General features: G+C 41.3%; 205 protein-coding genes, 3 pseudogenes, 3 riboswitches and 1 other annotated feature (1 of these 212 only partly in view). Of the genes and pseudogenes, 62 read left to right on the top strand and 146 right to left on the bottom strand.

Features of this window, described 5'->3' with window-relative positions; all coding sequences use genetic code 11:
• The 3 genes from GZ22_RS13355 to kdgD all read right to left on the bottom strand — a co-directional run.
• A protein-coding gene (locus tag GZ22_RS13355; RefSeq protein WP_245609733.1) for an MFS transporter crosses the window boundary here: on the bottom strand, nt 1-975 show its 5' portion. The gene continues 345 nt to the left of window position 1, outside the view; only the first 975 of its 1,320 coding nucleotides appear in the window; it begins with the start codon at nt 973-975; the stop codon falls past the left edge of the window.
• A 107-nt stretch (nt 976-1,082) separates the two neighbouring features.
• Nucleotides 1,083-2,549: an alpha-ketoglutaric semialdehyde dehydrogenase GucD gene (gene gucD, locus GZ22_RS13350; RefSeq protein ID WP_038563415.1), complete on the bottom strand. Its 1,467-nt coding sequence runs from the start codon at nt 2,547-2,549 to the stop codon at nt 1,083-1,085.
• 3 nt (nt 2,550-2,552) lie between these two features.
• A complete protein-coding gene (gene kdgD / locus GZ22_RS13345) occupies nt 2,553-3,497 on the bottom strand; it encodes a 5-dehydro-4-deoxyglucarate dehydratase (protein ID WP_038563412.1) in 945 nt (314 codons plus the stop codon).
• Between the two features lie 422 nt (nt 3,498-3,919).
• Here kdgD and GZ22_RS13340 point away from each other — a divergent pair, with 422 nt between their 5' ends.
• Entirely contained in the window at nt 3,920-4,318 is a 399-nt protein-coding gene (locus GZ22_RS13340; RefSeq protein WP_123921908.1) for a DUF3221 domain-containing protein, read from the top strand.
• A 101-nt stretch (nt 4,319-4,419) separates the two neighbouring features.
• Here GZ22_RS13340 and GZ22_RS13335 read toward each other — a convergent pair whose 3' ends face one another.
• From GZ22_RS13335 to GZ22_RS13305, 7 genes are all read right to left on the bottom strand, one after another.
• Nucleotides 4,420-4,848 (bottom strand): hypothetical protein, encoded by a 429-nt coding sequence (locus GZ22_RS13335; RefSeq protein ID WP_038563409.1) that lies wholly within the window; start codon nt 4,846-4,848, stop codon nt 4,420-4,422.
• Nucleotides 4,849-4,956: 108 nt separating this feature from the next.
• The gene (locus tag GZ22_RS13330) at nt 4,957-5,823 is read right to left on the bottom strand and encodes an SDR family oxidoreductase (RefSeq protein WP_051748272.1); all 867 of its coding nucleotides are present in this window, start codon (nt 5,821-5,823) and stop codon (nt 4,957-4,959) included.
• A gap of 100 nt (nt 5,824-5,923) precedes the next feature.
• Nucleotides 5,924-7,978, bottom strand: coding sequence for a beta-galactosidase (locus GZ22_RS13325; RefSeq protein WP_038563406.1), 2,055 nt, complete (start codon nt 7,976-7,978; stop codon nt 5,924-5,926).
• Nucleotides 7,979-7,999: 21 nt separating this feature from the next.
• On the bottom strand, nt 8,000-8,842 hold the full coding sequence (gene ganQ / locus GZ22_RS13320) for a galactooligosaccharide ABC transporter permease GanQ (RefSeq protein ID WP_038563404.1): 843 nt from the start codon (nt 8,840-8,842) through the stop codon (nt 8,000-8,002).
• 2 nt (nt 8,843-8,844) lie between these two features.
• Nucleotides 8,845-10,101, bottom strand: a complete 1,257-nt coding sequence (gene ganP / locus GZ22_RS13315; protein WP_038563401.1) for a carbohydrate ABC transporter permease — start codon at nt 10,099-10,101, stop codon at nt 8,845-8,847.
• Nucleotides 10,102-10,158: 57 nt separating this feature from the next.
• The gene (ganS, locus tag GZ22_RS13310; protein ID WP_038566069.1) at nt 10,159-11,409 is read right to left on the bottom strand and encodes a galactooligosaccharide ABC transporter substrate-binding protein GanS; all 1,251 of its coding nucleotides are present in this window, start codon (nt 11,407-11,409) and stop codon (nt 10,159-10,161) included.
• 140 nt (nt 11,410-11,549) lie between these two features.
• Nucleotides 11,550-12,554 (bottom strand): LacI family DNA-binding transcriptional regulator, encoded by a 1,005-nt coding sequence (locus GZ22_RS13305; protein WP_038563398.1) that lies wholly within the window; start codon nt 12,552-12,554, stop codon nt 11,550-11,552.
• A gap of 175 nt (nt 12,555-12,729) precedes the next feature.
• Here GZ22_RS13305 and GZ22_RS13300 point away from each other — a divergent pair, with 175 nt between their 5' ends.
• From GZ22_RS13300 to GZ22_RS18070, 6 genes are all read left to right on the top strand, one after another.
• Nucleotides 12,730-13,902: a galactokinase gene (locus tag GZ22_RS13300; protein WP_038563396.1), complete on the top strand. Its 1,173-nt coding sequence runs from the start codon at nt 12,730-12,732 to the stop codon at nt 13,900-13,902.
• 14 nt (nt 13,903-13,916) lie between these two features.
• The gene (gene galT / locus GZ22_RS13295) at nt 13,917-15,410 is read left to right on the top strand and encodes a UDP-glucose--hexose-1-phosphate uridylyltransferase (protein ID WP_038563393.1); all 1,494 of its coding nucleotides are present in this window, start codon (nt 13,917-13,919) and stop codon (nt 15,408-15,410) included.
• Nucleotides 15,407-16,438 (top strand): aldose epimerase family protein, encoded by a 1,032-nt coding sequence (locus tag GZ22_RS13290; protein ID WP_038563390.1) that lies wholly within the window; start codon nt 15,407-15,409, stop codon nt 16,436-16,438. The genes galT and GZ22_RS13290 overlap by 4 nt, the downstream gene beginning before the upstream one ends.
• Nucleotides 16,439-16,797: 359 nt before the next feature.
• The gene (locus tag GZ22_RS13285) at nt 16,798-25,317 is read left to right on the top strand and encodes an Ig-like domain-containing protein (RefSeq protein WP_038563388.1); all 8,520 of its coding nucleotides are present in this window, start codon (nt 16,798-16,800) and stop codon (nt 25,315-25,317) included.
• Nucleotides 25,318-25,379: 62 nt separating this feature from the next.
• The gene (locus GZ22_RS13280; RefSeq protein WP_038563385.1) at nt 25,380-27,083 is read left to right on the top strand and encodes a YyaL domain-containing protein; all 1,704 of its coding nucleotides are present in this window, start codon (nt 25,380-25,382) and stop codon (nt 27,081-27,083) included.
• A gap of 12 nt (nt 27,084-27,095) precedes the next feature.
• A complete protein-coding gene (locus GZ22_RS18070; protein ID WP_051748271.1) occupies nt 27,096-27,740 on the top strand; it encodes a class D sortase in 645 nt (214 codons plus the stop codon).
• A gap of 27 nt (nt 27,741-27,767) precedes the next feature.
• Here the strand turns inward: GZ22_RS18070 and GZ22_RS13270 are convergent, their stop codons facing one another.
• The gene (locus GZ22_RS13270; protein ID WP_038563383.1) at nt 27,768-28,907 is read right to left on the bottom strand and encodes an ROK family transcriptional regulator; all 1,140 of its coding nucleotides are present in this window, start codon (nt 28,905-28,907) and stop codon (nt 27,768-27,770) included.
• A gap of 73 nt (nt 28,908-28,980) precedes the next feature.
• Entirely contained in the window at nt 28,981-29,541 is a 561-nt protein-coding gene (gene maa, locus GZ22_RS13265) for a maltose O-acetyltransferase (RefSeq protein WP_038563381.1), read from the bottom strand.
• A gap of 107 nt (nt 29,542-29,648) precedes the next feature.
• Here maa and GZ22_RS18065 point away from each other — a divergent pair, with 107 nt between their 5' ends.
• Together GZ22_RS18065 and GZ22_RS13255 are read left to right on the top strand one after the other, a co-directional pair.
• Nucleotides 29,649-30,503 (top strand): N-acetylmuramoyl-L-alanine amidase family protein, encoded by an 855-nt coding sequence (locus tag GZ22_RS18065; RefSeq protein ID WP_051748270.1) that lies wholly within the window; start codon nt 29,649-29,651, stop codon nt 30,501-30,503.
• Between the two features lie 94 nt (nt 30,504-30,597).
• The gene (locus tag GZ22_RS13255) at nt 30,598-30,945 is read left to right on the top strand and encodes a hypothetical protein (RefSeq protein WP_038563378.1); all 348 of its coding nucleotides are present in this window, start codon (nt 30,598-30,600) and stop codon (nt 30,943-30,945) included.
• Between the two features lie 48 nt (nt 30,946-30,993).
• Here the strand turns inward: GZ22_RS13255 and GZ22_RS13250 are convergent, their stop codons facing one another.
• The 3 genes from GZ22_RS13250 to GZ22_RS13240 all read right to left on the bottom strand — a co-directional run bounded on the left by GZ22_RS13250 (nt 30,994) and on the right by GZ22_RS13240 (nt 33,089).
• Complete coding sequence (locus tag GZ22_RS13250) at nt 30,994-32,046, bottom strand: tetratricopeptide repeat protein (RefSeq protein WP_038563376.1); 1,053 nt, start codon at nt 32,044-32,046, stop codon at nt 30,994-30,996.
• 99 nt (nt 32,047-32,145) lie between these two features.
• Complete coding sequence (locus GZ22_RS13245; protein WP_038563373.1) at nt 32,146-32,649, bottom strand: GNAT family N-acetyltransferase; 504 nt, start codon at nt 32,647-32,649, stop codon at nt 32,146-32,148.
• 50 nt (nt 32,650-32,699) lie between these two features.
• Nucleotides 32,700-33,089 carry a YfmQ family protein gene (locus GZ22_RS13240; RefSeq protein ID WP_038563372.1) on the bottom strand — a complete coding sequence of 130 codons (390 nt, stop codon included), beginning with the start codon at nt 33,087-33,089 and terminating at the stop codon, nt 32,700-32,702.
• Nucleotides 33,090-33,244: 155 nt separating this feature from the next.
• Here GZ22_RS13240 and GZ22_RS13235 point away from each other — a divergent pair, with 155 nt between their 5' ends.
• The gene (locus GZ22_RS13235) at nt 33,245-33,664 is read left to right on the top strand and encodes a DUF4064 domain-containing protein (RefSeq protein WP_038563371.1); all 420 of its coding nucleotides are present in this window, start codon (nt 33,245-33,247) and stop codon (nt 33,662-33,664) included.
• A 36-nt stretch (nt 33,665-33,700) separates the two neighbouring features.
• On the opposite strand, the gene brnQ is transcribed toward GZ22_RS13235, so the two are convergent.
• Complete coding sequence (brnQ, locus tag GZ22_RS13230; RefSeq protein ID WP_038563368.1) at nt 33,701-35,014, bottom strand: branched-chain amino acid transport system II carrier protein; 1,314 nt, start codon at nt 35,012-35,014, stop codon at nt 33,701-33,703.
• Nucleotides 35,015-35,270: 256 nt separating this feature from the next.
• On the opposite strand from brnQ, the gene GZ22_RS13225 reads away from it, so the two are divergent.
• A complete protein-coding gene (locus GZ22_RS13225) occupies nt 35,271-35,558 on the top strand; it encodes a hypothetical protein (protein WP_038563366.1) in 288 nt (95 codons plus the stop codon).
• Between the two features lie 29 nt (nt 35,559-35,587).
• On the opposite strand, the gene GZ22_RS13220 is transcribed toward GZ22_RS13225, so the two are convergent.
• Nucleotides 35,588-36,202 carry a LysE/ArgO family amino acid transporter gene (locus tag GZ22_RS13220; protein WP_038563363.1) on the bottom strand — a complete coding sequence of 205 codons (615 nt, stop codon included), beginning with the start codon at nt 36,200-36,202 and terminating at the stop codon, nt 35,588-35,590.
• 112 nt (nt 36,203-36,314) lie between these two features.
• On the opposite strand from GZ22_RS13220, the pseudogene GZ22_RS19125 reads away from it, so the two are divergent.
• Nucleotides 36,315-37,738, top strand: a pseudogene (locus GZ22_RS19125) (aminotransferase-like domain-containing protein).
• Between the two features lie 33 nt (nt 37,739-37,771).
• Here GZ22_RS19125 and GZ22_RS13210 read toward each other — a convergent pair.
• The 12 genes from GZ22_RS13210 to GZ22_RS13150 all read right to left on the bottom strand — a co-directional run bounded on the left by GZ22_RS13210 (nt 37,772) and on the right by GZ22_RS13150 (nt 52,416).
• Nucleotides 37,772-38,977, bottom strand: coding sequence for a M20 family metallopeptidase (locus tag GZ22_RS13210; protein WP_038563362.1), 1,206 nt, complete (start codon nt 38,975-38,977; stop codon nt 37,772-37,774).
• A 3-nt stretch (nt 38,978-38,980) separates the two neighbouring features.
• Nucleotides 38,981-39,841, bottom strand: a complete 861-nt coding sequence (locus GZ22_RS13205; RefSeq protein ID WP_038563359.1) for a MetQ/NlpA family ABC transporter substrate-binding protein — start codon at nt 39,839-39,841, stop codon at nt 38,981-38,983.
• A gap of 5 nt (nt 39,842-39,846) precedes the next feature.
• Complete coding sequence (locus GZ22_RS13200; RefSeq protein ID WP_038563357.1) at nt 39,847-40,509, bottom strand: methionine ABC transporter permease; 663 nt, start codon at nt 40,507-40,509, stop codon at nt 39,847-39,849.
• Entirely contained in the window at nt 40,500-41,525 is a 1,026-nt protein-coding gene (locus tag GZ22_RS13195) for a methionine ABC transporter ATP-binding protein (protein WP_038563354.1), read from the bottom strand. The genes GZ22_RS13200 and GZ22_RS13195 overlap by 10 nt, the downstream gene beginning before the upstream one ends.
• A gap of 81 nt (nt 41,526-41,606) precedes the next feature.
• A riboswitch (SAM riboswitch) is annotated at nt 41,607-41,716 on the bottom strand.
• Between the two features lie 131 nt (nt 41,717-41,847).
• Nucleotides 41,848-42,819, bottom strand: a complete 972-nt coding sequence (locus tag GZ22_RS13190; protein WP_038563352.1) for a DUF2268 domain-containing putative Zn-dependent protease — start codon at nt 42,817-42,819, stop codon at nt 41,848-41,850.
• A gap of 10 nt (nt 42,820-42,829) precedes the next feature.
• Entirely contained in the window at nt 42,830-45,166 is a 2,337-nt protein-coding gene (locus GZ22_RS13185) for a GGDEF domain-containing phosphodiesterase (protein WP_038563349.1), read from the bottom strand.
• Between the two features lie 113 nt (nt 45,167-45,279).
• Nucleotides 45,280-47,466, bottom strand: coding sequence for an alpha-galactosidase (locus tag GZ22_RS13180; protein WP_038563348.1), 2,187 nt, complete (start codon nt 47,464-47,466; stop codon nt 45,280-45,282).
• A 224-nt stretch (nt 47,467-47,690) separates the two neighbouring features.
• A complete protein-coding gene (locus GZ22_RS18060; RefSeq protein WP_051748269.1) occupies nt 47,691-48,566 on the bottom strand; it encodes a DUF4352 domain-containing protein in 876 nt (291 codons plus the stop codon).
• Nucleotides 48,567-48,714: 148 nt separating this feature from the next.
• Complete coding sequence (locus GZ22_RS13165; RefSeq protein WP_038563345.1) at nt 48,715-49,422, bottom strand: LutC/YkgG family protein; 708 nt, start codon at nt 49,420-49,422, stop codon at nt 48,715-48,717.
• Nucleotides 49,419-50,849 carry a LutB/LldF family L-lactate oxidation iron-sulfur protein gene (locus tag GZ22_RS13160; RefSeq protein ID WP_038563342.1) on the bottom strand — a complete coding sequence of 477 codons (1,431 nt, stop codon included), beginning with the start codon at nt 50,847-50,849 and terminating at the stop codon, nt 49,419-49,421. The genes GZ22_RS13165 and GZ22_RS13160 overlap by 4 nt, the downstream gene beginning before the upstream one ends.
• 13 nt (nt 50,850-50,862) lie before the next feature.
• Complete coding sequence (locus GZ22_RS13155; RefSeq protein ID WP_038563340.1) at nt 50,863-51,579, bottom strand: (Fe-S)-binding protein; 717 nt, start codon at nt 51,577-51,579, stop codon at nt 50,863-50,865.
• Between the two features lie 126 nt (nt 51,580-51,705).
• Nucleotides 51,706-52,416: a FadR/GntR family transcriptional regulator gene (locus GZ22_RS13150; RefSeq protein ID WP_038563337.1), complete on the bottom strand. Its 711-nt coding sequence runs from the start codon at nt 52,414-52,416 to the stop codon at nt 51,706-51,708.
• A 277-nt stretch (nt 52,417-52,693) separates the two neighbouring features.
• On the opposite strand from GZ22_RS13150, the gene GZ22_RS13145 reads away from it, so the two are divergent.
• On the top strand, nt 52,694-53,788 hold the full coding sequence (locus tag GZ22_RS13145) for a low temperature requirement protein A (protein WP_038566059.1): 1,095 nt from the start codon (nt 52,694-52,696) through the stop codon (nt 53,786-53,788).
• A 43-nt stretch (nt 53,789-53,831) separates the two neighbouring features.
• On the opposite strand, the gene GZ22_RS13140 is transcribed toward GZ22_RS13145, so the two are convergent.
• Both GZ22_RS13140 and GZ22_RS13135 read right to left on the bottom strand, forming a co-directional pair.
• Nucleotides 53,832-54,464, bottom strand: a complete 633-nt coding sequence (locus GZ22_RS13140; protein WP_038563335.1) for a pentapeptide repeat-containing protein — start codon at nt 54,462-54,464, stop codon at nt 53,832-53,834.
• A gap of 97 nt (nt 54,465-54,561) precedes the next feature.
• Complete coding sequence (locus GZ22_RS13135) at nt 54,562-56,568, bottom strand: YhgE/Pip domain-containing protein (protein WP_038563332.1); 2,007 nt, start codon at nt 56,566-56,568, stop codon at nt 54,562-54,564.
• A gap of 126 nt (nt 56,569-56,694) precedes the next feature.
• Here GZ22_RS13135 and GZ22_RS13130 point away from each other — a divergent pair, with 126 nt between their 5' ends.
• The 4 genes from GZ22_RS13130 (at nt 56,695) to GZ22_RS13115 (ending at nt 59,633) form a co-directional block, all read left to right on the top strand.
• Nucleotides 56,695-57,618 carry a LysR family transcriptional regulator gene (locus GZ22_RS13130; RefSeq protein WP_038563330.1) on the top strand — a complete coding sequence of 308 codons (924 nt, stop codon included), beginning with the start codon at nt 56,695-56,697 and terminating at the stop codon, nt 57,616-57,618.
• A gap of 51 nt (nt 57,619-57,669) precedes the next feature.
• Nucleotides 57,670-58,140 carry a DinB family protein gene (locus tag GZ22_RS13125; RefSeq protein WP_038563327.1) on the top strand — a complete coding sequence of 157 codons (471 nt, stop codon included), beginning with the start codon at nt 57,670-57,672 and terminating at the stop codon, nt 58,138-58,140.
• A gap of 82 nt (nt 58,141-58,222) precedes the next feature.
• A complete protein-coding gene (locus GZ22_RS13120; protein ID WP_038563325.1) occupies nt 58,223-58,663 on the top strand; it encodes an Rrf2 family transcriptional regulator in 441 nt (146 codons plus the stop codon).
• A 64-nt stretch (nt 58,664-58,727) separates the two neighbouring features.
• Complete coding sequence (locus GZ22_RS13115; RefSeq protein WP_038563323.1) at nt 58,728-59,633, top strand: NAD(P)/FAD-dependent oxidoreductase; 906 nt, start codon at nt 58,728-58,730, stop codon at nt 59,631-59,633.
• An 82-nt stretch (nt 59,634-59,715) separates the two neighbouring features.
• On the opposite strand, the gene GZ22_RS13110 is transcribed toward GZ22_RS13115, so the two are convergent.
• The 5 genes from GZ22_RS13110 to GZ22_RS13090 form a co-directional block, all read right to left on the bottom strand.
• Entirely contained in the window at nt 59,716-60,855 is a 1,140-nt protein-coding gene (locus GZ22_RS13110; protein ID WP_038563320.1) for a M20 metallopeptidase family protein, read from the bottom strand.
• Nucleotides 60,856-60,873: 18 nt separating this feature from the next.
• Nucleotides 60,874-62,289 carry a YfcC family protein gene (locus GZ22_RS13105; RefSeq protein WP_038563319.1) on the bottom strand — a complete coding sequence of 472 codons (1,416 nt, stop codon included), beginning with the start codon at nt 62,287-62,289 and terminating at the stop codon, nt 60,874-60,876.
• Nucleotides 62,290-62,445: 156 nt separating this feature from the next.
• Entirely contained in the window at nt 62,446-63,483 is a 1,038-nt protein-coding gene (locus GZ22_RS13100) for a polysaccharide pyruvyl transferase family protein (RefSeq protein WP_038563316.1), read from the bottom strand.
• A gap of 98 nt (nt 63,484-63,581) precedes the next feature.
• Entirely contained in the window at nt 63,582-64,865 is a 1,284-nt protein-coding gene (locus tag GZ22_RS13095; protein ID WP_038563314.1) for a PA2928 family protein, read from the bottom strand.
• The gene (locus tag GZ22_RS13090) at nt 64,862-65,416 is read right to left on the bottom strand and encodes a DUF3267 domain-containing protein (protein ID WP_038563311.1); all 555 of its coding nucleotides are present in this window, start codon (nt 65,414-65,416) and stop codon (nt 64,862-64,864) included. The genes GZ22_RS13095 and GZ22_RS13090 overlap by 4 nt, the downstream gene beginning before the upstream one ends.
• A 116-nt stretch (nt 65,417-65,532) precedes the next feature.
• On the opposite strand from GZ22_RS13090, the gene GZ22_RS13085 reads away from it, so the two are divergent.
• Nucleotides 65,533-66,255, top strand: a complete 723-nt coding sequence (locus tag GZ22_RS13085) for a DUF421 domain-containing protein (protein ID WP_038563309.1) — start codon at nt 65,533-65,535, stop codon at nt 66,253-66,255.
• A gap of 38 nt (nt 66,256-66,293) precedes the next feature.
• Here the strand turns inward: GZ22_RS13085 and nhaC are convergent, their stop codons facing one another.
• Entirely contained in the window at nt 66,294-67,727 is a 1,434-nt protein-coding gene (gene nhaC / locus GZ22_RS13080) for a Na+/H+ antiporter NhaC (RefSeq protein WP_245609671.1), read from the bottom strand.
• Nucleotides 67,728-68,022: 295 nt separating this feature from the next.
• The gene (locus tag GZ22_RS13075; protein WP_038563306.1) at nt 68,023-68,733 is read right to left on the bottom strand and encodes a DsbA family oxidoreductase; all 711 of its coding nucleotides are present in this window, start codon (nt 68,731-68,733) and stop codon (nt 68,023-68,025) included.
• A 166-nt stretch (nt 68,734-68,899) separates the two neighbouring features.
• Between GZ22_RS13075 and GZ22_RS13070 the strand changes: the two genes are divergently transcribed.
• Together GZ22_RS13070 and GZ22_RS13065 are read left to right on the top strand one after the other, a co-directional pair.
• Nucleotides 68,900-69,121: a YuzF family protein gene (locus GZ22_RS13070; protein WP_093880771.1), complete on the top strand. Its 222-nt coding sequence runs from the start codon at nt 68,900-68,902 to the stop codon at nt 69,119-69,121.
• A gap of 12 nt (nt 69,122-69,133) precedes the next feature.
• Nucleotides 69,134-70,030 (top strand): manganese catalase family protein, encoded by an 897-nt coding sequence (locus GZ22_RS13065; protein WP_038563303.1) that lies wholly within the window; start codon nt 69,134-69,136, stop codon nt 70,028-70,030.
• A 28-nt stretch (nt 70,031-70,058) separates the two neighbouring features.
• Here the strand turns inward: GZ22_RS13065 and GZ22_RS13060 are convergent, their stop codons facing one another.
• The gene (locus GZ22_RS13060) at nt 70,059-71,999 is read right to left on the bottom strand and encodes a glycoside hydrolase family 127 protein (RefSeq protein ID WP_038563300.1); all 1,941 of its coding nucleotides are present in this window, start codon (nt 71,997-71,999) and stop codon (nt 70,059-70,061) included.
• 129 nt (nt 72,000-72,128) lie between these two features.
• Here GZ22_RS13060 and GZ22_RS13055 point away from each other — a divergent pair, with 129 nt between their 5' ends.
• From GZ22_RS13055 to GZ22_RS13045, 3 genes are all read left to right on the top strand, one after another.
• Nucleotides 72,129-72,995, top strand: coding sequence for a helix-turn-helix transcriptional regulator (locus GZ22_RS13055; protein ID WP_038563297.1), 867 nt, complete (start codon nt 72,129-72,131; stop codon nt 72,993-72,995).
• Between the two features lie 25 nt (nt 72,996-73,020).
• A complete protein-coding gene (locus GZ22_RS13050; RefSeq protein ID WP_245609670.1) occupies nt 73,021-73,473 on the top strand; it encodes a MarR family winged helix-turn-helix transcriptional regulator in 453 nt (150 codons plus the stop codon).
• Nucleotides 73,474-73,712: 239 nt separating this feature from the next.
• Complete coding sequence (locus tag GZ22_RS13045) at nt 73,713-73,994, top strand: hypothetical protein (RefSeq protein WP_051748268.1); 282 nt, start codon at nt 73,713-73,715, stop codon at nt 73,992-73,994.
• A 225-nt stretch (nt 73,995-74,219) separates the two neighbouring features.
• Here the strand turns inward: GZ22_RS13045 and srtB (GZ22_RS13040) are convergent, their stop codons facing one another.
• From srtB (GZ22_RS13040) to GZ22_RS13025, 4 genes are all read right to left on the bottom strand, one after another.
• On the bottom strand, nt 74,220-74,981 hold the full coding sequence (srtB, locus tag GZ22_RS13040; protein WP_051748538.1) for a class B sortase: 762 nt from the start codon (nt 74,979-74,981) through the stop codon (nt 74,220-74,222).
• 113 nt (nt 74,982-75,094) lie between these two features.
• Nucleotides 75,095-77,284: an acid phosphatase gene (locus GZ22_RS13035; protein ID WP_245609669.1), complete on the bottom strand. Its 2,190-nt coding sequence runs from the start codon at nt 77,282-77,284 to the stop codon at nt 75,095-75,097.
• A gap of 206 nt (nt 77,285-77,490) precedes the next feature.
• The gene (locus GZ22_RS13030; protein ID WP_038563294.1) at nt 77,491-78,354 is read right to left on the bottom strand and encodes an EamA family transporter; all 864 of its coding nucleotides are present in this window, start codon (nt 78,352-78,354) and stop codon (nt 77,491-77,493) included.
• A gap of 99 nt (nt 78,355-78,453) precedes the next feature.
• Nucleotides 78,454-79,104, bottom strand: a complete 651-nt coding sequence (locus GZ22_RS13025; RefSeq protein WP_038563291.1) for a DUF2306 domain-containing protein — start codon at nt 79,102-79,104, stop codon at nt 78,454-78,456.
• A gap of 153 nt (nt 79,105-79,257) precedes the next feature.
• Here GZ22_RS13025 and GZ22_RS13020 point away from each other — a divergent pair, with 153 nt between their 5' ends.
• On the top strand, nt 79,258-80,292 hold the full coding sequence (locus GZ22_RS13020) for a glycosyl hydrolase family 18 protein (RefSeq protein ID WP_038563290.1): 1,035 nt from the start codon (nt 79,258-79,260) through the stop codon (nt 80,290-80,292).
• A 40-nt stretch (nt 80,293-80,332) separates the two neighbouring features.
• On the opposite strand, the gene GZ22_RS13015 is transcribed toward GZ22_RS13020, so the two are convergent.
• Both GZ22_RS13015 and GZ22_RS13010 read right to left on the bottom strand, forming a co-directional pair.
• Nucleotides 80,333-81,964, bottom strand: a complete 1,632-nt coding sequence (locus GZ22_RS13015; RefSeq protein ID WP_038563287.1) for an alkaline phosphatase — start codon at nt 81,962-81,964, stop codon at nt 80,333-80,335.
• A 491-nt stretch (nt 81,965-82,455) separates the two neighbouring features.
• On the bottom strand, nt 82,456-84,363 hold the full coding sequence (locus GZ22_RS13010) for a methyl-accepting chemotaxis protein (protein WP_038563285.1): 1,908 nt from the start codon (nt 84,361-84,363) through the stop codon (nt 82,456-82,458).
• A gap of 399 nt (nt 84,364-84,762) precedes the next feature.
• On the opposite strand from GZ22_RS13010, the gene ahpC reads away from it, so the two are divergent.
• Both ahpC and ahpF read left to right on the top strand, forming a co-directional pair.
• A complete protein-coding gene (ahpC, locus tag GZ22_RS13005) occupies nt 84,763-85,326 on the top strand; it encodes an alkyl hydroperoxide reductase subunit C (RefSeq protein WP_038563282.1) in 564 nt (187 codons plus the stop codon).
• Nucleotides 85,327-85,340: 14 nt separating this feature from the next.
• Nucleotides 85,341-86,870: an alkyl hydroperoxide reductase subunit F gene (ahpF, locus tag GZ22_RS13000; RefSeq protein ID WP_038563280.1), complete on the top strand. Its 1,530-nt coding sequence runs from the start codon at nt 85,341-85,343 to the stop codon at nt 86,868-86,870.
• Nucleotides 86,871-86,957: 87 nt separating this feature from the next.
• Here ahpF and GZ22_RS12995 read toward each other — a convergent pair whose 3' ends face one another.
• The 10 genes from GZ22_RS12995 to GZ22_RS12950 all read right to left on the bottom strand — a co-directional run bounded on the left by GZ22_RS12995 (nt 86,958) and on the right by GZ22_RS12950 (nt 99,284).
• Nucleotides 86,958-87,746 (bottom strand): DUF6270 domain-containing protein, encoded by a 789-nt coding sequence (locus tag GZ22_RS12995; protein WP_038563277.1) that lies wholly within the window; start codon nt 87,744-87,746, stop codon nt 86,958-86,960.
• Between the two features lie 197 nt (nt 87,747-87,943).
• Nucleotides 87,944-88,891, bottom strand: a complete 948-nt coding sequence (locus GZ22_RS12990; RefSeq protein WP_038563274.1) for a 5-oxoprolinase subunit C family protein — start codon at nt 88,889-88,891, stop codon at nt 87,944-87,946.
• A complete protein-coding gene (locus GZ22_RS12985) occupies nt 88,884-89,657 on the bottom strand; it encodes a LamB/YcsF family protein (protein WP_038563271.1) in 774 nt (257 codons plus the stop codon). The genes GZ22_RS12990 and GZ22_RS12985 overlap by 8 nt, the downstream gene beginning before the upstream one ends.
• A 13-nt stretch (nt 89,658-89,670) precedes the next feature.
• Nucleotides 89,671-90,393: a 5-oxoprolinase subunit PxpB gene (gene pxpB / locus GZ22_RS12980; RefSeq protein WP_038563269.1), complete on the bottom strand. Its 723-nt coding sequence runs from the start codon at nt 90,391-90,393 to the stop codon at nt 89,671-89,673.
• Nucleotides 90,394-90,414: 21 nt separating this feature from the next.
• Nucleotides 90,415-91,638, bottom strand: a complete 1,224-nt coding sequence (locus tag GZ22_RS12975; protein ID WP_038563266.1) for an NRAMP family divalent metal transporter — start codon at nt 91,636-91,638, stop codon at nt 90,415-90,417.
• Nucleotides 91,639-91,849: 211 nt separating this feature from the next.
• Entirely contained in the window at nt 91,850-93,385 is a 1,536-nt protein-coding gene (locus GZ22_RS12970) for a glycoside hydrolase family 32 protein (RefSeq protein WP_038563263.1), read from the bottom strand.
• Nucleotides 93,386-93,495: 110 nt separating this feature from the next.
• Nucleotides 93,496-94,965, bottom strand: coding sequence for a glycoside hydrolase family 68 protein (locus tag GZ22_RS12965; protein WP_038563260.1), 1,470 nt, complete (start codon nt 94,963-94,965; stop codon nt 93,496-93,498).
• 176 nt (nt 94,966-95,141) lie between these two features.
• Nucleotides 95,142-96,407, bottom strand: coding sequence for an ABC transporter substrate-binding protein (locus GZ22_RS12960; protein WP_038563257.1), 1,266 nt, complete (start codon nt 96,405-96,407; stop codon nt 95,142-95,144).
• Complete coding sequence (locus tag GZ22_RS12955) at nt 96,404-97,561, bottom strand: response regulator (RefSeq protein ID WP_038563254.1); 1,158 nt, start codon at nt 97,559-97,561, stop codon at nt 96,404-96,406. Before GZ22_RS12955 ends, GZ22_RS12960 begins: the two co-directional genes overlap by 4 nt.
• Nucleotides 97,539-99,284: a cache domain-containing sensor histidine kinase gene (locus GZ22_RS12950; RefSeq protein ID WP_038563251.1), complete on the bottom strand. Its 1,746-nt coding sequence runs from the start codon at nt 99,282-99,284 to the stop codon at nt 97,539-97,541. Before GZ22_RS12950 ends, GZ22_RS12955 begins: the two co-directional genes overlap by 23 nt.
• Before the next feature lie 265 nt (nt 99,285-99,549).
• On the opposite strand from GZ22_RS12950, the gene GZ22_RS12945 reads away from it, so the two are divergent.
• The gene (locus GZ22_RS12945) at nt 99,550-100,443 is read left to right on the top strand and encodes a fructose bisphosphate aldolase (RefSeq protein WP_038563248.1); all 894 of its coding nucleotides are present in this window, start codon (nt 99,550-99,552) and stop codon (nt 100,441-100,443) included.
• A gap of 94 nt (nt 100,444-100,537) precedes the next feature.
• On the opposite strand, the gene GZ22_RS12940 is transcribed toward GZ22_RS12945, so the two are convergent.
• The 11 genes from GZ22_RS12940 to GZ22_RS12890 all read right to left on the bottom strand — a co-directional run bounded on the left by GZ22_RS12940 (nt 100,538) and on the right by GZ22_RS12890 (nt 107,343).
• Nucleotides 100,538-101,029 carry a MepB family protein gene (locus GZ22_RS12940; RefSeq protein ID WP_217258986.1) on the bottom strand — a complete coding sequence of 164 codons (492 nt, stop codon included), beginning with the start codon at nt 101,027-101,029 and terminating at the stop codon, nt 100,538-100,540.
• Between the two features lie 71 nt (nt 101,030-101,100).
• Nucleotides 101,101-101,706, bottom strand: a complete 606-nt coding sequence (locus GZ22_RS12935) for a Bax inhibitor-1 family protein (protein WP_084160827.1) — start codon at nt 101,704-101,706, stop codon at nt 101,101-101,103.
• Nucleotides 101,707-102,083: 377 nt separating this feature from the next.
• Nucleotides 102,084-102,539, bottom strand: a complete 456-nt coding sequence (locus GZ22_RS12930) for an immunity protein YezG family protein (protein ID WP_038563243.1) — start codon at nt 102,537-102,539, stop codon at nt 102,084-102,086.
• 20 nt (nt 102,540-102,559) lie between these two features.
• A complete protein-coding gene (locus tag GZ22_RS18900) occupies nt 102,560-104,299 on the bottom strand; it encodes a DNA/RNA non-specific endonuclease (RefSeq protein WP_245609668.1) in 1,740 nt (579 codons plus the stop codon).
• A 3-nt stretch (nt 104,300-104,302) separates the two neighbouring features.
• Nucleotides 104,303-104,608, bottom strand: a complete 306-nt coding sequence (locus tag GZ22_RS12920; RefSeq protein WP_038563240.1) for a hypothetical protein — start codon at nt 104,606-104,608, stop codon at nt 104,303-104,305.
• Nucleotides 104,609-105,316: a DUF5081 family protein gene (locus tag GZ22_RS12915; RefSeq protein WP_038563237.1), complete on the bottom strand. Its 708-nt coding sequence runs from the start codon at nt 105,314-105,316 to the stop codon at nt 104,609-104,611.
• Nucleotides 105,313-105,615, bottom strand: coding sequence for a WXG100 family type VII secretion target (locus tag GZ22_RS12910; protein WP_038563234.1), 303 nt, complete (start codon nt 105,613-105,615; stop codon nt 105,313-105,315). Before GZ22_RS12910 ends, GZ22_RS12915 begins: the two co-directional genes overlap by 4 nt.
• A gap of 3 nt (nt 105,616-105,618) precedes the next feature.
• Nucleotides 105,619-105,957, bottom strand: coding sequence for a hypothetical protein (locus tag GZ22_RS12905; RefSeq protein WP_051748267.1), 339 nt, complete (start codon nt 105,955-105,957; stop codon nt 105,619-105,621).
• A 309-nt stretch (nt 105,958-106,266) separates the two neighbouring features.
• A complete protein-coding gene (locus GZ22_RS12900) occupies nt 106,267-106,632 on the bottom strand; it encodes a hypothetical protein (protein ID WP_038563231.1) in 366 nt (121 codons plus the stop codon).
• Nucleotides 106,633-106,645: 13 nt separating this feature from the next.
• Nucleotides 106,646-106,930, bottom strand: a complete 285-nt coding sequence (locus tag GZ22_RS12895) for a YwqI/YxiC family protein (RefSeq protein WP_038563229.1) — start codon at nt 106,928-106,930, stop codon at nt 106,646-106,648.
• On the bottom strand, nt 106,927-107,343 hold the full coding sequence (locus GZ22_RS12890) for a YwqH-like family protein (RefSeq protein ID WP_038563226.1): 417 nt from the start codon (nt 107,341-107,343) through the stop codon (nt 106,927-106,929). The genes GZ22_RS12895 and GZ22_RS12890 overlap by 4 nt, the downstream gene beginning before the upstream one ends.
• A 698-nt stretch (nt 107,344-108,041) precedes the next feature.
• Between GZ22_RS12890 and GZ22_RS12885 the strand changes: the two genes are divergently transcribed.
• From GZ22_RS12885 to GZ22_RS12870, 4 genes are all read left to right on the top strand, one after another.
• Nucleotides 108,042-108,320: a YwqI/YxiC family protein gene (locus GZ22_RS12885; protein ID WP_038563224.1), complete on the top strand. Its 279-nt coding sequence runs from the start codon at nt 108,042-108,044 to the stop codon at nt 108,318-108,320.
• A gap of 20 nt (nt 108,321-108,340) precedes the next feature.
• Complete coding sequence (locus GZ22_RS18055; protein ID WP_051748266.1) at nt 108,341-109,924, top strand: LXG domain-containing protein; 1,584 nt, start codon at nt 108,341-108,343, stop codon at nt 109,922-109,924.
• 9 nt (nt 109,925-109,933) lie between these two features.
• Nucleotides 109,934-110,578 (top strand): DUF443 family protein, encoded by a 645-nt coding sequence (locus tag GZ22_RS12875; protein ID WP_038563221.1) that lies wholly within the window; start codon nt 109,934-109,936, stop codon nt 110,576-110,578.
• Between the two features lie 90 nt (nt 110,579-110,668).
• Entirely contained in the window at nt 110,669-110,965 is a 297-nt protein-coding gene (locus GZ22_RS12870; protein WP_038563219.1) for a DUF4176 domain-containing protein, read from the top strand.
• A gap of 282 nt (nt 110,966-111,247) precedes the next feature.
• On the opposite strand, the gene GZ22_RS12865 is transcribed toward GZ22_RS12870, so the two are convergent.
• From GZ22_RS12865 to GZ22_RS12830, 8 genes are all read right to left on the bottom strand, one after another.
• Nucleotides 111,248-112,516, bottom strand: a complete 1,269-nt coding sequence (locus GZ22_RS12865; RefSeq protein WP_038563216.1) for a cytosine deaminase — start codon at nt 112,514-112,516, stop codon at nt 111,248-111,250.
• Complete coding sequence (gene codB / locus GZ22_RS12860; RefSeq protein WP_038563214.1) at nt 112,513-113,787, bottom strand: cytosine permease; 1,275 nt, start codon at nt 113,785-113,787, stop codon at nt 112,513-112,515. Before codB ends, GZ22_RS12865 begins: the two co-directional genes overlap by 4 nt.
• Before the next feature lie 307 nt (nt 113,788-114,094).
• Nucleotides 114,095-114,787 carry an ABC transporter permease gene (locus tag GZ22_RS12855; protein WP_038563213.1) on the bottom strand — a complete coding sequence of 231 codons (693 nt, stop codon included), beginning with the start codon at nt 114,785-114,787 and terminating at the stop codon, nt 114,095-114,097.
• Nucleotides 114,780-115,706: an ABC transporter ATP-binding protein gene (locus tag GZ22_RS12850; RefSeq protein ID WP_038563211.1), complete on the bottom strand. Its 927-nt coding sequence runs from the start codon at nt 115,704-115,706 to the stop codon at nt 114,780-114,782. The genes GZ22_RS12855 and GZ22_RS12850 overlap by 8 nt, the downstream gene beginning before the upstream one ends.
• Nucleotides 115,707-115,763: 57 nt before the next feature.
• Nucleotides 115,764-116,738, bottom strand: a complete 975-nt coding sequence (locus GZ22_RS12845; RefSeq protein ID WP_084160744.1) for a sensor histidine kinase — start codon at nt 116,736-116,738, stop codon at nt 115,764-115,766.
• Complete coding sequence (locus tag GZ22_RS12840; RefSeq protein ID WP_038563210.1) at nt 116,735-117,433, bottom strand: response regulator transcription factor; 699 nt, start codon at nt 117,431-117,433, stop codon at nt 116,735-116,737. The genes GZ22_RS12845 and GZ22_RS12840 overlap by 4 nt, the downstream gene beginning before the upstream one ends.
• Nucleotides 117,434-117,569: 136 nt before the next feature.
• Nucleotides 117,570-119,267, bottom strand: a complete 1,698-nt coding sequence (locus GZ22_RS12835) for a methyl-accepting chemotaxis protein (RefSeq protein ID WP_051748265.1) — start codon at nt 119,265-119,267, stop codon at nt 117,570-117,572.
• Between the two features lie 240 nt (nt 119,268-119,507).
• Nucleotides 119,508-120,026, bottom strand: a complete 519-nt coding sequence (locus GZ22_RS12830; protein WP_038566025.1) for an acetylglutamate kinase — start codon at nt 120,024-120,026, stop codon at nt 119,508-119,510.
• A gap of 426 nt (nt 120,027-120,452) precedes the next feature.
• On the opposite strand from GZ22_RS12830, the gene GZ22_RS12825 reads away from it, so the two are divergent.
• On the top strand, nt 120,453-120,734 hold the full coding sequence (locus GZ22_RS12825) for a hypothetical protein (protein ID WP_038563207.1): 282 nt from the start codon (nt 120,453-120,455) through the stop codon (nt 120,732-120,734).
• Here the strand turns inward: GZ22_RS12825 and GZ22_RS12820 are convergent.
• Nucleotides 120,727-121,296, bottom strand: coding sequence for a C40 family peptidase (locus GZ22_RS12820; protein ID WP_051748264.1), 570 nt, complete (start codon nt 121,294-121,296; stop codon nt 120,727-120,729). The two genes, GZ22_RS12825 and GZ22_RS12820, sit on opposite strands and share 8 nt — an antisense overlap.
• A 174-nt stretch (nt 121,297-121,470) precedes the next feature.
• Nucleotides 121,471-121,684, top strand: a binding site (T-box leader).
• A gap of 40 nt (nt 121,685-121,724) precedes the next feature.
• On the opposite strand from GZ22_RS12820, the gene proS reads away from it, so the two are divergent.
• Nucleotides 121,725-123,161, top strand: a complete 1,437-nt coding sequence (gene proS / locus GZ22_RS12815; protein ID WP_038563205.1) for a proline--tRNA ligase — start codon at nt 121,725-121,727, stop codon at nt 123,159-123,161.
• Nucleotides 123,162-123,240: 79 nt separating this feature from the next.
• Here proS and GZ22_RS12810 read toward each other — a convergent pair whose 3' ends face one another.
• Nucleotides 123,241-123,681, bottom strand: coding sequence for a GNAT family N-acetyltransferase (locus GZ22_RS12810; RefSeq protein ID WP_164072085.1), 441 nt, complete (start codon nt 123,679-123,681; stop codon nt 123,241-123,243).
• Nucleotides 123,682-123,940: 259 nt separating this feature from the next.
• Here GZ22_RS12810 and GZ22_RS18300 point away from each other — a divergent pair, with 259 nt between their 5' ends.
• Together GZ22_RS18300 and GZ22_RS12800 are read left to right on the top strand one after the other, a co-directional pair.
• Nucleotides 123,941-125,689, top strand: coding sequence for a T7SS effector LXG polymorphic toxin (locus GZ22_RS18300; protein WP_084160743.1), 1,749 nt, complete (start codon nt 123,941-123,943; stop codon nt 125,687-125,689).
• Between the two features lie 29 nt (nt 125,690-125,718).
• Nucleotides 125,719-126,294 carry a suppressor of fused domain protein gene (locus GZ22_RS12800; protein WP_038563200.1) on the top strand — a complete coding sequence of 192 codons (576 nt, stop codon included), beginning with the start codon at nt 125,719-125,721 and terminating at the stop codon, nt 126,292-126,294.
• Between the two features lie 95 nt (nt 126,295-126,389).
• Here the strand turns inward: GZ22_RS12800 and GZ22_RS12795 are convergent, their stop codons facing one another.
• Nucleotides 126,390-127,739, bottom strand: a complete 1,350-nt coding sequence (locus GZ22_RS12795; protein ID WP_038563198.1) for an amino acid permease — start codon at nt 127,737-127,739, stop codon at nt 126,390-126,392.
• A 121-nt stretch (nt 127,740-127,860) separates the two neighbouring features.
• Nucleotides 127,861-127,939: riboswitch (glycine riboswitch) on the bottom strand.
• A gap of 260 nt (nt 127,940-128,199) precedes the next feature.
• On the opposite strand from GZ22_RS12795, the gene GZ22_RS12790 reads away from it, so the two are divergent.
• Nucleotides 128,200-128,478 carry a hypothetical protein gene (locus tag GZ22_RS12790; RefSeq protein WP_038563195.1) on the top strand — a complete coding sequence of 93 codons (279 nt, stop codon included), beginning with the start codon at nt 128,200-128,202 and terminating at the stop codon, nt 128,476-128,478.
• Between the two features lie 93 nt (nt 128,479-128,571).
• On the opposite strand, the gene GZ22_RS12785 is transcribed toward GZ22_RS12790, so the two are convergent.
• Entirely contained in the window at nt 128,572-129,336 is a 765-nt protein-coding gene (locus GZ22_RS12785) for a DUF2268 domain-containing putative Zn-dependent protease (RefSeq protein ID WP_038563192.1), read from the bottom strand.
• Between the two features lie 109 nt (nt 129,337-129,445).
• Between GZ22_RS12785 and GZ22_RS12780 the strand changes: the two genes are divergently transcribed.
• Nucleotides 129,446-130,156, top strand: coding sequence for a class I SAM-dependent methyltransferase (locus GZ22_RS12780; RefSeq protein WP_038563191.1), 711 nt, complete (start codon nt 129,446-129,448; stop codon nt 130,154-130,156).
• 70 nt (nt 130,157-130,226) lie between these two features.
• Here GZ22_RS12780 and GZ22_RS12775 read toward each other — a convergent pair whose 3' ends face one another.
• Both GZ22_RS12775 and GZ22_RS12770 read right to left on the bottom strand, forming a co-directional pair.
• The gene (locus tag GZ22_RS12775) at nt 130,227-131,669 is read right to left on the bottom strand and encodes a sensor histidine kinase (RefSeq protein ID WP_245609667.1); all 1,443 of its coding nucleotides are present in this window, start codon (nt 131,667-131,669) and stop codon (nt 130,227-130,229) included.
• A 263-nt stretch (nt 131,670-131,932) separates the two neighbouring features.
• Nucleotides 131,933-133,411, bottom strand: a complete 1,479-nt coding sequence (locus tag GZ22_RS12770; RefSeq protein WP_245609666.1) for a sensor histidine kinase — start codon at nt 133,409-133,411, stop codon at nt 131,933-131,935.
• Between the two features lie 490 nt (nt 133,412-133,901).
• Here GZ22_RS12770 and GZ22_RS12765 point away from each other — a divergent pair, with 490 nt between their 5' ends.
• Both GZ22_RS12765 and GZ22_RS12760 read left to right on the top strand, forming a co-directional pair.
• A complete protein-coding gene (locus GZ22_RS12765; RefSeq protein WP_038563188.1) occupies nt 133,902-134,861 on the top strand; it encodes a calcium/sodium antiporter in 960 nt (319 codons plus the stop codon).
• 165 nt (nt 134,862-135,026) lie between these two features.
• Nucleotides 135,027-135,989, top strand: a complete 963-nt coding sequence (locus tag GZ22_RS12760) for a bile acid:sodium symporter family protein (RefSeq protein ID WP_038563185.1) — start codon at nt 135,027-135,029, stop codon at nt 135,987-135,989.
• Nucleotides 135,990-136,088: 99 nt separating this feature from the next.
• On the opposite strand, the gene GZ22_RS12755 is transcribed toward GZ22_RS12760, so the two are convergent.
• A complete protein-coding gene (locus tag GZ22_RS12755; RefSeq protein ID WP_038563183.1) occupies nt 136,089-136,322 on the bottom strand; it encodes a hypothetical protein in 234 nt (77 codons plus the stop codon).
• A gap of 180 nt (nt 136,323-136,502) precedes the next feature.
• Nucleotides 136,503-137,609: an NAD(P)-dependent alcohol dehydrogenase gene (locus GZ22_RS12750; RefSeq protein WP_038563180.1), complete on the bottom strand. Its 1,107-nt coding sequence runs from the start codon at nt 137,607-137,609 to the stop codon at nt 136,503-136,505.
• Between the two features lie 217 nt (nt 137,610-137,826).
• Between GZ22_RS12750 and GZ22_RS12745 the strand changes: the two genes are divergently transcribed.
• Nucleotides 137,827-138,417: a TetR/AcrR family transcriptional regulator gene (locus GZ22_RS12745; RefSeq protein ID WP_245609665.1), complete on the top strand. Its 591-nt coding sequence runs from the start codon at nt 137,827-137,829 to the stop codon at nt 138,415-138,417.
• Between the two features lie 401 nt (nt 138,418-138,818).
• On the opposite strand, the gene GZ22_RS12740 is transcribed toward GZ22_RS12745, so the two are convergent.
• The 5 genes from GZ22_RS12740 to GZ22_RS12720 form a co-directional block, all read right to left on the bottom strand.
• On the bottom strand, nt 138,819-140,660 hold the full coding sequence (locus GZ22_RS12740; protein WP_038563174.1) for an AIPR family protein: 1,842 nt from the start codon (nt 140,658-140,660) through the stop codon (nt 138,819-138,821).
• Nucleotides 140,661-140,678: 18 nt separating this feature from the next.
• Nucleotides 140,679-141,683 (bottom strand): PD-(D/E)XK motif protein, encoded by a 1,005-nt coding sequence (locus GZ22_RS12735; RefSeq protein ID WP_038563172.1) that lies wholly within the window; start codon nt 141,681-141,683, stop codon nt 140,679-140,681.
• A 1-nt stretch (nt 141,684) separates the two neighbouring features.
• Complete coding sequence (locus GZ22_RS12730; protein WP_051748532.1) at nt 141,685-144,327, bottom strand: Z1 domain-containing protein; 2,643 nt, start codon at nt 144,325-144,327, stop codon at nt 141,685-141,687.
• Between the two features lie 19 nt (nt 144,328-144,346).
• Nucleotides 144,347-145,825, bottom strand: a complete 1,479-nt coding sequence (locus GZ22_RS12725) for an ATP-binding protein (RefSeq protein WP_038563169.1) — start codon at nt 145,823-145,825, stop codon at nt 144,347-144,349.
• 254 nt (nt 145,826-146,079) lie between these two features.
• Nucleotides 146,080-147,768, bottom strand: a complete 1,689-nt coding sequence (locus GZ22_RS12720) for a DNA cytosine methyltransferase (protein ID WP_038563166.1) — start codon at nt 147,766-147,768, stop codon at nt 146,080-146,082.
• A 155-nt stretch (nt 147,769-147,923) separates the two neighbouring features.
• Here GZ22_RS12720 and GZ22_RS12715 point away from each other — a divergent pair, with 155 nt between their 5' ends.
• Nucleotides 147,924-148,349 (top strand): very short patch repair endonuclease, encoded by a 426-nt coding sequence (locus GZ22_RS12715; protein ID WP_038563163.1) that lies wholly within the window; start codon nt 147,924-147,926, stop codon nt 148,347-148,349.
• A gap of 156 nt (nt 148,350-148,505) precedes the next feature.
• Here GZ22_RS12715 and rlmH read toward each other — a convergent pair whose 3' ends face one another.
• The 4 genes from rlmH to GZ22_RS12700 form a co-directional block, all read right to left on the bottom strand.
• Nucleotides 148,506-148,985 carry a 23S rRNA (pseudouridine(1915)-N(3))-methyltransferase RlmH gene (gene rlmH / locus GZ22_RS12710; RefSeq protein ID WP_038563161.1) on the bottom strand — a complete coding sequence of 160 codons (480 nt, stop codon included), beginning with the start codon at nt 148,983-148,985 and terminating at the stop codon, nt 148,506-148,508.
• A 133-nt stretch (nt 148,986-149,118) separates the two neighbouring features.
• The gene (locus GZ22_RS18630; RefSeq protein WP_164072083.1) at nt 149,119-149,295 is read right to left on the bottom strand and encodes a hypothetical protein; all 177 of its coding nucleotides are present in this window, start codon (nt 149,293-149,295) and stop codon (nt 149,119-149,121) included.
• 133 nt (nt 149,296-149,428) lie between these two features.
• Nucleotides 149,429-150,319, bottom strand: a complete 891-nt coding sequence (locus tag GZ22_RS12705) for a COX15/CtaA family protein (protein ID WP_038563158.1) — start codon at nt 150,317-150,319, stop codon at nt 149,429-149,431.
• On the bottom strand, nt 150,316-151,077 hold the full coding sequence (locus GZ22_RS12700; RefSeq protein WP_051748262.1) for an alpha/beta family hydrolase: 762 nt from the start codon (nt 151,075-151,077) through the stop codon (nt 150,316-150,318). The genes GZ22_RS12705 and GZ22_RS12700 overlap by 4 nt, the downstream gene beginning before the upstream one ends.
• 236 nt (nt 151,078-151,313) lie before the next feature.
• On the opposite strand from GZ22_RS12700, the gene GZ22_RS12695 reads away from it, so the two are divergent.
• The 3 genes from GZ22_RS12695 to GZ22_RS18625 all read left to right on the top strand — a co-directional run bounded on the left by GZ22_RS12695 (nt 151,314) and on the right by GZ22_RS18625 (nt 153,258).
• Nucleotides 151,314-151,850 (top strand): PadR family transcriptional regulator, encoded by a 537-nt coding sequence (locus GZ22_RS12695; RefSeq protein ID WP_038563155.1) that lies wholly within the window; start codon nt 151,314-151,316, stop codon nt 151,848-151,850.
• A gap of 210 nt (nt 151,851-152,060) precedes the next feature.
• The gene (locus tag GZ22_RS12690; RefSeq protein ID WP_038563151.1) at nt 152,061-153,098 is read left to right on the top strand and encodes a tetratricopeptide repeat protein; all 1,038 of its coding nucleotides are present in this window, start codon (nt 152,061-152,063) and stop codon (nt 153,096-153,098) included.
• Nucleotides 153,099-153,114: 16 nt separating this feature from the next.
• On the top strand, nt 153,115-153,258 hold the full coding sequence (locus tag GZ22_RS18625) for a hypothetical protein (RefSeq protein ID WP_164072082.1): 144 nt from the start codon (nt 153,115-153,117) through the stop codon (nt 153,256-153,258).
• Between the two features lie 284 nt (nt 153,259-153,542).
• Here the strand turns inward: GZ22_RS18625 and GZ22_RS12685 are convergent, their stop codons facing one another.
• Genes GZ22_RS12685 through GZ22_RS12665 form a run of 5 tightly spaced genes read right to left on the bottom strand, consistent with a single transcriptional unit; the run spans nt 153,543 to nt 159,036 of the window.
• Nucleotides 153,543-155,159 (bottom strand): peptide ABC transporter substrate-binding protein, encoded by a 1,617-nt coding sequence (locus GZ22_RS12685; RefSeq protein ID WP_038563148.1) that lies wholly within the window; start codon nt 155,157-155,159, stop codon nt 153,543-153,545.
• Between the two features lie 23 nt (nt 155,160-155,182).
• On the bottom strand, nt 155,183-156,151 hold the full coding sequence (locus GZ22_RS12680; RefSeq protein ID WP_038563144.1) for an ABC transporter ATP-binding protein: 969 nt from the start codon (nt 156,149-156,151) through the stop codon (nt 155,183-155,185).
• Complete coding sequence (locus GZ22_RS12675; protein ID WP_038563141.1) at nt 156,144-157,160, bottom strand: ABC transporter ATP-binding protein; 1,017 nt, start codon at nt 157,158-157,160, stop codon at nt 156,144-156,146. Before GZ22_RS12675 ends, GZ22_RS12680 begins: the two co-directional genes overlap by 8 nt.
• Before the next feature lie 10 nt (nt 157,161-157,170).
• Complete coding sequence (locus GZ22_RS12670) at nt 157,171-158,109, bottom strand: ABC transporter permease (protein ID WP_038563138.1); 939 nt, start codon at nt 158,107-158,109, stop codon at nt 157,171-157,173.
• A complete protein-coding gene (locus tag GZ22_RS12665; protein ID WP_038563135.1) occupies nt 158,110-159,036 on the bottom strand; it encodes an ABC transporter permease in 927 nt (308 codons plus the stop codon).
• A 105-nt stretch (nt 159,037-159,141) separates the two neighbouring features.
• A riboswitch (SAM riboswitch) is annotated at nt 159,142-159,248 on the bottom strand.
• A 364-nt stretch (nt 159,249-159,612) separates the two neighbouring features.
• Between GZ22_RS12665 and GZ22_RS12660 the strand changes: the two genes are divergently transcribed.
• The 4 genes from GZ22_RS12660 to GZ22_RS12645 all read left to right on the top strand — a co-directional run bounded on the left by GZ22_RS12660 (nt 159,613) and on the right by GZ22_RS12645 (nt 165,024).
• Nucleotides 159,613-160,740: an amidohydrolase gene (locus GZ22_RS12660; RefSeq protein ID WP_038563132.1), complete on the top strand. Its 1,128-nt coding sequence runs from the start codon at nt 159,613-159,615 to the stop codon at nt 160,738-160,740.
• 111 nt (nt 160,741-160,851) lie between these two features.
• Nucleotides 160,852-162,837, top strand: coding sequence for a S9 family peptidase (locus GZ22_RS12655; protein ID WP_038563128.1), 1,986 nt, complete (start codon nt 160,852-160,854; stop codon nt 162,835-162,837).
• Between the two features lie 15 nt (nt 162,838-162,852).
• The gene (locus tag GZ22_RS12650) at nt 162,853-163,449 is read left to right on the top strand and encodes a pyroglutamyl-peptidase I (RefSeq protein ID WP_038563125.1); all 597 of its coding nucleotides are present in this window, start codon (nt 162,853-162,855) and stop codon (nt 163,447-163,449) included.
• Nucleotides 163,450-163,662: 213 nt separating this feature from the next.
• Nucleotides 163,663-165,024 (top strand): sodium-dependent transporter, encoded by a 1,362-nt coding sequence (locus tag GZ22_RS12645; protein WP_038563122.1) that lies wholly within the window; start codon nt 163,663-163,665, stop codon nt 165,022-165,024.
• 174 nt (nt 165,025-165,198) lie between these two features.
• On the opposite strand, the gene GZ22_RS12640 is transcribed toward GZ22_RS12645, so the two are convergent.
• The 9 genes from GZ22_RS12640 to GZ22_RS12600 form a co-directional block, all read right to left on the bottom strand.
• Nucleotides 165,199-165,831, bottom strand: a complete 633-nt coding sequence (locus tag GZ22_RS12640) for a copper homeostasis protein CutC (RefSeq protein ID WP_038563119.1) — start codon at nt 165,829-165,831, stop codon at nt 165,199-165,201.
• 54 nt (nt 165,832-165,885) lie between these two features.
• Nucleotides 165,886-166,989, bottom strand: coding sequence for a hypothetical protein (locus GZ22_RS12635; protein WP_245609664.1), 1,104 nt, complete (start codon nt 166,987-166,989; stop codon nt 165,886-165,888).
• Between the two features lie 273 nt (nt 166,990-167,262).
• On the bottom strand, nt 167,263-167,874 hold the full coding sequence (locus GZ22_RS12630) for a response regulator transcription factor (protein ID WP_038563116.1): 612 nt from the start codon (nt 167,872-167,874) through the stop codon (nt 167,263-167,265).
• Nucleotides 167,871-168,995, bottom strand: coding sequence for a sensor histidine kinase (locus tag GZ22_RS12625; RefSeq protein ID WP_038563114.1), 1,125 nt, complete (start codon nt 168,993-168,995; stop codon nt 167,871-167,873). Before GZ22_RS12625 ends, GZ22_RS12630 begins: the two co-directional genes overlap by 4 nt.
• 15 nt (nt 168,996-169,010) lie before the next feature.
• Nucleotides 169,011-170,141, bottom strand: coding sequence for a DUF418 domain-containing protein (locus GZ22_RS12620; protein WP_093880961.1), 1,131 nt, complete (start codon nt 170,139-170,141; stop codon nt 169,011-169,013).
• 294 nt (nt 170,142-170,435) lie between these two features.
• Entirely contained in the window at nt 170,436-171,827 is a 1,392-nt protein-coding gene (locus tag GZ22_RS12615; protein ID WP_038563109.1) for a homoserine dehydrogenase, read from the bottom strand.
• A 65-nt stretch (nt 171,828-171,892) separates the two neighbouring features.
• A complete protein-coding gene (locus GZ22_RS12610) occupies nt 171,893-173,164 on the bottom strand; it encodes an SLC13 family permease (protein ID WP_038563107.1) in 1,272 nt (423 codons plus the stop codon).
• A 76-nt stretch (nt 173,165-173,240) separates the two neighbouring features.
• On the bottom strand, nt 173,241-173,825 hold the full coding sequence (locus GZ22_RS12605; RefSeq protein ID WP_217258984.1) for a class II aldolase/adducin family protein: 585 nt from the start codon (nt 173,823-173,825) through the stop codon (nt 173,241-173,243).
• Nucleotides 173,826-173,835: 10 nt separating this feature from the next.
• Complete coding sequence (locus tag GZ22_RS12600; protein WP_038563102.1) at nt 173,836-175,110, bottom strand: four-carbon acid sugar kinase family protein; 1,275 nt, start codon at nt 175,108-175,110, stop codon at nt 173,836-173,838.
• 244 nt (nt 175,111-175,354) lie between these two features.
• Here GZ22_RS12600 and GZ22_RS12595 point away from each other — a divergent pair, with 244 nt between their 5' ends.
• Entirely contained in the window at nt 175,355-175,981 is a 627-nt protein-coding gene (locus GZ22_RS12595) for a GntR family transcriptional regulator (RefSeq protein ID WP_051748261.1), read from the top strand.
• A 170-nt stretch (nt 175,982-176,151) separates the two neighbouring features.
• Here the strand turns inward: GZ22_RS12595 and GZ22_RS12590 are convergent, their stop codons facing one another.
• From GZ22_RS12590 to GZ22_RS12550, 8 genes are all read right to left on the bottom strand, one after another.
• Nucleotides 176,152-177,186 (bottom strand): Gfo/Idh/MocA family protein, encoded by a 1,035-nt coding sequence (locus tag GZ22_RS12590; RefSeq protein ID WP_038563099.1) that lies wholly within the window; start codon nt 177,184-177,186, stop codon nt 176,152-176,154.
• Between the two features lie 11 nt (nt 177,187-177,197).
• Nucleotides 177,198-178,175 (bottom strand): ABC transporter permease, encoded by a 978-nt coding sequence (locus tag GZ22_RS12585; protein ID WP_051748260.1) that lies wholly within the window; start codon nt 178,173-178,175, stop codon nt 177,198-177,200.
• Nucleotides 178,168-179,622, bottom strand: a complete 1,455-nt coding sequence (locus GZ22_RS12580) for a sugar ABC transporter ATP-binding protein (protein WP_038565999.1) — start codon at nt 179,620-179,622, stop codon at nt 178,168-178,170. Before GZ22_RS12580 ends, GZ22_RS12585 begins: the two co-directional genes overlap by 8 nt.
• A 138-nt stretch (nt 179,623-179,760) precedes the next feature.
• Nucleotides 179,761-180,735 carry a substrate-binding domain-containing protein gene (locus GZ22_RS12575; RefSeq protein ID WP_245609663.1) on the bottom strand — a complete coding sequence of 325 codons (975 nt, stop codon included), beginning with the start codon at nt 180,733-180,735 and terminating at the stop codon, nt 179,761-179,763.
• A 114-nt stretch (nt 180,736-180,849) separates the two neighbouring features.
• Complete coding sequence (locus GZ22_RS12570) at nt 180,850-181,848, bottom strand: LacI family DNA-binding transcriptional regulator (RefSeq protein WP_038565997.1); 999 nt, start codon at nt 181,846-181,848, stop codon at nt 180,850-180,852.
• Nucleotides 181,849-182,565: 717 nt separating this feature from the next.
• The gene (locus GZ22_RS12560) at nt 182,566-183,414 is read right to left on the bottom strand and encodes a BglG family transcription antiterminator (RefSeq protein ID WP_038563091.1); all 849 of its coding nucleotides are present in this window, start codon (nt 183,412-183,414) and stop codon (nt 182,566-182,568) included.
• Between the two features lie 30 nt (nt 183,415-183,444).
• The gene (locus tag GZ22_RS12555; protein ID WP_038563088.1) at nt 183,445-184,899 is read right to left on the bottom strand and encodes a glycoside hydrolase family 1 protein; all 1,455 of its coding nucleotides are present in this window, start codon (nt 184,897-184,899) and stop codon (nt 183,445-183,447) included.
• A gap of 5 nt (nt 184,900-184,904) precedes the next feature.
• Nucleotides 184,905-186,752 carry a beta-glucoside-specific PTS transporter subunit IIABC gene (locus tag GZ22_RS12550; protein WP_038563085.1) on the bottom strand — a complete coding sequence of 616 codons (1,848 nt, stop codon included), beginning with the start codon at nt 186,750-186,752 and terminating at the stop codon, nt 184,905-184,907.
• A gap of 362 nt (nt 186,753-187,114) precedes the next feature.
• On the opposite strand from GZ22_RS12550, the gene GZ22_RS12545 reads away from it, so the two are divergent.
• Nucleotides 187,115-187,819, top strand: coding sequence for a DUF421 domain-containing protein (locus GZ22_RS12545; protein ID WP_038563082.1), 705 nt, complete (start codon nt 187,115-187,117; stop codon nt 187,817-187,819).
• A 69-nt stretch (nt 187,820-187,888) separates the two neighbouring features.
• Here GZ22_RS12545 and GZ22_RS12540 read toward each other — a convergent pair whose 3' ends face one another.
• From GZ22_RS12540 to GZ22_RS12515, 6 genes are all read right to left on the bottom strand, one after another.
• Entirely contained in the window at nt 187,889-189,304 is a 1,416-nt protein-coding gene (locus tag GZ22_RS12540; RefSeq protein ID WP_038563080.1) for an amino acid permease, read from the bottom strand.
• Between the two features lie 150 nt (nt 189,305-189,454).
• Complete coding sequence (locus GZ22_RS12535) at nt 189,455-190,471, bottom strand: oxidoreductase (protein WP_038563076.1); 1,017 nt, start codon at nt 190,469-190,471, stop codon at nt 189,455-189,457.
• Nucleotides 190,472-190,589: 118 nt separating this feature from the next.
• Entirely contained in the window at nt 190,590-191,501 is a 912-nt protein-coding gene (locus GZ22_RS12530) for a PTS system mannose/fructose/sorbose family transporter subunit IID (protein WP_038563075.1), read from the bottom strand.
• An 18-nt stretch (nt 191,502-191,519) separates the two neighbouring features.
• Nucleotides 191,520-192,320: a PTS mannose/fructose/sorbose transporter subunit IIC gene (locus GZ22_RS12525; protein ID WP_245609730.1), complete on the bottom strand. Its 801-nt coding sequence runs from the start codon at nt 192,318-192,320 to the stop codon at nt 191,520-191,522.
• Between the two features lie 42 nt (nt 192,321-192,362).
• Nucleotides 192,363-193,331 (bottom strand): mannose/fructose/sorbose PTS transporter subunit IIA, encoded by a 969-nt coding sequence (locus tag GZ22_RS12520; RefSeq protein ID WP_038563073.1) that lies wholly within the window; start codon nt 193,329-193,331, stop codon nt 192,363-192,365.
• Nucleotides 193,332-193,721: 390 nt separating this feature from the next.
• The gene (locus GZ22_RS12515) at nt 193,722-194,090 is read right to left on the bottom strand and encodes a DUF956 family protein (RefSeq protein WP_038563071.1); all 369 of its coding nucleotides are present in this window, start codon (nt 194,088-194,090) and stop codon (nt 193,722-193,724) included.
• Between the two features lie 138 nt (nt 194,091-194,228).
• Between GZ22_RS12515 and GZ22_RS12510 the strand changes: the two genes are divergently transcribed.
• Both GZ22_RS12510 and GZ22_RS12505 read left to right on the top strand, forming a co-directional pair.
• Nucleotides 194,229-196,283, top strand: a complete 2,055-nt coding sequence (locus tag GZ22_RS12510; RefSeq protein WP_038563070.1) for a peptidoglycan D,D-transpeptidase FtsI family protein — start codon at nt 194,229-194,231, stop codon at nt 196,281-196,283.
• Between the two features lie 233 nt (nt 196,284-196,516).
• Complete coding sequence (locus GZ22_RS12505) at nt 196,517-197,962, top strand: DEAD/DEAH box helicase (RefSeq protein WP_038563068.1); 1,446 nt, start codon at nt 196,517-196,519, stop codon at nt 197,960-197,962.
• A 66-nt stretch (nt 197,963-198,028) separates the two neighbouring features.
• Here GZ22_RS12505 and GZ22_RS12500 read toward each other — a convergent pair whose 3' ends face one another.
• A complete protein-coding gene (locus GZ22_RS12500) occupies nt 198,029-199,315 on the bottom strand; it encodes a glycosyltransferase family 2 protein (protein ID WP_038563065.1) in 1,287 nt (428 codons plus the stop codon).
• 618 nt (nt 199,316-199,933) lie between these two features.
• Between GZ22_RS12500 and GZ22_RS12495 the strand changes: the two genes are divergently transcribed.
• The 4 genes from GZ22_RS12495 to GZ22_RS12485 all read left to right on the top strand — a co-directional run bounded on the left by GZ22_RS12495 (nt 199,934) and on the right by GZ22_RS12485 (nt 202,792).
• The gene (locus GZ22_RS12495) at nt 199,934-200,155 is read left to right on the top strand and encodes a hypothetical protein (protein WP_038563062.1); all 222 of its coding nucleotides are present in this window, start codon (nt 199,934-199,936) and stop codon (nt 200,153-200,155) included.
• A gap of 303 nt (nt 200,156-200,458) precedes the next feature.
• Entirely contained in the window at nt 200,459-201,511 is a 1,053-nt protein-coding gene (locus GZ22_RS12490; RefSeq protein ID WP_038563060.1) for a tetratricopeptide repeat protein, read from the top strand.
• Between the two features lie 16 nt (nt 201,512-201,527).
• Nucleotides 201,528-201,671 (top strand): hypothetical protein, encoded by a 144-nt coding sequence (locus tag GZ22_RS18620; protein WP_164072078.1) that lies wholly within the window; start codon nt 201,528-201,530, stop codon nt 201,669-201,671.
• A gap of 146 nt (nt 201,672-201,817) precedes the next feature.
• Nucleotides 201,818-202,792, top strand: a complete 975-nt coding sequence (locus GZ22_RS12485; RefSeq protein ID WP_038563057.1) for a Gfo/Idh/MocA family protein — start codon at nt 201,818-201,820, stop codon at nt 202,790-202,792.
• An 80-nt stretch (nt 202,793-202,872) separates the two neighbouring features.
• Here the strand turns inward: GZ22_RS12485 and GZ22_RS18295 are convergent, their stop codons facing one another.
• The 10 genes and pseudogenes from GZ22_RS18295 to GZ22_RS12435 all read right to left on the bottom strand — a co-directional run bounded on the left by GZ22_RS18295 (nt 202,873) and on the right by GZ22_RS12435 (nt 211,486).
• Complete coding sequence (locus tag GZ22_RS18295; protein WP_038563054.1) at nt 202,873-204,525, bottom strand: nucleoside recognition domain-containing protein; 1,653 nt, start codon at nt 204,523-204,525, stop codon at nt 202,873-202,875.
• Nucleotides 204,519-205,631 (bottom strand): annotated as a pseudogene (locus GZ22_RS12475) (NAD(P)/FAD-dependent oxidoreductase). The gene GZ22_RS18295 and the pseudogene GZ22_RS12475 overlap by 7 nt, the downstream one beginning before the upstream one ends.
• A gap of 154 nt (nt 205,632-205,785) precedes the next feature.
• Nucleotides 205,786-206,394, bottom strand: coding sequence for an NAD(P)H:quinone oxidoreductase (wrbA, locus tag GZ22_RS12470; protein ID WP_038565995.1), 609 nt, complete (start codon nt 206,392-206,394; stop codon nt 205,786-205,788).
• Nucleotides 206,395-206,536: 142 nt separating this feature from the next.
• Nucleotides 206,537-207,136, bottom strand: a complete 600-nt coding sequence (locus tag GZ22_RS12465; RefSeq protein WP_038563052.1) for an alpha/beta hydrolase — start codon at nt 207,134-207,136, stop codon at nt 206,537-206,539.
• Nucleotides 207,136-208,080 (bottom strand): ring-cleaving dioxygenase, encoded by a 945-nt coding sequence (locus tag GZ22_RS12460; protein WP_038563049.1) that lies wholly within the window; start codon nt 208,078-208,080, stop codon nt 207,136-207,138. Before GZ22_RS12460 ends, GZ22_RS12465 begins: the two co-directional genes overlap by 1 nt.
• Nucleotides 208,081-208,168: 88 nt before the next feature.
• Nucleotides 208,169-209,104: a ring-cleaving dioxygenase gene (locus tag GZ22_RS12455; protein ID WP_038563046.1), complete on the bottom strand. Its 936-nt coding sequence runs from the start codon at nt 209,102-209,104 to the stop codon at nt 208,169-208,171.
• 22 nt (nt 209,105-209,126) lie between these two features.
• Nucleotides 209,127-209,747, bottom strand: a complete 621-nt coding sequence (locus GZ22_RS12450) for a nitroreductase family protein (RefSeq protein WP_038563043.1) — start codon at nt 209,745-209,747, stop codon at nt 209,127-209,129.
• A gap of 643 nt (nt 209,748-210,390) precedes the next feature.
• Nucleotides 210,391-210,744 carry a hypothetical protein gene (locus GZ22_RS12445; RefSeq protein WP_038563040.1) on the bottom strand — a complete coding sequence of 118 codons (354 nt, stop codon included), beginning with the start codon at nt 210,742-210,744 and terminating at the stop codon, nt 210,391-210,393.
• A 119-nt stretch (nt 210,745-210,863) separates the two neighbouring features.
• Nucleotides 210,864-211,190 carry a hypothetical protein gene (locus GZ22_RS12440; protein ID WP_038563037.1) on the bottom strand — a complete coding sequence of 109 codons (327 nt, stop codon included), beginning with the start codon at nt 211,188-211,190 and terminating at the stop codon, nt 210,864-210,866.
• Nucleotides 211,191-211,276: 86 nt separating this feature from the next.
• Complete coding sequence (locus tag GZ22_RS12435) at nt 211,277-211,486, bottom strand: DUF5316 family protein (RefSeq protein ID WP_038563034.1); 210 nt, start codon at nt 211,484-211,486, stop codon at nt 211,277-211,279.
• A gap of 228 nt (nt 211,487-211,714) precedes the next feature.
• Between GZ22_RS12435 and GZ22_RS12430 the strand changes: the two genes are divergently transcribed.
• Nucleotides 211,715-212,098 (top strand): VOC family protein, encoded by a 384-nt coding sequence (locus GZ22_RS12430; protein ID WP_038563032.1) that lies wholly within the window; start codon nt 211,715-211,717, stop codon nt 212,096-212,098.
• Nucleotides 212,099-212,148: 50 nt separating this feature from the next.
• Here the strand turns inward: GZ22_RS12430 and GZ22_RS12425 are convergent, their stop codons facing one another.
• Nucleotides 212,149-212,562, bottom strand: a complete 414-nt coding sequence (locus GZ22_RS12425; RefSeq protein WP_245609729.1) for a YbaN family protein — start codon at nt 212,560-212,562, stop codon at nt 212,149-212,151.
• 174 nt (nt 212,563-212,736) lie between these two features.
• The gene (locus tag GZ22_RS12420) at nt 212,737-213,210 is read right to left on the bottom strand and encodes an STAS domain-containing protein (protein WP_051748258.1); all 474 of its coding nucleotides are present in this window, start codon (nt 213,208-213,210) and stop codon (nt 212,737-212,739) included.
• Between the two features lie 205 nt (nt 213,211-213,415).
• On the opposite strand from GZ22_RS12420, the gene GZ22_RS12415 reads away from it, so the two are divergent.
• Together GZ22_RS12415 and GZ22_RS19120 are read left to right on the top strand one after the other, a co-directional pair.
• Nucleotides 213,416-214,480, top strand: a complete 1,065-nt coding sequence (locus tag GZ22_RS12415; RefSeq protein WP_038563027.1) for a tetratricopeptide repeat protein — start codon at nt 213,416-213,418, stop codon at nt 214,478-214,480.
• 54 nt (nt 214,481-214,534) lie between these two features.
• Entirely contained in the window at nt 214,535-215,395 is an 861-nt protein-coding gene (locus GZ22_RS19120) for a GNAT family N-acetyltransferase (protein WP_164072076.1), read from the top strand.
• Between the two features lie 257 nt (nt 215,396-215,652).
• Here the strand turns inward: GZ22_RS19120 and GZ22_RS12400 are convergent, their stop codons facing one another.
• A complete protein-coding gene (locus GZ22_RS12400) occupies nt 215,653-216,078 on the bottom strand; it encodes a MaoC family dehydratase (RefSeq protein ID WP_038563021.1) in 426 nt (141 codons plus the stop codon).
• 633 nt (nt 216,079-216,711) lie between these two features.
• Here GZ22_RS12400 and GZ22_RS12395 point away from each other — a divergent pair.
• Nucleotides 216,712-218,130 (top strand): MFS transporter, encoded by a 1,419-nt coding sequence (locus GZ22_RS12395; RefSeq protein WP_038563018.1) that lies wholly within the window; start codon nt 216,712-216,714, stop codon nt 218,128-218,130.
• Nucleotides 218,131-218,225: 95 nt separating this feature from the next.
• Here GZ22_RS12395 and GZ22_RS12390 read toward each other — a convergent pair whose 3' ends face one another.
• A complete protein-coding gene (locus tag GZ22_RS12390; RefSeq protein ID WP_038563016.1) occupies nt 218,226-218,828 on the bottom strand; it encodes a TetR/AcrR family transcriptional regulator in 603 nt (200 codons plus the stop codon).
• Between the two features lie 146 nt (nt 218,829-218,974).
• Here GZ22_RS12390 and GZ22_RS12385 point away from each other — a divergent pair, with 146 nt between their 5' ends.
• A complete protein-coding gene (locus tag GZ22_RS12385) occupies nt 218,975-219,712 on the top strand; it encodes an SDR family NAD(P)-dependent oxidoreductase (RefSeq protein ID WP_038563013.1) in 738 nt (245 codons plus the stop codon).
• A 44-nt stretch (nt 219,713-219,756) separates the two neighbouring features.
• Here GZ22_RS12385 and GZ22_RS12380 read toward each other — a convergent pair whose 3' ends face one another.
• The 12 genes and pseudogenes from GZ22_RS12380 to GZ22_RS18285 all read right to left on the bottom strand — a co-directional run.
• Nucleotides 219,757-220,089: an antibiotic biosynthesis monooxygenase gene (locus GZ22_RS12380; protein WP_038563007.1), complete on the bottom strand. Its 333-nt coding sequence runs from the start codon at nt 220,087-220,089 to the stop codon at nt 219,757-219,759.
• A 15-nt stretch (nt 220,090-220,104) separates the two neighbouring features.
• Entirely contained in the window at nt 220,105-220,881 is a 777-nt protein-coding gene (locus tag GZ22_RS12375) for an ABC transporter ATP-binding protein (RefSeq protein ID WP_038563005.1), read from the bottom strand.
• A complete protein-coding gene (locus GZ22_RS12370; RefSeq protein WP_404819733.1) occupies nt 220,882-221,919 on the bottom strand; it encodes a FecCD family ABC transporter permease in 1,038 nt (345 codons plus the stop codon).
• Nucleotides 221,916-222,845: a helical backbone metal receptor gene (locus GZ22_RS12365; protein WP_038563002.1), complete on the bottom strand. Its 930-nt coding sequence runs from the start codon at nt 222,843-222,845 to the stop codon at nt 221,916-221,918. Before GZ22_RS12365 ends, GZ22_RS12370 begins: the two co-directional genes overlap by 4 nt.
• Nucleotides 222,846-222,869: 24 nt before the next feature.
• Entirely contained in the window at nt 222,870-223,664 is a 795-nt protein-coding gene (gene srtB, locus GZ22_RS12360) for a class B sortase (RefSeq protein ID WP_038562999.1), read from the bottom strand.
• Nucleotides 223,661-224,449, bottom strand: a complete 789-nt coding sequence (locus GZ22_RS12355; RefSeq protein ID WP_038562995.1) for an ABC transporter ATP-binding protein — start codon at nt 224,447-224,449, stop codon at nt 223,661-223,663. The genes srtB (GZ22_RS12360) and GZ22_RS12355 overlap by 4 nt, the downstream gene beginning before the upstream one ends.
• Entirely contained in the window at nt 224,439-225,422 is a 984-nt protein-coding gene (locus tag GZ22_RS12350) for a FecCD family ABC transporter permease (RefSeq protein WP_038562992.1), read from the bottom strand. Before GZ22_RS12350 ends, GZ22_RS12355 begins: the two co-directional genes overlap by 11 nt.
• Before the next feature lie 10 nt (nt 225,423-225,432).
• Entirely contained in the window at nt 225,433-226,305 is an 873-nt protein-coding gene (gene isdE, locus GZ22_RS12345) for a heme ABC transporter substrate-binding protein IsdE (protein WP_038562989.1), read from the bottom strand.
• A 64-nt stretch (nt 226,306-226,369) separates the two neighbouring features.
• Nucleotides 226,370-228,457 carry an NEAT domain-containing protein gene (locus GZ22_RS12340; protein ID WP_038562986.1) on the bottom strand — a complete coding sequence of 696 codons (2,088 nt, stop codon included), beginning with the start codon at nt 228,455-228,457 and terminating at the stop codon, nt 226,370-226,372.
• Nucleotides 228,454-229,227, bottom strand: a complete 774-nt coding sequence (gene isdC / locus GZ22_RS12335; RefSeq protein ID WP_051748257.1) for a heme uptake protein IsdC — start codon at nt 229,225-229,227, stop codon at nt 228,454-228,456. Before isdC ends, GZ22_RS12340 begins: the two co-directional genes overlap by 4 nt.
• Nucleotides 229,228-229,571: 344 nt before the next feature.
• The gene (locus GZ22_RS12330; RefSeq protein ID WP_038562983.1) at nt 229,572-230,054 is read right to left on the bottom strand and encodes a tetratricopeptide repeat protein; all 483 of its coding nucleotides are present in this window, start codon (nt 230,052-230,054) and stop codon (nt 229,572-229,574) included.
• A pseudogene (locus tag GZ22_RS18285) lies at nt 230,051-230,149 on the bottom strand (LytTR family transcriptional regulator DNA-binding domain-containing protein); the annotation flags it as partial. The pseudogene GZ22_RS18285 and the gene GZ22_RS12330, both read right to left, overlap by 4 nt.
• Before the next feature lie 150 nt (nt 230,150-230,299).
• Here GZ22_RS18285 and GZ22_RS12325 point away from each other — a divergent pair.
• Nucleotides 230,300-230,503 carry a hypothetical protein gene (locus tag GZ22_RS12325; protein ID WP_038562980.1) on the top strand — a complete coding sequence of 68 codons (204 nt, stop codon included), beginning with the start codon at nt 230,300-230,302 and terminating at the stop codon, nt 230,501-230,503.
• The last annotated feature ends 183 nt before the right edge of the window (nt 230,504-230,686 follow it).

Raw genomic sequence — 230,686 nt, 5'->3', positions numbered from 1 at the left:
CAGCATACCGATGATGATCGGCGTCTTACGCGCAATGGTCAGGGACAGATTTTTCCGTAGCAGGAAGTCTGAGAACATCCCGCCAAGAATTCCTCCAAGGAAACCGCATATAGCCGGAAGGGAAGCAATGAATCCAGCCTCTAAAATAGACATACCGCGTCCTTGAACCAAATAGACAGGGAACCAAGTCAGGAAGAAGTAAGTTAGTGTCGTAATACAATACTGCGCGATATAAATACCGATCAGCATCCGCTTTTTCAATAACTGTTTAATAAATGGCCATTGAGATTGTTTCTCTTTTGTACCTGTATCTTCCTTTTTTTGATCCATATCCACGACGCCGCCACCAGCTTCTATATAATCGATTTCAGCTTGGTTCGCTTTTGGATGCTCACGCGGATTACGGATTACTTTCAGCCAAACGAATGCCAAAACGATACCGATAGCTCCCATTACATAGAAAACTGATTCCCAACCGAATCTGTATGTCAGCCATCCCATCAGCGGTGAAAAGATGACAAGTGCGAAATACTGAGCTGAGTTGAAGATAGCCGATGCTGTTCCGCGTTCATTACTAGGAAACCAGGCTGCCACGACGCGGCTGTTTCCAGGGAACGATGGTGCTTCAGCAAAACCAACAAGGAAACGGAGCGCAAACAGGACGATTATGGCTGTTCCTGCAGCAAAAAATCCGATTGCTCCTTGCAACAACGTAAATATCGACCAAATCATGATACTCATCCCGATGACAAGCTTAGATCCGAACTTATCGAGCAAAATCCCTCCAGGTATCTGACCGATTACATAAGCCCAGCCGAATGCAGAAAACACATAGCCCATGCTGACAGCATTCAATCCAAGATCTGACTGCAGTGCATCTCCCGCTATACTGATCGTTGCCCGGTCAGCGTAGTTGACAGATGTGACTAGGAATAACATAATGACGATAAACCAACGGACCTTCGTTTTTTTCATCTGTGAATTCTGCAGGTTATCTCTTACTTTATCCATATGCTTCATTCCTCCGCTCTATTGTAAGCGTTATCAATTATCGAGAAGGAAAAAGGGCTTAAGGCAGCCCTCTAACCTTTAACAAATACAGTCTTGATGCTCGTAAAGAACTCTTTAGCAGCTTCTCCTTGCTCTCTCGAGTGGGAGCTTGACTGCTTCATCCCGCCGAATGGAGCCTGAAGCTCTACCCCTGCGCTTTCTGCATTAACACGGACAAGACCTGCTTCCATATCTTCAACAAACTGCAGGAATCGACTTATGTTTTTCGTGAAAATGGATGCACTTAACCCGAATTTAACATCATTCGCCACATCTATTGCTTTTTCCTCTGAATCCACTTTTATCAGCGCGATAACAGGACCAAAAATCTCTTCCTGGGCAATCACCATATCATTAGTTACATCCTCAAAGATCGTCGGCTGGACGTAAAAGCCCTTAGCATAGTCTCCATCTGTCAGCTGCTCACCGCCGAGGATAAGCTTAGCACCTTCTTCAATACCTTTCTGGATATAATGAAGGCAGTTGTCCAGCTGAGCTTTGCTTGCAATTGGCCCAAGCCATACATCCTGCTCGAGGCTGTTACCAATCGTTATCTCTTTCGTCTTTTCAATCAGCTTATCCCGGAATGCATCATATATTGGCGCTTCTACGATGACCCTGCTTGTTGCCGTGCATTTCTGGCCGGTAGAACGGAATGCACCGCTTATTGTTGCATCCACTGCTTGTTCTATATCTGCATCAGCAGCTACAATGACTGGATTCTTCCCGCCCATCTCCAACTGATACTTGGCACCTCTCTCCAATGCGGTTAAGCCAATTCCTTTTCCGACATTATTGGATCCTGTGAACGTAATACCATTTACCTTTGGATGTTCAGCCAATCCTTTCCCGATGACAGAACCTGCACCGGTTACCAGATTGATAACTCCTTTTGGAAATCCTGCTGCTTCGAAGCACTCGATTATCTTGATTGCCGTAATAGCAGTTTCAGAAGCTGGCTTAAACACGATTGTGTTGCCGTAAATAAGTGCGGGAGCCATTTTCCAGATAGGAATCGCAACAGGGAAATTCCAAGGAGCAATAACACCGACGACTCCTAAAGGAACGCGTGTTGTATACATGAAGGCTCCAGGATCAGTCGATGGTATGACGTCACCTGTCTTCCGCATCCCTTCCGCTGCATAATACTTTAGGATGGCAATGCCGCGCTGTGTTTCGCCGCGAGCTTCCGGCAATGTTTTTCCCATCTCCTTTGTAGCAGATACAGCAATCTCTTCGGTGCGTTCCTCCAGGACTGCAGCAGCTCGATAGAGGAACTCTCCTCTGGCAGCACCCGATAAGCTACGCCATTCCTTCCGTGCTGCATGTGCTGCTTCCACAGCTGCATCCAAGTCTGCGCTTGTCGAACTCTGAATCTGACCGACAGGAGTGCTGGTATCTGCTGGATTGCTGACTGTGATATGCTCTGCCGATTCTGATTCCTGCCATTTACCATTGATAAAGTTACGGTATACATTCGTTGTTACGTTTGTAGCCATGTATTAGCTCTCCTTTATCTCTGAAATTTTCTCCCTGCGCGGGTATTTGTTCAGCGCTTTTGAAAGAATCTGTTCCATTTCTTTATAGTGCTCTTTGGTTACGGGTACAACAGGAGGACGAACATACCCTCTTGTCTGCAAGCCGATGATCTCCATTCCTGCTTTAATCAAGGAAACTGCATAGCCATTTCTCTGTTTCCGTATGCTGTTGATTGGGAGAATGACATCAGCATATAATGCATCAAGCGTATCTTGATCTCCTGCTAACAGCGCCTCGTAGTACATCCGGGAAATATGCGGGATATAATTTGAAATAGCTGATGAATAGGTCGTTATTCCGAGTGGTACGTAGGCAGGCATTGTAACCTCCGCCATTGGCATACCATTCAGGAAGTCCAGTCTTCCTTTGAATTCCTGCGTCAGACAAATGTTTAAATCCATATTTCCGACGCCATCCTTAAACCCTTTCAATTGAGGAAAAGCTGCCAACCGCCTGACTGTTTCAACCGAATAGATAGCATTATCTCTTTGATAGATAATTGCATCCAAATCTGGGGCACTCTCGAATATTTCTTTTGCATACTGGTAAAGTCCTTCCTGCTCCCCTTGTATTAGATAAGGAGGAAGAAGCAAAAATCCATCAGCACCTTTTTCTTCTGATATTGCTGCAAGTTCAACAGCAGTACGGAGATTACCGCCGACTCCTGTATAAATCGGAACCTTGCCAGCAACTGCTTCAATCGCTGTATCAATCATCACTTCATACTCTTTTCTATCCAGTGACTGAAATTCTCCTGATCCACAAGCGATGTAAATGGCATCCAGACCTTCCTCTACAAGAAAGCGGATATTCTCAAACAATGCTTGTTCATCGAGCTTTCCGGCTTCAGTAAATGGTGCCACTGGAAACCCTAGAATACCTTTGGCTATCCCTGTTGATTGTCCCATAGCGTACCTCCTAAAGTAAGCGTTATCAAATCCGTTTGTTTAATTGTATTACAAATGAACAAAAGTGCAAATATCTTTTTAGTTCGATAAAAATGCAGAAGAAAATTATACAAAAGGCAAAAATGCTCTCTAAACAAAACATCAGCAGACAAACTATAAAATACAGCATAAAAAAAAGGACCTAATCCCTATCCGTATTTCTTCAGATATTTGGTTTCATTTCTCTTCCAATCGGTTATACAACAACTAACCCCCCATATCTTAATCTGTTACAAAATGGTTCAAATGCATCCAATGAATTCGTTCATTGGATATTTTTTTGCATAAAAATAGTTCCTACATATACAAGCAGGTAAGTTTAGCTTATGAAGAAGGTAAATCTGCAGACTTTAAAGAAGATTAATGGTGAAAGGAGTGTAATTTTGAATACCACAAGAAAGCGTCTTTTTATTATCATTGTGACTATTTTAGGGTCAATGTTTATAGCAGTGCTGCTTATCTTCACTTTTATCCCAACTCATAGTGGCGTTATTATAGAGGTACAGAGTAAGAACGATATGCAAGATCATCCTTCCATTTGGGTAGTTGAAAGCTCCCCTCACGATATATTAAATAAATCAGAAAGTGAATTAACAGAAATGTATGAGCATCAAGGCACTGTGTTTGATTTACCTTCGTATATTCCCGATGCCATAATTAAGGATCTATCTCCTGGCCAGGAAGTAGAAATCTACTTCAATGGTTTAGTCGAGGCATCTGCTCCAGCAGGTGGTGAAGCTTATTGGATAACTACTAAGAATAATCAAGGGGAGAAAGAATAGTGCAGGATCTAACTACTTCAAAGGAAACAAAATAAAGGAACAAGCAATTATTAAAATGCTTGTTCCTTTTATTTGTTTCCTATCGAAAGGAAAACTTTTTTCTAAACACTGAAATCTTCTTGGATGAATCCGCCAAAGAACTTATTCGAAGGTACCTCGTAGCCTGTAACTGTACCGAACTTTCGCATCATGACAGCATTCCATGCTAGGAACCATACTCGATCCTCCTGCAATCCATCCAGCAACATCGGTGTTACTTCTACCTGGCCATCAAAGAGATGGGCACCAAGTGAAGCAAGCTTCTGTAAATCCCCTGTCAGTTCATACTCAGCCAGCATCTGACGGTAATCAAACTGACAGCTGTCAAACTTGAAATATGGTTTGAATAGCTTGTACAGCCTGCTGTCACCCGCCATTAGATATAGAACAGCAAGGCAGCCTTTATGCTGCAGCACTTCCGCATTACCGATTCCAGCACGCAAATTCTGATATTTGATTTCGTGATCCTCATCATGGAACTTGATATACATAGCCATCCCTCCTTCCAAATTAATTTGCTTATTTAGTAGTAGGAATCTTTTCCCTTTCCTTTTAAAAGACAAACAAAAAACCCCGTCTATGGACAGGGTTTTTAGATATTAGGAAGATGTATATGATCCTCCATTGATGTGGATTGCTTGACCAGTCATATAAGAAGCTTCATCGGATGCAAGCATTACATATGGCCACGCATGCTCGGAAGGCTGGCCCGGACGTCCCATCAAGCTATCCTGTCCGAACTGCTCAATCTTGTCTTCCCCGATAGTAGCCGGGATGAGCGGCGTCCAAACTGGACCTGGTGCAACAGAGTTAGCACGGATTCCTTTCTTGATAAGGCTTTGTGCAATACTGCGCGTCCAAGCCGTGATAGCACCTTTTGTCGCAGAATAGTCCATGAACATAGGGTTGCCGCGGTAAGCATTGATGGAAGACGTACTAATGATAGAATCTCCTGCTTTCATATGACGCACGGCTGCTTTCGTCAGATAGAATTGGGAGAAGAAGTTAACACGGAATACTTCTTCAAATTGTTCGGAAGAGATTTCCAGAACATCCTCTCGCACATACTGAATAGCTGCATTATTTACAAGGATATTGATTTTACCGAATTCCTCAACTGTCTTCTCGACTAAGCTGATGCAATGCTCCTCATCCTTGATGTCACCTGGCAGCAGCAAGCAGCGTTTGCCTTCCGCTTCCACAAGACGCTTCGTCTCTTCTGCATCCTCTGTTTCATCGAGATAGGAAATCGCGACATCCGCACCTTCTTTTGCATAAAGGATGGCAACAGCACGGCCAATACCGGAATCACCGCCTGTAATAAGTGCAGCTTTCCCTTCCAATCTGCCGACTCCTTTGTAATCAAGCGGCTGAAGCGGCAGTGGATCCATCTTTGCTTCAATACCCGGCTGACGGTCCTGCTGGTGAGTACTAGTTGAGCCATTCATCATATCTTTCGGTTCCATAGAAAAGTCTCCTTTGTATCTTAATTGATACAATACCTTTCCACATCTTCATGGCTATGAAACGTAGAACCGAAAGTAATACTATGAAGCTTCGCCTTTATCACTTGCTGATACGAAGCACTTTCACCTCATAGGAAGCCAGCTGTATATCTCCTTCTACATTCCCTCCATCCAGCACATCTTCATACAGTTGATCCAGCTGTATTTCTCTCGTCTCCTCACTGAAATTCATAACAAAGACAAACGAGGAGTTTGCATCATAGCGCACTTGAATGGATACCCCTTCTTGCTTCGTAATTCCGACTGGCGGGTAGATCTGCTCTGTTTCCAGCAGTTCCGCATAAAAGTCGTCCTGGAATGCCCCCTCTAATCTAGCACCGATATAATAAGCAACGCCTTCTCCATAGGCATGCTCGGTAACAGCTGATGTCCCCTTATAGAAATCTTCTTCATAATTCCCTAAAGTCTTTGCCCCTGTAAGCTCAATCACTGTTGCATAATCCTTCACTTCATACTGTTTACTTCTATAAAGTACTTGATTGCGATCTCGCGGATAGAGTGTGTCTGTTTCCAATGGTCGTATTCCGAAAATAGCTGTGAGCTTATCCTGCCATGCTCCTTCGTGTACAAGATCATGCTCATTTACTACGCCGCTGATGTACGTCATTACAAGCTTTCCTCCATTTTTTACAAACGACTCGAGTTTTGCGGCAGTCTCGTTATTCATCATATAAAGCATCGGGACAACTAAAAGCTTATATTTGGAAAAATCGTGATCTTTCATAATGACGTCCACTGGAATATCCTGTTTCCAAAATGGCCGGTAATGTGCATGCATCGTTCTGATATATTGCTTGGAATCCAATCCATATCCTTGCGCATCTTCCAACGCCCAGTCGTTTTCCCAGTCATACAAGAATGCAACTTCGGCTGCGCGATGCGTTCCCTTTAGTGCTGCAAGCTTTTCCATACTCTTGCCCAGCTCCGCAACTTCTTGGAATACACGATTATCTGGAGAACGATCATGATCTACGACCGCCCCATGAAACTTTTCCGTTGAGCCTCGTGATTTACGCCATTGGAAATAGAGAATACTGTCTGAGCCATGAGCAAGCATCTGCATCGAAGCAAGGATGTGCATGCCTGGTCGCTTCGCTTTGTTCACCGGATGCCAGTTTACGGCACTTGGTGTATTTTCCATTAGCAAAAACGGCTGATCTTTCAGTGTCCGGTATAAATCATCAATGAATCCAACCTTCATCGCAAGCTCCGCTGTTGTCTCCCAGTCATTATGCCAAGTCGGATACGCATCCCAGCTGATCACGTCAATTTTATCTGCAAAACGGTTGTAATCCAGTCCACGGAATGGAATTAGATCAGGTGTGTCCGCCATGAAGTTCGTTGTAACAGGAATATCCGGTGTTATCTCGCGTAAAGGAACCAACTCATTTTCCATGAAACGTACAGTTTGATCTGTCGAAAATCTCCGCCAATCCAATCGCAGTCCATGTAGACCATCCTCTCCGTTTGGCGATGGAGATTCTACCTGCTCCCAATTTGTAAAAGTATGACTCCAGAACGGTCCCCACCATGCATCATTTAAGGCATCTAGATTTCCGTCGTATTTCTCTTTCAGCCATTCACGAAAAGCAGCCTGGCAATTTTCACAATGGCAATCGCCGCTATACTCATTAGATATATGCCATAGCAGCAAAGCCGGATGCTTTCCGTACCGCTCTGCAAGCTTCCGGTTTATCTTCTCCGTTTTCTCCAAATACGTCGGAGAAGTAAAGCAATGATTATGTCTGCCGCCATGCAGCTGCTTTACTCTCGCTGCATTGACCCGCAGTACATCTGGATACTTTTGGGACATCCAAGCAGGACGCGCACCGCTTGGAGTAGCCAATATCACTTTGCCGCCAAAGGAATGTATGTCATCGAAAATCTTATCCAGCCATTCGAAATTGTACACACCCTCTTCTGGCTCTAATGCACTCCAAGCAAAAATACCGACCGAGAAAGTATTTGTATGTGCTGTTTGCATCAATTCGATGTCTTCTTTCAGAACTTCAGGATACTTCAGCCACTGATCTGGGTTATAGTCTCCACCATGCAGCAAAAAAGGTGCTTTTAACTCGCGCTTTGATTTATTCATTTTCTTCTCTCCCTTTTCTGGTTATCCTTTCGTTCCGCCGGTCGTCAGCCCGGAAACAAAGTTTCGCTGCAGCAGCAAGAAGACGATGGCAATTGGAATACTTATCAAGATCGCTCCGGCAGCAAACGTTGTATAGCTTGCCCCCATTACTTCATTTACTAAGTTAAATAGGCCGATCGGAAGCGTATAGGCTTCAGTCGTTCGCAGTATGACGGAGGATAAAACAAAATCTCCTAATGGCACCGTGAACCCATTCATGGCGACAACCGCAAGCATCGGTTTCGATAATGGCATGATAATCTGCCAAAATGTCCGGGTGAAGCTAGCACCATCTATCCGTGCACTTTCATCAAGCTCCATCGGAATGGAATCCATATAGCCCTTCATTAAGTAGGTATTCATTGGAATTAAGCCACCGATGTACAGCAGAATCAGCAGCCAATGACTGTTGACCATATCCAGCATCTGCGCCAGTACAAAGAGTGCGATCAGTGCAGAAAATTGCGGAATCATCTGCAGCAGCAGAAAGACGGTCAATGTGTTTTTCCTGCCTTTAAAACGGAAGCGCGAAAAGGCATAACCTGTAAACGATACACTGATGATGGCACCAACCATCGTGAAAAAGCTGATTTTAACCGAATTTATATACCACTGCCCATAAGGCAGAGAAGCAGAGCCTTCGAACAGTTCCTTATAATGTGCCAACGTCGGATTTTTCGGAATGATGGATGTACTGATTAAACTGTTTCCAGGGTTGAAGCTTGCGCCAATTGTCCACGCGAGCGGATACAGAATCATAATCGACATAACAATCAGCACACCATAGGAAAGTGTAAGGCGAATCAAACGAGATCGATTGCGCATGCTTATGCTCCTTCCTTGAATGTACTTGATTTTCGGAACTGCCATAATGCAATGGATACGACAACAACTGATAACATGATCGTCAGGGCAGCTGCCAATGCATATTGGCTGGACTGCATTGTCAGTTTATAAATCCACGAAACTAAAATATCTGTACCGCCGGCAGTGGAGTCCGGAACCGCCGGCCCTCCTGCATTAAACAGATAGATAATATTGAAGTTATTAAAGTTGAATGTAAATTGCGTGATGATAATGGGCGAGATCGACAATAGAATCATTGGCATGGTAATGTGGCGGAATTTTGAAAAGGCAGACGCCCCATCAATTGTCGCTGCTTCATACAAGTCCTCAGGTATCGATTGCAGCACACCTGTTGTCACAAGAAAAATGTACGGGAAACCAAGCCAGCCTTGCATCATGATCAGTGCGAATCGTGCCCAGTTTGGATCTGTCAGCCAAGGGATGGCGTCGATGCCTAGTGCAGCCAGGATATCGTTGTTCACCGCTCCGAAGCTATCATTGAATAAGCCAGCAAAAATCAAGATGGTGACGAATCCAGGAACTGCCCATGGCAAGACGAGAATCGTACGAAACAGTTTTTTGAAACGGATTTCTTTTTGATTTACAACTACTGCGAGAAAGATTCCTAGTGCGACTTGCAGCGTGGACGCAACGATTGTCCAGACTACCGTCCATGCAAGTACATCGAAGAAAGTTGAGCGCCAGATGTCGACAGTGAAGATTTCCTTGAATGTACTGAACCCGACCCATTCGACCAGTTTAGCTGGTGGTGAATTATATAGATCATAATTCGTAAAGGCGATCGCAAAGCTGAAAAGGATTGGGAAAACGACTGCAAATAATAGCAATAAGAATGCTGGTCCGCTGATCAAATACGGATAACCTTTGAACAGCACATGCTGATACTGCTGCCGGAGTGTATACAGTGTCTGTTTGTTATCTCGCATAATGCCTGTTTTATAGGCGTCCCGCAGATTCAAATAATAGACTATCAAACCTAGGAAGATAACAATCAACGCTATGAGTCCTTCTGCCAGCAAGAAAATCGAGTTATCTCTTGGAAGCTCAGTCCCAAGCGTGACGATACCCCACAATCCCATATTCAACAGATCTTTAAATGCAACAAAGAAAGAAACGGTTATCAGCAGAAACAATAATCCTTTCAGCCATTGCCGATGATAAAACTGACCGAAACCTGGTATGATCGATAGCAACAATGCTACTTTACGATGCTGCATGAATACTCCTCCTCGTACATAGGAAATACGCGCCGGCACAATGCCGGCGCGTCCCTATCATTTTCCGCCGTGATTTGCCTCTATTTGACCTTCAATAGATTTTACCGCCTGATCAAGTGCTTCCTGCGGCTCAGATTTTCCAGTCGCAATTGTCTGCAGGGCAGCATCCGTAGGTTTCCATACTTCATTCATTTCCGGTATACCAGGTGTAAGATCAGAGAACTGTGATTGTTCCGCAATTGCCTTAGAAGCATCACTTTCCATTACTTCCTGATCTTCTGCCAGCGCCTTCACTGCTGGAACTTCTTTTGTTTTTTCATAACGAACCTTAGAAACTTCTTCATTACTCAAATACTTTACTAGCTCTTCTGCCAACTCAGCATTCTTTGAGAAAGTACTTACGTTATAGCTTTTAACTCCGATGAATGCACGCATGTTCTCCCCATTTGATAGCTTCGGCAAGGAAGCAATACCATAGTCGACTCCAGCTGATTCAAATGGTTCCAGGTTCCATGGACCTGAAATGATAGCGGCAGCTTTTCCTTCAGTAAACAGCGATTCGATTACATTGATACCTTGCTCACCTACCATACCAGCTGGGAAGATCTTCTCATCGTAGAAACGTTTAATTTCATTCGCTCCTTCTACAGATCCCTCATTGTTTAATCCGATATCTTCCGGATTGAATGTACCATCACCGTTCTTGCCAAAGACATATCCACCATAACCACTCAGAACGCTATTGGCGTAATACGTCTGATCAAACTGTGCAAGAAAGCCGTATTGCTCGCCTTTCCTGACTTCTTTAGAATAATTGAACCACCCCTCCAAATCCTGTGGCAGTTCTTCTTCGGTAATAAGATCTTTATTATAGTAGAGCATCGTCGTTTCAACGGCTTTCGGAAGTCCATACACTTTGCCATCAACGATCTGTGACTGCATGGCTGACTCCGTGTAAGTGGATTGGAGTGCTTCATCTACAGCTATTTCTTTCACCAAGCCCTCTGTTACAGCCGATCCCATTTGATCTCCCGGCATTGTGAATACATCCGGTCCTGACCCTCCTGGACCATCCAGGCGTAAATCTTCTAATTGCTGCGCATAGTTCTTCTCAATTATCTCTACCGTCACATCATGTTCTTTCTCAAATTCAGCAACAGCGTCTTCGATACCGATGGCTTTCTCTTTATCTTCCCAAATAACCAATTTGTCACTTTTCTCTGACTCACTACCATCAGCACCACTCTCTTGCGGTCCACATCCAGCCAGCAAAACTCCCGTCATCAAACCAGATACCAAGCCAAGCATTAGCTTTTTCCTTTTCACCCGACCCCACTCCTTTTGTTGAAAGCGTTTACAACAATAAAGATAGCATTATAGTAATACGAAGTAAACAATTATTTTACTTATATACGGTAAATAATTTACGCAAACAAAAAACGACCTTTTTAGTCAGTCGTTTTCGTCAAAGTACTCTTTCTTTCGACAATCTCTCCAGTAATTAGTACTGTTTTGGATAATGTCCGTTTACTCAATATCTGTTCCAAAAGCAAATCAATAGCAGTCTTGCATACTTCACTCAGATCGATGCGGATGGTCGTCAACGGAGGTGAAACGTATTTTGCAACACTGATGTTATTGATACTGATTACACTCACTTGGCCAGGAATAGCGATACCTTCTTCGTTTAACGCCTGAAGCATACCAACTGCAATCGGATCAGCTGCTGCAACGAATGCACTAGGCAAAATCTCCAGTTCATCTATCGCTTTTTTCATTAAGCCATAGCCATTTTCAACACTGAAACCACGCCTGCAGAGAACTGATTGATCATCAAGTATACCCTTTTGCTCCATATAGGATCGAAAGGCCTTTTCCCTAAGATCCATCTCATCTGCCATCGTATCCGGGTTTTGAAAAGTACCTCCAATGAAGCCGATATGCCGGTGCCCTTGCTGCAATAAATGGTCTATCTGCTTTCTTGTCATCCATTCTAAATCCGGACGTACAGCATCGTAGTGATCTGGATCTGGTGCTGAATCTATGAAAACACCATTCTTACTTAGAGTCTGAAGTTTTTTGCGCTCCGCCTTAGTAAAGCTCCCTACCGCCATAAAACCTTGAATCGTATCCGGGACAGCTTCTATCCCATCTTCTTTTTTGTACAAGGTCATTTCGACATTTCGTTCTTTCGCACATTGTTCCAGCGCTTTACGCATCGTCTTGAAGTAAACATCCTCCAGCTCTTCTGTATCTGTTACCCAATAAAGAAATGCTATTTGTTTGATGCGCATATGAACTTCCTTCTTCCGGTAGTTCAGCCGTTCTGCCACAGCGAATATCTTGTCCTTCGTATCTTCAGTCACAGAAAGGCTGTCATCGTGATTCAGCACTCTCGAAACTGTCGAAACGGAATATCCTACTTCATTCGCAATATCCTTGATCGTCGCCATTCTCTCACCTCTTCTGCTTTGAATTATGACAGATAAGCTAATGATAGTAAACTTTTTACTAAAACTTTATACTGACTTTTGTATGGAAGTATTTCTTGCTTCCACTTTCGCCTTGTAGTACACTATCTCTAACTTAGTTAATTAAATTAATAAAGTCTATTTAGGAGGAATTGTAATGACGGTTAACCCGAATTTAACAGCTTCATTTCAAGAGATCTTTCAAACTTCAGAAACACCACGCCAATTCTTTGCTCCCGGAAGAATCAATTTGATTGGCGAGCACACCGATTATAATGGAGGACATGTATTTCCAGCAGCAATCTCCTATGGCACTTACGCTTTGGCTGTAAAGCGCAATGACAATTTACTCAGATTTTACAGCATGAACTTTTCTGAAAACGGTATCATTGAACGGACATTAGATGATCTTGCCTATCGTTCTGAAGATAATTGGGCCAACTATCCAAAAGGTGTACTGCTTTATTTGCACCAAGCTACCGATAAAATAACATCTGGTATGGATATCCTTTTTTATGGTGATATACCGAATGGCGCGGGTCTTTCTTCTTCCGCTTCTATAGAGCTAGTCACAGGTGTATTGGCTGATAGTGTGTACGGACTTGGAATGGAACGAATTCCGCTTGTACAGCTTGGGCAACGGGTGGAAAACGAATATATCGGTGTAAACAGCGGTATCATGGACCAATTTTCAGTTGGAATGGGCAAACAAGGACACGCCATTTTGCTTGACTGCAATACATTGGACTATGAGCATGCCCCTGTGGATCTGTCTGAACATGTCATCTTAATCGCCAATACGAATAAACAACGAACATTATCTGGCTCAAAATATAACGAACGACGATCAGAATGCGAAGCTGCTCTGCAGGATTTACAGCAAGAACTGAAGATTAATAGTCTCGGTGAGCTTACACCAGATATTTTTGAACAGCACCATACATTAATCAGCAATCCCGTTCACGTCAAACGGGCACGCCACGCCGTGTACGAGAACAATCGCACAATTGAGGCACTAAAGAAACTCCAAAGGCATGACTTGGCTGCATTCGGGGAATTGATGAATGATTCGCATCGTTCACTGCGGGATGATTATGAAGTGACCGGACAGGAACTCGATACGATTGTTGAAGCTGCTTGGGCACAGGATGGCGTTCTTGGCGCCCGTATGACTGGTGCTGGATTCGGCGGCTGTGCTATTGCACTAGTGGAAAAAGATAAAGCGGACGCTGTTCAAGCAGGTATCCAGCAACACTATAAAGAAAAAATCGGATATGAAGCAACCTTCTATACCGCAACAATCGGCGACGGTGCAAAGGAACTAGCATAAAAGGACGTGTTCATATGATTTATTCAGATATTGAGAGTTTATTGGAACAAACTTGTAAGGAAGATTTGATACAGGAACGGGATATCATCTATGTACGCAACCAGGTGATGCACTTGTTGAAGATGACAACATATCCGGAACATAAGATTTTAACAAGCTCCGATTCAATACCGGATTTAGTAGATAGAATCATAGAATATGCCGTAAAGGAAGATATTATCGATAACATTCTGGATGAGAAGGAGATGCTTGCTGCATCGTTGATGAATTGCTTCATGCCTCGACCTTCCACTGTTCAAACTTTATTTGAGGGCTATTATAAGAAATCACCTGAGCAGGCAACGGATTACTTTTATAATCTAAGCAAGAACAGCAACTACATCCAAATGAATCGGATCAAAAAGAACATATCGTATAAAGCACAAACAGAATATGGCGAAATGGATATTACTATCAATTTGTCCAAACCAGAAAAAGATCCAGAGCAAATCAAGCGCGAGCGGATGACCAAGCAGGATAATTCCTATCCTCTTTGCGTGCTCTGCAAAGAAAATGAAGGCTATGCCGGCAGAGTCGGTTATCCTGCACGCTCTAACCACCGCGTAATTGAATTGTCACTAGGAGAGGAAAAATGGTTTTTCCAATACTCGCCGTATGTTTATTACGATGAACACAGCATCGTATTATCAGAAGAACATCGGGATATGAAAATAAATGCAGATGCATTCCGCAGACTGCTTGAATTTGTAGAAAAGTTCCCTCATTATTTCATCGGCTCGAACGCTGATTTACCGATTGTAGGAGGCTCCATTCTCTCCCACGATCATTATCAAGCAGGACGCTATACCTTTGCCATGACCAATGCGGAAGAACGCTATACCTTCCCGATTCATGCGCACCCGGATGTAAGTGCAGCTGTGCTCAATTGGCCGCTGACGGTCATCCGCCTCAAGGCGGATGATCAAGAAAAGCTTGCGAAAGCAGCAGAAAGCATTCTAGCGTTTTGGCGTGATTACGATGATGAAGATGCGTCCATTCTGTCTTTTACAGACGATACGCCGCATAATACAATAACTCCGATTGCTAGGATGCGGGATGACTTGTATGAAATGGATCTTGTACTTCGCAATAATCGTACGACAGCTACCCATCCATTAGGCATCTTTCACCCGCATGCAGATGTGCATCACATCAAAAAAGAAAATATCGGCTTGATTGAAGTAATGGGTCTTGCAGTTTTACCGCCACGCTTAGCAACGGAGCTTGAAACAATTTATAAGTTCCTCGCCGGAAAAGCAGATGAAGTGGACGCTCCGCACGAAGAATGGGCTCAGGAATTGCGGAAGAAACATGGCTTCCTTCACAACGAACAATATGCAAAAGAAGTTGTACAAAAAGAACTTGGCCAGAAATTTGTCCGTGTATTAGAGGATGCTGGTGTCTTCAAGGATGATAAAGCCTTGCAACGTTTTATCACAAAACTTAATCAGAAAGTGGTGTCTTCATGATCGAAAAGACTGCGCTTCAGGATGGATGGGAATTGTACACTGTTACTAATAATAAAGGGATGCGGCTTGAAGTGTTGAACTTTGGGGGCATCATTACTTCTTTAGAAGTCCCTGATAAAGACGGAAACTTGGAGAATATTGTACTAGGTTATCGCGAACTTCAAGATTACAAAGATAATCCGAATTACTTCGGAGCCTTAATCGGCCGTGTTGCTGGACGGATACAAGACTCAGAATTCGAGTTAAGCGGTGACTCATTCCAACTGAAAGCAAATGAAGGGAAACATCATTTGCATGGCGGTCCTGAAGGCTTTCACCAAGTACTTTGGGAAGTTGAACCTTTTGAAGAAAATCAAACAAACGGCCTTCGACTCTCTTATACTAGTAAGGATGGTGAAGGCGGCTATCCAGGCAATTTAACGGTGAATGTCACTTATACTCTTACTGAGGACAATAAACTGGTGATCCTTTATGAAGCAACAACTGACAAAGCAACTCCTGTCACTCTAACAAACCATACGTACTTCAATCTCAGTGGCAACCTGAAAAGGACTGTTGCAACGCAGCAGGCAATGGTCGCAAGTGATCATTACACGGAGTTGGATGAAGAACTGATTTCAACAGGAAGACTGCTGGATACAACTGATTCTCCATTCGATTTGCGATCATTCAAACCACTACAGGAAGTATTCAGCACGCTGCATGATCAGCTTCGCATTGCCGGGGAAGGCATTGATCACTATTTTTTATTCTCAAGCAAAGAGAAACCAAAAGCAGGGCTCTATGACCCCGAAAGTGGACGACTAATGACTATTGAATCGAACCAGCCTGGTCTCGTTTTATACACGGGCAATGGACTGGATGATTCATTGGAACTAAAAGAACGCAAGTCGGAAAAGTACCTGGGCATTTGTTTCGAAACGCAGGCTTTCCCTGCAGGCTTGCATCATGACGGTTTTCCTGACCTCATTCTCAAGCCGGACGAAACGTACCGAAAAGAAACTTCATTCTCTTTTTCTATTAAATAACCAAGTAGCAAACAGCTAGTCTTATGACTGGCTGTTTTTTTATGTAAAAATACCTATGCTTTCCGATGGATATTTCAGCTTCTATATCCTCCCAAAAGTAAAAATATCCTATATGAAAACCTTCACAAAAGGTACTAATATATCAAATTTACCAATTTATAGATATATCTTTTGAAATTTAGGTTATAGAGGCTTATTGTATCGACTAATGTTACAGAAAAGTTACACATTGTAACAAAATCTGCAGATTCACTACATAACATGGAGGGTTATGACGCTATTGAAACTATGTATACACAGATATTGTTGCCAGCCGTTAAAACTGCTTCAGCTAATTCCCAATGGAAAGAGGTAAAAGGATGAGCAAACGAAAAAACTATGATCACAAAAAGAACATGCAACGGAAAAATAAACTACGTGTGGCAAAGCGCTCCTCCGCTCTGCTTGCAGCAGCCGCAATCGTTGTAACACCTTATGTATACGATTCCGAACAAAAGACCCTCAGCAAATATACTGCTGAAGCTGCTGACATTGCTGTAATTGGCAACCAGACGCTTAGCGCAAACTATTCGGGTGGCATTCTGACCCTTACTCTTAGAGGAAACCAACTAGCCAATATTGGCGCTATAAGCAACTACTCACCCAACTTCCAATTGCCTGAAGAACTATCAAGTCTGCTGCAGAATCCTAATATACGTTCCCAAACTACTATCAACTATTCTATTCCATACGTAGGTGTCGGCGGTGTGGCAAACTTAACCCACACTGGATCCGTCACCGGAAGCAATCTGACTGTAAACACAACTACAAATTCCTTTGGCGCCAATATCCGACACACACTAGGTATCGCTGTCTCCAGTCCGACAACCTTTACCGCTCGCATCAATCTAGCAAATTTAGGCATCACCCAGCTGCCAACTGCCTCAGACGGCAGATTGGATTTCCGTGCCATCGCTGCAGATTCATTAATTGCAAACGTAGATTTACTTAACAGACGGGGTGCTGCCACCTCTATTACGACAGGTATTACGGATACGCAGCCGCCAGCAGCTCCTGTCCTTAGTTCCGTAGACAGTGACGATACAACACTTACAGGTACTGCTGAAGCAAACAGCAGAATCAATATCACACTGCCTGATGGCTCTACCGCAACTGCCACTACAGATGCAAACGGTAACTGGTCTGCTGCTATTCCAGCTCAACAGGCGGGTGGAACTATTTCTGCTACTGCTACGGATGCAGCAGGTAACAGAAGTTCAGCGGGTACAGTTTCGGTTACTAATGCTGATACCGAACCTCCTGCGGCACCAGTAATCAACTCTGTGGACAGTGATGATACAACGGTCTCTGGTACAGCAGAAGCAGGAACAGTAATCACGTTAACACTTGGCGATGGCTCAACAGTTGAAGCCACTACCGATGAAGCTGGTAATTGGTCAGCTGAGATTCCGGCTCAAGCAGCAGATACAACAATCACAGCTGTCGCGACTGACGATGCCGGTAACGAAAGTGACGCAGCTAGTGCGACCGTAACAAATGGTGATACAGAGGCTCCTGCCACTCCAGAGATATCACCGATCGACAGCGACGATACAACTTTATCGGGTACAGCAGAAGCTGGTTCTGCCATCACCATAACACTGCCTAATGGCTCAACAGTCGAGACAGAAGCAGATGACAATGGGAATTGGTCAGCAGAAATACCGGCACAAGATCCCGATAGCGATATTTCTGTCACTAGCACGGATGCAGCCGGCAACCAAAGTGATCCTGGCTCAGTTACAGTAACGAATGCGGGCGGTGGCGCGGATACAGAACCCCCTGCTGCACCAGTCATTGCTCCAGTCACTGATGAAGACACAACACTGACAGGTACAGCGGAAGCGAATGCGGACATTGTCGTTACATTGCCTGACGGTTCAACTGCTGAAACAACTGCAGATGCAGATGGGAACTGGACTGTTGAAATACCAGCTCAAACTGCAGATAGCAGCATAACTGCAGTCGCTGTCGATGAGGCCGGGAATGAAAGTGAAGCTGGAAATGTCACCGTTACTGATGCAGACTCCGAGGCACCGACCGCTCCGGAATTCAATCCAATTGATAGTGATGACACTTCTCTTTCTGGTACAGCTGAACCGAATACAGATATCATCGTTACACTTCCAGATGGTTCATCTGCGGAAACAACTACTGATGCAGATGGTAACTGGACTGTTGATATCCCTGCTCAAGAAGCGAATAGCGACATCACAGCAATCGCTGTTGATGAAGCAGGTAATGAAAGTGATGCAGGTTCTGTCACCGTTACCGATGCTGACACTGAAGCACCAGGCGCACCGGAAATTAACCCAATTGATAGCGACGACACTTCCCTTTCCGGTACAGCTGAACCGAACACAGATATCGTTGTCACACTTCCAGATGGTTCTACTTTAGACACAACTACTGATGCAGATGGTAACTGGACTGTTGATATTCCTGCTCAAGAGACAGGCAGCGTCATCTCCGTTACCGCAACAGATGAAGCCGGAAACGAAAGTGATGCTGGTACTGCAACAGTTACGAATTCAGATACAGAAGCACCAGCAGCTCCAGAAGTTAATCCTGTTGATAGTGACGATACTTCTCTTTCCGGTACTGCAGAACCAAATACGGATGTTGTCCTAACATTTTCCGATGGTACAACAGTGGAAACGCGATCAGATGCTGATGGCAATTGGAATATCGAAATTCCAGCTCAAGAACCTGGCACTGAGATCTCTGTTGTCGCAATTGATGATGCCGGTAATCAAAGTGATCCGAGCACCGTCGTAGTAATCAATTATGATTCAGCTCCTCCCGCAGCTCCGGAAATAAATCCGGTCACTAACGCCGATACATCTATTTCTGGTACAGCTGAAGCAAATGCAACAATTATTGTAACGCTGGCGGATGGCACAACTGCAGAAGCAATAGCTGATTCTGAAGGTAATTGGACTGCAGAGATTCCTGCACAAGATCCAGGAAGTGAGATCTCAGCAATTGCTATTGATGAAGCTGGAAATGAAAGCGAATCTGAATCTATAACTGTTGCTAATTCTGATACAACAGCACCTATAGCTCCAGAAGTCGATCCTTTAGATAGTGACGACACTTCTCTTTCTGGTACAGCTGAAGCAAATACAGATATTATCGTTACTCTACCGAACGGAGCCTCCGTTAGAACGACAGCTGACGCAGATGGTAATTGGACTGTTGACATTCCATCTCAAAATCCTGACGCTGTACTTTCAGTTGTAGCAGTTGACGAGGCTCGTAATATCAGTGGCGCTAGTACAGTTGTTGTATCGAATGCCGATACTACCGCTCCAGATGCTCCGGAGATTAATGCAATAGATAGTGATGATACTTCTCTTTCCGGGACTACGGAAGCAAACGCTGATGTCATTGTTACGCTACCAAATGGGACTTCTGTCAGAACGACTGCCGATGCAGATGGCAACTGGACAGTTGACATTCCAGCCCAAGATCCTGGTGTGGCACTTTCAGTTGTAGCTGTTGATGAGGCTCGCAATATGAGTAGCGCTAGTACGATTGTTGTGACGAATGCTGATACTACTGCTCCGGATGCTCCGGAAGTCAATCCTGTTGACAGTGACGACACTTCTCTTTCTGGGACGGCGGAACCGGATGCGGACATTATTGTGACACTTCCGGATGGTACTTCTGTCAGAACGACTGCTGATGCAGATGGTAACTGGACAGTTGATATTCCAGCTCAAAGCCCTGGTGCTGCGCTTTCTGTTGTAGCGATTGATGAGGCTCGTAATGTTAGTGGCGCGGGTACAGTTGTTGTAACGAACGCGGATACTACTGCTCCGGATGCACCAGAAGTTAATCCTGTTGACGGTGACGACACTTCTCTTTCTGGGACGGCGGAACCAGATGCGGATATTATCGTGACGCTTCCAGACGGAACTTCTGTCAGAACAACCGCTGATGCAGATGGTAACTGGACAGTTGATATTCCAGCTCAAAGCCCTGGTGCTGCACTTTCTGTTGTAGCGGTTAATGAGGCTCGTAATGTTAGCAGTGCTAGTACAGTTGTTGTAACGAATGCTGATACTACTGCTCCTGAAGCTCCTGAGGTTGATCCTGTAAACAGTGACGATACTTCTCTTGCTGGTACAGCTGAGCCTAACTCTAATATCATTGTGACGCTTCCTAATGGCTCAACAATCAGTACAACTACAGACGAACAAGGCAACTGGTCTGTTGACATTCCAGCTCAAGATCCTAACGCTATCCTTTCCGTTGTAGCGGTTGATGAAGCTCGTAATGTTAGTAGCTCAAGTTCGGTTGTTATTACAAATGCTGATACTACTGCTCCTGAAGCTCCTGTAGTCAATGCAGTTGATAGCGACGATACTACCCTTTCTGGGACCGCGGAACCAGATGCGGATATCATCGTGACGCTTCCAGACGGAACTTCTGTCAGAACAACCGCTGATGCAGATGGTAACTGGACAGTCGATGTCCCGGCTCAAAGCCCCGGCGCTTCTCTTTCTGTTGTTGCAGTTGACGAAGCTCGTAATGTTAGCGGCACTAGTACGGTTGTTGTAACAAATGCTGATACTACTGCTCCAGAAACTCCAGAAGTCAATGCAGTTGATAGCGACGATACTACCCTTTCTGGGACCGCGGAACCAAATGCAGATATTATCGTCACGCTACCTAATGGCTCAACAATAAATACAGCTGCAGATGCTCAAGGTAACTGGTCTGTTGACATTCCGGCTCAAGACCCAGACGCTATCCTTTCCGTTGTAGCTGTTGACGAAGCTCGTAATGTAAGCGGCTCAGGGTCAGTTGTTGTAACAAACGCTGATACTACTGCTCCCGATGCTCCTGAGGTCAATGCAGTTGATAGCGACGATACTACCCTTTCTGGGACTGCAGAGCCAAATGCAGATATTATCGTCACGCTACCTAATGGCTCAACTATAAATACAACTGCAGACGCTCAAGGTAACTGGTCTGTTGACATACCGACTCAAGAGTCTGGCGCTGTCCTTTCAGTTGTAGCTGTTGACGAAGCTCGTAATGTAAGTAATTCAGCCAATATTACTGTGCAGGCTGGCGAATCTGATATACCTGCACCTCCAGTAGCAGGGCCAATTACAGCGAATGATAACTTTATATTTGGCCTTTCCGGGTTCAATTCATTTATCTTCCTCTACCTACCTGATGGTACAGTGATAGAAACAAGAGCAAATGACCAAGGGCAATGGTCTGCTGAAATTCCGCCACAAGATGCCGGCAGTGAAATAACAATCATTGAAACCGATCAAAACGGTAATAGCAGTGAACCTACCGTATTAACAGTTGGTGATGAACCGGACACAGAGGCTCCCGCAACACCTATAGCTTTACCTGTATCCAACACAGATACTTCGTTGACGGGTATCGCTGAACCGGACACTACAGTAGTAGTAACACTGCCAAACGGCACACAGCTAGAAACCGTTTCAGATACTAACGGTAATTGGGTAATTGACATCCCGACTCAAGAAGCAGGTGCTGAACTTTCTATCATCTCTATAGATGCTGCTGGTAATCTAAGTGCTTCACAAGTTGTTAGTGTCATTGACAATATTCAGCCGGAAAGCCCAGCTGTAGATCCAATAACCGACGAAGATACTTCTCTCTCTGGTGATGGAGAACCTGAATCTACGGTTGTTATTACACTACCTGATGGCTCTATTGTGGAAGCTCCGGTTGATGAAGATGGCAATTGGGAAACTGACATTCCGGCTCAAGAACCAGGAGATGAAATTACTGTTGTCGTAACAGACCCAGCTGGCAACGTAAGTGATCCTGTCGTCGTTCCGGTAGAAAACAGTGATACACAAGCTCCAGATGCTCCTTCTGTTGATCCAGTAACGGATGAAGATACGAATGTTTCAGGCGATGCAGAACCTGGATCAACTGTAGTTATCACACTTCCAGATGGCTCTATCGTAGATGCTCCGGTTAATGAAGAAGGAAATTGGCAGGCTGAGATTCCAGCTCAAGAATCTGGTGAGGAAATCAATATCGTCGTCACAGATCCAGCAGGCAACGTTAGTAATCCTGTCATCGTTCCAGTTGAAAACAGTGATACAGAAGCTCCGGATTCTCCTTCTGTCGACCCAGTAACAGATGAAGATACGAATGTTTCTGGTGATGGAGAACCTGGATCTACGGTCATTATCACAGTGCCAGATGGCTCTACTGTGGAAGCTCCGGTCGATGAGGATGGCAATTGGCAGGCTGAAATTCCGGCTCAAGAGCCCGGCAATGAGATCATCGTGGTCGTCACCGATCCAGCTGGTAACGTAAGTAATCCTGTCGTCGTTCCGGTAGAAAACGGAGATACAGAGGCTCCGGATGCTCCTTCTGTCGATCCAGTCACGGATGAAAATACGAATGTTTCTGGTGACGGAGAACCTGGTTCAACTATCGTTATCACACTTCCAGATGGAGGAACTGTAGACACTCCGGTCGATGAAGATGGCAATTGGGAAGCTGAAATCCCAGCTCAAGAACCTGGTGATGAAATTGTTGTGGTCATCACCGATCCAGATGGTAATGTAAGTGATCCTGTTATCGTTCCAGTTGAAAACAGCGATACACAAGCTCCTGATGCTCCGGCTGTAGATCCAGTAACAGACGAAGATACGAATGTTTCTGGTGACGGTGAACCTGGTTCTACTGTCGTTATCACGCTTCCAGATGGAGAAACTGTAGTAGAAGCTCCGGTCGATGAGGATGGCAATTGGGAAGCTGAAATTCCAGCTCAAGAGCCTGGTGATGAAATTATTGTAGTCGTAACAGATCCAGAAGGTAATGTAAGTGATCCTGTCATCGTTCCGGTAGAAAACGGTGATACACAAGTTCCGGATGCTCCTTCTGTCGATCCAGTCACGGATGAAGATACGATTGTTTCTGGTGACGGTGAACCTGGTTCTACTGTCGTTATCACACTTCCAGATGGAGGAACTGTAGAAGCTCCGGTCGATGAAAACGGCAATTGGGAGGCTGAAGTTCCGGCTCAAGAGCCTGGAGAAGAAATTGTTGTGGTCATCACTGATCCAGAAGGTAATGTAAGTAATCCTGTCGTCGTTCCAGTAGAAAACGGAGATACTGAAACACCGGACGCTCCGGCTGTAGATCCAGTCACGGACGAAGATACGATTGTTTCTGGTAACGGTGAACCTGGTTCAACTATCGTTATTACACTGCCAGATGGAGGAACTGTAGAAGCTCCGGTCGATGAAAACGGCAATTGGGAAACCGAGATCCCTGCTCAAGATCCTGGTGAGGAAATCATTGTTGTCATTACCGATCCTGATGGCAACGTAAGTGATCCTGTGATTGTTCCAGTAGAAGATGAAAATACAGAAGCTCCGGATGCTCCATCTGTCGATCCAATTACCGATAATGACACTGATGTTTCCGGCGATGCAGAACCTGGATCGACTGTTGTTATCACACTTCCAGATGGCTCTACTGTAGAAACTCCGGTTGATGAAAACGGCAACTGGGAAGCTGACATTCCGGTTCAAGAACCTGGCGATGAGATTATTGTTGTCGTCACTGATCCGGACAATAACGTAAGCGCACCTGTTATCGTTCCAGTTGAAGGTGAAGATACTGAAGCTCCAGACACTCCTTCCATTGATCCAGTAACGGATGAAGATACAAATGTTTCTGGCGATGGAGAACCTGGATCTACCGTTGTTATCACACTTCCAGATGGCTCTACTATAGAAGCTCCAGTTGATGAAGATGGCAATTGGGAAGCTGACATTCCATCACAAGATCCTGGTGATGAGGTTATCGTAGTGATAACTGATCCAGCTGGAAATGAAAGTGATCCGGTTATCGTTCCAGTAGAAAATGCTGATACAGAAGCACCAGACACACCTTCTGTCGACCCGGTAACGGATGAAGATACGAATGTTTCTGGTGACGGAGAACCTGGATCGACGGTTGTTATCACACTTCCAGATGGCTCTACTATAGAAGCTCCAGTTGATGAAGATGGCAATTGGGAAGCTGACATTCCATCACAAGATCCTGGTGATGAGGTTATCGTAGTGATAACTGATCCAGCTGGAAATGAAAGTGATCCGGTTATCGTTCCAGTAGAAAATGCTGATACAGAAGCACCAGACACACCTTCTGTCGACCCGGTAACGGATGAAGATACGAATGTTTCTGGTGACGGAGAACCTGGATCGACGGTTGTTATCACACTTCCAGATGGCTCTACTATAGAAGCTCCGGTTGATGAAGATGGCAATTGGGAAGCTGACATTCCAGCACAAGATCCTGGTGATGAGGTCATCGTAGTGATAACTGATCCAGCTGGAAATGAAAGTGATCCGGTTATCGTTCCAGTAGAGAACGGTGACATAGAAACACCTGAATCTCCTTCCGTTAATCCAATTGATGAAGGTGATGACACAATTTCAGGAGGAGGAACTCCTGGTACTGGTGTTATCGTTATCCTTCCAGGGGGTAATACAGAAGAGACAACGGTTGACGACGATGGCAACTGGTCCGTTCCGGCACCTGGACTGAAGCCTGGTGATGAGATTACTGTTATTGGTAAGGATTCTGATGGTAATGAAGGTAAGCCTACCCGAGTAACTGTTGGCAATAATGAAGAAGGCGGTACAGATACGTCCACAGTCCTTCCAGGTAGTGGGTCTTCTGATGGTACTTATGATGGAAGACAGCTGCCACAGACATCCAATAACTTCTTCACATCCATTTTGATCAGTGCAGGAGCATTGATTGCAGGAGCGATTTCACTCGTTGCATCTCGCTTTAGAAGAAAAAATCAGTAAATAACATTCAGGAAGAGGAGCGGCTCAGCCCTCCTTTTCCTATACATAAAGGAGGATGCACGATGCAGCCAGAATTATTTACAACAAACAAAATCCGCACCCAATTGGATCTAGCAGAACAACAGTTGCATGCTCTAAAAGATACTATATCTCCTTCTGTACGAAATCATACCGCTAATACTTATATCCTTTTCGCTTCCTTAGGAACATTTAATTCACAGGCCGAAGTCATTTATTCAGGCCACCATCACTTCAATACTGCTGTTTCCGAATTGCTGCGGCGTATAGAAATACACAGTAGGAAACGCTCCATTATCTACCCCTGGATTAAGATTGATGCTGTCAGTCAAGTAAAACCTATATCATTTCAATCACTTCAAGATGCAATTGCATCTTGTAAAACAAATCACTTCAAATATGGAATCAGCTTTGATAAGGAATTCAATCTGGCATTCTTGGAACAGGAATTTAACGGCAACGAGTTCATTCAAGAAAACAGGAGCTCGGGACTAAAAAATTGGTTTGAAGATGCTGTGAACTCCTATTTACTAAAGCGGGCATGGAATCGCCCTCTCAACCCTTTTCAGCTTTCACAATACAAAGAACGAACGGTTTTTCTTTTTGACACAGTTTCTACTTTTATAGGACCGAAGGCTATCATTCACCTGCAGCACGGCAACCACAAAAATGGCATTCGCCCTATCCGGCATCTTGACCGCCATATAGATACTCTAATACAGTGCTCGACAAATCATCTTAGAGACCGTGTACAGCAGGACGGAAAGTTTGACTATGGCATATATGCAGCTGCTTCAAAAATAATTACGTCTTATAATTTGATTAAACATGCCGACGCTATCCACTCGCTAGCCGAGGGCTATCGATGGAAAAGGTCATTGCAGCAACAAGATCCCATTCTGTTGCAACGGATGAAGGCTGCACTGGATTATCTTTTAAAATTCCAGGCAGAAAAGGATTCTAAAACTATTCTTATCGAAAAGGACTCCAAAAACCAGCTGTACAGTCTTGGAGCTACTGCCGCTGCAGTTATAGCTATCGCTGACTACCAGTCTCTGACTGGCGATGAGCAGTATTTGGAAGCAGCAAAAAAAATGGCTAATGGTATGCTTACGTTACAAAACAGAAGCGGCAGTTTCCTGAATATCACTGCAAAGCAGCATCAAGCTGGATATGATGCTAAGGCTGTCTATGCCTTGCTGCGACTGTATCAATTAGATAGTTATCCCTTGTGGCTAGAAAGAAGCAAGCTTGCATTTGAACATTTTATCAATCGAAGAGTACAGCCTGCACCAAATCACTGGCTCAGTTATGCAGTGTATGAAATGACCGGTATCATACCTGATAGACGCTATTTTGCCGTGAAACTGCAAAGCATCCAAAAAAGATTGGCAGCGATGAAAGGGAATACGAACCCCTCTCCTACACAATTGCAGATTCTGCTTTGCACTAGAAGATTGCTGGACAGAATGCACCACGCCCAATTAGGTCATCTTTTAAGAGGATTTGATATGAAGAATTTAGAGGATACGATACATTCTCGTGCTGATCAGCAGCGGATAGGTTTCTTCTATCCTGAGATAGCAATGTACATGGAGAACCCGAGTTCAGTTGTCGGGAGTTTCTTCAATAGACAGCACGGATTCCGTGTACGTATTGATGACCTGCATCACAATATCAGTTCCTATTGTCTGTATGCCCAATATTATCTGACTGACCATCAAGACCAGTCGTTGATTCCTTCCTAGGAGGTGTATCACATGCTGAAGTTCATAGGCTATACCCTTTTATTAGTCGGAGCTATCGTACTTGTTATGACCGGCTATCAGTTCTATCAATCAGAAGCAAAGAGCGATAACCTTTTAGAAGAAGCCAATGCTATGCTGGCTGAAGAGAAAAACAACAGCAATACGAGTGATACTGCCAATGCTGAAAATAACAAACCAGAAGATGCTGGTCAATCTGACAGACAAGAAGTCAACAATACAAATATAGTGAATAGGGGAACTTTTGAAGAAGGTGAACTGGTCGGCATTCTGCGTATACCTGCCATCGAACTTGAAGTTCCTATTTCAGAAGGAACTGCGCCGCAGGAATTGAAATCAGGAGTTGGCCACGAAACTAGCTCTAGCTTGCCTGGAGGAGGCAAACAAGTATTTCTTGCCGGGCATAATGATTCTACTTTCCGGCGTGCAGGAGAACTGAAAAATGGTGATGAACTGATAATCGAAACCAGTCAGGGGTCATTCAGCTATACAATGTATGCACATGACATTGTGCATGAGTCTAGAACAGATGTCATCACTCCCGGAGATAGTGAATCACTGGTCCTGATGACATGTTATCCTTTCACAGGAATAGGCTCGCCCACTGAGCGTTACCTCATATACGCAAAACCAAATTAAAAAGCACAGCCAAAAGGCTGTGCTTTTTCATACCGGGGCAAACAGATCAACCAATTGTAGCGCTACTGCCCCTAATGCTGTCGCACGATTTCCATGTTTACTTACCATTATCTCAGTCTGTGCCGCTTGATCCGTCAATGCTCGGCTCGCAATTTCTTCCTTTAATGAGGGAAGGAGAAAAGCAGCACTCTCCATCACACCTCCGCCAAGAATGATTCGATCAGGATTCAACAGATGTATTAAATTAACCAAACCTATTCCAAGTATCTGACCTGTTTTTTCCAGAATGATCTGAGCGTCTTCATCTCCAGCTCTCGCTGCGTGATAAACAGCTTCCCCACTCGCCATCCTTGCTCTGTGCGCAATAGACGGACCGCTTGCAAGTGTCTGAAGGCAACCACGGTTTCCACAAGCGCATTTTTCTCCATTTGGATCGATAGACATATGTCCTAGTTCACCAGCCAGCCCTGCTGCTCCGTGAAAAAGCTTTCCGCCAATAATAATTCCCGCACCAATTCCTCGCCCAATATTGACGGCCACCATACTATCCTGCATATCATAACCGCCAAACCACGACTCCCCAAGCGCCATTGCTCGAGCATCATTATCCACTTTCACCGGAATACTGAATCTATCTTCTAGCTCCTGCTTGATAGGAATATTATGTAATCCTAAGAGAGGAGCTACGAGAGATACACCAGTTTTTGCGTCCACGACTCCATGCATCGCTACTCCGATACCTATTATCTGCTCTGTTTGCATACTATGCCGGTCAAGCAACTGCTGAATAGCTTTTACGACTTGATGCAAAAACTCGCTATTAGTATGCACACTAAGCGGATAAGAGACAATCCCAAGCATCTCTCCTGTTAGATTCGTCAAAATACAGTCGACTGTACCTGGACCAGCATCAACACCGATGACAAACAACTCATCTGTCCGGATATGAAGCATGGTAGGCTTACGGCCGCCGCTTGAGGATCCGAGCTTGCTCTCCTCTACAAGACCTTGTTCAATCAGTTCCTTGACGATAATACTGACTGTCGGAGGCGTCAAGCCTGTCTCTTTCGCTATATCTGCGCGTGATATTGGCGCTGCAATACGAATCTTGTTGAGAATCAAAGATCTATTCACTGTTTTCATTAATTGAAATGTGCCACGCTGCATTTAAACCGCTCCACTATCAGTAATAATTTCAGTATACCATCATTCGAACAAAGCTGACTCCCATGCTAATCTTCTAGATTTCTATCTCTTTAATAACCTTTGCTGGATTTCCCCCGACTACAGTATTTGCAGGGACATCTTTTGTAACGACGGCACCTGATCCGATAACCGCGTTATCTCCTATTGTCACACCAGGATTGATGACAGCACGTCCGCCGATCCAGACGTTATCTCCTATTGTCACCGGCCTGCCCAATTCATAACCGGAATTACGTTCTACCGGATGCAACGGATGCGTTGCAGTGTATATATGTACACCTGGAGCCAACATACAATTATCTCCGATACGAATCTCACAAATATCAAGCATCACACAATCAAAATTCGCATAGAAGTTTTCACCAAGATGAATATTGTACCCATAATCACAGCGAAAGGTCGGTTCGATGTAGGCTTTGCCTTTAGATGAGCCAAGTATCTTATGCAATAAATCCGCTCGCTCGGCGTGCTCATAGCTAGTTGTATCATTATATTTACGGATCAACTCCCGAATTTCCATACGTCTGTCCGTCAGCTCTTTATCGGAAGGACGATAAAGCTCCCCAGCCACCATTTTCTCTCTTTCTGTCTTCATAGTTATACTCTCCCCTTTCTGAAAATCTCTCACTTTATGTATCTATTGTTATAAAACTCGTAAACACGGACCATACTGATTCTATTATATCGCAAAGGAGAATTACTATGCACACCCGCCTCAAAGTTGCACTGCCTCTATTATTCATACTCATTGCACTTTTATTGATCTTGCCCACACAAGCAAACGCTAGCGTTTCCAATACTGGACAAACGACTGCAAACCTGAATATCAGAGCCGCCCCTTCGACGGATGCTGCCATTATCGGCAAATTCCCTGCTGGCACCCAGTTTCAATATATCGACAGAGGAGATGGCTGGGGGCAAATAACCATTCAGAGCCAAACAGGTTATCTTAGCTTGGATTATGTAACAGCAGCGAAAAATGAAACAGCAGCTCCAGCTCCCGCAGAATCATCAAGTGGGCAGCCTGTGCACAGAATAGTTATCGATCCCGGACATGGCGGCAAAGATCCTGGTGCAATCGGAAACGATACGATGGAAAAATGGGTTGCTCTGACTATCTCGGAGAAACTGCAGCGCAGATTACTTGCTAATGGGTATGATGTAAAAATGACACGCAGCGAGGATGTTTTTATTCCATTACCAGAACGAGCGACACTATCGAATAACTGGAAAGCAGATTTGTTTGTAAGCGTCCACGCCAACAGTGCTACATCTTCGTCAGCAAAAGGGTTGGAATCATACTACTACGGAGCAAGCAGCAGCGGGAAACAGCTGGCTTCCAGCATCCAAACTGCACTAGTAGCCAACACCAATAATGAAAATAGAGGCACACATAGTGCTGATTTTTATGTACTGCGCCACACATCCATGCCAGCTGTACTCGTTGAAACAGGATTTATCTCGAACCCTGCTGATGCTGTGCTCCTTAACGATGAAGGTTACCAAGATAAAGTGGCCAGTTCAATTGCCGAAGGAATCAAAGATTATGCAAGCTAAAGCAGAGCTGCCAACATGGCAGCTTTTTACATAATTTTCATACTACACTTATAGATATAATCGTATAATTAGAGTGCATAGGAGGGAATAAAAATTGAAATACTTAGTAGATTTCATTTTAGCCATCATACTTACCGGACTCTCTTATTATATCGGCAGCTTATTATTCCGGCACGGATTACCAATATGGCAAGCAATGGTCATCGGCTTCTCCGTCGTCGCACTTGGCGCACTGACAGAGGCACTTGGCGCACCAATTTGGCTGATTGTGCTCGTTCCTTTCCCAGTTGGCATGCTGCTTTTGTACCTTTTCCTGCAAGTACCTATCTACAACTGGTTCATTACCTATGCGACAACCTTAGCTTTCTATACCTTGATGCACATCCCAATGAGCTACTACTTCCAATTTCATAGTTTGATCCCTGCTTGGAAGCTATCTTAATACAAAAAAAAGAGACTGCTCGAAGCAATCTCCTTTTCTTGTATTACTCTATTTTAAAGCCAGAAGATAATATCTGGATGCTTTTTCAAAATCATTATTCTCTGTATAATACTTGGCTAGCCCTTCGGAAAAATGACGCACATTATTTTCATCTTCAATGGATTGGAAATATTCAATGCCTTCCCGCCATACTACTTCGAAACTGTCCTTATCAACATATTGTTTATGAAGCATAGCAAACATCCATTTATATGCATCTTCATCTCGCTTCTTGCTTAATGCAAATCCCTCAGCAAAGTGCTCCATCGCACGTTTCTTCAAGCCGATTCGGAAGCAGCATTCTGTCACGTAATATAAGCTCTTTAAATAATATTCTGGATGCTTGTAATGCATAGATTTTTCGAAATGCCCCATAGCCTTCTCAAGCTGATTTAGCTTGAAGTACAGTACCCCAATATTGTGATGGATATACATAGGCAGCTGTAATTCAGACTCTGACATATCATGCTTCAAAGCAGTTTGAAACAGTTCCTCTGCTTTCCGGAAGTCAGTCATATGCATATGATTCAACCCTTGTAGCAGAAGACATTTTGCAAGCTGTAATTTTTGATCGTAACGATGAGCTGATTCGATAGCTTTATTGGCATTCAAGACAGAGAAAGCAGTCATTTTCATATAATAGTACGTATTTGCCAATTTATAATAGAAATCAGACACTTCCCGATGGTCGATTTGCACCGACAAAAACGGTTCAGCACGTTCAAATTCGACAATTGCTTCCTGAAGCTTGGTCTGCCGGTACAACAACAGCCCCTTGAAGAAATGGTAGTAGTAAAGATTTTCATCGGTGAGCGCGAATGCATCAGCAGCACCCTCGAGCAGCTTTTCTCCTTTATCCAAATCACCTTTAAGCATCTTCAAGCGAGCATCGTACAACATACTTTTTGCAAGCAGTTTTTCATCGTGAATTGCAACTTCCCGTTCAGTTATTTCATTCCGAATACTATCAGCAGCACGGATCTGTTCCGTTTTAATATTTACGTATAATTTATCAAGCAGCTCTTTAAATATTTGAGCGTTTTTCATATCTGTCTGGTACATCGTCTCACCCTCTTTCTATTCCTATCTGAATCATCGGTAGATTACTAGGTAATGTTTAGAAGTTCAGAAAGAAAAAGATTCACCATATGGTGAATCGGTTCATTTAAGCTTTTTTCCGTATATTCGATAGGCTTTATCGTACGGATAAAAAGAATCTTTCAGCAATTCCCATCCGTTCCGTTCATAAAACTGAATTGCTTTACTATTATTCTCACGTGTAGTCAGGACAGCTGTCTTGTTTGGTGCTGCAGTTAGCAGTTGATTGAGCAGCGCGGTTCCGATTCCGGATCCTCTAACAGAGGGAGCAACCACTAACTCCACTAATTCGAAGCAATCATCCAGCCAATCAGACTTTCCATTCTCCTGCAGTGCCGCTCGCAGCAAGTTATGATAATATTGCCCTGGCCTTGAAGTGTATCCATACACCAATCCGACCATTTTACTCTTTTCGTTCAACTGTACGAGCCCTTGATAACCTGGATACCTACTATGACGCACAAAACGAGGAGCAATATCGGCAAAGCTCACTTGCCATGCCTCTTGGTAAAAAGCTGCAGCTGATTTAATCAGCACAGAATTCCCTGTCAGTTTCCTGATTCTCATCCTGCACACGCTCCTGCTTCCTGTTTTTATATATTATATAGAAAGCCGAATCAATTTGCAGCCTGTCCTTGCATTGTTTGAGAACGCAGGCTATAGGAAGAAACCTTCTTTTTCTGATATTTAAATACATCCACTCTGTCTGGATATGGATATACTAGAAAACGTCCTTGTTTTGTTTCTATCTCAAACGGTACACCTTCAGGAGCAGGAGCATAATAGTATTTTTCTAAGAAGCTGGCGTCATTGAATTGATCAATAATACGCTGTGCTTCTTCCTCTGGAAGAGCCTTGCCATCCTGCTTGACAGTCACATCATAAGTTAGCTTCGGATGCAGTTGAAATCTCTTTCCTACCTTATCCACAACCCCACTCGGTAAAGATGCCGCTAAAACTTTAATCAAACTAGCTACAATCAATAAGACAATAAATACCCACGACAAATCTTTTCGCCTCGATTCCAATTAATCGTGCTTATAATAACACAATTTCAGTAAACCTTCTTCTTCATTTTTGACAAGAAAATGACAGATACGCCTTCCGTCCTATTCATTTAATGGTTTCCAATACTTATACTGGAAAATGGAGGTAATAATATATGAAAACACCTAAAACGTTAACGATGATCTCATTAGTTTTATTGACTTTAATCTTTATCGCTAGTCTATTCTTCACAATCACTTTGCCACAAAATCAATCCATGGAACAGGCCGTGACCCGCTATCTTGAAAACGACCCAAAGTATCAAAGAACACTTGATAACGGGGAAACTCCTTCTATCAGCGCTGATGAGATGGCCGCTGAAACAATGTCTGCCTTGCAAGTATTCTTTGTCATTCCTACCATATATATAGCCATAATTGCTATTATTGTAGTAATCGGCTATACCATTATTTCTAAAAAGCCAAAAGGCGCTGCATTGACACTATTCAGCGCAGGAGTCTTATCTTTGGTAACGATTATCGTTCCTGTGCTCTTATTCATTGCAGGCGGTATGCTAAAAAAGAGATCCGTATAAAAAAGTCTTCTCCTGCACTGGAGAAGACTTTTACTATTAGATTCTAACTTTTGATACAAGCGATCCAATCAAACCACCGATGATGGAAGGCACCACCCAACCAAGACCTACATCATAGAACGGCAGCACTGTTTGGAAAAGGTCGTTAACTGCAGTTATCTGCAGTCCCGCTTCATTGAAGCCATCAAAGATACTCACACAGAACGTCAGTACAAGGCTGCCGATATATACTTCTCGCTTTCCGCCGAATAACGGATGAAGAAATGTAAGGAACACCAGACTGATTGTAATCGGATAAATAGCCATCAAAACAGGAACTGAAATTGAAATTAATTCTGTAAGACCGATATTCGCTACTATCGCACTAAAGATAGATAGCACAATTGCAAACGTCCGATAGGAAATACGCGGCATTAATTCATGGAAAAACGTCGAACAGGATGTGATCAAACCAACGCTTGTCGTAAGACAGGCAACTGTGATCATCAATCCAAGGAAGATGATACCCCATGAACCGAAGTAATAATCAGATACATCAGCAAGAATCTCAGCACCATTACTCAAATAACCGAGCTCACTGACACTGGATGCACCCATAAAGGAAAGTGCTGTATAAATCACTGCCAGGACAACAGCCGCAAGAGCAGTTGCTAATAAGCAAACCTTCATGACCGAGGCTTTATTCGTTATGCCTTTATCTTTCAAAGCATTGACGATGATGATTCCGAACACACAAGCCACTAGCGCATCTAAAGTCAGATAACCTTCTTGGAATCCTTTAAAGAATGCATTTGCCGTATACTCACTTTGAGGTGCATGGAATTTTCCGATCGGGAAGATAATAGCGACGATAACAAGCAAACCGATAAAAGCAAGCTTGATTGGTGTCAGGAATTTCCCGATAACATCGATGATCTTAGTAGGATTCAACGATAACAAGCAAGTTATTACAAAGAAAAGAACAGTAAACAAAACCAATGGAAGCGGCCCAGGATCAGCTGATAAGAATGGTTTTAAACCAATCTCATAGGATACATTCCCTGCACGCGGTATCGCAAAGAATGGCCCGATTGCTAGATATAGAATGATCGTATAGACGATCCCGAAGATTGGATGCACCCTGCTCGATAATGCCATTAGATCTCTTTCGCCTGAATAGACGAAAGCAATGATACCAATAAGCGGCAAGCCTACACCTGTTACAAGGAACCCTGCATTGGCTATCCATATATTTTCACCGGCTTGCTGCCCAAGCATCGGCGGGAAGATCAGATTACCCGCTCCAAAGAACAAAGCAAAGAGCATCAAACCAAGGATGACGGTAAATGAACCTGGTACTTTCTTTGACACAAAAAAACCTCCACTAACTATTCGAATAGTCTGATAAATAACAAAATATTGATGTAATTATAATTTTCGTCAGATTTTCTGACACAATACTGGTTAGTATAATACTGAATTGTGCAACATTCAAGGAGTTTCTGTAAGGAATCTTCTGTAAATATATGTATAACAAAATTTTTCAAACATAGGATTCGCATTATTACGAACAAATACGAATAAATTATAGGCTGTTTCCGACAATAAGCATAAAAGGAACATGATTATGGACTTCCCTAACATTCAGACAAACTTTTGGGATTCTGTTATTGGCATCCCAATAACACTTGTCCTCACACAACTGCTTAAACTGTTTTTACCGTTACCAAAGCAGTATGTGCCTACAATCGCCATTCTAATCGGACTGGCAATCTCGATTTTTTACAGTCACCCGCATGATTTAATTGCTGGTATTTTCATGGGTTATTTTTACGGCTATGCTGCCATTGGAAGTTATGCTGCTACAAAGACAACTTGGAGAGTATTTCGGAGAGAGAAGCGGGACTTTTCATAAAAAAACCTCGCCATGTGGCAGAGGTTGATTTATAAAAACTTACTTAGTCGAATCAGCATAAATATTGCCATTATCCATATAAGCAAAGCGGATATACGATTGAGCACCACAAGCATCTTACCTTGTGCATCCAACTGCCCAATAAATCTACCAGCAGCAGCTAGACCTAAGAACCAAATCCAAGATACGACAATACATGCTATTGTGTAGCTCCATTTTTCCATACCAGTATAAGCAAGGGAGCTTGTCCCGATAACACCAACTATATCAAGTATCGCATGTGGATTCAGCAAGGATACAGATGCTGCAAAGATAATCTGTTTTCGAGGAGTAAAGCGTTCTTCCCCTGATTGTACGCTTTCAGGAGCTGATTTCCAGAGGCTCCATCCTATATAAGCTAAAAAGCAGAACCCTACTGCATATAGCACTGCCTGAATCCAAGGTATACTCCAAACGAGTACAGAAATTCCCGTTACAGCGATTGAAATCATAATTGTGTCTGCCATTCCTGCTGTAATGACTGCCGGCAACGTATGAATAAACCGCTTTTGTATGATGCCCTGATTGAATAAGAAAACATTTTGAACGCCAAGCGGTAATATGAGACCAAATGCAAGGATGATTCCGTGAATGACCGGTTCCATCTTCTCCCTCCTTCCATTACTGAGCTTAAAGGAACATTATAAAAATGTCCCCCTCCAATTGGTTGGTTTCTTACCCAACCAATTTTAGTATACTGAAGGAAGGAGGGATAAAATGGCACACATCGATTGGAAACCAAATCGAGATTTGGATATACCGATTCAAGTTCAAATCATCGAGTACATAAAAGAAAAAATAAAAAATGGTGAATGGACCATCGGGACTAAGCTTCCTTCACAGCGCAAACTGGCAGAACTATTCGATGTGAACCGCAGTACGATTGTTTCTGCGCTGGGAGAATTGGCTGCAGACGGACTCCTTGAGACAAAGACAGGCAGTGGAACGACAGTTAGTAATACAACATGGAATCTGCTCGCCGCGCCGTCACCTGATTGGCAAAACTATGTCCAAAGCGGCATGTATGAACCAAATTTCAAATTGATTCAAGCGATTAATCTGGCAGAAGCAGATCCGTCTGTCATTCGACTTGGCACAGGAGAACTAGCGCCAGAACTCCTGCCCAGTGAAGAAATTACAAGCCTGCTGCACAGTACAGACACAATACCATTAGGTTATTCCGAGCCGAAAGGGAGCTACGCACTTCGACTGCAGTTAAGCCGATACCTGCAAAGCAGGGAAATTCATGTATCACCAGCAGCCATACTCATTACATCCGGCAGCCTCCAAGCACTTCAACTGATTGCTGGCGGATTGCTCGCAAAAGGATCTACTATCCTATATGAATCTCCTTCTTATATTCAATCTGTTCCAGTGTTCCAATCTGCCGGCACCAATATTTTCGGATTAGCAAAAAAGGAAATAGATATTACACAGCAAATCAGACAATATATGCGCACAAGTGATGCAGCGCTATTTTACGCAACCCCACTGGCCGGCTATGGAACCAGGCAGAGCGACAGAGATTACTGCTGACATGCCAGCAGCTTTCCCTGCCGATTATCGAGGATGATGCTTATTATGATTTGTGGTTAGATGCACCACCTCCACCACCACTAAAAGCATTAGACACACAAGGAAATGTGTTATATACAGGCAGTTTTTCAAAGGCAGTGAGTCCCGGAATACGCATTGGCTGGATCGCAGGACCTGAACCTGTTATTGACAGGCTAGCTGACAGTAAAATGCAGACAGACTATGGAGCAAGCAGCTTATCCCAATATGTCGCAGAGCGTTGGCTGGCTACCGGCATCCATTTACAAGCCACTGAAAAAATACGGGACGCTTTGAGAAAACGCCGAGATGCTGTCCTGCAGCTTTTACAAGATCACTTCAAAGAAATTGCAAGCTGGAACAAGCCGCAAGGGGGCTTCTACATTTGGCTGAGATTACATCAGTCCGTCCCAATTCACACCTTTTTTGAAAGAGCGCTTCAGCAAGGTATCTTGCTTAATCCTGGTCAAATATATGATCGAAACGATTCACATCATCTTCGTATATCCTATTCCTATGCATCGATTGATCAGCTGGAGTATTCGTTAAAACAGCTAGCATCCTTAATCAGGAGCATACAAAAATAATAGACCCGTCAGGAAATTCCTGACGGGCCGTCTTCATTTAACTTGTTTTCTTGTCTTATTCTCTTCAAAAGCAGCTTTAGCCTGCTTCAGGAGTTCCTTGTCTGTCAGCAACCGGTAACCTGTATGCGCTAATGCTTTGGCTCCTTTTAATACAGCTGCATCACCAATTTCCGAACGAGCAGCTTCTCTGAATTCCTCTGTATGGCCAATTAAATCTTCTGGTCCAATTTGAATATAAGGATGTGCAGTCGGTACCTCATAACTAATATTACCTGTATCAGTCGAGCCCCGCCCCTTGCCTTTCTTCAAATGAACATACTCTCCTACATTCTCTAATTCTTCCTTGAGCACCTGGTCCAGCACTGGATTGAGGACAAAATCCTTCACTTCATTTTGGAATCTTTCTATTTTGACACTAGCTCCTGTAGCTAATGCAGCTCCTTTGGCTATATTCTTTACTTTATCGGAAACAGCTTGTGCTTTTGTCCATGTTTCTGCCCGGATAAAGAAGCGCGCAGATGCGTATTCCGGTACAATGTTTGGTGCATCCCCACCGTTTGGAATAATGCCGTGCACGCGCACATCCTGCGGTAAATGCTGACGTAATGCATTGATTCCATTGAAAAGCTGAATTACAGCATCCAAAGCATTGATTCCCTTATCTGGCGAGCCGGAAGCATGAGCTGGCTTTCCGTAGAAATGGAAATCAAGCGGATCAACTGCAAGAAAGTCGCCAGTGACACTCGTTCTGCCAGAAGGATGAATAATCAAAGCCGCATCAATTTCCTTCAACAAACCATGCTTCACAAAGCTTCCTTTAGCACTGCCATTCGGGCCGCCTTCCTCAGCAGGTGTACCGAGAACAGCTACACTTCCGCCTGTCTGGTCCAATGTTTCTGCCAAGGCAATACCAGCTGCTGTACTAGTGGTGCCGATAATATTGTGGCCGCACGCATGCCCTATTCCAGGCAGTGCATCATATTCGGCGAGGAAAGCGATACGCGGACCTGGTTTACCGCTATCCTTCAGCGCATAAAATGCTGTTTCATGCCCTGCCACTCCTTTATCTACTTGAAAACCCGCTTCTTCCAGCAATGCAGCAAGTGTTTCGCTGGCGAAAAACTCCTGATTGCCGATTTCCGGTTTAGCATGGATGGCCTGACTTGTCTGGATATACTTTTCCCCATTTGCGTCCAAATGCAGTGCAACTCGGTTTACTTCGGTGACAGATTTACTCATGTTTCATTCCTCCTCCTGTAGTCTTTTCAAATGCTTCTGCAACTCTTCTTTTGGCACATCCACTACGATAGAGCCACCACTTGTATCCTTATCTACAGCTTCCTTCACTGCTTCATCCTGATATAACTCAACAATTTTCTGGTACGTCTCATTATTTTCATCGTCTTTATTTACTGCAAAGACGTTTACAAACGGTGTGATGCTATCATCATTAGCATTCTCCAGATAAATCGGATCTTCTTTCGGATTAAGACCTGCTTGACCTGCAATACCATTATTAATAAATGATACTGCGACATCTGGTAATACACGTGGCGTTTGCTGCGCAACAACAGGTACAATCTCAATGTTCTTCGGATTTTCTACAATCTTGGAAGGATCTCCGAACTGGCCGAAGTCATCCGCTAATTTAATAACGTCAGCTGCTTCCAAAGCTCGCAGCGATCTAGCTTGGTTAGATGGATCATCCGGGATAGCAACCTTGTCGCCTTCCTTCAATTCATCAAGGCTTTCGATTTTCTCTGAATAAGCTCCGATTGGGGCAATGACAGTAGAACCGATTGGCACAATAGTATCACCATTTTCTTTGGCATATTGACTTAAGAAGGCGATATGCTGGAATGAGTTCATGTCAATTTCACCGTTGGCCAACGCTTGGTTTGGCAATGTATAGTCGGAGAATTCCACAAGTTCGATATTGATTCCCTCTTCCTTCGCCTTTTCTTTCAGGATTGGCCATTGGTCACCATCAGACCCTGTCACACCGATTTTAACTGTTTGACTGCCATCTGCTGAACTGCTTCCGCATGCTGCAAGGATAAACAAAAAGGCTAACGAAATGATTCCAAGTAGAGTTTTTTTCATGTCGATCATCTCCTTAAAATTTTTCTTGAAAGTGTATTGCCGACCCATTGGGCAAGCTGGACTAGCACAATTAAAATAACGACTGTAACAATCATGACACTCGTATCAAATCGTTGATATCCATATGTCATCGCCACATGTCCGAGACCTCCACCACCGACAGTTCCTGCCATCGCGGAGAAATCAATCAGACTGATTGTAATGAACGTCAATCCGAGAACGAGCGGACCGAGTGCTTCCGGAATAAGTATGGTATAAATAATCTGAAGCGGACTGGCACCCATAGCCTTGGCAGCTTCGATAACACCCGGATCAATGCTGATGAAGTTGTTTTCCACAACCCGCGCAATACTGAATGCTGCAGCAATGCTCATCGGAAAAATAGCTGCCCACGTCCCGATGGTCGTACCGATCACTTCTCTGGTAAGTGGACTAATCGCAACTAAGAAGATAATGAAGGGAATCGGACGGATAATATTGATTAGAAAATTGATAACTTGATAAAGAAAAGCATTCTCCATAATGTTTCCTTTTCGTGTTACAAAAAGTAAAAGACCGATAACAATGCCGAAAATTGAACCAATCACCAAAGTGACAGCTACCATCAGGATCGTCTGACCAGTTGCTTCAACGATGCGAGGCCAAAAAGTCTGCCAATCTACGCCCATGCTACGTCCACCTCCTCTATTTGTACAATTTCATCCAATTCCTTTACTGCACTAGCCGTTTTTCCTTCTTCACCATCAAAGCTGACAAGTAAATTGCCGTAAAATTTAGCCTGAATCTCTTGGACAGAACCATAGACGATGTTCACGTCAATATCGTGCTTCCTCGTTACCCGGGATAAGATAGGATCGCTTGCTACCTCTCCTTTAAAGATGATCCGGTACAGCTGCTTCCCGCCTTTTTGACGCCACTCATCCAATAATGACGGAGAAGGAAGATCCTGCTGCACGGAGCGGATGAATCGTTTTGTCGTCTGATGGACAGGACTTGTGAATGTATCAAATACTCCTCCTGATTCTATGACCTCGCCATCCTCCATAACAGCAACCTTGTCGCAGATTGATTGAATCACATGCATTTCATGTGTAATCAGTAGAATTGTGATGCCGAATTCCTTATTTACCTTTTTCAAAAGGCGAAGTATCTCTCCAGTTGTATCAGGATCCAATGCTGAGGTTGCTTCATCACAAATTAGAATATCCGGTGAAGTAGCTAGTGCTCTAGCAATACCTACTCGCTGCTTTTGCCCTCCGGACAGCTGTTCTGGATAATCCTTTGCTTTATCTGACAGTCCAACGAAACGGAGAAGTTCTTCTACCCTCTCTTTTATTTTTGCTCGCGGCATTTTTGCCAGTTTCAAAGGATAAGCGACATTACCAGCAACAGTCCGCGAGGTTAAAAGATTGAAATTTTGAAAGATCATCCCTATCCTGCGGCGAACTTTCCTGACCTCAGTTGGGCGAAGACTAGCTAAATCCACCCCTTGCACTTCCACAGCTCCAGCCGTCGGGTTCTCCAGTACATTCACTAACCGCAGCAATGTACTTTTACCAGCTCCGCTGAAACCGATGATGCCGAATATTTCTCCTTCCTCGATTGTCAGATTCACATTTCGGACAGCATGCACCTCCCGTTTTCCGATTGTGAATGTCTTTGATACATCCTTGAACGTTATCATTACTTTTCCTCCCATCAACGCAAAAGAGCCCTCTTTTTCCTTATCCAGAAAAAAGAGGGCTCCACGTATGAAACTTCCCCATTCTCATCTTCCAAACGCTCATAGGCGTTTGCAGGAATTGGCACGGTATTTGTGTAAACCCGTTGCCGAGACGTCATAGGGCCTGATCCCTCGATCTCTCTGGATAAGAATAAAACAAGTATGTAGTTGTAAGATTTGATTACCATGTTATGGGTTTTCCAATCAGATGTCAATTGGTTTTTTGAAAATTCTTTTTCTTGCGGGATTGACCACATAAAAAAGGCTGCAATAGAGCAACCCTTTAATCATAATAAGATGCATATTCGCTTCCTTCATAAATCTCTTCCGGACTGGCAGCCATCCACTCCTCGATCTCTAAATCGGGGTGTCTTTCTAAATACTCAGCAAGAATCTTATAGCCTTCATTATATCCGTAGATGTCAGGGAATACCTCGCTCCCAAACATGATTTCTTCCTTTGCCGCCAAGTTCTCTTCGTCCAAATGTTCTACAGCTTCCCGCCATAGTGCTTTATCATATTCATAGATTTCCCTGTCGAATTCTTTGGGATAAGCAACCTCTTCAAAGAATACAGCTTTCCCTTCGAATACGAGGTGATCCAGCAATGTGTTCCCTTCAGCAACCGCCGGAAACTGTTCAAAAAGGATACTATGATTGTATTCATGGGCCACTGTCGTTACCAGGGTACTATAGTCCATTTCTGCGTTAACGTAAATGGATATTTGTCCGGCTGAATATGCATAACCTAAGTAATCGACACCACTTGCCTCTGTTGTCGGAATCACGCAAACTGTCGTCTCCTCTTCACCCGGCAGGATCGATGCCGAATGAATCAGCGCTTCCTTTACTTGTTCTGTCACTTGCTCTTCATCCATAGTTTCGCTGAGCATTTCCAATTCACCCAATCTGTTAGCATGAGGTTGTTCCTTAAAAACACCAACACTGAACGCATCTGCTTTGGAAGCACCGTCAGCTAAACAGAACTCCATCAACGGCTCAACAAAGGTTTCTGCGTAGGTTTTATAATTATCATATTGCTCAGGGTCACGGTTTACCTTTTCTGCATAGTTCTGCATAAACTGATCTGTTCGGATGATATTGAATACTTGATTTGTATCAGGGTGTGAGAATGTTGTGGTCACATCTTTCACCTCTGCAAGCGGGGGCTGTTCCGGTTTAGATACAACCTCCGAAGACTCTTGACTGCATCCAACAAGACAAACAAGTAATAAAAAGAGAAGTGTTTTTTTCATTTATACCCTCCTATTTCAGCTCCTGCGAACGAAATTCCACTGCCTCCATCGGTTTCCCAATCAGATATCCTTGCACTAATGTACAGCCATTTTCCTTCAGGAATTCAAGCTGTTCCTGTTCCTCCACGCCTTCAGCAATTACGTCCAAATCGAGTTGCTTTGCCATGGCCAAAATAGTTTCCACCAACACTTTATTATTTCGATTGTGCATCATATCGCAGACAAAAGATCGATCGATTTTCAACGTATGAACAGGCAGGCGCTGGATGTACTGAAGAGAGCTGTAGCCTGTACCGAAATCATCGATGCTGATGCGAATACCAAGCTTTTTAATATGCTCCAGAACAGATATGGCATAGGAGTCACAAAACGGGATGTTTTCAGTGATTTCCAGTTCCAGATAAGCAGGATCCATCTCATACTCAAGCAGCGCATCCTCTAATTCGGCAAGAAAATCAGGATGAAGGAATTGATTGACTGATATATTTACAGCAAGACTAATCGGTTCATACCCTTGCGTTTTCCAGCATCGCCATTGCCTGAAAACTTCTCTGATCATCCACTTTCCAAGGGGGATAATGAAACGAGATTCCTCAGCAAGCGGAATGAATGTATTTGGATACAGCAACCCTCGCTCCGGATGCTGCCAACGCATTAATACCTCCGCACCGGAAACAGTTTCTGTATCTAGATAATAAAGCGGCTGAAAGTGAAGGCAGAACTCTCCTCTTTCTAGTCCATACCGCATCTCCTTCTCAAGCTCGAGCTTGGATTGTTCTGCAGGAAGGTACGTTTCATCATAAAATAGCCAACGCTTTCCGTGACTTTTCTTAGCTGCATACATGGCAGTATCCGCCTTAATAGTCAATAGTTTGACATCTTCAGCATGTTGCGGATATAAGCTGATTCCGATACTTGCAGAAACAAATACTTCTTTTCCATGAAGATAAAATACCTGTTCCAGTGATTGAATTAAGTTATATACAGCCTTTTCTATCTTAGGAATTTCGGTAATAGGCAGCAGAATAAGAAATTCATCTCCGCCTTGACGGAACACCTTTGCCCCTGACACGAGATTCTCCTGCAATCGTTCTGCCACCTTTCTCAGCAGCATGTCCCCGGCACCATGATTCATCGTGTCGTTTACCCATTTGAAATGATCCATATCCACAAAGAGCAAGGAAAAGTCGCCTTTATCCGTTGCTACCCATTCTGAAGCTATCCGATCAAATTCACGGCGGTTCGGAAGTCCTGTCAGCGGATCATGAGCAGCCAGGAATTCCGTTCGTTCGATGGAAGCTTCCAATTCCTTATTTTTTTGAAACAGCTCTTCTGTGCGCTCTAGTACCTTACCTTCCAGCTCAAGCATGAGTTTTCTATTCTGGAACATCGTATACATTTGTCGAAAGATGATTAGTAATGTAGAAACGATACAGCCAACCGCTATTAAATCAAATCCGCCGCCTCTGGCTACGATAAGAGCAAGTAAAACCAAAACGCTGATATTGGAAAACCATAGACGTGCCGAAAATAACGGTGTGCTTGCAGGAAGAGATTCCTGCCTGCTCAGTGCATCAAGATCATCCGCAAAGTAAGCTGCACCACCAATGACAAGCAAACTTGCTGTACCGAGCCAGTCAATTGGATGTCCGAAGTAATACATATTTTGTGAACCCAAATACAAAAAGATGGTATCTGAGATCAAGAAGAGCAAAAAGCCAACATAGAGACATGTTAATGCCTTTGACAAGCGCTGATAACTGAGTGCATTGAATACACAAATCAAGAAAAACAGTACAATCAAATCGCCAGCTGGATGACTGATACCGAAAAGCTGGATGATAAATCCATCCTGGGTCAATTGAACCCAAGTTTGCTTCATCAAGAATTCCCAACTTAAACAAGCCGCAGCAACGATAATGATTACAGCATCATAAACAATTTCGTAAATTGTCACTTCTCCCGCTTTTTGTTCAATCAGGTACAGAAATGCAAATAAACAGAAGATAATCGACACATTCCAAAATATATCTGATGCTGCTATCAAAATGTCATTCATTCCAATATGAAAATTATAAAAATAGGAGCTCACTGTGGCTAACAGACAGCCCAGCAGCGTAAAGCATAGAAACAGCCAAAACCGCCGCATTTTCCGCTCAGCTGTTTTATAAGCACGAAAAGCCCAAAATGCCGGCAGACCTGAACCGATGATTGCAAAGAGACCTGAACCTATCGCAAGTTCCCCGGGTTCCTGGCGAAATAGAAATAAATAAACTGCAGAAAAAAGCAGGAATATAAAAACAAAGGTTGTATATGCTTTGATGTTTCTCTTATTTGTCTTCTCCAACAGCTGCCTTCTCTCTTAATAGTTTGAAATAGTAGATAAAGTATACGATAACCAAGCCTCTTTTCCTATACAGCAAAATAAAAAAAGTCGCATTAAAAATGCGACTTTTAATTCTATTCAGCTTTTAGATGCCAGGTATAACTTACGAAGTCCCCAATGAGGTCTGTAGGTATACGAATACCGCTGTACTCCAGTTCATCACCGCTGTATATTTCACTTGTGCCAATGATTCGGTAGTCTTTGGCATCGTCCAACCCTTTCATCCGCAAGGAAGCTAGCGGTGCTGCCGGCTCAGCCAGCACACGATAATAACAGATGAAAGCTTCGGTCTTGTTTTCATTCACAAACATCCAGGCAGTTTCATTACCTTCAAACGGGCTTTTCAATCGGTAAAATTGTCCAAACTGCACGAGTCTGCGGATCTCTTTATAAGAAGTGATCTGCTGTTTGACGATTTCCTTCTCCTCGTTAGTAAGCTTTGTGAGATCTAGCTCGTACCCTAGATTCCCTGCCATCGCGACGTCTCCCCGCATCTCCAATGAAGTAAAACGATGCACTTGATGATTCGGCACATCCGATACATGAGAACCCATAGAGGCAATCGGATAAAGCAGACTTGTACCATATTGGATTTTAAGCCTCTCAACCGCATCTGTATTATCACTTGCCCAAGCCTGCGGCATATAATACAGAATTCCCGGATCATGACGTCCGCCTCCTCCTGAACAACTCTCAAACAGGATCTGCGGAAAACGTGAGGTAATCTCGTCCATCACTTCATAGACGCCAAGAATATGACGATGCGCCGTTTCCCGCTGACGCTCAGCTGGAAGTAAGGCAGAACCAACCTCAGAAAGATGCCGATTCATATCCCATTTCACGTAAGTAATTGGAGCACTTTCCAGGATGTCGGCAACTCGTTTTATAATCTCTTTCCGAACGTCCTGTCGCGAAAAATCAAGTACGAGCTGATCGCGGCTTTCTGTACGATAGCGATCTGGCACATGCAGGCACCAGTCTGGATGCTCCCGGTACAGATCACTGTCTACCGATACCATTTCCGGTTCAAACCAAAGCCCAAATCCCATGCCTAAATCGTTCACACGTTGGGCCAAATCGTCAAGTCCGTTCGGCAGCTTCGTCTTATCAACGAACCAATCTCCCAGTGATGTAGAATCTGAATTCCTTTTTTTGAACCAGCCATCGTCTAATACGAAAAGTTCGATTCCCAGCTCACTGCCAGCCTTAGCGATTCCCTCAATTTTCTCTGCATCAAAATCGAAATATGTCGCTTCCCAATTATTAATCAGAATCGGACGCTCTTTATCTCTGTATTCTCCTCTTACTAAATGCTGCTGATAAAATCCATGCAGCGTTTGCGACATTCCGCCCAAACCATCCGCAGAATAAACAAGCACTGCTTCCGGTGTTTGGAATGTTTCGTTCGGCTCCAGAACCCACGTAAAATCGAACGGATTGATACCCATTGTCACCCGAGTCGTCGCAAACTGATCGACTTCTGCCTGAGCAAGAAAATTACCGCTATAGACAAGATGGAAACCGAACACTTCTCCTTGTTCTTCTGTTGCGTGTTTTTCCATCAAAGCGATAAATGGATGCTGCTGATGGCTGCTTGCTCCACGCGTGCTTTCTGTAGACTGAATACCTGTCTGCAGGCCACGTCTCTCAAGATGCCTTTCCTTACCCCATGCTCCTGGCATAGTCAGCATGTCAAAGTCCGACCGACGGAAGTCTACACTTGCACTAGCAGCCTGTAAGAGCTTTAGCTTCTGTTTGCCATTATTACGGAATTGCACAGATCTCGAGACAATATCATAGTGACTAAAAATTGTATAGAGCAATATTACTTCCAAATGAAGCAATTCATCCTCCAACGTAATCTCCAGTGTTTCTGCGCCTTCCTGACCAGCATACGTTGCAGGAAGCCCTGCCAGCTTTGGCTTACCGCTGAAGATACGATGTGATTTGTATCGCAAATCGGTCACCGTCGATCCATTTTCCAACTGAATCTGGTAGGCTGGCTTCCGAAAATCCGAATTACCATACTGCGGGTATTCCTGCGGCAAAACATCCAACGTAAAAGTCCTGTCCCGATGATATGGATTAGGAGAAAATGAACGATCTATGTACTGCTGCCGATTACTATTACGATACTGCCGGATTTTCTTTCCCCAATACTGGTGCGTCAAATAACCATCCCGCTCCAGCTGCATAACATAACTGGTTGAGTTACCCTGCAGATGAAAAATACGCTGTTCTTCATCGAATCTGATAGCCATCGCTTTTCTACCCCTTTAAACTGTAATTGGTAACAAATACTGTTTTTCTATGCTAATTCTATGCTATAAAACTACTGTTAAAATATTTCTAGTTATCTATTAAAGATTGTCAGTCATTGTCTTTCTATCTAAATTTAACAAAATAACCACAACAAAGAAAGCGCTATCATTAATTTTAAAAAAATTTAAAACAAAAAAGCTATCCCTCAGGATAGCTTTCTCAGTTATTTCACTTCAATTGTCCATTTAGCAGTAGCATCCGTTGCAAAGTCTGTGTAATACACTTCGTAAGGACCTTTACCACTGACAGCATAGAACCCTTTACCTGATGTATTCTTTCCAGGTTTGATATCCGCTGTTAAATAATCAAGTGCATAAGTTTCCATCAATGTTCCATCTGCATCGTAAACTTGGAAATCATACGTATCAAAATACAGATCTTCGTCAGTTGCATTTTGAACCGCTACATCAAGGCTTAGCACTTCTGCCGGTTCTTCTTCAAATTCGTTACGCTCATCTGTGTAGGCTGGATTGCTTAACGTGATGATTGTACCAGCAACGTCTACCTTTTCATCTAATTTAAATTCGCCTAGATCTTTTCCGTCACTTGACGCACTCTCATCTTCTTCATATTCGATTGGCTTGTCATTCTCCAAGATTGTATAACCTGTTAAATCATTAAATACAATTGTAGGTTCTTTATCATCATAATAGACAGAATGCTTATAGAACTCACGGATAATAGAATCCATGATAGCTGCCGTCATCGCGTTTTCAAGCGTATCGCCATCTGAATTGTTTAATTCCACTTCTATTGTTTCATCATTTGTCAATTTAGCAGAACTGATGGCAATCTCACCATCTTCATCCGCCTCAGCCATAGCATCAAGCATTTTTTTGAATTCCTTTTTAGACAGATTGATTTTATCCCAATCTTCTTCTGTCATGTTTTCCAAATCCATCTCTTCCAAATCTGCTACACTTGTTGTTTCCGCGGCACTAGCTTTCTTTTCTTCTTTTACTTTCGTAGCTTCTTCCCCGCCACAAGCACTTAAAATAAATAATAAGACCAATATACTACCAAATAATAACTTCTTCACGTACTCTTATCCCCTTTTTCTCTTTCATACAATATGTGTGTAGATCTATTTTACCATCTACCAATTTGAAAATATATACTTTTTAAGGGGTTAGTTACTATTTAAGCAGAATAAAGAAAAGACACAGCTCATCTTAACTGTGTCTTTTTCATCTATCTTCAATCACGATATAAGCTGCCTTCACAGGTCCATGTACCCCTACAACCAGGTTCATTTCTATATCTGCCGAGTTACTCGGTCCAGTAATAAAGTTAATACAAGATGCAATAGCTTCTCCATCCTGAACTTGCTTTGAAATACGCTGAGCAGCCTGTGTCATTCGCGGGACGATGGTGCTTTTCGGTACGAGTGCAATATATTTATGCGGCAGCAGGCTCACCGTACGGCCTTTTCCCTCTCCCGAAAAGAGTACAACTGTACCTGACTCAGCAAGTGTGATATCACTGAATGTTATACCGATATTGGCCTGTTCCACAATTCCAATGTTGTCATGACCAATGGAAGGATCCCATTCATGTACGTCGATTCCTTGGTTTGGCCATGTTGCAAGCTGTTCACGTAAACCGAATGCATCATACCGATGATCCTGCCAAATGGCTAGCGGTCCGCCGCCATAAGCAGCTACAGTTTCGGCCAGCACTTCCGGCAGACCACTCGAATCAGTCTCAATCAACTCTGTATGGATAAGCCGACACTGATCGCGGAGTATGTCTACAAGTTCATCCTGTGTTTTATCAGTCAGCGTCTTATCCTGCGGTCGATAATTCCAGTTCCTTGAGGGTCTTTCTGTCAGTACTTCTGTACGGCTGAGGCGGCTGGCGACATTTGCAAGGAATCTTTCCCTGTTCTGTATCATAGCTTGCCACTCTCCTTTTCGTGCTGCTTGAACCAATCACGGAATCGTTCTTTATTCGGAGCAGGAAAATCTCGAATTTCAGTCCATGCCTTCAGTGGACCAGGTCCTTTCGAAATGGTCTCATCCTTCGTAAAAGGCTTCATGACAGAGCTCGCCATTTTCGATCCAGCTGCATACAGCGGGTTGGAGGAAGCTCCAATTCCAAATGCTTTCATAGCCATCTTCTCGGAAATCGGCGCACGCCCTTCTCGTTCGACAATCACTTGTCGATGACGATGCAGCAGCTGATGCAATGGGATTTTCACTGGACAAGCATCTGTACATGCTGCACAAAGCGTCGATGCATAAGGTAACTCCTTAAAATCGTCATATCCTCCCAGCAAAGGAGTCAGTACTGCCCCAATCGGTCCTGGATAAATGGAGTTATAGGAATGACCACCGATGTGGCGGTATACCGGACAAACATTGATACACGCTGCACAGCGAATGCATTGGAGTACAGATTGAAATTCGGTTCCGAGAATACCGGAACGCCCGTTATCCACGATAACCAGATGAAATTCCGATGGACCATCAGCTTCTTCTGCTGTTCGCGGACCAGTCAATGCCGTAATATAGCTCGTCAGTTTTTGACCGACTGCACTTCTCGTCAGCAAACCGACTAGTACTTCGAATTCCTCAAATGTAGGTACGATTCGCTCCATTCCCATGACGCAAATCTGCGTATCCGGTAAATCAGAAACCATCCCTGCATTTCCTTCATTAGTGACCAGGCCGACAGAACCAGATTCCGCAATGGCAAAATTACATCCTGTGATGCCGATATCTGCTTGCAGGAATTCCTGGCGCAGTCTCTCCCTAGCGTGGAGTGCGAGTTCTTCCGGTTTGGAGGTAAGCTTGTAGTCCAGCTTCTCGGTAAAAACATCCTTGATCTGCTCTTTGTTTTTATGAAGCGCAGGAGTCACGATATGCGAAGGCGGGTCATGGTCATCCAGCTGTAGAATGTATTCACCAAGATCTGTTTCAATGACGTCACAGCCTTCCTGTTCCAATACACCATTCAAACCAATTTCCTCTGTGACCATTGATTTAGCCTTCAAAATTTTCTTGGCTCGTTTCTCTTTCACTATACCTTTCACGTAGTCATTCGCTTCTTCTGCAGTAGCGGCAAAGAATACATGCCCGCCGCGTTTTTGCAGATTCTCGGAAAGCTCTTGTAAATAATAGTCGAGATGATCAAGTGTGTGCTGACGTATCTCTTCCCCATGAGACCGCCATTCCTCCCAGTTGCCAAGCTCTTCAGCCGCATCCAGCCTTCTTGTCCGCAGTCGTTCCTGCGCCCCAGCAACTGCACCGCGCATGAACGTGTCTTCCATCTGCTTGTTCACATTATCCTTGAACTTTTCATTCCCTATCTTCATCGCCATGCTGCTTTCCCCCTTACCGACTGTTTAGTACTTCAGCAATATGCATCACTTTGACTGGCTTGCCGCGGCGCTGCATTCTCCCCCCAATATTCATCAAACAGCCTCCATCTGCTCCAATCAGATAGCTAGCTTTTGTTTCGGTTACCGAGTCTACTTTTTCATCAACCATCTGCTCTGAGATATTACCCATTTTCACGGAAAAAGTCCCGCCGAACCCGCAGCAATTCTGCGCATTCGGAAGCGGTTGCATTTCAAGTCCCTTTACATGTGACAGCAGCTTCATTGGTGCATCCTTCACTCCAAGCAGCCGCGTCATGTGGCAGGATGGATGATATGTCGCAATTCCTTCAAGCTTCGCCCCAACATCCTCTATTTTCAAAACATCTACGATAAACTCCGTCAGCTCATACGTTTTTTCAGCGAGACGCTCTGCCCGCGGACGCCACACAGGATCATCTTGGAAAACATGCTGGTAGTCTTTGAACATAGTGGCACAGGAACCTGATGGTGTGACAATCACCTCAGCATCCTCGAATGTCGCTATCATCTTCTTCATTGCCTTTTTGGCATCTTCTACATACCCAGAATTATATGCTGGCTGCCCACAGCATACCTGCCCCGTCGGAAACACAATGTCACAGCCGAGCCTTTCCAGTAATTCAACTGTAGCTATCCCCACATCAGACTGAAACATATCCACAATACACGTCGCAAATAGCGTAACCCTCATATCCTCACTCCCATGAGTAAGGTCATCAGATGACCTGTATAATTTTCTACTTTAATCATACTACAAGCGCTTACATTTTCCAACTCCTTCATATATGAAAAAAGCCGACCTAGTTGGCGGCTCGTCCTATTCCATATAATTACGCAGTACTCCTTCAACATATTCCAAGTGCGCCACCATAGCCAGTCTTGCTTGCTCTGGTTGTTTCGCACGAATTGCATCCAGAATTACTTCATGCTGCTTGTTTAATTCCTCCGGAGCTGCGTCTTCTCCAAATAAACAAATCTGCCTTGTTTCGCGCATGGATTCCGCTGTTAAATCCGACACATGGTGCATAAGACGGAGAAGCAGCTTATTATTTGCCGCACGGGCAATAATCATGTGAAAAGCGAGATCAGCTTTCTCCCCATTTTCCGGGTCCCCAGTATATGCCTTCATCTCCTGAAGCGCTTTTTCCATTTGCTCCAAATCTTCATCAGACCGATTCAGTGCGGCTGATGCTGCAATACCCGTCTCCAGTATATTACGAACCTCCATCAGCTCTGCCCGATCCTCCCCACTCATGAGTAGCGCATGCTGAAGAGGATAAACGATTCCCTCTGGCTCAAACGCCTTAACGTACGTTCCTTCGCCCTGCTTCATTTCTACTAACCCCATCGCGCGGAGTGTAGCTAAAGCTTCTCTAATTGCTGAGCGGCCCACGCTAAAATTCTCAGCCAACTGCGTTACGCTATCAAGCTTCTCGCCAGGCTTCAGATCACCACTTTTTATCAAAGCAAGCAGCTCATCTGCTACTTGTTCATATATTTTCTTCGGCTTTATCTGGTTATATTTCATTGGGTTGTCACCTCTCTCTCATTATAAACGGAAACTTTCCTAAATTTCATTTTTAAAATTATCGTAAGTCATCCGTGCATTACTTAACCGTTATCTTGGTATACTTAGTAGCTTTCAACTTGAATTAAGTATCTGCTTATTTAATGGTTAATCTGTTAATATATGCTATGTAGAGCCATTCTGTAATACATAAGAATCATAATTGGTAAAAGGAGAATGTCCTGAAAACTTTCTGGAAAGGACGAAAGTCTATTATTTTATGGGGGATGTGGAAAAGTTGCTTGAAAAGAAAGTGACATGGTTAGAACTTTTTTACGATTTACTCTTTGTTGCATCTGTAGCAGTTGCAACACATGTTTTGCTTCACGTGGAAGACGGTCATATACATACCATATATTTATTTAAGTTCGTATTGATCTTTGTTCCGATCTGGTGGGCATGGGTAGGACAGACGATTTTTGTCAATCGATTTGGACAGGACTTGTTTCATCAACGGCTGTTTTTAATTCTGCAAATGTTTTTTGCATTAGTCATGACCTCAAGTCTATCAGTTGATTTTGATTCATATTATCTTCCCTTCTTAATTGGCTATATTGGCTTAAGAGCTGTTACCGCTATCCAATATCTTGTTGTACAACGAATAGAAGAGGGAGCTCGAAAGAAAGCAGCGCTGTTTCTAGGAAAATACTTTTGGGTAGGAATTATCGTTTCATTATTTTCCCTTTTCTTCTTTGATTCATGGATTCGCTATCTTGTGCTTTATTTAGGTATTTTAATTGATATGATCATTCCTATATTAGGACGAAGATATTTAGTTAAGGTCCCGCCCAATACAGCACATTTGTTAGAGCGGTTTGGATTATTCACTATCATACTTTTTGGTGAATCCCTTGTAAGTACGTTGGCAGTTATCCAGCCAACACAAGGAGATTGGAATTCTATTGGACTAGCTGTCATGGCCTTTCTGCTGATTATCGCGATGTGGTGGCAATACTTTGATAATGTGGAGAAGAAAGTAGATAAATCCATTCAAACTGCTGGCCAAGCTATTATTTATGGTCATCTCTTTATACTAATGTCATTAAGTGCTATTGCAGCATCTATAAGACTAATGGTCTTGGATGAGGTTGGATACTTTTTTAACTTATTCTTTATTTTTGGTGCTGTATTGCTTTATTTCTTTTCAACTACTTTTGTGTTCCACCAATATAGGCACACGCATCATCGATTGAAGATATATCATCTAGGTTTATTCTTAGGTATTTTAGGCTTTTTCTTCATCTTTAATATGCTTGTGCCGATACCTTATATCATTATAGTAGCAGAATTGACTTTATTCTTTATCATTTATGCAAAGCTGACTACAACTTAATAGAATTCACGTAATTAAAAAAGCTTCCCACTCGGGAAGCTTTTTACTTAACTACTAATCCGATCAAGGACGCTAATTGGATTGCTTGATTAGGAGAAACGATGCAGCCTTTTAGATTCTCAATAGATACCGTCAACTGCTGAAAACTACTTGTGCTCAAGTCAATTCCTTTGAGAGATGTCTGTTCAAAATTAACTTCATTTAAGTCACAATCAGTAAACTCTACCTTTTTCATCCGGTTGGCATAGAAGTCCGCTCCCTGCAGTCCACAGGAGGAAAATATCACTTTTTCCATCTTGGATTGGCCAAATGATACGAGATTTACCAATGAATCACGGAAAGAGACATTTCCAAGACTGGACTCGGTCATATCAGCCCCAAGCATCTTACAGCCGTTAAATTCCACTCGGTGAATGGAAGACTTGCTCATTTTCACATTAGAAAAATCACAATTCTCGAACCGCACATCCAGCAGATCCATTCCTGTAAAGTCTGTATTGTTGAAGCGACTATTGCGAATGACTACCTTTGACAATCGCAGCCGATCCACTGACTCATTCGTAAAATCTGCTTGCTGCACCTGACACATTTCCAATTCTGGTTCTTCTTCAAAGAAGATATCGTGCATCCTTTTCTCAGGCAATACCATCGCTATTTTCGGTTTATCAATTTGCATGATCTCTATCCTTTACTTTGGATTCATTCCATTTGCTGTCTACAGTCTATCACACGGTGTCAATAGAAAAAGCCCGCCTTAAAAGGCGAGCTCTTTATCAAGCTGCATCCAGCTCATTCTCTTTTCTCGGTCTGTGCTGCAGATGAGATATAATCCATCCAATAACACCGACAACAACTAGATAAATCAACAGATCAACAAGTTGATTACCTAGTACCGACCAGTTACCGAGCGTGATTGCTTCCTGCAAGCTATGCAAGGAATGTGCCATCGGCAAGTATTGTCCAACAGATGCCAATGCAGACACAGATAACTCACTCGGGAAGGTACCGCCACAAGTTGCCAGCTGAACAACTAACAGCACGATGGCCAGTAGTTTCCCTAGGTTCCCGAATAACGTCACGAGCGTTAGAATGATCGTCATGACCGTCATAGACACGATAATACTGGACAAGAAGAACAAAGGCATACTCTTCACATCAACTTGGAATCCGAACAAGAAGATCAGATCGAGTATAACTGCTTGTACAATTGCCACAACGTATACCAATGTTAATTTACTGAAGAACTGTACCGTACCGGATACTTGCATATCCTGTCTTCTGCCAAGCGGTAGGATGTTGGCTGCCATCAAACCACCAACAAACAAAGCAAGTGACAAGAAGTACGGCGCAATGCCGACACCATAGTTTGGTACATCTGACAATTGTTTTTCAGTCAGCTTAACCGGATCAGCGAACATAGTAGTCAGTGCATCACTAGACTGAATGTTACTTGTTTTATCAGCTGCATCCTGCAGGCTGGTCGCAAGCTCACTTGAGCCATCGGACAGCTTACTCATACCGTCGTCAAGCTGTGCTGCTCCATCTGAAAGATCATTTGTCCCAGAAGCCAGCTGGTTTGCACCACTCTGCAAGGATCCAAAGCCTTCGGAATAATCGTCAAAGCCATTATTCAAATCTGTTGCACCGCTAGCTAATTTGTCTGCTCCGCTAACAGCAGACCCGAGTTTCTCGCTGAATGTATCCATACCATCCGCTAATTCCTGCTCGCTTCCAGCCAGCTTATCTGCACCTTCACCGAGTTGCTGCTGACCGTCTGCTAATTTAGCAGAAGAGTCCGCCAGTTGATCAGATGCAGCTGCTATTTGCTGGAATGTCTTATCATCTTTAAGCTCTGGATGCTCTTTCATATACGATGCAACCAGCTTGCTCAAATCCTCAGATCCAGACGTGAATTCTTCCTGGTTATCTGAAAGCTTATCGCTTTGCGCTTTCCAATCAGCCAAGCCGTCTGATATCTTATTTGTATTCGTCTGTAAGGATGATGCTCCTTCATCCAATTGACCTAAGCCGCTAGCCAAATCAGATGCACCTGTGTGCAGACTTCCGATACCGTCCGAAAGTTTACCTTCAGCACCTGCCAGCTGATCGGCACCGTCCGCTAAGTCGGACGCACCAGTATTCACATCACCAATTCCATTTTGCATATCTTTCATACCACTCTGCTCATCTGTAATACCTTTGTTAAGATCACCTGCTCCATCACCAGCATCCTGCAATCCAGCCGCTACTTCATGGAAGCTTGTGAACACACTGTCAGCATACGATTTCGTAATGCTGCTAGCCAATTTTGTTTTCATTTCCTCCATCGCAGAAGAACTGATCTGTGCAGCTACAAAGTTTTTCCCTGGATTGACTTCATACGTAAGCTCCGCTTGTTCGGGTTTGTCATCCATCAAGGTTGTTACTTTCTCAGAAAAGTCTTTTGGGATGGTCACTTTCATATAATACTTACCATCATCCAGTCCATCTTCTGCCTTCTGGTCTGAAACAAAATCGAAGTCCAGCGCCTTGCTTTTCTTCAATTCCTTAATAAAATCATCACCTGCATGCATCTCTTTCCCATCCATGCTGGCGCCATCATCCTGGTTAACCACTGCCACTGGTAAATCTTCGATATGGCCATACGGATCCCAGTAGCCACCGAGGAATAACGAAGCGTAAATGACTGGAATAATCAACAAGAAAATAAGTGCAATTCGCCCGTGCTTATGTTGAAACATTCGCTTTATATCAAAAAAGCCTAATTTTAATCCTTTCATAATTTCCCTCACCTTTACTTTGTGAAATATTGAGCATCTAAATAGCATAACGGCTCTGATGCATAATGTATAATATATATATCATTATAAATAATAGCTTTTAGACTATCCGAAAGAAGGATGAACGTGGAATTACTACAGCTGCACTATTTTAAAAAAGTTGCCGAACTAGAGCATATGACACATGCAGCAGATGCATTGAACATCGCACAGCCCTCACTCAGTAAAGCAATCAGTCGTTTGGAGGAGGATTTAGGTGTAAAGCTTTTCGAGCGATACAACAGACAAATTAAGTTGAATGAGAACGGTAGGATTTTTCTCCGACGTGTTGATGCTGCCCTCCATGAGCTGCAGGAAGCACGGCGGGAGCTGAATGAATTTAATCAAAAAGCAGATCATACTATTCGTCTTTCTGTCACTATCCCCCGTGTATTGCCTGACTTAATCAGTGGATTCTTAAGAGACGAACCCCAAGTCCATTTCAAACAATACGTGCAGTCCGTACCATTAATGACGGAAAAGCTGCGCAGCGGTGAACTAGATTTCTGCATCTCCTCTGTTCCGATACAAGCTGAGGATATCAAGTGGCAGCCGCTCATGACAGAAGAGATACTGTTGATTGCTCCTCCCGGTCACTGGCTTGAAACAAAAAGCCACGTTTCCCTATATGAGCTTCGTGACGAAGCCTTTGTAAGCATGAATGAGGGCTATGGCATTCGGAATTTAACAGACAAGTATTGCCAGCTAGCTGGTTTCCAACCTCATATTGCCTTTGAAGGAGACGAACCTGGAGTTATTGGAGAACTGGTGAACAAGGGGCTTGGTATAGCCTTCATTCCTTCTGTTTCATTGATCGGAAATAAAACCGCCCACTTACCTGTCATTCGCCTGCAGGATCCTATCTGTGAACGTACCATCGGCTTGGCTTGGTCTACTAGAAGGTATCTTAGCCCAGTGGCAGAGAGGTTTCAGGGTTTCTTATCTGATTACTTTAAAACCCTAGAGAAAGAATTACGGAAAACCGCAGCCCTTTTAAGCAGCGAATTATGAGGAAGGTTATTAACATATCATGCAGAATTCTAAAATAAAGGAGGGAATTCAATGGAGAAACGTCAGGAAATATTGTTTAGCCAAATGAGAACGTATCGTATGGAACTGCTTCAATTAGCTAAAAGCTTCACTGAAGAAGAAGCAGACATTATTCCGCAAGGCTTCCGAAATAATCTCAGATGGAATCTAGGACATGTTTTTCTGGATCAATATTTATGGATTCAAGCCTTAACCAAAGAAGAAGCCCCCATTCCTAATGGTTTTAAGAATTGGTTCAGTTACGGTACCACTCCTACAGATTTTACAGCCAACACTCCGGCTTTCACCCACCTGCTATCCTTGTTACAAGCACAGCCAGGTCAGATTTTCGAAAGGTACGCTGATCATATTGATAAAGAGTACCCGGCTATCGATATGGGAATGGAAACTATCGAACAAGTACTTATCAGGACAATTTTTCATGAAGGGATGCACTTGCAAGCTATATTGGACATAAAAAAGGCTCTTAGCAGGAAAATATAGGCTGATTCAGTTTTTATAATTGACTATGTAATCATTCAGGTCTATTATAGACTCATCGAATCTATAATAAGGAGTGCGGATAATGAAATACACAAAAGCCACTAACTATGCACTCCATACTATCGCTTATCTGGGATTACTGCCTTCGGGAAAGGCTATCGGCGTTAAACCTTTGGCCGAAGTACAGAAGGTGTCTCCTACCTATCTTTCCAAAGTATTGACTACTCTTGTCAAAGCTGGTCTGATTGTCTCTGCACCTGGTGTAAAAGGCGGTTACAGATTAATAAAGAATGTCGAGGACATCACCTTTCTGGATGTAATTCAAGCAGTAGAAGGCTTGAATCCGTTATTCCATTGCAGCTTGGATAATCATGTCCACGATAAGGAGAATTGCTTTATTCAGCAAACAATGAACGAAGCTGAGAAAAAGATGGAAGAGCATTTGCAATCCCAAACGATAGCTCTAGTATTGCAAAAAATCGACCAACACGTTTCGGATTATCTTCAATCTGAAGCAGGTTGATTTTTTTTACCACAATTATAGATATAAATAGTCTTTAATATCCACAAAACGAGGAGGAGTTATTATTATGTTAGATTGCGCTATTATCGGCGGTGGACCTGCAGGCTTGAATGCAGCACTTGTATTAGGAAGAGCAAGAAGGAATATCCTACTTTTTGACAATGGGAAACCAAGAAACGCAGTAACACAGGAATCGCATGGCTTCATTACAAGAGATGGAGTATCTCCGGCTAAATTTAGAGAATTGGCACATGAGGATCTGAATAAATACCCATCCATTAAAATAGATAATGTTGAAATTGTAGAAATTAAAAGATCAAGCGGTACTGCTTTTCATTTAACCACCCGGGAAGGCGCTACATATACCGCTAAAAAAATCATCCTCACTACTGGTCTGAAAGAAACATTACCGACAGTGCCGAATATCCAAGACTATTATGGAAAAAGTCTGTTCAGCTGTCCTTATTGTGATGGCTGGGAATTAAGGGATAAGCCCTTAATTGTAATATCCGAAAATAAAAACGCAGTTCATATGGCGAAAACACTTTCTCAGTGGAGCAAGGATTTGATTGTCTGCACCAATGGACATTCAGTAATTCCAGAAGCAGAGGCTCAGCTGCTTAAAAAGCATGGAATACGCATCATTGAAGAGAGTATCAACCAGTTGCACGGTCAAAATGGCAACTTGGAAAAAGTATCTTTCGCAGACGGAACCAAAATTGAAAGATCAGGCGGCATCGTTACGACCGAATTAGCACAATCCCATTCCTTTATCGATTCTCTCAACTATGATTGTACGCAAAATGGCGGCATCCTTGTCGACGAGTTGGGCAGGACGTCCGTCGAAGGTGTTTATGCAGCAGGAGAAGCATCTAATAGCGGTCCATCTCAGCTGATTATAGCCGCAGCACACGGAAGCCGAGCGGCTGCAGGAGTGAATAGTGATTTAACCATGGAAGTATTCCAGTAATACAAGCTCTCCAGTAGATCTGACGGAAAAATATAACTAAATAAAAAAGGAGCATATAGGCCTCCCCATATGCTCCTCTTACTTATTGATTTAAGATAAACTGTTGAAATACCTTTATCGCATCACCAAACACATCTTCATCAATATCAAATTTCGGATGATGATGCGGATACTGGCTTTTCTCTCCTGCCATACCGACCTTGACGAATACCCCCGGGATTTTCTGCAAGTAGTAGGAGAAGTCTTCTGAACCCATGACTGGCTCCAGTTCTTCATAGCGTTCTGCACCGAATGTTTTTTGCAGCAGCTCTTCTGCAAAGGCTGCTTCTTTTTCATCATTGATAAGCGGTGGTGTACCGATGATGAAATCAACTTCCGCTGTAGCACCAAATGATTCACAAATGCCTTTTGTCAGCTTGCTAATCTGTTCTTGGATCGTCTGAACTGCTTCTGTAGAGAAGGAGCGCATCGTCCCGATGATTTTAGCTGAATCTGGGATGACATTGTAAGTGTTGCCGGCTTCGATCTTTCCAACCGAGATGACACTTGCATCCATTGGATTTAATTTACGGCTGACAATGCTTTGCAATGCTTGAATGACATGAGTTGCGATGTAGATCGGGTCCACTGTCAGATGCGGTGTAGATGCATGTCCGCCAGAGCCTTGAATCTTAATTTCAAAGTCATCAACAGAAGCCATCATAGCGCCAGGACGAGTGCCGAATTGGCCCTTTTCCAGACCAGCATCAACATGGATGCCGTAGATGCTGTTGACGCCTTCTAATGCACCTTCTTTGATCAGCTTATCTGCGCCGCTCGGTGAAGCTTCTTCAGAGGATTGGAATAGAAGCACGATATTCGGCTCCACTTCTTCCTTATGCAGTGTGATCCACTCTGCTACTGCAAGAAGGATTGCTGTATGACCATCATGTCCGCACGTATGAGCTACCCCGTGATGCTTGGAGATATAAGGTTTATCCCCTTCTTCTACCATCGGCAGTGCATCCATATCTGCACGAAGCGCGATTGTTTTCTCTCCTTTTGTGCCTTTCACAAACCCGACAACACTCGGCGGCTGAAAATCTAGAATCTCAATACCTAGCTTTTCCAGTCTGTTGCGCACGTATTTACCTGTCTCGTATTCTTCTCCGGAAAGTTCCGGATATTGATGGATATGCCTGCGATCTTTAACCGCTTGTTCTACTAATTTCTCTATTTCCATGTTACATTACTCCTTCTATTAAAACGGTCCGTATTGAATCATTTGAGCTATGATCAGCGCGATAATGGCAATGCCGATTTGGATAAGGAAGAATGGCAGGAACCACTTCACCCATTTCCCATAGCCGATGCCTGCGATTGCAAGCAATGCAATAATGTTACCTGTTGGTAAGATCGTATTGGAGATACCATCTCCAAATTGGTAGGCTAGTACAGCTGTCTGTCTCGTTACACCTATCATATCAGACAATGGCGCCATAAGCGGCATTGTCAAAGCAGCTTGTCCGCTTCCGGACGGAACGAAGAAATTGATGCCCATCTGCAGGAATAGCATACCAACTGCAGATAGTGCAGCTGGAATCATTCCAAGCGCATTGGATGCATGATACAGCAGGGTGTCCATCATTCCTGAAGTATTGAAGATTACTAAGATGGCCTGAGCAAATCCGATGATCAGTGCCCCGCCAAGCAAGTCTTTTGCACCGAGGATGAAGTTATCGGCAATACCTGAGAAAGAAATTCCTCCGAGAATACCCATTACCACACCGAACAATAGGAATAATCCAGCGATCTCTGTAATATACCAGCCATATTTCAATACCCCAATAATCAGTACAACGTAATTGATTAAGAAAGCTGATAGGACAAGCTTGTGACGAGTAGTCATTTTCTGTGTCTTGTTAAGCGCGGAAGTATCAGCTTTTCTGCCAAACTTTCCGTATTCACCAAGCTCTGGGTTCTTTTTCACTTTACTTGCATAGCGCATTACATAAAAGACAGCCGCAAGATATAGGATAACGAAAAGAACAATCCGGAAACCTATTCCGGAGAAAGTTGGCAACTCGGAGATGCCTTGCGCAATCCCGACTGTGAACGGGTTCATGACTGCTGCCGTAAATCCAACACCTGCACCAAGTACAACAATCGCAAATCCGGTCAATGCATCAAATCCAAGTGCTATTGCCATCGGTGCTAAAATCGCGACATACACGATGGTTTCATCTGACATTCCCATTAATGCACCTGCTGCTGCAAAGAACAGCATCAATACTGGGATAAGCAGCTTCTCTTTATTTGCCATCTTTCTGGAAAGCATATAAATAAAAGCATCAAGTGCTCCTGTAGCAGTAAAAATTCCAAACGCTCCACCGACAATCAGGACGAAGAAAATAATATTGGCACCATTCACCATACCAGTGTGAATGCTATTGAATATGCCTAGAAGACCAACATTTTCTCCATCAATGTAATGGAATGTTTCCGGCAGGATGACACTGCGCCCATCCTGATCCACACGGTCATACGCTCCGCCTGGAATAATATATGTTAATATTGCTGCCACGATAATGAATGCAAAGATCATGACGTAAACATTAAAATGCTTTGGTTTCTTTTTGTTAGCAGCTTGCTGCTGCGAATCTTGTAAGCTGTTCATCTAGTTGTACTCCTTCAAGGATGATCCTTCGTTGTATATTGTTTAATAAATATACAACGATTCATATAATAATACAACCGTATATTAATAAAATTTATAGATTGATTATGCAAAAGACATAAAAAAAGCTAGAATCCTAAGATTCTAGCTTTCCTTTCAGCTGCGGAAGAAGTCAACTAACGGCTTGAAGTCTTTACGCAAATCTATTTCATTTGGTTCTGCCTTCATTAGCTTCTCTACCATCTGTTCCAGCAGCTCCACATCCTTGGAATCTGTGTACTCAACAAAGTTGATAGAGTCGAGCCAGTCGCGGTAAGAGTGCTTCGCTTTACCGTAGCTGTTGCCAAATACAAGACATGGTGTCTTCGTAATAATAGAGAAAATCATCGCATGCAAGCGGTCAGTGATGATCAATTTTTTAGAACTGATCAGATCAAGCATCTCAATGAAATGCTTCTCGCGATCTGCATAATCAATGTTAGGCACAATATTTTCATCCAAAACTGTATCAGTACGATCAACGGAGCCAAATTTCTTCGTCCATTCCATCAGCTCGGAAACGAAGTTCTCTTCCATCACCTTTTCTTTATCAGCTCTCAGGAAGAACATAACCCCTTCCCGTTCCTGCTCACGCGGAACAACATCGAGTGACATTACCATATCAGGTGTATACATTACTTCAGAATCAAATGTATTCCTTACTACATCCAATGTTTGCGATTCTCTGGTAGCAATGACGAGATTTTTGTTTTGATGATATGCTTCCTGCGTTTTCTTTTTTTCCTGCTCTCCATGCTCATTATCTTCGAAGAATACAGATTGCGGCATGGAAATGGATTTATAATCCTTGAATGCAGCGAAGACCTTCCGGCGATCTTCTTCAATATCCAAGTACAAGCTGCCAAGGTTGCCTCCGCCCGTAAACATAACAATATCATCTTCACGGATGATAGTTTTCACAAACTCAATTCCCTCATCGGTTGCATAGTCCATAATTTCTATGTACTCGTAATAAGGGAAACGGCTTTGGATAAATTTCTCGATGCTATAAGCAATTGCTTGGTCTCCGATATTTGTATAGCTCGGTGAACCGAATAGAAATACCTTACGTTTATCGTTAGTAAAAGCTTCCGGCGAAACATTCGGCCCGATGCCTTTTGCAATATTCGTTGTGTCAATTGGTTGTATCGTCATATGAAATGCCTCCTAAGCAATACTTCTTTATTCGTACTATTCCATACCCCGAATCAAAAGAATTTATGCCTAAGCTGCGTCTCAATTTTTACCATATACTATTCATCTGTCTCTAAATCTACTTGTTTATTCCAACGATACTGGTAAACATACTCAAGCATACCATCCGGCTCAGATATTTTATACAGTTCTCCAGCAGCCAGCACATATGTCGCATCTTCCTCGAAGAATGTATCCACCGGGCTGACACCTGGCTCCTCTTGATAATCGACTGGCACCTTCCAGCGAATAACAGACTCTTCAGTCGAGACGCGCGCTACTGTTACCTGATCCTGGTTACGTTTTTCCTTGTACACTAGCAGCATGCTATCATCTTTCTCTGTACCGAGAATCGGCTGCGCTTCAAGTAAATCTGTGTACAGCTCCTGGACAATTTGCTGCGCACGTTCCGCTTCCCCTTTTTCTTCATCACCAAAGAAGCCTTTTTGCACTTCCTTCTCGTAAGCAGGATCCTCTGTCAGTTGTCCATCAGCAACATGATAGTATTTGCCATCCAGCGCATACAAGTACAGTCCACCAGTATCGTCGATATAATAATCCGACTGCTCATAGCTCACATTATCAGTTAGTTGCGGATATTTTTCCGTCCATTCCTCTTCATCCAATCGGACTTCACCAGAAGCTACATCCAGGAAATACAGCTCTTCATTTTTCATATCCACGACAAGAATACCTTCTTCTGTCTGTCCAAGTACATATTCCTGCCAAATTGCTTTCCGGCTCCATTTCTTCTCTCCCGTCTCCAAATCTACAGCTATAATTTGGAACCGTGAAGCACTCGTAGATATCCCATTTGATTGTCCATTAGGTATCCTCATCCGAATTTTATTGATAGCCAAATCATCATCTTCCGCCACGATTGTTGGTGAATCAAGACTCATCGTCACCGAGCGGCCAGCTGCATGGAAAACAGTCATGACGAAGGAACCGATAATGAATTCCCCGACAAGCAGCAGAACAACCATACCGATAACTTTCTTAAGAGAAGACGACCTTTTTATACTTCGTATAAGGAAGAGCACACATAATACGACAAACACACCGACAAGAATCCACAACGTTATATCATGCCAAAACCAACCGGTAAACGTCCAATCTCTGAAGAAATCCCCATCCAAAAGCCAGAGCAGCAACGTTCCAATCACAGCATAAACCAGCAGAAATCGCACGAGTGCACCAAACGTTCTTTTCTTCTTACTTTGATTGATTTTGTCGATTGCCCACTTGGCTATATTGATGAAAATCCAAAGATAGATAAGTGCCAACACAATATTATGTATAAAATCATCATTAAAGAGCCAATTACGCATAAGTTCGGTCATGTTGTTTTCCCCTTCTCTTCAGCTGCATTTGTATAAATGAAGTAGCCAACCTTTGTTGGATGATCCTTCACGAATTGACTTGCTTCATATTTTCTTAGACTGCGAAAGATAAGCCAATCACCTATGCCACCAGCTGTGAGGATCACTGAAATTGTAAGAAGTACTCCATTTCCAACGATATACGAAATTATTAATGGGAGCAGTCCTGTCATGATTACCGGTAAAAGCAAAGAAACACGATATGCACTAACTTTTATAGGTTCCATGCAGTGCGCATAGGCAGCTCCATCTTTCCAGGAAAAGCCGAATTTAACTTGGCTATACTTTACTTTTCCAAATACAATAAAGCCGATTCCATGAAGTAGCTCGTGCAGAACTATACCAATTAACGTAAGTAAGAACACGACGACAATCATAGGTAAGCTTATATAAAGTTCAAATCCATGAATAAGAAAATAAATAAAACTGGCTGCAAGCATCAATCCAAATGTCAGGTACGTCGCTTGCTTTTGCAAATGTTTCATATTGAATAAAACTTCTTGCTTATGCATATTAAACACCTCCCTAAATCTTACGTATCACTATCATTTTCGTTTCAATAAATTGAAGCATTCAGTTTGGCATCACAGCAGACTGGCAAGGCTGAATGATAGAAAGGAGCGTATTCATGCCTGAACTTATTCATGATAATGTGATTGTCCTCGCGCGAATCATCACCATTATTCCACTCATGCTAGCGGTTACCTTGTTCATGGGAAAACGGACAATCGGTGAAATGCCTGTCTTTGACTTTCTGATCATAGTCATCCTAGGAGCACTAGTTGGTGCTGATATTGCTGATCCAGAGATTGAACATCTGCCTACAGCCATTGCTATTATCGCAATTGGTCTATTTCAAAAAGCAATTGTGAAATGGAAAATCTCTAATCGTAAAATCGGTAAGCTGCTCACACTCGGCCCCACTATCGTCATTCAAGACGGGACTTTGCTTTATGAAAATATGCGAAAGATCCAGTATTCAATAGACAACATATTGTTCATGCTGCGCCAGAAGGATGTTTTCGATATACGTGACGTAGAGACAGCGATAGTCGAACCCAATGGTGCGCTGAGTGTCTTAAAAAAACAAAGCAAAATGCCCGCAACACGGGAAGATCTCCAAATCCAGCAGCAGCCTTCAGCCATTGCCTTTCCTGTCATTTCGGATGGTTACATACACCACGACACCTTGACCCACTTCAAATTGGATGAAGAATGGCTAAGAAAACAATTGGCTGAGCAAAACATCATTGGTATGAATCAAATATTCTTTGCATCCATTTCACATCCACAGAGCCTTCATATCAGTTTGAAAGAAAGGAAGCTGAATATTCCTCCGATCAAACATTAAAAAGAGCACTACCCTGTCAAGGTAGTGCTCACTTATTATTATGCTCCTGCTACTTTCATTTCCGATTTGTTCTGCTTCGTTGCTTTCTTTTTCTTAATTGTCCAGCCAGTTACCCCATACAATAGGGTAAACAGCGGTGTGATAAAGGCCAGGAAACAGAATGGCAGATAAGTGACTGTTGCAATACCAAGAGCACCAGCTGTATAAATACCGCCGCCAGTCCAAGGGACAAGCGGTGCTCCTTGTGTACCTGTATCCTCCAGAATACGGGAAAGGTTCTCCGGCTCTAAGTTCAATCTATCAAAGATAGGCCGCATCAGCGTACCACCCATAACCGTCGAGAAGTATACTGATCCCCCTACCGCAAGCATCACATAACTGACGATGACAGTTACCACAGTAAGTAAACCTGTATGTTTGATCTTCATTGCGAAAGAAGCGATCAAAGCTTCAAGCACACCAGCATCAGCCAGCATTCCTCCCACACCGAGTGCAAAGAGGAATAATGCAATCAGCTCAAGCATACTCGTCAAGCCACCGCGCTGGAGCAACTCGTCAACGACAGGAATACCTGATTCTACTGCATAGCCGCTATAAAATGTAGATAATGTGTCCACAAAGCTGAACCCTTGGTAAAAGACTGCAATGATTCCGCCAACTGCTGCCCCAGCGAAAATAGCAGGGATTGCTGGCTTCTTCATCACCAGCAAAGCAATAAGTACAACAATTGGGATTAAAGGAACGATACCTAAGTTAAAATTATCTGCCAAGTAAGATGTCAGCTGGTTTACATCATTCGCCCCTGTGCCACTGCCATGGTACCGCATGCCAATGAACGTGAAAATACCAGCTGTAATAATGTAAGACGGGACTGTTGTCCAAAGCATATGCTTGATATGGCGGAATAATTCACCGCCAGTAACAGCAGGTGCCAGATTGGTCGTATCGGATAATGGGGACATCTTATCACCAAAGAACGCCCCGCTTACGATCGCCCCGCCTGTCAAACCTACTGGAATTCCGAGTGCCGTACCTACACCCATCATAGCCACACCAGCCGTACCAACCGTTCCCCAGCTAGTACCTGTCGCGACGGATACAAGGGAACAAAACAGCAATGTTGTCACTAAGAAAAACTGCGGTGTAATTGCCTGTACACCATAATAGATCAACGTCGGTACAGTTCCGGATGCGATCCATGCACCGATTAAAATGCCGACGGTCAGCAATATGATTCCCGGCATCAGCGCCTTACTCATTGATTTGACCATGGACTTCTCTATCTGCTGATAGTTGAATCCCAGACCCATCATATAAGGGATGATGACTAGCATGCTGATAAACATCAGTATTTGAATCGGTGCATCAAATGCCAGAATTCCTACGGATACTACTGCCACAATCGACAAAAGCATCATTAATGCATACATAAAAGATGGTTTTTTAATAGATTTTTTATTATCGGTTTCCAACCAACCACTCCTTCAACCTGAGGTTGTTTATTTTTGCTGAACAAAGGTACAACTTTATTTTCGTACCCGATCAGCCGTTTTTTTAAACTCACTTTTATAATGCTACAGCATATCTACATCTAGTGAAAATTGCATTAGCTGCGGTTAAACAGTATAAATTCGGCTCAGTTTGGCAGAAACGCAAATATGTGTCGTGTTCTTACATATGCTCCAATATGATGCTAAATCTTTCGTTTAATAGGCCTTCCCATTCGAAAACACAAAAAAGACCTGCATATTTGCAGGTCTTCTTAGCTTATATCGAACAGTTGTCGTCTGTGCACACGCCAGCATTATCAGATCCGAAATCTTTGAATTTCGGCTGTTCGTTTTCTTCTTTCCAAACTTGATTCAATGCACCCACGAATGTTTCCATAGGCTGCGCACCAGAAATGGTGTACTTATTGTTGAAGATAAAGAAAGGCACACCCGTGATGCCGTATTGCTGCGCCATCCGTTCGTCACCTCTTACCTCATCCAAGTGAAGTGATTCATTGTCCAGAATTTGCGTTGCCTCATTACGATCCAAACCAGAAGCTTCTGCAACATCTAGCAGTGTTTCTTTTTCACTAAGGTTCTTTGATTCTGTGAAGTACGCATACAGCAGGTTCTCAGTCATCGCTTTTTCTTTGCCTTTTGTTTCTGCAAACTTAGCCAAGCGATGTGCATGCAACGTATTAGTCGGCTTCATATCATCAAAGTTGAATGTAAGACCAACTTCAGCTGCACGCTGACCAATTTGTAGGTTGTTCACTTTCGCCTGCTCAATTGACATACCATATTTATCCGCAAGTGCTTCGTGAATACTTTTCCCGTTGTACACTCCAGCATTCGGGTCCAGCTCAAAGCTCTTAAACTCTATTTCTACACTGTCCTTGTGCTCGAATTGCTCCAGCGCAATTTCCAGCTGTCGTTTCCCTATATAACAGAAAGGACAGACAAAATCTGACCACACTTCAATTTTCATCGTGACACCCCTTTTTCACATTAAGATGATTTTAGCATAGACCCTGCAATCCACAAAAATAGATGCCTGCAATTAGTATCATCGTATCCGTTTATGAAGAATATGCATGGGGACATCCTTTGCCTGCATAAAGTATAGCGTTTCTACCTATAAAGGAGCGATCAGCATGAATCAACCTCAGCAGACCACCTATGTGAGCAGTGTCGATCCATATGTGTATCAAACGTTACAAGGAGTCAGAACCAAGCAAATTGTTGTAGAAACCGTACGCGGTTCTGTTACAGGAAAACTGATTACAGTGCGTCCAGATCATATTGTTGTCGAGTCCGGCGGGTCATCCTTTTTTATCCGTACTGCTCAAATTGTCTGGGTCATTCCAAAAGGATAAGGAGGAAAGCAGATGATTAAACGTGAAAACAGACTTGCAATCGATTTGCCTATCCCTGAACATGGTGATCCGAATGCTGCAGCTGCCGTCCAGGAACTGCTCGGCGGAAAGTTCGGCGAAATGTCGACACTGAATAACTATATGTACCAATCCTTCAACTTTCGTAACAAGAAGAAGCTGAAGCCCTTTTATGATTTAGTGGCAAGTATCACAGCAGAAGAATTTGGACATGTGGAGCTTGTTGCCAATACAATCAACCTCTTATCCCGCGGCAATACATTCTATACCGGCGATCCAGATGTTACGCCTCTAAGAACTGGTAAAGACAGTCGCAATACATATCACTTCATCGCTACAGCGCAAACGGCATTGGCCGGAGACTCGATGGGCAGACCTTGGACAGGTGATAATGTATTTTCCAGCGGGAATCTTGTACTGGATCTACTGCATAACTTCTTTTTGGAATGCGGTGCCAGGACCCACAAGATGCGTGTCTATGAAATGACCGAGAATGAAACGGCCCGAGAAATGATCGGATATTTGCTCGTGCGCGGCGGTACGCATGTATTGGCATACGCTAAAGCATTGGAGATAGCCACAGGTGTGGATGTTTCCAAACTAGTTCCGATTCCGGATCTATCCAACACCAAGTTTGATCATGCTCGTAAATTCGAGCAGCAAGGACTTGGAAATATTCTATTCACCTGGAATGACATGGGCGAATATGCAGACATCCGCAAGATCTGGAAAGGTGAAAATCCGGAGAACGGCAGTCAGCTTGTCGTCAAACAAGGTTCGCCGCGTGGAGGCCCTATTCCGGATCTCGAGGAGCTGCCGGAGGAATTCGCTCCTGGAATCGACCGGGATGACTATGAACGAATTGCGAAGCGCTTAATGGAGAACTTATAAAGGCTGCCGTCAGTTGGCAGCCTCTTTTTTAAGTTTCATGCGTCCAAATACGCATCTCACCAGCTTTTCGGTTACACCAGGCATAATAAGGAATAGCACGTAATTTTATAGGCTCAAGCATCGGCGCATGACTCTGGTAAAGCCCTTCTGATTCTGATGCTGTGAACCCATCCGCCTCTAAAATCACAACTCCGTTTAACAAGTTCTCCTCAAACACTGCAGTGATTTCACTTTCCCGCGGAAGTCTCAATCCAGCAAGACTCTTACCATTGTCCACTTCCTCCAGACAGTAAACGACCGGCCCGCGCTGCAAAGCAACCTGCCCTTGATTCATTCCAATTTTCGGATTGCTGTATACACGCACCACTGGCAGCGGCAGAGTCAGCTCAATCTGATCGCCATTCTCCCACATTCGGTCTAATACAAGATAACCATTTACCAATTCATCAGACGCTAGAGTCTCTCCATTGACGGAAGCCGCTGCCCCCTCACACCAGCCAGGAATTCGAAACGCTAGCTTGAATTGCCCATTTCCTTCTACCATTACGCTAATACTAGCATCCCATGGATACTGATGCTTTTGCGTCAGCTTGATGGACAGCTCATCAAGCCTGGTTTCCACACTTCCTGCAATATAGAGATGCGTATACAAGGTATCCTCTGTCTGCGTATAAGCATAATCCTCGATGGAAGCAATCATTCGAGCAAGATTCGGTGGACAGCATGCACAGGCAAACCATTTCTGCCTCTCTTGTTTCACATGCTCCTGATCCTTACGCCCAGCTTGGTACGTATTCACCTCCAGCGGATTTACATAAAAGAATCGCTTACCATCCAAGTCCATCCCACTGATTGTCCCATTGTAAATTGCCCGTTCCAGCACGTCTGCGTATTTCCTGTCTGGTGATAGTAACAGCATCTGTTTTGCCCAAAAGACAAGTCCAACCGATGCGCATGTTTCACAGTACATGCTGTCATTCGGCAAATCGTATGCATCTGTAAACGCCTCACCATTAACAGCTGAACCGAGACCACCTGTTATATACATTTTCCGTTTCGTCACATCATCCCACAAGGTATCGCACACCGTTTGCAGCTCTGCATCATTTGTCTGCCGCGCGAGATAAGCCATTGCTGCATATAAATACATCGCTCGCACAGAATGTCCGGTCGCTTCCTGCTGTTGCCGTACAGGAAGATGCGCCTGCATATATGCATAACCGAGACCAAAATTCGTATTTTGGTCATTCCACGTCGCTGGAGCACCTAAGGATTGGCGACGTTCTTTTTCCATATCAAAGTAATGCGGTTCCTGCCCGCGCTGCTCAATGAAATATGCCGCAAGCTCCAAGTGCTCATGCTTTCCTGTGGCATCGAATAACCTGAGCAATGCCAGTTCGATTTCCGGATGCCCCGGGTACCCTTGCAGTTTTCCATCTTCGCTTCCAAACGTACTCCGGATCAGTTCTACATAGTTCTCCATAATATCCAGAAATTCTCTTTTACTAGTCGTTTCATAATAAGCAACAGCAGCCTCAATGAGATGACCTGCACAATACAGTTCGTGGTTGTCTCGCAAATTTGTCCAGCGGTTGTCCGGCTCCACCAGCATATAATAAGTGTTCAAATATCCATCCTCTGCCTGCGCTCTACCCATTAGCGATATGACTTCATCTGCCGACTCTTCCAATTCCGAATCTGGAAAGCTGCGTAAGCTATACGCGACTGTCTCCAGCCATTTCGCAACATCACTATCCTGAAAGACAGTGCCATAATAGTCACCCTTCGCTTCTCCCGCCACAATACGAAAATTTTCGATAGCATGGCTCGGTGCAGTATCCGGCAGCTGATCATTCAGCGCTTTCCATTGATACGGAATCACCTGTTCAGCTACAAGCTGCTTATAGTTCGACCAGAATGCATCCTCTACTGTCACCTTTTGGTTATTATTCACACTTGAAAGTTCCATATCGCACACTCCTTCTGCACTTAAAGTTAAGCGTTTTCAAAGTACAGCTTAGCATCTACAATAGAAGTGACATAGAACCATATTTAACTTCGTTTTACACTATTTCACCCAAAAGGCGGCGACACGGAAATGGAGAAATCCTATCTTTCATTCTCAGCTCCACCCCTGCCATATTTCGTAGAAGGAAATAGCACGACATTTCACAAAGGTCAGCAGCATCCCGCGCGAAAAAACCTAGGTATTTTCGATATCATCCTCGTCCGTGAGGGTACTTTATATATCGGAGAAGAAGCGTTGCAATGGGATGTTGCTGCCGGTGAAGCTTTAATTCTTGAACCAACTAAGTATCATTATCCAACAGCACGCTGTACATCAGACACAACATTCTATTGGCTGCATATGCAAAGCCCATCCTATTGGAAGGAGCAGTCTGCCTGCACCCATATCTCGTCAACTGAGACGATAACATCGCTGCATTACCATACACAGCAAGCAACGATACATCTGCCAAAATATCAGCAAATCCCGCATCGGCATGTCCTGTACGATACAGTAGAAAATCTGCTGCAATCCACCACGCAGCCACGCTCCTTCGCTTTTTGGGAAACACAGCAATTGTTCATGCAAGTTCTGCAGCACCTATCTTATAATCCAATACCGCAGCACACCTCACTGCGGTTAGCTGAACATGTTGAGATGTATATCAAACAGCACTATAACCAACACATCACAAATGCAACACTGGCTAAGCACTTTCACGTACACGAAAACTACTTGGCCAGATGTATGAAACAAGCTTTCGCTTGTACACCGCTTGCTTATTTAGCCGCTTACCGCTTACATCAGTCACGCTTGCTGCTTTTAACAACTGATTGGTCCCTCCAGCGGATAGCGGAAGAAGTGGGTTTTACAAGACAAGGGTATTTCTCGAAAAGCTTCAAAGCGAAATACGGCTTATCACCAAGCCAGTACAGACAGGACATGAGTAAAGCCTAGCTAACATCTTTGCAGGTACGCTATAATGCAAGTAACAAATACACAGCTAGGCAGTGATAGCATGACAGAAAAACATATGACAGCTGATATAGAAAACATCATGAGCTCCATACTTGGTATCCAGCAAAAATCAAGAGCATTCATCAACTTGCTGACAGAAGGCGAAGCACTCTCCGAGAACCATTTACTCCTCTTGCTCCAATTGAAGCTTACAGATGGCATGAAAGTCACTTCTATCTCTGATCTTTTTCACATTACGCCAGGTGCAGCTACTTCCATGTGTGACAGAATGGAAAAAATGGGTCTTGTGGAACGAAAACGGGAAGATAAAGACCGAAGAGTTGTAATGATGGTTCTTACCGCAGATGGCCACTCCAAAGTGGAAAACCTTTTCTTGAAATTCCAGTCAAAAAAACTGCAGGACATGACGACGGTCCTGACAGAAGTAAATGCTTTACTGCAGAAAATCATTATTTGAAAAAGATCTCCGAGCTGGAGATCTTTTTTTATGCCTATTGACAGGACAGCAAACAATATACTTTAATTATAATATGTTTTAAAATTTAAAATATATTATAATTAAAGTATAAGGAGTGAACATTCTCAACAAAACAAAAAGAGCCCGCCGTTTTTCCACTGCAATCAAGCTTGAGACTAGCAATACATCAAGTACCACGCGTTCATTTATGTTCACAAAATGACAAGGAGATGAAATAGATGCTGAAGTATCCTAAATCACTTCGTTTGTTATTATTGTCACCGGCAATTCTTGTGTTTTCTATACTTTATGGCGGATTTATTACCGTCATCGTTCTCACCTTACTGGCCGGTTTTTTGAACACATTTGGTTTCGAACAATTTCAAATGTTCATCTGGCACAATATAGAACTCCCCGCTGCATGGAGTATTCCTTTTGCAATTGTCGTGTCTGCCTTGCTTGCCTATCTAACGATACGTGTAAAACACGTCTTATCTTATCTTCTAGGTCTGGTGAAATAATATGGTCTACAACTATTTCTCCTTCCCAATGCATACAACAAAAACGATACCTCCTGACACCAATGATTACCTACCCAAGCAGAATCCGACTGTAGCATCAAAACCGATACCAACAATAGTGATAAAATCGATGATGAAGATCTATAACGCAGCAAAAAAAAAGAAAGGAGCGATTTTACTCGCTCCTTTTAGTAAAAACCGAATGCCTGTGCCTCAAGCAGGATCTCAGTTAATCTTCGTTAACTTCCCGTGCAAGACTAACCTTCCATCTTCTGGATCCTGTAAATCATTGCATGTCGACAGGGTGATAATATTATCCTTCACGGTTACTTGAATGTCTGTAGGTATGTTTGACTTCCCTTTTATCAATTCAATAAAATCCACGAACTCTTCGTTCGTAGAAAAGTCGGTTTCAATGTAATTAAAATCCGTTGTTGTAACATAGACCGAGAATACCTCTACTTTATAGCTCTCAGAAATTGTATCAAACTGAAAATCTTTATTTTGGGAGAAGAAATCTTCATCCAGGAATTTGTCCAGTTGGCCAAACATCGAACCGTCTTTCATCTGATGGCCGTAAATAATCGTTTGTTTATCCAGGGATTCTGCTTGATTTCGAAAATCCATAAAGACACTGCCTGATTTAGATATATCTTCTTTATAATCCCGATCCAAATAATGATTGTTATCGGAACTTTGCAGTATCGGATAGTCTATTTTTGTATTATCAATTGTTAACCAGCCTACTATATTAGAATTGATATCTAGGAGACTTTGGAACTGCGGGCGCACCTTATTATCTGAGACTTCCGCTTTGCTTCCTTGAAGATTGTCTTTATACTGATCTTGAATTTCACTCATCACTTGTTCACTTTGAGCATATTCAAAGCCAATACCCCCTAACTTAATAAGGGAAAATACAAACACAGCTAAACAAGTGAGAAGGAATATCTTTTGAAACCAACTCATTTTCTTCTTTTTCTCCATAGCTCTATCCATACCTTTATAAATCAGTATTGTGCTCCATAAATATAATATGCCCCTTGAAGCATCTGACAATTGCTTGCCTTTTCACTGCAAGGGCACATGAACAGATCTAATTATCTGTTTCTAAATTTCCTTTGCCAAATAACGACGGCCGCTGCAATGGCAGATGCTGCTAATAATCCAACATACAAGATTATGTTCGTGTCATCTCCTGTTTTAGGATTTTCCACCACATCTCCAGCAGCACTGCTTGAAGTTACCGGCTTTACGGAATTGTTATTTTTATTCGCATCTTCTAATTTAACAGGTGTTTTCTTTTCTTCATTTTCAGTAGTTGAATCCATTGGATTTTCCTCTTTTTCTGTCTCTTCAGTTGGTTCAGTAGAAACGTTATCGTCTTCTGGTTCAGTCGCAGGATCTTTAGAAGGATCATTGTCATCTCCTGTTTCGGCTGGTGGTGCAACTGGAGAATTATTTTCTTCCTCCTCTTGGACATTGCTGTCTACAACATGTAATGCATTTGCATCATAACTAACTTCGTAATTATCCGGAAGACCTGTGATTTCAACTGTAGAAAAGACACTTTTATCTGCCAGCGCATCATAAGAGATAATCGGTGTATCTGCATCCGGGACAAATCCATTTGTAAAGTTTAATTTTAGCGTCCCGCCAAATGTGGACTCACCGTTAATATCAAATACTTCTTCTTTATTTCCGATTGTAAGCTCTAGTGTACCTGCTTCTGCCTGTGTGAAGTTATTGCCAATCGTCACACCGCTTGACACGTTCTCAATCAGTATTCCTTCCGTATTCACGACCTCACCCTCACCAAAAGCAGAACCTGAATTTGCCGCTAAAGTTCCTTCTTCCAGGAACGTGCCTCCGGTATATGCGTTATCTCCAGACAACGTTAAGGCACCTGTACCTGACTTTGTTAATTTTCCAGAGCCTTCAATGTCATTTTTCCAAGTGTCGGACTCATTAAATCCGCCTTGAGATGCATCCATTGATACCGTAACATCATTTTCAAATGCTTCATAACCACCTGCAGCAGCAAAGAGGTTCAATCTCCCCCAGCCTTCCGTATCATCCAGTACAGGATATCCTGACGGTAATCCTGTTGTGTACAATACCCAGCGGCGCTGTGCCTCATCTAGGTATGGGAAGCGAGTCTCAATCAAAGCTTCAGCACCCTTTGGGACTACCATTGGTTTTGTTGTATCGCCGATTTGTTCGAATCCATATGTAAGACGTTCTGTATAGTTCTTCTTATTTGTCTCATAATCGCTGTAGTTATCTTGAGAAGTTCCTTCTTGCGTGAGCAATACTTCATGCGCTTGTGCATAGGCAGCTTCTTTCACACTTTTGTTATTAGGATCATTCAAAGCAGACGCAGCAACAGCTGTTGCCATCACTCTTCCCCCAATAACATCCAGCGGTGAATGCATACCGGCAACAATTCTGCTATTGCCCATCTCAGAAGCCCTTGTCATTATTTCTTCATAACGCTCTGGTACTGCATAGGCAAAGCCATAAGAAGCTAGATAAGCTGCATTTGTATGTCCGCTCGGGAATCCGCCATCGCTGCTAGGATCATCTTTTATTCTCGGAACAAGTGTAGGAATCACACTTACCTCTTCACTCCACCGAAACGGTCGTTGGTAATTATAGTAGGCTTTCGCATTAGAGGTCGAAGCCCCCGTCCAACGTATGTTATTTATTAATTTCACCATACTCCCGAGGCTGGAATCTTCGTCAGCCCAAACTCCTTTGTTATTACTTCCGTCATCATACCCGACTGTTGTCGCGTCTTCAGGAATCTCATCTGGAATCGTCGTACCTGCATTTGCGCCAGCTATAAAATTATCTGTATACGAACCAAGTCCTGTAATTGCACTATAATTCTGATGTCGCCGATCGACTAGATAGGCCATTTTCGCCTCTTCATCCGTTCGATTCTTTGTAATAGAAATAGATTTTGCTATATTTTGATTATGTACACTTTCATTTAATACTGTGCCATTATTCCATGAAGATTCGGGTTCCCAAATGTCATGGAACTTAGAAAGCACACCAATAGAGGAATTAGATTCAGGGGTCATATTGGCCTTATCATTATTTGCATAAGTGTCAACATAATAGCCATAAGAGGCTTCTTTTGGAGCAATCGCAGATTCGTCCAAACTGTTTGCTGCTGAGACAGAATTAATTCCTTGGAAACAAAAAGCTGCAGTTAATACTAAGACAGGGATTGTGGACTTTCGTTTTTTTCTATTACTTTTTTCATTACGCTTTCTTGGCATTTTTTCACTCCTCAACATTAGTACTACAAAATAGATTCTAATGTTAAGTTGTAACGCTAGTATTAATTTATTGATAAGATATTGTATTTTCATACACCAATATTCCAATTACGTGATATATTTACATATTTATACATAACACAAACCTTAAATTGTATATTTCCGTCATATATTATTATCGGAATCTAAAAAACTGCTCATGCAAATTACTTCTTTTTAGGAGCGAATGCAATCAAAACGATACCTCCCAATAGCATTCCAATACCCAGCCACGATAACAGATTTAGCTCCTCACCGATTAACGCGACACCTAAGACCGCAGCCGTAAACGGTTCAGCTAAGGAGAGAGACACTGCCGAGGATGCCGGCACTTGCTGCAGACCTTTCGAGAACAAAAAATAGGCAGCAGCTGTCGCAACAATACCAAGATGCAGACTCACAGCTATACCGTTCGGCTGTAAAATCCACTGCATATCAAACAGGAAAAGAAACGGCATTAGAATAACCCCGCCAATTCCAAAGATAACTGCCGCTGTCTCAAGCGGATTCTTGCCTTGCACAATCTGTCCACTCAGCAATGTGTAGCCAGCAAAGGACAAACCAGCTCCCAGCGCAAGCAAAATACCCATCGGCTTAATCTTTACTGTATCTCCAGTCAGAAACAGCAGTGCACAGCCTAAGATAGACAGCGATGTTGCTCCCCACCATATAGAACTTGGTAGCCTTTTGAAAAATATCGTTTCTAGAAATCCAGACAAAATCGGCGCACTCCCGATTGCGATGACAGTACCAACAGCCACGCCAGTTTGATGGACTGCAGAAAAGAACAACGGCTGATAGCATGCCATGCAAAATGCTGCGAGAAGCGTCAACCCAATTGGCCAACTCTTTAAATTTAATTTTCCGAGCAGTAAGGTAACCAAAAGCAGAAACAAACCTCCAACGGCAAGTCTTGCAGCTCCAATCGCAATCGGATGGGCTGTCGCTGGAGCAAATGCTTGAGCCGTACCAGTCGTCCCCCATAGAATTGCTGCAAACAGGACGAATAAAGGTGCTGTTTTAACAGCCATCTTACCTCACCTCCGCATCTTTTCTTTATCATGCCAGAAACAACAGCATTTTGTAACGAAGGATAGGAGGTTATCCGACAAGAAACCTTTATCTTGTTATCACTGACCGCCTTCTTGGTCAGCTCTTAGGCTGTTTGAGCGCAAGTAACGGATAATCATCTCAGCAATTGCGACATTCACCACTATTGAACCGTAAACACCGATAGTATAGCTTAGCGTATAATCCATTCCCGCTTTAAACAGTACGAAAGAAATCAAATGAATGAACATATTTGTAAAACAAAAAAGGTAGCTGCGAATCATCCAGTGCTGATGCTTGTCCAACCTACCTTTCCTGGCATGGACGATAGCGATTATAATCATGATCGGCCAAAACAAATTCACCAAATTAAACGGCACACTAACCAGCTTGCCTCCTGTTGCATAAGGAGCCAAGTAACCTGATGTCAAAGACACAAGCAACACTGAAACAGCGTAAACATAGCCGTTGATACGATGGAACTTACGTTTATGCCAAGCCAATCCTCGCGAAAAGTTCACTGCTCCACTCACAGTCGCTAGACAAGCGACAAACACATGTACATACATGACATCCAGCCAAAGAGGCAGATGAAAAGAGTCACGCAGATCTATTTTCTGTTCAAGGAAAAAGGAGGCACGATTATCGAGTATATAGTTATCCGCTAATGTATAAATGATATAAATGCTAATAATCAGAAGCAGCATTTTGTATAAATTTCGTATGGACATGGCTACTCCTTTTTTCTATGGAATTGTATTAAGGATATCATATTGATAATCGCTAATTACTAGAGCGACTATAAGTTAAATAGCAATACGTACTTATACATAATAAAGAAAGCATGGTAATATAATCTCCACTTGTAATATGGAGGATACACCATGAAAAAGAATGTAATTCTTGGGCTCATTCTGCTAATTGCAGCAGCAGGACTCATTTATACCCAATTAAAATCAAATGCTTCGCCCAGCGAAAAGATGGTTCTCGGTTATACCACATCGGAGGAATCATCCTTTCAGTCTCTGAAAGAATACCATGAATATCTTAATACCATCGCAATGGATACATACGCTTTTAATACCGAGGGCAATCTCTCTGGTGAAGCACCAGAAAACCAGCTTGATTATGCAAAGCAGCATGATATCAATACCTACGCTGTGATATCAAATTTCTGTAAAACTGATTTCGACCCAGACTTGGCACATGCTGTGATGAATGACGAAGAAGCGAAAAGCAATTTCATCAATCAATTAGTAAAGCTTGCTGCAGAAAATGATTTTACTGGTGTTAATATTGATTTCGAAGCCATCTATCCAGAGGATCGAGATTTCTATTCTAACCTTATAAAGGATACAGCTGAAGCGCTCAAAGAGCATAACATAAAAACGATGGTGTCTGTGCCAGCAAAGGATACCGATGATCCGGCCAATGATTGGAGCTGGCCATACGACTATGAAGAAATCGGAGAATATGCTGATCATGTGCAGGTGATGACGTATGATGAACATGGTTCTTGGAGTGAGCCAGGATCTGTGGCAAGTATAGATTGGATGAAAAAAATACTAACGTTTGCTACAGAATCAATCAACCCCGATAAGATTGTTATGGGTGTGCCAGCATACGGCTACGATTGGAATCTATCTAACCCCGATCAAAATGAATTGATTGAATGGGATAAGATCCATTCCACGATAGATGATTACAATATAGAACCTATGTATGATGAAAAAACTATGTCCTCGCATTTCAAATATACCGAGGAAAACCAGGAACACGTCGTCTGGTTTGAGGATGAAAGTTCTTTGCAGAAAAAAAGTTTTCTCACCGACACATATAGCATTGCAGGTGTATCTGTATATGCATTGGGACATGAGTCTGAATCTTTTTGGAAAGCCATCGATAAAGGAGCAAAATAAAACAGCAATCAAGGGCATACCTTGATTGCTGTTCTTTTTATTACTTCGCTTTCTTCACAAGCTTCACAGCATCCTTCGAAACATAGAATTTACCGCCGCTCTGAACTGTTACGCTATCCAGTTCATATTCACGATCATTTACAATAACGATATTCTTGTTTACAGGGAATTCTGCTTTTTTGCGTCCTTTATCTATTACCAATACCGGGTTCGCTGCATCAGATGAATCAATGCTCACTTCGCCCCACTTACCAAATGCTTCTTCTGCTTCAATGAACATATTTTTGCTCAGTTTATCAAGCTTGAAGCCCATTGCATCAGCCGCACTATGAGCAATGTCCGTATTCTCGATCATGCCAGACGGTTTTCCAGGACCGTAGGAGTATAGGAACAGATCCTCACCTGTATGTCCGCCAGTTGTGAAGCCAAGGTTTGCCCGCTGCGCCAAAAGATCCACCAATGTTCCACCAAGATCTTCCGATTTATTAATAGCTCTCTTTTCTTTTGCAGTTGGGTTTGTAATACCATAAAGCTCAGCAACCTCCAATCGGTTGGAACCATCTTCATTCAATTGAGACATAGCACCTTCTAATGTCATAGTTGCTTCTTTCAACGGATCCACGTAGGCAGATACCGGTGTAGAAGAATATGTGCCGTCCGTATTTTCATTTCCGATAGAGATTCCGCTATTACCATGATCAGACACAGCGATGACCATCGTGTTCTTATCTTTCTTAGCGAAATCTAGTGCTTCTTTAACCGCATCATCAAATGACAGCGTATCACTGATCATACCGACAGGATCATTCGCATGTGCTGCCCAGTCCGGCTTACTACCTTCTACCATTAGGAAAAAGCCATCTTTATCTTTAGACAATGTTTGAATGCTTTTCTTTGTCATTTCTGCCAATGTTGGTTCTTCCGGCTTTGTTGCTTCCCGATCCATATCGTAAGCTAGTGCAGCTGGAGCGAAAGATCCCCAGATTTTTTTAGATCTGGAATCAAGTAAGTCATCCCGCGTTTCAACATAATCGTAGCCTTTATCATCTATTACCCCTAGTAAATCCTCACCATCATCACGGTTGCCACCTTCAAAGGATTCCTTTCCACCGCCAAGAACAACATCAATATTCTGATAGACTTGCTGCTCAGCGATGTTATCGTATTGGGAACGATGGTCTGCATGAGATGAAAAAGCTGCAGGAGTCGCATGTTGAATCTCGGATGTTGAAATGATGCCAGTTGATTTACCATTCAGCTTCGCACCCTCCAGCACATTCGTCACAGGACGATACGGATCGTCTGCAAGATCTTCATCGACTCCTGGAGAAGCGATTTTCTCCGGAAGGACACCGACAAACTTGTCATTCGTTTTATTACCAGTAGCCATCGCCGTACCGGCAGGAGCTGAATCGGTAACAGCAGATTCAGCAGAATATGTACGCACACCACCAGATGCCATCTGATCCATTGCCAAATCATCACCTTTGTACCATCTCGATAGTGTTGTCGTGGTAGAGCTCACACCATCCTTCACGAGTACAATGACATTCTTGACCTTCGGATCCTTTTTCGCTTCTACCTCTTCTCGCTCCAAGTTCGTCAACCCGATTGACCCCACCGCCAGTGTCCCTGCTAACGTCATACCAAGTAATTTCTTGCTCAGCTTCATCTCTCATTCCTCCATATCATTTGTTATAGAAAAACTTTCACCAATACACCAATAAAGTTAATAGATTAGGTCGTGTACGAGAGTAATTGTATAGGCTGATTGTTAACAGGATGTTAATGATCTATAAAGCTATCGTTAATTAATATAATGGAAATTATGTAAGAAAAAAGGGTGTTTAATTGCAGATAAATACTTTCATAATAGGGATTTTTCCTTATTGTTGATAATATAAATACTAGAACCACCTGGATATAACCATTAATAATCATAAGTATTGTGGATAATATTTTCATTAGTATAAATTACTCATTAAATCTCACCTCTATTTATTCCAGTTATATTTACCCACCCATTAATTACCGTAGTTAGTGTCTAATAAACATATTTTAGAATCGAAAACACTTATCTTAATATCGTTAAATACTTCTTCTAAGTGTCGCACTATCTTTTTCTATAAAAAAAAGCGACCCCTTTTCGGGCCGCTTCTCGATTTATAATTTGAACTTCGTCAGTAATTCCTGTAATTCCTCGGCCAAATTAGACAAGGCATTTGCTGATGCTGTTATTTCTTCCATAGAAGCTAGCTGCTCTTCTGTCGTACTTGCCATAGTCTCTGATGCTGCTGCATTCTCTTTTGCAATTGCTGCAAGCTCCTCTGCACTAGCAGTCATTTCCTGAACGCTTGCTGCTATTTGTTCAGTGATAGAGGAGATATCCTCTATCTGCGGGGATATCGTAAATATGCTGTCTTTAATTTGGCTGAACTTTGTCGTTGTTTCATCGGTTGCCTGCAGTCCTGTTTCTACGTATCGTGCAGTCTGTGCCATCACTTTGACAGACTGCACTGTATCGGACTGGATATGCTGAATAAGATCTGTGATTTGCATTGCCGAGCGCTGTGATTCTTCAGCGAGCTTCCGAACTTCATCTGCAACTACAGCAAAGCCTTTGCCCTGCTCACCTGCACGCGCAGCTTCTATTGCTGCATTTAGCGCCAGCAAATTCGTCTGATCAGCAATACCGACTATTACATCTGTTATGCTCCCTATTTTCTTAGAACTTGTCTCAAGCTCCTGCATTCTAGCATTCGATTCATTCACAGACGCATAGATATGTTTCATCTGTTCGACTGTCTGATTGACGGAAAACTCTCCGTCCGCTGCTAAGCTAGCTGCCTGTTTCGTCGAATCCGACACCGTAGACAAACTGTTCGCTACACGGTCCATGCCGATTGCAATCTCACCAATCGCCTGCGCATTCTGTTCGACATGTATCCGCTGCGAGTCTGATCCTTCTGCTACCTCTTGCAATGTTGTCGTCACGTGCTCGGTTGCAGAGGTTGTCTGCTCTGAGCTTGCGAGCAACTCCTCTGACAATGCTGCCAGCTGACCAGAATCAGTATCGATCTGCTTAATCAAACTGCTCAGGTTATCTGTCATTGTATTGAATGCCTCTCCAACTTCAGCTAGTTCATCCTTGGAATATATTTCTATACGCTCACGCAAATCGCCGCCACTTACTTGTACAGCAGTCTGCTTCAGCTTGTTTAACGGTTTAATGATAGAACGGACAACACCAAAGACAAGGAACCCTCCAGCAATGAGTGCTGCCGCTAATACAATTAGCATCGTGTATAGAATTGGTGCTGCCGCCTCATCTATCTCAGAAGCAGACATTACACCTGCAACCTTCCAGCCTGTTAGTTTATTCGTCGTATAGACAAGCTCCTGTGTGTCAGCACCTTGTTCGAATCGATATTTTCCATTTTCTTCTTCAAATTGCCGGACAAGATAATCAGCAGTAGCTTCAGAACCTTTTTCTTCTGTCGGATGGACGATAATATGCTTTGTCTGATCAAGAATAGAAGTATATCCTTCTTTACCAATGTGTATCTTCTTAGATGTCTCTTCCAAATTACCTAATGTAATATCCATGCCAATGACACCACTGTTATCTTCGGTTGTCCGTGCAATAGTTACTACTAAGGTATTGGTTGAGGAAGAAACATATGGTTCAGTTATGACTACTTGGCCAGCTTTCTCTTTCGCCTGCTGATACCAAGGCCGTTCACGCGGATCATAATCATCTGCAAGCTCCAAATCCGGGGACTGTATCATCAATCCTTCTTCGTTTCCGTCATATAGCTCAGAATTAATCTGACTGGAAAAGAACTCTATATCATGTATCTTTGGTTGAATTGTATCGTCTATCATACTGTTCAGTACATCCACGTTACTTGATGCACTTCCGATCAATTGAGCTGATAGCTCTTTCTTTGCACTCTGATACGCCAAGAAACCAATCAGAATGCTAGGTATAAGCAGAATGATGATGAAGGAAAAGATAAGCTTATTTCTAATAGTAAGCCGTACTCTGCTCTTCTCTAGGATGCGTTTCATAGTATTCCCCCTAATGTACTAAGTTGCTAACAACTTGTTACTTTCTTTATCGGCTAATGAAGGGGGAAGTTATATATCAATGAATAATATCTTTAGAAACAATATTTACCAGATATTCATTCTCATCTTCTCAAAAGAGAGGTCCAACTGACAAAAGCACAACATCTATGAGCTACACAAAACTCTTATATCAGATTAATGTCACATAAATTTAACCATTTCTACTAATAGCGGAGAAACGGCGTGATTACGCCATTTCCATTGTGACAGCCTTCACATAATCCCTTGACACAACTCTTTTAGTATTCTACTCTTACTAATAAATATAAATTTAGAATGATTATGTCTAAGTAATTCTAAGTTTCTAGTTATTAATTTATTTTGGGAGGCTATTTATTTATGTCACTTATCGGCAAAGAAGTACAAGCATTTACAGCGCAAGCTTACAAAAACGGTGAATTCATCGAAGTTACAGAAGCTAATTTCAAAGGTCAGTGGAGTGTAGTCTGCTTCTACCCTGCAGATTTCAGCTTTGTATGCCCAACTGAGCTAGAAGACCTTCAAGGACAATACAGCACACTGAAAGATCTTGGTGTAGAGGTATATTCCGTTTCTACAGATACACACTTCGTACATAAAGGCTGGCATGACAGCTCTGAAAAAATCGGCAAAATCACTTATGCAATGATTGGTGACCCATCTCAAGCAATTTCTCGTCAATTCGATGTGCTTAACGAAGAGTCTGGTCTTGCTGACCGCGGTACATTCATCATCGATCCAGATGGCGTGATCCAAACTGTTGAAATTAATGCAGACGGAATCGGCCGTGACGCTAGCACACTTGTTAACAAAATCAAAGCAGCACAATACGTGCGCCAAAATCCAGGTGAAGTTTGCCCGGCGAAATGGGAAGAAGGATCTGAAACACTAACACCTAGCTTGGATCTTGTAGGTAAAATCTAAGGAGTGCGTTAAATATGGTACTTGATGCAAACATAAAAGCTCAATTAAACCAATACATGGCGCTTATGGAGAACCCTATCGTTCTTAAAGTGAGCGCAGGTGCAGACGACGTTTCTAAGGAAATGCTTTCTCTCGTAGAAGAGCTTGCAGACATGTCGTCTAAGATCACAGTCGAAAAAGCAGAACTTACACGTACCCCGAGCTTCACCGTGAACCGTGTTGGCGAAGATACAGGCATTGCTTTTGCTGGTATCCCGCTTGGACATGAGTTCACTTCGCTCGTACTTGCTCTCTTGCAGGTAAGCGGTCGTGCACCGAAGGTTGATGAGAAGCTGATCAACCAGATCAAGAACATCAAAGGTGAATTCCACTTTGAGGCTTATATCAGCCTGACTTGTCATAACTGCCCGGATGTCGTACAAGCATTGAACGTGATGAGCGTACTAAATCCGAACATCACAAGCACGATGATTGATGGTGCAGCCTTCAAGGAAGAAGTGGAAAGCAAGAACATCATGGCAGTTCCGACTGTTTATTTGAACGGCGAGAACTTCGGCAGCGGCCGTATGACTCTTGAAGAAATGCTAGCGAAAATGGGCTCTAGTGCTGACGCATCCGAGTTCGACAACAAAGATCCATATGACGTTCTTGTTGTCGGCGGCGGTCCAGCTGGCTCCAGCGCTGCTATCTATGCTGCCCGCAAAGGAATCCGCACTGGTATCGTAGCGGAACGTTTTGGCGGTCAGGTATTGGATACGATGAGCATCGAGAACTTCATCACCGTCAAGGAGACAGAAGGTCCGAAGCTTGTTGCAAGCCTGGAAGAGCATGTGAAAGAATACAACATCGATGTAATGAACCTGCAGAAAGCAACGAAAATCGCGAAAAACGATTTATTTGAGCTTGAGCTGGAAAACGGCGCAACACTAAAAAGTAAGAGCGTCATCATCTCTACAGGTGCACGTTGGCGCAACATCAACGTTCCTGGAGAACAAGAATACAAGAATAAAGGTGTTGCCTACTGCGCACACTGTGACGGCCCGCTATTCGAAGGAAAAGACGTCGCTGTCATCGGCGGCGGTAACTCCGGTATTGAAGCTGCCATTGATTTGGCTGGTATCGTAAACCATGTTACTGTTCTTGAATTTGCCGATACATTGAAAGCAGACGAAGTATTGCAAAAGCGTGCTTACAGCCTGCCGAATGTAACGATCATTACAAATGCGCAAACAACAGAGATTACTGGTGACGATAACGTCAACGGTATCACCTACGTAGAACGCGATACAAACGAAGAAAAACACATTGCCTTGCAAGGTGTCTTCGTCCAAATCGGTCTTGTACCGAATACAGAATTTCTTGCTGACGTCGTTGAGCGCACTCCAATGGGTGAAATCATCGTCGACAAACACGGCCAAACGAATGTCCCAGGCTTGTTTGCTGCAGGAGACTGTGCAGATACAGCATATAAACAAATCATTGTTTCTATGGGTTCTGGTGCGACAGCATCGCTTGGTGCATTTGATTATTTAATTCGAAATTAATTAATAAAAATAAGCGTGCAGCTGTGGTCAGCCGCACGCTTATTTCTTGATTGATATAATTTTCTTTACAGACAAATATAGTAAACCTCAATTAACCTCTGCATTTTTACCAATCAGAGTAACTGTATTCAATTCTTCTAGGAAATCATGATAATAATTATCATAATAATGCAATTGGAATACATCCCAACCGATAGTTGGCTTCGGAGAAATATAATACTTCTGATGATCCAGCTCTATAAATTTCAAGTCGTACTTTGAAATCATATAGTTATCAAGCTTATCCCAAATATCATTATAATGTTGATAAGATGGCAGATAGGAAACTTTTCCCTCTGAATCTAACAAACGATTGCTGAATCGCCCTTTATTAATGATCACTTCGCAATTTGGTACTTCCTTTTTTAAAAAATCCATGAATTTAGCTATTGATGGCAACAATAAACCAAAATAGTCAGATGGACTTCTTTCAATCTTCAAATGGAACTTTTCCGGCAGTTCATTAAAGAATGAAGTCTTGCTTATATAACCATTGTTTGTAAGGAAACGATCTTGTAAGAAGAACACCCCTAAAAAGACATCTGTATAGAAGTCCATAATCAGATAATCCGGCTGTTTTACTTTTAAATCATGAAAGAAACTTTTGTTTAATTCTTCTATAGTCTTAAGTTTGTCAGCCTCATTATGCATATTTTGTTCATCAATATAATCAATCTTAGTCTCGTCATATGTGAATTCCTGTGAGAAAAGACTTATTAAAGATGCATGCAAAGAGGTCGCTACACATGCATACCTCTCTTTATAATTTTTATTCAATTTGGAGTTGAAATTATCTCTAGTGATACAAGAGCCATAACAGGCTATTTTAATTGTCATTATTTTCTCCTTAAAATACAATTATTACTTATATATCGGATTAAAAAGAGATTAGTTGATACATTCTGTATAGCTATTTTATTTTCTGAGCATAGGAAAATGCCTTTTCTGTCATGTGATAACTATGGATAGGATGTCAGCAAAGCTGCGCATTATCTTTCACAAAAAAAGAAGATGCCCGCAAACATCTTCTTCTCTTACAGAATTACCTTCTCAAGCACACTTATTAGTTTTTGTTTTTTTAAATAAAGCTCCTGCGCTTCATCCATTCCGACTTCTTCAAACCGAACCACAGCGCCCGGCGCAGCTTGCGCCAATAAGGAAATATCCGCGGAAATCACTGTCGCTATCCTTGTATATCCCCCTGTTGTCTGCCTGTCCGCCATCAGAATAATCGGCTGACCATTTGCCGGCACTTGAATTCCGCCAAGCGGAATGGCTTCCGAAATGATATCCGCAGTAGTTTTATGCGTCAGTTCCGGCCCCTTCAGACGGAAACCCATACGGTCTGACTGCGGAGTAATCTCATAGTTGGATGATAAGAAGGTTTTAATTGCCTCATCTGTAAAAGCATCTTGATGCGGTCCTAAGATGACTCTTACAGCGACTTCCTTCTGGTACTTAGGAATTTCATCGTAATGAAGGGAACGCCCCGTTACTGCATGAACATCCTCATTTCCATACAAGATATCTTCCTTCTCAAGCGCGCGTCCGTTCAGACCGCCAATTTTTGCCTTCAAAAATGTAGAGCCGCTCCCCATAACCACCGGCAGATCAAAACCGCCTGCTACACTGATATAAGAACGGATTCCCTCCATCGGCTGACCAAATTCAACGAGCTGGCCCTCTTTCACTTCGAAACTTTTCCACATCGGAGCAGGCTTACCATTCACTCTAGGCGACAGATTGCCACCAGTTATAGCAATGACGCTATCCTCTAATACTTTGAGAACAGGTCCCATCATTGTTACTTCCAGTCCTGCATCATCACGTCGATTCCCAACAAGCAGATTGGCAATTTGTAGCGAAAAGTCATCCATCGCACCCGCTACAACTACTCCATATTCCTGATAGCCAGTGCGGCCGAGATCCTGAAAAGTTGTCAGCAGTCCGGGCTTTATCACTTGAAATAGCTTTCTACTCATGATGTTCGACTCCGAAATTCTGAATAGTGATTTGTTCTGCTTGAAGTCTTTCACGGAGCTGTTGGACGAATTGTAGTGCTTCCGGTTCATCTCCATGCACACAAATTGTATCTGCTTGAATAGCAATGTCCGTTCCATCAACAGCAGTTACTTTACCTTCTTGAATCATACGAATGACACGATCAACTGCAACTGTTACATCGTGAATCATAGCATTCGCTTGAGAACGAGGTGTCAGCGTTCCATCTGCCTGATATGTCCTGTCAGCAAAGACCTCCTGCGCAACACTCAGACCTGCTTTTTCTCCCGCTCTTACAAGCTCACTGCCAGCAAGACCAAACAGTACCAGTTTCGGATCAACTGCATAAACCGCCGTCGCTATGGCTTCTGCTATAGCAGAATCTTTCGATGCCATATTATATAGCGCTCCGTGCGGCTTCACATGCTGAACATATGTACCGCAAGCCTTTGCTGCTCCTTGGATTGCTCCTACCTGGTAAACAACTAGGTTATAGATTTCTTTCGGAGACAGCTTCATTTCGCGTCTTCCAAACCCAGCTAAGTCAGGGAATCCTGGATGAGCACCGATTCCCACACCAAGTTCCGCTGCAGTTTTAACTGTTTCAAGCATAACATTATGGTCACCCGCATGGAATCCACATGCAATATTGGCGGATGATATGTATTTTAATACTTCGTGATCATTACCGATTGTATAGGCACCAAAGCTCTCGCCTAAATCGCTGTTCAAATCAATTGTCTTCATACCAGTCCCCTCCTTACTTTTCCTTACTGTTAATCTTATATTCCCCAAGACGGACCGCTTCCGCAATGTCCTCATATTCTTTTCTCGAGACCGAAACGAACCGCAGATAATGACCGGCAGTCAATAAAATTGGCTGCTCACGTTCTGGATCGTATAATTTCACTGGTGTCTGACCGATGATTTGCCAGCCACCCGGAGTTTCCAATGGATATACACCCGTCTGTGATCCAGCTATCCCTACAGAACCTGCTGCAATTTTTGAACGAGGTTCCTCCAGGCGCGGTGTCGCAATTTCCTCCGGCATGCCACCAAGGTAAGGGAACCCCGGGACAAATCCCATCATATAAATTAAATAATCCTGACTCGAATGAATGCGGATGACATCCTCTTCTGACAGACCATTATGATCTGCAACGAAATTCAAATCAGGACCTGTCTCTCCTCCATAATAGGTAGGAATTTCATAAACAAGAGAAGCAGCCTCGGCCACTCCTCTTTGGATATTTTCATATAGACGCTCCAGTTTTTCCAGCAGTGCTTGATAGCGAACCTTATCAGGTCGATAGAAGATGGATAGCGTTGTATAAGCAGGTACCCACTCCACAATCCCTTCAATTTGCTCCGCCTTAAGCAGATCTGTAAAAATCCGGATTTTCTGATTTGTTTCCTCTGAGATCGTCTGTCCGAAAACGAGCTGAATGCCCGTATCTCCTAGCGGATGATAGGTAAGCTTCATTTTTTGGACCTCCTTCTCGAATTAGAACAACTGCGGCACTTTATCAATCAATGTGACGATTGCCAAGTAAGCAGTTGCGATGAACACAAGCGCACCAAAGATTGTCAGCCATAGCGGGTGTTTATAATCCCCAACGATCGATTTCTTATAAGCTGCAATAAGCAGTACACCCAAACCAATCGGCAAGATCAATCCATTAACCGCACCTGCAACGACAAGCAATGTTGCTGGCTGTCCGACTAATACCATTATAATCGTTGAAATGATGATAAATCCAATAGTTACAAGCTTCTGATTCTTATCTACCCACTTAGATAGTGTTTTTAAGAAAGAAACAGATGTATATGCTGCACCAATTACAGACGTAATACCGGCTGCCCAAAGAATAAGACCGAACATCTTATATCCAATCGTTCCGGCAGCTTCAAGGAACACTGTAGCTGCTGGATTATTCGCATCCAACTTAACACCTGTCACTACCACACCCAAGACAGCTAGGAACAGGAATATCCGCATAATCGAAGCAATCAAAACACCCGTAATCGAGCTTCGCGTTACGTAGTGAAGATTCTCTTTCCCAGAAATACCTGCATCCAATAAACGGTGACCACCAGCAAACGTGATATATCCACCGACTGTACCACCTACAAGCGTGATAATAGCAAACACATCAAGCTGTGTCGGTGCGAATGTACGCGTTATTGCTTCTCCGACAGGCGGGTCGCTTTGGAACGCTACAAATAATGTCAGTACAATCATTACAACACCAAGAATACGGGCAATTTGGTCCATTGCAGCTCCCGCTTCTTTGGAAAGAAAAATACCAATTGCAATAATACCAGTTATAATAGCACCAACTCTTGCGTCCATTCCAAAAATAACATTCAATCCAAGTCCTGCACCGCCGACATTCCCAATATTAAATGCAAGACCTCCTAATGCAACTGCAAAAGCAAGGAAATACCCGAGCCCAGGCAATACCTTATTCGCGATATCCTGCCCGCGCATTCTGGAAACAGCGATAATACGCCATATATTCATCTGTACGCCAACATCCAAAATGATGCTCATAAGAATAACAAAGCCGAAGCTTGCTAATAATTGATCAGTGAAAACAGCTGTTTGAGTCAGGAATCCCGGTCCAATTGCTGATGAACCCATCAGGAAGGCCGCTCCTAGCAGGACGCCCCATTTCCCTTTGGAAGAAGACTGCTGCTGTTGAAGATCTTTTTTATTTGACGCCATGTAAATCCCCCTTATGTAACGATTCTTACAAATCATTTGTAGTATGTACTGCTTTCCATACATTATCACAAATATTTAATAAACAATAATCATTATAACTCGAAGATTAATGCTTACACAAGATGTAAAATAACCTCACATGAAAAATCAACTAACAAACGCAAATTCACACTATATGAAAAAGGCCTCTAAAAGGCCTTTTTCAAAAATATTATTGTGTTTCACTCAATCTTTTTATAGAAATATTATCAAATTTAGCACTGCCATCTTCAGCAAATAAGCTAATCGCTTGATCCTGCGGATGAGGAAATACCACATTACTATGCACGGCTTCTCCATCATCAACGAACACCTCCACACTTGTTTTATCTACAAGAATTGTAAGGTGTGCCTGCTTTTCTTCAGTATCAAATGGTGCCTTGCTTTCCTGATAAGTTCCTTCTTGATCTGGATTAGAAATGTGGCTTCTATTCACATAGGAATATCCATCAGCTGCAGCGATGCCAACATCCAAATGACGGGAGTGATCTTTCGATTCTCTCAGGTGTAAGCCGACGTTTGGGCTTTCAGTCCACGATATGTCAGCATCCAATCGATATGTTTCAGCCGAAATATCCAAGGCTTTCGTTTCATTTTGCAGCTCTATATTCTCAACTGTGTCAGCGGATTGAAAAAGCTGATCCAGTTCAGCGATAGGCTGGGAAGCAAGATAATAACCATCCCCTTCTTGCTGCAACGTAATTTCCCTGACGATGGAGTCTGTACCATTGAATCCATCATATTTCATCGAAGGTGTTTGATCGGCATACGACCAGTTATTCATCCAAGCAAGCGCATACCGCTTTACATGCTCATCTTCTGACAGACCGTCTTCAAATGTAACCCCGCCGTACCAGTCAAATCCGTAATCGAGCCATTTTGGATTTTCTTCATCCGGTGTAAAAGTTGTTCCATCAAAGTCTCCAGTCCAATATGCGTAGGTTTTCGGTTCACCTTTGCCCTCTCCATTCGCACTCATGCCAAGCACATATTTGACTGCGCCATCCGGTGCGCGCAGCTGGAATAGATCCGGACATTCGAGTACACCAATTCCATCTGTCTGAAAATCCCCCGTGAATGTCCAGGTTTTCAAATCAGCTGATTCATAAAATCCGATTTTATCTCCTTCCGCCAGAAGCATAATCCAATTACTTTTTTCTTCATTCCATATTACTTTGGGATCACGAAAATCCTCTGTACCAGGGTTTGCTAGTACTGGTTCCTCACTTTCCTGCTTAAAGGTATTGCCTCCATCTGTGCTGTACCAAAGATACTGTTCTTGCTGCCCTGACTTTCCCGTTGGCTGTGTCACAATCGCAATAAGTGCATCTTCACCAAACCCAGCTGTATTATTCTTATCGTGGACGATAGATCCAGTCCATGGATCACCGTTTTCTGTCGTATATTTTGGAATTGCAACTCCATGATCTTCCCAATGGATCAGATCCTCCGAGGTCGCGTGCCGCCATTCAGTACCATTGCCTTCGGGGTAGTCTTTATTGTAGAGATAATAATAGTGGTATTTACCTTGATAATAAATCGGCTGCTGCGGATCATTTTTCCACTTATCAGGTGAACTAAAATGGAAATCCGGACGATAAGAGATAGTTTGTGCCTTCCCGGGATTTTGTTTTTCTGTCTTTTTCTCGTTCATTAGTACAGACACTGCGATCACTGCCACAACGAGCAAAATCACCCCACCAAGCATCGTCCACCTCTTTCTTGAAAATCTGTTCAACACACTGTCACCACACTTTTATTTAGAAATGAATGAAAAGGAAATGCCATGATGCTGACATTTCCTTTTCTGATTCTGATTTATTCCTCTTCGTACGTGATTTGACCTTGCTCCAAGATACCATCTTCAACTACGGAAGAGCGTTTGCCATCGATATCCAGAAGGAATGAAGGTGCGAATGTAGATTTATGATCCTGGAAGAAACCTCGGTTCGTCATGTAGCTTGTTACGACGAAGTCATCTGTTTCTTTTTGCGGAATCACATAATGCGCATATGTCCAAGTGAGATCATTAGGATCCAAGTCCTGATGAAGGACAATACCTGATTTGTTCATCGGCTTATATGGACCAGTTAAGCTGCCAGATACATATCCAAGCATATAGATGTCTTCATCATCAATGCCATCGATTGTCATTTTGGCACCACGTGTGCTTGTGAACAAGTAGAACTTGCCATCTTTTTTGAAGATGTTCGGACGCTCGATTTCATCTGTCACCGTATTGGAAACAACAAGCGGCTTCATTTCTTTTTTCAACGTATAGTCATCATTGATTTCCACAATACCGATCGCACCGTTAGCAAGCTCTGCTGTAGACTTCTTATCGCTGTTCTGCAGCTGATTGAATTCTTTGCGGAAGAACTTCATACCATTGCCGTAGTAAGCACGATTATAGAGAGATTCTTCGCCAGAGTAGCCATATTCAGTACCCGTATTAGCTTCGAAAACTAAGTACTTCTTACCTTTATCCTCGATGTAATGTGGATCACGCAATGTGTGGTTGTTCGCGAAATTACGATCTTCAAAGGCTTTATTCACATTTTCATATGTCTTCCCGTTACCGCCGTCATAAATGGACTTATAATCCTCTACGCCGTCAACCTGCAAGCTGCTCGTATCCTTCTCAGACACGTTCACCTGAGCTGTCGTCAATGTTTGTTTACCGAAAATACCTTGGCTTTCATCAAAGCCACCGCGGTTTGTATAGAACAAGCGGATTTCTCCATCAATGAAGGCAGCCGAACCAGACCATTCCTCTTGCTGACCAGCCAGAATCTTATCGCCATTGAATTTATCATTATCATCAAATACACGACCGGCATTTTTCCATGCATCAACAGAATCATCGCCTGATTTTTTATAGAACATGTAGATGAATGTGTCACTTGCATCTTTCGGATCACCAGCTAGCCCAAAAACAATTTGGTATCCATTGTAATCTGCCACTGTACCGTCCGGGTTTTGAAGCGGCCATGTGTCCCATACATCCATTTTGATCTCATTGCCATTTTCGTCAATCTTTGTAGCTGACTTGATATTTTTAATAGAAGAAGCATCAAAGCTAGGAACGGTATACCGTTCGTCCCCGTGCTGCCCGATCATTTCCTTCATGTCCTGACGCGTGATTTGTGACGTGCCATACGTATCCTTGTACGGCTTCACATTTCCACCCTCATTGTTTGCCGAAGCCACTGTCAGACTGCTTCCCAGCACCAACGCTGCACTCAGTGAAACGACACTTGCTTTTAACGCCCGTTTCCGAAATTTCATCCCGTATTCCTCCTATGTATGATTGCTAATCCCGCGTAAGACAAGCCTTGGCAAACCTGTCTTACGAGCTCAGTATAGGACAGTAAAACAAAAACAGGGATGGCTTATTTTGATCTTCTTTTTGTCTAAAATTGATATCCATACAAAAAGTCCCTCCTAATAGAGGGACTTCTACACTAGTAAGATAGACTATTTTGTCGCCACACATGATCCAAGTCCTGCAATGCATCCTGCTTGGACATCTCCTCATTTACGTATTGTTTCAGGATCCGGCCAAAAACATCCTTCATTGGCGGCGGATAAGAGGACCAGTTGAAGTTACGGCGATCTTGTTGTTTATATTGTGCCCAAGCATCTCCACTCAGGTTTGCTTCGGGCGGCCGAACAGAGCGAAATGCCGAGATGAAGTGGAGCTGCTCAGTTTGATATGCTCGCCCTTCTTCCGATTCTGTCATCCATTTTAGGAACCGCTTCGCCTCCTGTTTTTCAACTGATCCAGATTGCTTGTTGACTACCCAATAACTTGGCACACCCGTGACCAGCTGCGTATTTCCTCCGTCATCAAGCGGTATCGGAAACATCCCCACATCCAGATTCGGTGCTTGCTTTGCCAATAGCGGCTCGACCCAATTCCCCTGCACTATCATGGCTGTCTCCCCTTTTTGGAAAGCCTCCATCTCAGCATAATAGTCTGTCGTTACAGCATGGGGGCTACCATAAGTAAGTGTCAGATCCAGAAAACGCAGCATGTTCTGAAAGCTAGTGTTATCCGTAAAACTTGCCTTACCCGCTGCCAAATCAGACATAAACGTTTCCGGATCAGACTGCTCAGCGAAAGCTAAACTCGTCAAATGATGTCCCAGCTTCCATTCCTCATAATAGCCATTCGCAAAAGGTGTCACACCTACCTTTTTGAGCTGAGACGCCGCTTCCACCAGCTCTGTATACGTATCAGGAAGCTCGTTGATACCCGCTTTTTGGAATAACGCCTTATTATAAATAACTCCGAAGCCCTCAATATTCATCGGCATACCATACACTTTCCCATCTACAGTAATGGGATCGAGTGTACCATCTCGAGCATCCGCCACCCATGATTCCTCGCTCAAGTCCTCCAAGTAACGAATCCACTCTTTTGTAGCAGCATAGCCGACATTGGTGAAGATATCTGGTCCTTCCCCTACCGCCATTTGTGTTTTCAGATCAGAGAAATCATCTGAAATACCACCAACGGTTTCTACTTGGATACGAACATGAGGATGTATCTTCTCGTACAAGCGAACCATACTTTCAAATTCAGCAGCTACCTCCACCTTTGGATTACGTATTGTAAGACTGACCGTTTCCTCTACTTGCTTCTTTTCTTTTTCTGGTGGCATACCACTGGCGGAAAGCAGCAGCAAAAGAACCGTTAAAAGCACATAGAACAGTTTCTTCCTCATGATGAACCACGCTCAGTACGGTACGCTGTAGGAGTTAATCCATTCTCCTTTTTGAATAGCTTCGAGAAATACACTTCATCTTGATAACCAAGCAGCCTGGCTATGTCATACATGGTTTTGTTGGTTTTCTCCAGCCATTGCTTCGCCTGCTTCATCCGGCAACCTGTTACATATTGAGATAAAGTCATGCCGGTCTCTTGCTTGAATTTACGCGAAATATGTTCCTTTGACAGGAAGAAGAGCTTTGATAATCGCTCCAGACTCACATCCTCCATATAGTAACTCTGCACATAAGCGACAATGTCTTGCCCGCGCTGTTCACTTTCCAGCTCTTCTAGTCTTCTGATTGTGCGATAACGATGCTCTGCAAGTTCAACTGTAAGATGCTCGAATGCGGTAGAGATCTCTTCCATAGCATAAAACGGTTTTTGGACAAGCCGCACTGGAATATCCAGATGTTGACGCAGCCAATTCTCTATCTGTAGCCAATGATCAGCTGCAGACAAAACGATGTACATGTTCTCCTCTTGCAGAAAACGAAATACGTCACCAATTGCATATCGATGCAACTCATATCTTAAGTTATCCAGTATCGGGGCCGGCTGATGCATATGATAAAAAGACAGCAATGTAAGATCGATCTTCTCTTCATGGGGCAAAATGTCTTCCAAGATGGAGAAATCATTCAACTCACCCATACACAATGCAGATACTTGCTGTTCCTGCAGCAGTCGCTTGGCATCCCCGAGAACCTCCGCTTCACTTTCCAAAAACTGCTTTTCTTTGATGATGGCTTGCGTCACGTTCTCCAGCACCTTTGTAAAAGCCTCTGGATCGATTGGCTTCAGCAAATAATCAAAGCTGTTGAATTGAATAGCCTTCCGCATGAACTGGTAGTCATCATAACCCGTTACAAGGATGCATTTTCCTTGGTAGTCAGCAGCATGCAGCTGCTCCATCAGTTCGATTCCGTTCATACGCGGCATTTTGATGTCAGTGAAAATGATGTCCGGCTGCTCCGATGCAATCAGCTCAAGCGCCTCTTTCCCATCACTCGCCTCTAGTAGAGCAGTTATTCCATTCTGTTCCCACTCACCAAGCGCACGCAGCACCTCACGCCCGTTTCTTTCGTCATCCACGAGTAACGCCTTCATGCTTCTGACCTCCCTGCTCCTCTACCGGAATACAAATCGTAACCCCAAACCCTTTTCCGCCCAAATTATCAAGTTGAAACACTGCCTTATCACCATGATGAAGATGCAGACGCTCTGCGATATTTTGCAGCCCTGTTCCGCCAGTATCTCCCTCCTGCAGCAGACGAATCTTTTCGTCACTCACTGATGTCCCGTAGCTAGCCGCGTGAAATACCAGCAATCCGTCTTTTTCCATCCCTTTTAAGATAAAACTGCCTTTATCTCGCATAGCTTCATAGCTATGCTTAAAGTAATTTTCAACAAGCGGCTGCAGCAGCATGCTCGGTATCCTGTTTTCCTGTATGCTTCTCTCCACTTGAATAGTGATTGGTAAATCTGCTCCGAAACGTTCCTTTTGAAGCATAATGTAGGAGTCGATGTAGCCAAGCTCCTCCCGTACCGGCACGAGCTGATCGGCCTGCAACGCATACCGCATCATTTTAGATAAGGATACGAGCAGCTTGTACACCTCCGTGTCATCTGACCGCAGCGCAACAGCTCCGATAGATTGCAACGCATTAAAGAGAAAATGTGGGTTCACCTGTGATTTGAGCATTCTAAGCTGACTCTCCCTTGCCTCAAGCTCCAGCTTATATTCACGTGCGATATGAGAATCAATTCGATTCAGCATCTCCTGCATATGCGCAGCCAGATGTCCAATTTCATCATTACGTTCTGTTTTGAGCTGGACATTCATCTGACCGCCTTCTATAGATCGTACCTTCTCACTTAATGTAATAATCGGTTTTGTAAACACACGAGAAATGACGAGAACCAGTATAGTCCCTAATAGAACAACGCCGATACCTAACACAATATTAGTCCAAGCTGTCTCTCTCGCATCACGGAATAGCTCATCCTTTGATGTAACCTTAATCAACTGCCAGTCTGCTAAAGGCTCGCCCAGCTCTTCCCGAAGGACAATATTCTCCCCCTCCGCCGTTAATTGAGACTCGTCCATATTATTGCCGATTTGTTTCAAATTCTCGCTGTAGACGATCTCTTCATTCCCATTTACAAGTAATACCTGCGTCCCTGCTTCTCTCGTGACAGCCTCAAGCAGTCGCGAAAAAGATGATACCTCTATATCAGTCGTCAGGAAACCAAGAAATTTTCCGCTCAGGACGTCCGTTATCCTATGGTGGATCGGCAGCACGACTGTGTTGTCTGATTCCGGAACGATCGCCACTTTATCTTCGTTCACAAGCTCATGCGGGGTTTCCAGCATGTAAGCTTCCTTCGACTCGTTCATCTCCTTAAATGGCGAACGCTCCAGATAATCCGGAGCTGGCTTTGGAGCACTAACATTTGATTGGTAAACAGTCAGTGACTGCTGATCTTGCTGAAAATAAAATCGCATTTGCCGAATATCCGGCCGAGTTGTCGCATACGTCTCTACACTATTTTCAAATGCCCGCACATGTTCAGTCGTTTCTGCCAGCATGCCATTCTCCAGTATCTGCTGCACCTCCGGCATATTGAATAAGCTGTAAGGCAGCCGCACCATCTCCTCTGCGTACTGTTCCAAATCCACTCTGCTTTCGTTTAACTCTTCTCGGCTTCTTGCCAAATCCCGTTCCTCGATACTCGATTTACTATTCTCATAAATAAAAATAACAAAGAGAAAATAAGGCAAAATGATTAATAAGAGCAACATGATGAATAACCGAACTCTAATGCTCATGAATGCCCTTCCTTCCCTACCGTTCGTTAAATAGTCAAACTTACCCTATAACATGCCCAATCGACCGTCAATCCAACTTAAGTTACACCAAAAAGTCCCGCAAGACAGCGAAACACAGTTTTTACTTTTCCAAATGAATGCCCGCAGTCCATAAATCCCGATTTGGAAACCTTATCAAACATTTAATGTTAAAACACTGGATAAAAGGGAACAGTGAACATGGAGTATTTTTTCAGCAAAAAAATGAATTAAAGGAGTGGCAGATATGAATGACAAACAATTCGATATCATTAAAAACGGCAAAGGCTTTATCGCAGCATTAGATCAAAGCGGCGGCAGCACACCAAAAGCACTAGCAGAATACGGTGTAACGGAAGATGCTTATTCAAATGATGAGGAGATGTTCAAACTCGTCCACGACATGCGTACACGTATCATCACTTCCCCTTCATTCAACAAAGACAAGATTTTAGGAGCCATCTTATTCGAACAGACAATGGACCGAGAGATCGAAGGAAAGTACACTGGCGATTACCTTTGGGAAGAAAAAGGAATTGTGCCATTCCTGAAAGTCGATAAAGGATTAGAAGAAGAAAAAGATGGCGTTCAGCTTATGAAACCAATTGATAATCTTAACGAAACACTTGGCCGCGCTTCTGAACGAAACATTTTCGGAACGAAGATGCGCTCCGTTATCAAAGAACCGAATATCAGCGGCATCAAAGCTGTCGTCGACCAGCAGTTCGAATTCGGTAAAAGCATCATCGCGTCCGGTCTTGTTCCAATCATTGAACCAGAAGTGAATATTCATAGTGAGGATAAAGCGAGATGCGAGGAGATTCTTCGCGACGAAATCTTCCGCCATCTGAACGACTTAACCGAGGAAGAAAACGTCATGCTAAAACTCTCCATCCCTACAGAAGCAAATCTATATAAAGAACTTACAGAGCATCCACGCGTTGTCCGCGTTGTTGTTCTATCCGGCGGTTATTCCCGTGACGAAGCAAATGAAAAACTGAAGGAAAACGAAGATCTGATTGCCAGCTTCTCCCGCGCATTAGCAGCAGAGCTTAACGCAAATCAGTCTCAGGCAGATTTTGATGCAGCATTGAAGGATGCAGTTGATACGATTTATGAAGCATCTGTAAATAAGAAGTAACGAAAAGCCGGAGAGCACTTATAGCTTTCCGGTCTTTTCTCAGTTTATCTTCTTTAAATTAGCTTTAAAATGAGGTTAACATAAGAGTTATTTATTAATGGAAATACAATTCTTCTAATCTTTCTTGATTTAGGTTAGTTGTTAAATCCACAAAAAAGCTTTGTTGCCATTTTTGTGTTTGTTCAGCTGTTTTATTTAATTCCATTTCCCAAGAAGGATATACTCGTATTGCCATTTTCCCTTTAGCAGTATCACTACTCAAAATCCCTTTTTCTAATAGCTTGGATTTCGGGAATATAAATTGACCTTTTAAATCGTTATCTATTATTGAAATTATAATTTTATCCGGACTATCCGAGAAACTATAAGGTTGATTCTTATTATTTTCATCTTTTTCCCAGAATGCCACAAAGTAGCCTCTTTTTTTAGGTGTGGCTTTTGCTAAACGACTTCGATAGGTATTGTTCTCGATATGGATCAACATTCCCTCGTAGTCTATATTTTGATTTTCTTCAAACACTTTAGTAAGTATAGAATTATCTAAAGTAGAAACGATTTTTTCTATTAACATCTGTGATTTCAGCAATTTAACTTCTCCTCATCTTATGTAACTACAAAAAATGCCAGAGGCTCTAAAAGAGATTTCTGGCATTTTTTTTAATCCTTGGACATAATTCCTAGGAATCGCAGTAAATTCATAAACAAGTTGATAAAGTCCAAATACAGATTCAATGCCATTAGCGGAATCATCTCTTCTGTAACATGATTCCTTGCCATTTGATTAAAATCATACAAGATGTAAAGTGAAAATACGATTGAACCGATGCCCGAGAAAGCGAGCATTGTCGCATCACTATATGGAACAAAAATTCCGATCAAACCTGTAACGATCAACGCAATCAAAGCTACAAACAAGAACCCGCCAAGGAAAGAAAAATCTCTTTTCGATTTAACCCCTACAAGCGCCATCACTCCGAAAATAACGAACGTCGTCGTGAAAGCATACAGGACAATATTAGCTCCACCAATTGAAGCATAGTAAGCTACCGCCGGGTATGTCGTCATACCTGAAATGACAGCAAATATATAGATGAACGTATAGCTGACAGCCTTCTTCCTTCTTAACCAGAAGGCAGCAATTAGCATACCTAATTCCACTACGATTAATGGCAAAATAAGCACAGGCGGCACAAAATTACCAGCATAGATTCCAAGCGTCGCTAACAGCAGCGTCATCAAGAATGTCTGCAGCACCTTCTGCATGATTGTTTTTTGATTCGATATTGCGTATTCCAAGTTCATCTCTCCAGTTTCTAAAGATATTATTATATCTTGTACGCATCGAATCCCCAAAGGTTTCATAGTAAGACCGTTTCTTTATTCTTTTTTATTGTTACTCCCTTATACTATCTCTTACAAAAATACTTTACGGAATGTCTAATAACACTATAAAAAAGTGCCTATTATCAATTGATTAATAAGCACTTTCGTTACTATTCAGGATGCATATGGAGACTGGTCCCGTTCAGCTTGTTATTTATATAAGCTAGGTCTCGCTCACATTATTTAGTCTCCCTGAAAAGATGTTTTAAGTTATACAAATTCTACTCTTCATAAAATCAAGCAAACCCCTAAGAATATCAAAGATTATTATCTTGTATCTCTTCAAACCATTCATCAGCAATATGATCAGCCGTTTTTACTTCATCATTTGAATATACCAAATCATACTTGTATTCAGCCTTGAAATTTCCATTCTTCACATCATATATTAATTTCATTTCCGTCGGTATGTCTCTTCCATATTCTTTGCACAATACTTCAATCTTCTCGATATCTTCATTTATTATTTGTAATACCGTTAACATTCGTTCTGGAGATACATCATAACCTTCATCCCCAGATTCCAAGGCATCATTTACTTTATGACATTCTACATACTTGTTATTAATTAAGTAAAAGAAGCTACTCGAGATAATTCCTCCTTCATGTGAAGCATAAACGTATACTTTATCTGCTCTATCTTCCACGTACTCCAAACAAATAGATATCATATCGGATTGTAATTCAGTAAACTTATCTTCAAATTCTTTCATTCAAATATTCACTCCTTTAATTAGTTTTTAATAATTTTTGAACCTGGCTTACCATCAATAAAGTAATTGACTATAAATTTATCAGGTCGCAGATCATTTCCAGAGTATATTATCTTAACATCAACTTTCACAGCTTTTGGGGGTACTTCACTTAAAGCAGTTGCCCATTCAGCTTCAATTTTTTTATATTCTCTTAGGTTAACATCAGATAATTGCGACACCAAATTATCAATTTTAGGTGACCCCCCGAACCTATCACCTGCCAAATGACCTGCGTGATCCTGACCCTTAACCTTACCTAGCGTGTTCTTGCTATGCGGCAATCTATCTTCTCTTGTGGTTAATTGTAATTTATCCGTCTCAAATTTTGTAATTCTTCCCGCAGTATCAGTTTCATAAAAGTAATCATACTCGCCTGTTTGATACCTAATATTCGGCTTTAGTCTGTTTCTTCTTCCATTTGTATACTGTTGCCCTTTTTCCACTACTGTTTTTACATCATTTACTCCCGCATTACCTGCACCCGTAATCCTAGGAGATCCAAGACGGTTCGCTACTTTTGTTGCTCCCTCCTCAAGCTTATTAAAATTACTAGAAGATGCAAGAATTAAACCATTATCCGCAACAGCACCAACTTGGGGAAACATATTTAAAACTCTAGTTATACCCGCATCCCCCATTTGCGCAATTCTAACAGCCTCTTCTCCTAGTTTGTTTTTTAGATTGTTTGTAGTATTAGTAACCGTGTGAGCAGCACTCCGTAACCGTGTGGAAGTTTGCTGGCCTGCTGTCTCTACTAATCTCAATACCTGTGATGTTTGATTAGAGATGTTGTCGGCGAGGGAGGAGCTGAGCTTCGTTTTATTTAACAAGCTCCCTAAATCCACCACTCTGCTTGTTGTACGTGCCGTTCCTGTAAAACTAGTCACCGCATTACCTATAGGCAGAACATCAAGCGGCGCAAGCAAACCCCTCGTCCATCGTTCCGAAGTGTCTAGCTCTCTTCCGGAAGCCCAGTCCTGACCGGATATAGCACTTCCCATCTCTACCGTTGCATAAGCAGCCCCTAATACTGCACCAGCTGGCGGGCACACAACGGTTACGCCAACGATGACGACGAGGGCTGCTATATTCACCCAAAACTCTTTTGTAAACTGCCCGTCCTCAATGGACTCATATTCAAAAGCTCGTGTGTTGACGGCAGCAGTGCGGTAATCTTCATAGCTGATGTCTTCATCAGGGTTCTGAACCTTCCATTCCTCAAAAGAAGTCTTGATTTGATCAGCATAATAGTTATCTCCGCTCAGTATATCATCGATGGTAATCTCTGTTTTCTCCGTTTCGTATTCCTGATAGGAGCCATAATAAGAGATTGGTATTGTCTCCGTCGCTCCTATATGGTTCGAGGTAGTGTAGTTGGAGATGGAAGAATCGCGTACTTTTTGGACAAATGCATCGATATCCTCATAAAATGGCTGATCGATTATATCCTCTACAATATCCCCGACATTCCCACTGAAATCCTCCAACACTTTGAAGTCCTCAAATAATCGCTGGTATTTGTCTTTATCGCTTGTATAAGAGAACGAGACAACGCCATCGGAATCATACTTCGCTACCTTCTCGCTTACTTCGTCCAAGTTGTCAGTGATGTCCTTCATCGTATCGATCATGCCTTTTCCCCAGACACCAAGACCAATTAAGTTACGCAGACTATCCTTCGTCTTATCCCATTGACTGCTTCGGTATTTTACATCCACGCATTACACCTCCAATGCATCGATGATCTTTAAAGCGATAGCTTCGTCTGTCTCAATCATCGTGTTTAGCGTTTCAATCACCAACGAGGAAATTCGTGCGTAGTGATCCTGCAGCTCCAAGAACTTTTCGTTCGCTTCGGGGTAAGCTTCGATTGCTTCCATCGCTTTTCCTTCTTGATAGAATTTCGTATTTTTAATATTCTCGATTGCAGGAACTGCGTTCGATTGTAAATCCTCCATGATAGCCATGAGCTGCTTATAAATATCGGTAATCTCTATCGGATCAACCGTGATGTTACCACTAGCCATCTACCTTACCCCCTCTTTCTGTCGATATGGGAAGTCCAATGCATCAAATAATACCCTCATAAACCAGTACTGGCTTGCGTGGTAGTACTGCTTCTCGGTCGTATCAATCATTATCAGCTTGTCATCTTTTGCGAGGACAAGCCATTGCTGATAATGGTTCGGATTGCTGGCGATCTGCGGCTTCACGCGTGGATGAAAAAGTTCAATATTGGCGATGTCATTCGTCACACCGAGCTCATTGATCGCAGCCCTTTCCTCATCTGGCAGCTCGCGTTGCAAGAAATTTGTTTCTCCCTCGGCAGGTTCACGGTTCAGAAGCGGGACTTTCTCGCTAAGGAGCTTCAGTACAAGCGGCTTGGCCATCACATAAAGTTTGTACGTCTTCTCCGCCGTCTCCACGAGAATGATTACTTCTTCCGCCTGCTTCTCCCGGAACGCGAACATGAGGTTGTTGATCCGCACATATTTTTGGCTAAAGAAGTATTCATACAACGTTTTAATAATCACAGCACCTGATTTTGTCAGCTTACCTTCTTCTGTAAAAATACCTTTCTGAATCAAACGCTTATGTGCCTGACTCCAAGGTTCTTCCCCCTGCAGCTGATAGATTTTCTTATCAGGCAAGCCAAATAAAGCCTCCGCATCAAATGCCGCAGCGAGTAAGTAGAGTTCGGCCACATGAAAGGTATCCTTATCTGTCTGCGTCATAGGCTTTTCACTTCCTTCACCAGGTTGTGGTTTTGGAAATCAGATTGATAGTTCTCTATATTATCCAACGCTTTCTTCTGTAAAGAAGCGGCATCCTTGAGATCGGCATGATACTGAAGCAGCAGCTCCAAGTAAGCAAGGAAACTGTCACGTGACTTCCCTTCCCAACTGGATCCTTGGACGAGCGAAAGCAGGGCCTCTCCTTGCGCATAGGTATTATCCAGGGATTCCTTCAGCTTTGCTGCCGATGATTTGGCTGTTTCCAATTCAGCTTGATCAATCATTACATCCTTCGCCATAGCTTAGTCCTCCTTCGCTTCATCCATTGCTTTACGCTTATAATGAAGATACCGTTCATATGCTCGATCACTCGCCATTACGAGCCTACTGCGATATTCCTTCTCGTTATCCAAGTAATCTGTCAGCTTCTTATCAAGCCGTTCCTTTGCTGGTATAAAGTCACTACTTGGAATGGCATCCTCCGCCATACACGGTACGCTCCCTTTATAGGAAGAAAAATAAGACTCCGCTTCGCTTACCAGCTTGTCATGTTCTGCTTTTGTTTCTTCCAATTCGTTATACAGCTTAAGGTAGTCATCTCTTTTTGCTTCCGTGTCTGTTTTGAACCATAAAAATGCCATTTTTTCAGTCCTTTCCGCCTCCGAATTTGTCTCAGTAAGCCATTAAAAATACATTTATATCCACTTATCTTCATTCATTCTATTATGAATTGCGCCTGTATCAACGACACTCTTTCAAAATGCGCCAAAGCTACTAATAAGAAATATACAGAACCATGCCTTTTGTACGGCACAGACTGATATAAGACAGGAACAAAGATACAAACGTCCAATAAAACAGCAAAAGCCAGCGATTATGTACTTCAAAGGTACTTCACTGGCTTTGTTTATCTACGTTGAAACATCAACTAGCAGATTCATATTCTTCTATTAAATTTCAATCAATTGAAACCAATTTTTCGAGCTATAAATTATACAAATAAAAAAGAGAATGGCTGCCACTGCAGTTATAATTGGCGCAATCATGACACCTAGAATAAAGCAGACTATTGCAGCCAGAAGCAAAAGCAATGCAGCCATATTGATTCTTACCTCTACACTAGCATCATCAGCTACTTCCAATTCCTTGCTGCCAAAGAACCACTGCTTGGCCTTTAGTCTTACAGCCTCATCACCCTGGCTGACAGTCGTAACCTCATCATTACCGAGCTTAGCAGCATGCTGCCCATCTACAATTACAGCAACCTTAGCTAACCCACCCATCATGCCTGTATTACGTTTCACATGAATCGCCATGCTTTGATCGCTCCTATCCTATTGTAAAGGCATCAATTGCTTTAGCCACTGTCTGTTCGAATTTCTCGAGGGAATCAACAGCATCTTGACTTGCCTCTACATGCTGCAGAGCCATCTGCTGATAATCTTGTATAAGACTATTCAGCGATACATTAATATCATTGATCTTCGCCTGGACATCAAGCATCTCCCGGCCACTGCCTCTATCTAGATTTCCAGATTGGAAATCTGACAGGGAATTTTGGAGATCCGTCAACTTCTGCTGCACATGATCCGCTTTTAATTTAATCTCACTCATGACTGCAGTTCCTTCTTCCTATCTGCATGAAGCCGATCTAATGAACTTTGTTTCGTTGCCATCTGCATCTGACATGAATCAATCTCAGCAACAAGCATACCCTTCGCCTGTTCTAACGCATCCAGAACTCGCTGCACCTCATCTTGAGACACATCTTTAAAGCTAGCCGAAAGCTCTCCATTACGGAAAGCATCAAACTTATCAGCAAGCTCTCCCTTCCACGTCTGCGCTGTCAAATCAATATCCCGCCAATATTTCCTGCTTTCTTCATAATCTCCTTGCAGACTAGAGATTTCTGAGATCGCACGTTCAAGGCGCTGCACTTCTTCTTGCTTTTGGAGCACTTGCCCACGCAACCCATTGATCGAACTATTCATACTGCGGATTTGACTATCTATAGAAGCTAAAGACATTCTAACACCCTCCTTACTTTACATCACACCGCACAAAAAACTTTATCACTACTACAGTAAAGGATTTCCAGCAAAAAATCTGTAAGACTTCTGCCTTGTTTTTCCAAAATACGACCGATTTGTAATGGTAAAAAGGTTGGGGATTATAATGAGACAGCTCGCATCTAGCTTCGGTGCACCTTAAATTTTTCTGCGAGCCTATCTATTACATACTTTAAATTCTTCTCTTGGTTGGGGAGATTTTTTGGACTGTGTTTTCTTATTTGAAAAATATAATCACCATCATTCCCCTCATTCCTCATTGTAATAGTAGAGTGTAGCCATCCATCTTTTATATCTAGATGCTGTACACTGCAAAAGCTAAAATACCAAGCCGCTATAGCTTTATCTGCTCTAAATAAATGCATCGGCACGATTAAGAGCCAGGACGTATATACAGTATCCGGAAAAGTCGTTTACAGTTACACACCATTTCCCCATCCCGCACGATCCAAATCAAGATTATGTAATAATTTGGCATATAAATCCAACAAAACGGGTAATAGGTTAGCGTTTCAAGCCAATAAATGAGCATATAAAACTATTTCCCTAGTCACAGACGGTAATTATTTAAGGAAAAAGGTACTTAATACTCTACAAAATGGAAAATGGTTTCGTTAGGGTAAAAATAGCAGATTTTTATGGAAAGGAGCACTTCCATGAGCGGAGAAATAAAAATTAATCAAGCGGAGGCTCAAAAAGGCATCCAAGAAATGAGCGATAGCTTGCAAGCATTGCAAAAACAACTCGGCGAAACAATGGACGGCAATAAAGACATACGCATGAGTGATTTGTACAACGAAATTAAGCAAGAATACGAAAACCTTCTCGGTCAGTTCATTACGCTGTTTCAGGATAACATAGCAGCAACAGAAACAGCAGTACAGGAACTAGTCGAATTAGATCAAGCACTTGGCAATAACATCGCTTTAAAATAAACAAGTGAGGAGGAAGTACGTTGAAAGAGTTCGCAGTAAAGGAGATTCACAAAGGTACAGAAACGTCTAAGCTCGATTTAGACACACTTTCCGATCAACTATCAAACCTTCAGCAAAAAGTTAGAAATCTCTATAGCTTAGATGATGCCTTAAAAGGAAAAACAGGCAATGCTATCCGTTCTTACTACAACGAAATTCACACCCCCTTTCTCACCTTCCTGCTTCAATCTATGGAAGATTACAAAAACAGGCTTGAGAACATGAAGAATGACGTTCAATCCTTCGAACCAAGTCAACAAGGTTACATAAGTGAAGGCTTTCTAGACAATGAGCTGCACCCCGGATTAGATAAAGCTAAATCCAAGGTTGCTAGTGTCTCAGAAAATATTAATCAAGTATTATCCAGTGTGGCGGATATTAGGTTTGTAGCACAAGTTAGTTATTCTGACTTTGAAACATATATTGAAAAAGGCAAACGCCAAATAGATGAGGTCATTACTGATCTAGGCGAACTCGATAGTAAACACGCATCTCACCTGCAAGAAACACAAAGTGATTTAGATACATTGAAAAAGTATTTGTCCGAAATGACAACCGGATTAAGTAGCGGCGCTATATCGATCAGTGACTTTGATGCCGTTTCCCTGCAGGATATGAATGCTTATAATAATGTTATTCAGCAAAGTTATGGGAATGGAAATATTGAAATCACTGAGGATAATATTGAGTATCTTCCTATGGCTGCAATTGCTGCTACAAAAGATCACAAGTCAGATGGTATGCATGAGAGCTTTCGTGTCTTATTAGATCATGCTCTAATGGATCTTCAGCAGGGGAATATAACACGAGAAGAATACTATGATATATACGCGCTTGCATCGAAAACGAAAGTCACGTTACATGAAGAGGAATTGGAAGAAGATGTACCCGATTCCGTACTTGATTACATTAATGAAAACAAAGAAAAAATGCAAAAAGACTTTTCTAATGATTTTCTTGCCAATGTCTTGCAACAGGTTGGAAGGACAACAACAAAACTTGGCGGATTTATCACTGTTATGACTGGGACTAGAGGTCCTGATATACCCAATACGTTTGTCATGGTGAATCCAAATACAGCAGGCTTCACAGACTCACTAAAGAATACTGGTCAGGCAATATTAAAAGGTGGAAAATGGCTAGGTAGAGGAGTCATGGGAGTTGGTTTTGGAGTAGGTATGTATGAGGACCTGAATCAAAAAGATAAAAGTTTCGGAGAGGCTCTAGTTCACAATTCAGCTTCTCTAGGAATAGGTTCTGCAGGCGCATTTCTAGGTACAGCTGCAACAGCATTCTTATTAGGTTCAAATCCAGCTGGATGGGCAGTATTAGGCGGCGTTGCAGTTAGTGCAGTGCTCGTAGGTGGATTCAACTACTTATATGATAATAATATATTAGGACTACAGGATGGTTTAGATTATGTGGGTGGTAAAATAGATCAAGCATGGGAAAGCACGAAAGATGCCGCAGGCGATGCCATAGATTCCATAGCTGAAACAACTAAAGATATAGGAGAAGCAATCAGTAGTGGTTTTGATGCAATTAATCCGATGAATTGGGGATAAAGAAAACATATGAATGCACAGGCTAACTTTGTATACAAAAAAATGCGTTACAATCTTATAACTATCAATAATGATTATTATATCTTAGATAAGGACAATCCAAAGTGGCTTATATATATACCCTTCTTATTTTGGTTTTTCCCTCACAAAGCGTACAAAATTACAAACCAAGATATATTAAATGATGTTGTTAAACGTAGCCCTAAAGAAAAAGGTAGTTACGTAAATATACTTGCAATAGTTATCGGTTTAGCTATTGCCAATTTATTAAGACCTATAATGAATCGTTTTGATGTAAATATCTCCACTCCTCTTTCTTTATTAATCATTGGTATTACTACGTTGCTAATACTTTTATTAAGAAGTCATATAAGTAGAAGAAATAAAGAAAATCTATTACATCATATAGATGGCGCAGATGTAGAAGATACACAATTAATTGTGAGATTTAGAGATTTAAAATTCCTATTAGGATATATACTATACTATATTTTCATTTTAGCTTTTGTCATTGGTATGTTTTATGCATATGTCTCTTATGGAAATACAATTATATTAGTATTCTATATGATTACCTTGTTCTTACTGACTATGGGTAATTTGTTTACTGTTTGGCCTGGGAACATAAAGGTGAAATTTCAGACAGAGAATTAGAAGTTATGTTAGTTCCTGTTTTATATTAATGTGATTTACGCAACAAAAGTTGTGTTACATACTAATCTACAAAATATTGGAGGAATAACTATGCTCCCAATCGGATCAATTGTCTTTCTAAAAGAAGGTACAAGTAAACTCATGATTCTGAACCGCGGCCCCATTATAGAGCTAGAAGGGGAACAAAAGATGTTTGATTACTCAGCCTCTGTCTACCCTCAAGGTTTGGTCGCTGACGCCGTTCTTTATTTTAATGAAGAGAATATTGATGAAGTTGTTTTTGAAGGATTTAGGGATAGTGATGAAGAACGATTTGAGACTTTGTATAATCAATGGCTTAAGGAAAATAAGATTCAAAAAGGCATTGTTAGTGGGCCATTAAAATAAAAGACAAATGAAGCACAGGATTTTCTTGGTGCTTCATTTGTCTTTTTGTTGATTCTTTTTTTGACTACTCTCAAGAGAACTAGGAAATAAATTTGAACTTGTTTCTTCCTATGCTTTAATGGGTTGGGCGGAGCATCCTGGCTTAGTAGCTATGGATCCAATCACAAGGAAAAATATTATCTTCGCGCTACCTCGTGTTCAGAGTGAGCAAGCGGTGCAGGCAATCCAAGCAGGATAAAAAATAAGAGATTGGAAATAACCCAATCTCTTAGCTCTATACTATTACCTCTTGAATGTAACATTTTCCACTTTCTCACCAAGCGTTAGAGTAGTTTCTCTTGGCTTCGTCTCCGCAATAACTTCACCATTCCGTACAGAATACAGAACAGCAGCTTGCTTCCGAATCGCTTCGTATTCATTCTCTGCTTCCAGTACGATCAAGTTGGCAGGCTTTCCTTCTTCAATACCGTACTTGTCTTCGATATGCAGTGTTCTTGCGCTGTTAGACGTAATCATATCAATGCTGTTAACAATCTGATCATAGCCCATTAACTGCGTTACATGGATGCCCATGTGCAGTACTTGCAGCATGTTACCTGTCCCTAGTGGATACCATGGGTCAAAGATATCGTCATGTCCAAAGCTGACGTTAATGCCAGCCTCTTGAAGCTCCTTCACTCTTGTAATCCCTCTTCGTTTTGGATACGTGTCAAAGCGTCCTTGCAGATGAATATTGACTAATGGATTCGCCACCATGTTGATGTTGGACAACTTTAGCAGACGGAATAATTTAGATGTGTATGCATCATTATATGAGCCCATTGCTGTTGTATGGCTGGCTGTCACTCGTTCGCCCATGCCGTAGCGATGCGCCTCTGCAGCCACTACCTCAACAAAACGGGATTGTTCATCGTCGATTTCATCACAATGGATATCAACGAGACGGTCGTATTTTTCCGCTAATTTAAAGGCTGTCTGCAAAGACTCTACGCCATACTCTCTCGTAAACTCGTAATGCGGTATGCCGCCGACAACATCTGCTCCCATGCGGAGTGATTCTTCCAGCAGTTCCTCCCCATTTGGATACGATAGAATTCCTTCCTGCGGGAAAGCAACAAGCTGTAAATCAATATAAGATGCCATCTCTTCTTTTACTTCGAGCAATGCTTTTAAAGCTGTTAATTCTGGATCTGTCACATCAACGTGCGTACGTACATGCTGTATTCCCTGTGCAATTTGCCATTTCAATGCTTGCTTCGCCCGTGTTTTTACATCCTCTAGCGTCAGCAGCTCTTTCCGTTCTGCCCAGCGCTGAATTCCTTCAAATAGGGTCCCGCTTTCATTCCAGTTCGGCTCGCCAGCAGTAAGCGTTGTATCCAAGTGAATATGCGGTTCAATAAATGGCGGCAGTACTAGGTTACCCTGTACATCCATGATCTGCTCATCACGGTTTGCTTCGATAGACGGAGCTATTCTTTCAATCTTTCCTTCTGTGATTTGTATTTGCCAAAGACCTTCTCTATTTCTTAATTTCGCGTTTGTTATAATCATGATTCTGTCACCTTTTCTACGTTAAGATTAAGTTTTGCTTCAGCTGCTTTTGCTGCGATGATTGAAAGAACTACATAGACAGCCGCAGCACCAATCAATCCGTTTATCGGCGGTATACCAGGCAGAAACTTCGCTGCACCTGCTCCAATAGCCCAGGCGATCATTGCATTCCAGTTCACCGCTTTGAATGTCATTGTTTCGAACGCTGGGTACTTCCCGCGGCGTACGATAAAATAATCTGCAATCAAGATGGCACCGATTGGCGGTAAGACAGCGCCTAGCGTTGTTAGGAACCCGACAAAGTTGTTGTACAGCCACATCGCCAGAATCGTCCCAATAATACCGTTGAAGATAACCACTTTACTTTTTTTGATTTTCGTAATGTTGGAGATTCCTAGACCCGATGCATAAATCGCACTATCATTCGTCGTCCAGATATTCAACCCTAGCACGATAATCGCTGGGATGATAAGGCCTTGCAGGAACATCACTTCGGAAATATCAGATTGACCTGTTATAATCGCGCCGATTGCACCGAAGAAGAACATGAGTGAGTTACCGATAAAGAACGCGAAGACTGTTGTTATAACAGCATTTTTGGGTTTGTCCGCAAATCTTGTAAAGTCAGGTGTTAACGTTCCTCCACTGATGAATGACCCGACACAGATAGTCAGTGCTGCTGCAAGACTTATTTTCTCGGTTGGCTGATACTGCATAAGTTCACCGAACCCACCAATCGTATCAACTGCCTCAAGAGCTGAAAATCCTCCAAGTGCGATAATTGACGGCACCGCGATAATGCTTAAGATTGTCAGAGCTTTCATTCCAAAAAAGGCAGTCGCTGTCATGCCTAATCCCAAAATAATAATCAATATATATGTATCTATTCCTGTGACTCTATGAACCGGCACTGCGAACATAGCCGCACCGACTCCGAACCAACCTACCTGCGTTGCACTCAGCAAGAAGGAAGATAAGTAGGATCCTTTTTCACCGAAAGCATAACGCGTCAGTAAATGTGTAGAAAGACCAGTCTTAGCTGAGATATGCGCAAGTGCTCCAGTGTATAGTCCCAAAATCAAATTACCTGCTAAAACGATCCAGATAAATTGTGTCATGGACAATCCTAGTCCGAGCGTCCCTCCCGATACCATACTCGCTGAGAAAAATGTAAACCCAAGCATTACCATCATCATTTTCCAAAATCCGCTCCGATGTGACCCCGGGACTGGCTGAAGTGAAAAATCATGATCTACCTTATTCTGTTTCATAGTAATTCCTCCTGTTTTAGTTAGACTAAAACTGGTACCGAGGAAAAAAGAAAAGAGGCTTCCTGCCATCACTGACAGGAAGCCTCTTTAAACATGAGGATATAAGGATATAGCTATCCCATTACTCCGCATAGTTTCCGAATGTCCTTGTCAGCCTCACGGGACTGAATTAAAGGTACCAGTATTCAAATTAAAGATATTATTACAATAATTGTGAGGAAAGTCAATATGCATTTCATCTTACAGGTGAAATAGAAAAAGCAATTTTATGAGTGCGACAACTACTATTACTATATTCACCAGCAGATCAAAAATCCTTCTTCACTGCCTTACTAATAACAAAGTAAGCTATAATGAACCCGACGATACCAAGCGCAACTGGCACTGCAGTGAAAGAGAACAAATTCGTGCCATCACTATTTATCGAAGAGGATAAAATAGCAATGATTAAGATAGAGGATGTTATCGTTGCAGGTACCGAATACTTTATCATTCCGAATACTAGCGGAATAAGTGCCATCCCTGCCACCGCAACTCCAGTGACCAACAGATGTACTGTGTTTTCCCATAAAAGATTCAACGGGAAAGAAAACCATAAGATATCGTATACGTTATTCAGCAAACTAAAAATAATCGATAGCAGATATACCGACACAAAAAACAACACAAAAGTTAATAAGCTTATAACGATGACTTTAGCCATGAGTAATTGCTTCCGACTAACAGGTGTCGTGAACAAGACTGATATTGTTTTACTCTTAAACTCCTCAATAATCATGTTCGATAGCAGAACCGAAGCATAGATGACGAATCCAGCTACCGCCATAATCTCAATAAACATCATAATTTCATCTGCGCTGGCAATAGACTCAGCGGTTATTTCCGTATCAACCCCAAGCAATAGAAGGATACCAAGTATTCCGGCGTTTATTAGAAGGAATGTTACACCTATCGTCAGGAAGTTCATTCGCTTCATTTCTAACCTCATCAGATTAAGCATGTTTTTTGCTCCCTTCCATCCGCTGCATGAAATAGCCTTCTAGTGATAGATTTTTATTGTTGATCTTCCCGATTTCGACGCCATTACGAACCATCGCCAGTATAATATCGTTCTGGGAGATTGCAGGATCGTAGACGTTGATCAGATCCTCTTCTTCTTTCACTTGGAAGTTATTCGCTTGAAGCTCATGCTCCAATACATAAGCTGCTTTTGGATAGTCAGAAACCGAGAGCTCGATATGCTCGGTATGATTGCCGCGAATTTCTGCCATGGATGTTTCTTCGACTAATCTGCCTTCCCTGATAATGCCGATCGTATCAGCAATGTGTTCGATTTCCCCAAGTATGTGACTGGAGATTAACAGCGTAACACCGTACTGTCTGCTGAGCTTATGAAACAGATCCCGAAGCTCCTGCATCCCAATCGGATCCAAACCATTGACTGGTTCATCCAAGATCAACAACTCTGGCTTTGTTACGATGGCTCTGGCAATACCTAATCTCTGCTTCATACCAAGCGAAAATTCTTTGACTGGGACGTCTTCCACGTTCTTCAAATTCACTAATGCCAATGCTTCTGAGATAGCATCCTTCTTGTAGTAGCCCATATATTCACAATAGATTTCCAGATTCTTTCTGGCCGATAGCTTATCGTAAAAAATAGGATATTCAATGATACAGCCTATTCGTTTAAGTACTTCATGAGAATTGGCTTGCAGCCTCGTCCCGAGAACCTCTATGTCTCCAGCGGTTGGTTTGATGAGGCTGGTCATCATCTTCATGATGGTTGTTTTTCCCGCACCATTCGGGCCGAGGAATCCATATATTTCGCCGCGCTTCACATTCATACTGACATTGGAAACAACGTCCTTCCCACGGTACCCCTTCGTCAGCTGATGCGTTCTAATAGCATATGTCATACGCTAACCCCTTTTCGTTGATTTCCTTCACTTTAACAAAGGAAACTGTCAATCCACTTAAGGAATCCTTACGACTTTCTTAAGTTTGCTATAATCCTCTAATTTAGGCTTTGGGAATGTGAGCGTAAAGGTGGTTTTCGTATACGGTATACTGGAGAAATGGATTCGTCCCCGCATCTGCTCGGTCAAGCGCTTAGCAATCATCAATCCGAGGCCGCTGCCCTGCGCTGTAGATGTTCTAGCATCATCCGCTGTATAAAGCCGCTCAAATATCCGATCTTTATCGGTTTCCTGTATGCCTTTTCCTTTATCCCACACCTCTATAAAGACGTTCTCCTCATCCTGACGCATAGTCATGCCAACGGTTTTCCCGTCCTTCCCGTAGCGAATGCTATTAGACAATAAATTCTCTAGAATCCGTGTCAGCGCAGCCGGGTCTGCTTCTATATGTATCGACTCTTCCGGCAAATCAATATGTACAGTAAAACCTTTACTCGTTAACGTATCGTAATAGCCAAGTATCGCTTTTCGGCAAACCTCATTCAGCTGTATCCGTTCTGTCTCCAGCTGCCAATCCTCCGATTCCAGCTTTGCCAAATCAAAAAAGGTATTGATCAAACCCGCAACCTCCATGACCTTAGATTGTACTTTATCCAAAAGTACTTCTCTCTCCTGCGTACTAAACTGCTTATCATGCTGAATCGTCTCAATATATCCAGAAATAACGGTGAGCGGCGTTTTTAAATCATGCGACACATTTGAAAGCATCCGGTTCGTAGAAATTCGGAGGCGTGCCAGATCTGCCATTGATTCTTGATGATAATCTAGCAAGCTATTAATCTCATTCAGCAAATCACGCAGCTCCTGATCATCCGTCACTAGCAGTAACCTTTCAGCAGAATCCGTTGCAGTGATAGCTTTGAGTTTCTCGGTCATATACTGCAGATTGCGTTTCATTTTCCCCCTGGTTCGATAATGCAGGAACAACAAAATCCCTATGCACACTACCAAAAAAGCAACAACATAAATCATAGTTGCATCTCCATCTTGTAGCCAATTCCCCATATCGTTTTTATATACAAAGGAGCAGACGCATCATCCTCAATCTTCTCCCGCAGTCTACGGATATGGACGTTAATAACATTATCATCACCATAATACGTTTCCTTCCACACACTTTCGAACAGCTGTCCCTTTGTGAACACTTGATTCGGACTTGTTGCGAACAAGCTTAGAATCTGGAATTCCTTTGCTGTCAGGTTAATGGGCTTCCCTTTTTTGCTGACAGAGAAGTTATTCAAATCAATATTCAAATCACGTACACTTACAACCTTCTCTTTCTCTTCGTATGGCAGACTATATTGCATCGACCGCCGCAATGCCGCCTTCACCCTCGCAGTTAATTCAATGAGCGAAAATGGTTTCCCTATGTAATCATCTGCACCAAAACCAAGCCCGAGCGCCTTATCTACATCACTATCCTTTGCAGACATAATCAGAATCGGCAGCATGCTCTCACGCCTAATCAGCTGTACAATATCCAACCCATTATAAGCAGGCAGCATCAAATCAAGAATGATTAGATCTACGCTTTCTTGCGCAAACAAATCCAATGCCTCCCGCCCATCAAAAGCGGAGAAAATCGTATATCCTTCTTTCTTCAAATGAGACGCAACCATCTCATTAATCTGTGTATCATCTTCAACTAGCAGTATTGATTCATTCATTTTTTCACTTCTTTCTCACGAAGTATCACTTTTTATATACGTACAGTATACGGGAAAAGCAGAGGTTTCGGAGACACGTTCTTACGCATAGCTCATGAATTAAAAAAAGCCCCCTATAAACAGGAGGCTGTTCTCTTTAAAACTTAAATTTACCCAGTGCTGCTTGTAAATCCATCGCCATTCCAGATAGAGCTTCTGATGAGGCAGAAATCTCTTCCATAGCAGCGGATTGCTGCTGTGATGCAGCTGCATTTGTTTCGTTTGATTCAGCGTTTTCTCGCGCAGTCATTTTAACTTTGTCCATTACTTCTACAATGCTTTTACTTCCGGAAGAGACTCCTTCGATTGTTTGAGAGACTTCCTGGACGTTGTTTGTCACTTGATTGATAGCCTGTTTAATATACTGGAATGAATCATTTACGTTTTCTGTTTTTCGAATGCCTTCTTCCACATTTTCTGCACCGTGCTGCATTGCAGTTACAGCTTTATCCGTTTCGGCTTGGATATCCGAGATGAGAGAAGCAATCAGTTGAGTAGAATTAGCTGATTGCTCAGCTAGTTTTCTCACTTCATCCGCTACTACTGCAAAGCCTTTGCCTTGTTCCCCAGCTCTGGCTGCTTCTATTGCCGCATTCAGTGCTAATAGATTCGTTTGGTTTGAAATATCACTTATTAAATTGACGATTGTTCCAATTTCTTTTGATTTTTTATCTAATCCGTTAACGAATGAACCGATTTCGGTAACGGAGTTATTGATTTCATTCATCTGTTTTACAACAGCAAGCACTGCTTCTGTTCCATCCTGTGAATTGCGGGATGCAGTATCTGACAATGTCATAATCGTTTGGCTGTTTGTTTGTGCCTCTTTTACCCGCACCTGCATATGCTCAACAGACGCTACCACATCTTCCACGTGATGCATGGTGAGCTCTGTGCCATTAGCTGCTGTCTGAGTGGAAGCGGCAATTAATTCAGCAGATTTAGAGCTTTCTTCTGCGCTGGCAGTCAATTCTTCAGACGAAGCCGCTACTTGATCAGATGTCTCAGCGATAGTTTTCATGACATCTGATAAATTCTCTCGCATCTCACTTAGATTCAATGTCAGCTGTCCAATTTCATCATTCGAGGAATCCTTAACCACATAAGAAAAATCTCCTTTCCCCGCATTGTGCATTGCCTGCGAGATTCGGCTCAGTCTTTTCTTAATACCTCGGGTGAAGAACAATACCACCACGATAACCAAGACAACAACAAGGACCAGAACAACAACGAATATTTTTGTAAAATCTGCAATACTTGATGCAACCATGCTGTCTGAAGCCCCGACATACCATATACCAATAACTTGTCCCTGATCATTTTTAATAGGGGAATACGCAGTCTGGTAACTGTTTCCGACTACCTCAGCTTCACCGTAGTACGTTTCTTCCTTCTCTATAACGGCTTGTTTAACTGCAGCTGAAACCTGTGTTCCAACGGCACGTTCCCCGTCAGTCATTACATTTGTAGCTACCCGTGTATCCTGTTGAAAAATCGTTACGGTATCCCCTGTCAATTCCGCTATCCGATCTACAAGATCAAAGTTGTCGTTCATTTTGGTTTCGCCTTTGTACAACACACCATCTCTAATTTCCCAGGAACCTGGATGAACCGCATCGATATACTCTTCGGCCAGCTGCAGATCCGATTTTGCTTTCTCTAATGCAATTCCTTTCATTCCGTGCGTCATATTATTCATTACCACATACGAGATAATTCCAGCGAATAGCAGGACTACTGTTAACACAAGTAAATTTATTTTTGTGCCAAGCTTAAGACGATTGATGACTCTCATTAGTCACCCTCCTGAAGTTTTCTAACCACTACCATTCGTGAAATTAGCTGCGAATATACTTGTATGCGTTTCCCGTTTACAGTGGCTTAACATATATCGGCTATAACTTTCAAGAATTAAACATGTAAAATGTGGAATTGGTAGAATTATAATTCCAATATCGGAGATTGATGATTTTACTTATAAAGAAAATAAAAAAAGCGGCTGAAATTCAGCCACTTCTTTACCGATCAATCTGTGTTACCCTCTTAAATCTGGATACAACTTGATCATAGCATCCGAAATCATATCAGCCATTTCTCTTGCTTGCTTTTCTATCTGATCATAGACTGCAATGTCCTTTTCGTAATCCTTATTAATCATATACAAAGCTTCCTGCTTGGTAAGAGCTAAATGCTGATAAAACATCTGCCTCACCTGCTCAACTGGCAGAAATGGATTTATACTATTAAGGAAAACAGCAATTTCATCTGCGTTTTCGTACCATTTTCTTTCCGCTTCATTTGCTGCCTGTGTATCGCCTGCAATCGCAGCCTTCACAAGATCCGCCGCTATCAAGAGATGCTCTTTAATTAATGCTGCGTACATGTTTGCCGCATTGTCTCCATAAATCGGGCGGAACATATTCCCCATATCCTCAGCATTTTTTAAAAGACGCGCTAACACAAAATTCACGTCCGGTAAATTGAATACCAAACTGATGATAGCCATTCGTGTCCAGGCAACATGCTCCTCCCAAAGACTTCGTTCATTTCGCATCAATTCAACTTCTCTTTGTGTATAACAATTTTTTGGCTGATTGTTGTGTTGCACATATCCATAAGATGGATTGTAAATGTAATTTTGCTGTCTAAGATAAGCATCCTCCGGTGATATATAAGTGTTGTGATTTGGAACATTATTAGGAAATCCTCGATAGTACATGAACTTCTCCCCCATACTTATATCCAATTTAACGTTTATAGTGTATTCGTTATTGGAAACTGGGTGCATGTCTATCTTTTTCTGATTTAAAAGGGTACTCCCTGAAAGGATAGAATTAGTTGTTAGCTGCCGTACACGGAGAAACAACTTTAGCAGGTACTATAACTGAAAAATGTTTTTCATTACATAGCTCAGGGTAAAATGTAATTACAATTTTTAGGTTTCAACACTAATTTACTAGCAGTCCAGGAGAGAATGCATATGCCAACAACAGTCTCATTAGCACTATTATTAATAAGTTATTATCTTCTAAGGAGATTATATATCAAGCGAATTGTCTACATTCACCTTCAAAATGAGGGATACGAAAGGAATACTATTCTTTATATAAAACCTTTCACTTCATTTTTAAAGGGGAATAAAAAGGTATTGGTTGCAGTGGCTATCAAAGAGGATGATAAGCTTTATTACTACTATATGAACGGGAAGAAAAACGTTTCCTTAGATTCATATATTCGCAATGGGCAGGAGTACATCATGTAATGTGTACAAAGCTGAATCCATTGTATTTTACATAAATCGGATTAGCAAAATCATACGGATAGATAAAGTCTTTCGGACCAGGAGATACCCAGCTGCCATCTTTGAAATAATTTGTATTAAAGATCTTAAATTCTAGTCCGGCTTTGTAATATGCGTACCAAACTAATTCGCTGCAATACGTACTATTCTTAGTAAGTTTAGGGTTCCTGGAGATTTTGTATCCAATGTTCTTATCATAGAAATGCTCCAGTGCAATATCTGCAGCTTCTTCCCCAATTTGCGGAGATTCAGGCCGTATGACAATATTCTTTTTGTATCTCTTTCTAAAACTATCAATTGTAATCAATTTCGGAAAAGGATAACCTATCCACCTTGAGGTATGCAGGATATGAGTTGGACTTACAAAAATACCAACATGTCCAAGAAACCCATTAAAACTGACACTCTTCGTTATGATGATATCTCCTTTTTTATACTCTTTTTTAGTTTTTATAATATCCTCCTTCTTAAAATCATAATTTATGCGAAGCTTATTAAGCGAATGTGCCATCGGATTTAACATAGACTCACCTCGAAGAACAATTAAGATAGAAATCAATTCCCCTTTTAATTAAAAATAATCTAACTAGAGCCGACAAAGTTAAAGCCTTTGCAAAGAATCATAAGGTTTCTTTTTACTGATATCCTTTTATGTTATTGAATTCCGCTCAACCAATTGCTATATTAAATTATAAATAACCAATCAATGATGTGACCAAGTAAATAAGGATTGTGAAACAGAAAATATAGCCTTGGCTGAGAGCTATATCACCTCTTCTTATTGAACCCTGCCACGGAGATGTTAGATAAAACTAACCGAGTCGTTTCGTTACAAACGTATAGAGGACTTAATATATATTAAGTTGAACTAAGGTGGTACCACGTCTATTAAGCATAGAGACGTCCTTTTTGGACTCTTTATGCTTTTTTATATTTTAAGGAGGAAAAACAATGTCTCAAAAGACAAACGATTTTACAAAGTGGTATATTGATACGATTCAAAAAGCTGATTTAATTGATTACACGCCAGTTCGCGGCAGTATTGCATTCAAGCCAGATGGTTACGAGATCTGGGAGCATATTAAAGAAGAAATGGATAAGCGGTTCAAAGAAACTGGTCATCGTAATGCCTACTTCCCTATGCTGATTCCTGAATCTTTCTTCCAAAAGGAAAAAGATCATATTGAAGGCTTTTCACCAGAGCTTCCTTGGGTAACAGAAGCTGCTGGAGAACAGTTAGAAGAGCGTTTAGCACTTCGCCCGACTTCCGAAACAATGATTGGTCACTTGTATTCCAACTGGATTAAGAGCTATCGTGATCTTCCAGTTCTAATTAATCAGTGGGCAAATGTATTCCGCTGGGAGAAGAAAACTCTCCCCTTCATTCGTACTTCTGAATTCCTGTGGCAGGAAGGTCATACTGCTCACGTGGATGAAGAAGATGCACGTAAGGAAACGATGCAAATGCTGAACGTCTACAAAGAAGTCATTGAAGAATTACTTGCGATTCCTGTTTATGATGGGCAGAAGACTCCATCTGAACGCTTTGCTGGTGCAGTTGATACATTCTCCATTGAAGCAATGATGAAGGATGGAAAAGCAGTACAAGCAGGTACCTCCCATTACATGGGAACTAAATTCGCGGAAGCATTTGATATTAAATATCTGAACAAAGAGAATAAGCATACGCACGTACACACTACGTCTTGGGGCACATCTACACGTTTGATTGGCTCTGTTATCATGGTTCACGGTGATGAGCAAGGACTTGTCTTGCCACCGAGAATAGCACCGACGCAAGTTGTGTTGATTCCAGTTGGACCATGGAAAAAGAACCCTGCAATACTCGAGAAATTAGACGAAATCTTTGCAGCTCTAAAAGCACGAGGTATCCGTGTTCGTCTTGATGATTCAGATCAATCTCCTGGATTTAAATTCAATGAATGGGAGCTAAAAGGTGTCCCTGTACGCATTGAACTAGGACCACGTGATTTAGAGAATAATCAAGCTTTGATGAAAGCTCGTGATGCAGATGAAAAAGCAGCAGTATCTTTAGAATCTGTAGTCGAGAACACTCAAAAAGAACTTGAAACAATGCAAACTCGACTATTCGAGAAAGCAAAAGCATTCCGATCGGAGCATTCACATACGCATATCGATACAATGGAACAACTACAACAGCATCTAGCAGAGTCCGAACAAAACGGTCAAATAACTGGCTGGGTTCTAGCAGGTTGGTGCGGAGATGATGCTTGTGAAGAAGGCGTAAAAGAAGAAACAAAATTCACAACGCGGAACATTCCGTTCAACCCGCCAGCTACTAAAAATACTTGCCTGCATTGTGGTAAGGAAGCAAAACATACAGTTTGGTTTGCTCGTGCATATTAATTTTCCAAAGCAAAAAGGATTGATCCAAGTAGATCAATCCTTTTTCTTTGTATTTCACCATTCATATTGGGTGCAGGATTTAGTATCGCTTCTCCATCAAAAGACATACCTTCCCCTCGCGCACTTTTACTTCATATGGTGTATAGCCCATCTTCCCCCAAAAACAAACAGCTGATTTATTTCTTTTATATACTGCAAGGCGGCACGTATTCGTTTGTCGGCGTAACATACTTTCAAAATATAAATAAGCTTGCTTGGAAATATTCGAACCCTGAAACTTCTTATGAATTACAAATGACTCTATCCAGGGCGTATTATCTAAAGGATTCTTTATTATAAAATCGACGATTCCAATATATTTATGGTCATTTTTGATGAGCATGCGCCTTATTTTATAGGATAGCGCTTTAGTAAATGTAGTTTCTATATCTCCTATAGTAATTGTTTTTCTATTTCTGGTTACTAGATTGTATTCAGGGTTGGAATTCATTATTGCAAGTTCTATAAACATCTTATTCATGTCGTTTTTCTCTAGACTAAGCATAATAGTGATTAGTAGAACCTCTCTTTTGTTTGTTAGCTTATTTTTATATAAGCTACAACATCAACGTGTTTTTTACGTGTCCTTTGTTCATTGTGAAATAGTAAATCCTAAGGACTCATTACCTAAAACCCTCATTAAATCGCTGGTAATATAGATGTGTTTTTTTCTTTTCCCCTTACACCAAAATTTTCCTTTATTATAATTACACTAGGATATTAGCTAACGGAATAACCAGGTGGTGACTAAAATTAAAAATCTAGATGTACAAGACATCCAGCAGCAAGTCGACAGTACGAAAGATTTCATCAGTAAAACAAAAGAAAACGTCGAACAAGTAAAGCAAGCACTTAACGGCGTCACAACCCTACATGATGGATTCGCTGGCAACACCGCCGACTCCATCCGCTCCTTCTATGAAGAAGCACACAAGCCCTTCCTCGAATTCGTGGAAAGCTTTTTGGTACAATATGAACAAGCATTAAGCACCGTCAGTGATCAAGTCCTCTCCTTCGAACCGAACGAAAGTGGCTTTATCCGCCAGGAGTTTTTAGAAGGCGAACTGACCAATAAAATGCAGAAAGCACAGGACAGTCTATCTGCTACAACTGACATGATCAATCAGCAGCTTAATAGCGTCAGTGATCTAGCATCCGTATCACATATAAAAGATAGCGTATTCCTAGAATCCATCGCAGATGCAAAAAAGAAAATCAGCAAAACAGTTGATAATATGTACGAAATGGACTCGAATGCTACCAGCAAGCTGGAGAAGTCTGAGGACGATATGCAGCAGATGAAGACGTATATGTCGAAGCTGAGGAATGCGATTGACAAGAATAATATTAGTGTAGACAATTTCAATATAACTCAATTTAACAGTGAGTTTTTCTCTTATCATAATGAATTTAAGCTGATGGCTAAGGGCAGGAATGCTCTTGCAACTGGTGAAAAAGCGGAGATAACAGCTGAGGAATTTAACAAGCTTTATCCATATATTAAGAACGAAAAGAATGTGATAGATGAATATTACGAGTGGGATGGTACTTATCACACGCTGAAAGATGGACGAATCATCCGCCATTACATGCACGATACTGGTGAGTCGTATGAATTTGTTGATAAGATTCCAGAACCACGTTCCAAACCGCTTTCAGATACAGAAGAGTTTATCTATGGCGCTGTAGGTGGAGTATGGAATTTCTTTACGGAGGATCTTGCTACTGTTTTAGATCCGGAAGCGACTAAAGGAGAAAAAGCATTTGCGTTAGCTATGTTTCTTCCTGTAGGGAAACCTGTGAAAATAATTGATAAAGGCAGCGGATTTATTTCTGATGCTATTAAGTCTCTTGATAAGATAATAGAAAATCAGAACAGCTTTAAGAAAGGCTTAAAGGATGACGGAATACCTGAATCTAAAGCATTAAATCAAAAGAAAGAAACTACTCTAAATAAAATTTCAGATGTTAAAGATGAATATGACTTAATAACTCCAAAAAACATAACCGATGATTATCTTAAACAAGCAGATATTGCCGTAACTAAAAGTGAAGTGCCTTGGGGTCCTAGTAGCTTTGGAAAAGTCAGCAAGGCTTTAAGTAAGGACCCTATATCTAAAGTAACCAAGGGCACGGACGATATAAAAAATTCACCAAAGAATAAAGATACCATTAGTAAGACATACAGTAGACCTTCCGGATTTAGAAAAGGCGTTAGAGATAAAGTTTGGGAAAAAGCAAAAAATACTGAAGGTAAAGTTAAAGATCCGATTACAGATACAATTATGAGGAAGAACGAGCCTTGGGATATGGGTCACAAACCAGGCTATGAATTTAGAAAGCACAAACAAAGCGCTATGGAGAGAGGTATATCAAGAAAAGAGTTCTTAAACGAACATAACAATCCTGACCACTATCGACCTGAATTACCATCCTCAAACAGAAGCCATAAGGGTGAGGATTTAACAGACGATTATTTTGGATACTGATCACCATCTAAAACTTTTGGAGGTTTACTATGACAATTACAAACGAGAATAAGATAATAGCTCGCACTGCCTTAGGCATTTTCGGCGGAAAGCCTAACGTATCAAGATATTGGGATGATAATAATGATAGCAATATTGATATACTAGCCGCTCTAGACAGACCTTTTAATAGTATCACGTCATATTCCACGATAGGGTTATCCGACTATTCAATTGGTTATTCCGTTGAGGAAAAACCTTTACGAGTAGAAATTGTAGGAGCCAGCGCTTCTACTTTCGAGTTTTTCCCAAATATACTTTCAACTTGTGCCTTTAATATTATTAATAATCAGTTACCAGTCTCGCCTGGTGAGATATTCTCAGATGTCGTTAAAATGTACTATCCAAAGAATGACATGGAGCATATCTTATTTTCTTCTCCTTTCCTATGGGAAGAGCTAGAAACTATTGACTTCCCGGAAAAAAAAGTCACTTGGCTTCTTGCTGTTCCTATATCTACAAAAGAGTACTTGTATGCTGACAAAGAAGGGACAGAAGCTCTGGAGGATTTATTTGAACAAAAAAATATTGATATCTTCGATTTAAATAGGAATTCTATTATTTAATACTCCGAAAACCAGTATCGATGCTATCTTATGAATAAAAAATAATCAAAAACCTCATGACACATGGTAAAAGTCATGAGGTTTTTAAAGTTATTTTAGATAGTTTTTCTTTTACCTCTCCCCCAATACAACCCAAACAACAAAACAAACCACACTGGGGTCAATAACAAAGCGGGACGCGTCTCATCAGCCACCAGCATAATAACAAGAACCCCCGCAAACAACGCCAGCACAGCATAATTCACAAACGGTGTAAACGGTGCTTTAAAAGTTGATTTCTTCTGCAATTCCGGACGTGTTTTCTCATATTTTATATGGCAAATAAGAATGATGCTCCAGACCCAAATAAAACAGATGGCACTAATGCTTGTGACAATTCCAAAGGCTTGTTCTGGTATGAGTTTGCTTAAGAGTGCTCCTACTGATACGACAATAGCAGATAGCCACAAAGCGTTCGCTGGGACGTGCTTTTTGTTCAGTTTAGCAAGCTGGGACGGTCCCTGGTTTTGCTTACTTAGATTAAATAAGGTGCGGCTTGTGGAGAACATGCCGCTATTCCCTGCTGATGCTGCGGATGTTAATACGACGAAGTTGATGATGCCTGCAGCGATCGGGATTCCTACTAGACTAAATGTCTTAACAAATGGACTTTCGGCTGCATTCAGCTCAGTCCATGGGTTTATCATTAATAGGATTAGTAGTGCTCCAACATAGAAAAATAAAATCCGTAAAGGTATTTTATTGATTGCTGATGGGATGTTCTTAGACGGATTAGCTGTTTCGGCAGCCGATACCCCGATTAATTCCACTCCCACATATGCAAAGACGACCATTTGGAAGGCAAGTAAGAAACCAGAGATTCCATTTGGAAATAGTCCGCCATGCTCCCACAGATTTGTAACTGATACGGTTCCTGCATCAGTCTTGAATCCGATCACCAGCAGTACAATGCCGATACCAATCAATGCTAGAATCGTAACTACCTTAATCAGGGCGAACCAAAACTCCAATTCTCCGAATAGCTTTACCGTCAATAAATTAAGCCCTAATAAAACGACTACACAGATAATTGCTGGTATCCATTGCGGAATATCAAACCAATAATTCACATACACCCCGACAGCAATTACATCCGCCATCGCTGTCATTATCCAGCAAAACCAATATGTCCATCCTGTCACAAACGATGCCCAAGGTCCAAGATAATCTTCGGCAATGTCTGTGATAGATTGATAGCCTGCTTTTGATAATAGCAGCTCCCCTAGCGCTCTCATCACGAAAAACAGTGCTATACCTACAATCAAATAAGCAAAGATGATCGAGGGTCCTGCCAGCTGTATCGCTTTCCCGGAACCTAAAAATAGTCCGGTACCAATCGTACCGCCAATGGCAATTAGCTGCACATGTCTGTTGGATAAGTCCCTCTTTAACTCTTGTTGTGCCAAATCTAGTTCCTCCTTCAATTTAACCCAATAAAAAAAGAGATTGGATGTTCTCCAATCTCTTGATCACAAGAATAACAAATACTATTGATCATGCTCGCGCAGCATAACACAAATACATATCCGATACTCTTCTGTCCGTTTGCCTGAGATTGTGAACCCTTCGGCGCCGCGTAAAAAGCGGTCTCTCCAGAAGCTGCTCCTGCTATAGTGTGATCCATAGCATTCATAGCTTTATTATTAAGTTATTTAGATTCTGTTGAATAGTGATTATTCTATTCCTTGTTAGATTTTTTGTCAAATCCAATTTTCATCTCAGCTGGTCATGAACGCTTACAGCTACATTTCAACATTTTAGATGCTGTTCACCAAGAATCCGCTAAACCCCTAAGATACATGTACCCTTCGATATTTTATCCAGGGCATATAATACCCTGTATCCTTAAATGATGGAGGTGAAGATATGTCAGTTGGACAATATCGTTCATTATGCCAAAGATATAGCGGTAAAGCAGTTGAAATTCGTTGCCATGACGGAAAAGTTCATAGAGGGATCATCCAGCGTGTAGACCGAGATCGTGTTTATTTGCAGCCTATGGGCCGCTCCAGAAATTTTGGCGGTTTCGGTTATGGAGGTTATGGAGGTTATGGCGGCGGTTTTGGCCGAGGCTTTGGCTTTGGTTTTGGAGTAGCCTTTGGAGCCATCGCAGGAATAGCCTTGCTTTCACTATTCTGGATCTAACTATATAACAGTTTCAATATAGATTTGTCATTGACAGCATGAAAAAGCCTGGAATTGGTGCAGCCGGGCTTTATTCATGTCCACATAGGCTCTTTACAAATCGCTGGCAATAACACTAGCATCAACAGCCAGCAAGCTCTTACTGGATAAGCTGTGTCTTCCCATATAGCTTTTTACTACATAATAGCCAGCACAATACCCAAGCATCTTCGGATAGTTTCGATAACCGAACAGAATGGCTCCATATTCATAATCCTGGCGCAAAAGCTGCTGCTTCGGAACAATATAATCAGACCACATCTTCTCGATTTTCTTATCCGAATAAAAGGATGCCCAGCTTGCAGTTAGTTCCTCCCCTAACCTCTCCCTAACAGCATTTTCAGCTATCCCTTCTAATACGATTGTATCCAGTAACGTGTACTTCTCTTCACTTTTATCAAAGCGATTCAGCCGGCATACATGGTTATACTCATGCGTAAATATTGCTTTTATCTCGTCTTCTGTATTTTCTGGTGAGATAAATAAAAAAAGCTTATCCTTGAATGCCAAACCAGATTTCCCGCCCAATTGCTTTTGAATCCATTTATTACGTTCATCTGATGGGAATATATAGATAGGTATATCTGGACCTTCCCACACCTTTTGCAGAAAAACCTCGTCCTGCTGCACGACTTCCCACACCTTATCTTCAAGCTGCTTCCTCTTCTTCTTTAACGGGCGGTACATGCCATGTCGTATGAAGTAATCATATATTTCTTCAGCAGAAGCATCAGTAAAAAGTTCTGTCAGCTTCTCGCATAATGTTATTGGATCCTCATAATGCTCAAGCAGCCATTCATCCGTTCTGATTACGCTCATTTTTCTCCCCCTAACAACACCAATTTATTCAGCATGAAGGCTATTGGCACAAAACTTTTCTCTATTCATAGCATATTGCAATGATGTCATACAAAGGCAGGGGTTACGTTTGAATTACACATATCTTGATTGCCTCGCACTATTTGGAGTCGGCGGCGCGCATCCCGGCGGACTGCAGTTAACAAAGAAAATTTTAGCTGAGGAAAAAATCAATGGCGATACAGCACTTCTCGAGGTTGGATGCGGTACCGGGCAGACTGCCGCCTATCTTGCACAGCAATACGGCTGCAGTGTTAGTGCCTTAGACAACAACAGCATCATGGTGGAGAAAGCCCGGCAAAGATTTTCATCCTTAGATCTCACGATTGATGCCAAAGTTGGAGACACAAGAAATCTCCCCTACCCAGATAAACATTTTGATATTGTTCTATCCGAATCCGTCATTTCCTTTACCAATCTTATTTCCACGCTTCCTGAGCTTAAAAGAGTGCTGAATTCGAACGGCCGTTTAATCGCAATCGAAACTGTACTAGAGCAAACAATCTCAGAAGAAGAACGTTCTCAGATTGTGGATTTTTACAACTTCCCGCAATTATTCACAGAGGATGAATGGGTGAAAGCTTTTAGAGATGGTGGATTTCAGCGAATCGATATAACAAAATATCAACCAGGCTTGGAACAGGTTGATGAACAGCATGCAGCTGATTATGCTCTATCCAAAACGATCGATGATGCATTGTTAGAGATATTGGGAAAACACGAGGAAATTATGCAGCAAAATAAAGATATACTGGGTTTTCGGATATTTAGATGCTGTTGATACAAAAAGAAGCTCAACGCTAAGATGTTGAGCTTCTTTTTCATATTATTAATCTAAGGATTATCAAATGTTATTTACCACCATTCAGCATTCCTTCTTGTGGTATTTCAAGCCTGAAATGCGTACCATTCGGTGAACTGTCTACTATATTGATATCCCCTAAATGTTCGATCATCGTCTTCTTCACAAAGGCTAGGCCTAATCCCATTCCTTGCTCTTTCTCTCCTAGTGAAATAAAGGGATCAAATACATTCAACCAGTTCTCAGGGTGTATACCCATCCCAGTGTCGATAAAGTGTATGATGATATTCCTATCGTCTATCTCTGTACTGATTGTTATCTTCTTTTCTAACCTGTTATCCGGGATTGCTTCCACGCTATTTTTGATCAGATTTATAAAGACTTGTTTTAAGTTTGTCCTATTCAGATAAACATTCAGTGGTGAATATATATTTATGAATTCCAACTGGATTTTGTTTTCTTGCAGCATTCCGGCTGTAAATTCAATAGACTCCCGGATTATTTTCGCAAGATCCTCTGTTTTATACATCAATGCAGACGACTTCATGTATGCCCTATAATTAACTGTCAGCTGCTCTAAATGGTCCGATGCATCACCTATCATTTTCAGTTTCCGTTTATCTCCCTCATCAAGAGAACCATTTTTGTCCATTATGCTTGAGAAACCTTTAATAATAGCGTTTGTATTTCTTACTTCATGAATCAAACTGCCAGTCAGCTGACCTGTGTAGTCTAGTTTTTTCTGTTTTTCCATTAATTCATGAGAATGAATCTTCAAATCTGCATTCAACTTAACAAAAATGTGCATGTTTGCCACTGAAAATAGAATGACACCGATGCTGCTAGTAAGAACGCCAGTTAATGGGAAAAAGTTCAGAATTCCTGGTATGACCAGCAGCAATGCATTGAATGAAAAACCCATGAGGAAGTTCTTAAAGTACGAGTTTCGAATTCTCTTTGACAATACAGGCATAACGATTAGGAAAAATACAATGATAGCCATGTGTATGAGATACACCCAAAATAATGGCCCATAATCAGGAAAATAGTAAACACCAGTATACCTTTCTTGGGTAACAGTCAATCCTTTTATTCCTAAGTCCGTCCAATTTATCACATATACGATAGCACTCCATATAGTGAAGCCAATCAGTGCTTTTTTGGTGAAAAAAGCATAAGATACATTCGTCAGCCAATTCGCCTTTTTCACCATTGATGGTTGGTCTTTGATAATCCGGTAAGCTACATATAATACAATAGGGAGACCGAATGTCGGCCCCGCACGAAACAGCTTAAAGAGAAATAGAATCGTATCTTCTGACAGAACATCCTTAAAATAAAGAACTCCGATATCCAACTGCCATATGGTGATCAGGATCATATATATGATCATTCCTGTCGACAGCTTTGTTTCGTTATAAACTTTGCTCATGCTCAATGCTAAAAACAATGGCAGTAAACCAATGGCACATATTAATATACCAATAATCATACCTGCTAACCCCTAACTGTTGAAATCCACATTATGGATTTGACTGTGCTCGTTTGTACAAAGTAATGTGGATTCCATTACACGAATTAGGAGCTATCACAAATAACTTTAGCTACTATTCTCATATATTCCTTCATAACTTATGCCCATACATTATAGCAGATGTCCATCCGTTTAAATCGCATATTCAGATGCAAATAAAACTAAAAGAAGCTCAACATTACGAAGTTGAGCTTCTCTTTCATAGATGAAAATCTGATTATCTAAGCATTATCTAATCGATATTCGATAGGTTTTTGATAGTTACCACCATTTAGCATACCTTCTTGCGGTATTTCAAGCTTAAAATGCGTGCCATGCGGCGAGCTTTCAACTATATTTATATCTCCTAAGTGCTCAATCATCATTTTCTTCACAAAGGGAAGACCCAATCCCATCCCCCGCTTTTTATTTCCTAATGAGATGAATGGATCAAATACACTTACCCAGTTATCTTTGGGTATGCCCTTACCAGTGTCGATAAAGTGTATGATGATATTTTTATCATCGATCTCTGTGCTGATAGTTATCTTCTTCTCCGGCTTGTCTTCCGGCATTGCCTCCACACTATTCTTGATCAAATTGATAAAGACTTGTTTTAAGTTTGTCCTATTCAGATACACATTCAGAGGCGAATATGTATTAGTGAACTGCAGTTCCACCTTGTCTTCTTGGAGCATCCCAGCTGAAAATTCAATAGACTCTGTGATAATTTCCACTAGATCCTCTGTTTTAAAAGGTAATGAAGAGGCCTTCATGTAGGCACTATAATTGTCTGTCAGTTGATCCAGATGTTGGGATGATTTACATATCATCTCCAAGGTTTGCTTATCTCTTTCCGTTAAGTCGTAGCTATTGTTCAGCAACCTTGAGAAACTCTTAATAATAGCATTTGTGTTCTTTACTTCATGAATCAGGCTGCCAGTGAGCTGACCTGTATAATCTAGTTTTTTCTGTTTTTCCATTAATTCATAAGAATGTATTTTCAAATCCACATTAAATTTAACGAAGATATGTATGCTTCCCACTGAAAAGATGATGACACCAATACTGCTTGTAAGAAGACCAGTTAACGGAATGAAATTTAGAGCTCCTAGTACAATTAGCACCAATGCGTTGAATGAAAAACCCATAAGGAAATTTTTAAAATGTGAGTTCCGAATTCTCAATGACAATACACATACGACTAACAAGAAAAATACAATAGCAGCCATATGCAGAAAATAGACCCATAATAGCGGTCCATACTCAGGAAAGTAGTGATTACTAGTAAATCTTGCATTGGCAACACCCAAACCAGTTATGCCTAAGTTCGTCCAACTAATGAAGTATACCGCCATACTCCATATAGTGAAGCCAATAAGTGCCTTTTTAGTAAAAAGAGCATAAGACATTTTCGTAAGCCAATTCGTTTTTTCCGTTACGGATGGTTGATTATTGATGATCCAGTAAGCCATATACAATACCGTGGGCAGGATAAAAGTTGACCCTCCATGAAACAGCTTGAACAGAAATAGAACAATATCTTCTGACAAAACATCCTTAAAATAAAGAACTCCAATATCTAACTGCCAGATTGTGATTAGGATCATACAAATAATCATCCCTACCGACAACTTTGTTTCATTGTACACTTTGCTTATGCTCAACGCTAAAAACAATGGCAGCAATCCAATGGCACATATTACTATACCAATAATCATTCCGACTAACCCCTAACTGCTTGATATCCACATCATGGATTATTTTTTATATATACGTTACGTACGTTATGTCTGATCGTAACGTCCATTACCAGGTCTTTAAGCCTGCCACATCATGAATCTATCCTCTTATATCCGTTCAACCACAGTGAATCATTTTACCTATATATTATAGCAACATATTTCATAAAGCAGTGGCTTTATGACATAGAAAAACACATTTGTAAATAATTACCTCAAACTATTTACAATAAGAACTGATAGAAAATCAATTCTCCATAATCAGCATCTCATGCAGCCTCTCGTCAAAATCAGGTTCTATTTCTGCAAAATTTGGGTACTGTTAAGAAGCAGAATTCCATAAATCTTGTGAACCCTCTTTCGAAATACTCACCTATTGCTTTTGTATATCCCCATGAAAGGATTAGCTTTATTTACACTTTCGCAATACAAGAACCTTATTATTCTCTTGCTAAAGGTGGCTGTATAAATGACATATGTTTTATTGATCCTTGGTTTTGTGCTCTTAATTAAAGGGGCTGACTTTTTTGTAGATGGTGCTTCAAAAATTGCGGCTTCGTTGAAGATTTCTCCTTTGTTAATTGGATTGACAATCGTGGCGATGGGAACTAGCGCCCCAGAGGCCACTGTCAGTATCGTTGCAGCATTGGAGGGCAGTGCTGGCGTAGCTGTTGGTAATGTTGTAGGAAGCAATATCTTTAATATTACCTTTGTCGTTGGACTCGCTGCGGTCATTTTTCCGCTGACGGTTGGAAGTGAGACAATTAGAAAGGAAATTCCTTTCACACTGCTTGCAAGTGTAGCCTTACTGATCCTTATAAGCGATGTAAGTCTGCAGCAGATGGATGGAAACTATCTGACTAGAAGTGACGGGTTTATCCTTTTACTATTTTTCGCTGTCTTTTTATACTACATTTTTGAAGTTGCCAGGAAAGATAGGAAGAACACGCAGAACACAGAGAACCCATCAACCGAAAAAGCGAAATGGGGAAAAAACACGCTTCTTACAGTTGGAGGACTTGCGGCTATCATCTTAGGCGGCGAACTCGTCGTGAGTAACGCTACTGAAATAGCCATTTCATTCGGAATGAGCGAGACGCTGGTCGGTCTGACTATTGTTGCGATAGGTACATCCCTTCCCGAATTAATTACTTCTGTTACTGCTGCCATAAAGAAAGAAAATGAAATTGCATTGGGGAATATAGTAGGAAGTAACATTTTCAATATCTTCTTTGTACTAGGATTGTCGTCTTCGATATCTCCTTTCGCAATTGAAGGCACAATATTCATAGACATCCTCTTATTGATTGTCATCACACTAATTCTGCTTGTTTTTTCACGTACAAACTACAAAGTCGGTAAAGTGGAAGGCGGCCTCTTGGCTGTCATCTATATTGCCTATATGGTTTATATCATTATAAGAAATTAAATGACCAAATAAACATTACTAGCACAACATGTAAAAAGATCCTCTTCACCAGTTTTGTGGTGGGGATCTTTTTTCTCGATGTACATAATATCTGAAAAATTTAAATATTGAAATTTATTGTAAACTGTTATACAATCTCACAAACAGTGAATGAAGAGGTGGATGATGAAAACGTTAGAGCGATTTAGTCAGTTTGTCGGTAGTACCTTTGCGTATTGGGTTATTTTGTTTGCGGTAGTAGCTTTTATGCTGCCCGCAGGTTTTACATGGATTGTCCCGTTTATTACACCTTTGCTCGGCATCATTATGTTTGGAATGGGACTGACTCTGTCTGCGAGCGACTTTAAAGGAGTTGTGAAACGTCCTTTTGAAGTATTTGCCGTAGTAGCCGGTCAATTCCTGATTATGCCGCTGCTTGCCTTCGCTTTGGCGAAAGGGCTGCAGCTATCTCCTGAAGTAGCTGTCGGCGTCATTCTAGTAGGATGCTGCCCTGGCGGAACATCTTCTAACGTCATGACCTTCCTGGCAAAGGGCGATGTCCCATTATCCGTAACCGCTACAGCAGTCACTACCGTTCTCGCACCGATTGTAACACCTGCACTCATTCTTTTATTTGCGAGCGAATGGATTGAAGTCAGTCCTGTCTCGTTATTTATTTCTATCGTAAATGTCGTCATTATCCCGATTGTCTTAGGCTTACTCGTCAAACGCTTCTTCAATAGACAAGCCACAGCAAGCGTAAAAGTACTGCCGCTTGTATCAGCTGTTGCCATAATCGGCATCGTAGCAGCTGTCGTATCCAATAGCCAGCAGCAGATTGCACAGACCGGACTGGCCATTTTCGGTGTAGTCATCCTGCACAATGTGCTTGGCTACCTGCTTGGATTCGCCTTCGCCAAGCTCTTACGAATGGATCTTCCGAAAGTCAAAACAACATCCATCGAAGTCGGCATGCAAAACTCAGGATTAGGCGCACAGCTTGCAACAGCACATTTCTCGCCGCTAGCAGCTGTACCAAGCGCAATCTTCAGCGTCTGGCATAATATCTCTGGTTCTATTTTGGCTAATATTTTTGCGAAGATGGGTAGTAGCGAGAAGAAGATAGATGCTAAGGAACAGATATCTTAATGAAACAAGCCATCCTCCGTGCTTGAGGATGGCTTGTTTTATTTTGTTTATAGAGAATGCAAACTATTATAATACTGATAAGATAAGACTCTTTAATTTCTACTTCTCGCCATACAACTCGTTTAAGATTAGAATAAGTGCTCCGAGTATTAAGCAACCGATAATAGCAACATCTATTTCATTAGGAGTTTTTCCGTCCATCATTTCTTCCCAATTCAGTTCACCTAGTGCTAAAAATTCAGCGATAGTAAGCATTGCCGTACTTATCATTTTACCTACAGTTAAAAGTGCGGAAATAAATAATAAAGAAACCCCAACAATAGTTCGATTCATTTTCCCCCTCCTTATGGTGCTTTCACAATCCATTTCCCCTAAATTTGGATATATTAACTTCGAAATTACAGCACTATAAAACCCATATTTTCTTCGATGGAAAAACCTCAAAAATGATATTAAATACATTAACTAAAAAATGCTCAACCATAGCCGCTGAGCATCTTCAGATTACATTAATTAAGCTTGGTATTCTTTATCAATAATTAAAATCGGTTTAATAGTAGATCCATTTGCTGAATCCTCGAACGCTTGTTGGATATCATCCATTTCATAGAATTTAACCAATTTATCAAATGGGAAATGACCGTTTTGATAGAACTTCACTAGTTTCGGAATGATCAATTGCGGTACAGCGTCGCCTTCTACAACACCTTTCAGTGTTACAGCTTTTGTCATGATTTCATTGGTTACGTTGATTGTCAGGTCACGTTTACCAACGGCAACTGTCGCACATTCACCTTTAACACGCAAGCAGCGGATTGCTGATAGTGTTACTTCTGGAACACCTGTTGTTTCCAAGGAGTAATGTGCGCCTTTGCCAGTGATTTCTTTTATTTTTTCAGCAGGATTTTCATTTTTGCTGTTGATTGTATGTGTAGCGCCAAGCTCTTTCGCTAATTCCAAACGGCTGTCATGAATATCAACAGCGATGATTGGGTAGCAGCCAGCAATTTTCGCAGCCATCATACCTGATAGACCTACAGCTCCTGTACCGAACACAACAAAGCTTGTACCAGCTTCTGGAGCAAGGGAATTCAAGACAGTACCACTCCCTGTCATAAGACCGCAGCCAAGTGGTCCCAATAGACGAAGGTCTGCCCCTTTATCGATTTTCACAACGTTCTTCTCATCTACAGTGCTATACGTAGCGAAAGAAGATTGACCGAAGAACTGTGACACTTCTTGTTCCTCTTTATGAATTGGTGATACACCATATTTGTTTTTACCTGCGAAGTTAAGCTCCATCATGTTTTCACAGCCGCCTGCATTACCTTCCAGGCAGTTATCACAATGACCGCAATAACTAAATCCAAGTACGACATGATCCCCTGGTTCAACAGTAGTAACATTGCTGCCTACTCTTTCTACAATCCCTGAACCTTCATGTCCTAGTACCGCCGGATATGGTACTGGCAGTGATCCATCAAGAACAGTTGCATCTGTATGACAAACACCCGAAGCAACAATCCGTACCAACACCTCATCTGCTTTTGGCTCATCCAACTGCAGTGTCTGCTTTTTGAAATCGCTTTCTTCATTAGTTAACATTGCTTGGATTTCCATCCTAATTCCCCCAGTTATACATTTTCCCATTATATTAAAGAGATTTATAATATAATTAACCTAAGTATAAAGAATCAGTTCAGAACGTATCAATCATTGAAAAATCAAAAATGTATGGGTTCTCAACACAGAATATAGTAGTGTATAGTTTTTAGACAAAAAAAATATAATGTCGAATATAAAATATATAAGCGAAAGCATGTAGTGAGGGAAAATCATGCCAAAAACAGACCGAAGAATTGAACGAACAAAAGCCACGCTAATAGCAACGTTTCAACAACTAGTCTTAGAAAGAGGCTATTCCAAAGTTAAAGTAAAAGATATTGTAGATGAAGCCAATTACAACCGCACCACCTTTTACGTACACTACGACGGCAAAGAGCAATTAGCCAAAGAAATGATTGAACTGGAGATGAAGCGTTTCTGTTATGAATTCTGCAAACCAGTTCGTGATAATCCCATCCTTGACTTAACAAAGATGAACCCAAATGAAACCGATGTGTTTCAGTATATGAAGGATAACAGCCATTACTATGACTTACTTGTTATTCAATATCCGATACCAGGAATCCGAGAAGCTTTGTTAGAGGTGCTGAAGGATATCTTCCAGAATAAATTCTCTTTTATAGGAGATAAGGCATCTGAGATTAATGCGGACTATTTCACTCATTATAGGGCTTACGGGATATATGGCTGGATATTGGAGTGGATTAGAGCCGGGTATGATGCTACGCCTTCTGAGATGGCGAGGAGGATTATTAATTTGTTGCATTATCATTCTTCGTTGATGAAAGAGGTTGAGCGTTAAGAATTACATAGATGAATTTATATCAAAAAATAATAGATTTCAAAAGACGAGAGCTGTAAAACTCTCGTCTTTTAGTTGAACGCAATTATATTAGTAATAAGACTAATTGTCATTTAGGTTTGCCGAGCTTATCTAAACTTTATGCACTTAACTGAAAAATATATGACTCTATTCTTGATCTCACACTTTATCAAGACCATCAAGTATTGGCAATATGCCTCTTTACAAAAAGCCACGTATAACTGCAAAAGAGAGACTCTTTATAACCCTCAGTTATTGTATCTCAGACTTTTTCTCCAAGGTAAGTACCCGCATAGTCTAGATATATTATTATAAATATTTTGCTTTAGATAAATGAAACTCATGTTCTTCAGTCTGTTTAGAGGAAAATATTAAGTTAACTATATCATTGCGCCCAAAACAGTAGCAGATTCTTTGATAAAACCATCCCAACATTCCTGTTTCTTCGCCCATTGTGTTACGTTCTGTTCTCCAGCTGACTCTCTTAAATAGTTTAAGGAATTCGCTGCGATTATTCTAACAACGTCCTTCCATTCATCTGGTAATCCTTGTTTATTCCACACTTCGTTCAAATTTATTCGGTCTCTGTACAAATGACTAAGCATAGCAACGGTATAATATATAACATTTGCTCTATAGCCTTTTAGCTTCATACTATCTACTATATTTGTGACATACACATTGATTAATCTTCTAGCTATTAGTTCCTTGTAAAAATCATTATTTATAAACTGAATAGGTCTTGTAACATCTCCATCTTCATTAGTTGTTAGACTTTGTTTCCAATACTGGCTATTTAAATCCATGAATCTCTTAAAAGCTTCCTCTCCACCTTTACTAGAAACATGAGGATAGCCTTCCCAAGACATGAAGTACTTTGCCATTTCAACTTTTGTTATTACGTTCTCCTTAGGGAACATTTTTTTAAACGCAGTTTGTTCTTTTCCTTTAGAACGTCTACTTATATCAACCATATATTGGCCTCTGGCTCGCTCAAAGTACCACTTGGATTCTTCTTTTCTATTGTCAAATGTTGGTATCCATGTGCTTCGTGATTGCTTTTCAATATCGGACATAAACCTAGTATTAGCTAAAAGATCAGATTTATTGATCTTATTTTGTGTGTTTGCATACTCAGATATCTTAGCTATTAATTGATCTTCCATGTCGTGGCGATCAATATTTTCGTTATTTACTTCCTTGCCAGCATTTAATATTGTTAATTTAGCTTGTACGTATACACCGTCTAAATCAATTCCATTTTTATATGCCTGGTGTATAGATGCAGTCGTTTGTCCTCCATTGACTATTTGCCAACTCTTTAGAGACTTAATCTCATATAGATTTGAATCACCTATCTGTGAAATATCACCAGATTTTGCCACACTTGAAATCCCATTGTTGTATGCAACAAATAATTCCCTTTGCTGGGTATTCTTTAACGTGTCTCTTATACCTTTATTTGTTCCTCCACGAGCTTGTAGAAATGAACGAACATTTCTCTCAACTAACTTTGGACCCCAATCATCATATAATTTTGCCAACAATTCAGCGGGCATTGCGCCGATATAACAATCTATCATTTCTTTTCCAGTAGAATTTGGAACATGCATTAGTTGAAAGGTTTTATTGTATTGAGATTCAAATTGGAGTTCAAAATCTCTTATTCCTTGCTCAGCTTCTGATAGTTTATATACTCTATCCATATCCCATACATGTACATTGACTGTTTCTATACCAGGTATAGATAATTCTATCGGCTTGTTTGCAAGATAGAACTTACTAGTAACCACGAAGATATTTATCTCGTCTATTTCACTACGTTTACCAATAATGAGCTTAGCTAGATCAAAAAAATCCATGGATCGATCAGCTATTTTCATAATCATATCTACTTGAGTAAAGAATCGCTTTGCCTTAGTCGCAACCTTTTTTATTGTCGTCATATTTACTCCTGGAAGAATATCTTTCACAAATAGCGGCTCATAATCTACGACATATAAATTAAGTGTGTTTGTTTCTTCTGAATATAGATAACCATTAATTTGTATATCTGAGTCTCTTTTTGCAAAATAAATAAGAGTAGGTTCCTCTTCTAAACTAATATACGGCAGGACTTCCTGAAGGAAAGGCGTTTGTCGTGAACCTGTAGCTATCCCTTTTTGCTCTACAGTATCTAAAAATTCATGTATAAATTCAAGTTTCCGCTTTTCTTCAATCATTATTTAACATCCCTCTAATTAAAATAAAATATCTCCCACATCTACTAAGAAGTTTTCACAGTGTGATAGGTCTATAGAATAAGAAATCTTATTTATCCCTTTAGGAAGTTGATTTGACTCTAATCTCGGGAACCCTTCTATTACATTATAAGCCAACTCTTCGTGAACGAAGAAATAATTATTATTATACTCTCCCAATTCAATATTGTTAAAAATCAGCGTCTCTCTAAACTTTACTGCTAGAGAAGGAGCTCTTCTAGAAAGTTTTTCCTCAATTTCCTTTATCAAGATCTCAAGCGTACTCCCGGTTGTATCATTTCTTTCTATTTTCAATACATATAAATGGAGTTCATTTATGATAGGGTTTAGCTCTAGTTGTTTCTCACTAGAGATTTTTACTTCATCTCTAAGTTTAGGTAAAATTGTTTTGATCTCTATTCCACTTTTCTTTCTAACAAAGTCTATTCTAAATTTAAGAGGCCCCTTCCAATCATTAATTATTAACGGTGGATCATTTGGAAAATGATCTAGCCATTTATTAATGAAATATAACTCTCCAAATAAACCTGCTTCCTCTTCCTCTGTCAGTTTTGCACCCCACTTCTTTTTAAAGAAATTGTGCCACCTATCTAACACTTCATACAGAGTTGTATACAATGGGATATTTTCATCTACCAATATGTGATCTACTATATTTTGCAGTACTTTCTCAAAGATATCATCACTTTCGTCCACTTCTTGTGAGATAACTAGAAAGTTTTTTTCCTTTAGTGGACCAATATTTTCAAAGTATTCTTGGTCTATACGGATACCTCTCCACTTTGGGAAAGCTTTTAACTGATCCGCATCCCAATTCTCACTTGTAATATCTATATAAATTCGCTTTTGAAAATTAATTAGATCCAAACCGATTAACAGATACGGACTATTAAAATAGATCGGTTCTAACTGGTATATGTCTTTATTTTCTTCAATTGTTGCACGTTTAACTAGTGCACTAAATCTTTCAGAAATGTTTATCAAGTTACTCGTTCCTTCCAACTGTTCTATTATGAACGTAACCGTTTTTTCTAGAAGCTCTGTCTTCTGATGATTCTGGGTCAATATCAATATCCGGGAAGGATAATGCTATTCCTATCGGCACAAAATTCTCACTAAAATCTATATTTAACTTTTTAAAAGGTTCTACCTTTGGATGTAGCGGATATATCATTAATAATGGATTTTCGTTATTTCGTAATTCCTTATTCTTTATTTTGTTTGTCGAGCTGCCATCTATGTCAACAAACTCTTGATTAGAGGCTACAATTGCGCCTAAGTCTACTATTTTATTATTCTTTCCTTTATCTTGTTCAATACTTCTTAGAACAGCACTGTCTATAGAAACAGGGCCTATTTTGACTGCAAATTTTTTTATGTTTTTTGATTTTACGATCGGTTTATTTAAGGTACTCGTTGTAACATCCACAACAGCTACGTTAAATTTATTGAATTTCCCTTTATTATTTATATCCTCAATGTAATTTGCTATCTTCTTACTATTAACTTTGGAAGCAGATGAGCTAGTTTGATATTTTTTCAAAAATTCAATAATAAATTCACTTGAAACTTGTTTTGCAATATGATAACGAGTTGTATCTTCCTTAATTATGAATTGATCACCTATATTCTCAAATAAATCTATAGTAGCTTTCATATTTGACTCGAAGAAAGACTGGTTCTTATCAAAAATACGTGTCTGTTGTAGACTATTCGAATAATTCGGCGTTTTTTCTGCAGCCCTCATTTTTGTGGGACTTGTTACAGTCATACTACTGTGATCTTTCATCTTAGCTGCATACTCTTCCGGTGTAACATCTAATTCTTTATATTTTTTAAATTCTTCTCTCAGTTCACTCATTACAACGGCGAGATGTTCAAAATTCTCTGCGAGTTCCTTACTAGTGTATATTCGACATAGATCCATATAGCCTTCTCTATATCCAAACCATCTTCCCATTTGCATAAGAGAGTCATACATTGTGCTGTTTCGGTAGTAATAAGAAATTGATAAACCATCTAGAGTTAATCCTCTAGACAATTTATTACCACCTATCGCAATAACATTTAAACCACTTTCTTTATACTTTTCATACTCCAAAGCATCGTCACTTTCTCCATTAATCTCCATGACTTCAACTTTGCCGATTATCTTTCTAACTTCTTTAAATACTTCACCGAAAGAGTAGATTTGGTATTGCGTACCTAAACTGCTATGAAGTGATTGAACTTGAAGAATATCCTCTTCATACAATACTCTCAATCTATTTAAATAATCACTTTCTGGATTGTAGAGTATCTCATTAGACAGTCTTTTATAAAATTTATCAATGACGCTACACATGGAGTTTTGAACATCAGTAAATCTACTCGTATGTATTAGCATAGAATTATGTTCGTTATTTTGACCTCTAAGATTTCGAATTGCAATAGTCATCAGAAATGATAATATTGCTTCTTGCATACTTGGAGGTACCTCTTTGAACAGTGCTCCGTCATCACTATTTTTAATTTCGTCTAGCCTCTCAATATCTTTTTGACTGAGGTGTCTAATATAAACCGGTTTATTATCTTCCATATATCCCGAAGTGTTAAAAAATTCATCTGGTCCACAATATTTTTGAGGTTTTGGTAGAGATATTGCAAAATCTTTTGGATAAAGGTCTAAGCCAAATTCACGATGATTAACTTCGGCGTTAATCAGTAGATTTGCAAATGGAGTAGCCGTATAACCTACATAGGCTTTTTTATTAAATAAACTTAGCAACTCTCTAATTAATTTATTTATTGTGCTTGGTTTTGTTTTACCAGCGGTATCAATACTAGCTTGGTCTGCTTCATCATCAATGATCAGGGTTGCTGGGTTGAAGTTAGACATGTTTATACTTGTTCTAATTAGATTAATTAGGTTAGGAAGTACATCTTTATGTTTTTTTACAACTGCTAGAATAGGCTTGTCTAGATTCTTAATCCCTATAGCATTTGAAGAAGAGATATCTTCTTGAGGAGTAGTCCAAGTTTCAATTTGTGTCCCTCCTGTTTTTATTCGGGCTACGCCCTGTTTTTCGCTAGTTATAGAATCTGTTGTTCCAACCACTTCTTTTTCTAATCGCAACTGAGTTTGAGTTCTTAAATCGTTATGCATCCCAGCTAGCACAATTACTAGTTTGTAACCAACATCAAAAGCTTTATTAATAAGGCCTGTAAAGTTGGCAGTTTTACCAGATTGAACGTAACCAAGAACTAATCCTCTATTATCGAAGTCACTATCTACTTGTGGATTACCGATACAATTTAAGATCTCATTTGTAGTAGAATCAATCGATTCTACTGTATCTTTGCCCCAATTTTTTTCATCCAATAAATATTTTTCATACCTTGGCCAAAAGTAGGAATATATCGGAGATTCAGTCCCCCAATTAGAAGTTTTATTTCCTTTTAGTACAATTGCTTTTTCTACATTAATAGGACTGTATTTCGCGAATGCTTCTAAAGCTAAACCTTCTATAGTGTCAATATCCATTGAAACCATTTTATATTGTAGTTTATTTTGTGCATCTTCAATCGCTTGATTTATAGGATCTTGCATACCAAAATTTTTGTATGTTGTATACAAATTTTCAACCATTATAAAATAATCTTCTTTTTTAAAATTGCACACTCGCTTCAACTTCTTTCTTTAAAATTTCTTTTATAGTGGCTATCTCTGTACTCTCAAAACCAGCCATTAAAGAGATAGACTCCGAGATTTGATCTATATTCATCTGAATGCCTGAGTTTGAAAGAATATTAGCATATTCTATTATAGTTTTTCTTTGGTTTTCATTTACAAAGTGTTCTTCCTTCTTAACTATGGATTCAGTTTTAAGTAAGTTACTAGGAGATCCTAATTCCAGAAGTTTTAAATATAGATTTATTTTTCTTTTATTTTGTTTGTCGATATCTCTAAGGATGTTGGTTAACACTGGATGATTTCTGTTGATAATATAGTTAGTACCGTTATCATCTGAATAAAGCTCCCACGTATTCAATGATCCTTTTACTTTTTCACCTGATTGTGATGCCTTTGTTCTATACAGCATAATCTCTTGAGAGAGTTGCCTATAGTATTTTCCTATAGACTCTAACCCTTCTCTTATTTCTTCCGGAATAGTAACTGATGACTTTTTCACATCTAATTTCCATTCTTCATCAGAATCATTAGAGAAATCAATTCTTATCCTAACTAATTCCGATTGTACATCTTTTGGAAATAAACCAAACCAATCGCCATATGAGACCATTCTATTCTCTCTGTAAACATAGAACCCTTGATGATCTCTCCACCCTTTTAACCCCCCAGCGTCTTTGTGCTCATTTTTATTAAAAGTAGAAGGATGAGGAAGAACATAAGGTGTAATTACTACATGTTTATTATTTGAAAAAAGATATTGTATTTCTCCTTCGTAGCAACGGGGATTACCTTCTAAAAAAGGATTCCACGGCAATAATTTATTACCATTGATCTCAATAAGTATATCTTTCTCTAAGATTACGTGAAACACCATCTCTAAGTACTTTTGAATACGCTTTATTTTACTAAAGAAACTTTCCGGCTTAACCACTCTATAAGTTCCAAAACCGCAAAATCTATCTAACTTGTCGATAAGTACTATTGTACCGTTATCTCCGTTTATTTCATCTGGACTAATACTTAGATCACTAGGTATGGATTTATATAATAACCACTCATTTTCTTTACTAACGTGATCTAAGTCCCAACACCTGATAGAAACGCTGGAATCCTTTTTGCTTATTACTGTTAATCTCTTTCCTAATGAAAAGGCTGCTGTTTTTAATCCCATGCCAAACCTGCCAAGCTCATTGCGTTCACGTTTCGATCTAGGGTCCTTAGAACCAATAGTCATAGCTGTCTGGAGCTCTTCATCATTCATACCATTTCCATTATCATAAATCTTAATAAATCCGTTTCCATCTCCATAAGAAAAATCAATGCTTACTTTTGTAGCTTTTGCATCGATACTATTATCTACTAAGTCTGCTACAGCAGTTTGAGAGTTGTAACCTATACTCCTCAATGCCTGTATCACTGGTGTAGCTGAGGGTTGCGTTATTATTTCATCCACTTATCTCACCTATTTCCACAATAATTCCATATATCTATTTTATCAGGTCGAAGATAGAATTACAGCTTTGCTTAAAAATAATCTACATAGGACAAATTTACTTTATGATAGTTGACTCTATTTTATCCTAAGAAAAAGTACCTCCAATTTAAAACCTCTGTTTTCACAATTTAAGGTGTTATATAAAATAAATAGCTCTGTATGGAAATCACCTTCCACGCAGAGCTATAACCTATAGTCTTATAATAATTAAGTTATTCAGTTGACGGTAAGTAATCAAGCATCTTTATAGCAATGGCTTTTGCTAATTTAGGAGGAACCGCGTTTCCAACTTGTTGATATCTTTCATCTTTTCTACCTTCAAAAACAAAACTATCTTGGAAGGATTGTAATCTAGCAGCTTCTCTAATACTCAATGCTCTCGCCTTAGTAGGATGTTGCCACATTGATTTACGAACATTAATAACAGTTGGTGAGGGTTCGTCGTAGTTTAAGCGTAAGTAAACTGTATTTTGTGTTCTTGAGGCATCTCTATATGATGCTTTCATATTTTCAGGAAGGCTATGGAAATTTTTACCTCCAATTTCTCGTATTTGCTTATAGCGTAGCTGAATCAATTCTGAACTTTTAGTATTTATATGATCTGATAACAAATTCCCTTCTATTTGTTCACGATAATACCTTATCAGTTCACTTTGGAATTCTTTATTATAAATATGCTTTTTATAGGTATTAATCTCTTGCTGGGGTTCAATGTCTTCCAGATCCTCAATAGCATCTCTAACAGTAAAAATACGGTTATCAGCGGGCTTTGGCAACTCTACTGCAGAATCACTTTTGCATTTTCGATGAACACCCATCATCATAAACCTTCGCCTACGCTGAGGAACACCGAAATATGAAGCATCAAGCACCCCGCTGTCCAGTATATAACCATAATGCGTAAATAACCTTTTTAAGTACTTAACTATATTATAAGAATACACTTCAACACGAACCTTAAAAAGCGACTCTTCAGTTAAGATTAAGTTTTTACAGTCTATATTTTCATCTTTAAGTTCCTGGCAACGAATTAAAAAGCGGTTTAGATCAATAAAATCTTGCATCTTTTTTTGTATCAATTTTATTGACGCAGATCCACTTAAAAGTATACTAAGAGCTTCTATAGCTTCAGAGATTATGGGTTGAAAATATGCATTTCTATTATTATAAATGTTGATTAAAGTGAGAATTTGTTTTACTTCTTTTTGCTCTTTTTCTTTTAAACGTACTTGATCTCTACTCTTCATTCTACGTTCCAATGCACGAAGACGAGTAATTAGAAGTGTATCATCAATTATGGGTTCTGGAACATCAGATAATCGCTTGAACTCTTTTACTATTATTCTTAATATTTCACTTTGGGATATTAACAAATCTATATAATCTTTTTCATAAAGAGGATGTTGATCATCCATTGAAATAGAATCCAAATGTCTTTTAGAACTAAAATCATCTTCATCATTATTATTGAAATTAGTAACAAAAAACTTGTGGACTGAAGAATTTATTGATTTTACATTCTCCATAAGGAAAGCAACTGGTCTAACATCTCTAATCGCCCTTGCATATTCTTTTACAAGCTGATTATTTCCTGAAATCAAGTAATTCTTTTGTCGGTTGGCATTTGAGAATCCTTGGCAGGGAGGTCCCCCAATAACAACAGTTTTATTAGAATCTAATTGAAGATCTTTAAAATTAATTTTAGTAATGTCACTAGTTCCCGAATCCAAAGATTTTAATATAAGGTGATCCTTTCCATCGTGATTTTTTATATAAGTTTTTTGAGCAGCAATATTGACTTCAATTGCACCAATTACGGAGAATTGTCCAGTTTGCTCAAATCCATTACTTAATCCACCCGCACCTGAAAACAAATCGAGTATTTGATATTGTTTTGTCATATAGCAGAGATTCCTTTCTTGATGTTTCATTTAGAACATATATTCTCATAATAGTCATTAGCAGCATACCTCATATAAAATTAATTATCAAGTTGAATAAGAATTTTAAAGATGGAAAACGTAGAAATTATGTATTGACAGGAGGTAAAGCAAAGTTGCCAGATACCATAACTAAAAAACAAAGAAGAAAAAACATGCAAGCTATTCGATCCATGGGGGAAGGTAATACGGCTAAGAAAAAATGTAACTCTTTGTTTGGCAAGCCAGACTTTGCTATTAAAAATTATAAAGTAGTAATATTTATTGATGGTTGTTTTTGGCACGGGTGTAAATATCGCAGCAATGTACCCAAGAGTAATCAGGAGTATTGGATCCAAAAAATATCACGAAATAAACTAAGAGATCAAGAAGTTACACAATATTACACTGCACATGAATGGAATATCTTGAGGATATGGGAACATGACTTAATAATTGAATTGGAAGAAACAATAGATAAGATAGTTGACTTTATTACTGAAGCAAAACAGCAAGTAGGAGACTCTTACTCTAATATAATCTTTAATTACCTAACGTCATGATTTTGTACTAGTGCGTGCAAGTAATTTCTTATACTTCTCTTCTCCTCAGAAAAAATTCATTCTACTAATAAATCAATCTAAACTAAAATAGGCGATAAAAATTAAACCGTACTCTTATAGAATACATTTTGTATTACCCAGGATATACTTGGAAACTTACTTATGATACGGTTCCCCCTTAATAATTCGAAAAGCCCGATAAATCTGCTCCACCAACACCAATTTCATCAACTGATGCGGAAATGTCATCTTCGAAAACGACAGCGCATATTCACTCCTTTGCATCACTTCCTCACTTAATCCCAACGATCCGCCAATCACAAACACAATCTTACTCTTTCCATATGTCGCTAAGCTGTCAATTTTCGACGCGAGTTGTTCGGATGTGATCATTTGGCCTTTTATTTCCAGGGAAATGACGTAGTCGTCAGAACTGATTTTCGACAGGATGCGGTCGCCTTCTTTTTGTTTGACGATTTGCATGTCAGCTTCACTCAGGTTCTCGGGGGCTTTTTCGTCTGGTACTTCGACTAGCTCGACTTTGGCATAGGCGCCGAGGCGTTTTGTGTATTCTTCGATGCCTTGCTTGAGGTATTTTTCCTTTAATTTGCCAACGCTGATGATGGTGATTTTCATTTGTTTGCCTTCTTTCCGTCCAAATTGTCTCTATCTGTCATTATATAGCTGATTGGCGGAGTTTACACAGTGTTTTATGAAGAATAGTGGAGTGGAATCCGTGTTTTATGGAGATGGTCTTCCTAATTCAGAATTATTTTTTCCGATTTCTATTCACTTCTCTGCCATACACAATCATGCTAATGAGAAATAAAATAGTTGAGAGCCAGGTTACAATTCCGCTCCATTCTCCATCCATGAGGGTTACGTTAATAAGATTGCTAATGTGCATAACGGCTATGATAACAATCAGAATGGTGAGCGTTCTCATACAGATATACCTCCAATCTAGTAACAGAATATCAATGATAAAGTCTCTATATATACGAAATAGACTATCTTAAGTTCCAGCAAAAAAGCCCCTCCTGCTTTAAACAGAAAGGGCTCTCCTAAGTGTTTCAACATCATTTACCTCTTCTAGTAATCACAATCATATAAACAAACAAAGCAAAAAAGATAGAGATCACCAGCGCATGGATTAATCCAAACGTTAAGTTTTGATTAGAGGTGAATACCATACCTATACCGCTTATTAGCTGGACGACTATTAGAAGCATACTTATCACACTGAGAGTTACTAATAGACGTTGATGCTTGTACTGTTTTAATACCCAGACAACAAACATGGCTATAAGGACTGTTAACAGCATCCCTGCTATGCGATGGAACATCTGAGCGAATACCACTGTTCCTTGGCTGAACAAGACGGCTTCTCCATTACATAATGGAAACCCTTTGCAGACGGCGGATGCTTTCATATGCTTTACGAATGCACCTGTATAGATAACCGCGTAAGCGTAGACAGTAATGAAGACGATATAGCGTCTAAGCTTCCTTCCGACTTGTACGGTGACTTTGGTAGCTGGTGTTTCGAATGTAAATAGTGTGATGGCAAAAACAGCTGCTAAGGAGATTGCAGAGAAGCCAAAATGCAATGCCATTATTAATGGCGGCTGTCCGAAGACAACCTGCCCTGCTCCCATTAAGCCTTGTACAATAATGGCAGCCGAAGCTAGAATGGCAAAGAACTTTATTTCTTTCATATACTTTAATTTACGCCAAGACCAGAATGATAGGATTAAAACTAGTAATCCCGCGGTGCTGGATATCAATCGATGGGTGTATTCAATGATTGTTTCCAGTGTAGGGTTATAAGGGATAACATCACCGAAACAAAGCGGCCATGTCGTGCCGCATCCTTGACCTGATCCGGTTTTAGTAACAAGAGAACCTTGTAATAGAACAATTAGTACAATAACTGTAGTTATGATGCTATAGATTTTTAGTTTTTTCATTTGTCACCTTCCCCAGTAACAGAGACATCTTCCATCCAATCAACAATCGTATCTACAATAATATCTTGTTGTTCCCCCACTGTGATCTGTGCTTCCTTATCACCAGATTGGCTGCCATATACACCGAAATAGGCGTGGTTGCCGCCAGGGATTTCTGTGAAGTCTGATGTTTGGGGTAAATAAGCGCTGTATTCTTCTATCTTTTCAGGTGTACTCAATCCATCCTCAGTCCCGCTTATGGAAAGTACAGGTAGTTCAGAATCACGTAACACATCATTTTCTGCTGCATATGCACCAAGCAGGATCAGTCCGTTTACGCTGTCCATATTTTGATCTGCGTACATAGCTGCTGCGGCACCTCCCATGGAATGCCCCGCAATATACCATTCCATCTCTTTCTCTTCTTCTATTACTTCATTTGCTTTGGATACATCGAGTATGGGTAAGTTCAATCGAACAGATGGGATAGCGACGGTAATATTGTGCTTTACTAGCTCTTGCGCTAGGTAGGCATATGCTTCTGGTTCAACCTTTGCCCCTGGATAAAGAATGATCCCTTTGTCCGCATGTTCAGCTCTATCGATATACCATCCATCTTCTACCTGTATGTTTTCCTCTATTACAGTCTCTGCGGAATCTATCGCACTATATGTATCTTGCGACCACATGAAGAATAACGCCAATCCCAAGACCACAAGTATACCTAAGCTGCTTAACGTGATAATTAGTATTTTCTTATTCAGAAACTTCTTCATCATTCAACCTCACCATTCCAGATTCATCCTTGCAGACAGCGATCCGCTATCTAATATGAAAGAACAATCTCCCTTTTAATTTTCGAGTATCTCCTTCTACCTGATTTATGAAGATACATATCTTATATGTCATTTTAGACATATGAAACTATAGATATAGTAAAGGACGTCCAATACTTTGGTCAAGTTGATATGCTATAATTTCTTCAAATAGACAAATCTTAAGGAATTGATGTTTTATGAGCCTACGTTACGCGTTGTTAGGAATCATCGCGAAAGAGCCCGTAACTGGATATGATGTAGTGAAAATATTTAAGCAGCGGATGACTTATTTTTGGAATTCGACGCATAGCCAGATCTATACAGAACTGCATAAAATGGAAGACAACAACTTAATACAACATGAACTAGTGGTTCAGGGAACCCTACCAAATAAAAAAATCTATTCGCTTACTGATACAGGAAAAAAGGAATTAATACGCTGGGCGTTAGAAGAACCTTTAAAGCCTGCAAAGATCAAGGATGAGTTTTTAATAAAAACGACTATTTTCCCTTTCTTATCAGCAGATGACATTAACAACTTATTGGACGAAGTAATAGCGAGAGAAGAAAAAACATTACGTATGACGAAAGAGTGGAAGAAACACTTTACTAGCCAAGAAGAACATTCTGTTGGCACGATGTTAACCGTTGAATATGGCATAAAGTATTCCGAAATGTACTTGGAATGGTGCAAGTGGGCCAAGCAATATATCCAGGAAAATATGCAGCATTAATGAGGCGTTTGCCGCTACCAGACATGTAGCTGCAACGCTTCTTTTTTAGAGATGTGCTGGAAGAAGTTTCTTCCTACTTTCCTAAAACGAGAAATCTCTTGATTGAAACTCTAAATATAGTAGATCACCAAAGGAAATCATTCCCAATACAGATTTCGCCAAATAATGGTAGACTATACTTATATATTCAATTAAGAAGGAGCTTAGTACATGGAAAGCCTTGATATTGCAGGTCATCTGGATAATTGGTCAGTGAGTATCCGTCTTGACAAAAAAGAAGCTGCACACAGCATCTATGAAGACTTGAATAAACACACCTTCGATTATGATGCTGAAACACTTGTCACCTATTTCTTGCTTGAAAGCCGTTATCATGCTATTCGTGGGGATTTTAGGAATAGCAAGCAGTCGTTAGTCAAAGCTCGGGAATATGAAGGAAATTTCACAGAGCTGCAGAAATACCAGCTCTTCTTTGCTGAAGGGATTATCTATTATTTTGAAAAGCAGTATCAGGATTCGCTAGTATGTTTGGAGAAAGCTGAAAAATATCTAAGTCCCTCAATGGAACCTGCAGAAATAGGAGAATTTCATCTTATTAAGGCTATGGTCTATTATTTCCTCGACATTACAACTTTATCTGCCGTACATGCAGCTAGGGCTGTTGAAAACTTCAAATCACTTGAACCACTCAATTTCTTACTCGCTCGAACAGAGTTAGTCCAAGGCATGAACTATCTCGATATGTCAGATTACGAGTTGGCAGAAGAACACCTTCACAGAGCATTGTCCACTTGTAAAAAAATCAAAAATCAAAGTCTATTAGCTTCCACTAACCTAAATCTAGGACTCTTGTACGTCACACGCGGGTTGCCGGCAACTGCTATTCGCTATCTGGAGGATGCGTTAGATGGAAAACAAGAGCGCATTGAATTGAACATATTGTATCTGTTAGCAGACTCTTACTGGAAGACCAATCAAGCTACGAAGGCAAAGCAAGCCTACGCAGAAGGGTTTCAAAGAAGTCTCGACAATGATGATACGAAGATGAAATGGGAATTTGCCATGCTTCATAAAAAGTATGAAGACAGACATAACTTTGAGAGTGTTTGGCAGGAGGGCATAGACTATTTCCAAAAAGTTAACGATAAGTTTAACGTTAGGCTCTTTTCAAAGGAACTAGCGCAGTATTATACTGATAGTAAGCAATATGAACTCGCAACAAAATATTATCTCTTGGCTTTAATCTAAGTAGGAGGGCGATCTCATGAAAAAAGTAATGTTTTCCGTAATTCTAATTGGAACTATCATTATCAGTGGTGTGATCGGTTATTCAAATCAAGATGGCTTAGCAGATAAAAAAGGTGATTTTGGCAGCGCTATACTTTCCTTCAATATACTAGATAAATAAGGAAGGAAAAATAGCCCCTATAAGGGGTTCTTTTTTTTGTTCAAATATCATGTGCTGGGCGCCTTGTCCAAGGTAAAAGAAATCCCTTGAGTTACTTAGAATCCGTAAAGGCTCACTCTCTTATTTATTTTCACCATTCAAGTAATATATTTAATTCGCTAACTTAGCTCGATTGTTTTCTGAAATAGAAATAAAACTGGATGAAAAAAGGCTGTCGAGGCTTTCTCGACAGCCTGAAGTCACTGACTTAATATCAGTACCTTCAACTATTTCACCTTGCTAGATTACTCTGCAGTTACTTTTGCGCGGCGAAGATCAGGATTTGTTAATGAATCAAATCGAATACCTTCTACGCGTTCACTAACCAAGCTATTATTAGCTGAGTACTGGATTGGGATAATCGGCAAATCTTCCATTAAAATGCCCTCTGCTTGATGCAGCAATTCGAAACGTTTTGTGTCGTCTTGTTCAGCCAATGCATCCGCAAGCACTTGGTCGTATTCTTCATTACTCCAGTTTGTGAAGTTACTGGAGCTCTTCGTGCTATAAAGGTTCAGAACCGGATATGGATCAAGGAAGTCGCCAACCCAGCCCATTCTTGCGATTTGGAAGTTCTTTTGTTTAAATGTATCAATATATGTTTTCCATTCTTGGTTCTCTAGTTCAACATTAATTTCCAAGTTTTTATTCAGCATTTCCTGTATTGCTTCTGCGATCTTCTTATGGTTCGCTTCAGAATTGTAGCTTAATGTAACTGCTGGAAGTTCACTCCAGCCTTCTTCCTCTAATCCTTCTTTCAGAAGCTGTTTCGCTTTCTCAGCATCGAATTTATAGTAATCTTCTGCCTCGTCACGGAAGTCTTCCCCACTCGGTGCTTCTACACCATAAGGTACATAGCCATAGGCTGCTTTTGCTCCGCCTTTAGATATGTTACTTGTGATAGCTTCTTTATCAATGGCATAGGCAAAGGCCTGGCGTATTTTTTTATTTGTGAATGGTGCTTCGTCCACATTAAATGAATACGTATAGACACTAAAAGCTGGTGAGCTCACATATTCCTTGCTATCCTTTTCCTGATCAATTGTTTCTGATGGAATGGAAGCTACTAAATCTAGATCTTTTGATTTGAACATCTGATATTCCGTCGTTGGATCAGCAATCATTTTGAACGTAATGGTGTCTAAATTCACCTGATCCGCACTGCTGTATTCCTTATTTTTTTTCAGGACGATTTCTTCATCATGCTTCCAGTCTGAAATCGAAAATGCACCATTGGAGACAAGACCATCTGCTTCTGCTGCCCAGTTCTCATCAGCTTCAACTACCTCTTTATTGACCGGAAGGAACCCTTGTCCCATCAGGACCTTAGGGAAGAACTTGACGGGAGTTTCTAACGTAACGACAAGTGTCTTATCATCTTCAGCAGCAATTCCTACATCCTCTAGAGCACCTTTTCCTGTATTATAGGCTTCCGCTCCTTCAATGTAATAGAATTGAGAAGGATCATAAGCAGCTGTATCCGGGTTCAATACACGCTCCCATGCATATTCAAAATCTTGCGCAGTCAGTGGATCTCCATTAGACCACTTCACATCATCTTTGATTGTGAATGTATATGTCTTACCATCTTCGGACACTTGGACATCACTTGCAGACCCAAGTACTTCCTTTCCGTTTTCATCATACGTGTACAAGCCTTCGAATAAATGATCGATTACCCAGAAGGATGTCGTATCAGATGCCAAAGCAGGATCAAGTGTATAAGGCTCTCCTGATAGGTTGGCCGTGATTGCCTGTTCTGCATCCCCCGAACCTGATGAGCTGCCACTGCTGCAGCCGACGAGTGCACCAATAATAATAAGGGATATAAAAGGTAAAATTAGTGCTTTTATTTTTTTCATAATAACCTCCAAATTGTTTTGATTTAATCGTATAAGTGACAAGCAGTAAAGTGCCCCGCCGCTTTTTCCTTCCATTCAGGTCGTTCATGTGCACATCGCTCCATAGCCATTGGGCATCTTTCATAGAAAGGACAGCCCTTTTCTGTATGTAAAAGCTGAGGCTTCTCTACTCCCCTTGGATCTTCTGTGAAAGTAGATTCAGGTTCTGATTTTGCATATGCGTCAAGAGAAGGAATAGCAGCCAAAAGAGTCTGTGTATATGGATGCAGAGGATTAGCAAATAGCTCTTCACTAGGTGCTAGTTCCATCAGCTGTCCCAGGTACATCACTCCGATGCGGTCACTTATATGCTTTACCATGGCCAAATCATGTGCAATGAATAAGAAAGTCAATTCCTCTTCTGCCTGAATATCTTTAAGTAAGTTTACGATTTGTGCCTGAATGGAAACATCGAGTGCTGATATTGGTTCATCCGCTACAATGAAAGCAGGATTTACCGCCAGAGCTCGTGCAATTCCGATTCTTTGCCGCTGTCCACCACTGAATTCATATGGGTATCTGCTAGCATGCTCCGCCGTCAGACCAACTCGTTCTAATAACTGGTGGACAAGTTGTTTTCTTTCTGCTCCTTTAGCAATGCGATTAGCATCAATTCCTTCAGCTATGATATCTTCCACTTTCATTCTTGGATTCAAGGAAGCTTCTGGATCCTGAAAAATCATTTGCATTTCCCGATTCACTGTTCGTCTCTCTGTCTTGGTCAATCTGGAAATATCTTTGCCGTTATAAGCAATCGAGCCTTCCGTTGGCTCATGAATTCCGACGATCAATCTCCCCAATGTCGTCTTCCCACTACCGCTTTCTCCTACAAGTCCAAACGTTTCTCCTTTTTGTATCGAAAAGGAGATATTATCTACGGATTTTACTGTCTTTCTTTTTTTCTGACGATAGTGTTTTTTTATGGAACTTACTTGCACAATTGTTTCACTCACTGGTCTCACCTCCTGCTGCCAGCTCCAAGTAGCTCTTTGTTCGCGAGTCGTGCAGCCAGCATCGGGCTTTATGTGTCCCTGAAAAGTTTTCATTTGCAGGAAGCTGTTCGGCACAGATCTCCATTGCATGCGGGCACCGCGCAGCAAATGGACAGCCTACAATCGGTCTTGATAAGTCGGGTGGTGTTCCGTCTATTGCTTTCAATCGATCCTGCCGTTCCCCCTCTACAGTCGGAACAGATTGTAATAATCCCCACGTATAAGGATGTTTAGGCGTCTCCATGATTTCTTGAACAGTACCTGTCTCCACAACGGATCCTGCATACATCACAACCACCCTATCTGCCACTTCTGAAACAACTCCAAGATCATGTGTGATCAGTAAGATAGATGTTTCCCGCTCCTTCTGTATACGTTTCAGCAACGCGAGGATTTGAGCCTGAATCGTCACATCCAGAGCTGTTGTAGGTTCATCCGCGATAATGAGCGATGGATTCGCTGCTAATGCAATGGCTATAACTACCCGCTGCCTCATACCTCCACTAAACTGATGCGGATAGTCGTAATAACGGCTGACAGGATCCTTTATTCCGACTTCTTCCAGCAGTTTGATTGCACTCTCTTTTGCCAGTTTTTTCGGCTGCTTCAGTTTTTTTGTGAATACTTCCTGTATCTGATGCCCAATCTTCATTGTCGGATTCAAAGCTGTCATCGGATCCTGGAATACCATCCCTATCTGTTTTCCTCTGATTTTCCGGTACTGCTTTATAGGCAGCTTGGTAATATCCTCACCTTTGAAGGATACGCTTCCGTCGACTATCCTGCCATGCGGTCTAGGTATCATCCCGATAACACTTTGGGCAGTGACGCTTTTTCCGCTTCCGCTCTCTCCGACAATCGCCAGCGTCTCCGCCTTATCCAGCCAGAAATCCACGCCTCTGACTGCTTTTATTTCGCCATGGCGAGTCTTGAATGATACATGCAAATTATTAAGTTCCAGTAAACTCATGTTGCCCCCCTTATTTCTTAGACCGTTGATCGAATGCATCCTGCAGCCCATCTCCAAAAGCATTGAACGCAAGCATAGTTAGTGATATGAGTAGTGCAGGAAAGAATAATCTCCACCATTGCCCACTCAAGATGACACTCAGCGCATCATTCGCCATTGTCCCCCAGCTCGCTGTCGGTGACTGAACACCAAGTCCTAGGAAGCTGAGAAAGGATTCGGCGAAGATTGCCTGCGGTACTGTGAAAGTAAGATTGACAATGATGATGCCAATCATATTCGGCAGCAAGTGTTTCATAATGATACGTGCATGGGACGTTCCCAGTTTTTCAGCAGCCATCACATACTCCTGCTGCTTCAATTGGAGAATCTGACCTCTCACAATGCGAGCCATTCCTACCCAGCCGGTTAATGTCAGGGCAATGATCATCGTTAGCAGTCCCGGTTTCATAACAACCATCAGTAAGATTACGACTAGCAAGTATGGAATACCATACAAAATCTCTACGATACGCATCAGAAGGTTATCCACGCGATCACCGAACCTGCTTCGGCCCGCCATATATCCTGCGATACCGCCTACTAAGATTCCAATCAATAAATCTATTACTGCCGCGGCCATTCCGATCGTTAGAGATATGCGAGCACCAGCCCATACACGTTCCCAAACATCCCGACCAAGATCATCTGTCCCGAACCAATGCTCAGATGACGGTGCTAAATTCCCTTCGGTCAATGACTGCTCACTCGGTGAATATGGCTGTAAAACAGGTCCTATAATCGCCATCCCGATAATGAGGATCAACAAACCAGCTCCAATTAGGGCGAGCTTATTGGAAATTAACTTTTGCAGGATCTCTTTTCTATGACCTATGTATTGTCGGTTCTGCGCTGTATCCGAGTAGCGGCTCCTATCAAGAGGCTGGAATGCCTTTTTATTCAGTTGCTCCATTTAATCAGCCTCACTTGAAAGTTTTATTCTCGGATCTATCAGTCTATAGCAGAAATCAAGGACGAACAGAGTGATGATCAAGATTGCACTATAAAAGATAGTCGTTCCAAGAATTACCGGATAGTCCCGATTGAAAATGCTATCCACGAAATATTTACCTATTCCCGGGATTGCGAAAATCTTTTCTATGACAAACGTTCCTGTGATGATTGCCGCAAATAGCGGTCCAATGAAAGATATGACTGGAATCAGCGCATTACGTATACCATGCCTGAAAACGATGTCAAAGGTTGACAAACCTTTAGCTTCAGCTGTCTTCATATAATTCTGATTCAGGACCTCCAGCATACTTGTTCTTACGAATCTAGCAATAATCGCCAGTGGCCCAACAGCAAGTGCGAATGTAGGCAGGATTGTGTGTTGCCATGTCCCCCACGCTGCAACTGGAAGCAACCCACTATCTACGGCTAAATACTTAATCAATAGAGGCGCTAAAATGAAACTAGGTACAGAAATTCCAATGATTGCGATGAACATAGAAACATAATCCAGCATGCGGTTTTGGAATAATGCAGCTACAATTCCAAGGAATAAACCTCCGACTAACGCTGCAAGCAGTGACTGTATTCCTAGCATTGCAGAAGGCAGAAACCCCTCTTGAATGAGTGTATTCACGTCCCTCGTCTTCGATTGGATCGAAGGCCCGAAGTCGAGCAGCAGCAGATCTTTTAAGTAAAGTCCGTACTGTGTCAGTAATGGTTCATCCAAATTATATTTGGCTCGCATATTCTCTACTACATCAGGTGATAAGGCTTTCGCATCCGAAGCGAATGGGTCACCTGGAATGCTATGCATGATGACAAACGTAACAGTCACAATGATCCATATCGTCAGCAGCATCATTCCTAGTCTTTTGACGACATACATATTTCTAATTCTCCCTCCTTATGTATCTAGCAATCTTCTGTTGCTCACCTCCCAACAAAAAAAAGTACCTCCCGACAAAGATGCGTCGAGAGGTACCCTCTATTCATCTTATCTCTCGAGAATTAATTCCCGATGGATGTAGCACAGTGTCCTTAAAAGACCTGTTGCTGAGGTTTCGCAGGGCCATGTCCCTCCACCTCTCTGGATAAGAAATAATCATATAAAATTGTTAAAATTACACATCGAATTCTATCTTTTGTAAGAATCACTGTCAATATCATCTTACATTTTTGGTTCCTATTACCTATAAACCCATACAAATAGTAGACATGTAATTTGAAGGAAGAATACGATGCACAATTCGTTTTTACAAGGCTTACAATTAGCAGAGCAGCTCCTAAATTTAACTGCTTATAAGAGTCACCCAAATAAAATGTCTACCAGCAATGAGGTTGAATTACATTTACAACATTTGTGAGATGCCTTACTATCGTTATAAGGAATCGAGAACAGACAGGATCCCAATTCTAGTTTTCAGAAAAGAGATAATATTTTATAACTTTTGGAGGTAAACCAATGAAAGCCATAACAAATGTATCTGGAGTAGACGGCACAGGTAAGACATTCAAGAATACAACAATTTTAATACAGCATGGAAAGTTCACTTCCATAGGAAAAGACACCATTCCAGATGGATATGAAATCATTGATGCTAGCGGTACATACTTTACTCCAGGATTAATTGATGTACATACCCATTTAGGTGTACATGAAGAAGGAATAGGAAAAGAAGGACATGACTTTAATGAAACGAGCGCTGCAGCCACGCCACAGGTGCGCGCAATTGATGGGATAAACCCACTGGATAGAGGATTTGAAGATGCGAGACGGTCAGGTGTTACGACAGTCCAAGTGATGCCTGGAAGTGCCAATGTAATTGGCGGGGAAATGTGTGTGTTAAAGACGACTGGGACAATCGTGGATGACATGGTCATTCGCAATCCTTCTGGTCTAAAAGCAGCAACAGGTGAAAATCCAAAACGGTTCCACGGTGATAAAGGAAGAATGCCGACAACCAGAATGGGAATCGCAGCCATTCTTCGTGAAAAATTTATTGAGGCACAAACATATATGGAAGATCGCAAAGCTGGTAAAGCAGCTAGAAACCTTGGATTAGAACATATCGAAAAGGTATTGAATAAAGAAATCCCTCTTCGCGTCCATGCCCACCGTGCGGATGATATTGTCACTGTACTACGGTTAAAAAAGGAATTTGATATTGATTTAACGATTGAGCATTGTACAGAAGGACATCAAATAGCACCGTTTATCGCCAAACACGATATCCGCGTATCGGTAGGACCAACTATGACACCTCGATCCAAAATCGAGCTTGCCGATAAAGGCTGGAACACGCTGCTGGCACTAGCAGAAGAATCTGTACCATTCTCCATTACAACTGATCATCCTGTTATTGCGATTGAGCATTTAATGACGAGTGCAATTCTAGCTGTCAAATACGGTCTGCCTGAAGAAGCAGCTCTTAAAGCTATTACACTGAATGCAGCCAAGCATCTAGGCGTAGACGATCGAGTTGGTTCTGTTGAAGTTGGCAAGGATGCAGACTTTGTTCTCTGGACCGGCAACCCGTTCGATTTGAGAAACAAAGCAGTACAAACCTATATAAATGGCGAAATAGTATAAGAATGTGGACAGGTTTCTGGGCCGGCCTAGGTCATTTTAGAGCTGGATAAGAGAAAGCCGTCCCATATCACGACAAATAAATAGATGTCCCTGGACAGGAGGCAGCAAACTATGACAACAAACGGTCTTTCCGCACAGAATCTGCTCGATTTTTCGTTCTTATCGGATCCACAGCTATCACCGGATGGCAGCTGGGTTGTTTTTGTTAAGAGAGTAATTAACGAGAAAGAAAAATATCAATCCAATCTTTTTTTAATGCATGTGGATTCAAAGGAAATTACCCAATTCACTCAAGGTAATTTCTCCGATACACAGCCGAGATGGTCACCAGATGGACGGTACATATTCTTTGTGTCCAATCGCTCTGGAGTGCAGCAAATATGGAAAATCGCTTCTAACGGCGGTGAAGCAAGTCAGGTTACCACTTTAAAAAGAGGTGCTTCTCAGCCTGTTTTGTCACCAGACGGAAAGAAGCTCATCTCTACCGTACCGCTAACTGCATCCGACAGCTTGGAAGAAAAGGAAACAAAAGAAAAGACAGAAGAAAAACTAAAGCCTTATATTACTACGAACCTGCAATACAAATCCGACGCGAAAGGTTTTTCTGACGAAACCTTCGACCATTTGGCATTAATAGATTTAGAAACTGGCACCCAAACCTTACTAACAGACGGACAATATGATCATCATTCGCCTGCATTTTCACCAGCTGGAAAGCACGTCGCATATATCGCCAACCGTTCTGAAGATCCTGAGCAGACATTCTTCTCTGATATCTATCAGCTAGATTTAGCAACGAATAATACAGAAAAACTAACGAGCAGCGACAAAAGGTTCTATACGCCAAACTACTCCCATGATGGAACAAAGCTATCTTTATTGGGTGATGATCTAGAGTACAAAGGAGCAACTCTCACTAGAGTATGGTCGCTGGATCTTGCCACAAAAGAACTCTCCTGTTTAACGAGTGAATGGGATGTGGAGTGCAACGATGTTGCGATTAATGATATGGGCACAGGAGCTGCAAGTGCTGGTGCCATTTGGAGCAAGACGAACGATGCCCTATTCTTCTTAGCAAGTGAACTAGGATCAACACACTTATATAAAGTGACGTTAGACAAACAAATCAGCACTGTTATTGGCGGGAAACGTCAGATTTATGCGTTTAGTACAGATAAGAATCAAGAACAGATTGTTTATGCAGTTAGTCAATCGGCTGCTATTCCAGGCGACCTTTTTGTGTCGACTTTGTCAGCCAATGAAGAGCAACGTCTAACAGCAATTAACGAGCAGTTACTTCAAACGAAAACACTATCTATTCCTGAGGATTTTCATTTCAAAGCGAATGATGGAACTGAGCTACAAGGCTGGATTATGAAACCAACCGGCTTCAAGGATGGCGAAACATATCCACTTGTCCTTGAAATTCATGGCGGCCCGCACGCGATGTACAGTCATGCTTTCATGCACGAGTTTCAGGTGATTGCGAGTAAAGGTTATGGTGTTCTGTACATGAACCCAAGAGGAAGTCACGGCTATGGGCAGCAGTTTGTCGATGCCGTGCGCGGTGACTATGGAGGCATAGACTATAACGACGTTATGACCGCGGTAGATTATGCTTTGGAAAACTATGATTGGATTGATTCATCTCGCTTAGGTGTGACTGGCGGAAGCTATGGCGGCTTCATGACGAACTGGATTGTTGGCCATACGAATAAATTCAAGGCGGCCGTTACGCAACGCTCGATTAGTAACTGGCTTAGCTTCTATGGTGTAAGTGATATCGGCTACTACTTTACCGAATGGGAACATAAGACGACCGTTATGGAGAATCCCGAAGAGCTGTGGAGAATCTCTCCGCTTCGTTATGTGAAAGATGTGGAAACACCACTGCTCATTTTGCATAGCGAAAATGATTATCGCTGCCCGATTGAACAAGCCGAGCAATTGTACATCACATTAAAACAACAAAAGAAACCTACACGATTTGTGCGTTTCCCAGAATCAAATCATGAGCTGTCCCGAAGCGGCGATCCAGGTTTACGTATTATTCGTTTGAATGAAATAACGGACTGGTTCGATCAGTATTTGAATTAAAAAGGAGAAGTAAATTTGAACATCTTACTCACTGGCTTTGAAGCTTTTTTAGGGATGAAATCGAATCCTACAGAAGTGATTGTCCGCAACTTGGACGGAGAAACGATAAATGGGAACAAGATAATCGGCAAGGTGCTTCCAGTCGATTTCACAAAAACGTCCAGCGTCATCTTAGAACATGTCGAAGAACATCAGCCCTCTGTTGTCATCTCTTTAGGGCTAGCTGCCGGAAGAAATAGAATTACACCGGAAAGAATAGCAATAAACTGCATGGACGGAGAAGCAGATAACGCTGGAAATCAGTACGACGGGCAAAAGATTCTAGAAGATGCTCCTGATGCCTACTTCTCGACATTGCCAATTAAAAAGATGGTATCAAAACTGCAGGAACATAACCTGCCAGCGAAGATTTCCAACACTGCCGGCACCTACTTATGCAACCAAACAATGTACACCGTCAGACATCACATCGAAACTAATAAGTTGAATATGATTGCCGGATTCGTGCATATACCAGCACATCATGAACTGGCAACAGTCAATCCAAAGCTGCCTTCATGGTCAGTGAAGGATTTAGAAGCGGCAGTTAAGGTCATTATCGGAGAAATTTAAGATTCATTGTAGAACTCTAAGAAGCTTGGATAGAGATAGTAGTAATAGATAAGCCCCTCCTGCTGAAGGAGGGGCTTTGTCTTACTTGCACATATACTATCTATGCAGCTGTCTCTTTGTCATTATTTTATTTTTTAAATTGTCTGTCCATTAATATGTAATTGTGCTACTATACCCCCATTACTATTTTTTGATCTGAATAGGAGTTGCAACATGTCACAAGAACACTGGAAATCTAAAATTGGTTTTATATTGGCAGCTGCTGGTTCTGCCATCGGCTTGGGAGCCATTTGGAAATTCCCGTATATCGCAGGAACTGGCGGAGGCGGCGCATTCTTTCTAATCTTTTTACTTTTTACTGTTATACTTGGCGCCCCGCTTTTGATAGGGGAGTTTATCATCGGCCGCAGAACCAAGCTTGATGCTGTATCTGCTTATCAAAAGATTGCACCTGGGTCACTCTGGACAATCATAGGCAGACTTGGTGTGGTCACATGCTTTATTTTATTATCCTTTTACAGCGTCGTTGGCGGCTGGATTATCATTTATCTATTTGAAGCCATCCGCGGCAGCCTTAATGGACTTTCACAGGATGGTTATGGCGCGTTGTTTAACGACATCATCTCAAACCCTGTCCCAACGCTCTTCGCTCAATTTCTTTTTATGCTGATAGCAATCCTTGTAGTTGCTAAGGGTGTGCAAAAGGGAATTGAAGTAACAAGTAAGATCATGATGCCAGCGCTATTTCTTTTATTCGTTGTATTAGTCATTCGCTCTGTCAGCTTGGATGGCTCAATGGAAGGCATTCAGTTCATGCTGGTTCCCGATTTCTCCAACCTGACATCAGAGTCGGTGTTGTTCGCACTTGGGCAAGCATTTTTCACTCTATCCGTGGGCGTATCCGTTATGGTTACTTATGCTTCCTATTTGCCAAAAACACAGCATTTGCCGCAAGCGGCTTTTTCTATCATTATTATTAATATTTTTGTGGCGCTTTTAGCTGGTTTAGCTATTTTCCCAGGAGTCTTCTCCTTCGGGATGGAACCTGATGCTGGGCCGGTACTGATATTTGCAGTTTTGCCAGCAGTATTCAGTAACATGCAATTTGGTACCCTATTCTTTATCATCTTCCTGATATTATTCTTGTTTGCCGCTCTAACCTCCGCCTTCTCTATGTTAGAGATCTTTGTGGCGGCCACGACAAAAAAAGACAAAACCAAGCGCACAAAACGATCATGGCAGCTCGGGTTGTTGATTTTCTTGGTCGGAATTCCGTCCTGTCTGTCATATGGCGTGCTGTCTGACTTCCTTATATTCGACAAGACAATATTTGACTTGTTCGATTATACAGTCAGCAATATATTAATGCCATTAGGGGCATTGCTTATTTCACTCTTTGTTCCGCTAAAAATGAAGAAAAGCGAGCTTTTTGAAGAACTGGCACTTGGATCGAATGTTGGCAGAGGATTCTTTCTTGTCTGGTATTATCTATTAAAATATGTCACGCCAATCGCTATCATTATTGTCTTTTTAGATGTGCTCGGGCTATGGGATTTTATTTTTGGTTTATTTTAATAAGTGGATGTTGAGAGGACATAGGTTTACGTCCTCTTTTATTCCACCAAATTCAAACTGGGACAATGAAGGCTGATATGTCTTAAAGCCTTCACCGAGACTTTCCATTAAAAACAGCCCCTTCTGCTCTAGCAGAAAGGGCTGTTTTTAATCTTGAAGAGTAGTGTTTCGCATTTAACCAACTACTCTTGTCCCATGAACTTCTCCAACATGCAGTTCCGATTTGATTAATTCCAGATTCTTAATTGAAATGCCTCCACCAGGAAGGATAATGATTCTGTCATTTGCATACTGTATATAATCCTTCAACCTGGCTAGATTATCTTCAATCTTCGTGTCTAGCGGACCTCCATGGGTAAGGATTCGATGTACCCCGTGTTCCACCAGCCAATCAATCGCTTTCAGCTGACTATCAGGGCTTATATGGTCAAATGCCATGTGAAAGGTTACTTCCAGTCCTTTCGCTAAATCAAGCAAAGTGACCATAGCATCTTCATCAATCCAGCCAGTTTCATTTAAACAACCCAGCACCACGCCATCTGTTCCTAATTCCTTTAGATGCACGAGATCCCGCTTCATCATTTCCACTTCTTCTTTACTAAAAACAAAAATTCCGCCTCTTGGTCTGATCATGCTCATAACCTTAATGTTCTTATCGTGGCAATAGTTAATCGTTACTTCCGCTACGCCGTGACTTACTGTTGTTCCCCCCACTGCAAGGTTGTCACAAAGTTCAACCCTGCCAGCACCTTTAGCAAGCAATTCGGGGACATTCGTGAAGTTCTCTACGCAAACCTCTTTAAGCATATGTATATCCACCTTACTTATGATATTGCTTTCTGTGTATCAATCGTACTACCATTATTGGTAATTAACAAATGCAGGTGCAGGATCTAGTTCCAGAACCTCTTCCGGTGTCATGACAGGTTCGTCTTTCTGATAAAACACCTTGAATCCTCCATATTGGATAGGCTGATTATGTACAAGCTGATGATAACCTGATCGTTTTAAGGCTGCAATGCCATGGCCGTCGTTATTCAGGACTACTTCCACATTTTCTGTCGGCTGGATAGCTTCTTTATTGCTGATAATGATATCTGCAAATTGATGGACGATGACAACCTTGTCCGGAAGTCCATTTTCAGATGCTAGATTTGATACATAATCAATAGCTTCCTGCACCTTTTCCCCATCAACGTGACCTAAATCCTCGCCCGGAATTTGCCCTTCTTTAACATGGAATTCTGTATCGATGGCTAAATGGACATTCGGCATTTTCAAATATTTTTCCAATGACTTCACTTCATTCATGATAGAATCCTGACCCAATTGAACATCCAAAATCAGTAAAGCATCATTTTCTTCAGCTAACTCAGCATACTTTTCAATATCCTCAGCTGAAGTTGGGTGCACATAATGGCCCTCGTCTCCCGGAGTCCGCTGTGCAACCGAGGCAATCAATTCAATAGCTGGAATAGCCGGTCTTTCAGGATCAAGCTCCGAATAAGCCTTGGTCTGCTCCTTCAACTTCTCCATTAATACCTCCGGGCTATACTCTCCCAGAATTCCCATGCTAGTAGAACTAGGATGACCATAATAAGAAACGATTCTATTTTTCTGAAGCGGTCCATCTGTTACATCTTCCGTTCCCTTTTCTAGGGTTTGACCTAAAGGAACGCTTCTCTTCGTGTCATCCCCATGCGCCTCTGTTATTGGCATTTCCGCCAGCTGTGTTTCTGTGTAATGACTTTCCAGCGGTCCGGCTTCCTCAGAAGGTTCAATAGCTTGATAGCTTGGCTGTGACGCAGGTTCCGGAGAAGTTGCTGCTTGCTCATCCGAGCTCAATTCCGACTTTTCATTCGACTTCGGCTCTTGGTCTTGTGAAGTTGCTTCCTGCGAACAGCCTGCTAATAATAAAGCTGGAATGACTGCAAGGCTTGCACTTGCCATAATTAGTTTTTTCACTTTATCCCACCTGTAGTTTAAGAGTATTTCATAAGTTGAAAGTGGTCCTGCATCAAACAAATGAATAGTATAAATCTAACATAGTTAAAAGCTGCTTTTTAGGCTTACCACTAAAAAACCGTTGATAAACTCCGAATATAATCCTAATGTAATAGAAAAGTGTAAAGATAGATTTTTTGTTCATTTCAGCAAGCAGCCCATCAGAAACGTTGCTGATGGGCTGCTTTAACCAAATTAACTTTAAATTCACTGGATGGCTAGTAATATATCTATCTAAATCCATCCTTTTTGTACAGCAGTATTAATGGCTTGTTGTCTGGTTTCAGATTCTAGTTTCTGAATGGCAGAAGATAAATAGTTTCGCACAGTTCCTTTTGTTAAGAAAAGCTCATTGCATATTTCACTCGTTGTTAAACCGCTTTTTGCAAGACGCAGTACTTCGGTTTCACGTAAACTTAGTGGATTCTCTTCCTTCATAAAAAGAGTTGCTGCCAAATCCATACTAATGACGCGCTCTCCCTTTATCACTTTGCGAATAGACTCGATAAGGTAGTCAATTGGTTCATCTTTTAATAAATATCCATCTACTTTGACATCTATTGCTTTTTGTAAAAAGCCTGGCCGCGCAAAGGTCGTAACAATAACAACTTTGCAAGATTGTAATAATGCATCAGTTCTTATTTTCTCTGCTAATTCAAGACCATTCATGAAAGGCATCTCTATATCCAAAAGACATACGTCCGGCTGTTCACTTTGAATTACTTCCCAAGCAGCTTGCCCATCGGATACCTCTGCCACCACCTCTATATCGGCTTCAAACTTTAATAATGCGGTTAATGCTCCACGCAGCATTTGCTGGTCTTCTGCAATGACGATTCGTATCATAACGCAGTGAACCCCCTGTCTGTTTGAAAGATTGGCAGAATCAAGGTAACACTGGTTCCGCCACTGCTTCCGTTGGCCACTTCCGCTGTTCCCTGCACCACTTCCATCCGTTCTTTCATTGACTGGATGCCATTCCCCGGCCCCTTATCCCCTAGTCCAATTCCGTTATCTATTATCTGTATAGAGAAAGCGTTATCAAAAGCCATCAGCCTAACTATACACTGATTTGCTTTGCTGTGTTTCATGATATTCGTCATTGCCTCTCGGATAGTAAGAGCTATCATTGTCTCTCCAACACTAGGCAATAGGGGCAGTTCGCCTTCTTTTTCAATATTCAACTCGATATTTATGCCTTCCATTAGCGCCCGCGATGTTTCTAATTCACTTTTCAATGAAATATATCTCATCTCTGATACAGCTTCCCTGACTTGATGCAAAGCTTTTCTTGCCATCATCGATATATCTTTTACTTCCTGCTTCGCTTCATCGGCATTATGATCTATTAACCTAGAAGTCAATTCACTTTTTAACTTTATCATCGTTAACGTTTGACCAAGTGTGTCGTGAAGATCTCTTGCTATGCGATGCCTTTCTTCCTGTTGGATGTACTTCTCGATCTGTGTATGTGCTGCATCAAGTCTGCCTTGTAAGCCTTTTGCTTTTTCTTTAATGTAAATCAGTATAGGTAACAATAGAAGTACGATAAAAACAGGGAGCAGAATCATATAGTCCTGCCGGGAAAGATTGTCTCCGACTTTCCAATGCACCATAAAAAACATTATTGCTATAGCTGACATTCCTATCGCAATATGTGTTTTTGATTTTGACCTTCCAATTAGATCCGCAAATGTAAAAGCAAACAGCAAGATTGGTATGGTTCCAAATACAGCAAATAAAGTTAAGACGAGAAGCCCCAGCAAAACTGCGGCTAATAATCGCCAGTCTCTATACCAAAGTCCCGTATAAAACGCTATTACATATAGCAACAGAAATAAAACTTTTCCCCACAAACCAAAGGTTGCGTCCGTGCGAAACACAATAAAAATCAAAAACACGATCGTTGTCACATCAATAACTAAATAACTGCCGATTTGATCTCTAGGGTATATCTTATCCGTCATTCCTTCTCCCTTCTACTATTTAGACATGAGAATACGTACTGTATGGAGACGTATGCTCTCCAATGGACCAGCCTTGAATAGACGAAGCCACACGTATGCAAATGCGATTTGCACTAGTGAGATGAGAAACCAAATTAGAATGATACTTAAGGAATCCACTCTTCCGCCAAGAGCCAAGCCCCAACCATAAAAGAGGATAGAGCTTATGACATTTTGCATTACATAACAGCTCAAAGACATTCTTCCAACAAGTTCAAAGCAGCGCCAAAGCCATTTGCACTTACCATATTCTACCACGATTGAAATAACCGCAATATAGCCTATGGATAATATAGGTGCGAATAAGTAACGTACCGCTATATCAAGAGCACCTCCTGGTATGAAAATAAGCATATTCAAAGGCAGCCCTACACATATACCTAACGTAAATAGCTTCTTACGCTGTTGCTTTCCATTATCATCTGGAGCGAAAACACCAGAACGCATGAGTAGAACTCCTAGTAGAAACAAAAAGATATTCATCGGTATAATAAGTATTGCTTCCATTCTTAATGGCAAGAAATGCATCAGACGGTATTGCACTTGCTCAAACCAAGTGCCCCCTTGATATAGTGCAACAACTTCCTCGAAGCTGCCTAACGTTACATTTGCAAAAAGACTCGCTCCTAACAAAAATAGGATGACAACAGTGTGAATACTCCCAATCACAATCAGCACTCTTTTTATAAAACGATTGTCTCTATTTATCAGGAACATGACAACCATTGCTGTTATTCCATAACTCATCAAAATGTCATATTCCATCACCAGGGTATAATGTATGAAACCTTCTATGAATATAAAAACAGCCGTGCCTATATAAACCTTTGTCCAAGCTCTCCCGCGCCGCAGGGCTTGCTGATACTTCAGTTCCATGCCAACACCAAACATAATGGTTAACAAACCTAATAATTTCCCATTTACTAGGAACAGCACAATCATCCTGACCAGATCTTCTGGCTGCCACCATCCCGAGTAATCGATGGTTGTAATGTAAGATAAATTACCCAAGTGTGCAAAGATCCATATATTTGTCCCCAGTGTCCCTAACACAGCGAATCCCCGCAGAATATCAAGTAAACGAATTCTCTCTGTACTTTTCATTATCCTCACGCCATCCTTTCCGAAGCATTTGTATATTAATGATAAACAGAAAAAGGATGAGGATATATTCACACCTGTACGAAAAAGCTTATGACACATGTCATAAGCTACAATATTTACTCAAATGCTGTTCACTAAGTTAGTATCCAATTTTACTAGTTTTTTAAGAATCCCCTTCAATTATAGGCAGATTAACCGTTCTTTCTTATAAGCAAACTAATACTTTTTCTTGAGTTTAAAAGTCCTGCACCTCCGATTCAATTTCGAAAGTGCAGGACTTTATTTACCATAGCGAGTTTAGAAGGATTTTACCCCAACTTCTAACGATAATCCTTTTTGATATACGTCAAATGTGTTTTTTTGAGTCGAATCAACTTCAATATCTTCGAAGCCAATCACCTCACCTTTATTCACATCATTTTTCAGGGTTATATTATTTAATAGATAGAACGGAACAGCGTCTTTCGCTTCATTTCTTTCAAATAACTGGGGCTTAACATCTTTTATTTCATGATGATGTCCATATACTGTAAACGTATGTCCTGCTTTTAGATCTTCCTCGGCAACCCCTGCCATAACGGAAACTTGTCGTGTATCATGACGTGTTCCTACTCCCAGACGTTCTCCAAGTATAATTGATAATGGTGCTTCCAGTCCCATCATGTGGTATGGCTGATAAATACAGCCGTACTTTCCACTCTTACTAATAATGTGACCTTTACCTCTTAATAAATCAACCATAATTTCGTCGTTGGTAAGCTCAAATACGATAAAGACACCGCCAGCAAAACTAGGTTCATTCTTTTCTCTTAATTGATAAAAGACATCCACTACTCCAGAACGATCTAATATCCCGCCATCTTCTTTAGGTACAAAAATTTCAGCTAATTCGTTCACTTTTGCGATTGGATAATTAAGTCCAGGAGCTGCTGGTAGTAAGCCAGTAACATTAGATACTAAATTTATTTCACAAACATCTGCAGCAATTGTTCCAGTAAGTTCTTTTAAAGATTCAAATCTTTGCTGCAGCGTATTTGTATCTTCATATTCCCATGCATTCATTATCTCTGGCTTATCATGATATACTTCTTTTCCATCTGTATAGGTGAGTTTTCCAGAGTCTCTATCAAATACGAAATCATATTCACTAGATTTACCAGCTGCGACAATGTTTAGACCGAGCAGTTTTCCCCAAGAATATAAATCTACTAGATTACGGGGCTGATCTCCATTTACCAGAGCATAAACTGTGTTATTTACATGTGCTAATTGGTTAAAATAAGTTCCGCTGAAACTATCCGTTTCCTTAGAAACCATATACACATTGATACCATTTGTTAATGCATTTTCCGCAATATAAGTTCCAACATCCATGTTTCCAGTTGCCTCTAATACAGAAGAGATTCCTGATTCCAGAACCAATTTGTAATCATCCACAACAATTATTTCACTTTCGTCCGTACGCTTCATTTCCTCTGCATTATGACAGATCACGATTTTTTCTTTGTTGTATCCGCTTTCAATTAATGCATTATAACTTGCTTCAATATCTATTGAACAAACAATCCGAACATCAATCTGATCTACATTTTTAAGCTGTACTAAAGATGTATAACCAAACCCTTGAGAAGCGCCAACGATACCTAGCTTAATCTTTTTATCATAATCAAGTAATTTTGTATAATCCATTATTTGCTACCTCCGATTTACTTATATTTCACAACACTTTTATCTTATCGATCTCATTCCACATCTTAGAAAAATGCTACATATACGATCCACGCAACGAGAGGACCGGCAGCAATGATAAATATGGAAGCTTTTAACAAGTGATTATAAAATGTTGCTTTTGCTTCACCTTGCGCATTGGCTACAAAGATTGCTCCAGTGGTTGAGAACGGGCAGATATCAACGATACTTGAAGCGATACAAACGGCTGCAACTGCACCCATAACCCAGATATCTCCTGTAGCTAACATCGGAATCAATAAAGGAACTACAGCACCAAGGAAACCTGTCGTTGATACAAAAGCAGAAATAATACCGCCAATATAACATGTAACCAATATAGCCAATAACGGATTATCTACCTCTGAAACCAAGTGCGTAATGTAATCGGTTACACCGATTTGCTCCAAAACTCCAACATACGTTACGATACCAGAAACCATTAAGATGATGCTCCAAGGAATTTTACTAACAATTTCTTTTTGTCGTGCAGGATTAAATAATGCAAGTATAAGACCAAGCGTTAAACCTGCAAACCCCATGTTCATTTCAAAGACCATACCCAAAGTGATTAAAGCTCCTAATGCTAATAAAGAAACGATGCGATAGGGTGTAACTTCGATAGTTGGATTCAAAATTGCTTGCAACTCTGCATTATCTTCAGAAATTTCACTTGTCTGATCTGCTTTTCTTCTTTTAAATCCACCAAAGATGAGAAATGTAAGGAAAGCTAATCCTACTGCAAATAGTGTAGAAAGTAAGTATAGTGTATTGGCATTAAATGAAATTCCACTTTCTTCGACTACCCCGCGAACGATGATACCCATAACGTTTAATGGTGAGAAGATTCCCCCAACCATCCCCCAGGCAACCATCAAGGACATTCCTAACTGATTAAATCCAATCTTATGTGCCAAGCGTAAAGCTATTGGAGCTACAATTATAATTGCTGCAGTTCCCTGCGTTCCAATACTCGTCAACAGTAGCTCCAGTAAGAACATAATCCACGGAATCAACATCCTTCTTCCTTTTACTAATTTCAAAGAAGATGCTGTTATTAAATCAATTGTTCCGTTATCTTGTAAGATACCGAAGAAATAGGTGACCCCTGTTAAAATGATAAATAAGTTTACTGGAAATTCCCCAAAGATCTCATCTTCCGTTACTCCTGTAATCGTTGCTAAAATAAATGCAGCAACGAAACCGAGTATCCCCATATTAATAGGTAACTTTGCATTTATAACAAACATCAATAGTAATGCAGCTACTGAAATAATTGTTAACGTTTCAATCCCCATATTTATTTCCCCTCAAGTTCGTATTATTTTCTCTTCACTCAGCGAAACACCCAAAAGTAAAAGTTATACCTATTTCCTATTCTGTTGTTTTAAGTAAGTATGCATTATTTGAAGCTTCTTCTAATTCCTCTATAGCATAAAAAGCTTCTAACATCGTTTTATCAGCTAAGATCGGCCCATGATTTTCGAGTAAATAACAATTTGTTTCTTTTAGCGAATTTCTAAATGCTTCAAATAGTTCCTCTGTCCCTGGAGGGGCATATGGAACAAACCCTACCTCGCCAACCTTCATTTTTAAATACGGCGTAGGGGTCGGTATTAAATCGGATACACCATCCCATTTTTGACAAGACCAATACGTGGCGTACGTACTGTGCGTATGGATTACTGCATCAGCCGATTGATCTTTTTGGAATAATGCTAGATGCAACGGCCATTCTTTACTTGGTTTAATTCCATTTAATACTGTTCCATCCATCGATAAGACGGCAAAGTCATCTTCGCCTAACCTCCCAAAACAAGACCCGCTTCTCGTTACGTAGACCTTATCCTCATATCTGAAGCTCAAATTCGCAGCAGAACCGCTTACTTTGCCTCTGGAGAATAAACTCTGACCGACCCAAATGGCATCCTTCATCATGTTGTTTAATTTATCTTCCACTGCCATCCCCTCAATTCATCTTATTTAATGCTTCTACAAAGAAGTTCACTCCGCCAAAATTCCCGGATTTTAAAACAACTTTCAGATTCTGCTGATGGTCTGGTATTAAAACTGGTACTCCGGGGCTGATAACATCTCCAATATAAAAGCTATTAGGATTCATAACTTTCACTACAGCTCCAGATGTTTCTCCTCCAGCAACTACTAAGTTATTGATTCCTTTGTCTATTGCATACTCCCCTGCAAATGACAATACTTTCTCCACAAGAGTACCTACTTTATTATGAATCTCTGGATCAACATCTTTATTTTTTTCACTATAGATGATAAATACTTTGTCTATATTTTCATCAATAAAATCTATAATTTCCTTTTTCACTGTGTCAAAAGAGCTTAGTAATTCTTTTGATTGAATTAAATAACTAGCATAGCCTTCATCTATAAAGCTGGCTATCTGCTTTTGAGTAGCTTGAGATAAACTACCAGCTAATACCCCGCCTTTAAGTGGAGCTGATATATTTTCATTAGCAGTATAGTCTGCAGGAACAACGTCTTTTCCGGAATTGACTGCCGCTTTATATAACCAGGCCGGCAAGGCGGAAGAGCCGCTGAACAACCTTATATCTTTGAATAATTCAGCGATTATCTGGCCGTGTTCATCCTGGAAATAGTCTACAGCAAGATAAAACTTTTCATTTTCTTTCGCTTTTTCTTCTATATATTTATCGAAGGTTTCTCGATCTGATAAAAAGTCCTCCATCTGAGAAATGGTTAATTTAAATACTTTATATCTACTCTGTCTTTCCATTAAGATCTTTAAATCACTTTCATCCATTGGATTTAGTGGGTGAAATCTCATATGTGTTTGGTCAATTGGTAAACCGTCTACGTATAAAATTCCATCTTCTACTTTTCGATCATTTATTGGTAAGGCTGGAGAAATGAGCGTATATTTCAGATTCATCTTATCCAGTAAATCATCTAATACCGGTCCTATATTTCCTTCAGCTGTAGAATCAAACGTCGAACCATATTTAAAATAAATCATCTCCGTACCAATCTTATTCAGAAAATCGTATGCCTTATTTACCTCACTAATTGCTTCCTCTTTAGAAACACTTCTTGTCTTTAACGCTATTACAACAACATTAATATTTTCATCAAGTTCATAATCTTCTTTAGGAACGCCATTAATTAAAATACAATTTGCATCCTCTAATTTTAAGAATGAGGCAGCATCACCAGCGCCTGTAAAATCATCCGCAATAATCCCAACTTTAACCAATTATCTATCACCCCAGTCAATTAATATTCATGCGATATACCTTGTGTATACACAGAATATACATGTATAATACCAGTAAGGTTTAATAATGTAAACCCTTTCTTTATTTACACAGTCCGTTTTTTCAAAAGTTAGCAAATCTCTTGTCCGGCCGGATTCAAAGTTCGTTTTTATAAATAATGTAAAATATGATACAATTAGATGACCGTATTTTGAGGTTAACTATTAGATTTGGGTGAACAGGATGACACAAAGCTTAAAGCAAAAAGTTTATACATTATTGAAGACTAAAATTCTAAATAATGAACTTAGCGAGGGTGAATACTTAGAGGAAACTAAGTTAGCTGAGCTTTTTGGTGTAAGTAGAACACCATTGAGAGAAGCAATAAACGCTTTGGAAAATGAAAATCTAGTACAAATCATTCCAAAAAAAGGGACATTCGTTACTACCTTAAACACTCAGATCATCAAAGAATTGTTCCAAGCAAGACATATTGTCGAACCTGTTGCATTTGAACTGGCTTTTCCTCATCTAGATTCCGAAGTATTATTAAAATATAAAAATGAATTCAGCATTAATATTGAGAACAAAGATTATAAACAGCTTCACCAGTTAGACTATGAATTTCACAATTATATAAATTCAATGTGTCGTAACAGGTACCTTATAAAATTCTTAAGTGGCATTTCTGATGACTTTCAGCGAGTTCGCACCCAAGACTTCTATACCGAAAAAAGAACGCTTGGCGGAGCAGAAGAACATCTTTTGTTCATTGATCAAATAATTGAAGGTAATATTGACGTCGCTTTAACTCAGCTAAAAGAGCACATCTCAAATACTGAGAAGTATTATTTTCAAAGCTTATACTAACTGCAAAAACAGTATTAAAAGATAAGATGATAATGATATTCACAAAAAAGAAGACCTAAATCCTTTTAAAACAAAAAGGGGTTTGGGTCTTCTTACATTTCAATCTTCTTATGCTATTCCAGTTCTCATGAGAACCACATTTACTTAAGGTATGGTTCGCCGTGATGTATTTAAACAGTAACAACCCGATTTGTTTCTGCTGCTTCTAAAATGCCCAAAATAACCTTTAATGAAGATAATGCGTCATGTCCCGATACCAGTGGGTCCTGATCGAGTCGTACACATTCAATAAAAGCATCGATCACAAAACTATTCGTTTGTTTATTGTTTGTTTGGATACTTTCAAGCTTATAATGTTCCTTCTCTCCGTTTTCTCTGATTACTTCTAACTGGTAAGATTCATTTTGATAAATCTTGAGTATTCCCTTTTCACAATAGATAGTCGTACTATTATCTTCTTCTCCGTAATATGTCCAAGAAAAAGAAGCTGTACCTATGCGGCCTTTTTTTGTCTTTAAGCTGCAGACAATATTGTCACACACTTCAATGGGTTCTCCGTACTCATTCACTTTATCAAGAGCACCTTGAAAAGCACTGACTTGCTCGATTTCATCCTCTAAAATGTAATGGATTAAATCCACTTTATGAATGCCTAAATCTCCAGCCACTCCATGGCCAGACCGCTCTTTCTTAAAAAACCATGTAGAGTTTGACTTATTTGCCCCCCATTGTTCGGGTCCAGAATGTCCAAAGGTTGTTTTAAAAGTTAGTACTTTTCCAAGTTCTCCATTACTAATAATTTCTTTTGCTTTTTGATGCGCACGATTAAATCGTTGGTTGTGATCAACCATTAATTTCTTTCCGGCTTTCTTCTGAGCTGCCACTATTAGATTAGCATGTTCAATAGTTAAAGAAATTGGCTTTTCACATAAGACGTGCTTGCCACTTAGCAGTGCATTGGTAGAATAGATATGATGATATTCATTAGTCGAACAATCACTAATTACATCAATAGCAGAATCGGCATATAGCTCTTCCACTGATTGAACAATTTTCCCACCAAATTCATTTGCAAGTTCTATCGCCCGATCTGCATTCCGGTCGAAAAAAACAATCTCATCCACATATGGATTAGATTTATATTCAGGTGCATGGCGTAATTTAGTGATCGAGCCACACCCGATAATACCCACTTTTATACCCATAGCAATCCCTCCTACTCTCTCTTTTGGAATACTACTGCAATAATAATGATTAAGCCCTTAACAAATCCTTGAAGATGCGGAGATACGTTCATTAAATTCATCATATTATTTAGAATACCTAAGATGAGCACTCCAAAAAATGTACCTATGATCTTTCCGCGTCCACCAGTCATTCTTGTACCACCAATTATTACTGCAGCGATCGCATCTAGTTCATATTGGACTCCTGAACTAGAAGAAGAAATGGAGTTCAGTCGAGATGTCTCAATAATAGCTGCTATACTCACTAGTAAGCCTGCCAAGCTATAGACACCAATTTTTATCCGATCTACTCGAATGGCTGAAAGAAGGGCAGCCTTTTCATTACTTCCTATGGCGTATACATGACGTCCGAAACGTGTTTTATGCATTAAAATATAAACAAGTATCGTCATAATAAGGAAGATAATTATAGGATAATCAAAGATCCATAAATTGTTATTAGCAATTGCAGTGAACCCTGAAACTTCCCCTGATATACTGCCACCTTCCGCAATATATAAGGCAATAGAACGGGCAGCCGCCATCATTCCGAGGGTCGCAATGAAAGAGGCAATTCTTCCTTTAGCCACCATTATTCCATTTAAGAAACCTGCAAATGATCCAACGATAAATGCCGTTATTAAGGCAATCCAAATACTTCCTGTGGCATTTAAAGCTAAAACAGTGACCACACCGACCAATACAAGTACAGAGCCCACTGAAAGGTCAATACCACCTGACAGCATGACGATGGTCATACCTAAAGCAACTATTCCAATAATAGATACCTGCATTAATATATTGAGCTGATTATTCATATCTAGAAATCTAGGACTCAAAACTGATGCTGCAATAAAAATTATTATGAAGGCAATGATAACGCTATACTCAGACCATAGCCAAGAAAGCTTGCCTTTTACAGTAGAGATTTGCGGCTTTTGTTCTTTAAGACTATTAGTATCAGCCAATTTCATTTGCCTCCCTTTTTGAGCCAGTTGCATAACTCATTATTTCGTCTTCTGTTACTTCTTCTCCCTTAAAACTTGCTGTTATTTCTCCTTGAAACATCACATAGATTTGATGACAGACCTTAAGTATTTCAGGTGCTTCCGAAGATAAGATAATAACGGCCTTGCCCTGTTCGGCTAAAGAGACGATTTGGTGATATATTTCTTGTTTTGCTCCAATATCAATTCCTTGTGTTGGATTATCAAAAATAATAATGTCAGTATCAACCTCTAACCATTTAGCAATAATGACTTTTTGCTGGTTTCCACCGCTTAACTTATCGATAGTAATGCGTGGATTGTGTACTTTAATATTCAACTTTTCCTTGTAGTACTGAAATCTTTCCTTTTCTAATTTTTCTTGAATAAAAGCCATTTTCTCAAAGTTTTCGATAGATGATAAACTCATATTATGAATAACGTTTAGATCTTTAATAATTGCATTTTCCTTTCGATCCTTCGGTACAAGTCCTAATCCTGCTTTTACTGCTTTACGTGGATGATCTATTTTTATCAGCTGATTATTTATTTTAATTTCACCAGTGTATGTTTTACGATAACCAAATAAGCTTTCAAAAAGCTCCGTTCTTCCATCTCCTGCTAAGCCGGTAAAGCCTGCTATCTCCCCTTTTTTAAGAGTAAAGCTAATGTTGCTAAAAGACCCTGGACTTGATAAATTTTTCACTTCTAACACTTCTGAACCAAAGGTATGATCTTGAATTAATCGCTCTTGGGAAATAGATTTGCCAACCATAAGTTTAGTTATCGTATCTAAATTCTCTTCTTCCATTCTCCCATTACCAACAAGCTCGCCATCACGAAGCACTGTATAGCTGTCACAAACTTCCTTGATCTCCTTTAACTTATGAGAGATATAAATAATAGACACACCAGATTGCTTTAAGTTATTCATCAATCCAAATAATCGTTTAACTTCATGTTCCGCTAAAGAAGTTGTAGGTTCATCCATAATAATCATTTTGGATTTGTGTAATAGTGCTTTGGATATCTCAATTAATTGTTTGTAGGAGGTTTCTAGATTTCTGACATATTCCTTTGGATCGATATCTACGCCGAGCTTTGCTAGTATTTCATTTGTTTTTTGACACATCTCGTCTACTTTTAGAAATCTGTATCTAGTGCGAATTTCTGAACCTAAAAACATATTTTCGTAGACTCTTAGATCGGACACGACATTAAGCTCTTGATGGATAAAACTAATACCATATTCTTGGGCAGCCCTTGGATTCGTTATCTTTACTTCTTCACCATTAATTTGTATAGAGCCATTATCAAATGGATGGACGCCGCCTAAGATATTCATCAGTGTAGATTTACCTGCACCATTTTCTCCTAAGAGTGCATGTATCTCACCCTGTGCAACATGAAAAGTTACCTTTTTCAACACTGATACTCCGTTAAATGATTTATCAATGTTGTTCATTGTCATGAAAGGACTTGTAGTCATGGCGTGTATTATCCCTCCCTTAAAAGAAAATAGGAAATACAATCATCACTCACCATCATTGTATTTCCTATCAACTATTTAGAATTTAGAATCTGGATCATAGAACTCATCAACGTTTTCTTTTGTAACTTGAGTAGCCTCTTTTACTACCATTGATTCCGCAGGATCATTTCCTTTAGCAATATCTGCTGCAATTTTCACTGCGTCCTCCACCATAGTAGGAGAATATAGGAAAGTTGCTGAAATTAAGCCCTCTGCTTGTATATCATCAAATACAGCTTTTCCACCACCCGCACCTGTTACAAATTGTATATCTGTACGGCCAGCTTCTTTGATAGCTTGGATAACACCAAGAGCCATTCCATCATCCTGTGTAAACACAGCGTCAATTTGAGGATTTGCCTGTAAAATATTTTGCATAACTTCTAATGATTTTTCGGTTGAGAAATCCCCGCTTTGTGAAGCAATGACTTCAATATCTGAACTGTCCATTGCTTCTTTAAAGCCTGCACCACGTTGCTCTGTAACAGAACTTGGCGGTCCAGTGATTTCAACCACCTTTCCTTTTCCATTTAACTTTTCAACAAAGTACTTTCCTGCATTGACACCAATTCCTTCATTATCACCTTTCACAACTACAGTAGCCGCATCATTTTCAAGCTCTCGGTCAACAATAACTAACGGAATTCCTGCATCCTTGATTTTTTGTCCTACAGGAGAAAGTGCTGCAGATTCAATAGGAAGCATTACAATAACATCCACATCTTGAGCAATTAAATCATCAACATCATTAGCTTGCTTATTTGGATCAGCAGCATTTGTCATCACATATTCAATATCATCACTTTCCTTCAGTGCCTTTGCCTGCTTTTCAGCACTATCAATTAACGCTCCCATCCAACCATGTGTTGCAGATGGCAAGGAGATACCGATTTTTAGTGCGTCATCCTCTTCTGTACTATTGGAACCCCCAGTATCACTACTACATGCAACCAAGCCAAAGATAGTTACGAAAGCTAACACGGAGACCAGCCATTTTTTCAAATCTTTCACCCCTTTATATTTTTGAAAAAAGCTCCTTATACGTGATTTGTAATCGGTTACATTACATATCACATCTAAGGTCAGCTCTCTGCTATTAACCTCTTTAATAGCAGAGAGCTAATATTAGATGAATTGACCAGATGTTGATTCTCTTACCACGAGTTCATGATCTAATATGATACTTTCCACTTCTTTTCCATTCATCTTATCAATCAACATTTTTACTGCAACAGTTCCCATCTTATACATCGGTTGGGCAATGGTTGTAAGGGTTGGATTCGTCATATTAGAAAAATCAATTTTATCAAAACCCACTACGGCAATATCACTTGGTACATGCAATCTAGAAGCATTTATCTCTTTAAGTGCTCCAATAGCCAAAAGATCTGATACCGCAAATACAGCAGTCGGTCTATCATGAAGATTCAACAGCTTTTTCATTGCATGTTGACCATTCTCAAATCCTAAATGCTGGGTAACAATGATAAACTGACTATTTAAGGTGATCCCATACTCCTCTAAAGCTCTTATATAACCCATTTTTCTTTGTCGTGCGTATAAGTATTTTTCATCAGAGTTTATTAAGGCAATTTTTTTGTGACCAATTTGAATTAAGTGCTTAACTGCTCGGTAAGAAGCATCTTCGTTATCTATCGTCACATAAGGAATTCCACTCCCTTCTTCATATTCACTGCATTGAATAATTGCATGATTCTCCGAGAGATTTTTCAGTGTTTCAATATTTACAGTAGGGTCCATTGAGATAATTCCATCAGCCATCTTTTTTCGAACAAGATCGAAATAGATATTCTCCCTTTCAGGGTTCGAATCTGTTTCACATAAAAGAATGTTATAATTTTGGCTAATGGCAACTGCTTCAATTCCTTTGATTATTTCTAAGTAAAATGGATTGGAGATCGATGGAATTAATATTAAGAAAAGCCGACTTTCCGAATTTCTTAGGTTTCTCCCCAACATACTAGGTTCATAATTTAATTTCTTTATTGCTTCTTCCACTTTTTTTCTTGTTTTTTCAGATACAGTGTTTTGCCCATTGAGTACTCTTGATACCGTTGCAACAGAAACTCTCGCTTGTTTTGCAACCTCCTGAATGTTCGCCAACTTTTTTCCTACTTTCCTAAGAACCATTGTATGCGCCTAAATGAAATCGATTACATTTTTCAAAAACTTTTTTACTTAAGTTGGTATGATTTATTTATACTTTAACGATATGGGTGCATTCAGAGGTATATGCTAATTTTGTAATGGATTACATTATAGTGATTTGGAAAGAATGATCTGGAACTATATAAACGGGAATCATTGCCCATTGAACGTTTTTACATAAACTTGAAATGTCCGATTATTAGCTTTTAGTAATCCTTTTTCTATAGCGACTTTAGCCTTAAGATGGTGTAATAATTTATATAAAAAAAGAATGATGAAGGCGATACCGATTTAAAATAAGGAATGCGGAATCTTTGACAGTATTTTTTCTGTCATTTATTCTTTCCTTCGTTTTTTATGTGCTTGAAATTCTGTGGAAGCAAAGAACACCGCTACAAGGAATAAGAAGCTCGAAACCCATAAAACAATTCCGTTCCATTCTCCCTTAAGAAGTGTCGTGTTAATGAGAATCATAAAATGCATAATTGCAATGATAAGGAATAAAATACTGTACGTTTTCAAGATGGTGAACCCTCCATACTTGGTAATGAACACTCTATACTATTTACGATTCAGATTAACTTACGTTTCATAAGAACAGGCTCCTTAAAATCTAACTCTGCAAATTGCTAAAAGGAACAGCCCCTCCTGCTTTCACAGAAGGGGCTTTCTTCATTTCAACTGCTGATAAGACGCCAATCGATGAATATGCACTGCCAGATACGCAAGCTCTTCCTTCGGCAGCATACTGCCATGGACTTGAGAGATGTAATTTTCTATCTTGAAGGCGATATCCATGGCTTGCGGGTACAGGTTGGCGATTTGTTCGAACAATAAGTTTTCTGGGTCGTCGAGCATGCTGTCAGCGTAGAAGCGCTCGACGAAGAATTTCACATGCGTGATGAAACGACCGTAATGGATGTTGTCGGTGTCCATTTTGATTTGCAAAGCATAGCGGACAAGGTTGACGATGCCTCCGATCATTTTGGCGTATTTCATCCCGTCATTCGATTCCTGCTTTTCGCCTTGGGCGTTAATCAAGTGAAAGGCGATATTGGCTGCTTCCTCTTTCGGCAGCTCAATTTTGAACTGCTTATTGATTAACTGCAGGGCGTACGTGCCGACCTCGAATTCTTCTTGATAGAAATTCTTGATTTCCCAAAACACGCGATTCGTGATATTGATATTTTTTTTATAGCGTTCGACCGCGAAATGCAGATGGTCCATGAGCGTGAAATAAATGCCGGTGTTGAGTTTTGTACCGAGCTGCTGCTCAGCGTGATGGACAATCTGCTGTGTCAGGTCGATATATGCTTGCGGGATAGAGTCCAGCAGACGCAGGAACTCCTTAGTTTTGATATTTTCAATTGGCATGAATGTTTGGTCAGCTTGGTCCTCTTTGATGATGCTGCCAGCTTTTTGACCATAGCCGATTCCTTTGCCAAATAGGATATATTCTTGCTTTTCCTCGCCCTCTACCAGCACAACGCTGGAATTGAGCACTTTTTTGATCTTAATCATCGGCCTCACCTATCCTCTGCTGTGTATCTATCAGTCGAGGTCTTCCCCATTGCTTTCAATCACTTTTTTGTACCAGTAGAAGGAATCCTTGCGGGTACGTTCGAGTGTACCGTTGCCATCGTCATCTTGGTCGACGTAAATGAAGCCATAACGCTTCGACATTTGGGACGTGCCGGCACTGATAATATCGATAGGGCCCCAGCTAGTGTAACCAAACAGCTCCACGCCTTCTTCGACTGCTTCCTTCATTTGACGGAAGTGCTCACGGAAGTAGTTGACGCGGTAGTCATCATGGATACTGCCATCGCTTTCCACTTCATCCTTGGCACCCATGCCATTTTCAACGATGATAAGTGGAAGTCTATAGCGATCATACAGTTCCAGCAAGCTGATCTTTAATCCAATCGGGTCGATCTGCCAGCCCCAGTCAGTAGCTGGAAGATATGGGTTCTTGACTCCTCTTACTGTGTTACCAGCAGTCTTCTCCAGGCCATCCTCTACAGACTCTGTCAGGGACATGTAGTAGCTGAAGGAGAGATAGTCGACTGTGTTTTCTTTCAGAATCTCCAAGTCGCCTTCTTCCATTGTGATGTTGATACCTTTACGTTCCAGCTTCTTCAGTGTCAGGCGCGGGTACTCCCCGAATACTTGAACATCAGCATAAAAGTAGTTCTGCAGGTTTTTCTTGAGCGTGATTTCCACATCTTCAGGCTTACAAGTGTTTGGATATGTTGTCAGCTTCGTGAGCATACAGCCAACCTGACTGCCTGGGATGATTTCATGACAGTCTTTTGTAACTAGGGCTGATGCTACGAACTGGTGATGCAGCGCTTGATATACCTGCTCTTCTTCTTTACCTTCTGGGCACTTGTCCGGAATAATACCTGCTGTTGTGAAAGGATGGCGGTTAATGCTGTCGATTTCATTGAACGTGAGCCAGTATTTCACGTAATCTTTATAGCGGTTGAAACACACATTCGAGAAGCGGACAAAATCATCGATTACTTTGCGTTCTACCCAGCCATTATATTTCACGCTGAGTGCCAATGGCATTTCATAGTGGGACAGTGTCACAATTGGCTCGATGTTGTGCTTTTTCATTTCTTTGAACAGGTTATCATAGAACTGTAAGCCTTTTTCGTTAGGCTCTTGTTCTTCTCCTGTTGGGAAGATACGGCTCCAGGCGATGGAAACGCGCAGTGCTTTAAAGCCCATTTCAGCGAATAACGCCAGATCTTCCTTGTAGTGATGATAGAAATCGATACCGCGGCGTTTCGGATAATATTTATCAGTCGGATCGTCCATTGCTTTTTGGACAACGTCTGAACTAATCGCTACATGGCCTTCATAATCATCAAGACTAAGATCGGAACGGTAGCTCGCTACATCAGCTACACTCATACCTCTGCCGTCTACATTCCAAGCACCCTCTGCCTGGTTGGCAGCTATAGCGCCGCCCCATAAGAAATCTTTTGAAAATGTCATCTGTTTCAGCCTCCTAGTTGGGTAATAACCATCAGCTTATCCTGACGGGTAACGTTTTCTTGTTTGTTGATTTGAACATCATATTTGTCGGTATTGGTGATAATTGCGAGTGTGACTGGATCAAAGCCAGCTGCTTTGATTTTCTCAAGATCGAATGTGAGCAGAACATCCCCTGCTTTGACCTGATCTCCAACTTTGACCTGCGGTGTGAAATGCTCGCCGCCAAGCTGAACTGTATTTAGTCCCACGTGGAACAATATTTCTGCCCCAGTCTCTGTTTTCATGCCAAGCGCATGGCTTGTTTCAAATATCATCGAGATTTCCCCGTCTACTGGTGCGTATAGCTCTCCTTTAGATGGGACAACTGCAATTCCATCACCCATAGCTTTGGAAGAAAATACTTCATCCTGCACTTTTGATAGCGGTATCATTTTACCGGCCACTGGGCTGGTGAAAGTTTCGCCTTTCCCGATTTTCTCAGCGAACTTCTCTTCTTCTGGCTGCACTTGTTCTTTGTCTTTACCAAGGATGAACGCAGCAAGAAATGCGACGACGAACGATAGGACAAATCCAACTGCTGCATACAGCATGTTGCGCGGCAGATCCTCAGACAGGAACATACTCATGCTGGCAAGCCCTGGACCAACGATAACGAATGCCTGTAAACCAACAATACCAACAAATGTACCGCCTACGAATGCTCCTATCATAACACTCGCGAGCACCTTTTTGTTTTGTAATGTAACACCGTACAATGCAGGCTCTGTGATTCCGAAGAATGCCGAGATACCAGCAGATACAGCTGTTGTTCGAAGCCGTTTATCTTTCGTACGCAATGCGATGGCAAAGCAGGCGCCGCTTTCCGCAATGTTATGTGCAAGAGATGCCGGCATATAAAGTGCTTCACGACCAGTGCCACTCAATGTAGTCAGCGCGTAAGGCAGCAACGCTTTGTGCATTCCCATTGCAACCATGAACGGAAGCACACAAGCTAGTAACGCAACAGCAAGCCAGCCAACATATTCATACACCCAAAGAATGACGGCAGCGAATCCTTGACCAAATGTGAAGCCAGCAGGGCCGAGCAATAGCAGTGCAATCGGTACTGTAATCACTAGAGACATCATCGGTACAAAGAATATTCGAATCGGCTTAGGTGAGAAGCGAGTGAACAGCTTTTCCATCTGTGCGTAGAATAGGACCGTCAGGATTGCCGGGAATACTTGATACGCATATGCGATATTTTGCAGATTGAATGAAAACAGCTGCGCGCCTTCTGTAAGCATCGTTGTCATGTTCGGCAAAATAAGTGCACCAACAGCTGATAACGCAACAAGCGGGTTAACCTTTAGTTTATTAGCCGTTGTAACTGCTACTAGCAATGGCAGGAAGTACAATGGTGCATCCCCAACCATGTTAAGAATTTGATACGTCTGACCTTCGTTATCCAAGACCCCCAGCAAAGCAAGCAAGAGTAAAAGTGACTTCAGGATACCACCGCCAGCGATGGCTGGTACTAACGGCTGGAATACGCCGACAATGAAATCAAGAATCGTAGCGCCAATCTTTTTCTTCTCTTTTGGCTGATCAGCAGCTTCCTCCCCGCCAACATCTCCAACAAGCTTCTGCAGCTCATTGTAAACTTCAACCACATCATTCCCGATAACAACCTGACATTGAGCAGTCATGCGGACAGCTATGACACCTGGCGTACTTTCCAGCGCCTTGATATCGACCTTCTTGTTATCAACGAGTGAGAAACGCAGACGCGTCGAGCAGTGCCCAAGATGCGCGATATTCTCCTTGCCCCCAATATGCTGTAAAACGTCTGTTGCGACTTGTTTGTAATCCATCCCTAACCCTCTCTTTCTCGATGCGACGGGTAGAAAGAAAACAAAAAAGGACCTAATACGGCAGATGAATACATCTTGCCGAATTAGATCCTGCCTGCATTACCAGTCACATGTCTAATGGTTTTATTTAACTGACTTCAGTATAAGACACATAAATGTAAGCGTCAACATTTTATTGCGCTAATCATAAATTTGTTTTGTTTATACGAAGAAATTGCTACAAAAGCTCAAGTACAGCTTAGAGAATAACCTAATAAATACAGCGCAGAATCCACTCTAGTGCTTTTATTCAACTAAAAGGATACGCAAAGGTTCAGTGAGAAATAATAGGAATAATGCGTTGAACAAAGGATGTGCTTTATATGGATTTCTTACATAGCCAGCAAACACTTACTACTTTTGAATGGGTGCTTCGAGCAGTCGTTTCTTTTGCCTTTTTATTGATTGTTGCTAAGGTTCTTGGTCAGCGGTCTATCTCGCAACTGCGACTTCTTGATTTTGTAATAGCATTAGTTGTTGGAAATATTATTGCTCACCCTTTATCCGATGAAGAACTCGGACTCAAAGGATCCATCGTTACTACCATTGTATTGGTGGTCTTATACTTAGGAGGAATATTTCTTATTTTAAAATGGCCTTGGTTTCGGAAATTAATCAACCATAAGCCTATCCCGGTAGTCAGGGATGGAGAAATTCTCTATAAAGGCTTACGCCATGCCAGAATATCGATTGATGTTCTATTAGAAGAATTACGAAAAGGAAAAGTAGTGGATATAAAGAAAGTGGCTTTGGCGCTTTGGGAAGCGGAAGGCAGAATATCGTTCTTTCTGGACCCAAAATACGAGCCAGTTACACCAGAGACGATGCAGATAAACATGCAGCCTTTTTATCTGCCGCGAACGATAATAAAAGATGGGAAAATTATTTATGAAGAATTGGCAGAAACCACAAAGGATGAAGCGTGGGTTGTGTCATATTTGAACAGTGCGTATCAAACAGAAGTAAAAAACGTATTGCTTGCTACAACTGATAAGAATGAGAATCTAAACGTTTTCTTGTATCGATAGATTTAATTGTCGCATTCATCTTAAGACATAAAAACCGTATCCTTTAGGGATACGGTTTATTTGATCTATTCAATCTTTCTCTTTCCCCTCATCATCCTCGGTCAGTTCCTCGGAAAATTCGGTGACCAGGTTCTGCAGAGGTGGACCAAAAGCTGCTTTTCTTCGATTACGTGCTCGTACAGCTAAATAAGCGAGTATATAAAATACAACCATGACAATCCCTGAGATCAGGCCGGTTTCCTGCCCTGGAACAAAAGGCATACAAAGCAAGACGATGATCATGCTTATTAGAGCTATCCAGGAATTATAGGGAAACCCTGGCATTTGGCAAATACCATTCGGTGGACAGCCATGCTTTTTGCGGTGGCGAATATGGCTGGCCATGATGACGGCATAAGTGAAGATCAACGCAAAACCTCCGGTGCTTATTAACACCAAATATGCTCTCGGAAACAGTAGACCAAATCCCAGCCCTAGCAGCATGGCAAGTCCGGAAAACAGAATCCCGCGATAAGGGACGTCCCCCTTATCTTTTAGCCAACCGGGCGCATGTTTCTCGTCGGTAAGGGATCGAATCATTCTGCCTAATCCAAAGATTGCTGCCAGCATCGCTGATAGAATAGCCGTAATAAGGACAATGTTAATAGCAGTCCCTGCCCAACCAATGCCCCAGCGATTAAGGGAAGCAACCATCGGACTTGTATTTTCATTTAGAGAGCCGGTTGGAATAAGCGGCAGCAATACAGCAGCGTAGAGTACATAAAGGCCAACTAGAGAAAACACCGTATAACGAATAGCTTTTGGAATTGTTTCACGTGGATTCTCTGCTTCGGACGCAGCAAGCCCAATTATCTCAAAACCCGCATATGCAAAAACAATCAGCAGCATACTTCCGGCAAGTCCGCCTAGACCACCCGCCAGCAGCGGCTCATCTGCCAATGCTCCAGTTCCTACCGGTGTTTTATCCGGAAGCCAGCCAAATATCAGGACAATAGCTGTAATGATAAAGAAAATGATGGCAAAAATTTTCACACCAGATAGAGCACTCTCCAGTTTACCAAGTTTATCAGCTCCTAGCAGATTAATAAGAGTCACGCCAATAATAACCGAACTTCCCAGCAATGCAATGGAGACATTGGGAAACCATTGCCTGAACAAAATACTGATTGCAGTAGCTTCACTGGACATAGACAATATCGTGCCCGTCCAATAAAGCCAGCCAACTACAAATCCTGCTCCTTGCCCAAGGTTCTGGGCAGCAAAGGTGCTGAATGATCCCATGGATGGATTGGCCACCGTCATCTCTGATAAAGCATACAAGATGAAGTAGACTAGCACCCCCGCCAAAATATAAGCAATGATAATAGAAGGTCCTGCTGCTCGGATGGCTACTGATGAACCAAGGAAGAATGAACCTCCTATTACACTTCCCAAAGCCATCATCGTTAACTGTGTAGCAGACAAACCTTTACCTTTTTTTTGCATGATTTTCTCCTCAATGTAGTGATGTATGGAGTTATTATCTGCTTTTATGAAGAAAAGATTCTTAATGGATATAAGAGTCAATCAACACATAATAAAAAGAGGAGTTAGCCTGCGCTAACTCCTCTTTTCCCATATTAATCGTACTTCTTTTTACTTTAAGTTCTTAACCCCAGTCTCCAGCATTTCCATCTGCAGCACAGTCTGCTCATCTGTAATGGTCTTATCTTTCCCATTGATGACGGCCTCATATAAATCATCATATACTCGTCCATAATCGCCATCTACGGATTTCACCTTTTCTTCGCGGATGGTTCCTTCTTCATCTACATACGTCAGTACACCATAATGATCTAGTGTGTCGATACCAAAATCCTTGTTTTCAGGCATATAAAATAGTTTTAAGTGTTCTTCCTGACGATCTTTCGTTTCTTTCACAAAGCTACCCTTTTTACCATAAACGACGAAGCTAGGTCTTTCTTTCATTCTGAAGTAACTGGATTTTACGGATACTTTTAGCGAACCGTAATATAAATCCAGATCAAAATAATCATTCATTCTTCCTTGTCCTAATAATTGTCTGACATCATAATGGATATGGTCTGGCTTGCCAAAATAGCTGATAACCTGATCTAGTGTATGACAGCCGTGTCCGTATAAATAGGACTCGGCAGGATCAAAGGAATGAGCGGATTCGGGTACTTCGGGACGATAATAGTCATAATGCATTTCCACTTCCAGCAAGTCTCCCAGATTGCCTTCTTCAATGACCTTTTGAACGGTCAAGAAATCACTGTCAAAACGTCTGTTTTGATAAGCCTGCACGATTAATCCTTTTTCTTTTGCCAATGCAAAAATTTCTTTTGCCTGTTCTGAAGTTTCCATAAATGGCTTTTCGACTAAGCAGTGTTTGTTATGTTCCAATACTTGTTTAGCGTACTCATAATGGCTGTCATGTTTTGTACAAATCACAATTAGCTGAATATCCTTGTCATTCAATAGTTCATCCAAATCAGAAGTGTAGGTTACTCCTGCAATCTTATCCCAATTATCATGATCAGGATTTCTTCGATAAATTGTTTTTACCTTTATATTCTCTCTTTGAAGAACGAATGGCAGATGATATCTGTTTGTGCTTTTTCCGTTTCCGATATAACCGATTGTAAGCATAGCAGCCTCCTGAAATGTAGTATGTAGTAAGTCATTCACGTACTTCCATTATAACGTATGAAAAAGTACCTCTTGTGATGGATATGTTCATCACAGGAGGTACTTCTTTATTTGTTTATTACATCAAACCGATAACGTGGAATACGATACCAATTGCAAACAATCCAAGGATCATCACAATCGGAGAAACTTTCTTTCTAAGCAGCCACATGCAAAGCAGTGTGATCAATAGTCCTGCCAAACCAGGAATCAAGCTGTCCAAGTTGTCTTGTAAAGTCGTTACACTGGTGTCACTTAATGATCGTCCGGCGGCTTGCTGTTCTAAGGCCGTCCTCATGCCTTCCGTGCCTCCAGGCAATTCATCCCAGTCGATATAAGCACCTTCGTCAAGCTGAACTTCCGATACAGTCGGTGCAAAGGCGACGGATACCCACCTGTTTACGAGTGCCCCGAGTATGAACATCCCGAGTATCGAGGCGCCCTTGGTTATATCCTGCAGCAGTCCGCCAGATAAGTCTTCGGTAATCTTGGAACCAGCTTTGTAGCCAAGTTCCTGTGTATACCATGTGAATCCCATACGAATTAAGTTCCAAAGAACAAAGTAAAGAATTGGGCCGAGTATGTTACCAGTCAAAGCAAGAGAAGCAGCCAATGCACCCAGAATCGGTTTGACCGTGAACCAGAAGGTTGGATCCCCGATACCAGCAAGTGGTCCCATCATTCCGACTTTAACGCCTTGAATTGCCTTGTCGTCAACAGGCGCACCATTGGCACGCTCTTCTTCAAGTGCTAATGTTACACCGATAATCGGTGAAGCAACATATGGATGTGTATTGAAAAATTCCAAGTGACGCTGCAATGCAGCTGCACGGTCTTCTTTTGTTTTATATAATCTTTTGATTGCGGGAATCATGGAAAATGCCCAGCCGCCGTTTTGCATACGCTCGTAGTTCCAAGAGCCTTGAATGAAAGTGGAGCGCCACCAAATAGAAACGCGATCTTTTTTGGTTAACTTCAATTGTTCAGCCATTTTTTCTCCTCCTCCTTTTTAATAGTCGTCGATGATTCTGCCTAACGGATCACCAGTGTTTCCGTTTCCGCCACCGCCTGAACCGCCTTGTTTTGTAAGTGCCAGATAGATAAGTGCAAGCGCTACGCCAATACCACCAAGACCTAGAAGTGTGATGGAAGGAATAGTCGCCAAGACGAAACCAATTGCGAAGAATGGCCATACTTCTCTTGTCGCCATCATGTTGATAACCATTGCATAACCAACTGCTACTACCATTCCCCCGCCGACTGCCAAACCGTCTGTCAACCAAGCTGGCATAGCTGTAAGCAAGTCTCTAACCGGCGCTGCGCCGATTGCTACGATCAATGCAGCCGGGATTGCAATACGCAGACCTTGCATGATAATGGCGATGATATGCCACATATCAATTTTTCGGAAGTTTCCTTCCTTCGCTGCCGCATCCATTAGATGCACGATACCTGTCGCCAGCGTACGAACAATGATTGTAAGCAATAGACCTGCAACTGCAAGTGGAACTGCAATCGCGATTGCAGAAGTAACGCCTTCTTCACCTTGACCGCCTAAAACTAAAATGATTGCAGATGCAACAGATGCCAATGCAGCATCCGGTGCTACAGCTGCTCCGATGTTTGCCCAGCCCAGAGCGATCAGCTGTAAGGTTCCGCCTAAGATAAGACATGGTACTACTTCGCCTGTAACCAAGCCGATTAACGTACAGGCAATGATTGGCTGGTGAAAGTGGAATTCATCTAAGATTCCTTCGACACCGGCTAAAAATGCCACGATAACAACTAAAATGATTTGAATCATCGTCAAATCCATGATTATTCATCCTCCTTTTTTATCTGATAGTCAGGATTACCTTTGTTTACTTAACTCTGCTTGTGCCCTTTTCAAAATGTCGTCCATATTGCCTTTTGAATCGTTCGGCACTTTGCGTACATCAAATTTGAGACCATGCTCTTTTAGCTTAGCGAACGTATCGATATCGTCCTGGCTGAAGGCAAGTACCTTATTCGGCTGTACTTTACCAGGTGAGTGTGCCATCGAACCAACGTTGATTGTCTCAAGTGGTACCCCGCCTTCTACTGCTCTGAGTGCATCCTGCGGGTTTTCAAAAAGAAGCAGTGCACGCTGGCCGCCAAAGTGCTTATCGTCCTTTGCCAGTTCAATCATTTTATTGATTGGTACAACGTGTGCCTTTACCCCTGAAGGAGCAGCCTGCTGGATCAATTTCTTCCGAAGGTCATCCTTTGCTACTTCATCGGATACAACGATGATACGTGTAGGATTTGTACTCTTCGTCCAAGCAGTTGCAACCTGACCGTGAAGCAAACGCGTATCGATTCGTGCTAATACGTAATCAAACGTACCAGGAGCACCAGTATTCGACGGTCCGCTAGCAGCTGCAGCAGGAGCTGCTGGTTCCAGTTCTTCCGGATTTACTTTAACCGCTTCTTTTGCTGTGCCCAGAATATGCGCCGCAATCTCATGCGCAGAATTCATGGCGAAGCGCGATGCAAAAGCTTCAATCAGCATGGCCAAATTCAAACCAGCAACAATCGCCCATTTGTCTTTGTGGTTTTCCATCAAGCTGTTGGCTTGGTTGAAAGGTGTTCCGCCCCAAAGATCGACTAAGATTAATACTTCATCTTGGTTGTCGAAAGAGGCGATTGCTTTTTCCATTTTCACCTTTACATCAGCAGGTCCTTCGCTCGGCATCAATGTAACAGCTGCTACATTTTCCTGCTTTCCGAAGATCATCGTCCCGGATTGCAAGATACCAGTGGCAAATTCACCGTGTGTGGCAATGATAATTCCTACCATCTCTCTACCTCCTATTAGTAGTATTGTGAAAGCTTACATAGACATGGCCAGCTCAGCTAAAGTGGTTACACATTCGATATCGATAAATGACAGTAAAAAAGGCATGAGTAAAAAGCAGATTAAATGAAGGCATAGGTATAGAAGGACCCTTCTTCGTTTTAATCGATGCTTTTTTACTCATGCCTGATCGAATCAGTAACACGTAAAAAATAAGTGCGATGGCTATTTAATTCTATTTTGCAAGCGCTTTAATTATGTATTAAAAAAATAAAGCACTTGAGTTCTTTAGTGAGCTTCCAAAAGTATTGTAGCACACCAGTTTTTCCCTTACAAGACTCCAAAGCTAAAAATTTAGTTCAAATTATTACCAGTTAGAAATTTAAGATATGCCTATTTTTTAGCTTTACTTTTTATGCCGCGTTTGATGACATCAAAGAAACCTAATGATTTTACCATATGATTCGGATCAACATATTCACGGATTGCTCGAAAAACTCGCTTTGGATCCTTAGAAGAAAATGTATATGTCCCATTGCGTTTTGTTTTGATAGCATAACGCGGAATCCATTTCCCTTTCAACAGAACCGAAGCAATTACAAGATCGACCTCTTCCCAAGGAATCTGAATGAACTTGCGAGCATCACGATTATTGAAGAATTCAAATCCTTTATCTCCAATCATGATCTTCCCGTATTCCGACATTCTATGTGATGTTGCATCAATAACTAAATCGACTTTTGTATTGATTGATTGGACCATTTGAACTCCCCCAATTCTTTTAATAATGATTATACACGCATTACCACTTTATGCAAAAAAACTCAGGTCTATGGTGAAGCAATACTATGCCAATGATATAATGGAACCAATATGGAAAAATTGGAGGAGAAGAACATTATGCCCAAAAATAGGAGGAAGAAGCGTGCGTTGCTTCCTTTCCGTCTCAATATTTTGTTTGTGATTGTTTTCTTGTTGTTCTCTGCCTTGGTTTTGCAGCTTGGAGTGGTGCAGATCATTAATGGCGAAGAGCACCAGGCAGTATTGGAACAGACAACTAATGATATCGCTGAGATTTCTGTTCCGCGCGGCATGATTTATGACAGTGGTGGAAATGTGATTGTAGGAAATGAACCCGTTTATTCTATTACATACACCCCGCCAAAGAACGGAGATCCTGCTGATAAACGGCTCGATATCGCGACTAAACTCGCCGATATTATCAAGATGGAAGATAAATCTATAGAGAAGATAACCGAGCGCGAATACAAAGAATATTGGTTCTTATTAAATACAGAAGAAGCGAATAAGCGAATAACAGCTTCTGAAAAAGAGTCACTTGATGATGCTGAAGTGTATGATACGACACTTGACCGGATAACAGAGGATGATTACAAAGAGCTTGAGAATGATGAAAAAGCAAAACAGATCATTAGCATCAAGCGCGAGCTGGATAGTGCAACCGAGCTTGTACCGCATGTAATCAAGAACAAGGACGTAAGTGAAAGGGAATATGCAACGATCGCCGAGAACATGGGTGACATGTCCGGTATCAATGTTACAACCGATTGGATACGTCATTATCCGTATGACGGTTCCCTTCAAGGTATTCTTGGCGGCATTAAGACCGGTATCCCAGAAGGAGAAGAAGATTATTATAAATCCCGCAACTATCAATTGAATGACCGTATCGGCACAAGCGGTTTGGAGAAACAATATGAAAGCTTGCTGAAGGGTGACAAGAAGCGTGTCCGATACGTAACGGATAATAACAATAACATCGTCTCACAGGAAGTTATTTCTGACGGGCAGCGCGGGCAGGATCTTCAGTTATCTATCAATATGGACTTCCAAAAAGAATTAGATATGATAGTACGCGATGAACTGAAGAGTGCCGTCAACAGACATCCTGGTGCAAACCGTTACTTGGAAGATGCGATGGCAGTTATGCTCAACCCGAATACAGGCGAAATTTATGCTGCCAGCGGACAGCATTATAACCGAGAAAATAATGAGTATGAATCTGCTGATATGAATACGGTCTTTAGCGCGAACGCAGTTGGTTCCACCGTTAAGGGAGCGACATTGCTTGCCGGGTATCAAGAGGGTGTCATAAATATGGGAGATGTATTCATCGATAAAAAAATGAAAATTGCAGGTACGGAACCCAAAGGGTCCTATAAAGATATGGGCCCAACCTCTGACTTGCAGGCTTTACAGAAATCCTCCAACGTATACATGTTCAATGTCGCTCTGCGCCTAGGCGGTGAATACCATTACAAATACAATCAAAGTGTGTCATTTGATCCAGATTCTTTCCAGGTATTGCGCAACTATTATAATCAAGTCGGTTTAGGTGTAGAAACCGGAATAGACTTACCTTCTGAATCTACTGGGTACGTAGGAAATGCCGGTCTAGCTGGTAACTTTATGGACTTTTCAATAGGTCAGTACGACACGTATACTACCATGCAATTAGCTCAATATATCTCAACAATTGCAAATGGCGGTTACAGGATTAAGCCTCATTTCGTAAGCGAAATACATGAACCTTCGAACGAAAAGGACAAACTGGGTCCGCTTGCGGAAACGAAGTCACCGGAAATATTAAATAAAATAACTGCAACAGATGAACAAATTGAACGAGTGAAAACTGGCTTTGAGATGGTCTTCCAAACACAAAACGGTACTGCTAGCCGCCACCTTACTAAAGAGGCAAAAAGCTACAACATCGCTGGTAAGACAGGTACTGCACAAACAAGTAAGAACGGTACGGATTTGGAAAACTGGACATTGATCGGCTATGCAAATGCGAACAACCCTGAGATAGCATTCGCTATCGTGGTGCCAAACCTTGGTATCATCCGTGGCGGTGAGCAGTATCCAATAACATATAATATTGCCAATCGCGCTCTTGAATACTACTACGAGCATACTGCACCTGAAGAAGAATAGAAATTTGAATAACAGTATTTTAAGAACTCACAAAGTTAGATATGTTATCTCATTAAGGTATGTTGTCTGGTATTATACCAGTGACATACCTTAATTTCTTTTTATAATCTAAAATAAAAACCGATATGTCCCTCACTTTTCAAGTATAATGAAGCCTATTCAGATAATGCATATAATATTTGTTGTAAAAAATACTATACACATAATGAAAAAACAAAAAATGAGGTTAAATAATGAGTAAAGTAAGTTTTGCGGACTATCATGTAAGCGAAGAAATAAAAAGAGCACTAACTGTGTTAAAATACAAAACTCCAACTGAAGTTCAGAGTGAAGTTATTCCATTAGCATTGGAAAATCAAGATCTTCTCGTAAAAGCTCAAACAGGAAGTGGAAAGACTGCTTCCTTTGGTATTCCTGTTTCCGAAATGGTTGTGTGGGAAGAAAAAAAACCACAGGCGTTAATTCTTACTCCAACTAGGGAGCTTGCGGTCCAAGTCCGCGAAGACATTACGAATATCGGAAGGTTTAAACGAATTAAGGCAGTAGCCGTCTATGGAAAAGAACCTTTTAAGAAGCAAAAAGATGAATTACAACAAAAAACCCATGTAGTTGTTGGTACGCCTGGACGGGTCATGGATCATATTGAACGAGAAACCCTAGATTTGGAACAGATAAAATATCTTATCATTGATGAAGCAGATGAGATGCTGAATAAAGGCTTCATCGATGAAGTGGAAGCGATCATTAAAAAGCTGCCTTCAAACCGTGCAACAATGGTTTTCTCTGCTACCTTCCCTAAAGATATTGAAGATCTTTGCCTAAAGTATATGCAGGATCCTACTCGCATTGAAATTGAATCAACTGGAGTAACTGCCGATACCATTGAACATTTGTTAATCGAAGTGAAGGAAGAAGAAAAGATCTCACTTCTTAAAGACGTCACGGTTGTAGAAAATCCAGACAGCTGCCTCATTTTCTGCCGAACCAAAGAACATGTGGATACTGTGTATAGTGAGCTGGATGAAGCTGGATATCCATGTGAGAGGCTCCATGGGGGACTAGAACAAGAAGACCGTTTTGCTGTTATGGAAGGCTTCAAAATGGGGAACTTCCGCTATTTAGTGGCCACTGATGTAGCAGCCAGAGGTATTGATATTGATAATGTGAAACTTGTCATTAACTATGACGTTCCTATGGAAAAAGAGGCCTATGTGCACCGAACTGGTAGAACTGGCCGTGCCGGAAATAAAGGAAAAGCCATTACGTTTTCGACACCATATGAAGGAAAGTTCATTAACGCAATTGAAAGATACATTGGCTTTGAGATACCTACTACAGAAGCTCCTAGTCCTCAGGAAGTTGCTGGTGGAAAAGCTGCTTTTGAAGAAAAACTCAGCAGCAAACGCATTGTAAGAAATAATAAAACAGCTCGAATCAATCAAGATATTATGAAACTCCATTTCAACGGCGGTAAAAAGAAGAAAATCCGTGCTGTTGATTTTGTTGGAACGCTCGCAAAAATCCCTGGAGTCACAGCAGAAGATATCGGCATCATAACCATTCAGGATCAAATGTCATACGTTGATATTCTGAATGGTAAGGGCTCAATAGTCTTACAGGCCATGGAAAATACGACAATCAAAGGTAAAAAGTTAAAAGTAAGCAAAGCAATCAAATAAATTATAAAAAATTTAAATCCCCCCTCACTTTACAATGAGGGGGGATTTTTTGATTACTGTGAAATTTTATGAGCGTTGACGCAAATCATCGAGGGATTTCACAACCGTATGAGGAATCGGTTTCCACTCTATTTTCTTGAACAAAGCTACGATGGAGATTGGCAAATGGGTAAACAAAAAGAGTGGGAAAGTGAACAGATAAAAGATCTTTTTCCAGTTTGGACAACGAATTTTATCCCACTCCATTATGGTTGTTATTAATCCAAGTGCAAATAGCAATCCATAAATCCACAGAATCCCTAAAGTTCCACCTATAAGATACGTTTGGAACAACCCTTTTCCTTCTAATGATACAAGTAAAAGTATCAGTACATTACCGATAAGGCAGAGAATAGAAACAATTACTACTGGCAGCACCGTCATCATCATATCAAAGCACGAAAATTTATTCCCTTTTCCACGGATCATACCATATGACAGCTCTTTACCGTATTTCATGAATACCTGGTAAAACCCCTTTGCCCAACGTAACCGCTGTTTCCACGACTGACTGAATGTAGACGGCTGTTCGTCATAAAATACTGCACTGCTGCAATATCCAATCTTTTCACCTTTAATAATCTGCGCGACCGTGAATTCAATGTCTTCTGTAAGAAGATGATGAACCCAGCCTCCATTTTCTTTGAAAACATCAGCGTTAACTAAAAATCCGGTTCCTGAAACAGCACAGCTCGTTTTAAGAAACATTCTTGGACGGTTTAGAAACTCTGCTTCATACAAAAACCAAAGTGCATATCCAGACGTAATCCAATTCTGATCATAGTTTTTGGAATTTCGGTAACTAGTGATGACTCTGTATCCTTGATTAAAGGTTTTGTTCATCTCAAATATGTAATTTTCATCAAGAAGATTGTCAGCATCAAATACAAAGTATCCGTCATAATTTTTAGATGAATACTCCATCTCTATGATATTCAGCATATGCTTAAGCGCATATCCCTTCCCAACCATCTTTTCGTTAAAGCGTTCCGCGACGATTGCTCCTGATTCCCTAGCAATCTGGGCTGTATTATCTGTACAGTTGTCAGCAATAACGAAGATATCATACATTTCTTTAGGGTAATTCTGATTCTTTATACTCTCAATTAACTGCCCGATAACAAGTTCTTCATTTCGAGCTGGAATTAAAAAAGCGTATTTACGAAGAGGAACTTCTTTCTCTGTTGAATATTTACTTCTTCTTGCCTTAAAGGCAACAATTATGTAGACAACTTTATAAACAAATACCAACGTAAATAATAATCCAATGTAAAAAATGAAATGACTTAGTATCTCTAACGTATCTTTGACCATAGTACACCCCGCATCTTAGAATAATAGCCTGATAGTCTGATCTTTGAGTATCCATTTCTATTTAATTTCTTACATTGTTTTAAAACACTTATAGAGACAAGCTCATCCCTACTTGTGACTGCTCCTAAAATTTCGACTGAAAAATCCACAAGTATTACCAAAAACTGTATAATGAGGTTTGAGACAATTACTGTTAATCTTTTTCCAAGAAGAGTTAGCTGACTCTTAGTTATCATTTGTATAGCATTTAGCATTTACAAATTGTTAAGTACCTCTAAAATAATTAACACACATCAGCAACATTTCACTTCTTCGTTCCCTAATATAAATGTAACAAACATAGATTTTCTCTAATTACGTTTCTTGTAAAGATTTAATTAAATAAGCTAACACAAAACGACGCCTCCTACAGAAAGGGCGCCGATTATTAAAAGAACCTGTCAAAAATAAGGTTTATCTGTTATTAAGATGAAAAAATTAAATTATAAAAATATATTATTTTCGTAAAGGGTTACATGTCGGATTTACTAAATCTTATATATATATTATGACAAAATTCATAATACATGGCGCCCTGAGTTATTGAGGAATGCTTACACTAAAGGAGAATTGATATCTATGTACTTTATTTCCGGAATTATTTTTATTGCCATTTCATTTATGATGTTCTTTTTCATTGATTTGTTCTCTAGAGTTTTTCCGCAAGAAGTTATGTTACTTGATGAAGGTGTGGTTCAAGGATACTACCAAACGGGTTCTCTGCTGTTTCCTATTATCGCGGGTATAATTGGCTTGTTTTTCGTTGTGCTGCATTATCTGCTGCAGAGGAAAGCTAAATAACTATTTCTAAGAAAGCATCTTGATCTATGTGATAACAGTATTTATAAATAGATTTTAGCTCTCCTAAGCAGGAGAGCTTTTCTTAATTATGTTAAATTTTCTCTTCTAACAACAATTGCTTGTTTCTTACTATTGTGAAAATCTGCTATCATAGCTTTTGGAATAATCTTTATATCATCTTCTTAATATTTAATTCCTATATCTTTATAGTAATTCCTTCCAATTACCAGTCTCTCAATTCAATATTCGACAAAAAATGGTAGAATTGTATCTAATAATATTATTTTAAAGGAGCTTTTCACTATGGGACGGAATCTCTCGGATCACCTCGATATTGCAGCTCTAATGGATAATTGGTCTGTCAGCATTCAGCTTGATAAAAAAGATGCTGCCGCCACCATCCACAAAGAGCTTAAGAAACATATTAACGAGTTCGATGTCGAGATGCTTATCACATATCTTCTGTTTGAGAGTCGCTATTATTTGATGCAAAAAGATGCTGAGAATACCGCTATATCACTTGATAATGCAAAAACACACCAAGACCACTTCCATGATACCCACCGATATTTCCTTCACTTAGCAGAAGGTATTCTTTTCTATGATGAAGGAAATTACCAAAAAGCACTTCACTATTTTGAGAATGCTGAGAATTACATTGATCAGCTGGATAATCCTATAGATATAGGTGAATTCCATCTCCGAAAAGCCATGACCTACTATTTTCTCGACATTACCAATCTGTCTGTTCTTCATAGTGCAAGAGCTGCAAAAGTATTCAAATCTTCTAAAAGAATGGAATTCCTGCTTGCCCGGACGCAAATGCTGCAGGGATTGAATTACATAGATCAACTCAACTACGAATCAGCGGAAAAATATCTTCTAACAGCGTTAACAACTTTCGAAAAAAACAAAAATCAAAACTTTATCTCGTCTACAAACCTTAACCTTGGCGTGCTTTATGTAAAACGTGATTTACCAGCTACTGCAATTCCCTATCTTAACGCAGCTCTGCAAGGGAAACAAAAACGTATTTTATTAAAGATTTTATACTTGTTAACTGATTGTTATTGGAAAACGAATCAACCTTCTAAAGCAATAGAAGTCTATAAAGAAGGATTTCAAGCCAGCATTGAAGAAAATAATATGACAAAGAAGTGGGAATTCGCAATGCTGCATAAAAAATATGAAGACAGGCTGAATTATGAAATTGTCTGGCAGGAGGGGATAAATTATTTTCAGAAAGTAGAAGATGTTTATAATGTCAGGCTTTTCTCGAAACAATTAGCCCAATATTATGCGGACAACAATCAGCATGATCTTGCAATGAAGTACTATCTACTAACTCTTACTTAAAAAGAGGAGGATTTGTTTGAAGAAAGTTATTTTTTCACTGGTACTGATAGGTACTATTGTTATAAGTAGCTTAGTCGGATATGCAAATCATCATGGTACTACAGAAAAGCCAACTGATCTTGGCAGCGCAGTATTTCTCTTAGAAATACTAGATAAATAAACAAAACATAACTGTTTTAAAGAACGGACATCTGCTTGATATGTGTCCGTTCTCTTTCTGTGCTCTTGATTAAGTCATACTTCATTCAATGCTAATATAGAAGTAGGATTATAGTATAACCACCCCTGAAAGGATGTTGATGCAGGTTGATTAGATTCGGTATTGTCGGTACAAATTGGATTACTGAGAGATTCATTGCAGCTGGCAGACAACATGGAGACTTCAAAGTCACAGCTGTGTATTCCCGGTCGGAAGAAAAAGGACAAGCATTTACTAAGAAGCATCAGCTTCCACTCGCCTTTACTGACATTAACGAGATGGCTGAACATGATGACATAGACGCCGTCTACATAGCCAGTCCCAACGCTTTACATGCGGAACAAGCCTTACTATTTATAGAGAACGGCAAGCATGTGCTTTGCGAAAAGCCTTTTGCCTCTAACAGTTCAGAAGTATTACATATGATTGGAAAGGCAGAAGAAAAAGGCGTCGTTCTTATGGAAGCGATGAAATCGACATATATGCCCAACTTCCTGAGCGTCAGAGAACATCTGCATAAAATCGGTCCTATACGCTCTTACTTTTCTTCAAGCTGTCGCTACTCTCCGTTTTATGATGATTTGAAGAATGGATCATTGCCAAATCTATTCAATCCAGCCTTATCTAGTGGAGCTTTAATGGATCTTGGTGTTTACACTATAGCACCCTTGGTTGCGCTGTTTGGCAGACCAACGTCTATTCAAACGACTGGCACTATCTTAGAATCAGGCGTCGACGGGCAAGGGCATATGCTTCTTGACTATAATGAAGTCAAAGCGAGTGTTATGTTTTCCTGCATCACGAATTCCTATCTTCCAACCGAAATCATCGGTGAAAAAGGAACCATAATCGTCCACCATATCTCAAGTCCGAAGAAAGTGGAAATACATTATCCTGACGGAACAAGTGAAGACATTAGCAGACAGCAGGAATATGACCCGATGTACTATGAAATTGCAGAGTTCATCCAGCTTATCCAAACGAATAAACAGCAGTCTTCAGTCAATACATGGGAAAATTCAATTATTACAATGGGGATACTGGATCAGGCACGAAGACAAATGGGTGTACTAATAAACTAAATAATAACGTCTGTAATCTTTCTCTATCTATCCAACAAGGACACTTCATTGCAGAAGTGTCCTTTCGTTTGTGCGTATTTTTAAAAGAGTGTATATAGGATAAAGGCCAGTCCTAATGTACTTGCAACAGAGGTTAATGCCTGTTTGGCGAATAAGCCGCTTGCATGCTTCACACTGAATTCGCGTGCAATAGTATATAGCGTTACAACACAGGACGATAACGTACTGGCAAGATAAACAAGCAAGAATATCTGGGCGGTTGATAAACTGCCGATCAAGACTCCGCCATTCTGGTTCAGCACTAGCAGCCCATCTTTGCGAATAAAAGAAAAAACGATTCCTTCCACTGTATCTGAAGGTAAATGCAGTACTTGCAGAAAAGGCTGAAGCATTACAGTCAACCACTGAAATAGTGGGGTGAACTGCAGCAGGGATGCAGCTATACAAATAAGCAAGAAGATCGGCATTGCCTGCAGAACGAATTGCCTGACCACTCCCTTTATACGAGCTGCAGTGCTAGCCATATCAGGCTTTTGCACATACGGCAGCGGCGCCTTTCTTTCCAGCTGTGGGGCAGCTTGTTTATTCCATATTCGTGTATGTATCGCACCGACAATAAATAATGCGACCAAATAAGGTAAAAAAAGAATAGGCTTTCCAGCTGCACCAAATAGCGATAAGGTGGCACCAATCTGATAGCTGCATGCGGAGCCGAATGATATCAGTGACACACACGCTCCCCTGGAACAGACACTGCAGCTCCTGCTTTGTAATACTGCTACAACGTTACAGCCGAAGCCAGTTAACACTGGTACAAGATCTCTTCCTGTCAGTCCAATTTTACGCAGCCATCCATCCAATGCATGGGTAATGTGCTCCTGCATACCGCTTTCCTCCGTTAGAACTGTTGCCACTGCCACTAGGGCAATAACGGGAAAAGCCCAAATAAAAGAATAAGAACCTAAAGTCAACAAACCATAATCCCCCACTAGCAGCACCGAAAGCAGCACCGGCAGATTGCTCAGAGCTTCCGCGAGCGGATTAAGGATATATGACTCTGCCAGCGGCTGCAGCCAGCTGGCTAAAAAATACGCTGTAAATACGGGTACCGCAAATATTGCCAGACAAAACATAAGAGCTAACAGCTTGCCCACTACCGGAATAGTAAAAGGGTATAGTAAGGATGGTGGTGGATTTTTCGCTTCAGGCAGGAAGGAGAGTACGCTCTTTGGCACTCCCCAAACTTCCGCCATTTCCATTGCCTGCAGCAATTCCTGCTGTCCCATTGCCTGACGCGTATCTTTCCAGAAGACGGGAATATGGAGCAGGTTTTCAATATACCTTCTTTCCTCTTGGGCAGGCATGTAGCGATCTGTGTGCGTTACTATTAGTACAGTCTTCCTTCCTCGTAGAGGCAGCAGATTCTCCAGCATATTTAACTCCTGCTTTAAAGATGCTGATGAGACGAATAATATCATGCTGCTAGCTTGGTTTGCATGCTCTAGGGTTAGCTGCATGGAATAGGCGTCTCCTTCTACGCGAAGACCTGGGGCATCTACCAATACAAGATTTGTACCTTGTACAGAAGCCGAAATTATCTCTACTGTCGATCCTTTTACATAAGAGCTCACAGCATTTTCTTTCCCGGTCAGCTGTCGAAAAAAGGTTGTTTTTCCAACTGATTCGCACCCAAGCAAGATTACTTCCTGACTTTTTTGATTGGCTGCTAGCATTGACACCGTTCACCACACATGGACAAATCATCTAGAATAAAATTCTCTTGTCTGTACTGTTCCAAAATAGATTGGTCCAATTGCAGATTATCCGCAATTGCTTTCGCTACCACCGCATAGCGCTGGCGGAATTTATAAATATAACAAAATACATGGCTGTCATGTCTCACTTCGGGTCCTGCCAGGAATAAACCTGGTGTTTTTACTACCTCATCATCTTCTGTAAGCAGTACTTTTCCATGATCACCTCTTGTGACAAGATCTCCAAGCAATGACGTACTCCCCGTAAACCCTGTTGCCAAAATCGGCTTTGTATCGCTGTAATATACTTTGTTGTCAGCAGTTTTAACGGCATATTTTCCGTCTTCCTGATACATGTGCACCGCTTCTGTGTTTCCGATCAATTCAAGTTTTTCTGGGTCCTCAAGTTTACGAATTCTGCCGTAGGTGTATGGCGTCAAAGAAACACTCGGATCACTATGATCGAATTCCCATGTATTGGTCTTCGCCAGCACCTTGACCTTGGCACCTCTGCTGCACAGCTGATAAGCAGCATCCATGCCACTCTCGTAGCCGCCAATTATAAGGTGCTCTGATTCAATAATATCTGCCCATGATTTCACTTCACTGGAGTGAAGCGCCAGTTCTGCTCCTGGAAATGGTTTACGGTTCGGGTATTGATACTCACCAGCAGCCCAGATAAGAAACCTGCTGGAGATATCTCCCTTGGATGTGCTTACCTCAAATCCATCTGAATTCTTAACAACACTGTAAACAGTTGTATTCTCCTACACCGGAAGTTCGAAATGATCTGCAATCAACTCTAAGTACTGTGCATAATCCACGCCGGTCGGATGTTCTTCATCCAATGTATATGCTGGAGATGTTTTCGGAGCAATTGCATTCAAATCCGTCTGTCCAAAGCCCTGAGCAGGAAAGGAAGGGGTAATGAACCGCATCTCTTGCGGCCAATTTCGGAAAGATGCACCGATTTCCCCTTTCTCTAGGATAACGAAATGTTCACAGCCCATCTCCTGCAAAATGCTGCCTATTCCGATGCCAGAAGCACCTCCGCCAACAATAATCACGTCATAATAAGGTTTCATTTTATATCTCCCTTTGCACGACTTCATTTTTAAATAGTAATAATTACGATTTAATTATCTTAAACCATGATTATCAGAATGTAAAGACATGCAAACTTTCGTAGTAAATAAAAAAGGCTGGTATGCGTGCATACCAGCCTTTCGTGTTATCTTATTAATTACCTTTTTTAACCCACTCTGCAACAGATACTGTACGTTTCGCCTGATGCTTCACAGCAGCTTCTACATCTTCTATCATCTTGCCGTCTTGACCCACTGTTACGCTTGTGCCGTAAGGGTTTCCTCCAGCTGCGAATAGTACTGGATCTGTGTAGCCAGGTGTTGCGATGATTGCGCCCCAGTGCATCATGCTAGTGTATAGGGAAAGCAATGTTGCTTCTTGTCCGCCGTGCGGATTTTGTGCAGATGTCATAGCGCTGACTACTTTATTAATTGTTTTACCGTTTGCCCATAGACCGCCTTGAAGATCAAGAAATTGCTTCATTTGAGATGGCATGTTACCGAAGCGTGTTGGTACGCTGAAGATGATTGCGTCAGCCCATTCCAGATCAGCAGAAGACGCGACAGGTACATCTTTTGTTGCTTCCGTTTGTGCTTTCCAAGCCGGATTAGCATCAATGACAGATTGTGGTGCAAGTTCTTGTACTTGCAGTACTTTTACTTCTGCGCCAGCTTCTTTTGCTGCTTCTTCTGCCCATTTTGCCATTTGATAGTTCGTGCCGCCCATGCTGTAATATACAACTGCTAATTTAACGTTTTCCATTGTTTCATTCTCCTTTGTTTTTCCGAATAATTTATCTAAAAATCCCATTTGTGTTTACACTCCTCATTTGTTGCTTTCACACTTGCTTAGAATCAACACCATTGATTGATGCACTATCGAGCTGATAAACTCTTATAACAATTTAGCCGATATACCATTCGCGAGCTGCTTCCACTTCTGTGTTCGTTAGCTGATGCCCGTTATTTTCCCAATGAAGCTGTACATCTGCATGCGCTTCTTTCAGTAGCTTGACCAGTTCCAATGTTTCCGCCGGTGAACAGATTGGATCATTGGTACCTGCGGCAATAAAGACGTTATTACCGGTTAGATCCGGAAGCTCGATTCCTCTTCTTGGCACCATTGGATGATGGAGAATAGCACCTTTTAAGCTATTCTGATAATGGAACAACAAGCTTGCAGCGATATTGGCGCCATTTGAGTAGCCGATTGCGATGATGTTATCACGGTCGAAGTTATATTCTGCCGCTGCTTCATCGAGAAACTTATTTAATTCCTCTGTACGGTATACAAGATCCTCTTCATCAAATACACCTTCCGCTAAACGCCTGAAAAAGCGCGGCATACCATTTTCCAAGACGTTTCCCCGCACGCTCAGCACGGATGCATCTTCATCAATTCTTCCCGCTAGTGGCAATAAGTCCAATTCATTTCCGCCGGTTCCGTGAAGCAGTAAGAAAGTCGGCTTGGTGCTATCTTTACCTTTATGAAAAAAGTGTTTCATCATTTATCTCCCTTCAAAACACTGACTTTGATGTCCGGTAGTGTTTGTTCCAATTCAACTCGTTCGGATTCAAACCAAGACGGCAGCATGAGTTTCTCTCCCAGCTTTTCTGTTTGTTCATCCACGGAGAAGCCTGGTGGATCTGTCGCGATTTCAAAAAGAATACCGCCGGCTTCGTGAAAATATAATGCGTTGAAATAATTTCGATCGGTTATCTCGGTCGGATGATGACCCTTCTCTTCCAAAAGCTTGTGCCACTTCTTCTGCTCTTCATCGGTTTTGGCGCGCCAAGCAATATGGTGAACAGTGCCAGCACCCATTAAGCCACGGACCTCAGGAGTGAGCTGAATATCGACAGTATTGCCAATGTCCGATTCGGCACGAAAGCGGAGATAATTGCCTTCCTGGCCGATGCATGTCAATCCCAGAATGTTCTCCAGAATATCAGCTGTTTGATGAGGTGCTGCCGAAAATAATGTCGCACCGGCAAATCCTTTTATCGCAACTGCGGATGTAATGCTGCCAAAGTTCCAGCTGTTCACTGGTCCTTGTTTTTGTTCCACCAGCTCCAGACGAAGACCGTCCGGATCAACAAAGCTGAGATACCTTTCACCGAAACGAACAGCAAATTCTGCTATAATCTCATATTTCTTCAGCCGCTCCTCCCAGAACGGAAGTGCTCCATCTGGGATGCTGTAGCTGGTTACGCCGACTTGCCCTTTCCCAATTCGACCCTTGAGCTGTTTCGGCCACGGAAAGAATGTGATGATCGTACCAGGGCTACCTAACTCATCTCCGAAATAGAGATGGTATACCTCAGGTCTGTCAAAGTTGATCGTTTTTTTCACAAGTCTTAATCCAAGCACACCTGCATAAAAATCAACTGTTCTTTGCGCATCGTTAACCATTGAAGTGATATGATGAATTCCCGCTGTTTTAAGCATTTTTCTCAATCCTTCCGCCTTGAGAGCGACTTTTTCGGCCTTTCAGTATAGAGAACTCCGATTGGAAACTTTTAATTCTTCGGTGAGATCAGTCTAGAACTCTAACCTCGAACGGCAATACATGATTTTCGATTTTACTGCGATGCTGTTCATATTGCTCTGGAAGCATTAATTTCTCACCCATTGTTTCCGGTGTTTCATCAATGGCGAATCCTGGAGGATCTGTTGCGATTTCGAATAGGATTTCGCCGTGCTCCCGGAAGTAAATTGCATTAAAGTAGTTTCTATCTTGAACGCGTGTAACGCCATAGCCAAGTCCATCCACATATTCGCTCCAATCTAGCTGATCCTGATCATCGCTAGCTCGCCATGCGATGTGGTGAACGGTACCGACGCCCATTTGGCTTTTTCCGCTCGTTGTCAGTTTAATATCAATTATATTTCCGATATCGCCTGCAGCTTGATAGCGGACATAATCACCTTCTTCTCCGACTTTCTCCAAACCCATTTGCTCGAGTAGTCCTGCTGTTGCGTCAGGAGTCTTAGAATAAAGTGTTGCTCCTCCAAACCCTTTGATTGCAACGTCAGGTGTTACTTCGCCAAATGTCCATGTATTCGTTTCGCCTTCTGCTCTTTCCACGATTTCCAAGTGCAGTCCATGTACATCATCAAACTGTAAGTACGTCTCGCCAAAGCGCTCTGTTTTCTTAAATGTAATATCAAATTTCGCAAGTCTGTTTTCCCAGAAAGCAAGTGCGCCTTTTGGTACCACATAAGATGTAACACCTACTTGACCGTCGCCGATTTTGCCTTGGTATGCGTTTGGCCAAGGGAAGAAGGTAATGATCGTACCTGGTTTACCTTTTTCATCTCCAAAGTAGAGATGGTATGTGCCTGGATCATCGAAGTTCACGGTCTTCTTTACAAGTCTAAGTCCCAATACACCAGCATAGAAATCAGTGTTTTCCTGTGGATGGCCTACAATTGCGGTAATGTGATGAATTCCTTGTGTTTGTTTTGTCATTTTTGTTCACTCCTAAGTTTTTTTATTGATAACTAACAAATTCACTAATAGGTCTGCGATATCCTCTTGGTTTTCTGCTTGCTGTTTTTTCTTTGCCGATCGTAATCATCAGCACAGCTTCATATTGCGCTGGAACATCTAATACTTCCTTTACTTTGTCGGCATCGAATCCGATCATCGGACATGTATCCCAGCCTTTTTCTTTAGCAGCCAGCATGAACAGCATGGCGGAAAGGGACGCATTTCGAATTGCTTCGTCCCGGTGAAACTCTTGCCCCCGTTCTTCATAAAAAGAAACTGTGTCATTCACCATAAGATCGTATTCTTGTTTATTGATGATACCTAACAGATTCAAGCCTTTATAGATATCGGCTGCTTGCTGAAAGGCTTCTTTATCGCCTAAAACTAAGATCACAGCCGAAGAACTCTCAACCTTGTACTGGCCGTTTGCCGCGACCTTTAATTTTTGCTTTTTATCAGGATCTGACACGACCACGTAATTCGTATGCTGCAGATTGAATGCCGATGGACCTAGCTTCACTAAGTTAAAGATCTCATCAAGTTCTTTTTTCGTTATTGGGTTGTCTGGGAGAAAGTTGCTTGCAGATCTCCGCTCATTCACTAACTCTGTAAATTGTGTCATGTCTTCTTCATCTCCTCATTTACCTCGAATTCGAGATATATGGTTAAAAAAATAATTTGCTATTATCTCGAATTCGAGACATTAGGATAAAAAAATATGAGTTCGCTTGTAGAAATTATTTATCTCTAATTCGAGATAATTATATATCACTTTAATTTACCCTGTCAACAGGTTATTTCCAATATTTTTTTCGCATGCAAAAGACCGGCACTAATGCACCGGTACACAATCATCAAAATCCAAATCGACCCGATTACCATTGTAATAGCATTCCACTATACAGGAGGACAATTCTTTAATAGCGTTTACATTGCAGAAATCTGAAATCGAAGGATGAGTTGCAGGATTCGTTGGTTGAAATACAATAGAACCTGATGAACTGACACTTTGCCGTTTAGCTTGTCTTCTTTCTTATACAACCAACTCAACCTTGACACCCATTTAACTGGAAATGTTATGTTAAGCGTATGCGAAAATATATAAGCAATCTTCTATTTGTCACCGGTGCTTTGACGATGTTGGTTTTAGGTCTTGTATTTGACTATTCGCTCCTTGCATTTGTACTTTCATCCTTGCAGTATATTGCCGCTCTTCTTGTCCATGGAAAAACAAAAGCTCGGACAGATTGATTGTCCGAGCTTCCTCACGCTGTTTCATCTTTTCTTTCTTTTCTGATTCTTAAAAGTATCATTTGCCATATCATAAGGAAAGTTAATCCCCAATAGTAGAATTGATTAAAACCAAAGCCCATAACCTGTCCAGGCCGCAGGATATTCAATACTGTCAAAACGAAAAGGAAGAATGCAAGAAATATAAAATCATAAATTAAGCTCCTTGCAGCCAAAGCACCGCCAATTACCAAGATAACAGCAACCGCAGCGAGCCAATTGCTATGCATAAACTGCAGAGCAATAATTTCGGGGTAATAATGAGCAATTAACCATAAAGTTATGATAGCAAAGGTAGCAATACGCATCCAAATAGAGAAAGCTTTCAATTTGAATTCCCCCCATATACATCTGTGTATATAAGAATACCAGAAAAAAGGAAATATAGAGTAGTTGATGAAGCAGACGTAGAAGGAAAATCATGCACCTATAGATCGATACATGCTATTCATAGGAAGACAGCTAAGGGTACTGTATAAATTAAAACAGCTGTGATAAAGAATCCGAGCATAATATAGGTTTGAATTCTCCAAAAATTCCTCATCTCTGCTTTTGATTGAAACGGCATTGATGCCAATAAGGAAATAATCATAACGAGGATTCCAATAAACAAAACAATGCCCGAGCTAAGAAGCAGAAACATGTGCACGAGATCATCCATGAATTGTTCAAAATCAGCGAACCAGTCGCTAATGGATTCCACTACTTCTCCCGTACCATAGTCTTCATCTGCTGTAGAAACATTCAACAAGATGAATTTATCTACTAGTTTCATAATCTCAACCTCCTTAACCAATTCCAGGTACTTTCGTTCATGTACATTTCCTATCCCTCATACCCAATATTTGTAATTTTATTCTTTTAAAATAACAAATGTAGAAATATTGCCAAGATTATCAGCAGCACTCCAACGAACACAGAAATTCTTCCAACCTTTAACCTCAGTAATCTATCTTCCTTCGTCTCGGTATGATAGTTCGCCCGCTGCTGTGATCCGCTAGTTAGAGCACCCATAAATACCCCACCATTTATGATTGCAATAACACCGATTATGAGTAATACATTCGCCATCTGCATCCTCCTTCGGCTCTTATAGTGTTTATACGTGTATCTATGGAAAAGGTTGCTATTTGATCATTACTTTTATGTAGATAAACCATCTGTTTTATAAGAAGGAAAAGAAACAGCAAAAAGCGTATAGATAAATGAAGGAGGAAAGAACATGATTACCTTACATATCGAACTCACTTCGACCCAAACTCAGCTCGTGATTACTGCTGTCCTGGATGGTATGTCCTTATGACAGAAGCATCCTTTTCCCATTTACTGCAGATTTTCCCCTGTCCAGATATACAAAAAACTGCACATTATTATGAAAAAATAGGATTTCGGTCTGTCTCTTATCTTAATAGCGCGGAGCCGCATATATGCCTGTACCGTGATACCATAGAGCTTATCCTGACGCAATCTTCACTGGCTAGAATCTTTCCAAACCGTACACAGTATGGCTACGGATATGATGCGTATTTCATTACAGAGAAACAAGCAGCGATGCAGCAGGAATTTGTGGACAAAGGGATCACACTCGTCCGCCCTTTAATGGTGACAGACTATGGCAATAAGGAGTTTGTATTTGAAGATATAGATGGCAGATGGATAGCGGTCGGGAACAAAATGTCATAAAAAAGACCGTCTTCTCAATTGAAAACGGTCTTTCACTCTATCTATAAATGTCATGCACGATTCTTAACAGCGTCGCTTGCTTCTTCCGGTTTTATCGTTTTAATTTTCTTTATGAAATAATAGTGCTTTATTAGACCAAGTACAATTAATACAATTTTCACTAGCCATATATCAATATAAAATACCGAAAATAAAATGAAGGCATCTGCAATTATGTTGATTCGGATTTTTTCTTTAAGGGTCATGCCTTTTTTCTCTGTAATAGCCAGCACATATTTTGTATAAAAAGTGGTGCTTTTAAACCAATCGTCAATTCGTTTGGAGCTTTTTGCATAACAGAATGTAGCTGCCATTAAGAACGGGCCTCCGGGCAGTACCGGCAAAACGATTCCTGCTATCCCAAAGCCTAAGAAAATGGTTCCAAGCAGGAAGAATAGGACGTTCTTCAGTTTTTTTATTTTCATCACCTTACTTTATAAATTCCTTTGATTACCTCGCATTATAACAAAAAAATAAGATGGAAAGTAAGCAGTTATATTGCTAATGCTAGCAGTATTAAAGCAACTGTAAGAAATCTGTCAATATAATGGAAAAGTATTGAAAAAGAGCCCTCGCATTTGCGAAAGCTCTTCGTTGGATTATTTTTCTATTTCCCTAATTTCCATGCCCTTCTGCTTTAACAGGCTTTTAAGGCCGGAACGGAATGTGGAATATGACTTGAATCCTTGGAATCCTGAATTCGATAGGACAAGTTTTTGTACCAATTTGGCTGAAAAGCCGACGAATATCGTTTCGACACCCATCAGCTTCAGTGCCTCTGTCAGATTCTTTATATTGGCACTTAGCTCCCTGTAGCCTATTGTATCTATGTCCAAGTAGTTGATGCCAGTAAGATCGATGATGACTGTATCTGCATCAACATCGACAACGCTGCCTACGATCTTGTCTTGAATATGTGTAAAACGCTCCACAGAAAATGTTCCAGTCAGCGGAACAAGTATTGTATTCGGTACAATGGATGGAATCATCGGCGCAGATAGTTCCTTGATCATTCCCTCATATTCTGCAAGTTTCTTCTTCAGCTGTTCATTTTCCTGATGCAATTCTTCCATGCTTGCTATGTTCCTCATCACCTTATCGTGAATTTTTCCTCTCTATCTATAGCAGTATTATACACGCTCTTCCTGAGATATAGAATATACTTCCCATTTCTCATAGCGTGTAATCTACTTGTAATTTACATTTTATGCATCTTTATCTACAAATTTCGGAGTAAATGGTAAAATATAACGAAAGATGACTATAAAGGGGACGCGTATGGATAGTAGTTTGCTCGTAATAGATCAAGATTTGACTGCGGCTTTGGAGGAATGGTATTTGCATATCCGCCTTGGGAAGCGGCAGGAAGCATCGGATATATATCACGATTTATCAAGTCGGATAGCGGATCTGAAACGTGAAGATACGCTTTACATAGTTTATTTACTGCTCTCCTGCAGGTTCCATGTACTTGTATCAGATTTGAAGAAAAGTAAATATTATCACGAAGAAGCTGGCAAGTATAAGCATGCTTTCGTGCCAGCATTACATTATTATTATCACCTTGCAGAAGGAATGCGCCTATGTGAGGAAATGCAATACATGTGTGCCCTTGCTTCCTTTGAACAGGCAGAGGTATATCTTTCTTCTATTGATGATGAAGTAGAGCATGGTGATTTCCACTTCCGAAAAGCGACGACATATTTCTATTTGGATATTTCATCTCTTTCTGTCTTCCATACGGAATATGCAGTGAAAGTATTCGAAAAATACCCAGCTTATCGCTATTTGCTTGCTCGCAGTCTTCTAATGAGAGGCCTGAACTTTATTGACCAAAAGGAATTCACTCAAGCAGAGAATGCTTTGAATGATGCCCTTTCACATACTGATTTTAAAAATGAAGGTGCCCTGACTGCATTGGTGCAGCATAATATCGGTTACTTATATACTGCACAGCAAATGCCGTTAGCCGCTATTCCATATTTAACAGCCGCCCGTAAGTACCGGACATACTCCGCTTATTTGAACACCTTATTCCTTCTGGCAGACTCTTATTGGAAAACTGGACAGCAGGATAAGGCAATAGATGCTTATCAGGAAGGATTCGGGCTGAGCATCGAGGAGAAAGATAACATATTTAAGTGGGAATTTGCCATGCTGCACAAGAAGTATGTCGATCGTGCAAATTTCGAAACGGTGTGGACAGAGGGAATTGAATACTTCTTGAAACAAGGCGATAAATTCAATGTACGAACTTATGCCAGTGAGCTGGCGGCGTACTTTACAGAAACCGGACAAGACGATATGGCTATTTATTATTACAAGCTTTCTTTGCAATCCTAATACATGCAAGACACAACAAGAAACGGCAAGGAGTATCACTATAAGGAGGAACGTATGACTCATAATTTAGTCTTACTAAAGCCGATTTCCGAGGAAGATGCCAACGCATTGCTGCCAATCTGGTCAGATGCTGCAGTAACGAAGTGGACGCGTTATCCTATTTTACAGTCATTAACAGAGGCGAAAACTCGAATCAAGCAGTTGGAACAGACGAAGCATACAAGCCGATATACGATACGACAGCACGATAACCAGACCATCATCGGTACTTGTGGATTCAAACGCCTGAACTTTCTGCATGAAACAGGCGAAATCGAATTCGAGCTCGGCAGTGCCTTTTGGCGCCAAGGCTTCATGACGGCAGCTCTGCAGGAGCTTCTACGTATCGGCTTTGACCGTTTGCAGCTGAATAGGCTCGAGGTCAAGGTTAATGCCGATAATGTCGCTTCTCAACGCTTGGTTAGACGTGCAGGCTTCCAACAAGAGGGTACCATTCGCCAAGGACGCAAATGGGAAGGACAGTTTCAAGATGTGCTGCTCTTCAGCCTGCTTCATTCCGAATTCCGCTCTTCGGCAGCAGCCGAACGAATCGGACAGCTCGAGCTGCTGCATTTGCTAGACCTGACAAAGCATTCCGCATCATATATGAATGAAATTGTTAGTGAAGTGAATGATCACGTCGTACGCTTGGCTGTTATTGACGGTGACTATCATTGGCATAAGCATGATGATTGTGATGAAGCGTTCCTCGTTCTCGAGGGCGAACTATATATTGACCTGGAAGAAAAGACAGTCAGCTTACAGCCAGGTGACCTATTCACTATCCCTGCTGGTGTCATGCACCGAACCCGTTCCCAACAGCGGACGGTGAATATTTGCTTCGAGAAGGCTGTTAATGAAATAACCGGGAGCTAAAAGAACAGGACAAAAGTATTTCGGTCAAAATTCAGCTCAGCCAGAATACTTCACTTTCTGCCTTCACTGTTTGTGTCGACTATACAAAAGAGATTTAGTTATTACTAACTAGCGGAGGAAATACACGGAGACTCCTGCGGGAGGAAGGCCTAGGTGAGACCCCGGAGTGCGACAGCACGAGGAGGCTCACCAGCCGCCCGCGGAAAGCGTAGTGTATTTCCGGAGCGGCGATTGCCGGTTTAGCCCTAGTTCCTTTTTTAATTATCAATTAGTGCGCTAAGTTCCGCTTGAAATACTTTCACTTCATCTTGATTATACGTGCTCAGCTGTACCGTCACGATACCATTGCCACGCCGTTTTGGAACTGTCTCGATCACTTCTACAACAACCCGGAGCTCATCATCCGGGAAAACTGGCTTAATAAATTGGATATTGTTCATTCCAGTCCCGGCTACTACGTGCTCTCCGTAAACACCAGTCTCAACCCACAGCTTAAAGGAAGTACTCATCGTCTGCATTCCAGACGCAATCAGATTACCGAAGCGTCCTTGCTTGGCCTTTTCTTCGTCTATATGCATGTATTGAGGATCGTACACTTTGGCAAATTCGATAATATCTTCTTTTGAAAGCTTGAGGGCTTTCGTTTCGTAGCGCTGCCCTACTTCATATTCACTGAATTTCATCCTGGCACCTCTATTTCTATCGCCTGTACTTTTACCTATATATTGGTTTGCGATATGTATATGAATTCATGTCGGTATTATATAGAAAAAAATAAGAGATGTACACTGTGTTATATATCAGATTTCTCGCGTAAATAGTCAAAAGTAAAATATTTTATGTTTAGTCTGTAGTTTGTTAGGGTATCTAATATGAGTTAAATAATAGAGGTAATACAAGGGGTCATCGTGTTCTTGGATGATAACCATGGCTGTGTATTTATTGATTAGATGGAAATATGTGTAGTAGGAAAGGAGGAATGTATGTACTCTCCTTTGCTTGATGATTTATTTAGGTTGATACAATTTAACTTACTGAATCAAAATCCTTTCAAATACACTTTGAAAGCTTTTTTAATTACATTTTTTATTCAGTATGGTTAAAGATCTTTTGCGTACAATATGATCATGTTAGCAAAGCGATGGATCAAACCATAAATCAAAAAGTATGGGTGTTTACAGTAAGATACATTTTCCTCATATGACAGCTTTGCTGGTTCTACCCCTCATTCCCAATGGGAAATGCAGTGAATTGAAGCCAGTTTAAACTGTATTTGTTGTCCTTGTATAACCGTATACCATGGAGTTGACAAAAAAATGAAATTTAACAAGAAGAAGATTAACGTTGTAGATATTCAAACAGCGAAGAAAAGTGTGTTTGCTACCGGAGTAGGAAACGCAATGGAATGGTTCGATTTTGGTTTATATTCCTACTTAGCTGTTATTATCAGTCAAAACTTTTTTAGTGCAGTTCAGAATGATGAGCTGAAATTAGTGTTCACCTTTGCAACATTTGCGATTGCCTTTTTGATGCGTCCAGTAGGCGGAATCATTTTCGGAAAAATTGGCGATAAATTAGGAAGAAAAGTCGTTTTAACGACCACAATCATTTTAATGGCATTTTCTACATTACTCATCGGTTTATTGCCTACATATGATCAAATAGGTATATGGGCACCGATACTCTTATTAACCGCAAGAATTATTCAAGGTTTCTCAACTGGCGGTGAATACGCTGGTGCAATGGTCTACATTGCAGAATCTTCTCCAGATAATAAGCGTAATATTCTGGGAAGCGGATTAGAAATTGGTACGCTTACAGGCTATATATTAGCTTCACTAGTTGCCAGTTTGCTCTTTATCGTTTTATCCGATGAACAGATGGCTTCCTGGGGATGGAGAATACCGTTTCTACTCGGCTTACCATTGGGACTAGTTGGGTTGTATCTAAGAAAAAGCTTAGAGGAATCCCCAATTTTCGAAAATGAACTTTCAAATAATGAAGGACAAGAACAAGAGGAAGAAAGCTTCCTGTCTATACTGAAAAACCATAAAAAAGATATTATTGTTTGTTTCGTAGCTGTGGCATTCTTTAATGTGACAAACTATATGCTATTATCTTACATGCCATCCTATTTAGATGAGATTATCGGCTTATCCAGCACTACAGGTACTGTTTTAATTACACTTGTCATGATTATCATGGTGCCACTTACATTAATGTTCGGTAGGCTCAGTGATAAGATTGGAAATAAGACCGTCTTTTTAATTGGTCTAGGTGGACTGACACTTCTTTCTGCGCTTGCTTTTTATTTCGTAAACTTGAATGGTTTAATATTTGTTTCGTTAGGTATTCTCATTCTAGGTGTGCTGCTTGCAACGTATGAAGGCTCCATTCCTGGATCATTACCAACGATGTTCTACACCGATATACGTTACCGAACATTATCTGTTACGTTTAATGTCTCGGTTTCCATATTCGGTGGTACTACACCACTAGTTTCAACTTGGCTCGTCCACCAAACAGGGAATAACTTAGCACCTGGCTGGTATTTAACAATCGTGAGCATTATCGGATTCCTAGTGATTCTATTCTTGTTCAAGAGTACTTCAGGAAAATCCTTAAAAGGATCTTATCCAACAGTTGCTACAAAGTCTGATTATAAAGAAGCTGTTGAGAACCCAGAGGACGCTCTTTGGTGGAAAGCTGAACAAGAAGATAATAAACCTGTGTAACAAGCGCTCACTCTGTACGAGTTTCGATGAAGATATACAAAACAAGCTCAACCTCTCTATCACTTGATGAGGTTGAGCTTGTTTTTTTATTTGAACTAACGTCCGATATATTTGAAGGATTGAATATGCGTTTGTGATAATTCGATAACGTCCTTTGTGAATTGTTCCTCGGGAATTTTAAAATCCTCTGCAATCAAGTTGCGGACGAGTCCGTAAAATCCAAAACCTGTGTAAATCTTGAAGTACTTCATATTCACTTGCATCCCATTGATTGTTTCAAATTCAAATTGTTCTTCATATATGTTCTTAATTGCATTTGGAAAACGGGTATGCATACCCGGTAATGTGTCTTCATATTTAATTAGCTCAAAAAAGCTTTTGTGTTCATAAATGTAAGCAATTAGTGAAAAGGATGGGACATCTATCTCTTGTGTAGATGTTTTTCTTCCCGGCGTATACATAATACCCGCAGCGCCCTCCAGTCCCGTAAACATCTTATCGAGCAGATCCTCTGCCAACTCGATTTTATCTTGATAATGGAAGTAGAATGTACTGCGATTATAAGCTGCTTCTTCGACGATATCTTTCACTGTGACCGCATGATACCCCTTTTTCTTTATCAGCTTGATCAACGCCTCACGAAAATGCTCTTTTGTCCGATTGCGCCGTTTAGATGTCGAATTTTGTTCATATTCCATAAAAAAATCCCCCCTTAGTCAGACATTATTGGATTATCTGTCTAATAATTAGACATCTGCTTTTCAGCTACTGATTGAGAAATGTGTCCAAAGTATTACAATTAAATTGTAACCGATTTAATTCTATTATACTGGGGGAAACAAAAATGGGGAAATTACAAAATAAAGTTGCACTAATTACAGGGGGAGCATCAGGGATTGGCGCTGCTACAGCTCGTCTTTTCGCAGCGGAAGGCGCTAAGCTCGTATTAGTCGACTTGAACGAAGAAAAAGGAAAAATGGTGGAGGAAGAGCTTAAAGCGAATGGCACAGAAGCAGTCTTCATCAAAACGAATATTACAAGTGAACAAGAAGTAGCTGATTTGTTCAAACAAGCAGTTACGGCTTTCGGCAAGATTGATATTGTATTCAACAATGCTGGAATCGGTCGCGTTCATCCTTCACATGAATTGGATTATGCAGAATGGCGCACTACTGTAAACGTGGACTTGGACGGTGTCTTCCTAGTAGCCCGCGAAGCACTTCGCGTAATGCTTCTTAACGGCGGTGGAAATATCGTGAACACTGCTTCCATGTATGGTTGGGTTGGCTCGCCAGGATCTGCAGCTTATAATGCGGCTAAAGGCGGCGTTGTGAACCTTACACGTTCTCTTGCACTTGAGTATGCGGACAAAAACATCCGCGTAAACTCACTATGCCCTGGCTTCATCGACACACCAATCATCCCGGAAGATGACAAAGCGGCACTTTCCACGATGACACCAATGAAGCGTCTTGGTAAAGCAGAAGAAATGGCGAAAGCTGTTTTATTCCTAGCTTCTGACGATTCTTCTTATATGACTGGTAACAGCTTGATTGTTGATGGCGGTTATACAGCACAATAATATAAGCAAAATCCCCTCTCTTACATAAGAAAGGGGATTTTTTATTAAGAGACATTTTCCTTTTGCACAATAGATTTTCGGCTGACCGCTACATCATACGTTGTAATAGTTGATGATTGAATGAATTCCGGCTGTTTCTTTCCGTGTTTATGCTTCTCACGGAATTCATCACTTCCAAGCCATCTTGAAAAGTCTTCAAACGTTTCCCAGCGGGTGCTGATGATTACTTCTTCTGTATCTGATTCTTTGCGGTTCACCAATACATCCAAATCGATGAATCCTGGAAAGCTATCAATCAAACCTGTCTGCTGAAATCGATCTGTTAGTCTATGTGCTTCGCCCTTGGTGATCCTCACTGTATTTTTCACTATAATCATTTTTCATCTCTCCTTTTATAAGTAAACGCCTATTGGATTAATCCATAATTTATCAGCTTGATTGGTAATGGCCGCTTGCAGCTGAAAGACATCTTTTAATAATTCGCTTGTCATGATTTCACCCGGTATGCCGGTTTGATAGATGGCTCCCTTTTGCATTACTACTAGAAAATCACTAAATTGTATCGCTTGATTCAGATCATGTAAGACAAGGACGATAGAGATGCCGATTTCCCTATTTAACTTCTGTAAAAGATGCAGCAAATCAAGCTGATGAGCTACATCTAAATAAGTCGTTGGTTCATCCAGCAGCAATATATCTGTCTGCTGGACGATCGCCATCGCAATCAGCACCCGCTGCCTTTCTCCTCCAGATAATGTCTCCACCTGGCGGTCAGCCAGATGACTGATGCGGCATTCTTCCATAGCCCAAGCAACTAACCGGCTGTCCTCATCTCGTTCTCTTTGCCAATTATTCTGATAAGGCAGCCGTCCGAACTGGACAATATCCTGAACAATGAAATCCATCGGTATCGGCTCGCTTTGTTTCAGCAATGTCACTTGCTTTGCCAATTCATTTCGCTTTAGTTTCTTTACATCATGCCCCTTCACTTCCACTTTTCCGGAAGAGAGCTTCAGCAAGCTGCTGATACTATGCAATAAAGTCGACTTACCAGAGCCGTTAGGTCCAATAATGCCCGTAATCTTTCCTTCTGGAATATCCAATGAGGCTTGTAGAGTTACAATATTCCCACGCTGTATTGTTATATCCTGCAAGCTGGCTATTGCCATTTATCTCAATCCTCCTTTTCGTAACAGCATCAAGAAAAACGGTGCACCTATACAGGCCATCAAGATGCCGACCGGAAGCTCGATGGCTCCGAACCAACTTCTTGCCCCTGTATCCGCAAATACAACAAGAGCCGCGCCGCTCAATGCTGACAGAGGGTGCAGGAAACGGTAATCACCCCCTATCAGTAATCGAATAATATGCGGTACAACTAAACCAACAAAACCAATCAGCCCTGCGACGCTGACAGCAGCTCCTGCTAAAAGCGCAGCTACCAGAATAAGATAGAATCGCTGCCTCTCCACATGAAATCCAAGGAGCTTTCCTCTGTCTTCTCCGAGCAATGATATATTGGCTGATCGTATAAGCAGCATTGCAGCGGTTAACCCAATCACTGCATATGGGAGAAAGAACCTGACCTCATGCCAGCCCTTTCCATTCAGTCCGCCTGAAAGCCATGGCAGCACACTCTGGACGCTATCGCTGTAAAGCAGCATAATGCCGGAAGTAATTGCTCCGAGCAAAGCATTCACTGCTACTCCGGCCAGAATCATCCGGAAAACAGAAACCCCATCTTTCCAGGCCATCACATAAATCAATAAAGCAGAACTTAATGCCCCGATAAACGCTGCCACCGGCAATAAGTAACTATAGGCAGGAAAAACGAGCATTGTAATAACCGCTGCCAGACCCCCTCCAGCTGATATACCAATAATGCCTGGGTCAGCCAATGGATTACGCGTGACACCCTGTAAAATACCTCCTGAAACCGCAAGGCAAGCGCCGACGAGTATTCCTAAAACAACTCGTGGCAGGCGCAAATTCCAGACGATATTTTCTGTCAGCGGATCAGCATTCCCACTAAATAACGCTATAAATTCCTGTAAAGACACGGAAACAGAGCCGCTGATTATGCCATAGACAGACGCAAGGATCAGCGAAATGATGGAGAGAAACAGAAGAAGTAAGCGTCTATGTTTTCTCTTAACTCGCCAATTAACTTGCTTCAGCTCTTTTTCTTGAATCGTTGTCGCATTCAATCTGGTTTCTCTCCTTCCAGGTAGTCCTGCATCAAATCGATAGATTCAGTAATTCGCGTTCCTGGATTTGTCCCGAACAAGTCATTTGGCAGAACAAAAACTCGATCCTCTTTTACGGCATTAATGCTGCTCCAAGCAGCATTTCGTTCCATCTCCCGCTCAAATCCTTGCTGTACCTCTTCAGATTTACCGTGGGTAATCAGCATGACTATGTCAGGATTAGCATTCACAATCTCTTCTGCGTTCAGCTGAGCGTATTGCGGGAATTCTTCCAAAGATGGAAAATCTGCTGCAATGTTATGAGCACCCGCTTTTTCCAGGATATCTCCGCTCAGCGAGTTTGGCAGAGCTACCATGTAGGTTCCTGGAGTCCCATAAATGATGACAACCTTCTTATTTTTGTATTTGTCACTATCAATCTCAGCAAGCTTTGTGTCGATCGTATTCGTTAGTTCTTCTGCTTGTTCTTTTTTATCAAGCATTTCTCCAAGAAGCGCTATTTGCTTCTTTATATCTTCAATAGAATCAGAATTGGTATAAACAACTTCTGTACCTAGACTTTCCAGCATCTGCTCATCTTTCTGATTAAAGTCTGCGTTTGCTAAAACAACGTCACTTTTAACGCTCGCTAACATCTCATGATTTATCTCGTGAACTGTTCCAATCTCAGGTATATCCTTCCATTCTGACTTTATCGCACCATCTGCAGTCGGTCGTCCAACAACATTAGCTCCTAGCGCTGACAGAATTTCCAAATCTCCGTAACTTACTGTTGCAATGTTACCTGGTACTTCATTGAAACCAACCTCTCTGCCAGCGAAATCAGATATTGTTAATGCCGCTTCCCCTTGCTCCTGATTTGCTTGTGTGGAGGCACATGCCGTACAGAAACAGACTAGCAATGCGATAATCATGACTCTTTTCATCTTTTTTCTCCCTCCAATACAGGATTACTGTTTGGTCAGCTTGGCATGGACTACGAATCTATTCTGTTTCGGCTGCCAAATGGAATCACAGGTGGAAAGGGTGAGAATCTGGTCATCCGCATCTATCTCTACATCGGTGGAATAGATGGATTTCTCCTGTATTTCCTGTAAAAGATCCTCGTATCCTCCAGCCGATGAGAAGTCGGTTTGTATGTAATCAAAATCAGTTGTTGTTGTATAAACCGCAAAAATTTCAGCTGTATAACTGCCGTAGATTGTGTCGAATTGTATCTGTTGATGATCTTTGTAGAACGCTTCATCTTCGTACTTCTTTAGGCTTCCGAACATAGAGTTATCTTTCATTCGATGTCCATACACGATTGTATTTGCTGACATGCTTTCCAGATTGTTGCGATAGTCCATAAAAATACTGCCTGCATCTGTCTGCTCTTCCTTATAGTTGCGATCCAAATAATAATCGTTGTCTGAAGCCTGTAAAATCGGATAATTAATCGGTGTGTCCTCGATGCTGAGCCAACCAATCATATCCGGATTGATTTCCTGCAGATGATCGAATGAACTCCGCGTCTCTGTTTCTGACTCCAACTTTGTTTTTGACTCTGACCCTGCTTCTGACTCTTGAATAGTTTCGGAACTCTTTGATTGATGATCTCTATGAATCTCCTGTACTTCCGCCAGCACCTTTTGATTGTCATAATAGCCGAACAGGATTTGACCGATTTGAAGAGCAGCATACAAAAAGACTGATAAAAGAAGGATTGTAATGATTCTGTCCCACATTTTCCGCTTTTTCTTCATGTAGCAGCTACTCCTTCTTTAAATGTCATCGGCAGAATGTACATGCCGGCCATCTCATCAAAAGCCACTTTTGCGTCCACGCCATATACAGAGCGGATCAATTCCTGCGTGACTATCTTATTGGGCTGACCATTTTCAAAGACTTTCCCTTGCTTCATGACAATCAGTTCATCACTATATTGAATTGCTTGATTGATATCGTGAAGCACCATTAAAATCGTAATGCCGTGCACCCTGTTCAATTTTTTTACAAGTTCGAGAATCTCAAGCTGATAGTAAATATCCAGATAGGTTGTCGGCTCATCCAGGAATAGAATATCGGACTTTTGTGCAAGAGCCATGGCAATCCAAACCCGTTGTCTTTCACCGCCTGACAGCTGAATGATAGGCGTTTTTCTAAAATCATTTAAATTCGTGCTTTCAATAGCCCAGTTAATTGCCTCTTGATCCTGTTTCGTCTCATTTCGGAATACATTGCGATGTGGCATTCTTCCAAAGGCGACTAAACGATCTACTGTCATATCTGTTGGCGATGTATTCTGCTGATGCACGACCGCCAAACGACGCGCAAGCTCCTTCGGTTTGAAATGGATGATTTTTTGGTCATCAAGCAGCACCTCTCCTGTTTCGGGCTGCAAATTATTGGCCATCACATGAAGCAATGTTGATTTCCCGCTGCCATTTGGGCCGAGAATGGTAGTCATCTTACCTGACGGGATACTGATATTCACCTTGTTCAGTACACTGGACTGATCGTAAGAGAAACTTATATCTTTAGTCTGCATGTACTTTGTCACTCCTTTTCAGCAAGAAGATAAGGAAAGGTCCACCAATGATCGCCATTATAGTTGAAGCAGGTATTTCAGATGGAGCAATGATTGTCCGGCCGAAAGTATCCGCAAGCAATATTAGTAATGCCCCGCTCAAAGCACTGAATGGCAATAGCAGCCGATGGTCGGTACCAACTATATTCCGCGAGATATGCGGGATCAGAAGACCAATAAAAGCAATAACGCCGCCGACAGCTGTTGCAATGGCAGCAAGCAGTACTGCCACACCTGAGATAACGATTCTCGCCATCCCGACGTTTAGTCCTAGATTCCGAGCTGTCTTATCCTGCAGCAGAAGCATATTGCACCAAGGGTACAAGAAGAAGGCCAAGATAATGCCAATTAGTCCGTATGTAGTTACAATTTGTACATCATTCCATGTTCGCATCGATAAATTAGATGAAGTAGATTGATCCGGTATTTTGCCTAGATAGCTGCAAACGGTAATAAACGCCTGCGTCAAACCTACGAACATGGCATTGATCGCAATCCCTATAAGCAGGATACGAATAGGATGCAAACCAGATCTCCAAGAGAGTAAGTAAATAAGAAAACAAGAAACAGTACCGCCTATGAACGCAAATAAAGGTGTCCAGAAAAAGTATTGCGGCAGCAGCGTTACCAGTAAGAGTGAAAAGAAGCTCGCCCCGGAAGACACGCCAATAACTCCAGCATCTGCAAGCGGATTACGGAGAACCGATTGAAGCAGCGCCCCCGACAATGCTAATGCAGCACCGCTGAACAGCGAAACAATGATACGAGGAAGACGCAAATCCTTCACGATTTCTACCTGCTCATTCGAACTGGAGAACAAGTTAGTCACAAAATCCCATGCACCGACTTTTATACTTCCAGTGATCGCAGAATAGACAATGGTTATGATCAGCAATACGCTGACTGTCACGAAACTAATTATCGATTTCTTCATCTTTTTCTCCTTACTTCTCCTCATAAAGCATGGTGTAAAGTTCATCCAGAGCTTCGTCTGCTGCTAGATTTCCAGTCGTTCCAAAGAGTGTTTCTTCCAGGTCATACACACGATTGTTTTGAACTGCCGAAAAATGCTTCCATATATCATTTGTTTTAAACTCATCATCAAACATGTCTACCACTTCCTTCGGCATACCATGTGCCGCTCGAAGGATGACATCAGGATTTGATTGCTGCAAGTACTCTGTGTTGGAGGCAAGGTATTCCACATTTTCTCCCTGGACGACATTTTCTCCACCTACGCGGGACACTAGATCACCGATATAAGATTTGTCTGTCGCAACCAGATAGCTGCCTGGTACACCTAACAGGATTAAAACTTTCGGCTTGTCTTTATCTGCTGTTTTCGCTTCGATTTCGTCTATTTTTTCTTTGAATTGGTTGTTCAAAGCTGCCGCCTGTTCCGTTCTGTCATATTTCTGACCCAACTCTGTAATCTCATCCTGCATTGAGGAAAGACTTGTAAAGTCTAAGTAATCCGCCGGAAGTCCGGCCTCATCAAAGACAGCCTTCAAGTCATATTCCAGCGTTGTCACGGACAATATATCTGTTGGATTAAGGGAGGCGATAATCTCCAAATCCGGATTCATCGGGTTTCCCGTTTCCACCACATCCATATAGCGTTTCGGCAGTTCTTTGTAGCTAGTAGGCTTTCCCACTACTTCATCTACTTCCAATGCATCTAGTATTTCTGTGATAGCAACTGTAGTAGAAACAATTCGCGACTCAGCAGCTTCTGCTGATGGTTTATCTTCTGAACGGGAACAGCCGGCAGCAATAACAGCCAAACATATAGATAGGACAATAAATAATCGTCTCATAGAGATTTCTCTCCTTTTCAAAGATAAAGCAAGTCCGGTACACAGAAGTGCACCGGCTGCTTGATTAAGCTCGGCGGAATCTTCTATAAAGTAGCAGTCCAGAGCCTAGAAGTATTCCTGCATACAATGCAATATGGGAACCATCCAATGTTTTTGGATTATTCTGTATTTTATTATCTGTATTTTGCCCGTTTACACCTGCAGTACCTGACTTGTTATCGTCATTTGGGTTATAACTTAGATTAGTTGTGTTGCCAGATGGTGTCTTGCTGCCATCGTTGCCTCCTGGAGTAGTGTCATTTCCACCAGGTGTATTGTCATTTCCTCCTGGTGCATTGATTGGTGTTACATTACCAGGGTTTTCTCCATTATCACCCGGGTTCTTAACGTCTTCATCTAGCAGCTGCATACTATCTGTATCGTAAGCAAACTGTACAGTGTAAGTGTGATAGTAGTTGTACTCTGGTATTTCTACTTGCACGCGGACATTTTGTTTTTCGTTAATGTCTTCGATAGGAAAAGCTACTACTCTTGTATTTGCTGCTTCGTCTTCACTGACAACCTCTGCATCAGCAAATTCACCATTTTGTTCCGTTTGGAAGGACGTGATCCATTCACTGCTATTAACACCGATTGCCAAATGATATTTGCCGTCTTTGATTGTTAATTTACCTGGACTTACAACATAATTGCTCATCATGGAATCTTCTTCCGTGCCATCCTTCAGAACTTTATAATCCATGCTGTAAATGCCATCGGCGTATCCATCTTCATTTACATCGGTATTGTCACCAGGCTCATTCTTGCCTGGTTCTGGTGTTTCGCCATTATCCGGGGTCTCATTACCTGGATCTGGTGTTTCACCATTGTCTGTATTTTCATTGCCTTGCTCTGGGTTTTCGCCGTTTTCAGGAGCTTCTGTTCCTGGATCTGGTGTTTCGGATCCGTTATCTGGAGTTTCTGTTTCTTGCTCTGTTTCATATGCGAATTGCACTGTATATGTTTGTTTGTAGTTGAATGCCGGCACTTCTACCTGGAAGCGGATATTTTGCTTTGCATTAATATCTTCAATCGGAAATGCTACTACTCTTGTATCCGCTGCCTTGTCTTCACTTATAACCTCTGCATCAACATAATCTCCACCCTGTTCTGCTTGGAACGAAGTAATCGTAGCGCTACTGTTTACTCCGATTTCCATTTGATATTTCCCATCAGCAACTGTCAGCTTACCAGGGCTTACTACATAACTGCTCATTCTAGATTCTTCATCAGTACCGTCTTTTAGCACCTTGTACGCTAGGCTGTATTCGCCATCTTTGAATCCATCTTCATTTATACCGTCATCTGGATTCTCTGTTCCTTCATCTGGCGTTTCGGATCCATTATCCGGATTTTCTGTTCCTTCGTCTGGTGTTTCGGATCCGTTATCTGGATTTTCTGTTCCTTCGTCTGGTGTACCTGATCCGTTATCCGGATTTTCTGTTCCTTCATCTGGTGTTTCGGATCCGCTATCTGGATTTTCTGTTCCTTCGTCCGGTGTTTCGGATCCGCTATCTGGATTCTCTGTTCCTTCGTCTGGTGTTTCGGATCCGTTATCTGGATTCTCTGTTCCTTCATCTGGTGTTTCAGATCCGCTATCTGGATTTTCTGTTCCTTCATCTGGTGTTTCAGTTGGATTATCAGGTTCTGCTTGAGGAAGATCACTTATGTCATACACAATTTGAGCAGGGTACTCATGATGGTAGTTTAGTGCATCAATATCAACGCGAACGCGTACATTTTGTTCTGCTTCCAAATCACTTACTGTGAAACGAATGGTGCGTGTGTCATTCGTTTCATCACTGGAGACGACTGGCGGGGAAACATAGCTGCCGTTCTCCTCTACTTTGAAATCGGTAATCCAATCACTGTGAAGCAACGTCATATCGATAGTTGCGATACCATCTTTTACGGTCACGTTTGCAGGATGCTGTGTGTATGTATCTAACATAGAGGTTTCTTCTGTTCCATCCTTCAGTACTTTAAAATCGACTGAGTAACTGCCATCGGCGATTTTAGTGGCGGCGCTTACAGGATTAACCTGCCAGGCAGATACAAAATAGAAAGCAATCAATACAACTGCCAGCAGTATCTTAAAAGACTTAGTTATCAATTCTCTCTCCCTCTCGTTTTAGAAGTAACGTATTTAAAACCTATAAAAAGACCTAGTGCAGCTAAAGCAACGATTCCCCATGTAAGAATAGAGTTATTCTCACCAGTTTGCGGGTTTTCTGCTTTTACTTCCTTTGGATTACTTTCTTGATTTTGAGCAGCAGCATCAGAAACATCTGCGTCTCCACCATCACTATTTCCTGAAGCTGGTGTTCCATCTGTGGAGCTGCTATTTTCTGATGACGCTGCTTCCTCTGTGGAGCTACTATTTCCTGAAGATGCTGCTTCCTCTGTAGAGCTGCTATTTTCTGCCCCTCCTGCGGAAGTAAGACTAGCTTCATCAAAACGGAAACGAATTGTGTAGTCATGATCATAATCAATATCTGGTACTGTGACATGAATCTTAGATTCCAACGGGGAAGATATATCCGCTACTGAAAATTCAGTTACGCGAGTATCTGACGAAGTATCCTCGCTAACTACCGTTGTATCTGCAAAGCCGCCTCCAGTAGGTACTTTAAATTCTGTAACCCAAGAACTATGATTGACGGTCATTTGAATTTGCATTTGTCCATCCTTCACAGTTAACTTGGCTGGCTTCTCCCAATAGTCATTGGCCATCGACACAGAATCGTTATCACCTTGAATAACGGTGTAATTTATTGTGTACGTGCCATCTTCCGGAACAGCTGCCGAAGCCGCGTTTCCGAACGAAACTAATGAGACAACTAAAGCTAGTAAGATAATCCATATGTGCTTGAGCCTGCTCACGATTTTCCCACCTCTCCCCTCATTGATATTGATATTCATTCTCAATAGAGAGTGAAATAAAAAGCGCAATCTGCGCTTTAACTGATTATCATTCTCATATATGATAAGACTGTATTAGTAGTTGAAAATGGCTATAATACAGCTTTTATCCATCCAAATGATTATCATTCTCAATGAGAAAATGTAAAATTTTTTTACCAAATAAAATTATCTGGTAATACTTACATAATATAAAGCATCCTATTAGACGTCAAGACCTTTTTCCTAATTCTTATTATTGATTGTTCTAGTACAGATTATTTCTTCCAGAAAAAAAAGACCATCTGTTGCTTAACAGACAGTCTTTAACTCCATACGATATCCAGCTTATCCGCATAAAAAGTAATCGCCTTTTGATACTCCAAGATATCATTATCGGATGTTGTTTCGGCAAGCAATTGGAGGAGAATCTGCATCGCTTCACCATGCTCTTTTTGATTATATTTCACCATGGCGTAGAAAACAGGAAAAGCATTATTCTTAGGGAACAGATTCATTGCTTCTTTCAAGGTTTGCTCAGCTTTCTTATAATTCCCTAGTGTCCGGTATGTACTTCCTAACCCTAAATAAGCTCCCTCTTCATGCTCCTTTGGTAATCCCAGCGCAATTCCACGTTCATAATAAGGTACAGCAGCAGCTTCCTTTCCAAGTACATCAAAGCTCCACGCACATTGATACTGTATTTCAGCATCATCTGGATAAGCGGAAGCCAACTCAAACAATCTTTCGTTGGCTTCCGCCAGCTTGCCTGCTTCTCTTAAATTAATTGCCTCAAACAGCTCATTCATAAACCAAATCGCTCCTTCACTTCTCTTACATAAGTTCTGCTTACTGGCACTTTAGAACCATCCTCCATCACGAGGTTATATGTAGAACTGAACCAGAATAAGCCGTCGAAATGCTGTCTCCCACCACAATATGTATTAGTTCCATTTTATCGGAAAGGCTTCCAGTTTAATAGATAAGGCATCAAAATGTCTTGCTTTCTGTTATAATAGTACGAGTTTAACATCCGTTTAGGAGGCTTTTATTTATGTTAAAAAAGAACGCCCTTTATATACTCTTCCTTGGTACACTCTGTATTCTTGCAGGAATTGGTGTGATGATTTGGGCTAGTGATAAATTTTATTTAGGAATTGCTTTTATTGTGCTCGGACTAGTCTATGGATTGGCTGGAATTTTGCTGTACCGCAGATCAAAAAAAATAGCTGCGACTAAGCACGAGTCTAAAGAATAATCGGATGAATTGAGCATTTCGTGTGGCCACTTTTTTATAATATCTTTCGATTATAAAGGGAGGAAAGGCGATGAAATTATCTATAAAAATAAAGCTGGAAATCTCCCCATATGCTGCAGCTGGCATCGCTGCAGCAGCTTGTTTCTTTATCATCAAGAAAATTCGCAGCTAATACATAACCGC

Origin of the sequence: Terribacillus saccharophilus (assembly GCF_000725365.1) — a bacterium.
In the GTDB taxonomy this organism is placed as follows: domain Bacteria; phylum Bacillota; class Bacilli; order Bacillales; family Amphibacillaceae; genus Terribacillus; species Terribacillus saccharophilus.
This window is presented reverse-complemented; position numbering and strand designations above follow the sequence as displayed.

Coding starts and splice junctions, on each gene's coding strand:
- gucD (WP_038563415.1), bottom strand. CDS start 2,549: ATGGCTACAAACGTAACAACGAATGTATACCGTAACTTTATCAATGGT.
- kdgD (WP_038563412.1), bottom strand. CDS start 3,497: ATGGGACAATCAACAGGGATAGCCAAAGGTATTCTAGGGTTTCCAGTG.
- GZ22_RS13335 (WP_038563409.1), bottom strand. CDS start 4,848: ATGTATATCAAGTTCCATGATGAGGATCACGAAATCAAATATCAGAAT.
- GZ22_RS13330 (WP_051748272.1), bottom strand. CDS start 5,823: ATGGAACCGAAAGATATGATGAATGGCTCAACTAGTACTCACCAGCAG.
- GZ22_RS13325 (WP_038563406.1), bottom strand. CDS start 7,978: ATGAATAAATCAAAGCGCGAGTTAAAAGCACCTTTTTTGCTGCATGGT.
- ganQ (WP_038563404.1), bottom strand. CDS start 8,842: ATGCGCAATCGATCTCGTTTGATTCGCCTTACACTTTCCTATGGTGTG.
- ganP (WP_038563401.1), bottom strand. CDS start 10,101: ATGCAGCATCGTAAAGTAGCATTGTTGCTATCGATCATACCAGGTTTC.
- ganS (WP_038566069.1), bottom strand. CDS start 11,409: ATGCTTGGCTTGGTATCTGGTTTGATGACGGGAGTTTTGCTGGCTGGA.
- GZ22_RS13305 (WP_038563398.1), bottom strand. CDS start 12,554: ATGGCGACGATCAAGGATATTGCGAATGAAGTAGGATATTCCGTTTCG.
- GZ22_RS13300 (WP_038563396.1), top strand. CDS start 12,730: ATGACGGTTAACCCGAATTTAACAGCTTCATTTCAAGAGATCTTTCAA.
- galT (WP_038563393.1), top strand. CDS start 13,917: ATGATTTATTCAGATATTGAGAGTTTATTGGAACAAACTTGTAAGGAA.
- GZ22_RS13290 (WP_038563390.1), top strand. CDS start 15,407: ATGATCGAAAAGACTGCGCTTCAGGATGGATGGGAATTGTACACTGTT.
- GZ22_RS13285 (WP_038563388.1), top strand. CDS start 16,798: ATGAGCAAACGAAAAAACTATGATCACAAAAAGAACATGCAACGGAAA.
- GZ22_RS13280 (WP_038563385.1), top strand. CDS start 25,380: ATGCAGCCAGAATTATTTACAACAAACAAAATCCGCACCCAATTGGAT.
- GZ22_RS18070 (WP_051748271.1), top strand. CDS start 27,096: ATGCTGAAGTTCATAGGCTATACCCTTTTATTAGTCGGAGCTATCGTA.
- GZ22_RS13270 (WP_038563383.1), bottom strand. CDS start 28,907: ATGCAGCGTGGCACATTTCAATTAATGAAAACAGTGAATAGATCTTTG.
- maa (WP_038563381.1), bottom strand. CDS start 29,541: ATGAAGACAGAAAGAGAGAAAATGGTGGCTGGGGAGCTTTATCGTCCT.
- GZ22_RS18065 (WP_051748270.1), top strand. CDS start 29,649: ATGCACACCCGCCTCAAAGTTGCACTGCCTCTATTATTCATACTCATT.
- GZ22_RS13250 (WP_038563376.1), bottom strand. CDS start 32,046: ATGTACCAGACAGATATGAAAAACGCTCAAATATTTAAAGAGCTGCTT.
- GZ22_RS13245 (WP_038563373.1), bottom strand. CDS start 32,649: ATGAGAATCAGGAAACTGACAGGGAATTCTGTGCTGATTAAATCAGCT.
- GZ22_RS13235 (WP_038563371.1), top strand. CDS start 33,245: ATGAAAACACCTAAAACGTTAACGATGATCTCATTAGTTTTATTGACT.
- GZ22_RS13225 (WP_038563366.1), top strand. CDS start 35,271: ATGGACTTCCCTAACATTCAGACAAACTTTTGGGATTCTGTTATTGGC.
- GZ22_RS13220 (WP_038563363.1), bottom strand. CDS start 36,202: ATGGAACCGGTCATTCACGGAATCATCCTTGCATTTGGTCTCATATTA.
- GZ22_RS13210 (WP_038563362.1), bottom strand. CDS start 38,977: ATGAGTAAATCTGTCACCGAAGTAAACCGAGTTGCACTGCATTTGGAC.
- GZ22_RS13205 (WP_038563359.1), bottom strand. CDS start 39,841: ATGAAAAAAACTCTACTTGGAATCATTTCGTTAGCCTTTTTGTTTATC.
- GZ22_RS13200 (WP_038563357.1), bottom strand. CDS start 40,509: ATGGGCGTAGATTGGCAGACTTTTTGGCCTCGCATCGTTGAAGCAACT.
- GZ22_RS13195 (WP_038563354.1), bottom strand. CDS start 41,525: ATGATAACGTTCAAGGATGTATCAAAGACATTCACAATCGGAAAACGG.
- GZ22_RS13190 (WP_038563352.1), bottom strand. CDS start 42,819: ATGAAAAAAACACTTCTCTTTTTATTACTTGTTTGTCTTGTTGGATGC.
- GZ22_RS13180 (WP_038563348.1), bottom strand. CDS start 47,466: ATGGCTATCAGATTCGATGAAGAACAGCGTATTTTTCATCTGCAGGGT.
- GZ22_RS13165 (WP_038563345.1), bottom strand. CDS start 49,422: ATGATACAGAACAGGGAAAGATTCCTTGCAAATGTCGCCAGCCGCCTC.
- GZ22_RS13160 (WP_038563342.1), bottom strand. CDS start 50,849: ATGGCGATGAAGATAGGGAATGAAAAGTTCAAGGATAATGTGAACAAG.
- GZ22_RS13155 (WP_038563340.1), bottom strand. CDS start 51,579: ATGAGGGTTACGCTATTTGCGACGTGTATTGTGGATATGTTTCAGTCT.
- GZ22_RS13150 (WP_038563337.1), bottom strand. CDS start 52,416: ATGAAATATAACCAGATAAAGCCGAAGAAAATATATGAACAAGTAGCA.
- GZ22_RS13140 (WP_038563335.1), bottom strand. CDS start 54,464: ATGCAAATTGATAAACCGAAAATAGCGATGGTATTGCCTGAGAAAAGG.
- GZ22_RS13135 (WP_038563332.1), bottom strand. CDS start 56,568: ATGAAAGGATTAAAATTAGGCTTTTTTGATATAAAGCGAATGTTTCAA.
- GZ22_RS13125 (WP_038563327.1), top strand. CDS start 57,670: ATGGAGAAACGTCAGGAAATATTGTTTAGCCAAATGAGAACGTATCGT.
- GZ22_RS13120 (WP_038563325.1), top strand. CDS start 58,223: ATGAAATACACAAAAGCCACTAACTATGCACTCCATACTATCGCTTAT.
- GZ22_RS13110 (WP_038563320.1), bottom strand. CDS start 60,855: ATGGAAATAGAGAAATTAGTAGAACAAGCGGTTAAAGATCGCAGGCAT.
- GZ22_RS13105 (WP_038563319.1), bottom strand. CDS start 62,289: ATGAACAGCTTACAAGATTCGCAGCAGCAAGCTGCTAACAAAAAGAAA.
- GZ22_RS13100 (WP_038563316.1), bottom strand. CDS start 63,483: ATGACGATACAACCAATTGACACAACGAATATTGCAAAAGGCATCGGG.
- GZ22_RS13095 (WP_038563314.1), bottom strand. CDS start 64,865: ATGACCGAACTTATGCGTAATTGGCTCTTTAATGATGATTTTATACAT.
- GZ22_RS13090 (WP_038563311.1), bottom strand. CDS start 65,416: ATGCATAAGCAAGAAGTTTTATTCAATATGAAACATTTGCAAAAGCAA.
- GZ22_RS13085 (WP_038563309.1), top strand. CDS start 65,533: ATGCCTGAACTTATTCATGATAATGTGATTGTCCTCGCGCGAATCATC.
- GZ22_RS13075 (WP_038563306.1), bottom strand. CDS start 68,733: ATGAAAATTGAAGTGTGGTCAGATTTTGTCTGTCCTTTCTGTTATATA.
- GZ22_RS13070 (WP_093880771.1), top strand. CDS start 68,900: ATGAATCAACCTCAGCAGACCACCTATGTGAGCAGTGTCGATCCATAT.
- GZ22_RS13065 (WP_038563303.1), top strand. CDS start 69,134: ATGATTAAACGTGAAAACAGACTTGCAATCGATTTGCCTATCCCTGAA.
- GZ22_RS13060 (WP_038563300.1), bottom strand. CDS start 71,999: ATGGAACTTTCAAGTGTGAATAATAACCAAAAGGTGACAGTAGAGGAT.
- GZ22_RS13055 (WP_038563297.1), top strand. CDS start 72,129: ATGGAGAAATCCTATCTTTCATTCTCAGCTCCACCCCTGCCATATTTC.
- GZ22_RS13050 (WP_245609670.1), top strand. CDS start 73,021: ATGCAAGTAACAAATACACAGCTAGGCAGTGATAGCATGACAGAAAAA.
- GZ22_RS13045 (WP_051748268.1), top strand. CDS start 73,713: ATGCTGAAGTATCCTAAATCACTTCGTTTGTTATTATTGTCACCGGCA.
- srtB (WP_051748538.1), bottom strand. CDS start 74,981: ATGGAGAAAAAGAAGAAAATGAGTTGGTTTCAAAAGATATTCCTTCTC.
- GZ22_RS13035 (WP_245609669.1), bottom strand. CDS start 77,284: ATGCCAAGAAAGCGTAATGAAAAAAGTAATAGAAAAAAACGAAAGTCC.
- GZ22_RS13030 (WP_038563294.1), bottom strand. CDS start 78,354: ATGGCTGTTAAAACAGCACCTTTATTCGTCCTGTTTGCAGCAATTCTA.
- GZ22_RS13025 (WP_038563291.1), bottom strand. CDS start 79,104: ATGTCCATACGAAATTTATACAAAATGCTGCTTCTGATTATTAGCATT.
- GZ22_RS13020 (WP_038563290.1), top strand. CDS start 79,258: ATGAAAAAGAATGTAATTCTTGGGCTCATTCTGCTAATTGCAGCAGCA.
- GZ22_RS13015 (WP_038563287.1), bottom strand. CDS start 81,964: ATGAAGCTGAGCAAGAAATTACTTGGTATGACGTTAGCAGGGACACTG.
- GZ22_RS13010 (WP_038563285.1), bottom strand. CDS start 84,363: ATGAAACGCATCCTAGAGAAGAGCAGAGTACGGCTTACTATTAGAAAT.
- ahpC (WP_038563282.1), top strand. CDS start 84,763: ATGTCACTTATCGGCAAAGAAGTACAAGCATTTACAGCGCAAGCTTAC.
- ahpF (WP_038563280.1), top strand. CDS start 85,341: ATGGTACTTGATGCAAACATAAAAGCTCAATTAAACCAATACATGGCG.
- GZ22_RS12995 (WP_038563277.1), bottom strand. CDS start 87,746: ATGACAATTAAAATAGCCTGTTATGGCTCTTGTATCACTAGAGATAAT.
- GZ22_RS12990 (WP_038563274.1), bottom strand. CDS start 88,891: ATGAGTAGAAAGCTATTTCAAGTGATAAAGCCCGGACTGCTGACAACT.
- GZ22_RS12985 (WP_038563271.1), bottom strand. CDS start 89,657: ATGAAGACAATTGATTTGAACAGCGATTTAGGCGAGAGCTTTGGTGCC.
- pxpB (WP_038563269.1), bottom strand. CDS start 90,393: ATGAAGCTTACCTATCATCCGCTAGGAGATACGGGCATTCAGCTCGTT.
- GZ22_RS12975 (WP_038563266.1), bottom strand. CDS start 91,638: ATGGCGTCAAATAAAAAAGATCTTCAACAGCAGCAGTCTTCTTCCAAA.
- GZ22_RS12970 (WP_038563263.1), bottom strand. CDS start 93,385: ATGCTTGGTGGGGTGATTTTGCTCGTTGTGGCAGTGATCGCAGTGTCT.
- GZ22_RS12965 (WP_038563260.1), bottom strand. CDS start 94,965: ATGAAATTTCGGAAACGGGCGTTAAAAGCAAGTGTCGTTTCACTGAGT.
- GZ22_RS12960 (WP_038563257.1), bottom strand. CDS start 96,407: ATGAGGAAGAAACTGTTCTATGTGCTTTTAACGGTTCTTTTGCTGCTG.
- GZ22_RS12955 (WP_038563254.1), bottom strand. CDS start 97,561: ATGAAGGCGTTACTCGTGGATGACGAAAGAAACGGGCGTGAGGTGCTG.
- GZ22_RS12950 (WP_038563251.1), bottom strand. CDS start 99,284: ATGAGCATTAGAGTTCGGTTATTCATCATGTTGCTCTTATTAATCATT.
- GZ22_RS12945 (WP_038563248.1), top strand. CDS start 99,550: ATGAATGACAAACAATTCGATATCATTAAAAACGGCAAAGGCTTTATC.
- GZ22_RS12935 (WP_084160827.1), bottom strand. CDS start 101,706: ATGCAGAAGGTGCTGCAGACATTCTTGATGACGCTGCTGTTAGCGACG.
- GZ22_RS12930 (WP_038563243.1), bottom strand. CDS start 102,539: ATGAAAGAATTTGAAGATAAGTTTACTGAATTACAATCCGATATGATA.
- GZ22_RS12920 (WP_038563240.1), bottom strand. CDS start 104,608: ATGGCTAGTGGTAACATCACGGTTGATCCGATAGAGATTACCGATATT.
- GZ22_RS12915 (WP_038563237.1), bottom strand. CDS start 105,316: ATGACGCAGACAGATAAGGATACCTTTCATGTGGCCGAACTCTACTTA.
- GZ22_RS12910 (WP_038563234.1), bottom strand. CDS start 105,615: ATGGCGAAGGATGTAATGATTGATCAAGCTGAATTGGAAACAGCCAAA.
- GZ22_RS12905 (WP_051748267.1), bottom strand. CDS start 105,957: ATGGCATTTTTATGGTTCAAAACAGACACGGAAGCAAAAAGAGATGAC.
- GZ22_RS12900 (WP_038563231.1), bottom strand. CDS start 106,632: ATGGCGATTCATGTGAAACGTAATACAGGCATGATGGGTGGGTTAGCT.
- GZ22_RS12895 (WP_038563229.1), bottom strand. CDS start 106,930: ATGAGTGAGATTAAATTAAAAGCGGATCATGTGCAGCAGAAGTTGACG.
- GZ22_RS12890 (WP_038563226.1), bottom strand. CDS start 107,343: ATGTCTTTAGCTTCTATAGATAGTCAAATCCGCAGTATGAATAGTTCG.
- GZ22_RS12885 (WP_038563224.1), top strand. CDS start 108,042: ATGAGCGGAGAAATAAAAATTAATCAAGCGGAGGCTCAAAAAGGCATC.
- GZ22_RS12875 (WP_038563221.1), top strand. CDS start 109,934: ATGAATGCACAGGCTAACTTTGTATACAAAAAAATGCGTTACAATCTT.
- GZ22_RS12870 (WP_038563219.1), top strand. CDS start 110,669: ATGCTCCCAATCGGATCAATTGTCTTTCTAAAAGAAGGTACAAGTAAA.
- GZ22_RS12865 (WP_038563216.1), bottom strand. CDS start 112,516: ATGATTATAACAAACGCGAAATTAAGAAATAGAGAAGGTCTTTGGCAA.
- codB (WP_038563214.1), bottom strand. CDS start 113,787: ATGAAACAGAATAAGGTAGATCATGATTTTTCACTTCAGCCAGTCCCG.
- GZ22_RS12855 (WP_038563213.1), bottom strand. CDS start 114,787: ATGCTTAATCTGATGAGGTTAGAAATGAAGCGAATGAACTTCCTGACG.
- GZ22_RS12850 (WP_038563211.1), bottom strand. CDS start 115,706: ATGACATATGCTATTAGAACGCATCAGCTGACGAAGGGGTACCGTGGG.
- GZ22_RS12845 (WP_084160744.1), bottom strand. CDS start 116,738: ATGATTTATGTTGTTGCTTTTTTGGTAGTGTGCATAGGGATTTTGTTG.
- GZ22_RS12840 (WP_038563210.1), bottom strand. CDS start 117,433: ATGAATGAATCAATACTGCTAGTTGAAGATGATACACAGATTAATGAG.
- GZ22_RS12835 (WP_051748265.1), bottom strand. CDS start 119,267: ATGAGAGTCATCAATCGTCTTAAGCTTGGCACAAAAATAAATTTACTT.
- GZ22_RS12830 (WP_038566025.1), bottom strand. CDS start 120,026: ATGCGAAATGAACGAAGTCTTTGGGAGGAGCATGTTGCCTGGACACGA.
- GZ22_RS12825 (WP_038563207.1), top strand. CDS start 120,453: ATGCCAACAACAGTCTCATTAGCACTATTATTAATAAGTTATTATCTT.
- GZ22_RS12820 (WP_051748264.1), bottom strand. CDS start 121,296: ATGTTAAATCCGATGGCACATTCGCTTAATAAGCTTCGCATAAATTAT.
- proS (WP_038563205.1), top strand. CDS start 121,725: ATGTCTCAAAAGACAAACGATTTTACAAAGTGGTATATTGATACGATT.
- GZ22_RS12810 (WP_164072085.1), bottom strand. CDS start 123,681: ATGAATAAGATGTTTATAGAACTTGCAATAATGAATTCCAACCCTGAA.
- GZ22_RS12800 (WP_038563200.1), top strand. CDS start 125,719: ATGACAATTACAAACGAGAATAAGATAATAGCTCGCACTGCCTTAGGC.
- GZ22_RS12790 (WP_038563195.1), top strand. CDS start 128,200: ATGTCAGTTGGACAATATCGTTCATTATGCCAAAGATATAGCGGTAAA.
- GZ22_RS12785 (WP_038563192.1), bottom strand. CDS start 129,336: ATGAGCGTAATCAGAACGGATGAATGGCTGCTTGAGCATTATGAGGAT.
- GZ22_RS12775 (WP_245609667.1), bottom strand. CDS start 131,669: ATGATTATTGGTATATTAATATGTGCCATTGGTTTACTGCCATTGTTT.
- GZ22_RS12770 (WP_245609666.1), bottom strand. CDS start 133,411: ATGATTATTGGTATAGTAATATGTGCCATTGGATTGCTGCCATTGTTT.
- GZ22_RS12765 (WP_038563188.1), top strand. CDS start 133,902: ATGACATATGTTTTATTGATCCTTGGTTTTGTGCTCTTAATTAAAGGG.
- GZ22_RS12760 (WP_038563185.1), top strand. CDS start 135,027: ATGAAAACGTTAGAGCGATTTAGTCAGTTTGTCGGTAGTACCTTTGCG.
- GZ22_RS12755 (WP_038563183.1), bottom strand. CDS start 136,322: ATGAATCGAACTATTGTTGGGGTTTCTTTATTATTTATTTCCGCACTT.
- GZ22_RS12750 (WP_038563180.1), bottom strand. CDS start 137,609: ATGGAAATCCAAGCAATGTTAACTAATGAAGAAAGCGATTTCAAAAAG.
- GZ22_RS12745 (WP_245609665.1), top strand. CDS start 137,827: ATGCCAAAAACAGACCGAAGAATTGAACGAACAAAAGCCACGCTAATA.
- GZ22_RS12740 (WP_038563174.1), bottom strand. CDS start 140,660: ATGATTGAAGAAAAGCGGAAACTTGAATTTATACATGAATTTTTAGAT.
- GZ22_RS12730 (WP_051748532.1), bottom strand. CDS start 144,327: ATGGTTGAAAATTTGTATACAACATACAAAAATTTTGGTATGCAAGAT.
- GZ22_RS12720 (WP_038563166.1), bottom strand. CDS start 147,768: ATGACAAAACAATATCAAATACTCGATTTGTTTTCAGGTGCGGGTGGA.
- rlmH (WP_038563161.1), bottom strand. CDS start 148,985: ATGAAAATCACCATCATCAGCGTTGGCAAATTAAAGGAAAAATACCTC.
- GZ22_RS18630 (WP_164072083.1), bottom strand. CDS start 149,295: ATGAGAACGCTCACCATTCTGATTGTTATCATAGCCGTTATGCACATT.
- GZ22_RS12705 (WP_038563158.1), bottom strand. CDS start 150,319: ATGAAAAAACTAAAAATCTATAGCATCATAACTACAGTTATTGTACTA.
- GZ22_RS12700 (WP_051748262.1), bottom strand. CDS start 151,077: ATGATGAAGAAGTTTCTGAATAAGAAAATACTAATTATCACGTTAAGC.
- GZ22_RS12695 (WP_038563155.1), top strand. CDS start 151,314: ATGAGCCTACGTTACGCGTTGTTAGGAATCATCGCGAAAGAGCCCGTA.
- GZ22_RS12690 (WP_038563151.1), top strand. CDS start 152,061: ATGGAAAGCCTTGATATTGCAGGTCATCTGGATAATTGGTCAGTGAGT.
- GZ22_RS18625 (WP_164072082.1), top strand. CDS start 153,115: ATGAAAAAAGTAATGTTTTCCGTAATTCTAATTGGAACTATCATTATC.
- GZ22_RS12685 (WP_038563148.1), bottom strand. CDS start 155,159: ATGAAAAAAATAAAAGCACTAATTTTACCTTTTATATCCCTTATTATT.
- GZ22_RS12675 (WP_038563141.1), bottom strand. CDS start 157,160: ATGAGTTTACTGGAACTTAATAATTTGCATGTATCATTCAAGACTCGC.
- GZ22_RS12670 (WP_038563138.1), bottom strand. CDS start 158,109: ATGGAGCAACTGAATAAAAAGGCATTCCAGCCTCTTGATAGGAGCCGC.
- GZ22_RS12665 (WP_038563135.1), bottom strand. CDS start 159,036: ATGTATGTCGTCAAAAGACTAGGAATGATGCTGCTGACGATATGGATC.
- GZ22_RS12660 (WP_038563132.1), top strand. CDS start 159,613: ATGAAAGCCATAACAAATGTATCTGGAGTAGACGGCACAGGTAAGACA.
- GZ22_RS12655 (WP_038563128.1), top strand. CDS start 160,852: ATGACAACAAACGGTCTTTCCGCACAGAATCTGCTCGATTTTTCGTTC.
- GZ22_RS12645 (WP_038563122.1), top strand. CDS start 163,663: ATGTCACAAGAACACTGGAAATCTAAAATTGGTTTTATATTGGCAGCT.
- GZ22_RS12640 (WP_038563119.1), bottom strand. CDS start 165,831: ATGCTTAAAGAGGTTTGCGTAGAGAACTTCACGAATGTCCCCGAATTG.
- GZ22_RS12630 (WP_038563116.1), bottom strand. CDS start 167,874: ATGATACGAATCGTCATTGCAGAAGACCAGCAAATGCTGCGTGGAGCA.
- GZ22_RS12625 (WP_038563114.1), bottom strand. CDS start 168,995: ATGACGGATAAGATATACCCTAGAGATCAAATCGGCAGTTATTTAGTT.
- GZ22_RS12615 (WP_038563109.1), bottom strand. CDS start 171,827: ATGGATTATACAAAATTACTTGATTATGATAAAAAGATTAAGCTAGGT.
- GZ22_RS12610 (WP_038563107.1), bottom strand. CDS start 173,164: ATGGGGATTGAAACGTTAACAATTATTTCAGTAGCTGCATTACTATTG.
- GZ22_RS12595 (WP_051748261.1), top strand. CDS start 175,355: ATGACACAAAGCTTAAAGCAAAAAGTTTATACATTATTGAAGACTAAA.
- GZ22_RS12590 (WP_038563099.1), bottom strand. CDS start 177,186: ATGGGTATAAAAGTGGGTATTATCGGGTGTGGCTCGATCACTAAATTA.
- GZ22_RS12560 (WP_038563091.1), bottom strand. CDS start 183,414: ATGATTAAGATCAAAAAAGTGCTCAATTCCAGCGTTGTGCTGGTAGAG.
- GZ22_RS12555 (WP_038563088.1), bottom strand. CDS start 184,899: ATGACATTTTCAAAAGATTTCTTATGGGGCGGCGCTATAGCTGCCAAC.
- GZ22_RS12550 (WP_038563085.1), bottom strand. CDS start 186,752: ATGGATTACAAACAAGTCGCAACAGACGTTTTACAGCATATTGGGGGC.
- GZ22_RS12545 (WP_038563082.1), top strand. CDS start 187,115: ATGGATTTCTTACATAGCCAGCAAACACTTACTACTTTTGAATGGGTG.
- GZ22_RS12540 (WP_038563080.1), bottom strand. CDS start 189,304: ATGCAAAAAAAAGGTAAAGGTTTGTCTGCTACACAGTTAACGATGATG.
- GZ22_RS12535 (WP_038563076.1), bottom strand. CDS start 190,471: ATGCTTACAATCGGTTATATCGGAAACGGAAAAAGCACAAACAGATAT.
- GZ22_RS12530 (WP_038563075.1), bottom strand. CDS start 191,501: ATGGCTGAACAATTGAAGTTAACCAAAAAAGATCGCGTTTCTATTTGG.
- GZ22_RS12520 (WP_038563073.1), bottom strand. CDS start 193,331: ATGGTAGGAATTATCATTGCCACACACGGTGAATTTGCCACTGGTATC.
- GZ22_RS12515 (WP_038563071.1), bottom strand. CDS start 194,090: ATGGTCCAATCAATCAATACAAAAGTCGATTTAGTTATTGATGCAACA.
- GZ22_RS12510 (WP_038563070.1), top strand. CDS start 194,229: ATGCCCAAAAATAGGAGGAAGAAGCGTGCGTTGCTTCCTTTCCGTCTC.
- GZ22_RS12505 (WP_038563068.1), top strand. CDS start 196,517: ATGAGTAAAGTAAGTTTTGCGGACTATCATGTAAGCGAAGAAATAAAA.
- GZ22_RS12500 (WP_038563065.1), bottom strand. CDS start 199,315: ATGGTCAAAGATACGTTAGAGATACTAAGTCATTTCATTTTTTACATT.
- GZ22_RS12495 (WP_038563062.1), top strand. CDS start 199,934: ATGTACTTTATTTCCGGAATTATTTTTATTGCCATTTCATTTATGATG.
- GZ22_RS12490 (WP_038563060.1), top strand. CDS start 200,459: ATGGGACGGAATCTCTCGGATCACCTCGATATTGCAGCTCTAATGGAT.
- GZ22_RS18295 (WP_038563054.1), bottom strand. CDS start 204,525: ATGCTAGCAGCCAATCAAAAAAGTCAGGAAGTAATCTTGCTTGGGTGC.
- wrbA (WP_038565995.1), bottom strand. CDS start 206,394: ATGGAAAACGTTAAATTAGCAGTTGTATATTACAGCATGGGCGGCACG.
- GZ22_RS12465 (WP_038563052.1), bottom strand. CDS start 207,136: ATGAAACACTTTTTTCATAAAGGTAAAGATAGCACCAAGCCGACTTTC.
- GZ22_RS12460 (WP_038563049.1), bottom strand. CDS start 208,080: ATGCTTAAAACAGCGGGAATTCATCATATCACTTCAATGGTTAACGAT.
- GZ22_RS12455 (WP_038563046.1), bottom strand. CDS start 209,104: ATGACAAAACAAACACAAGGAATTCATCACATTACCGCAATTGTAGGC.
- GZ22_RS12450 (WP_038563043.1), bottom strand. CDS start 209,747: ATGACACAATTTACAGAGTTAGTGAATGAGCGGAGATCTGCAAGCAAC.
- GZ22_RS12440 (WP_038563037.1), bottom strand. CDS start 211,190: ATGAAACTAGTAGATAAATTCATCTTGTTGAATGTTTCTACAGCAGAT.
- GZ22_RS12435 (WP_038563034.1), bottom strand. CDS start 211,486: ATGGCGAATGTATTACTCATAATCGGTGTTATTGCAATCATAAATGGT.
- GZ22_RS12430 (WP_038563032.1), top strand. CDS start 211,715: ATGACAGAAGCATCCTTTTCCCATTTACTGCAGATTTTCCCCTGTCCA.
- GZ22_RS12425 (WP_245609729.1), bottom strand. CDS start 212,562: ATGAAAATAAAAAAACTGAAGAACGTCCTATTCTTCCTGCTTGGAACC.
- GZ22_RS12420 (WP_051748258.1), bottom strand. CDS start 213,210: ATGGAAGAATTGCATCAGGAAAATGAACAGCTGAAGAAGAAACTTGCA.
- GZ22_RS12415 (WP_038563027.1), top strand. CDS start 213,416: ATGGATAGTAGTTTGCTCGTAATAGATCAAGATTTGACTGCGGCTTTG.
- GZ22_RS19120 (WP_164072076.1), top strand. CDS start 214,535: ATGACTCATAATTTAGTCTTACTAAAGCCGATTTCCGAGGAAGATGCC.
- GZ22_RS12400 (WP_038563021.1), bottom strand. CDS start 216,078: ATGAAATTCAGTGAATATGAAGTAGGGCAGCGCTACGAAACGAAAGCC.
- GZ22_RS12395 (WP_038563018.1), top strand. CDS start 216,712: ATGAAATTTAACAAGAAGAAGATTAACGTTGTAGATATTCAAACAGCG.
- GZ22_RS12390 (WP_038563016.1), bottom strand. CDS start 218,828: ATGGAATATGAACAAAATTCGACATCTAAACGGCGCAATCGGACAAAA.
- GZ22_RS12385 (WP_038563013.1), top strand. CDS start 218,975: ATGGGGAAATTACAAAATAAAGTTGCACTAATTACAGGGGGAGCATCA.
- GZ22_RS12380 (WP_038563007.1), bottom strand. CDS start 220,089: ATGATTATAGTGAAAAATACAGTGAGGATCACCAAGGGCGAAGCACAT.
- GZ22_RS12375 (WP_038563005.1), bottom strand. CDS start 220,881: ATGGCAATAGCCAGCTTGCAGGATATAACAATACAGCGTGGGAATATT.
- GZ22_RS12365 (WP_038563002.1), bottom strand. CDS start 222,845: ATGAAAAGAGTCATGATTATCGCATTGCTAGTCTGTTTCTGTACGGCA.
- srtB (WP_038562999.1), bottom strand. CDS start 223,664: ATGAAGAAAAAGCGGAAAATGTGGGACAGAATCATTACAATCCTTCTT.
- GZ22_RS12355 (WP_038562995.1), bottom strand. CDS start 224,449: ATGCAGACTAAAGATATAAGTTTCTCTTACGATCAGTCCAGTGTACTG.
- GZ22_RS12350 (WP_038562992.1), bottom strand. CDS start 225,422: ATGAAGAAATCGATAATTAGTTTCGTGACAGTCAGCGTATTGCTGATC.
- isdE (WP_038562989.1), bottom strand. CDS start 226,305: ATGAGACGATTATTTATTGTCCTATCTATATGTTTGGCTGTTATTGCT.
- GZ22_RS12330 (WP_038562983.1), bottom strand. CDS start 230,054: ATGAATGAGCTGTTTGAGGCAATTAATTTAAGAGAAGCAGGCAAGCTG.
- GZ22_RS12325 (WP_038562980.1), top strand. CDS start 230,300: ATGTTAAAAAAGAACGCCCTTTATATACTCTTCCTTGGTACACTCTGT.